The organism is Chelatococcus daeguensis (assembly GCF_001887265.1).
Lineage (GTDB): Bacteria > Pseudomonadota > Alphaproteobacteria > Rhizobiales > Beijerinckiaceae > Chelatococcus_A > Chelatococcus_A sambhunathii.
This window is the reverse complement of sequence record NZ_CP018096.1, coordinates 113,809-339,172: the sequence shown is the minus strand read 5'-3', so window position 1 is coordinate 339,172 and position 225,364 is coordinate 113,809. Positions and strand designations below refer to the sequence as shown.

The following is a 225,364-nucleotide window of genomic DNA, read 5'->3' as shown; positions in this document are numbered from 1 at the left end:
CGTCCTGCAGGTCGGCCCGGTCGTGTGTGTCGCACAGCACCATGACATGGCCGACGCGGCGCAGGGCCTCTTCGGTCGAGGCGGCGATGGTGGACATGGCCGGGTTGGCGAGGTTGGGGGCCAACAGCGCCACCACGTTGCTCTGGCGTTGCCGCATTGCCCGTCCGATTCGATCCGGCCGGTAGCCCAGTTCATCCACAGCCTGACGCACGCGGGCGACCGTTTCGGCAGAAGCGCGACCGACGATGCCGTTGACGATGCGCGAGACGGTTGAGATGGAAACACCCGCACGGTCCGCCACCTCGGCGAGGGATGCCCGCGACCCTGATTTCGTCGAAGTGCCCCTGATCCTGGCAGGCGCCAAACCCCATCCCTCCCCCTTGCTTGCATGGACAATCGTCCGCAGACCTGCCGTGAGGTCAACTCTGCGCTTTGGTTTCAGCGCGACTTGAGATTCAACTTGCATGGCAGGCAAACGTTTGCCAAGTTCCTTCTGTCGGAAGGCAAACGTTTGCCAATGCCCTTTGAGCAGCGCCTTTCGCGAGCAAACGAGTGAGACGCCGCCGAAGCGGCGCGGTTGGAAGCGCACGGGAGAGAGAATGTCGGCGCAGGACGAAATGGATGGTCCGGGCCAAATCGACCCCTACCACCACCTTCATGACGAAGCCTACGAGCGCCGTTTCGCGAAAGGTTACGTGGGCTGGCGCGACATGGTCTTCATGGGTGGCCGCGCGGCCGAATCGCTCGACGGCGAGTGGCGCTTTGCGATCGACCCCTACGACGAGGGCCTGCGGCAGAAGTGGTATGCCGACGCCCCCGCCCCGGTCGAGGCCTGGCCGGTGCCCCGCGACTACGACACCAACGCCGAGGTGACGGCGCCGGTGCCCTCGTGCTGGAACGTGCTGCGGCGCGAATGGACCTATCTCGAGGGCGCGGCCTGGTACACGCGCTTCTTCACGCACCGGACGGGCGCAGATGAGCGCATCGTTCTGCGGGTTGGTGCGGCGAATTACGAGGCCCGGGTCTTCCTCAACGGCATCTTCGTTGGCGCCCACCGCGGTGGCTCGACGCCCTTCTTCATCGAACTGACTGGCCATCTCGTCGACGGCGAGAACCGCCTGCAGATCCAGGTCGACAACCGTCGTCGTCCAGACCGGGTGCCGATGCAGCACACCGACTGGTTCAACTACGGCGGGCTCTACCGCGAGGTGTCGCTCGTCCGCCTGCCGCCGGTCTTCATCCGCGACTTCGGCGCCGCCCTGGTGCCCGGCAGCGGCGGACGGCGCCTGCGTTTCGACGTAACCCTGTCCGATCCCGTAGACGGCACCGCGACCATCGCGGTCGACGGCCTGATCGACGCGCTCGCCCTGCCCGTCAGCGGCGGCTTCGGCTCCATAGAGGTCGAGGCCAGCCCGGCGCTTTGGAGCCCGGACACCCCGCGCCTCTATGCCGTCACCGTTCGTTGCGGTCACGACGAGATTGGCGACCGCGTCGGCTTCCGCGAGATCAGCGTCGACGGCCGGCGCATCCTCCTCAATGGCGAGCCCATCTTCCTGCGCGGCATCTGCGTGCACGAGGACGACGTCGCCCTCGGCAAGACGACGAGTGAGGCCGACCTCGTCCGCCGCTTCGACCATGCCAGGGCGCTCAACTGCAATTTCCTGCGCCTCGCCCATTATCCGCACCATGAACGGGCGGCCGAGCTCGCCGACGAACTGGGTTTCCTTTTATGGGAGGAGATCCCCGTCTACTGGGCCATCGCCTTCGAGGCGGCAGATACCTTCGCCGATGCCGACAACCAGCTGCGCGAGATGGTGCGGCGCGATCGCAACCGAGCCAGCGTCATCATCTGGGGCATCGGCAACGAGAATGCCGACACCGATCCGCGCCATGCCTTCATGAGCCGGCTCGCGGCAACGGCGCGCGAGGCTGACGGCACGCGGCTCGTCTCGGCCGCCTGCCTCATCAATCGCGCGCATTTTCGCATCGAGGACAGGCTCGCCGCCCATCTCGACGTCATCGGCCTCAACGAGTATTTCGGCTGGTACGAGCCCTCGATGGAGGGACTCGAGCGCCTCCTCGCAAACTCCGACCCCGACCGTCCGGTCATCATCACCGAGACGGGGGCCGACGCCGTGGCGGGCCTGCGCGGCCCCGCCACCACCTTCTTCACCGAGGACTGCCAGGAGGCCGTCTATCGCGCCCAGCTTACGACGCTGGCGCGGGCCGGCTATGTGCAGGGCGTCTGCCCCTGGATCCTCTACGACTTCCGCACCGAACGCCGTCAGACCGTCTTCCAGCGCGGCTATAACCGCAAGGGCCTCGTGGCCGAGGACAAGACTACGCGCAAGCGGGCTTTCGACGTCCTCGCCGCGTGCTGGGCCGAACGGCGGCGGGCGGAGAACGGCGGCGCGGGCGGGCAGGCGCCGCTCGCGACGACGAATCAAGGCGCCAGTTAAACCGGGAGGACCCTCGTGATGTTCAAGACCACACGCCGCAGCGCCATCGCGCTCGCTGCCATCGCCGCTCTCGCGCTGCCCCTGCCGGCGGCGGCCAAGACCACGCTGCGCCTCGCCCATTCGCTCGCCAAGGACCACCCGGTCGACAAGGCGATGGAGAACTTCGCCGCACTTGTGAAGGAGCGCTCCAACGGCGAGATCGAGGTCCGTGTCTTCGCCGCCGGCCAGCTGGGCCAGCAGCGCGAGCTCATCGAGCAGCTGCAGAGCGGCGCACTCGACTTCGCTCACACCAATGCCGCGCCGTTGGCCGCCTTCGAACCGACCTTCGGCATCTTCGACCTGCCGTATCTGTTCCGCGACGACGCGCACTTCTTCAAGGTGACGGATGGCGAGATCGGCCGTGAGATCCTTGATTCGGCGGCGGCCAAGGGCCTCGTCGGCCTGTCCTACTACGATAACGGCACGCGCAGTTTCTACGCCAACAAGCCGGTGCCCACGCCCAAGGATCTCGCCGGCCTCAAGATCCGCGTGCAGCCCGGCCCGGTCGCGACGCGCATGGTGAACCTGCTCGGCGCCACGGCAACACCGCTCGCCTGGGGCGAGCTCTATACGGCGCTGCAGTCGAAGGTTGTTGATGGCGCGGAAAACAACGTGACCGCGCTGACACTGGCCAAGCACGGTGAGGTGTCAAAGGTCTACACGCGCGACGAGCATACCCGCGTGCCGGACGTCTTGCTCATCTCCGAGATGACGATGTCGCGGCTGCCCGCCGCCCAGCAGGACATCATCCGCCAGGCCGCGGTCGATTCCGGCAAAGCCCACAACGAAGCGTGGAAGGCCGAGCTCAGGAAGGCCGAGGGTGATGCCGTCGCCATGGGTGTGACCTTCGTCGATGCCGACAAGGCCGCCTACCGCGCCGCCGTGCAGCCCATGTACGACGACCTGAAGGCGACACCGGCGCTCGCCTCGCTCGCCGAGCGTATCCAGGCGCTCAAGTAAGCCACGCAGACTGCGCCCCGCCCCGAATAGGCCGGGGCGTTCCACGCTGGTCAAAGCTGTCGGAGAGGACACGAGCATGGGCACAGGCCTCGGCGTCATACGGCGCCTCCACCGCGCACTCGATGCGCTCGTGCTCGCCATCACCGTCCCGCTCATGGTGGTAATGCTGGGCTGCGTCGTCTGGCAGGTGCTCGGGCGCTACTTCTTCGGCGCCTCCACCTCATATACCGACGAGATCGCCCGCTTCACCTTCATCTGGGTGAGCCTGCTCGGCGCGGCCTATGTGCTCGGTCGGCGCGGCCACATCGCCATCACCGCCCTCACGCAGCTCCTCTCCTTCGGACCGCGGCGGGTGCTCGAGTGGATCATCGCCCTGCTCGTCGTCGGCTTCTCCGTCGCCGTCATGGTCTACGGGGGCTATGCGCTGACCGAGCGCGCGGCGCGCCTCGTGCAGGTTTCGCCGGCGCTCCAGGTCTCGATGGGCCTCGTCTATTCCGTCATTCCGATCTCCGGCGCCCTCACCGCGCTCTACGCCGCCCTCGTGCTCGCCCAGTGGGCGAGCGGCGGCGAGGTCGCGGAGGACCATGTGAGCCTCGACTGATCGGCCAGGGACGACCTCGCATGGAACTCTCCCCCGCCCTTGTCCTCAGTGTCGCCTTCGCCGTTCTGCTGGCAGCAGGCGTGCCTATCTCCTTCGCCACGGGCCTTGCCTCGATCGCGGCGCTCCTCACCATCATGCCGCCGGGGCCGGCGCTCGCCGTCACCGCCCAGCGCATCGCGACCGGGCTCGACAGCTTCGCCCTGCTCGCCATCCCCTTCTTCTTCATGGCCGGCGCCATCATGAACCGGGGCGGCATCGCCCGCCGGCTCATCGACTGTGCCAAGGTCTTCGTCGGCTGGATGCCCGGTGCGCTGGCGCAGATCACCATCCTCGCCAACATGCTCTTCGGCTCGGTATCGGGCTCGGCCGTCGCCGCGGCCTCGGCCATCGGCGGCACCATGCAGCCCCTGCAGAACAAGGAAGGCTACGACAAGAGCTTCAGCGCTGCCGTCAACATCTCCTCCTGCATCACCGGGCTCCTCATTCCGCCGTCCGGCGCCTTCATCATCTATTCGCTCGTGTCCGGCGGCACCTCGATCGCCGCGCTGTTTGTCGCCGGCTACCTGCCGGGCCTCGTTCTCGGTCTCGCCATCATGATTCCCACCTGGATCATGGCGAAGAAGCGCGGCTATGCCCGCGCACCCCGCCTCTCCACCGGTGAGAAGCTGCGCGCCATCGTGGCCGCCCTGCCAAGCCTCGGCCTCGTTGTCGTCGTCATCGGCGGCATCGTCGGCGGCGTGTTCACGGCGACCGAGGGCTCGGCCATCGCCGTCGTCTATGCCCTGACGCTCGCGCTTCTCTACCGCGAGCTGTCCCTGCAGGACCTCTATCGCATCCTCGTCGACACGCTGGAGGCAACCGCCATCGTCTCACTGATGGTCGGCACTTCGATGGCCATGGCCTATGTGATGTCGCTGGCCGAGATCCCGCAGATGATCGGCGAGTGGGTGCGCCAGGTGTCCGACAGCAAGGTGATGGCGCTGCTGCTCGTCAACATCGTGCTGCTCATCATGGGCACCTTCCTCGACCTGACGCCCGGCATCCTCATCTTCACCCCCATCTTCCTGCCCGTTCTGCAGAGCTTCGGCGTCGATCCGGTGCATTTCGGCATCATCCTCGTCTTCAACATGTGCCTCGGCATCGTCTCGCCGCCCACCGGCAGCGCCCTCTTCATCGGCTGCGCTATCGCCAAGGTATCGATCGAGCAGGTGTTCCGCCCCCTCATCCCTCTCTTCCTGTGGAGCACCGGCGCCCTGCTCCTCGTCACCTACATCCCCGCCATCTCGCTGTGGCTGCCGCGGTTCTTCGGGCTGATGCCCTGACCCGCGCCGCTGCAGACCCGACGACCTGGAGACTAGAACATGCTCGTGCTGACGGGAGCTCGTCTCGTGTCGGTCGACGCGGGCCGCGTCGAACTCGCCCTCGACAGCGGCTATCGCGCCATCATCGACCTGCTCGACACCCATCTCGCCCGGTTCCTCGTGCTGCGGCCGAACGGCCTGCGCATCGACCGCACCTGGTCGCTGTCGCCGGAACTTGCCGGCGAGGCTGAGGAGCCCGACGCGCTCACGGGGCGCAACCGCCTGTCTCGCAGCGGCTTCCCCGGCATCGCGGCGACAATCGCCGAAGATGAGGCCGCCATCACGGTCGAGACCGCCTTCTACCGCATCCTGGTGCAGCGGGCGCCACTGCGGCTCGACTGGTTCTTCCGCCAGGAGACCGACGGAGCATGGCGGCAGGTGCTCGCCGACCGGCCGACGAGCGCCTATGTCTTCGACCGCCACGGACCACGCCTTGCGCACTATCTGGTGCGGCGGCGTGAGGAGCGCTATTACGGCTTCGGCGAGAAAAGCGGGGATGCGGACAAGCACGGCCGGCGCCTGCGCATGGGCACCATCGACGCCATGGGCTATGATGCCGAGCGTAGCGACCCGCTCTACAAGCACATCCCGTTCTATGCCACCGTGCGGCCCGATCGCGGCGGGGACAGCGTCGGCCTCTTCTACGACAATCTTGCCCGCGGCGCCTTCGACCTCGGTCAGGAGATCGACGCCTATCACGGCGACTACCGCAGCTTCGAGGCGGAGGATGGCGACCTCGACCTTTACGTCGTTTTCGGCCCGAGCCTTGCCGAGGTCACGGCCCGCTTCACGGCGCTGACCGGCCGCACGGCCCTGCCGCCGCGCTGGTCGCTCGCCTATTCGGGCTCGACCATGCAGTACACAGACGACGCCGACCCGCCGGCGCGGTTCGAGGAGTTCCTTGCCCTGCTCGCCGAGCACGGCATCCCATGCCGCTCGTTCCAGCTGTCGTCCGGCTACACCATGATCGGCGACAAGCGCTACGTCTTCCACTGGAACCGCGACAAGTTTCCGGATCCGGCCGGATTCGCGCGCCGGCTGCGCACGGCGGGGCTGGAGATCGCCGCCAATATCAAGCCTGCCCTTCTTACCGACCACCCGCTCTTTGCCGAGGTCGAGGCCTTTCGCGGCTTCGTGCGCGACAGCGAGGATGCGGCAAAGCCGCATCTTACGCAGTTCTGGGGCGGCACGGGCGCCTATCTCGACTTCACCAATCCGCGGACGTCGGCATGGTGGAGCGCCAAGGTGAAGACCAGCCTTCTCGACAACGGCATCGGTTCGACCTGGAACGATAACAACGAGTTCGAGATCTGGGACGATAAGGCAGGCTGCGACCTCGCTGGCGCCGGCACCACCATCGCCACGCTGCGCCCGGTGCAGACCAACCTGATGATGCGCGCCTCGCATATGGCCCAGACGGCGCATGCCCCTGGCAAGCGGCCGTATCTCATCTCGCGCTCGGGCGGCCCGGGCATGCAGCGCTACGTGCAGACCTGGACGGGCGACAACCGCACCGCCTGGAAGACGCTGCGCTACAACCTGCGCATGGGCCACGGCCTGTCCATCTCAGGTCTCTTCAACTTCGGCCACGACATCGGCGGCTTCGCCGGACCGAAGCCGGAACCCGAGCTCTTCGTGCGCTGGATCGAGCACGGCATATTCTGGCCGCGCTTCACCATCCATTCCTGGAACGACGACGGCAGCGCCAACGAGCCGTGGATGTACCCGCAGGTGCTGCCACTCGTGCGCGCGGCGCTCGCCTTCCGCGAACGGCTGACGCCCCTTCTCTACACCCTCCTGTGGCGAGCGCATCGGGAACACGTGCCCCTGCTGCAGCCGACCTTCTTCGCCTTTCCGCACGACCCCCTGACCTACGAGGAGGACGACAGCTTCCTCCTCGGCGACGACCTCCTCGTCGCGCCCGTGGTCGATCCCGGCCTCACGGCGCGCACGGTCTATCTGCCGGCCGTGCCGGAGGGCTGGTTCGATTTCCATACGGGTGCGTGGCATCCCGGCGGCAGGCGCATCGAGGTGGCGGCGCCGCTCGGCCGCTGTCCCCTTCTCGTGCGCGGCGCCACCATCCTGCCGCTCGGCCCGGCGCCGGGCGAGCCCGCAACACTCGCGCTGCGGCTTTTCTCCCACCACGGCGGCCTTCGCCCGCGCGTCGTCTTCGACGACGACGGCGAGAGCATCCTCGATACGGCAAACCACGTTCTCCTCAATTGCGCTATGCTGCCCGATGGGCAGGTGGAGGTCCTGCGCCGCGGCCGCCATGCGCCGCGCTGGACGCATCTGCGCCTTGAGGACCATGCGGGGGCAACGCTCTCCGAACGGTCGATGACAGACGTGCGGATCGTATCCGAAACACCGTGATCCCGAGCCTCTTGACGAGGCGACGGCCCGGCTGTTGCGACAGGTGGGCGCCGGGAAGGTCCCGCGCCCGCCCGGCGTCGCGGATGGCGCAAACGCACCCATCTAGGTCCAATCGAGCCTCGTATCCAGCGCGGCTCCGAGACCCTTCGACGATCGGAGGATCGAACCGTTTGTCCGAGGCGGGCTGTTCGGGCTATACTTCTATTCCTACGGGTCGCGGCAGGTCTCGGTGCTGCCGGAAGTAGATGTCCGGCGGCGAGGGGCTGCGACGTCTCGAACTGCGGTTCGGGAGGGACGGATATGGCACGGCGAGCCACCGGGCGGTGTGGAGCCTCGGCCCTTGCGCGAGGTCTGCCGCGTGCGGTCCTGACATTGTTGGCAACCCTTGGCGCATTGATCGCCCTCTCGGAAGTCGCGGCCGCTCAGGACGCGGCCGCCGGCGAACGCGTCTTCGCCCAGTGCAAAGCCTGCCACCAGGTCGGGCCCAATGCGCGCAACGCCGTCGGGCCGGTGCTCAACGGTCTCTTCGGGCGCAAGACCGGCATGGTCGAGGGTTTCCAATATTCCGGCGCGAACAAGGGCGCCGATATCACCTGGACGGAAGAAACCTTCGCGGAATACATCCGCAATCCGCGCGAGAAGATTCCCGGCACCAAGATGGTCTTCGCCGGAGTGAAGGACGAGCAGAAGATCAAGGATCTCATTGCCTATCTGCACAAGTTCGACGAGGTGCCCGTCGCGCTGACGCAATAGGCCATGGGCGCGGCCGTGCGCCCGATGGAACCCGCGAGGTGAAGGGGCCATGTACGTCGCTCTCGCCTTGTTTGTCATCGCCATCGGCTCTGTGGTGTTCCATCTCCTGAGCCCATGGTGGTGGACGCCGATCGCCTCCAACTGGAGCTACATCGACCACACCATCACCATCACCTTCTGGATCACCGGGCTCGTCTTCGTCGCCGTCGTCCTCTTCATGGCCTGGTGCGTCTGGCGCTACCGCCACCGGCCGCAGCAGGCCGAGGTGCTCTACGAGCCGGAGAACAGGCGCCTCGAATGGTGGCTCACGGTCGTCACCGCCATCGGCGTCGCTGCCATGCTGGCGCCGGGGCTCTATGTCTGGCGCCAGTTCATTACCGTTCCGCCCGATGCCGACGAGGTGGAGATCGTCGCCCAGCAATGGCAGTGGAGCTACCGGCTGCCGGGGCCGGACGGCAGGCTGGGCGCCACGGCCATCCGGCATGTCTCCGATGACAACCCGCTCGGCCTCGACCCGGACGATCCGCGCGGGGCGGATGACGTCATGGTGCAGGGGGGAGAGCTTCACCTGCCCGTCGGCCGGCCCGTGAAGGCGGTGCTGCGCTCGCTCGACGTGCTGCACGACTTCTACGTGCCCGAGTTTCGCGCCAAGATGGACCTCATCCCGGGCATGGTCACCTATTTCTGGCTGACGCCGACGCGAACCGGCACCTTCGAGGTGCTGTGCGCCGAGATGTGCGGCGTCGGCCACGCTTTCATGCGCGGCTTCGTCGTGGTGGCCGAGGAAAGCGACTACCGCGCCTGGCTGGAACAGCAGCAGCCGGCGCGCCCGGCGGCGCAGCGGGCGGTGCCGGTGATAGCCGAGCGGTGAGATGCCGGCCGCGCGGCGGCCGGGCAAGGGCGGAGGGTTGAAGCGATGGCCGACGTTCCCCTCGACAGGGTGGCAGAAACCGCAGCGACCGAGGTGGAGGACCTCACCCTCCACCATCCGCACAGCTGGCTGACGCGATACGTCTTCAGCCAGGACGCCAAGACCATCTCCATCCAGTACACGGTGACGGCGCTGGCGATCGGCTTCATCGCGCTCTTCCTGTCGTGGCTGATGCGCCTGCAGCTCGGCTTTCCCGGCACCTTCGCCTTCATCGACGCCGCCGCCTATTACCAGCTCATCACCATGCACGGCATGATGATGATCGTGTACGTGCTCACCGCAGTGCTCCTCGGCGGCTTCGGCAATTACCTCATCCCGCTCATGGTCGGCGCGCGGGACATGGTCTTCCCCTACGCCAACATGCTGAGCTACTGGTTCTACCTGCTCGCCGTCGTCATCCTCCTCGCCAGCTTTTTCGCCCCTGGCGGCCCGACGGGGGCGGGCTGGACGCTCTATCCACCGCAGGCGATCCTTTCCGGCACGCCCGGCCAGGAGAGCGGCATCATCCTGATGCTGGTGTCGCTCATCGTGTTCATCGCTGGCTTCACCATGGGCGGCCTCAACTACGTGGTCACGGTGCTGCAGGGGCGCACCCGGGGCATGACGCTGATGCGCATGCCGCTGACGGTCTGGGGCATCTTCACGGCGAGCGTGATGGCGCTGCTCGCCTTCCCGGCCCTGTTCGTCGCCTCGGTGATGATGCTGTTCGACAAGATCTTCGGCACCAGCTTCTTCATGCCGTCGCTCATCGAGCTCGGCACGCGGCTCGACTACGGCGGCGGCAGCCCCATCCTCTTTCAGCACCTGTTCTGGTTCTTCGGCCACCCGGAGGTCTATATCGTCGCCCTGCCGGCCTTCGGCATCGTCTCCGATCTCATCGCCACGCACGCGCGGCGCAACATCTTCGGCTATCGCATGATGGTGTGGGCGATCCTCGCCATCGGCGCGCTCAGCTTCGTCGTCTGGGCGCACCACATGTACGTCAGCGGCATGAACCCGTGGTTCGGCTTCTTCTTCGCCACGACAACCCTTATCATCGCCGTGCCGACAGCGATCAAGGTCTACAACTGGATCTTGACCCTGTGGCGCGGCGACATTCATCTCACCGTGCCGATGCTCTTTGCCCTCGGCTTCATCGTCACCTTCGTCAACGGCGGCCTGTCTGGGCTCTTCCTCGGCAATGTGGTGGTCGATGTGCCCCTGTCGGACACCATGTTCGTCGTGGCGCATTTCCACATGGTGATGGGAATCGCGCCCGTGCTCGTCATCTTCGGCGCCATCTACCACTGGTATCCCAAGGTCACCGGGCGGATGATGAACGAAGCACTCGGCAAGCTGCACTTCTGGATCACCTTCCTCGGCACCTACGCCATCTTCTTCCCCATGCACTATCTCGGTCTCCTCGGCGTGCCGCGGCGCTACCACGAGATGGGGGAAGCCAGCTTCTTCCCGGCCTCGGCGCAGATGCTCAACGCCTACATCACCGTCCTCGCCCTCGTCGTCGGGGCGGCACAGCTCCTCTTCCTGTTCAACCTCATCTGGAGCATCCGGCACGGGCGCGAAGCCGGCGGCAATCCGTGGCGGGCGACAAGCCTCGAATGGCAGACGCCCGAAACGCCGCCGCCGCACGGCAACTGGGGCAGGGAACAGCCCACCGTCTACCGCTGGGCCTATGACTACAACGTGCCCGGCGTCGCCCAGGACTTCATTCCGCAGAACATGCCGCCGGAGGCCGTGCCATTGGGGCCCCGACCCGCGCCGGGAGGCATGTCGTGACCGCGGCTGTCGCCTTCCTCGTCCTCCTTGCCGCGCTCGCAGCCTGGTGGCTGTACGGCCAGCGGCTGATGAGCCGGCCGTGGCTGGCGGCCGGTATCGTCGAGGACACCGGCGGCCTCGCGCACATGCCGGCCGCCAAGGTGGGGCTCGGCGTCTTCCTCGCCGTCGTCGGCGCCCTGTTCTCGCTGTTTCTCAGCGCCTACACCATGCGCATGCAGCTGGCCGACTGGTCGGCCCTGCCGGTGCCGCGCATCCTGTGGGTGACCACCCTGCTCATCCTCCTCGCCAGCGCCGCCCTCGTCTGGGCCGTCCGGTCGGCCCGGCGCGGCGAGAAGGAGCGCGCGCTCGACGGGCTCCTCGCCGCCACGGGCTTCGGCTCAGCCTTCCTCGGCGGCCAGCTCATCGCCTGGGACGAACTCGCGGGCTCGGGCTACCGGCTGGCGGACAATGCCGCCAATTCCTTCTTCTACGTGCTCACCGGCCTGCATGGCGCGCACATCCTCGGCGGGCTCGTGGCGCTCGTCGCCGTGACGGTGAAGCTCTGGCGCAGCCCCGATGCCGCGGCGGCGCAGCTGCCCGTCGAGCTCTGTGCGCTCTACTGGCATTTCCTCGCCCTCGTCTGGCTCGTCCTCTTCGCCGTCATCACCGGCTGGGCGGGGGATTTCCTCGCCGTCTGCCGCCAGTTGCTGTCGTGAAAGGAAGGCGCGATGAACACCGCGTTCACCGAGCATCGCACCCGCGAACCCGAGAGCGGCCTGGCGACGATCGTCACCGACTTCTCCGCCGATCAGCGCGCCTTCCGCAACGTGTCGTGGGGGAAGGCCATGATGTGGATCTTCCTCCTCAGCGATACCTTCATCTTCGGCACCTTCCTCATCGGCTACATGACCGCGCGCATGTCGACCGCCGAGCCCTGGCCCAATGCCAGCGAGGTCTTCGCCCTCGAGATCGCCGGGCATCATCTGCCGCTCATCCTCATCGCCATCATGACTTTCGTGCTCATCTCGAGCAGCGGTACCATGGCCATGGCGGTGAACTACGGCTACCGCCGCCAGCGCCGGCCGACGGCGGCGCTTCTGGTGGTGACCGCCCTCCTCGGCGCCACCTTCGTCGGCATGCAGGCCTTCGAATGGACGAAGCTCATCAGCGAGGGGGTCAGGCCCTGGGGCAACCCGTGGGGGGCGGCGCAGTTCGGCTCCGCCTTCTTCATGATCACGGGTTTCCACGGCACGCACGTGACCATCGGCGTCATCTTTCTGCTGATCGTCGCCCGCAAGGTCATCCGCGGCGATTTCGACCACGGACGGCCGGGCTTCTTCACAGGCCGCAAGGGACGCTACGAAGCCGTCGAGATCATGGGCCTCTACTGGCACTTCGTCGATCTCGTCTGGGTCTTCATCTTCGCCTTCTTCTACCTCTGGTGAGGAGGACGCCATGAGTGAGATCGCCCGCAGCGACGCGGCTCACCGCATCGTCGCCAAGGCCCACCCCATCCGGCTCTATCTCGTCGTTTGGGGCTGGCTCTTCGTGCTGAGCGCCTTCTCCTATCTCGTAGACTACTTCCACCTCACGGGGACGCTGCGCTATTCGCTGATCCTGACCTTCATGATGCTGAAGGCGGGGCTCATCGTGGCCGTTTTCATGCACATGGCATGGGAGCGGCTCGCCCTCGTCTATGCCATCCTCGTGCCGATCGGCGCCATACTCGCCTTCCTCGCCGCCATGGCCGTCGAGGCGGACTACACGTTGCTGACGCGGCTGGCCTTCTTCAGTGCGGGCCAGTAGGCCACCGGTCGACGGGCTCGCCGCCCCTCGGCCGGCATCCATCGCCTCTTCCCTATCGCGCCGCGCCGTCCGCCACGGCGCTTAGGATGGCGTGCGCGGCACGGACGCGGTCGGGGTTAGGATAGAACCGGTTGGCGAGGAGCACGATGCCGAGGCGCCTGCCCGGCACGACGGCGACATAGGCGCCGAAGCCGTTGGTGGACCCGGTCTTGTTGAGTAACACGTCCGGCCGTGGCAGCGCGGGCGGAACGAGCCAGGTGGCGGCCTTCCCCTTGCCGCTCGCCTGCGGTGTGTTGCCGGCGACCAGCGTCTCGAGCGACACGGGATAGTCGTATCGCTCCCAGCCGAGGCCTTGGGTCATCTCGCCGACGCGGACATAGCCCGTCTGCGTCGCGGCGATGGCCCGGCGCAGCCGCGCGTCCTGCGGCGGCGCGATGTTGGCGTCGAGGAACTTCAGGAGATCGGCCGCGCTCGTCCGCACGCCGTAGGCCGCCGCACCGAGCACGTCGAGGGAAATGCGCCGCGGCTTGCCTTCCCTCGTGTAGCCGAAGGCATAGTCTGCCATGCGCTCCGGCGGCACGCGGACATGGGTGCTCGCCATACCGAGGCTGGGCAGAATCGTGGCTTCAAGGATGTCCTCGTAGGAGCGGCCCATGCCGGCAGCGGCGAGATGGCCGAAAAGGCCGATGCTCGGGTTCGAGTAGACCCGCTGCGCTCCCGCCGGATAGGCGGGCTTCCAGCTGCGGAAGTAGGAGACCATGCTCGCCTCGTCCCTGACCTCGGGCGGGAACTGCAACGGCAGGCCCCCGGCCGTGTAGGTGGCGAGCTGCAACAGGGTGATCCTGTCGAAGCTGGAGCCGCGCAGCGCCGGCATGTAGCTGCTCGCCGGCGCCGTGAGCGAGACTTCGCCCTCCACGGCGCCCCAGGCACCCACCAGCCCCGCGAAGAGCTTGCTGACCGAGCCGACCTCGAACAGCGTCGTCTCCGTTACCGGATGCCCGCTTTCCTTCGACGCCACGCCATAGTTGAAAAAGTAATGCTTCCCGTCCACCGTGAGGCCGACGGCCATGCCGGGAACGGCATGCTCTCTCATGACCGGCTCGATGGCAACGTCGACGATGGCCTTCAGCAAGCCTCTATCCAGTTCTGCCGCACAAGCGCCCGCTGTCGCAAGAAAAATGGACGAGCACATGATGTATATGGATACGATATATTTGCTTTTCATCGATTATGCTCCTATAAATCACATGCCTTTCTCGCAGATTAATCGCCTTTGCATGATTAATCGCGCGCGGGATAGTCGAAATACAATTCCATGACCGTCTCTCGCAAACGATAATATCTCGGGGGAGCCATTAGAAAATTTGGGGCCGCCATGGTCCGCCGCTATCTGCCACTCAATGCCTTGCGCGCCTTCGAGGCGTCGGCCCGCCACCTGAGCTTCACCAAGGCCGCCATCGAGCTGCGGGTCACGCAGGCAGCGGTGAGCCATCAGGTGAAACAGCTGGAGGCGCAGCTCGATGCGACGCTCTTTATCCGCCTGCCCCGCGGCCTGATGCTGACGAGCGAGGGCGAGACCCTGCTGCCGGTGCTGCAGGGCTCGTTCGACCGCATCGCCACGGCACTGGAGCGTTTCGAGGGCGGCGGCCGCGAGGTGCTGACCGTGGGCGCAGTCGGAACCTTCGCCGTCGGCTGGCTGCTGCCGCGGCTCGACGCCTTCCGCGCGCGCCATCCCTTCGTCGACCTGCGCCTCTCCACCAACAACAACCGCGTCGACATCGCCGCCGAGGGCCTCGACTACGCCATCCGCTTCGGCCAAGGCGCCTGGCACGGCATCGATGCCCTGCCGCTGCTGGAGGCTCCCCTGTCCGTTCTGTGCGCGCCGGAGGTCGCCCGGTGCCTGACAAAGCCGGAGGATGTGCTCGCGCACCGGCTGCTGCGCTCCTACCGCAGCGATGAATGGCCGCAATGGCTCGCCGCCGCGGGCGTCGGGGCCGGCCCGGCCCTGCCCGAGAGCGTCGTCTTCGATTCCTCCCTCGCCATGATGGAAGCCGCCCTGCAGGGTTTCGGCATCGCGCTCGCCCCGCCGCTCATGTTCGCGCGGCATCTCGAAACAGGTGCCCTGCGACAGCCCTTCCCCGTCACCGTGGCGACCGGCCGCTACTGGCTGACGCGGCTGCAGTCGCGCAGCGACACGACGGCCATGGCGACCTTCCGCAACTGGTTGCTGGATGAGATCGGCGTGGAAAAACCGGCCTCCGAATGAAAAGGGCCGGCTTGCGCCGGCCCCTCGTTCTTCACGGCAGGTTCCTGCGGCTCCGCTCAGATCTCCTCGTCGCCCCCGAAGAAGCCATCGAAGAAGCCGCCACCCTCGTCCGCCGCTGGCTCGGGCTCCGCCTCCGGCGTCGTAGCCTCGGCAGCCTGGGCCTCGTTGCCGCCGAACATGCCGGCGATGGCATTGCCCAGCAGGACGCCACCGGCGACGCCCATGGCGGTCTGCGCCGCGCCGGCGAGGAAGCCGCCGCCGCGGCCGGGCTGCATCCCGGCCGGCGGCACCGCTGTCGGCGCCGCGCTACCGGGCCCGGCGACGCTGCGCGGCATCGCCGGGACGGAACCGGCGCGGCTCGTCTGCCCGCCGCCGAAGAGGCCCGACAAGAGGCCGCCGGCCGGGCGCGACGCCTGGCGCTCCAGCTCCTCGATGCGCCGCTGCGCCTCCTGCAGGGCGTAGTCCTGCATCACGATGGTCTGGGCCATGAAATAGGGCGCCCCCGGCTGCTGCGCCATGCGCTCGCGGATGAAGCTCTCGGCCGCCTGATCCCGCGGGCCCGCCTGGCGCTCGACCTCGCCGAGGCGGGCGAACAAACCCTCGATGGCCTGCCGGTCCTGATTGTCCATTGTCACGAAGCTCCGTTGCTCGAACGAATTCAGCCTTCCCGCTCGCCGGTGAAATTCAACAGCAGCTGGAAGATGTTGACGAAATTGAGATAGAGCGAGAAAGCGCCGAAGACAGCGAGCTTCTGCTGCGATTCCGCATCGAAGTTCTCGGCATAGCGCTCCTTGATCGCCTGCGTGTCCCACGCGGTCAGGCCGACGAAGACGAGGATGCCGATGACCGAGATGGCGAACTGCAGCGCGCTCGATCCGAGGAACAGGTTGACGATGCTCGCGATGATCACGCCGATGAGGCCCATGATCAGGAACGAGCCGAACTGCGACAGGTCCCGCCGCGTCGTGTAGCCGTAGAGGCTCGTCGCGCCGAACATCGCGGCAGCGATGAAGAAGGTGCGGGCGATGCTCGTGCCGGTGAAGACGAGGAAGATCGAGGCGAGCGACAGGCCCATGACGCCGCAGAAGGCCCAGAACAGGCCCTGCGCGCCGGCCGCCGACATGGTCTGGATGCGGAAGGAGAAGAACAGAACGAAGGCGAGCGGCGCCAGCATCACCACCCACTTGAGCGGCGTCGAGAAGATCGGCACGTAGAGCGCCGGCGTCGTGCCAACGATGAAGGCGACGACGCCCGTCAGCACGAGGCCGAGGGCCATGTAGTTGTAGACGCGCAGCATGTGCTGGCGCAGGCCCTCGTCGAAGAGTGCCCGATCGACGCGGGCACCGCCCGCCTGCCAGCCGTAGCCATAGTTCGGCATGTTCATCGCTTGGTTCTCCTGGGGTGGATCAGTTGCTTGGGTTTGCACTCAGTAGAGGGCTCGGACCAGCCGGTCGGCGGCCCGGTCGAGTTCCTTGGAATCGGCGCGCGCCACGAGCGCATAGGCGACCTCGCCCATCTGCCAGTAGGCGGCGGCGAGATCGCCGTGGTGAGCGACCGTCGCCGGCACGACATCGAAGGCGCCCGGTCGCACGGCAAAGAGCGACACCGTCCCGAGCGCCTCGGTGCGGATCGCCATCTCGACGCTCGGCCCGAAGGTGGAGGGGAAGATCTGCACGTCAGCGACGGACCAGCCCTCGGGCAGGGGCGGCAGGCCGATCGCCGTCGCCGAGCGGATCTCGGCCGGGTCGTAGCGCGGTACGGCGGGCTGCGACGCCATGCCGGCGCGTACCTCGGCCGTGCGGTGTGCCTGCATGGCATCCACCACATAGGCTGGCGGGATCGCCGAGGCGACGACCTCGCCGACGCGCAGGGCACCGAACTCGGCGTGGGCGAGCCAGCCGGTCCCAACGAGGACGGCGACAGCCGCCACCTTGCGCAGCTGGCGCAGGAAACGGTCGCGCGACAGCCCCCGCTCCAGCCGCAGGGCCGCTTCGGCCGTCGCGCTGCGCCCGACATAGGGCGGCCCGGCGAGGGCCAACCGCAACTCGTCGCGGATCTTGAGGTCCGTGATCACGCGGACCGCCTCGTCCGGATGCCGGACGAGGTGCGCTTCCACCTCGATCCGGCGGGCCACGGGCAACTGGTCCTCGACATAGGCCTCGAGATCGGCCTCGGTGATCGGATCAATGGGACGATCCATCGGATCCTCCTACGATTTTGAGGTCTGGCGCCTTGCCCCGACGGGCGCCGGCTTCCCCCTCCTCGAGTGCCCGGAGCGCCGCGCGCGCCCGGGCAAGGCGCGACATCAGCGTGCCGGAGGGAATGCCGAGGGCTTTCGCGGCTTCGGCGAAGCTCATGCCCTCGATGGCGACGAGGTGAAGCGCCGCGCGCTGCTCGTCGGGCAGGTCCATGAAGGCGCGGCGCAGCTGGGCGAGGCGCAACTGCTGGTCCTGGACCGCCGGCTGGTGCTCGGGATGGAGATCGGCCACGAGCGCCTTGCGGCGCTCGTCCGCCCGCCGGGCCCGCTGCCCGTCCACGAAAAGGTTGTGGAGGATGGAGAACAGCCATGCGCGCAAGCCGCGGCCGGCCTCGAAGCTGCCGCGCCGCTCGTAGGCGCGCAGCAAGGTATCGTGCACGAGGTCCTCGGCAGCGACATCGTCGCGCGTCAGCGACCGCGCATAGCGGCGCAGCGCCGTGAGCTGTCCGAGGGTGTCGAAGCGGGACCGTTGCGACGTCATCAGCTCCATATACGGAGCCGCCGACCGAATTCGTCCCTTGGACGTCGAAATTTTGTTGCGGCCCCGCGCCCCCTACACCACGCCGGCGTCGACGATGAAGTTCTGGCCCGTGCACATGCGTGCCTCGCCCGACAGGAGGAAGACGATCATCGCCGCGACGTCCTCGGGCAGGATCTCGCCGGGCAGCGCCTGGCGCTCGGCCGCACGGGCGAGCCGCTCGGCGGTCGCGGCGGCGCGCTGACGCTCCGTCATCACCCAGCCGGGCGTGACGGCGTTGACGCGCACGCCGCCCGGCCCGAGTTCACGCGCCAGCGAGCGCGTGAAGCCGATGACGGCCGATTTCGCCGTCGTATAGGCGATGAGGTTGACCGCGCCCTGCATCCAGGAGGTGGAGGCGAGGTTGACGACCGCGCCGCGGCCGGCGCGCAGGCCCGGTGCCACCGCCTGGGTGACGAACATGAAGTGGCGCAGGTTCACGGCGAGGCGGTCGTCCCAATAGTCCGGCGTCACCTCGGTGAAGGCATGGCGCTCGTCATGGCCGGCGTTGTTGACGAGGAGCGCGACGGGGCCGGTCGCCTGCTCGCCGTCCCGGATCGCGGCAACCGTCGCCGCGACGTCGCGCAGGTCCGCCCGGCGGAAGACGACGCCCGGCGCCTCGGCCGCGAGCCGCTCGCCCTTGCCCGCATCGATGTCGAGCACGAGGCAGCGGGCGCCCTGGCGCGCGAGCGCCATGACCGTCGCCCGGCCGATGCCGTCCGCGCCGCCGGTGACGAGCGCAACACGGCCGGCGAGATCGGGGTAGAGCGCGCTCATCCCGCGAAAGCCGCCGTGGGCAGGCCCGGCACGGCGACCGGCAGCGCGAAGAGCCCGCCCGAGAAAGGCGCCTCGGCGAGAACGCGCGAGGGCAGGCGCACGCGCGCGGAGGTGATAAAGAGTGTCTTCAGGTCGGCGCCGCCGAAGGCGACGCTCGTCGGCCGCGGCACGGGCAGGCCGACGTCCCGGTCGATCCGCCCGTCGGGCGCATAGCGGCGCACGCGCCAGCCGTCCCACAAAGCGCACCAGACGAAGCCGTCGCTGTCGACGGCAAGCCCGTCCGGCCTCCCCTCCTCGGGCGGCACCTCGGCGAAGACGCGCCGGTTCTCGACCGTGCCCGTCTCGGGATCGCAATCGAAGGCATAGATCCGGCCGGGCACGGAATCGACGAAATAGAGCGTGCGCCCGTCCGGGCTCCAGTCGAGCCCGTTGGCGGCGGTATAGCCGGAGGAGACGCGCCGCCAGGAAAGGTCCTTCTCGATGACATAGAGCGAGCCCGAGGTGCGGCTCGCGTCGAGGCGCATGCTGCCTGCCCACAGCCGCCCCTGCCGGTCGCACTTGCCGTCGTTGAAGCGGTTGTCGGGAATGTCCGCCTCGGGGTCGACGAGCGGCGTCGTCGCGCCCGTCGCGAAGTCGAGCCCGACGAGGCCCGTCTGCGTGAGGGCCACGAGGCCCTCGCCACGGCGCGGCAGGAGCGCGCTGATGAGCTGCGGCAGGCGCAGTTCCTCGTTCTCGCCCGTCACCGGATCGAAACGGTTGGCCGAGGGGGCGAGGATGTCGACCCAGTAGAGCCGCTCGTGCCCGGCGATCCATACCGGCCCCTCGGCGAGATGGGCGCCCCACGGCAGGACGCACGCGACGGCGGGATCAGCGCCGTGACCGGGCCCGAGCTGGGAGGTGATGTTCATCGGCGCGGCGCCGACGTTGCCGGAGACCTGCCGCGCCGCCGCCATGAGATCGCGGCCGAGCACGTGCAGGCGGTCGTTGGGAAGGCGGGCGCTCGGGCCGAAGACGCCGATCGCGGCGATCGCCTTGCCCGTATGGTCGAAGATGGGCGCGGCGGCGGAGGAGACGCCCTCGACATGCTCGGACACCGAGATCGCATAGCCGCGGGCGCGGATCAGCGCGAGTTCCGCCGTCAGCGCCGCCTCATCGGCAATGGTATTCGCCGTGTGCCGGGTGAGCCGGATGCGGTCGAGGAGCGCCCGCTGCTCGTGCGGCGCGGCGAAGGCGAGGAGCGCCTTGCCGCCCGCCGTGCAATGGAGCGGCGCCCGGCGGCCGACCTCGATGCGAAAGCCGAAGGCGCCGCCGCGGCTGCGCTGGTCGATATAGAGCACCTCGTCCGCATCGATGGTGGCGATGGCCACCGTCTCGGCGATCTCGTCGGCCAGGCGGTCGAGGACCGGAGCGGCCGCCCCGCGCAGGTCGAAGGATTCCCACACCCGGTGCGCCAGCTCGAAGAGCCGGTGGCCGAGCCGATAGGTGCTGTCACTCTCCTCGTGCCGCACGAGGCGGAAGAGGACGAGGGTGTTGAGCATGCGCGCCAGCGTGCCCTTGGGCAGGCCGGTCGCCGCCTGCAGGTCCTTGAAGCGCGGCGGCGTCTCCGCTTCGCCGATGACCTCGAGCAGGTAGAGCCCCTTGGCGAGCGCGGCCGCGCCGGTGGGGACGTCCCGCTCCTCCGGCCTTACGACCGCTGCCGCGCGCTGCGCGCCGCGACCGCCTCGTCGATCATGCGCTCGATGGTCCATGTCGGCGTAAATCCCAGTCGTTCCCGGATCTTGTGGTTGGCCGTCCGATAGCGGACGCCCGGCCCCGGCAGGTTGACCTCGCGCAGGGGCAGGCCCGTGCGCTCGGCCATGAGCGGCAGGGCGCGCGCGAAGTCAACCGGCTCGCTCGCCCCGAGGTTGAAGACCTCCCCGGCCGCGGCCGGATGGCGCACGGCGAGCAGGATCCCCTCCACCATGTCGCGCGTGTCGGTGATGTGCATGGCGAAGGGCCGGCCGTTCTCGTTGCGCGACAGGACGAGCGCCTCGCGGCCGTCGTCCACCGCCACGAGCGCCGCGACCGCCGCCGCGTTGCCGAAGGCCTGCTGCTGGCGGATCTTTGGGTGAAGGAAGAAGCGCGGACCGGAGAAGAAGCTGTCGGGATCGAGCAGCTCGGCCGCATCCTGCGTGTGCGAGAAGCGCAGGATCACCGTCTCCATGGCGCCCGTGCGGCCGAGGAAGCGCACGATCTCCTCGCCGAGGAGCTTGGTGAGGCCGTAGGGCGTGCGGGGCGCAAGCGGATGGTCCTCGTCGATGGGCTGATAGGCCGGCACGTTCTCGGGATAGACCTCGCCGGACGAGGCGAAGACGAAACGCCGGCAGCCCGCGGCCGCGGCCGCCTCGGCCACCATGCGCGTGCCGGTGACGTTCGCCTCCCAGAGTCTGTCGGCATCCTCGCGCCGCCACGACATCAAGGCGCCGAGATGAAGAACGGCCTTAGCGCCCTCCGCCGCCTGCCGTGCGGCGGCCGGGTCCGAGAAGGCGCCGATGACCTCGCGGTAGCGGGGATGATCGATGCCGGCCGGGCGCAGGTCGAAGCCGACGACCGCCTCGCCTTCGTCGAGGAGGCGGCGCGCGACCCGCGATCCGATACGGCCGGCACTGCCGGTGACGACGATGCTCATCGGAGGATCCTCATGGGACGATGCTCATGGCGAAACCTCAGCGGATGGCCCGGTGCGTGTCGGCGTCGAAGACGTGCAGGCGCGCCGGGTCGAAGGACAAGGTGATGGGCTCGCCCGTGGCCACCGCGCCGGCATCGACCAGCCGGGCGATGAGGGCGTCGCCCCGGCGCTCGTCGTCGGCGCCCTTGGCGTCCGCCGGTGCGCCGCGGTTCTCGTGCGGCAGGTCGACATAGATGTATTTCTCGCTCCCCAGGCTCTCGACCAGCCGCGGCCTCACGGCGAAGGAGACGGGGCCGTGCGCCGGCCCGATGTGCTCGGGACGCAGGCCGAGGATGACCGGCCGGCCGGCGATGCCGGGCACCGCCGCGAGCGGCACCGGCAGGGAGACGTCCTGCCCGAAGAGGCTGACGCGCGCGCCGCGCTCGTCGGCGGTAACGTTGCCGAGCAGGAAGTTCATGCCGGGCGAGCCGATGAAGCCGGCGACGAAGAGATTCTCGGGCCGGGCGAACATGGTGTCGGGATCGGCGATCTGCTGGATCTCCCCGTCACGCATGATGACGATGCGGTCGGCCATCGTCATGGCCTCGATCTGGTCGTGGGTGACGTAGATGGTGGTGACGCCGAGGCGCTTGTGCAGGGCGCTGATCTCGGCGCGCATGTGCACCCTGAGCTTCGCGTCGAGGTTCGAGAGCGGCTCGTCCATGAGGAAGGCCTGCGGCTCGCGCACGATGGCGCGGCCGAGGGCGACGCGCTGGCGCTGGCCGCCGGAGAGCTCCTTCGGCCGCCGGTCGAGCAGGTGGTCGACGGCGAGGATCTTCGCCGCCTCCTTCACGCGCCGGTCGATCTCGCCCCGGTCCATGCCGCGCATCTTGAGGCCGAAGCCCATGTTGCGGGCGACGGTGAGGTGGGGATAGAGCGCGTAGTTCTGGAACACCATGGCGATGTCGCGGTCGCCGGGCGCGAGGTCCGTCACGTCCCGCTCGCCGATGAGGACGCGGCCGCCGCTCGCCTCCTCGAGGCCGGCGAGGATCTTCAGCATGGTCGACTTGCCGCAGCCCGACGGACCGACGAAGACGACGAACTCGCCGTCGGCAATGTCGAGATTGAAGTCCCTGAGCACCGTGACGGCGCCGTAGGACTTGCGGACGTTCTCGATGCGGATACCGGCCATAAATCGCTGCTCCGGATTACTTCTCCGCGCCGGCGGTCAGGCCGCCGACGAGATAGCGTTCGAGGAAGAGGTAGATGACGAGGATGGGCAGGGCGACGAAGACCGCCGCGGCCGAGATCTCGTTCCAGTCGGTGACGTATTCGCCCTTCATGGTCGTGATGCCGAGGTTGGCCGTCCAGCTCTGCTGGGCATTGGTCAGGAAGGTGCGGGCATAGGCATAGTCCGACCAGGACAGCACGAAGCCGTAGAGGGCGGTGGCCGCGAGCCCCGGCGTCGCCACGGGCAGGATGACGCGGAAGAGCGCGCCGAGCGGCGAGCAGCCGTCGACCATCGCCGCCTGCTCGAGCTCGCGCGGGATGGTGTCGAAATAGCCCTTCAGCATCCAGGTGGTGAAGGGCACGATCAGCGTCGCGTGGGCGAGCACCACCGACCAGAGGCTGCCGATGAGCCCGACAGAGCGGAAGATGCCGAAGAGCGGGATGACAAGCAGCGTCGCCGGCAGCATCTTCGCCGTGAGGATGAAGAGGCCGAGGGACTGGCCGCCCCGCACCCTGAAGCGCGACAGCGCGTAGCCGGCAAAGACCGATACTGTCATCGACAGGGCGACCGAGCCGAGCGCCGCGAGCGTCGAGTTGGTCAGCCACAGGAGCATCGGCCGCTCCTCGGCGATCCGCGAGAAGACCTGCCATTGCGGCACGTCCGGCCAGAAGCGCGGCGGCAGCGAGCGCAGGTCCGCCGGCGGCGAGATGGCCGTCACGAACAGCCAGTAGATCGGGAACAGCAGCACGGCGCAGGTGGCGGCGACGCCGAGATAGAGCGCGATGCGCGAGGACCGGAGCTTCATCGCCGCCTCCTCAGTACATGGCTTCGGCGCGGCGGCCGACCATGAGAAGGCTCGCCAGCACGCACAGGACGAGCGTGACGATGCCCACGGCCGAGGCGTAGCCCATCTTGAAGAAGCCGAAGGCCTGCTCGTAGGTCATGATCGACAGCGTCTGCGTCGCCTTGAGCGGCCCGCCGCCGGTCAGCACGTAGATGATGGAGAAGTCGCGGAACACCCACAGCATGACGAGCACGATGGTGACGCCGAGCACCGGCATCAGCGTCGGGATGGTGATGTTGGTGAAGCGCTGCCAGGCATTGGCCCCGTCCACCTTCGCCGCATTGTAGAAATCCTCCGGGATCGACTGCAGGCCGGCGAGCGCCATGATGGAGACGAAGGGATAGCCCTTCCAGATCATGGTGATCGCCACCACGGCGAAGGCGGCGTCGGGGTCCGAAAACCAGTTGATCGTCTGGCTCGTCAGCCCGAGCGTGATGAAGAGCCAGTTCATCAGCCCGAAGGAGGAATCGAAGATCCAGGCGAAGATGACGACGGCGATCACCTCCGGCACGGCCCACGGCAGGGCGACGAAGAGCCGGGCGATGCTGCGGCCGCGGAACCTGTTGTTGACCAGCAGCGCCGTCGCGAGCCCGAGCACGAAACAGGCGCCGGTGACGATGACGAGCAGCTTGAACGTCACCCAGCAGGCCATCCAGAACTCGGCCGAGGTGAAGAGGCGCTCGTAATTCGCCAGCGTGAAGGGCCGCCGCGGCTGGTCGAGCCGGGCGATGCCGACGTTCTGGAACGACAGGTCGAGCGAGATGAAGAGCGGATAGACGATGATGAGCGCGATCAGCAGCACGGCCGGCGCGAGCAGGAGATAGCCGAGCCAGTGCCGCCGGCTGGGACGCGCGAGATCGAGGCCGAAGCGGCGACGACGGCCCGGCGCGCGGGCGGCAAGCGGCTGCGCGGGGATGGACTGCGTGGACATGACGATAACCTTCTCACCGCGCCCCGGGGTGCGGGAGCCCGCCGGCGAGGCCGGCGGGCCGGTGCTCGACCTGAGGCCGTTACTGTTTCTGGATCGCCTCGGCCTTCGCCTGCATCGTCGCGGCGACGGCCTTCGGGTCGAGGTCCTGGATGATCATGCGCTGGGCCTCTTCCATGACCATCTTGGCGAATTCGTTGTACTGGATCTCGAGCCCGGTCGGGATGCGGTCGACGCCTGCCTTGGCGGCCGCCTGGGCCGCCTCGACGAGCAGGTCGAAATGCGGCGTCTCGCCCTTGGCGCCCGAGACGTCGGCCCGCGGGCTCGGTGGCGTCGAGGCGGCCATGGTGGCGTATTTCGTCTGGAAGTCGTCCGAGGTCGCGAGGGCGATGAAGTCCCACACGAGCGCCTTGCGGTCGTCGGAGATCTCGCTCGCCATGCCGAGCACGTTGGACGAGCCGCCGACCGGCGGATCGAAGGGCACCATGGCGAGCTTCAGCTTATCCTTGGCCGCCCCCTTCTGCATGATGGGATAGAGCCAGGGGCCGTCGAACTTCACGGCGATCTTGCCGTCGGCGAAGAGCTGGCGCACCTCGCCCGCCGAGAGGTCGCGCGGCGTGAGGTTATCCTTCACCACCGCCTTCCAGCGGGTGAGGCCCTCGACCATCTCCGGCGTGTCGATGGTCACCTTGCCGTTGGCGTCGGTCCAGCGCCCGCCGGCATCGAGGACATAGTTCAGCATCTCGGAGAGATACTGCCCGCCGCCGCCCTTGGTCTCGTGGCCGGTGCCGAACTGGTCGAGGATGCCGTCGCCGTTGAGATCCTTCGTGGTCTTGCGGGCCGCGGCGATGAACTCATCCCAGGTCCTGGGAACGGCGAGCCCCTCCTTCTGCAAGAGCTCCTCGTTGTAGCCCATGACGTAGCCGAAATAGAGCATCATGATGCAGACGGTGTCGCCCTGCCATTCGCAGGTCTTCTGGCCGGCCCAGCCGTCGAGGTTGAGCTTCGCCTTCTCGATCCAGGGATCGAGGTTCTCCAGCCAGCCGTTGTCGGCGAATTTCTGGAACTCGAAGGAGGCGAGATGGACGATGTCCGGCGGCGAGCCGCCGGCGAACAGCGTCGTCATCGTATCCGAATAGGCGCCGCGCTCGACCTTCGTCCACTCGATCTTGACGCCCGGGTGCTTCTCCTCGAAGGCCTTGATGAGCGCACCCCACCAGTCGCCGACGCCCCGCTCGTCCTTCTGCCAGGAGACGAATTTCAGGGTCGTGTCGGCCGCGGCGGGGACGATGGTGCCGGTCGCCAGAAGGGCGCCGGCCGCCGCGGCAAGGCCCAGGGCTTTCAGTCTCTTCGTCAGATGCATGGCTTCCTCCCGTGGTCGCCTTGGGTCTGTTTCTTATGATCGCAACAGGTCGAGTGCCTCGCTGGACGGCTCGACGCCGAGCCCCGGCCCCGTCGGCAGGGTGTAGAACCCGTCCGCGCAGTCCATGTCGCCGGTGAGCAGGCGGCGGTTGGGCTCGAAGATGGAATGCTGGAACTCGTGGCAGTCGACGGCGGCGAGCGCCGCGCTCGCGTGCAGGCTCGCCGCGAGGAACAGCCCGATGCCGATGGTCGAGTGGGGAATGACCTTGAGGTGATGCGCCTCAGCATAGCCGCCGATGCGCATGAACTCGGTCACGCCGGTGTGGCCCATCTCCGGCTGGACGATGCCGCAGGCCCGGCGCTCGACGCGCGGCACGAGATCAAAGACCGTGCGCCACTCCTCGCCGGCCGCGATCGTCGTCGACACCTGCGCGGCGACGCGGGCGAGACCGGCAACGTCCTCCGTATGCACCGGCGCCTCGGCGAACCACAGGTCGTGCGGCTCCATGGCCCGGATGAGGCGGATCGCCTCCTCCGCCGTATGGGCCCAGTGCATGTCGCAGGCGATGCGCGCCTCCTCGCCGAGGCGCTCGCGCAGCGTCGCCATTTCCCTCGCCAGGCCATCGTCGGCGACCGGCGCGGCGAACTTGAAGGAGGAAAATCCCCTCTCCTGCCAATGCGCGGCGAGATCCGCACGGGCGGCGCGCGTTCGCTCCGGCAGGCCGGAGACATAGGCCGGGGTGCGCTCGCGCCGCTGGCCGCCGAGCAGCTTGACGAGGGGCAGGCCAGCGAGCTTGCCGGCAAGATCCCACAGCGCGATGTCGATGGCGGCGAGCGCATCGAGATAGAAGCCGCCGGTATAGCCGCGCACGCGCATGAGGTCGTAGAGGTCGTCGTGGATGACGGCCGCGTCGAGCGGGTCGCGTCCGACGACGAAGGGACCGAGCAGGTCTTCCACCAGCGCCAGCACCGTGCCCGGCGCGACGATGCCGTAGGTCTCGCCCCAGCCGACGGCCCCGCCCGTCGTCTCGATGCGCAGGACGACGCTGCGATCGACGGTGGGATAGACTGTGCGGTTGCCCTTGCGCACGATGTAGCCGCGCGCATTCACTTCCTCCCCGGGCCGCAGCGCGCCGAGATAGGGCGTCTCCCGCGGCAGGGTGATGGTGTGGGCGGTGACGGATGCGACGCGCTCTGCCATCAGCGTGCTCCCACGGCTTCGGCTGCCGCCGGCGGCATGACGGTGAGGAGATCCGCGACCTCGTCGAACCAGCCGTCGATATCGGCCGTGCTCCACGGATCGAGCTCCGGCGTCGGCGCGCGCACCTCGGCGTTGTGGAGGACGCCGCGCCGCCTCAGCACGTGTTTCGTCAGGCGCATGCGGTAGAGCGCCTGCAGGGCGAGGAGCGGCAGGCTGCGCATGTAGAGCGCGCGGGCGCGGGCGCGGTCCCCCGCCTGCCAGGCACGGTCGAGCGCCACGTGCAGGTCGGCGAGTTCCAGCGCCGGCATGGCGCCGCAGGCGCCGCGGGCATATTCGTCGAGGATGTAGCGCGCTCCGCCGCCGCCGATGACGCCGGCGAGATGCGCCGGCGCTTCGGCGAGGATCGCGGTGATGGCCGGACCGGAGGGCAGCGTCTCCTCCTTGACCCAGCGCACCGCCGGCACATCCCGCACGACCGCGAGGATCGTTCGCGGGTCGAGATCCGAGCCGCGCGGGGCCGGCGCGTTCTGCAGGACGATCTCGGGGCCCGGCACTGCCTCGGCGACGCCGCGAAAGAAGGCGGTGACCGCCTCGCGGTCCGCGCCGATGCCCCGCGGCGCCTGGATCATCACGCTGCCGACGCCGGCAGCCAGCGCATCCCGGCAATGGGCGATCGTCTCTTCGAGCGAAGCTGCGCTCGCCCCCGCGACGACCGGGACGTGCCCTGCAACGGCATCGACGACAACGGCAAGGAGACGCCGCCGCTCCTCGCCGGAGAGGCTCTCCACCTCGCTGGCGAAGCCCGGGAAGACGACCCCGTCCACCCCGCTCCGCAGCGCGAAGGCGACGAGGCGGCGCATGGCGGCTTCGTCGATGGCGCCATCGGCCCGGAACGGCGTCGGCAGGACAGGCAGGATACCCCTCAGCACAGCGCTACTCCCATTCGATCCATATATTGGATCATTTGTTGCTTATTGTGGATCATATGTCCGGGTGCTAAGCAGTGTCAACCAAGAGAGACGGGAGGAGGTCCTGGAATGGGCGCTGAGGCAGCGAAACGTGAGCCGAAGGGTGAGCCCAACGTCGTCCTCGATTGGGGACCGGCGCAATTCCGCGCCCTGCTGATCGGCCCGGACGGAGAAGAGAGTGAGCGCATCGAGACGCCGCAAGGTATCCAGTCGATGGTGGACGGCGATTTCTCCGGGCTCCTTGCGCGCACCCTCACACCGTGGCGGCAACGACGTGGCCCCTTGTCCATCGTCGCCGCCGGCATGATCGGCAGCCGCAACGGCTGGTTGGAGATGCCTTACGTGCCGACGCCGGCGAGTCCGGCGGATCTCGCGGCCGCGGCACGGCGCCTCGAACTCGAAGGGGGCGACACCGTCACTTTCCTGCCCGGGCTCACCCATCGGGCGGCCCGGCCCTATCCGGATGTGATGCGGGGCGAGGAGACACAACTCGTCGGCTTCGGCCTCGGGCGTGACATGACCGTCGTCCTGCCGGGCACCCACGCCAAATGGGCGCGCATCGCCGGGGGGCGCATCGAACGCTTCCAGACCTTCGTGACCGGCGAGATCTTCGCGACCCTGTCGCGCCACTCCTTCCTCGCCAAGGTCGCGGCGCGGCCCGCCGTCCCCGACCGCCAGGCTTTCGCGCGCGGCCTCGCCGCAGCGCGCGACGCGCAGCCGGACGCCGGCGGTCTCCTGACCCGCCTCTTTTCCGTCCGCACGGGGTGGCTCGCCGGAAAGATCACGCCGGGCGAGATGGTCGACTACCTCTCCGGCCTCGTCATCGGCTGGGAATTCGTCGAGGCCGAGCGCGGCGGCTGGTGCAGGGCCGGTGACACGGTCGCCGTCGTCGGCGACGACGACCTCGTCGATCTCTACCGCCGCGCCGCCGAGGCGAGCGGGCTCGCGGTCGTCATGGGTCCCGAGGACGCCACCGTGCGCGGGGCGCTCGCCATCACCGCGCTTGTGTGATCTAGCCGCGGCCCGGCCGGCGCCCGCCCGACAGGGCGATGACGGCGATGATGATGAGGCCGGTGAGGATGAGGCGGACGCCGGCCCCGACGCCGAAGGTGTTGAGCATGGTCACGAGCAGGTAGAGAAACAGTGACGCGCCCCAGATGCCCGGCACGTTGGAGAAGCCGCCGGCGACCGAGGTGCCCCCGATGACGACGACCGCAATGGAGGCGAGCAGGAACTCCTCGCCCATGTTGAGCGAGGCCCCGCCCGAAAAGCCGGCGAGCAGCGCCCCGCAGAAGCTCGCGAAGACGGCGCTGAGGACATAGGTGGCGAAGCGCACGCGCGCGACGCGGATGCCGGCGAGCCCCGCCGCCCGCGCATTCTGCCCGATGGCGAGCACCGAGCGGCCGTAGACCGTGCGGCGCAGCACGAGTGCCATCGCCGCCGCGACCAGGATGGCGATGATGGCGAGGATCGGCACGCCGAGAACGCGCCCCGTCGCAAGCTCGGCGAAGATCGGCGGCGGCTTGATGCGCAGGCCGCGGCCATAGGCGATCGCCGTCGACTGCACGAGGAAGCTCGCCGACAGCGTCGCGATGATGGGCGGGATGGAGAGGATGCGGATCAGCGCGAAATTGAAGCAGCCGATGGCGAGCCCAACGGCGGCGACGGCGGCGAGCCCCGGCACGATCATCGCGTTGCTGCCGTCCATCACCTTCATGGCCACGGCCCCGGCGAGCGCGATATTGGCGGGGATCGACAGGTCGACATTGCCGGGTCCCGTCGTGATGACGAACATCTGGCCGATGCCGACGATGACGTAGAAGGTGGCGAAGGTGAGCGCCGCCGTCAGCACGTCGCCGCCGCCCTTGCCGCTGGTGAAGGCGGTCGTCGCGAGGAAGATGAGGCCCGCGCCGACGAAGGACCACAGCCAGGGCCGCTCAGCGGACCAGTCGGCGAGGCGGGAGAAGGCGCTTTGCCGCATCAGCGCCTCCGCTCGAGCCGGTTGACGAGGGCGCGCAGCGCCAGGACGACGATGAGGATGGCGCCCTGGGCGCCGATCTGCCAGTCGGGCGAGATGCGCAGGAAGGACAGGAGCGAGCCCGCGAGCGTCAGCGTCATGGCGCCGAGGACCGCACCGACGGGCGAGACGCGCCCGCCGACGAACTCGCCGCCGCCGAGGATGACGCCGGCGATGGACAGGAGCGTGTAGCGGATGGCGATGTTGGCGTCCGCCGAGGTGGTGAGGCCGACGAGCGACAGGCCGCTGAGGACGCCGAAGAAGCCGGCGAGCGCGAACATCGTCACCTTGGTGCGCAGCAGCGACCAGCCGGCCCGCGCCACCGCCACCGGATTGCCGCCCGCCCCGCGCAGGATCGCCCCCCAGGCCGAGCGCATGAGGCCGACATGGACGACGAGCGCCAGGGCGGCGCTGACGAGGATGGCGAACGGCACCAGGGGCGTCCTGACCTTCACGAGCGCCGCGAGCCAGGCCGGCGCGCTGCCGCCCGGCGAAGGCAGGAGCAGCACCGAGCAGCCCAGCCAGAAGAAGGACATGCCGAGCGTGACCACGATCGACGGCAGGTTGCGCAGGTGGATCAGCGCGCCGACGAGGGCATAGACGACGACCGCGCCGAGGAGCACCGCGACCCCGAGAAGCGGGGTCGCATTGAGCCAGGTGGCGCCGACGCAGGCGACGAAGCTGACGAAGGCGCCGATGGAGAGATCGAGGTCGTTGACCGTGATGACGCAGAGCTGCGCGATGGTCGCGAAGGCGATCGGCATCGCGAGGTTCAGCATCAGGTTGAAGCCGAAATAGCTGATGGCCCGCGGCTGCACGAACCAGATGGCGACGAGGAGGGCCGCGAACGACAGGGCCGGCAGCGCCGCCCTGACGAGGCGCGGCGAAGGCATCAGAGCGTTCATGCCGCCTCCTCGGCGAAGGACGACTGCAGCACCCGTTCTTCCGTGATCTCGTTGGCGGCCAGTTCGGCGACGATGGCGCCGGCGCGGAAGACGTAGACGCGGTCGCAGTGGCGCAATTCGTCGAACTCCGTCGTGTACCAGAGGAAGGTGCGCCCGCGCGCCGCCTCCGCCCGGATCATGCCGTAGACTTCCTGCTTGGTGCCGACATCGACACCGCGCATGGGATCGTCCATCAGCACGATGCCGGCATCAGAGGCGAGCGCCCGCGCGAACAGCGCCTTCTGCTGGTTGCCGCCGGAGAGCGAGAGGATGCCGTTGCCCATGTCGGGCGTGCGGATGGCGATACGCTGGCGCCATTCCTCGGCCATGCGCGCCTCCGCCGCAGGGTCGATGAGCCCGAACCGGCGCAGGCCCCCGAGGGACCGTATCGTGATGTTCTCCGCGATGCTCCACAGCGGGAACACGCCATCCGACTGGCGGTCGCCGGCGACGAAGGCGACCGCGCCGGCAACGCGCGCGTGCGGCTCGCGCCCCTGAGCCGCGGCATTGATGCGCACGAGAAGATCGGTCTGGCCGTGGCCGGCAAGCCCGGCGAGGCCGACGATCTCACCCCGGCGCGCGCGAAGGCTCCGCCCGTCCGCCTGCCGCGCGGGACGCGCCTCGACCACGACCTCGCCCGCCGGCTGCGCCGCCGCCGCCCGCTTTTCATCCTCCCGTGCCGCGACGGAGCCCATGGCGGCGACGAGGCTATCGCGCGTGAAGTCGCGGGCAGGGCGGGTCTCGACGACGCGTCCGTCCTTCATGACCACGACACGGTCGCTGGTCGCGAGAATTTCGCCGAGCAGGTGCGAGATGAGGATGACGCTGCCGCCCCGGGCGACGAAGCGGCGCACGAAGGCCATGAGCTGCTCGGCCACCACCTGGTCGAGCGAGGAGGTCGGTTCGTCGAGGATGACGAGGCGCAGCGGCTCGTCGGTGACGAGGAAGGCGCGGGCGATCTCCACCATCTGCCGACGGGCGATGGAAAGGTCCGCCACCACGTCCGCCGGATCGATGCCGTGGCGCGGGAAGATGTCGTCGAGCATGGCCGCCATGGCCGCGCCGGCGCGCTTGCGCCAGCCGAAGCCCCGGAAGGCGCGGTGCATGACGCGGGCGTTCTCGGCCACCGTCAGGTTGGGGCACAGCGACAGTTCCTGGAAAACGCAGACGACGCCGTGTGCCCGGGCCGCAGCCACGCCGGCGCTCGCGGTGATGTCGTCGCCCGCGACCACGAGCCGACCCTCGTCGGCGGCGAGCGTACCGGCGAGCACCTGCATCAATGTCGACTTGCCGGCCCCATTGTGGCCGACGAGGCCAAGGCATTCGCCAGCCCGCACGTCGAGGTCGACGCCGGCGAGCGCGCGCACGGCGCCGAAACTCTTGCGCACACCCTCGAGCTGCACGATGGCAGAAGCCGACGGAGCGTCCATGGACCTGTCCCGTTCGATGCCCGCGGAAGAGACGGGAAGCCGCCCGGCCTTGTCCGCCGGACGGCTCCGATCGAGGCCGTTTCGGTCTACTTGCCAGCGACGACGGCCTTGGCCTCGTCAAGCGTATATTCCTTGTTGGCGACACCACCCGGCTCGGTCGCCTCGAGAGAGGCTTCGAGGTTGTCCTGGTCGATGCGCAGGAAGGGCACCACGAGGTCCTTCGGCACGTCCTGGCCGTCGAGGATCTGCTGGGCCACCCAGAAGGCGAGCGTCGACACGCCCGGGGCGATCGAGACCGACATGGTCTCGTAGCCGTTCGCGTCCTTCTGCTGCTTCCACCAAGTCAACTCGTCATGGCGGTTGCCCATGATGATGATCGGCGTCGGGCGCCCGGCCGCCTTGAAGGCCTCGGCCGCGCCGTAGCCATCGCCGCCTTGCGTCACGACGGCAGCGATCTCAGGCAGGCTCGGCAGGATGCCCGCCACCGCCTTCTGTGCGACGGTTTGCGCCCAATCGCCATTGACGGAGCCAACGACCTTGAACTTCGGATGCTTGGCGACGCCCGCGACGATCCCCGAATGGATCTCCTCGTCCACAGAGACGCCGGCGAGGCCCCGGATCTCGAGCAGATTGCCGCCGTCGGGCAGGCGCTCGGCGAGATAGTCGAGTTGGTCCGACCCCATCTTCTTGAAATCGACCGCAATGCGCCAAGCGCAAGGCTCGGTGACGATGCCGTCGAAGGAGACGACGACGATACCCGCATCGCAAGCCTCCTTCACCGCGCCGTTGAGCGCCGTGGGCGAGGCCGCGTTGACGACAATGGCATCATAGCCCTGGAGGACGAGGTTCTGGATCTGCGCCGCCTGCTCCGTCGCCTGGTTCTCGGCGGTGGTGAAGGCGTCCGCGGCCGCCACCACCTTGTCGGCCACGGCCTGGGAGGTGACCTTCTGCCAGCTCTTCAGCATGGCCTGACGCCAGGAATTGCCGGCGTAGTTGTTGGACAGGGCGATCTTCTTGTCCGCCGTATCGGCGAGGGCCTGCGGCGCGGCGAGAAGCCCAAGCGTGGCCGAGGCAAGCAGCAACCTTGCGATTTTCATCGTTTCACTCCCCTTGACGTAACGCCCCGTTCATCGGGATCTTTGGCCGCGCGGCAACGCCGCGATCTAACCGATTTATGCCGGTGACGTAACCAGCGGTTGCAAGAACTGTCAACTCACTGCAGTCTCGATTACGAAGGGACCGAGGCCGTCACGGCCAGCTCAAGCTCACCATGCAGACGGGCGCTGCGCAAGACGGCTCGTCCGCGTGCTGTAGCTGGATAGCTGAGGCTGAACGAAGCCGAGCCTCCGGCGTTGAAGGATGGCGGCACCCGCCGGTCGCTGCGCTCCCCGACGGACAGGGACCAGACGATGAGTGAACGCGAGCATCCCCTTCGCCCGTCTCCTTGGGCGCGCGCGGCCATCGCCGTGCTGCCAGTCATCGCCGCCTCACTCCTGGGCCAGCTCGTGACCTTTCCGAGCCTGGTGCCCTGGTACGCGGGGCTCGCCAAGCCGCCATTCAATCCGCCGAACTGGATCTTCGGTCCCGTCTGGACCGCGCTCTACGCGCTCATGGCCCTTGCCGCCTGGCGCATTCTGGGCTTGCCGCCCAACACCCCGGGCAGAAGGGTCGCCCTCACGCTCTTCTTCGCCCAGCTCGCGCTCAACATCCTGTGGTCCTGGCTCTTCTTCGGGCTTCACAGCCCGCTGGCCGGGCTCTTGAACATCGTGCCGCAGCTGTTGATCATCCTGGCAACGATCGATCGCTTCCGCCGTCTCGACGCGATCGCGGCCTATTGCCTGTGGCCGCTCGCCGCCTGGGTAGCCTTCGCCACGGTGCTCAACCTCGAGATCTGGCGCCTGAATGGCTGAGAGCCGGCAAAACCCCGCGAGACACGATCCCTCCGAACCCGGCCGACCGGTCGTCGTCTGGTTCCGGGACGATCTGCGCCTTGCCGACAATCCGGCGCTGGCGGAAGCGGCGAGGACCCAGCAACCGCTCGTCTGCGTCTTCTGCCATGACGAGGCGAGCCCGGGCCTGAGACCGTTAGGCGGTGCCGCGCGCTGGTGGCTGCACGGCTCGCTCGCTGCGCTCGACCAAGCGCTGCGCAAGTTGGGAGGGCAGCTCGTCATGCTGCGCGGTCCTGCGCGCGAGATCATCGAGCAGCTGGCAAGCGCTTGCAACGCCGGCGCGGTCTACTGGAACCGCCGCTATGGCGCGGCGGAACGCTCCATCGACGAGTCGGTGAAAACCGCCTTGCGCGCGAAGGGCATCGAGGCCGCCAGCTTCAATGGCCATCTGCTGCACGAGCCCTGGACCGTACGCAGCCGGACGGGCCAGCCGTTCCGCGTCTTCTCCGCTTTCTGGCGCACGGCCTCGGCACTCGGCTCCCCACCCCGACCCCTGGCGGCCCCACACCGACTGTCCTTCCACGCCCTCGACGTCGCGCAACTGCCGGCCGTCGGCCTCACCGATCTTCAGCTCGAGCCGTCCAACCCGGACTGGGCCGGCGGCTTGCGCGAGGCCTGGATCCGCGGCGAGCCCGGTGCCCGGCCCGCACTCGACCGCTTCCTGGAGACGGCCCTGACCGGCTACGCGGAGCGGCGCGACCGGCCCGACCGGGCGGCAACGTCGCGCCTGTCGGCTTATCTGCGCTTCGGCAACATCTCGGTGCGGCAGGTCTGGCACGCGGCCTCGGCGGCAGCGGCAGCGCAGGCGCCCGCGGCCCAGCGAGGACTCGAGAAGTTCCTCGCCGAGCTTGGCTGGCGCGAGTTCTCCTATCATCTCCTGTTCCACAATCCCGAACTGGCCTGCCGCAACCTGCAACCCCGCTTTGACGGCATGCCATGGCGACACGATCCGCACGCCCTCGCCGCCTGGCAGCGCGGGCAGACGGGCTACCCGCTCGTCGACGCCGGCATGCGTGAACTCTGGGCCACCGGTTATATGCACAACCGCGTGCGCATGATCGCGGCCTCCTTCCTCGTCAAGCACCTCCTCATCGACTGGCGTGAGGGCGAGGCCTGGTTCTGGGACACGCTCATCGATGCCGATCCCGCGAACAATGCCGCAAGCTGGCAATGGGTGGCGGGATCGGGCGCGGACGCGGCCCCCTTCTTCCGCATCTTCAACCCGGTCCTGCAGGGCGAACGCTTCGATCCCGATGGCGCCTATGTGAAGCAATGGCTGCCGGAGCTGGCGTCCCTGCCGGCTTCCCGGATCCATCGCCCGTGGGAGGCTGGCGAAGAGGCGCTGGCCAAGCGCTATCCGCCACGCCTCGTCCTGCATGATGCCGCCCGCGAGCGGGCCCTCGCTGCCTTCCGCTCCGTGGGCTGATGCGGATTGGGCAGGCGGATGCGCCACGGATCGGGTGCGGCATCGCACATCGCACCTGTTGCGCCTCTTGACGAAGGCGAGCCGGCACGATTCCAGTGGTGTGGCTGGTGCGTCGCCGAATCCGGCACCGTCCTGTCGATGAGGCCCGTCGATGTGTCGCTTTCTCGCCTACCAGGGGGAGCCGATCTTCCTCGAAACGCTCGTGTGCGCATCGGAACATTCGCTGGTGCACCAGTCGCTGCACGCGGCCGAGTGCAAGACGGCAACCAACGGCGACGGCTTCGGCATCGGCTGGTACGGCGAGCGCGACATTCCCGGCCTGTTCCGCGACCTGCGCCCGGCCTGGTCCGACGAGAACCTGCGCTCCGTGTGCACACAGGTGCGCTCTGGCCAATTCTTCGCCCATGTGCGCGCGGCGACGGGTACCGTGACCAGCCGTGCCAACTGCCATCCCTTCGCTCACGGCCGCTGGATGTTCATGCACAACGGGCAGATCGGCGGCTATGCGCAGATCAAGCGCCGGCTCGAAGCCGCCCTGCCCGACGAGTTCTATCACGCACGGCAGGGCACGACCGATTCCGAGGTCCTCTTCCTGCTCGCCCTGGCCGAGATCGCGAAAGGCAGTCCGCCGCCCGAGGCGGTTGCCGCCACACTCGGCTTCACCAAGATGCTGATGCGCGACGCCAGTGTCGACGAGGCGCTGCGCTTCACCGCCGCGCTGACGGATGGCGAGACGCTCTACTGTTTCCGCGTCGCCTGCGACGATCGGCCGGCGAGCCTCTATTTCAGCGAGCAGCCCGGCGCAGTGACCGTTGCGTCCGAGCCGGTGGACCGGGGTGGCGATCACTGGCAGGCGGTGCCGCGCGGCGCCTTCATCACGGTGCGGCGCGGCACGGCAACGACGGTCGCCCCATTTCCCTGGGCGGCGGAAGCCGTGGCGGCCTGAGCACGGCGACCGGTCCGGTCAGACGGGTGTTCCGTCGTCTGCGGCCAACCTCGGCTTGCAATGCAGCCACCTCATCTGTGCACCGCGTTTCTCGGCCAGCATGGCGCACAGCAGCGCGCGTTGGCGCTCCGTCCGGGCGAGGCGCGCCGCGGCGGTCGTCGCGACTTGCGGAGAGCAGGCCGAAACGAGGGTCTGGGCGTGGCTGCGGGCGAAACGCGCCTGCAACATGGCCGTCACGCCGGGCACGAACATCTCGTGCAGTTCGACGAGGATTTCCGTCCGCCGGAGTGCCGGCACCTGCGCCGGATCGAGAAGATCCGCCTCCGCCCCCTCCACATCCATCAACAAGAAGGCATCCGCCGTTGCGGCCAATGCCGTCTCGAGCGTCTCGGGCGTGCACGCACCGCGGACGTCGACGGCGGCATCGAGCCCGTTGAGGCTGCGATAGCGCGTGAGAAGAGCAGCGCGGGTGGCGTCCATCTCGTAGGCGATCACCGGCACGCCCGGCAAGCGGTACGCAAGGCCGAGGGCATAGTAGCCGTAGGCGGCGCCCACATCGATGACGGCCGCCGGCGCGCGCGCGATGACATCTTCGATGACCGGCACCAGCGCAGCCTCATAGCTGCCGACGAGCTGGGCATAGTACGATCCGCCGATGCCGCTGTCCGGGAAGCGCAGGCCTGCGAAGGGGCCGCCCATGATGCGGCCGCCGGCATGCCGCTCCACCGCCGCCGCCATCGCCCCGTAGCGCAGACGGTGCGCACGGCGGCGCATGGCCCGCCAGGGCCCCATCAGAAAGGGCGCATGTTGCTTGAGGGTGGCACGGATCATGGTGTGACCCCGGCTGTGCTGGTTGCGAGACGCCGGTCGGCGCCGGCGAGAATGGCGGTGACCCGTTCGCGAACGGGCGACGACTGCCGCGCCACTGCCCGGTCGACGACGGAATGCACCGGTGGAACTCAGGCCCCGCCATCGGCGCTCCCAATGCCGCAACAGTACCGGTAGCCCTCCGTCGTCACCTTCGAGAGGACGGCGCCGATCACGCGATCGGCATCGGCCGCGAGCGTGCGGATCGCCGCCTGCGCGGCGGCAGGATCGATCCTGCCCCATTCGACCACCAGCAGGGCGCCGTCGACACGGCCGATGATGGCGCGGCTGTCGACCACGGGCAGCAGCGGCGCCGCATCGACGATGACACGGTCGAAGGCCAGCCGCAGCCGCTCGAGCACGGCGTCGAAATGGTGGGTTTCGACGAGCTCGGCGGCATCGGCCACCGCTCCGGTCCGTACGGTCGGCAGGAACGTGAGCCCCGTCGCCTTGTCCTCCATGAGGATGGCGTCCAGCGGCTGCTCCCCGCGCAGGACCTCGATGAGACCCTGCTCGGCGTGTGGCGCCAGGACGCGGGTAAGCGCCGGATTGCGCAGGTCGCCGTCCACCAGCACCACGCGTTCGCCCGCGACTTTCAGGGCAAGGGCCAGATTGGCGGCGATCGTCGACTTACCCTCCCCCGGCAGGGCCGAGACGACGACGAGCACCCGGACACCGCCGCCTTCGGCTGAGCGCAGGCCGACGCGGACCTTGCGTACGGCTTCCGCGAAAGCCGACAGCGGCTGCTCCACGAGAATGCGCATGAGCGCATCCGCTGGCCGGTTCGCTGACCACAGCCATGATCGGGAGGCGTCTCGCCCGGCTGCCTGCGGCGCCAACGGCATCGGCCGCGGCCGTTCCTGGACGACGGGCAGAACGCCGAGGCATGGCACGCCGAGACAGGCCTCGACCTGCCCGATGCTGCGGAAGCCGACGTCGAGATGCTCGAGCGCGAAGGCGAGCGACAGGCCGGCAAGGATGCTGCCGGCACAGGCCACCGCAAGCACCAGCCCCGTCCGCGGGTAGCTCGGCCGCGTCGGCACGATGGCCGGAGCGACGATCTCCGCATCGGCGATCTGCAGGCTCTCCTGCTCCAGCGTTTCCTTGGAACGTGTCAGGAATTGCTCGTAGACGGAGCGCAGGGCCATGGCCTCGCGCTCGAGCTCGCGCAGCCTCACCGTCGACTCGCCCCAGCGGGCGGCCTCCTTCTTCAGTTCGGCGAGGCTCGCCTCGAGCGATGCCTCGCGCCCGACGGCAACCTCGTATTCGTTGCGCACGCCGGCCAGAATGCGCGCGAGCTCGGCGTCGATCTGGCGCTGCAGGTCATCCACCTGCGCCCTGGCGGCCGTGACGCTCGGGTGCTGGCTGCCGTAGCGTGCGCCGAGCTCCGCAGTACGGCGCGCGGCTTCGGCGAACTGCGTGCGCAAGTTGGTGACGACGAGGGAGCCGAGCGCCTCCGCGATCCCTGGCTCTCCAACCCCGGCGCTGGCCGCTTCGCGGATCTGCGCGAATTTCGCCCGCGCCTCGGCGGTCCTGGCCCGCGCGAGGATCATCTGCTGGCTGATCTCGGCAATCTGCTGCTCGAGAAGGTTGTCACCGGACCCGACGGAGACGAGGTTGTGCTCCGCCTTGTAGTGCTCGACCGCCCGCTCGGCGCCATACACCTGCTCGCGCAACGCCTCGAGGCGCCCCCCGAGCCACTGGGAGGCACGCTCCGTCGCCCGATACTTGGCGGCGAGCTGGCCGGCCACATATTCGTCCGCCACTGCATTGGCGAGCCGTGCGGCCTTCTGTGCGCTCTGCGACACGACCGAGATCTCGAGGACGTAGGTTCGCCCACGCCTCTTCACCTGCATGCGCTCGCGCAGGGCATCCAGCACCGCCGCACGCCGGAAGTCCGCCTCGTCATGGACGGGAGAATGTCGACCGACGGACACCTGCTCCAGAAGACGGAGGAGGAATCCCCGCTCGGCGAATTCGGGATCGCCCTCGAGCTTCTCGCGCGCGATCACGCGCAGGGCCAGTGTCGACGATTCGATGACCTCGACCTGGCTCTCGACAGCGGCCGCGTCCGATCCGATCCCCGAAAGCACCGCCTCGGCGGAGATCACGCGCTGCTGGCGCGGATCGATCAGCACCACGGCGGTCGCGCTGTAGCGCGGCTCGATCAGCGCCAGGGTCATGACGGTGATGGCGAGAACAAGACAGACGGTCGCCGCCACCATGCCTCCGCGACGGCGCAGCACGAGCCACAAACCGCGCAGATCGAGGATATCGCCCGACGCCGGGCCGTGGGCCTCTCCCGCCGGGACCGCCGGCAGCCCCGCGCCCTCGCTGGAACGTCGCGTCAACATCGAGATCCAGGCGCGTTCTGGAACGATTGAGAAGCGAACGGTTCGCGCTGCCGGGCGTGCGACTGCCGCCGCGAGCGGACGAGGGGCGCCCGTGGAGGCAGGCACCGGTCGCGCCGCGGGGCCGGAACGGTGCCGCTGGGGGCGGCACCGTCAGGACCTCGACGGGCTGACGATTCTCGCAGCGCGCACATGGGCGCCTCCCAGGGTGATCGGAGCGGGAGCACAACCGGCGGAAAGGAAGTCCGGCGCCCTTGCATTATGCGCGGCCTTGCATGTGCACCTCGCCATCTCAAGCAGCGTAACGGCTGGAAGAAAGATCTCGACATGGCAATGCCCTCGCAGCCGTCGCCGGCCGGGTGGCCGACACCCAAGTGTCAGATATATATTTTAACTTGCATTATACTGATAATACAATTTTAAGGCGTTGCCGTCGATGAAGCAATGTGGTGGCCGGCACTTTGGTCTAGCGTCCCGTGCGGGTCATCAGCACCACGGCGGCATGGAGACTGGTGGTCGCGTAGCGGCGCAGGAGTCGCCGCGGCTCGAGCCCAAGGCGGTACAGCCATTCGAGGCCGCAGGCCTGCATCCAGACCGGTGCCCGGCTGTGGCGTCCCGCCAAGAAGTCGAAGAGTCCGCCGCTCGTCTTGAGCAGCCCCACCCGGTGCAGACGGTCGCGATTGCGGACGCAGAACAGCTGCTCGCGGGGAACGCCCATCGATACCCACACGATGTCCGGCGCCAGTGCATTGATATGCCGCGCCAACGCCTCTTCCTCGTGCTCGGCAAAAAAGCCGTGGTGGGTGCCGACGATGGTCAGCCGCGGATAAAGGGCCGCGACCTGGCGCGCCGCAGCGGCGCAGGTCTCGACCGTGCCGCCGAGAAGGAAAAAGCTCAGGCCCTCGTCCTGCGCATGGCGGGCAACGTCATGGAACAGGTCCGTCGTCGCGACTCGTTCCGGAAAGGGCGTGCGGCTCAGGAGCCGCGAGGCGAAGACGGCCGACATGCCGTCAACTGCAAGCCCGCCGCAGCGGCGGAACAGCGCGCGCACCGCTGCCTCGCGATGATAGCGCGAGATGGTCTGGCCATTGATCGACGAGAAGAACGGCGGTGGTGCCTCGCCGCGCGGACGGCAGCGGCATATCGCCCCGAACAGTTCGGCCCATTGCCGGCGGGTGAGGCGCTCCCCCGGCAGGCCGCCGACGGTCAGGCGCGGCAGGCGGCCGGCGGCAAAGGCCTCGTAAAGCGCTTCGGTATCGCTGAAAGTAACGACCGGTGGACGCGCGCTGAGGCTGCTGGACAGTCGCATCCCGACCTCTCGATAGCATGATGGAGGTTCAATAGGCGTCATGACGCCATATCTGCGCGAATGTCATCTGCAATATCTTCATATCGAGTCCGAAAGACCAGTTGTCGGCATAGAACAGATCGAGCTCTATTCTCCTGCGCATCTTCTCGATCGTATCCGTCTCGCCGCGGCAGCCGTTGACCTGGGCCCAGCCGGTGATGCCGGGCCTGACATTGTGGCGGCGGGCATAGGACCGGATCAGGGCGTCGTAGTAGTCGTCGTGGGCGAGAGCATGGGGACGAGGGCCGACGAGCGACATGTCTCCGCGCAGGACGTTGTAGAGCTGCGGAAGCTCGTCGAGGCTCGTGCGGCGCAGAAAGCGCCCGACCCGCGTCACGCGCGGATCGTGACGGCGGGCCTGACGGATGTTGCGACCATCGTCCATCACCGTCATCGTGCGGAACTTGTAGATGACGAAGCTAGACCGGTTGAAGCCGTGCCGGCGCTGCCGGAACAACGCGGGGCCCGGGCTGTCGAGACGCACGGCCACGGCGATGACGAGAAGCAGCGGCGCCAGGAGAACAAGCACCGTGGCCGCCACCACGACGTCGAAGCAGCGCTTGACGATAACCTCGCTGCTGTCGAGCGGCGGACGCGCCAGCTGCAGGAAGGCGGCACCGTCGAGAAGGCGCAATCGCGCTTCGGCGAGGCGACTGGTGATGCGGTCGGGGCACAGATGCACCGCCACGGGCAGTTCGGCCAAGCCGCGCAGGATGCGGGCGATGCGCTCGTCGTCTGTCCACGGCAGCGCGACGAAGACCTCCTCCACTGCCTGCCGGCGCGCGAAGTCGAGCACGCTCGCACGGCAGGCCGGACCCGCGTCGAACAGTGCCGCATCGACATGGCCAACCACCTCGAGGCCAAAGGCTTCCGCGTCGAACGCGGCGGCGAAGCCGGTCATGCGCCCCTGCTCGCCCACCAGCATGATGCGACTGCGGGCGAGATAGCCCGAAGCCTGCGCAAAGCGGGCGACGGCAGCGAATAGCCGGTTGGTCATCGCCAGAACACCAAGGCCAACCAGGGCGATGATGCAGGCCGCGGCCCGCGAGAGATCGCCGCCGAGCTTGGTGGCAAAGGCGATGACGATGGCGGCCACCATCACGCCGAGCCAGATGCGGCGACGCATCCGCGCCTGACCGGCAGCCGTCAGGCCGGGCATTTCATAGCCGCGGCGCTCGAAGATGAGGACAGCGGTCGTACCAGCAACGGCCGCGCAGAAGACGAGCGCCACATCGGCCGGATAGGGCGTCGCCAGCCACCAGGCATGATAGCCCCGGTAGACCGCCGTTGCGGCGACATGCAACGCCCAGAAGTCGACGAGTGCGAACAGCATGGCCAGGATCAGGCGATCGAGCGCCAGCGTGCGCCGCTTCGGCAAGGCTTTGCCGACGCGCATCGCGACGACGGGACGGCGGTGGTCCGTGCGGGGCTGGTGCAACATCGCTTCAATGGGCAATCGAGGGAGAAACCCGGCGCTCCCCGCAGAACGGCCAATTGCGGACAGCCTGTGGACAGCCGGCATATTCGAATTCTGCGTCCTGCAGATGCGCCGTTCAATGCATGCACTGTAAGGTTGTGACGCAATTGCTGACCGGCCGGTCAGCCGAGGCGGCAATCGCCGAGGAGTCGTTCGTAGGCGGCGGCCATCGCATCAGGGCTGTAGCGTCGTTCGAGGCGCCGGCCCGTCGCGGCCAGCCGCGCCGATGCAGCGGCGTCGCAGAGCAACGCCGTCGCGGCTGCACCGAAAGCGCGCTCGTCCCGCGCGTCGGCAAAGAGCCCGCAGGGCTCGCCGTCGACCTGCAGCACCTCTCGCAGCACCGGCAGGTCATGGGCAAGGACCGGGACGCCCGCCGCCGCCGCCTCGACGACGGCGAGTCCGAAGGTCTCGGCCAATGAGGGAAAGACGAAGAGATCGAGCCCGGCGAGAATATCGCCGATCGCCTCGGCGGGCTGCTCGCCAAGCAGGTGCAGACGCTCGTCGCAGCCGAGTTCGCGCGCAAGCGCGACGAGCGCCTCCCGCTCCGGCCCCTGCCCGACGAGGACGAGATGCCGCCTGGCGTCGCCCGGCAGCAATCGCACCGCCGCCGGGAGGTTCTTGAGCGCGTGCAGCCGCGACACGCAGCCGAGAACCGACGCTTCCGCGCCGAGGCCGAGCCGGGCCCGCAGGGCCTCGCGCGCCGCGTCCGGCGGCAGGCAGCCGGTGCGCGGTCGAAAGCCGTGGTCGATGCGCACGACGCGGCGGCGATAGGCGGCGGGGTGCCTGTCGTATTCGCGCGCGACCTCTCCGGAATTGACGACGATGCGTGAATAGAAGCCCAGCACGCCGAGCACCTCGTCGAGCGCGGCCAATACGGGCCGCATGGCGAGGGTGGCGGAGGTGCGGTTGGCGAGGACGCAACGGACGCCGGTCACCCGCGCGATGGGCGCGGCGATCACGTTGCCCCAGTGCTGGAAGGTAACCGCCGCATGCGGCCGCACCCTGCGCAGATGGCGCAGGAGCGCGATGAGAAGCCGCAAGAGCGCGACGGCATCGCGTGGACGGCTGGCGGCACAGTAATGCACGCGCGGCAGGCCGTCGTAGTAGCCCGTGCGCCGGTAGAGAAAGCAGTGATGAACCTCGAACCCCCGCTCCGCGAGCTTCTCGCCGAGCAGACGCGCCAGCTCCTGGGCGCCGGCACCTTCGGCCTGAGGCTGAACGAACAGCAGTCGGAAGGGGCCGTCAGCCATTTCGCTCACCTGTTTGCATGCCGCAGGAGCGCGATGACCGACGGGTCGATGCCCAGCCGGCGTCGGCACAGGCGGTTGAGGATGACGGCCTGGAGGGACGCCATAAAGGCCACCGCTGCCGCCGCGCCGACGGCGCCGAAGGTGCTGCCCAGGACGAGGACGAGCATCATCCGCAGAACGAGGACCGCGATGCCCGCCATCGGATAGGCGCGCTCGTGACCGCACAGCAGCAACAGGTGCGGCGCCGGTCCCGCGAGAAGCGAAACGGCCGCCCCCAGGGCGAGGAGGCGGAGAATCGGCGCGAAATCCCGGTAGCCGTCGCCGAAAATCGCGAGCAGCGCCGCGCCCCATACCGCAACCACGGCGAGGCCGGTGACCGCCCCGACTGCCGCAAGCGACTGGAGCCGGGCCAGCAGGCTCTGCAGCCGCTGCCTCCGGCCGGTCGGGAAGAGCGCGGCAATTTGGCCGGAGGCATAGTTGGCGAGCCCCCCGGCGAGGATCGGGAAGATCGCCGCGACGCGAGCGGCGGCGAAATAACCGGCCGCGGCCGACGGATCGAGCAGCAGCCCGATGAGCACCACATCGAGATACTGATGGCCGGCGTCGAGGATGGCTGCGAGCCACATGCCACCCATCTGCCGCCGCCAGCCGCGCCGGTCGGCAGCAACCGGGCCAGCACCGCCCCGCATGCTGGACGAGAGCCGGCGCCATTGCCAGGTGGCGCTTGCGACCATGCAAAAGGCTGCCACGGCGAGGAAGGCCTCCGGCACGAACGGCCACCCGCCGGAGAGGCACGCGATGGCGGTGCCGGCGGCCGCCAGCCGCCAGACGACCTCCCGATGCCCCTCGGCCACGCCTATGCCGAGGCCCACGCGGCTCGCATGAGAGGTCAGATGCAGCATCGCCTGCGCCACGAGAAAGGCGCCGGCAGCAGCGGCGAGGCCCGGCGACGGATCGAGACCGGCTGCATGGGTAACCGTGAGCGCCACCACGAAGAACGCAAGCGACGCCGCGATCATGTTGCCGAGCGCGAACCGCATGAGGCCATGCCGGCAGGCGACGGTCCCGGTCGCCCAGACCTTGAGAATGAGTGTTTCCTGGCCGCACAACGCGGCGACAGCCAGAAAGGACATGGCGTTGAACCAGATGCCGAGTCGGCCGAAGGCCTCGGCATCCAAGGTGCGGGCCGTCACGGCGAACATGCCGAAAGCTGCGGCCGCCCCTGCAAACTTGAGCGCCAGCACCGGGCCTGCCCCGGCGAGAATGGCACGCACCGGCCGTGCACCGTCCATCACGGGTGCCCCTCGTACGGCGGCTGCCCGGCACGAGAGGCTTGCTGCCGCACGGCACGGCCGATTGCGAGGCCGGTCACAAGCATCAAGGCCCCCATGGCGAGCGGCGCGAACAGCGCCTCCTCCTGAAAGGCCCCGTTGACCAGCAGCGCCGGCACGGCAACAGCGACGGCAGCGACGAACGGCCCGCCCCCCGCCCGATGGAGCCGCAGGGCCGTTCCGGCGATGACGACATAGCCCACCAGAAGCGCGAGACCGCCGATCCCCATCTGGTGCAGCAGTACGCCGAGCGCGCTCTCGACCGCCTGGCCGGCCGTGCCCAGGGCCTGCGCGCGCTGCCAGTCGCGCTCCGCCGGGTCGACGGCGAGGTTGCCGCCGCTGCCGAGGCCGTGGCCGAGCGGATTGGCTGTGAAGCTCTCGAACCCTGCGACGAGGCCGAGCACGTGGTAGTCGCGCTGCTCCAACCCGACGACGAAGGCCGCCGCAGCATAGATCATGAGCAGCAGCAGGAACGTCGGCACCGCGAGCCGCGGCAGGCGGCGCAGCAGCCAGAAGCCCGCCAGCGCCATGAGCACGAACACGACGGCGCCCTTCGAGCCGATGACAGCGAGAATGGGCACGGTTGCGACGAGATAAAGGGGGCGGCCCGCGGCAAGGAGAACGAAGGACAGGATCCCGAGCAGATAGGCGAAGCTGATCGGATGGAAGTTCGGACCGTTGAGGCGGTGCAACATCGGGCCGAAGTCGGCGAACCAAGGCACGTTGAACGGGTTGATCAGCAGCATGTCGCGCTCGTCACGCAGCACGCGGCCGCCCGCTTCGACGGCTTTCAGCCACAAGCCGCTGTCGATCATGCGCCGGAAGCGCAGGGCGATATAGCCATCGGCATTGACGAGCGCCGCCAGCGCGTCATAGGCGAGGAGCTCGGCATAGCCGAAGGCGAGCACCATCAGGGTGAGAGCCGGCAGGAAACGCTTGGGCGGCACCGCGAGGCGGGCACCGGCGACGAGGCCGATCTGGAACAGCATCACCGGAAGGGCGATGTTGCGCAGGTAGACGAGGGCGGCGCGCGGGTCGGCGATCGCACCAAGGACACAATAGCCACCAGCGGCGGCGATCATCGCGAAGGAGAGCGCCATCAGGCGTCTCGCCAACGGTGGGGCGCCCGCGCACCCCCTGAGATGGAAGGCGGCAAAGCCGGCCCACAGGAGCGCGGCGGTCAGGAAGCTGTAGCCCCGCACCGTGTCGAACTCCTCCCTGTCGGGAAGCAGCGGCAGCAGCATCGCGACGAAACTGTTCTGAAAAGTGAAGACGAAGAGGAGCAGCGGCGGCACCATCCCGGGTCCGCCCTGCAGGAGACAGAGCGCCAGGGCGAGAGACATGACCGGGCCGAGCGCCGGAAAAGCCAGATGTCCCGCCACCGGCAGCGCAGCCGCCAGCGACGCTACGGCCAGGAAGACGCACAGCATCGGGTCGGGTCGCGCCGCTGCATCCCAAGACTTGGCAACATCCCGCAGATGAATTCTTATCGATTGCAAATTTCTCTCATATATTTCTGATTTAAAATTCCCAAAACTATCTTCATAATATCCTCATCGTCTTCATTCAAAATATTATCTAGAGTTTTCATCTTGCAATCCGCGAAGAATGAACGGCGAACGGCGCCATCCCAGTGGGTCGGCACGGCCAGAGGCCGCGGGACTGTATCGTGGAGCGGACCGGCGGGCCCAGCCCTCACGCTTCTTCGCGGCGCGGCACCGGCCATGTTCGGCTCCAAAAGCCCGACGGCGCTTGCGGTTCTTGCTCTGCTCACCGGCCTGTGCCTGCTGGGCCTCGCCTGCAACGGCGCCGTAAGGCTGGGTATGGCAGCAGCCGTCCGCTTCCTCGTGCCGGCCGTCGCGCTCGGGGTGGATGGGCTCGTCGACTTCAGTCGGCAGACCCCCGCCGTCGCCATGACCTATGCCGTCCTTCCCGGCGCCGGCTGCGCCCCTCGCATCCGCTGCGTTCCGTTCCTGACACCGCTCAGAGGCCGTTGATGGTTTCGTTCCCGCGCTCCACGCCGCCTGTCCGCAATCCCGCCGCTCGCCCTGCCTCAGCGCCTGCGCTTGCGCTGGCAGCCCTTCTGTCCGGCTGCTTCGCCCCCGCTGCGAACGACGGCGGGCCGTCGGCGGCACTTTCTCCGACGGCAGCCGGCGCGACAGACGCAACGATCTCCCGGCCCGACCAGCCGGCCCCGTCGAGCTATCGCTACCGCCTCGGTATCGGCGACCGCATCCGGGTGACGGTATTCGGCGAGGAGGCGCTCTCCGGACAGTTCGAGATCGACGGCGGCGGCGCGGTCACGCTGCCCCTCATCGGCGCAGTGCCGGCCGAGAACCAGACCCTCGCCGACCTGCAGGACACGCTGACCAGGCGCTTCCGCGGCGGCCTCCTGCGCAATCCCCGCATCGTCGTCGAGATCTTCGCCTACCGGCCCATCTTCGTGCTCGGCGAGGTGCGCAACAGCGGCGAGTACAAGTTCCGCCCCGGGCTGTCGGCCTTCGAGGCCGTGGCGCTTGCCGGCGGCTTCACCCCGCGGGCCGATCAGCGGCGCATCTACATCCGCCGGCGCGGCGAAAGCGAGGAGCGGGCCCATGACATGGCCCGCCCCGTGCCTGTCTTTCCGGGCGACAACCTGCGCGTCGACGAGCGCTACTTCTAGAGCTCCATTCGGATCAGATTGCATCGCAATTTGCCGGGCCGCGGCCGGCTCGCCGCCATTGCCCACGATTTGCCACAAGGCGGGAGAAATGCTTGGGGCCCGTCTGCGGCGCGTCCGGGCCTCTTCGGCCGGTCGCGCCGGGAACGTTCGACTTCCGGCGCTGTTCGGGCCCCGGACCGTTGTCGAGGCCTTCAGCGTCCAGACTGCCGTGCCCGGAGGGACGGCCGCTGCGCAGGCGTCGAAGCTGCGCGGTTCATTGTCGATGCTTCGCTCGCATGAGGAGGTTTTGCCGATGAAGGCCCTGCCGATGAAGATCGCCCAGATCGCCCCGCTCGCCGAGAGCTGCCCACCGCGCTTTTATGGCGGCACGGAGCGCATCGTTTCCCATTTGACGGAAGAACTTGTCCGCCAGGGGCACGAGGTGACGCTCTTTGCCAGCGGCGACACCCGCACGAGCGCCGAACTCGTCCGATGCTCGGACATCGCCTTGCGGCTCAACCCGGCCGTGCGCGATCACGTGCCCTACCACGTTGCGATGCTGGATCGCGTGCGCGCGCTCGCCGACAGGTTCGACGTGCTGCATTTCCACATCGACATCCTGCATTTTCCTCTGATCCGCGATTTCGCCGACCGCACCGTGACGACCCTGCACGGCCGGCTGGACCTGCCGGACCTGAAGCCCTTCTATGCCGCCTTTGCCGACATCCCGCTCGTCTCGATCTCGGATGATCAACGCCGGCCGATGCCACCGGTCAACTGGGTCGGCACGGTCCATCATGGCCTGCCGCGGGACCTCCTGCCGTTCAACGACCGGCCGAAGGGCGGCTATCTGGCTTTCCTCGGGCGCATCTCGCCGGAGAAGCGGCCGGATCTTGCCATAGCGATTGCGGCGCGGACGGGTCTGCCGCTGAAGATCGCCGCGAAGATCGACAAGGTCGACGAGGCCTACTGGAGCGAGCAGATCGCCCCCATGGTCGCGGCGACGCCGAACGTCACCTACCTGGGCGAGATCGGCGACGCCGAGAAGGCTGAGTTCCTCGGCAATGCCGCCGCTCTCCTCTTCCCGATCGACTGGCCGGAGCCCTTCGGCCTCGTTATGATCGAGGCCATGGCGTGCGGCACCCCGGTCATCGCCATGCGCCGCGGCTCGGTGCCGGAGGTCATCGAGCACGGCGTGTCCGGCTTCATCGTCGATGACGTCGACCAAGCGGTCGCGGCCGTCGGCCGGCTCGGCCTCATCCACCGGTCGGCCGTGCGGGCAGCTTTCGAGCGGCGCTTCACGGTCGAGCGCATGGCCGAGGATTATGTCGAAATCTACCGCACGCTGCCGGGGGTCAAGGCGCGCTCGCCGCTCCTTTACGTGGCAGGTGGCGAGCCCGGCCTGCAGGTCGTCGCCTGACGGCCGCGCGGCCCCGGTCCATCGGCTGACGAGAACGGGATTTGCGACATGCAGACGATCGGCGCAGAAGCTGTTCCGCATGCACCGGCTCCTGCAGGGCCCGGGGCAGCGCAGATCGCGCAGTTCTTCATTCCGGCCTCCGCCTCCTTGCAGGAGCGGCGGCCGCGCACCCTGAAGCACGGCGACACCTTCGCGGTCTTCGACCACAACGGCGATGCGCTCTCCGGGCCGGGCAGCCCGGAGGGCATCTTCCACCGCGACACCCGCCATCTCTCGCATCTCTACCTCACCATCGACGGCGCACGGCCGATGCTGCTCAGCTCGACCCTGCGCGACGACAATGCCACCCTGACCTGCGACCTCACCAATCCGGACCTGTTCGACGAGAAGGGGCGGCTCGTCCTCGGCCACGACCTCATCCATCTGCGCCGGTCCCGCTTCCTGTGGAACGCCGGCTGCTTCGAGCGGCTCGTGTTGCGCAACTTCGATGCCGAGACGCGGCGCCTTTCGGTCGAAATCGCCTTCGCAGCCGATTTCGCCGACCTTTTCGAGGTGCGCGGTTCGCACCGCGAACGGCGCGGCACGCATCACCCGCCCGACATCGGCGACAACCGGGTGGTGCTGTCTTACACCGGGCTTGACGGGCACCGCCGTGCCACGACGCTCGCCTTCGATCCCGCTCCGGCACGGCTATCCGGCAGCTCCGCGATTTTCATCCTCGACCTGCCACCGCGCGAGAGCATCTCTTTGTTCCTCGAAATCAACTGCGGCTTCGAGGGCGCCAACCAGCCGCCGCGGCGAGCCTTCTTCAGCGCGTTGCGCGACGCGCGGCGCGCGCTGCGCCAGTCCGCTGCGCGCGCGGCCTCCATCGCGACGTCGAACGACATCTTCAACGAATCGGTACGTCGCAGCGTCTCCGATCTCTACATGCTGATCACCGACACCCCCGAAGGGCCGTATCCCTACGCGGGCATTCCGTGGTTCAGCACGGTCTTCGGCCGGGATGCACTCATCACCGCGCTCTGCACGTTGTGGCTCGATCCGACCATTGCCAGGGGCGTGCTCGGCTATCTCGCCGCCAACCAGGCAACGACCTTCGATCCGCTTGCCGATGCCGAGCCGGGCAAGATCCTGCACGAAGTACGCCACGGCGAGATGGCCGAGCTCGGCGAGGTGCCGTTCCGCCGCTATTACGGCAGCATCGACTCGACGCCGCTGTTCGTCATGCTCGCTGGTGCCTATCTGAAGCGCACCGGCGACCTCGCCACGGTCGAGCGCCTGTGGCCGCACATCGAGGCGGCCCTCGGCTGGATCGACAGCCATGGCGACAGGGACGGCGACGGCTTCGTCGAATACGGGCGGCGCACCGATGAGGGCCTCGTCAACCAGGGCTGGAAGGACAGCCACGACTCCGTCTTCCACGACGACGGAAGCATCGCGGAGGGTCCGATCGCCCTCGCGGAAGTGCAGGCCTATGTCTATGGTGCCTGGCGGGGGGTGGCGGCGATGCTGCGCCGCATGGGCCGCCCCAAGGAGGCCGAGGTTTACGGCGCCCGGGCCGATGCCCTGCGCCGCCGCTTCGACGAGGCCTTCTTCGATGCGGCGCTCGGCACCTACGTCATCGCTCTCGACGGCGCCAAGCGCCCGTGCCGCGTCCGCTCCTCGAATGCCGGGCACGTGCTCTTCACCGGACTCGCCGAGCCGGAGCGAGCGGAAGCGGTGATGCACACGCTGATGGGGAGCTCCTCCTATTGCGGCTGGGGGGTGCGGACCATCGCGGATACGGAAGCGCGCTACAATCCGATGAGCTACCACAACGGCTCGGTCTGGCCGCACGATAACGCCCTGATCGCCGCCGGCTTCGCCCGCTATGGCCATCGCGGTGCGGCGGCCCGCCTTTTCCAGGGGCTGTTCGAGGCCTCCACCTACATCGACATGCGGCGCCTGCCCGAGCTGTTCTGCGGCTTCGCGCGCCAGCGCACGCAGGGACCGACCTTCTATCCCGTGGCTTGTGCGCCGCAGGCCTGGGCCGCGGCCGCGCCGCTGTCGCTGCTCCAGTCCTGTCTAGGCCTCGGTTTCGATCCGGACGGGATGAAGATCACCTTCGACCATCCGGTGCTGCCGGATTTCCTCGACCACGTCACCCTGCGGCGGCTGTCGCTCGCCGGCAGCGTCGTCGACATCGCCCTGCGCCGGTCCCGCGCCCAGGTGGTCGTGGAGGTGCTCAACCGCTCGGGGCCGGTCCGCGTGCTGACGACGAACTGAGCGGCAAGCTGGCGGGCGACGGGTGCCCGCAACGTCCCGCAGGGTGACGGGAGGGCAAGACGGCGTCTCCCCTCCCCGGCCGCCCCCGTCAGGTACGACTGATCGAAACCCCGCCGTCGACGAGCACCGCCGCGCCGGTCACGAAACTCGCCGCATCCGAAGCAAGATGCAGCACGCAGCGGGCGATCTCCTCCGGTTGCGCCATCCGCTTCAGGGCGTGCAGGCCCTCGACGAAGGCGAGCAGCTCGGGCTTCGCGTCAGGCGCATTGGTGATGGCTGCCGGGGTGTCGGTGCCGCCCGGCAGGATGGCGTTGGCGCGCACGCCCTTGGGCCCGAATTCGGCCGCGATGACCTTCATGAGCCCGATCATGCCCGCCTTGCTGGCCGCATAGGCGGACATGCCCGGCATGCCGACCGTGTGGCCGACGAAGGTGGAGGTGAAGATGAGCGATCCCCCGCCCCGTGCCAGCATCGCGGGAACCTGCCGGCGCGCGCCGAGAAACGCCCCCGTCAGGTTGATGTCGAGGATCGTCCGCCACGCATCGGCCGAAAGCTGATCGAGCGAGACCAGGTCCCCGACGATGCCAGCGTTATTGAAGGCGATGTCGAGCCCGCCGAAGCGCCCGACCGCAGCCTCGACAGCCGCATCGTGCAATGCCTCCTGGCGCACATCGCCGTCGACGGCGCAAGCTTCGCCGCCGGCGGCAGCGATCTCCTCCACGAGGGCCTCGAGCATCTGCCTGCGGCGGGCCGTCACGACGACCTTCGCGCCCTCGCGCGCGAAGAGCAGGGCGGTGGCGCGCCCGATACCGGAGCTTGCACCCGTGACGATGGCAACCTTGTCCTTGAGCATGTTCATCTGCAAACCCTTCGAAATGACCGCCGGGCGGCCGGAAGGGCTGCAACCTCGCAGGCGCCGGGCCGGCAGGCACTCCGCTTCTTGCGCCTGAAATGGAACGTGCCGACGTCGCTCAGCGCTCGTAGGTACCCACCAGGGTCGCTTCCTCGAGCAGGTGCTTTCTCGCCTTTTTCCATACGTCCGCCACGCCGACGTCGCCGAGGATGCCGAGGCGCGGCTCGGAGATCGCCGCAAGGCGGAAATAGTAGTGATGCACCCCGTGGCCGGGCGGCGGCTGCGGGCCGTCATAGGCCGTGTTGCCGAAGTCGTTGCGGGCAAAGCGAAAGCTCTCGCCCGCCCCCGGGTCTGCCCCCTGCGACAGGCCGCTCTGGTCCGAAGGGATGTCGTAGATGCCGAGGTGACGGAACGTGCCGCGCGGCGCGTCGGGATCCTCCATCACCAGCACGAGGCTGCGCGTGCCTGCCGGTACGCCCGCCCAGCGCAAGGGCGGCAGCAGGTTCTCGCCGTCGCGGGCGAAAGTGCGGGGGATTTTCTCGCCGTCGGCGAAAGCGGGGCTCGTGAGCGTCAGGGCCATCGCCTCCTCCCGGGATTGTCGGCCATCCTGCGCTGGCGAACGGGAACCGCAGCGGATTGTTCCCGCGCTATTCTCATTGTCCCCTATTCGAGGCGACGGCGGAAGAGCCAGGCGGCAGACATCAGAGCCGCGGCGGCGATCAGCGCGAGCGGCAAGGTCTGGGCCACGACCTCCGCCACCGGCAGGTCCTTCAGAAACACGCCCCGGACGATGACGAGGAAGTAGCGCAGTGGATTGACGATCGTGACCGGCTGGAGCCACGCGGGCATGTTCTCGATGGGTGTCGCAAAGCCGGAGAGAAGCGTGGCCGGCACGAGGAGCAGGAAGGCTCCGAGGATGGCCTGCTGCTGGGTGGCCGCCAGCGCCGAGATAAAGAGGCCGAGGCCGGCGACGGACAGGAGATAGAACAGGGCGCTGCCATAGAGCAGGCCGATCGAGCCGCGCAGCGGAACGCCGAAGACGACAACGGCCGCCAGCACGTATAGCGTCAGGTGTACCGTGCCGACGAGCATCGGCGGGATGACCTTGCCGATGAGGATCTCGTGTGTGCGCAGCGGCGAGACCATCAGCTGGTCGAAAGTGCCGAGCTCGCGCTCGCGCGCGATCGACAGCGCGGTGACGATGAGGCCGATAAGCAACGCGATGCTGGCGACGAGGTTCGGCACCATGAACCACTGATAGATGAGATTGGGGTTGAACCAATTGCGCGCCACCACATCGACCGGCGGCGGCGCCCGTCCGCTGACGGCGATCTCCGCGCCAAGACCCTGGATGATGCGGGAGATGTAGCCGGCCACGATCTGCGACGCGTTGGATCGGCGCCCGTCGAGGATGACCTGCACCTTGGCCGGCACGCCGGCCGCGATGTCGCGCGAGAAGGTCGGCCCGATGGAGATGGCGGCGATCGCCTCCTGCCGGTCGATGGCCGCAGCAAGCGCCGCCTCGCTCTCCACCGGCACGACGCGGCGGAAGTCCGGCGCGCCTTCGAGCCGCTGCACCAGCTCCCGGCTCGCCGCGCCGGCATCCCTGTCGAGCACGACGAGGTCGATGTTGGTGACGTCGAGCGTCGCCGCATAGGAGAAGACGAGGAGCTGCACGAGCGGCGGGCCGACGAGGATGAGCCGCGCCTTCGGGTCGCGCAGCAGCGCAAGCAGTTCCTTGACGATAAGGGCCTTGAGGCGCGTCCACCACATGTCAGGCAATCCGCTTTGCGGTGTTGCGCGCGGCGAGCGCGAATAGGACGAGGCCCATCCCCGCCATGACGGCGATGGCGGGCAGGAACATCGACCAGATATCGCCGGCGAGGAACACGCTCTGCAGGCTCGGGATCAGGTAGCGCGCCGGCACGATCAAGGTCAGCCACCGGATCGGCGCCGGCATGGAATTGATCTCGAAGAGGAAGCCCGACAGGAGGAACGCCGGCAGAAAGCCGGACATGAGCGCCAGCTGCGAGGCGAGGAACTGGTTCTTGGTCACCGCCGAGATGAGGAGCCCCTGCCCAAGCGCCGGCATGAGGAAGGCGGCCGAGAGCCCATAGAGAGCGACGAGCGAGCCGCGGAAGGGCACGCCGAAGAGGAAGACGGCGAGGCCGACACAGAGCGTCATCGCGGCAAGCGCCAGCACGAAATAGGGCAGGATCTTGCCCATCAGCAGCTCCGCCGCGCTCACCGGCGTCGCCATCAGCGCCTCCATGGTACCGCGCTCCCATTCGCGCGCGATGACGAGCGATGTCAGCAGGGTGCCGACCAGCGTCATGACGATGGCGATGGCACCCGGTACCAGGAAGTAGCGGCTGGCGAGCTCCGGGTTGAACCAGAAGCGCTGCTCGACAGCGATGCCGACCGGGGCCGATGCGGTCTCGCTCGCCCGCACGGCTGCCCAGGTGGCGACGACACCGCGCGCGTAGTTCTGCACGAAGCTTGCGGTATTGGGCTCGGCTCCGTCGACGAGCACCTGGATGGCGGCAGGGCGGCGGCCGGCGAGATCGGTGGCGAAGGTCGACGGGATGACGACGATACCACGCACGCGGCCGAGCACCAGCGCCTCCTCGAATTCACGTCGGTCATGCCCGTCGATGACATCGAAATAGCGCGAGGCGCGGAAACTCGCCGCCAGATCCTGCGCCGACGGCGTCGTCTCCTCGACGACGAGGCCGATGCGGGTGCGTGTCGTGTCGAGCGATACGCCGTAGCCGAAGAGGAAGATGAGGATGAACGGCAGCACGAAGGCGATGAGGATGCTGCTCGGATCGCGCACGATCTGCAGCGCCTCCTTGCGCACGAGCGCCCCGAGCCGCCTGAGACGGCCGGTGCAGTCCGTGCTGTTGCCTTTGCTCGTCATGCCGCCTCGACCAGACGTGATCGCTCGATGAGGGCGATGAAGGCATCTTCCATTGTGGGATCGGGCCGCTCGGGGCATGCAACGCTCGCCCGCAGCGCGTCCGGCGAGCCGAGCGCGATGGCCCGCCCGCGATAGATGAGCGCGATGCGATCGCAGTATTCCGCCTCGTCCATGAAATGGGTGGTGACGAGGACCGTCACGCCCTTCTCGACGAGGCCGTTGATATGGGTCCAGAACTCCCGGCGCGTGACCGGATCGACGCCGGACGTCGGCTCGTCGAGGAACAGCGCGGCCGGATCGTGCATGACAGCACAGGCAAGCGCGAGGCGCTGCTTGAACCCCAGCGGCAGATCCTTCGCCGATATGCCGGACTGGGGGGACAGGGCGAAGACCTCCTTCATCAGCGCGATGCGCTCACGGCGACGCGGACCGGCGAGTCCGTAGGCCCCGGCGAAGAAGGCGAGGTTCTGATCGACGCTGAGATCGCCGTAGAGTGAGAATTTCTGCGCCATGTAACCGAGCTGGTTGCGCGCCTCGGCCGACTCGCGTCGAAGATCGAAGCCGGCGACCCGGCCTTCGCCGCTCGTCGGCTTCAGGAGGCCGCAAAGCATCTTGAAGGTGGTCGACTTGCCGGCCCCGTTCGGGCCGAGCAGGCCGAAGATCTGGCCGCGCGGGATGGAGAAGCTGATGTCGTCGGCCGCGGTGAAATCGCCGAAACGTTTGGTGAGCCCCCGCGCCTCGATGACGGCCTCGTCGCCGCCAGCGGCCCGCATCGGGCTCGCCTCCGCCAGTTGCGAGCGCCCGCCGGGCCCGCCGCCGAGCATGTCGATGAAGGCGTCCTCGAAGCGCGGCGGCGTCGGCCGCACCTCGGCGCCCACCCCGGCCCGGCTCCTGGCCTCAGTGATGGCCGCGTCCCTCTCCTGCGCTCCCTCCGCGACGACGAGGCGAATGGCCTCGCCCTGGATAACGCCGTCGACGATGCCGCGACCGCCGAGCACCTCGGCAAGCACCGCGCGCCTGCCCCGCCCGACGCCGGTCAGCCTGAAGACACGGCCATCCACCTGTCGGGTGAGATCCGCCGGCGGGCCGGAGAAAAGCAACTCGCCGGCGTTGAGCAGCAGCACGCGGTCGCAGGCCTCCGCCTCGTCGAGATAGGCCGTCGACCACAGGACGCCGATGCCATCGCCGGCAAGTTCCCTGACCATTGCCCACAGGTCGCGCCGGGATACCGGATCGACACCGACGCTCGGCTCGTCGAGCAGCAGCAGCCGCGGCTTGGTGAGGAGCGCGCAGGCGAGGCCCAGCTTCTGCTTCATGCCACCGGACAGGCGGCCTGCGAGGCGCCCGGTGAAGCGCCTGAGATCCGTGAAGGACAGGAGCCGCTCGAAGACCTCCGCGCGTTCGGACGAGGCGAGCCCCCGCAGGTCCGCATAGAGATCGAGGTTCTCGGCCACCGACAGGTCCTCGTAGAGCCCGAAGCGCTGGGGCATGTAGCCGATCGCGGCCTGCACCGGCGCCATGTCGCCGCGGGTGTCGAGGCCAAGCACCGAGAGGCGACCCTCATCCGGTAGGAGAAGGCCTGTCATGAGGCGGATCAGCGTCGTCTTGCCGGCGCCGTCAGGGCCGACGAGGCCGGTAATGCCGCCCTCGACGACGCACGAGACACCCCGCAGTGCAGGCGCCTGCGGGCCGAAGCGCATGGTCACGTTCTCGATGCGGACGACGGGCTCGGCCATCTCATCCGCCTCCCGCCTCCGCCGCCGGCCGGGGCACCCTGACCGTGACAGGCATGCCCTGCCTGAGGCTGCCGTCCGGCGCGTCGACGACGATGCGCAGGCGATAGACGAGATCGGTCCGCAACGCCGGGGTCTCCACCGATTTCGGCGTGAACTCGGCCACCGGCGAGACGAAGCCGACCGTGCCCCGGTGCGCACGTCCCGGCTCCGTGTCGTTCGTCACCTCCACCGGCAGGCCGGGCCGGATGCGGCCGAGGTCCGGCTCGCCGACATAGGCGCGCACGAAGACGGGCGCTTCGAGCGACAGCACGTAGACGACGTCGCCGCTTGCCACGATGGCGCCCGGCTCCTCGACGCGAGAGAGAATGACGCCCGCGGACGGCGCATGAAGCTCGGTATCGGCGAGAGCGGTTCGCGCCGCCGCCAGGCTCGCCCGCGCGGCATCGAGATTGGCCCGGGCGGCGGCGATATCCTCCGGCCGCGTGCCGTCCTCGAGGAGTCGCAGGGCGGCGCGGGCCGACTCGACCCGTGCCCGGGCCATGTCACGGGCCGCCGTCGCCTGATCGAGATTGGCCTGCGAGGCGGCGCCGCTCGGCCTGAGCTGGTTCTGCCGCTCGTAGGCGAGCTGAGCATTCTCGAAATCGGCCTGCCGTTCAAGATAAGCCGCCCGTGCCTGCTCGATTTCCGCCCGTCGCGGCCCCGCCATGAGTTTGTCCAGCACGGCCTCGAGACTCGCGACCTGCGCCTCGGCGGCGCGAACGGCATCCGCGGCCGGTCCGGCATCGAGGCGGGCGAGCGGCTGCCCGGCCTCGACCCGATCACCCTCGTCGACCAGCGCCTCGGCGATTCGGCCGCTGACGCGAAAGCCAAGGCGCGCCTGCCGGATGTCGACATTGCCGTAGAGGGTCAACACCTCGCCGCGGCTCTCCCGCCAGCCGACTCGGCCCGGCAGGTCGAACCACCAGCCGGCGGCAGTCGCGGCAAGGGCAAGAGCGAGGAGGATGGCCGCCTTGCGGCCTCTGCTGCCGCTCACGGGGCACCTCCCGGCCTGAGATCCGCCACGAGCGTGCGGGCGAGGCGCCGCACGCGGCCTGTCTCCTCCGGACCGATCGCCTCCCAGCCGAGCTGGTGCAACACCGCCGCATGTGCCACGCGAAACACCATCACGCCGCCGAGCAGAGCAAGGGTTCTGAGACGCACGCCGTCGGAGTCGGGATCCGCCGCGACGAGGATGCCGACCAGCCGGCGGGCCACGTCGAGCGTCGGCTCCATGACACCTCCGTAGATGCGCTGGAAGGCTTCCGTCGGCGCCATCTGCTCGCGGATCAGGAAACGCGCCCAACGCTCCGAGTGCGGGCTGACGAAGAGCGCCGCCATCGCCTCGAGCATCTCGGCAAGAAGGGCCTGCGCCTCCTCCCGCCCGATCGAAGCCCCTGCCCCTTCAGCCTCCGAGAGCCTTTGGCGCAGCCGCTCGCGCAGGGTGGCGACATGAGCCTGGATGAGCCCCGCCAGATGCTCGGCCGTCGCAAGATAGAGCCCTTCCTTGCTGCCGAAATAGTAGGGAATAGCCTGGAGGTTGACTTCGGCCGCATCGGCTAGCTTGCGCGTGCTGGCGCCGTCGAAGCCGAACAGGCCGAAGACATCGATGGCTGCGTTCAGCAGCCTTTCGCGGGCGGCATCGCCGCGCCGCGGCGGCGGATCGTGCGTCGTTGACATGGAGACAGCATATGGTCAACCGTCGAACAAGTCAATCGAATGAATGACGATTACTGGCTGCCTCGCACCCCTCAAGGCTGCGGCGGCGCCATGCATTAACCATAGATCTCTGAAATATATACCGCCCGTGTGCCGTCGTTGACTTTTTGTTAACCGCTCCGTTAAGTGGTTCAGTTGTTTCTTTCGGGGAAAATCTATGCGTATTCTGCTCGTTGCGGGGGCACTCGCGCTAACCCTGGCCGCTTGCCAGACGGCCCAGGAATCGGCGGTCGATGCCGAGTTCACCTGTCGTGAAGCCGGCCTGCGGCCGGGCACGCGCTCTTACGACCGCTGTGTCAATGCAGCCTATAACAGCAACCGCCGTCAGGCGGACCAGGCGGCCTCACAGGTCGCGGTCGGAACGGCCGCTGCCCTCGTCGGCGGCGCCGTTCTGGGGGCGGCGACCGCTCCGCGCGGCTATTACTATCGCTGCAACGCCTGGGGTTGCTGGTAACAGCCGGACGAAGCCGCAAGTAAAAGCCCGGCAGGAGGCCGCTCCAGCCGGGTTTTCTTTGCGAGGCGCCGATCCTCAGTCTTCCTGCGGGATCGGCAGGGGGAAGAGGGGCCGATAGGGCCTGGCTTCGTCCACGGCGCGTGCGAAGGACGGGCGCGCCAAGAGCCGGCTGCGATAGGCGTGGACGTGGGCGCAGGCCGCCGGGATGGGATGCGTCCAATGAGCATAGAACAGGAACGGCGCCGCCCCGCAGTCAGCTAGGGTGAATGCCTCTCCCGCCGCCCAGACCCGCCCGGCCATCACGCCGTCGAGCCAATGATAGGCCCGATCCAGCATCTCGCGCGCCTCGGCGACGCCGCGGCCGTCCTTCTCCGCTTCGCTCCGGAGGGCGTCGAGGACGATCTTCTGCTGGGGCGTCGAGATGTAGTTGTCGAAGAAGCGATCCATCAGCCGCACCTCGAGCGCCACCCGCGGGTCGTCCGGCACCAGCCGATACACGCCCGAATGATAAAGATCGAGATACTCGATAATGATGCTGGCTTCCATTACCGGCCGGCCGTCATCGATCAGCACGGGAAAGCGCCGCAATGGCCAGATGGCCGTCAGATCCGCCATCGCCTCGGGCCCATCCAGCATGCGCAGCGCGAAGGGCACATCCTTCTCGTAGAGCGCCACCAGCGCCTTCTGGCAATAGGAGGAAAAGGGATGAGCAAAGAGCGTCAGCGTCACGGCCGGCCTCCTCGTTCTCGTAAGGCAGATGGCCCAGCCGAAGCCGGATCATCCCGATCGGCCACCGTGCCCGCCAGAAACTGATTGCGCATTGCAATCGGTTCCCTTCTCCTCCATCTGATTGTAGTTTGCAAGCAGATAGTGAGGTCCCGCGTTGAGCAACGCCCGTCGGTCCGGCTGCCCCATCAACCTGACGCTGGAGCTGCTCGGCGATCGCTGGAGCCTTATCGTCATCCGCGATCTCATGTTTGGCAATCGACGGCACTTCCGCGAGTTGCTCGCCCTGTCGGAAGAAGGAATCGCCTCGAACATCCTCGCCGACCGCCTGAAGCGGCTTGTCGCGGCGGGGCTCCTGACGAAGAGCGCCGATCCGGCCCACCGGCAGAAGGCCGTCTATTCGCTGACCGAATCGGCGATCCAGCTCGTGCCATTGCTTGCGACGATGGGTGCCTGGGGCTGCCGCCACACGCCAGCGTCACCCGAATTGGCCATCCGGGCCAAGCTGCTCGAGGACGGCGGCCCGCCCTTGTGGGAGGCCTTCATGGACGAGTTGCGCAGCCTGCACCGTGGCTTGCCGGCCACGGGCCCATCCGTGCTGATGCGGTTGCAGGCCGCCTATGAGGCAGCCGTCGCTCCTGGCACAGTCGGCAGTCCTTGAAGCAGGGTGCCGACCACCCCGCCCTACAGCGGCCGCTTCAGCCTTCTGGCGAGGACACCGATGATGCCCTCGCGGAACAGCATCACGCAGATGACGAAGATGACGCCCTGAATGACCGTGACCCATGCACCGAGATGGGCAAGGTAGTTCTGCATCGTCACGATGACGGCCGCCCCGACCATGGGACCGAAGACCGTGCCCATGCCGCCGACGAGCGTCATCAGCACCACCTCGCCCGACATGGTCCAGTGCACGTCCGTCAGTGAGGCGAGCTGGAAGACGATGGCCTTCGTCGCCCCCGCGAGGCCCGCCAGCGTCGCCGACAGCGTGAAGACGACGAGCTTGTAGCGGTTGGTGGCGTAGCCGAGCGAGATGGCACGCGGCTCGTTGTCGCGAATGGCCTTCAGCACCTGGCCGAAGGGCGAGTGGATGATGCGGTAGATGAAGAGCACCCCAACGAGGAAGATCACCGCGACGACATAGTAGAGACTCGTGTCGCGCGACAGGTCGATGAGGCCGAACAGGTGCCCGCGCGGCACGGCCTGGATGCCGTCCTCACCGCCCGTAAAGGGAGCCTGCAGCGAGAAGAAGAAGACCATCTGAGCGAGCGCCAGCGTGATCATGGCGAAATAGATGCCCTGCCGGCGAATGGCGAGCGAGCCGAAGACGAAGCCCAGCGCGGCCGCGGCCGCCGTGCCGAGGAGGATGGCGACTTCGGGCGGCATGCCCCAGACCTTGGCCGTGTGGGCGCAGATGTAGCTCGCCGTGCCGAGATAGGCCGCATGACCGAACGACAGGAGGCCGCCGTAGCCGAGCAGCAGGTTGAAGGCGCAGGCGAAGAGCGCGAAGCACAGCACCTTCATGAGGAAGACCGGATAGAGCAGGAACGGCGCCACCGCGAGGAAGATCGCAATGCCGACGAAGATGGCCCGATGCAGATGAGCGGCGTCCACCGCCGCCCGCGCGCTCGGCGCCGCTGCCATTCTTTCGCTGACGCTCGCCATCACGCGGTCCTCCCGAACAGTCCGGCCGGCTTGACAAGCAGCACCACGACCATGACGACGAATATCACGGTGGCAGCAGCCTCCGGATAGAACACCTTGGTCAGCCCCTCGATGAGGCCGAGTCCGAAGCCGGTGACGATGGAGCCGAGGATCGAGCCCATGCCGCCGATGACCACGACGGCGAAGACGACGATGATGAGGTCGGCTCCCATGTTGGGATTGACCGAATAGATCGGCGCCGCAAGGACGCCCGCGAGCGCAGCGAGACCGACACCGAAGCCGTAGGTCAGCGTGATGAGCCGCGGCACGTTGATGCCGAAGGCCTGCACCAGCGTCGGGTTCTCGGTCGCGGCACGCAGATAGGCGCCGAGCCGCGTCTTCTCGATGACGAACCAGGTGGCGAGGCACACCGCGAGCGAGGCGACCACCACCCAGCCACGATAGTTGGGAAGGAACATGAAGCCGAGGTTGCGGCCTCCGGCGAGTTCCGGCGGTATGCTGTAGGGCAGACCCGAGACGCCGTATTGATTGCGGAACAGTCCCTGGATGATGAGAGCGAGGCCGAAGGTCAGCAGCAGGCCGTAGAGATGGTCGAGATCGCGCAGGCGCGCCAGGAACAGCCGATCGATGACGATGCCCATGGCGCCGACGATCACCGGCGCAAGGAGAAGCGCCCACCAGTAGCCGATGCCCGCGTAGTTGAGCAGCATCCACGCCACGAAGGCGCCCATCATGTACTGGGCCCCGTGGGTGAAGTTGATGATGTTGAGGAGCCCGAAGATGATCGCGAGCCCGAGGCTCAGGATCGCATAGAACGAGCCGTTGATGAGGCCGAGCAGCAGCTGGCCGAAAAGCGCCTGAGGCGGAATTCCCAGAAGTTCGAACATCTCTCGACCGGCCCGTACACGCGCGGCAGGGAGGCCGGGGCGGCACGGCCGCCCCGGCGCTTCAGGTCAGCCCTTGACCAGGGGGCATTCACCCTGATCGAGCGGCCGGAAGGCCTCGGCCGCGGGAATGGTGGCGACGAGCTTGTAATAGTCCCACGGTCCCTTCGATTCCTCGGGCTTCTTCACCTCGAAGAGATACATGTCGTGGATCTTGCGGCCGTCGGCCCGCACTTGGCCCTTGCCGAAGAGCGGATCGTCGGTCGGCATCTCCTTCATCTTCGCCATCACCTTGGCGCTGTCCTTGTCCTTCAGCGCCTCGACGGCCTTGAGATAGTGCAGCGTGCCTGCATACACACCAGCCTGGACCATGGTGGGCATCTTGCCTCCGCTCTTCTCGGCGAAGCGCTTGGCAAAGGCGCGCGTCTCGTCGTTGAGGTCCCAATAGAAGGACTCGGTCAGCACCAGACCCTGCGCCGTCTGCAGGCCGAGAGCATTGACGTCGGTGATGAAGACCAGCAGCCCGGCCAGGTTCTGCCCCGCCTGGGTGATGCCGAACTCTGCCGCCTGCTTGATCGAGTTGATCGTGTCGCCGCCAGCATTGGCAAGACCAATCACCTTGGCGCCGGACGACTGGGCCTGCAGCAGGAACGACGAGAAGTCGCTGCCCGGGAAGGGATGGCGCACGGTGCCGAGCACCTTGCCGCCCGACTTCTCGACGACGGCGATGGTGTCGCGCTCGAGCGCATGGCCGAAGGCATAGTCCGCCGTCAGGAAAAACCAGGTGTCGCCGCCGGCCTTGACCATGGCGCTACCGGTACCGTTGGCGAGCGCCCATGTGTCATAGGTCCAGTGCACCGTGTTGGGCGAGCATTGCTTGCCGGTAAGGTCGGACGCCGCCGCACCGGAGTTGATGAAGATCTTGTTCTTCTCGCGCGTGATCTGGTTGATGGCAAGCGCGACCGACGAGGTTGGCACGTCGAGGATCACGTCGACGCCATCCTGGTCGTACCACTGGCGCGCGATATTGGAGCCGATGTCGGGCTTGTTCTGGTGATCGGCCGAGACGATCTCGACGTTGATGCCTTTGTCCTTGGCCTTGAAATCCTCTACCGCCATGCGCGCGGCGATCACCGAGCCCTCTCCGGAAAGGTCGGCATAGGTGCCCGAGCGGTCGTTGAGCACGCCGAGCTTCACCGAAACCTGGGCCTCAGCCCCGCCGGCGAACAGGGCGACGAGCGCCGTGGCCAGCAACATGCGTCCGGTCTTCATGGACTTGTTCCTCCTCGTCTCTTCCCCACTGCGGCCAAGCCGCAGGCGCTAGACGCCCAGATAGGCGTGCAGCTTGTCGATATTGGCGTCGAGTTCCGCGTTGGGGATCATATCGACCACCCGCCCCTGCTCGACGACGTAGTGCCGGTCCGCCACACGGGAGGCGAACCGGAAGTTCTGCTCCACGAGGACGATGGTGAAGCCCTCGCTCTTGAGCCGCGCAATGGTGCGCCCGATGTCGTCAACGATGACGGGCGCAAGCCCCTCCGTCGGCTCGTCGAGCAAAAGGAGCCGCGCCCCCGTGCGCAGGATGCGGCCGATGGCGAGCATCTGCTGCTCCCCTCCCGAGAGCTTGGTGCCCTGGCTCGCGAGCCGCTCCCTCAGATTGGGGAACAATTCGAAGATCTGCTCCACGGAGAGGCCGCCGGGCCGCACCTGCGGCGGCAGGAGCAGGTTTTCCTCCACCGACAGCGAGGAGAAGATGCCGCGTTCCTCCGGGCAGTAGCCGATGCCGAGCCGCGCGATGGTGCGCGACGGCATGCGCACGGTCTCAACCCCGTCGAAGACGACGGAGCCGGTGCGTTTCCTCATGATGCCGATGATCGACTTCAGCGTGGTCGTCTTGCCGGCGCCGTTGCGTCCGAGCAGCGTCACCACCTCGCCCGGCGCCACGTCGAAATCGATGCCGTGCAGCACGTGGCCCTCACCATACCAGGCGTTGAGGCCGCGCACGGAAAGGAGCGGCGCCGTCGCCGCCTTCGTCGCGATGTCGCGTGCCGCCTCAGGCATGACCGGCTCCTATATAGGCCTCGATCACGGCGGGATTGCTGGAGACGGTGGAGTAGTTGCCCTCCGCCAGCACCTTGCCGCGGGCCAGCACCGTGATGTGGTCCGACAGCGAGGCGACGACCGACAGGTTGTGCTCCACCATCAGGATCGTGCGGTTGGCCGAGACGCGCCGGATCAGCGCGGCGATGCGCTCGACGTCCTCGTGCCCCATGCCCGCCATCGGCTCGTCGAGCAGGAGCATCTCGGGATCGAGCGCCAGCGTCGTCGCGATCTCCAGAGCGCGCTTGCGGCCGTAGGACAATTCGACCGCCGGCAGCGCCGCGAAATCGGTGAGCCCAACCGCGTCGAGCAAATTGAGCGCCTCGTCGTTCAGCGCGCGCAGAACGCGCTCCGAACGCCAGAAGTCGAACGAACCGCCGCGCTTGCGCTGCAGGGCGACGCGCACGTTCTCGAGCGCCGTCAGATGCGGAAAGACGGCGGAGATCTGGAAGGAGCGCACCAGGCCAAGCCGGGCGACGGTCGCCGGCCTGAGCGCGGTGATGTCGTTCCCCTTGAAGGTAATCGTCCCCTTCGTCGGAGTGAGGAATTTGGTCAGAAGATTGAAACAGGTCGTCTTGCCGGCCCCATTGGGACCGATGAGCGCATGGATCGTGCCCCGGCGGATGTCCAGACTGACCCCGTCGACCGCTACGAACCCCTTGAATTCAATCGTCAGATCCCTCGTCGATAGAATGATATCGGCGGTCACGATGCCGTTCTGTCCTCTGGGCTTTTTTATTTTGAGCCTTGTGCTTGGACTGTGCACCGCCTCGCGCTTCAAAATCAACCGGCTTTTGCGCCGAAAGGATGCGCATGATTGGGAATGGACCGCCGCAGACCCGCCGGGGCAGCCGGTTGGCGCCGAATCCGGCCGATTCCCTCCGTCACGCGAAGCGCTTCGCCCCGGCGACGCACAGGACGACGCCGGCGGTGACGGCCATCATCGCCGTATCGACACTCTCGCCGAGCAGCGCCGCGGCGATGGTGAGGCCGAAGAAGGGCTGCAGCAGCTGCAGCTGGCCGACGGCCGCGATGCCGCCCTGGGCAAGGCCGCGATACCAGAAGACGAAGCCGATGAGCATGCTGAACAACGACACATAGGCAAGACCCAGCCAGGCCTCCTGCGAGGTGCCGGCGAAGGAGGCGGGCATGGTGAGGAAGGCGAGCAGCACCATCACCGGCAGGGCAAGCACGAGCGCCCAGGAGATGACCTGCCAGCCACCGAGGCGGCGCGACAGCACCGCCCCCTCCGCATAGCCGAGGCCGCAGGCGACGATGGCGCCGAGCATCAGGAGGTCGCCGGTCAGCGAGGCGGAGAAGCCGCGGGAGGCGGCAAAGCCGGCGACGAGCGCGCTGCCGAGGCAGGAGAACAGCCAGAAGATGGGGCGCGGCCGCTCGCCGCCGCGCAGCGTGGCGAAGATCGCCGTCATGAGCGGCAGGAGCCCGACGAAGACGATGGAATGGGCGGCCGTGACGTGGCGGAGCGCCAGCGCCGTCAGGAGCGGAAAGCCGACGACCACGCCGAGGGCCACGACGACGAGCGGGCGCAGGTCCTCGCGCCGCGGCATCCTCTGCCGGAAGAGGACGAGGAGCGCGCCGCCGCACAGGCCGGCGATCACCGCCCGCGCCAGCGTGAGGAAGACGGGGTCGAATCCCGCCACCGCCACGCGCGTCGCCGGCAGCGACCCGCTGAAGATCAGCACGCCGAGGAAACCGTTGATCCAGCCGCTCACCGACCTGTCCATCGCATCCGCTCCCGATGCCGTGGTATCGCGCGGTGGTGCTGGCGGCGCCAGAGACAGCTCAGTACAATCTGCGATTACTGTTCTGGTTCATGGAGCAATACAGTTGCAATGAACGCCCCATTGCCCCGGGAGGCCGGCAGCCGCGTTGCGCAGGTCGCAGCCGCCATCCGCGCCCGCATCGCGGAGCGCTCGCTGGCGCCCGGCGCGCGACTGCCCTCCATCCGCAAGCTCGCCGCCGCGATGCAGGTGTCACCGTCGACGGTGGTCGAAGCCTACGAGCGTCTCGTCGCCGCCGGTGCCATCCGGGCGCGCCGCGGCTCCGGTTTCTACGTTTGCGGTCCGTCGGCACCGCTGACCCTGAGCGCACTCGCTCCCCGGCTGGAGCGCGCCATCGATCCGCTCTGGGTGTCGCGGCAGGCCCTCGAGACGGACCAGGGCGTGCTGAAGCCCGGCTGCGGCTGGCTCCCGTCCGACTGGATGCCGCAGGAGGCGCTGCGACGCGCGCTGCGCACGCTCGCCCGCTCGGGGGCGGATGCGGCCCTCGCCGACTATGGCACGCCACTCGGCCTGCCCGCGCTCCGCCAGCTCATCGCCCGGCGCATGGCGGAGCGCGGCATCGCCGCTTCACCCGACCAGATCATCCTGACCGAATCGGGCACCCACGCGCTCGATCTTCTCTGCCGCTTCCTCCTCAGCCCCGGCGATACGGTGCTGGTCGACGATCCCTGCTACTTCAACTTCCTCGCACTCCTGCGGGCCCACAGGGCGAAGGTCGTCGGCGTGCCCATGACACCGGCAGGGCCGGACGTGGAACGCTTCGCCGCCATCCTCGCGGCCGAGCGGCCCCGGCTCTACGTCACCAATGCCGGCCTGCACAACCCGACGGGCGCCGTCGCCTCGCCGGCCGTCGCGCATCGCCTGCTGCGCCTCGCCGAGGCGCACGACCTCACCATCGTCGAGGACGACATCTTCGCGGATTTCGAGGAGGAGCCGGCCCCGCGGCTCGCCGCGCTCGACGGGCTCGAACGCGTCATCGAGGTCGGCAGCTTCGCCAAGACGCTCTCGGCCTCGGCGCGATGCGGCTTCATCGCGATGCGGCCGGACTGGATAGAGCCGCTGAGCGATCTGAAGACGGCCACGAGCTTCGGCGGCGCGCATCTTGCCAGCCACATCGCCTTCGCCATTCTCGCCGACGGGGGCTACCGCCGACATATGGAGAGCGTGCGGACGCGCCTTACCCGCGCACGCCAGCGCACGCTGGCGCGGCTCGGCGCGCTCGGCATCGCGCCGTGGGTGGAGCCGCGCGCCGGCATGTTCCTGTGGTGCCGCCTGCCCGAGGGGCGCGATGCCGCCGCAGTCGCGCGTCATGCGCTCGGCCGGGGCGTGGTGCTGGCGCCCGGCGATGCCTTCAGCGCCTCGCGCAGCGCGGCGGCCTTCCTGCGCTTCAACGTTGCCCAGTCCACGGACCCGCGCATCTACACCGTTCTCGCCGAAGCGATGGCGACGTGAAGCGGGGGGTCGGCATCACGCTGCCCCACCCCGCTCTGCCGGTGCCCGCGATCAGACGCGGGCGAAGGTCGCCGTCGCCCGGCCCTTGAGAAAATGGCCCTGGCCCATGGTAGCGAAATCGAGGGCGAGGCCGGCGGCACCGTCGATCAGGTCCGTGATACTGCCGTGGCGCAGACCGTCGACGAGTTGAAGAGCGGGACCGACGAAGGGCACCAGGCCCGACAGGGATCTCAGCGCCGTCCCGAACTGGCCGGAGAAAAGCCCCTTCGCCGCGTCATAGACATTGCCGATGATCGGGATCGACCGCACCGCCTGCTCTAGGCTGCCCATGGCCAGGCCGTTGAGGACACCGAAGGGAATGCCGACGAGCGGCAGCTTGCCGAGGATGTTGCCGGCGAGGCCGAGAACGCCCTTGGCCAGGCCCTTGAACCATCCGAACAGACCGCCGGAGCTGGGCCTGAAGTCGCCGGCAACCGATATCCGGGCCTGCGCGCCGGACCGGGGCGTGAAATCCCCGTTGATGGAAAACTGCGCCGGTCGGCCCATGGCCTGCCCACCGCGCACGGAACCGGCACCCGGCTGGGCCGCAGCCCGAGTCGCGCTGGACCAGTTGCCCGTGAGGACAGCATCGCCTCCGGGGCTGCGCAGGCTGAGATTGACGGCTATACTCATAATGTATCTCCCAATGAAGCACCTCCCGCGCCACGATCACGGGACGAATATTGCCTTGCTCAGAAGAGCCCATATGAGTGGCGAGATCGACATCGAAGGATAGAAATTGTGTTTTCGCAGCAAGATCGCCGGAGATGCGTCACACATGGCCGATCTACGATCCACGCGCGCAAGGAATGACCGGTGCTCGATAACTGGACAACCGGCGTGGTTGATCTGTGAGCCGTCCGAATAGCCTGGAACGGGACCGTCCGCGCGGCAAAAAGGCCCGCTCAGGCCGGCCAGCTGCGCATCGCCAGGCGTCCGACCATCTGCAGCTCTGCACGCGAGACCCCGTCGCGGGCCTGAACCGTCAGGCCCTGCAGCACCGTTTCAAGGAAACGGGCGAGCGCCGCCGCATCAGTGTCGGCCGGCAGTTCGCCGGCCGCGATGCCCTTGCGGATCCGCGCCTCAAACTGATCGACGTGACTGGCCCGCATCTCGGCGAGGGCCGTGCGAACGGAGGTCGCAGCGGGAGAGCAGTGCGTCGCCGCCGTCGCGACCATGCAGCCGGCCGGCTGACCTTCGCGGGTCAATTCATGCGCTGCAGCCTCGAAAAGCCGCTCGAAGGCCGTGCGCACCGGGATATCCTCGGCGAGGATGCGCGCGGTATAGCTGCCGGGCCCCTCCAGGTAGCGGTCCAGCGCGGCCTCGTAGAGCTTCTCCTTGTTGCCGAAACAGGCGTAAAGGCTGGAGGGACTGAGACGCATCGCCTCGGCGAGGTCGTCCATCGAGGTCGCCTCGTAGCCCCGGTCCCAGAACAGGACCATGGCCGCATCCAGCGCCGCCTCCCGGTCGAAGCAGCGCGGACGCCCGCGCGGGCGCTTCTCCGCTGTCACGTCATTTTCTGGAACCATCGTTCTATAAATTCTTGACGGACCCTGTTCGGCTGCCTAACTGTGTGTGCATTGTGGAGCAATCGCTCCATTAATTAATATGCGGCACCGGCGCGGCAAGGCGCAAGTGGCCGCAGCATCGAAGAGGTCCCGCACCGCTGCAGCCGGCGCCCCTCGCGCCTTCCATCAAAGTCCCCTTTCATTCCGGAGCTGGATTCATGTCCACTGCCCCAACGGGAACCGCTTGCCTCGATTCAGTCCTTGCGCCAACCGTACGCCACTGGCTCGCCGCCGGCTCGGTTGGCACCGCCGCCTTCGCGCTCGTGACCGCCGAGTTCCTGCCCGTTGGCCTGTTGCCGGCCATGGCCGCCGATATCGGCATCAGCGAGGGCCAGGCCGGCCTCATGGTCACCATGGCGGGCGTGCTCGGCGCCCTTGCCGCTCCCTCAGTAACGGTGGGCGCCGGACGGCTCGACCGACGCAACGTCCTCATGGTCCTCGTCGGCCTCCTCGTTGCCTCCAACCTGATCGTCGCGCTGTCCACCTCCTACCCCCTCGTTCTCCTCGGCCGGCTGCTGCTCGGCATCGGCGTCGGCGGCTTCTGGTGCATCGGCGTCGCCATCGGCCCGCGGGTCATGCCCGAGCCCACAGGCACGCGCGGCACCGCCATCATCTTCGCCGGGATTTCGCTCGGCACGGTTGCGGGCGTGCCGGCAGGGACCTTCATCGGTGATGTCCTGGGCTGGCGCGCGGCCTTCGCGGCCGCGGCGGGGATCGGGGTCGCGGTGCTCGTCGCGCAGGCGCTGCTGCTGCCGGCGCTGCCGCCCCAGCGCGCCATCCGCTGGCGCGACCTGCCGGCGCTGCTCCACGTGCCGAAGGCGCGCATCGGGCTTCTGGCCGCTTTCTTCATGTTCGGCGGCCAGTTCTTCGCCTATACCTACATCGCGCCTTATCTCGTCCAGATCACAGGGCTCGGCTCGGGCATGGTCACGGGCCTGCTGCTCGCCTATGGCACAGCCGGCTTCTTCGGCAATGTCGCGGGCAGCTGGGTGGCCGGGAAGGATGCGCGCACCGCCGTCGCCGCCACGGCCCTCGTCCTCGGCGCCTCGGCGCTGGCACTTGCCGCCTTCGGCGCGATCCCCATGGCCGCCATCGCTATCATCGTCGTCTGGGGGCTGGCCTTCGGCGCATTGCCCATTGCGACCCAGACCTTCATGTTCCGCGCCGCCTCCGAGGCGCTGGAGACCGGCGCCGCCCTGCTCGTGTCGCTGATCCAGGTTGCGATCGCCCTCGGTGCCACCGTCGGGGGCCTGACCGTCGACGGTCTCGGCCTCGTCAGCACCATGGTGGCGGGCGGCATCGTCATGATGCTCGGGGCGCCTGTGATCGCGATGCTCGGGCGCGAGCGCAGGGTCGCGGCCGCCGTTCCGCACTGAGAGCCCGACGCTGCACCAGCCCGGCATCCTGGTGCCGGGCCGGTGTGGCCGGTCACTTCCACCCCAGGTGCCGCTCGACCTGGTAGAGGAGATGCAGCACGACAGTGCCGACGAGGGTCGCGAAGATGGCGATGATCCAGAAGCCGAGGCCGACCGACAGGCCGATGGCCGCTGCGAGCCATACGCCCGCGCCGGTCGTCAGCCCATGCACCTCGCCCTTGGCGAAGACGATCAGCCCGGCGGCGAGGAAGGCGACGCCGGCCGTCACGGCCTCCACCACGCGCAGGGGGTCGGATCTCACCTGGTCGATGTCATAGATCGGCGCGCGAACGACCTCGCCAGCGAGCAGTCCGAAGACTGCGGCGGCAAGGCCGACAAGAAGATGCGTGCGCAGCCCCGCCGGCCGGCCACGCATCTCGCGCTCGATGCCGATGACGGTGACGCACAGAAGCGCCCCGCAAATGCGCGCGAGGATAACGTGATATGGCACCGCTGTGCGCGGCAGAATATCGGCCAGGATGTCAGCGAGCGCCTGCTCCAAGTCGCCCTCCGTTCCCGTTCGCTTGTCCCCGGCCGTCAGGACTTTGAGGCGTGCTCGGGCTTGCCCCTGCGGGAGGTGGACGCCATCTCGCGCAGCTCGCGCTCCGACATGGACTCGACCATGCTCTTCGCAGCGCCCTTGAGCTCGCTCTTCTTCTTCTCGCCGCGCTTGGCGGCGAGCGCCGCGCCCGCGGCCTTCTGCTGGGCTTTCGATTTCGCCGGCATGACGATCTCCTTTCGTGGCCGCTCACTGAGCCCCGCCGCTCCAACCCGCAGGGCATACCGCCGGTTCCGGCCGGCGCAGGTGAGAAGCCGTGACAAAGGGCGGCCGAAGCCGCCCTTTGTCGGGCCGGTGCAGAGAAGCCGTCAGGCAGCCCGCTGGGCCCTGCTGTTCGCGTCCTTCTCGGCGAGCTTCGTGAGCATCTCGTCGGTCTGCGCTTCTTCCTTCAGCGTCTCGTCGAGGAGCTTCGCCGCATCCTTCATGCCGAGTTCCTGGGCCCAGCGCCGGAGCGTGCCGTAGCGCGTGATCTCGTAATGCTCGGCGGCCTGGGCCGCGGCGATCAGGCCGGCGTCGAGAGCGGGCGTGTCCTTGTATTCGGACAGCACCTCCTCGCCTTCCTCGATGATGCCGTCGATCGCCGGACAGGTCTTGCCGCGCGCCGCCTTGCCGCAGATCTCGAACACCTGCTGCAGGCGCGCGACATGGCCCTCGGTTTCTTCGCGATGCTGCTGGAACGCCGCCTTGAGCTCCTCGGCGCTGGCCCCGCGGGCGAGCTTCGGCAAGGCCTTCAGAAGCTGGCGCTCGGCATAGTAGATGTCCCTCAGGCCTTCGTAGAAAAGATCGTCCAGCGTCTTGTTCTTCATGGGTCTGCTCCTTCCATCGGCCGCCGAACGGCGGATGCGGGCCGAACCGCATCGCAGACGGTTTGTTCCGCGCCCGGTGAAAGGCCGCGGCGCGCGCCGGCACCTATGGCTCGGCCATTTCCGCGAGCAGGCCGGCAGCCCGCGCGGCATTCTCCACCGCGCGGCGAGCACCTTCCGGCGCACGGAAACCATCGACGGCGTCCCGGCAGGCGGCGCAGGCGCGCAGGTAGGCGTTGTCGCGCTCGCCCGGCCAGTCGCGCTCGAGGAACTCGAGGGCTTCCCAGGCACTGCAGGCCACGAAGATGCCGGTTTCACCAGCGCGCAGCTTGACGGGAACGCGAAACGGACGATGGCCCACGTCTCTTCTCCTTCTTCTTGAGGCCCAAGGGTCCGAACCGCATCGGTCGACGCGGCCCATCGAAACGCATACGCGTGAGGTTTGTTCCCGTCCGGCCAAGCCTGAAGGCCCGCGAACTGAAGCAAGATGAATGCCAGTTTGCTGGAATCGCCCGGCGACCGCTCCGGTCGATGCGCACCGGCCTGATCGGCTTGGCCCGGCTGGGCGGTCTTGTGCACCGGGACGGGACTACCGTCGTGGCCGTGCCGGCCGGCATGCTGGCCCATCGTGCACCTGCAGGCAGGCGACACGCGCGATCAGCAGGCTTTGAACCGCGCGCGCGGGCGGCTACTAAGGCTAGGCCTTCACCATGCGGGAGCGGCTTTTGGCTCGCCTCACCGGAATTCTCGCACGCGTCGCCATCGGCGCAGCCGTCCTCCTGGTCTCCGTCTGGGCGGCGCTCGCCCTGTGGTACCGCCTGTCTCTGCCCGAGGAGGCGCGGCTCCTCGCCGCCGGCGCTTTCGGCCTCCTCGGCCTTGCGACGATCGTCGCCCTCGTGCGACGGCGCGCCGCCGCCGCGAGCCTCTTCGCCCTTGCCGTCGCCGGCGTCTTCGTCTGGTGGGCGAGCATCGTGCCGCCCGCGGATGCGGACTGGTCGCCGGATGTCGCCCGCCAGGTCACGGGAACCGTCGACGGCTCGGTGCTGAGCCTGACGGGCGTGCGCAATTTCGACTGGCGCGGCGAAGACGACTTCACGCCCGCTTGGGAGACGCAGCGCTACGACCTCGACCAGTTGCGCACGCTCGACATGTTCATGTCCTACTGGGCCGGGCCGAGCATGGCGCACATGATCCTGAGCTTCGGCTTTGCCGACGGCCGGTACCTTGCCTGGTCGGTCGAGGTGCGCCGGCGCAGGGGCGGCGGCTTCTCGCCCATCGCCGATCTCTTCAAGAGCAACACCCTCGTGCTCGTCGCCGCCGAGGAGCGCGACGTCATCGGCGTGCGCACTAACATCCGCGGCGAGGACGTGCAGCGCTACCGCCTCGACATCCCGCAGGAGATGATCCGGGCGCTCCTGCTGCAATATGTTGCCGACGCCAATGCGCTCGCCACGCGACCGACCTTCTACAATTCCCTGACCAGCAACTGCACGACGACCGTGGTGCGCATGGCGCGCGCCCTGGGCGACGTGCTGCCGGCCGACTGGCGGCTCATCGTCAACGGTTACCTGCCCGAATATGCCTATGACATGGGTGCCCTCGACAGCAGCCGGCCGATGGCGGAACTGCGCGCGGAGGCGCGCATCAGCCCCAGGGCCCTCGCGGCGGGACTGACGTCCTCCTTCTCGCAGGACATCCGTCAGCCGTGAACGGCGCCGTCCGCCCCCCTCGCGGTCCGGGCGATCGATGCTATAGCTGCCGCACGAACGCTCGAGAGAGGCCGGAATGGCGCGCGAAATCACGATCTACGGCATCAAGAACTGCGACACGATGAAGAAGGCGCGCGCCTGGCTCGAGGCCCGGGACGTCGCCCACGCCTTCCACGACTACAGGAGTGCCGGCATCGATCGCGAGCGGCTCACGGACTGGGTCCGGCAGGCCGGCTGGGAGAAGCTCCTCAACCGCGCCGGCACCACATTCCGCAAGCTGCCCGGCGCCGACAAGGAAGGGCTGGACGAGGCGAAGGCCGTCGGCCTGATGCTGGCCAATCCGTCATTGATCAAGCGGCCGGTACTGGACATCGACGGCAGGATCGTAGTGGGCTTCAGCCCGGCCGGCTACGAATCCGCGCTCGCATAGGCCGGCCGGGCCGGGGCGCCCTCCGCCGGCGCCTCCACCGGTGGCCGCCAGCCACATCCACGGCCGGCAGCGCGCCGGACTACCCGGCAGGGCGACCGATGGTCGCCCTGTTTGTCCGCACCGCCCAGTGGCGTCACTTGGCAGCAGTCGAGGTGTTGAGCTTGTCGAACAGCACGGTCATGCGCTTGCCGCCGAGCCCCGGCAGCTTGACTGCCTTGGCGGCATCAAGGTTCGGCACCTCGTCACCGACCTGGATCAGCCCGACCATGCCCATGCCGACATGCGGCAGACACTTGTAGCCATAGAGGCCCGGCTTGTCGAAGGTGACGACGACCTCCTGCGAGAGCTTGCCCTTGAACGGCTCCACGCCCTCCGGGATCATGCCTGGGATGGTCTCGGCGTTGTGGCTCTTGTCCGTCGGCACGAACTTCACGGTATCGCCCGGCGCGATCTTCAGGAAGGCCGGCTCGAACACCATGGCCTGATTGTCCGAACCCTTGTTGAGCATCTTCACCTCATGTTCGGCCGCCACGGCCGGCAGCGCCAGCATCAGGGCGCCGAAGGTCAGAAGCATGCGGGTCTTGCAGCGGTTCATCATATCGTCCTCAATCGTTTAGCCCGCCCCGGCGGGCGCGGCGGGGAGCCGCAGTCTCGCGATCTCCATTCACGACCGTCAGTCTAAGCACTTGATGCGGTGCACACTTTGCGCCGTATCAAACCGGAAGGTTCCGTCAGACCTGCCAGCCCTCGCGCTCGGGCAGCGGGCGCCCGGCCGCAAGCGCATCGGCGAAGGCGTGGTTGATGTCGCGGTGGATCGCCTCGTCCTCGCGCATGGCGACGAGCATGTCGGACAGGCGCGCGTCGTGCGGCAGGTTCCAGTAGCCCACGGCAAAGGCGGGGGCCGGCACGTTCTCCTCCTGCCCGGCTTCGAGGCGCCCGATCCGCCGTGAATAGTCGCGCACCGCCGCCTCGGCGAGATAGCCGGTCAGGCGATGGCCGGTGCGCGGCGAAACGAGGTGCAGCAGGAAGAAGGCGTTGTAGAAGAGCATCTGGGCCACGGCAATGAACAGTCGCTCGCCCGGTCCGGGCTGCTGCAGTGCGACGAAGGCCATGAGGTGGGCACGCTGGCTCTCCGCCTCGTCCATGAAGGCCCGCACCCAGCCGCGATCGTCGATCATGCGCCGCAGGCATTTGAGGTGAAGAAGCGTCGCCGCCACCATGGCCGGCACGGCGGCGACCGTCTCCAGCACGACCGCGCCGTCGCCGTAGCGGCGGCCGAAGAAGAGCGAGGCTGCCCCTTCCATGAGGCGGACGATGCCGGCCGCGATGCGATCGGCCACGCTCGCCGGCGTATGGTGGCGGGCAAAATCGCCCTTGTCGATCATCAGCATGCTCAGCCTGTCTCGTTCTGCGACCCGGTCGCGGCGGCGCGGCGGAAGGCCGCGCGGCACCTGCGCCACTGGCAGGATAGATGTCAAGCGCGGCGAATCTTTGCGGCGGATCAAAGCGCTGCCGGCGCGGTGGTGGCTGGATGCGCCCGGCCGCCGCCGGCGTCGGGGCGGCGCGAGGCGCTTAGGGACATGCACGGTACTGCGGAACAAGACATCCTGTGCCGGACCGACCTGTTCCGCGGCCTGTCCCCGGATTCGCTGCGGGCACTGCGCCGCAGCGCCACCCGCCGCCGGCTCGCGACGCAGGACCCCGTCTTCCACCAGGGCGATCGGGCGGAGACCTTCTATGTCGTCGCGGAGGGCCGCCTCCGGGTGACACAGACGACCGCCGACGGCCAGCAGGTCATCATCCGTTATGTCGGCCCGGCCGAGCTCGCCGGCCTAGCCGTCCTTGCCGGCGACGATCTTCATCCAAGCACGGCGACCGCCGTGGCGGACAGCGAGGTCATCGGCATCTCCCGCGCCGTCATCCGCGAGATCATGGCACGTCACCCGGAGGTGGCGATGAATGCCGTGTCCGTCATCGCGGCACGCTATCGCGAGATGCAACAGCGCCTGCGCGAGATGTCGACGCAGAATGTCGAGCGCCGCATCGCCCACACCATCCTGCGCCTAGCCCGGGAGGCCGGCCGGCGCACCGCACGTGGCATCGAGATCGCCTTTCCGCTCTCGCGCCAGGATCTCGCCGAGATGACAGGGACGACGCTGCACACCGTGAGCCGCACCCTGAGCGCCTGGGAAGGCCGCGGCCTCGTCGACAGCGGTCGCCGGCGCGTCGTCGTGCGCCGGCCCCATGAACTCGCCATGCTGGCGGATGCAGCGGGCTGAACCCGCTCACCACCGCTCCGACGCGAGGACCAGCGCACGGCTCGCGTCCTCCTTGTCGACAAGGCGGCGCAGGCGCGCCGCCACGCGCCGCCAGGCGCTCTGCTCGTCGAGCACCAGACGGATGCCGAGATTGGCCGGCGGACGGCCGACGGAGCAGCCCCCCGCCTTGGCGTCGCCGATGAAGTCCGACACATAGCCGCGATGGGCGCCGGCCACCGTCCGCACGCCGCAGTTGACGGTGGGCTTGCCGGCGAGCGCACCCTCCTCGTCGAGCCGGTAGCGGGCAAAGCAGGTGCTCGTCCAGTCCCAGACATTGCCGCCGATGTCGAGCACGCCGTGCTCGTTCGCGCCGAAGCTGCCGAAGGGTTGGGGCTCAGCCTCGGCCACGATCTCGCGGCGCGATTCCTCGTCGTAGCGGGCGAGCCAGCGATTGGCGACGTCGCCGCCCGGATCGTCGCTCACGGCATCGTCCACGAGGCGCGAACCGGCAGCATAGGACCATTCCTCGTCGCTCGGCAGGCGCCAGTTGCGGCCGGTCTTTTCCGACAGCCAGGCGGCATAATCGCTGGCGTCGTGCCAGGTGACGCCGACGACCGGCAGGTCGTCGCGCCCGACCGCCCCGCCGGGAGCCGGACGGCAGGCGCCGTCTGCAACGCAGCGCCCGTACTCGGCGGCGCTCACCTGCCGCTTCATGATCATCACGGGCTGCTCGACAGGCATCTCGATACGCGGGCCGTTGACCGGCCGCTTGCCGCGCATGAACTCCCCGGGCACGCGATAGTCGAAGCGCCCCGGCGCGATGTGCACGACGTCGGGCATGGCCAGTTCCGTTTCCGCCGCATCGGCCCGGACAGCGAGGCCGACGAGGGCAAGAGCGGTGCCGAGAAGAAGGGTGCGAAGAACGCAGCGCATGGCGGAATGATCCGGAAAGGGCGGGCCATCCCCAATGGAGGATGGCCCGCAGGGGTCAGTGAACCGCGGGAGCTGCCGCCCCATCGACGGCGCCGAGCTTATCGCCCGCGCCGATCGGCTCCGGCGGACGTACCTGCTTCATGAGGTCGTCGTCCCAGGTGCCGTCGACCTTGAAGTGCGCGGTCGCACCGAGTTCGAAGGCCTCGATGAGATTGTGGTTCACGTAGGCATAGACGCCGGGCTGCAGGAACTTGTAGAGCGCAGCCCCGGCCGAGCCGCCCCGAATGAACCATGTCTCGAGGTCCTTCTCGGGCGGGTTGGCGAACTTGCCGGTCTCCCAGACATAGTCGCCGTGGCCGCCGATGAGGTGGGGACGGGTGTCGCGATTGGCCTGCGAGTGCACGATGAGCACCTTCTCGCCTACCTTGGCCCTGAGCGCCTTCTCGCCAGTCAGGGCACCGACGGCGCCGTTGAAGACCACGTGCGTGGGGGTGAGCTTGCGCATCACCTCGATGGTGTCAGCATAGGAGTCGCCGACGGTCTCGTAGGTCTTGAACTTGCCGTTCTCGTCCCGCGGCACGTAGAAGTCGTTCTCGCCGACGTAATAGACCCGGTCGTAGGTCAGCGAATTGCCCTTCTCGTCCTTGAGACCATCGCGCGGCAGCACCATCACCGTGCCGCTCATGCCGGACACCACATGCCAGGGCACCATACCCTCGGGTGCGCAGTGGTAGACGAAGACGCCGGGGCGGGTTGCCTTCCAGCGCAGCACCACCTGCTCGCCGGGATGGATGAGGGTCAGCCCGCCGCCACCGAGCGCGCCGGTCGCGGAATGGAAGTCGATGTTGTGCGGCATGGTGTTGGTTTCGGGGTTGATCAGCGTCAGCTCGACGTAGTCACCCTCGTGCACCACCATCATCGGACCCGGCACCGAGCCGTTGAAGGTCATCGCCTGCAGCTTGGTGCCCTCGTTGTCGATGACGAGTTCCTTCTCCTCGACCTTCATCGTGAACTGGACGACCTTGGGCCCGTCCTTGGCCACCTGCTCGTGCGGGTGGACGAAGGGCGGAGCGACCAGCTCCACCTTCTGGCGCGGCATGTTGGACAGGTCGTCCGCCATGGCCGGCACCGCGACGGCGATGGCCGACATCGCCACACATGCCAGGATATTGCGCCGGGTGAACATGGTTTTCTCCGTTGCGTGTTGCCTTGTTCGATGAGGCAAGCCTCGCATGCAGGCCCCGCCGGAATTTGCGTATTCGCAACTTCCCCGGGGCCCGCGATCCGGATGTTTGTGCTGGCACAAAGAGCCCGGCGGGGAGCTCAGACCGCCGCCGCTGGAGGCGGGTTCTCGCCCGTCCATTCCACCCCGCCGCCCGGCAGGCCGAGGAGCGAGACGGCCCGCCGCGCCGTTGCGTCGACGACGTCGGAAACCGTCTGCGGCTTCATGTAGAAGGCGGGCACCGGCGGGGCGACGACGGCGCCAGCCTCGCTCACCGCTGCCATGGCCCGGATATGGCCGATGTGCAGCGGGCTCTCGCGCACAAGGAGCACGAGCCGGCGCCGCTCCTTCAGGTGCACGTCGGCGGCGCGCACCAGGAGGTTGTCGAGGATGCACCCGGCGAGCGCGCCCAGGGTGCGGATGGAGCAGGGCGCCACCACCATCCCGGCGGTGCGGAACGAGCCGCTGGCGATCGACGCGCCGATGTCCTCGCACGGATGACGGATGGACAGGCGCTCGATGCGTCCGAGGGCGTGGGGTCCGACCTCGTGGGCGAGCGTGCGCTCGCCGGAGCGGGTAACGACGCTGTGCACCTCGATGCCGCCGAGCCCGGCCAGCAGTTCGACGGCGCGCAGGCCGAGCGCCGCGCCCGAAGCGCCCGAGATGCCGACGACGATGCGCGTGCGCCCGTTCATGCGCCTCCCTCCTCGATGCCGAGACGCCGCCAGAGCGCGTCGACACGCGCCGCGACCGTCGGGTCCTGCCGGATGACGCGGCCCCATTCGCGCGCCGTTTCCGGCCCGATCTTGCCGGTGGCGTCGATGCCGAGCTTGCCGCCGAGCCCGGGCTTCGGCGAGGCGAAGTCGAGATAATCGATGGGCGTGTCGGCGAGCTGCACCAGATCGCGCGAGGGGTCGGAGCGGGTCGAGACCGCCCACATCACCGCCGCCCAGTTGCGCACGTCGATGTCCTCATCGACGACGATGAGCATCTTCGTATAGGTGAACTGCGGCAGCATGGACCACAACCCCAGCATGAGCCGGCGCGCCTGGCCGGGATAGCGCTTGGCGATCGCCGCGACCGCGATGCGGTAGGAGCAGGCCTCAGGCGGCAGCCACAGGTCGACGATCTCGGGGAACTGGCGGCGCACCAGCGGCAGGAAAATCTCGTTGAGCGCCTCGCCGATGCGCGAGGGCTCGTCCGGCGGCCGGCCGGTATAGGTGGACAGATAGATCGGCGCGCGTCGCATGGTGACCGCGGTGACATTGAGCACCGGGAAGTCCTCGACCGAATTGTAATAGCCGGTGTGGTCGCCGTAGGGCCCCTCGGGCGCCGTCTCCTCGGCCGAGACGAAGCCCTCGATCACGATCTCGGCTTCAGCCGGCACCATCAACGGGATGCTGACGCAAGGCGTAAGCCGTGGCCGCTCGCCGGCGATAAGGCCTGCAAAGCCCACCTCCGACACCGTCTCGGGCAGCGGCAGGACGGCGGACAGGATAAAGGCGGGATCGGCTCCGATGACCACGGCGACGGGCATGTCGCGCCCGCGGGAGCGCCACTGGTGGTGGTGCTTGGCCCCGCCGCGGTGGGCCAGCCAGCGCATGATGGCCCGGTCGCGGCCGATGACCTGCATGCGGTAGACCCCGACATTGACCGTGTCCTCCCCGGCATCCTCCGGCGGACGCGTGATGACGAGCGGCCAGGTAATGAGCGGCGCCGGCTCCCCCGGCCAGTGGGTCTGCACCGGCAGGAGGCCGAGGTCGATCGCCTCGCCGGTCAGCACCCGCTCCTGGACGGGAGCGCTCGCGACACGCCGCGGGCGCATGGCCATCACGGCGCGGGCGAGCGGCAGCTTGCCCATAGCCTCGCCGAGGCCACGCGGCGGGCGCGGCTCGCGCAGCTCCGCCAGCATCTCGCCGAGGCCGGCAAGGCCATTTCCGGGCGAACCGTCGTTGCGCCGCCCGAAGCCGAGGGCAACGCGCTCGACGGTGCCGAAGAGATTGACGAGCACGGGGATGTCCGACACCGCGCCGTCGGCCCGCACCGGCCGCTCGAAGAAGAGGGCCGGCCCGACGGCCTCGAGCACGCGGCGATGGATCTCGGTCATGTCGTGGCAGATGGAGACGGGCTCGGCGATACGTCTGAGCTCGCCGCGCGCATCGAGATGGGCGAGGAAGGCGCGCAGGTCGCGGAAGGGGGGCTGTCGGCGCAGCGTCACGGGCTGTCCTTCGGGCAGGCGTTGCGGATCCGCGGACAGCACAGCCCCGGCGCCCCGCCGTCTTTGTCCTGGCGCAAGAAGGGGCGCGGCGCCCGGGTGTATAGGGCGGCTGGAGGAGACCGACATGCCATCGGAACAACCTGCCCGGCGTGCCGCCGGGCACGAGGAAGCCGCCGCCGACACGCCCGGCCGGGTGCCGCTCGTCGTGCAGCTCGCGCTGCGGCCCTTGCCGCTCCTGCCGCTGCAGCCCATCCTCGGGGCGACGCTCAGGGCGGTCCTTGCCAATCATCCCGGCATCTTCGAGCGGCTCGGCCCGCACGCGGGCAAGCGCTTCGGCCTCGCGCCGACGGACCTGCCGCTCGCCTTCCTGCTCGAGACCCTGCCGCGCCGCCCGCGCATCACGGCGGTGCGGGCGCTGCCGGCCCGCCTCGACGTCACCATCCGCGGCTCGATCGCGGCCCTCATCGGGCTGGTCGACGGTGGCTATGACGGGGATGCGCTCTTCTTTTCGCGCGACCTCGTCGTCGAAGGCGACATGGAAGCGGTCGTCGCCCTGCGCAACGCGGTCGACGATGCGCAGATCGATCTGGTGCGCGAGGGCTGCGGCAGCCTCGGCCCCCTCGCCGCGCCCGCCGAGCGGCTGCTGCGCAGTCTACTGCCGCGCCCCGTCACCGACCCCGGAGCCATGCCATGGAACTGATCTGCCCGGCGGGAACGCCGGCCGCCCTGCGCGCCGCCGTCGATGCCGGCGCGGACGCCGTCTATTGCGGCTTTCGCGACGAGACCAACGCCCGCAACTTCCCCGGCCTCAACTTCTCCCGCGCCGAGATGGCCGAGGGCGTCGCCTATGCCCATGCGCGGGGCGCCAAGGTGCTCGTCGCCATCAACACCTTTCCCCGTGCCGGCCAGCTCGGCCTCTGGCACGGTGCGGTCGACGACGCGGTGGCGGCGGGGGCCGACGCACTGATCCTCGCCGATGTCGGCCTCATCGCCTATGCCGCGGAGCGCCACCCGGCGCAGCGCCTGCACGTCTCGGTGCAGGCCGCAGCGGCGAACCCCGATGCCATCGCCTTCTATGTCGAGGCCTTCGGCGTGAAGCGGGTGGTACTGCCGCGCGTGTTGAGCGTGCCCGAAATCGCCGCCATTACCCGTGCGACAGCCTGCGAGACAGAAGTCTTCGTCTTCGGCGGTCTTTGCGTGATGGCCGAGGGGCGCTGCTCGCTCTCCTCGCATGCCACGGGCCAGTCGCCCAACATGCACGGCGTCTGCTCGCCGGCGAGCCACGTGAGTTACCGGGACGACGGCAATACGCTCGTCTCGCGCCTCGGCGACTTCACCATCAACAAGTTCGCCAAGGGCGAGCCGGCCGCCTACCCCACCCTGTGCAAGGGCCGCTTCCGCACCGGGATCGGCGCGGGCTACATCTTCGAGGAGCCGGTGAGCCTCGACGCGGCGGAAATGCTGCCGGGCCTGAAGAAGGCCGGCGTCACGGCGCTCAAGATCGAAGGTCGCCAGCGCGGCCGCGCCTATATCGCGAGCGTTGTCGCCTCCTTCCGTGCCGCACTTGCCGCCCTCGAGGCTGGCCGGCCGATCACCGGAGCCGGCCTCACGACCATGACCGAGGGCCAGACGACGACCGTCGGCGCCTATCGCAAGACTTGGCGCTAGACCAGGCGGCGCTGGATCGGCGCCGCGCTTTCGCAGCGAGGACTTCATGGAACTGACGCTCGGGCCCGTGCTCTTCAACTGGCAGGCGGACGACTGGCGCGACTTCTATTTCCGCATCGCGGACGAGGCTCCGGTCGAGACCGTCGTCGTCGGCGAGGTGGTCTGCTCGAAGCGCATGCCTTTCTTTGCGCGCCACCTGCCGACCGTGGCCGAGCGGCTGACCGCGGCGGGCAAAGAGGTGATCTTCGGCTCCCTGGCGCTCGTCGCCCTCGAGCGCGAGCGGCGGCAGATGGAGGAATTGGCGAAGAGCGAGGACCTGACGGTCGAGGCCAACGACGTCTCCGTGCTGCGCCATCTCGCCGGCCGGCCCCACGCCATCGGGCCCTTCGTGAACATCTACAACGAGGCGACCGCCGCCTTCTTCGCGTCACGCGGGGCACGGCGCATGTGCCTGCCGCCCGAACTGCCGGCGGCCTCCGTCGCCGCCATCGCGGCCGGGGTGCCGGAGGTAATGGTGGAGGTCTTCGCCTTCGGGCGCGTGCCACTCGCCATCTCGGCGCGCTGCTATCACGCCCGCCTCCACAAGCTGACCAAGGACAACTGCCGCTTCGTCTGCGAGAAGGATCCGGACGGCCTCGCCGTGGAGACGCTCGACAACGAGCCCTTCCTCACCGTCAACGGCGTGCAGACGCTGTCGCAAACGGTGACGAATCTCGTCGGCGACATCGACCTGCTGCGCTCGGCCGGCATCGGCGCGCTGCGCCTGTCGCCCCAGTGCTGCGACATGGTCGCCGTCGCCCGACTGTTCCGCGAGGTCATCGACGGCCGGCGCGAAGCGCGTGAGGCCGAGGCCGCGCTCGCCGAGGTCTATCCCGGCGCGGTCTTCGCCAATGGCTTCGTGCATGCTGAGCCGGGCGTGCGGCGCGTGGGGGCATAGGGCTGAGGGAGACGGACCAATGGCCGAGGCGAAGCGCCGCGACGAGACCGAGGTACTGCTGAGCCGACTCTCGGCCATCCTCACCCGGCTCGACATCGACTGCACATGCCGCGAGACGCTGAACGGCGCCATCGACCGCTTTGCCCGCCTCGAGGTGCGGCGCCTCGCCCGCCGACGGCTGGCCGAGGCGCGCGACTGCAAGGACCGCATCGGCGCCATCCTTCATCTCCTCTCGGAGCTCGACCAGATTACCGAGGGAGAGAGCGACCGCTCGGTCTTCGCCGAGATGGCGCTGCTCTTCGACGAGATTGCCGCCTCCGCCGCGGGAGGCGCCGCCGCATTGCGCCGCATCGAAGCGTAAGGCCTCAGCCGCCGAGGCGCGGACGCGTCAGCACGGGCCAGTAGACGAGCCCGAAGCCGAGGAAGGCGAGCGCCCATGAAAGCCCCGCCGTATGGATCAGCGGCGTATAGAAAGCCGGCAAATAAGCCGCGCCGATGCGGGCCAGAGTGGCGAGGACTACAAGGCAATATATGGCCTGCGTCGCAGCGGACGCGACAAGCGCCCGGCCGGTGTGGCCGAGGCTGGCGCGCGTCATGACCGCGAGCGTCATGGCGCCCACCGCCCCGCCCGTCCAGGCGTGGATGCCGGCCTCGGCGGGCACACCCGTCAGCGCCGCGATGCCGACGAGGAGGAAGCCGAGCGGCACGAACAGATAAGCGACGTGCAGGATGAGCACGAGCCGGTCGCGCGCCGTCCTTTCCCCCGCCCAGCGCGCCAGCCGCACGGCCTGCAGGAGACCGCCGAGGACCAGGAGCGTGCCCGGTACGGGCCCCTCCGGCACGGCCACCCACAGCGCGAGCGCCAGGACGCTCGCAATCATAGACACGACGTCGTAGCGGTTGAAGGCGACGGGCAGGCGGCCCGGATTTTCTCGCGCCAGCCAGTTGCGTGTGAAGCTCGGCACGATGCGCCCGCCGATGAGCATGATGAGCGCGATCGACACCGCCGTGCCCATGCGCGCACCATACTGCGCGATACCGAAGAGAGCCGCCTCCACATGGAAGACGACATTGCCGGCGAAGAGGAGGCCGACCGCGATGAGGACCTTCAGGTTGCGCCAGTTGCTGCCGGCGATGATCTCGCGCGCCGTAGCGAGCGCGACGAGGAGGAGGAAGCTGCAGTCGACGATCGCGGCCGGCCACGCGCCCCATAGCGCCGATCCGGTCACGGCGATGCGCCCGGCGATCCAGGCGGCCACGAGCACTGCGAGGGGCTTTCCCTGGATGGGCAAGCGCCCCGTCCAGTTCGGCACGGCCGTGAGCAGGAAGCCGGTGACGATGGCCGCGACATAGCCGAAGAGCATCTCGTGCACGTGCCAGTCGCGCGGGGAGAAGGCGGTCGCGAACTCCAGCTGGCCGTGGAACATCGGCACCCAGGCGAGGATGGCGAGGCCGGCGTAGATCGCCCCGAGGAGGAAGAAGGGCCGGAAGCCGTAGGAAAGGAGAGCCGGGCCGGTGTAGCGGCGCAGGCGCGGGATGGCGTTCATCGCTCGCTCGTTCGTCAGGAGGAAGGGCGCGGGGGGCAGATCGGCGGCCGTGACGCTGCCGGGTGCTGCCGCGAGTTGCAGCGATGATATCCGCCAAGCCGCCCGGCCCGATTTGATCCATGACAAAGACTCTGCCTGTCCAGGGCGCTTTAGCCTGACGATGACGGAGCCGCGCCTCCTCCGCGGCGGCCCCGGAATGGAGCATGCTATGACGAGCGTCGACCCATCAGTGATTGCGGACGTGCCGCTCTTTGCCGGTCTCTCACGGGCCGAGCATGAGGACATGCTGCGCGACGCGAAGGCAATCCGCGTCGCCAAGGGGCGCCCGGTCTTCGCCCAGGGCGAGGCGGCACATTCCTTTTTCGTCCTCGTCCACGGCCACCTGCGTGTCATGAAGCTGACACCGGACGGGCAGCAGGTCGTCGTACGCTTCGTGGTGCCGGGCGAGATCTTCGGCGTCGCATGCGCCATCGGCTGCAAGACCTATCCGGCAACCGCATCAGCCGTCATCGACAGCGTCGTGCTGGTCTGGCCCTCGGCCGTCTGGCCCGAACTGATCGCCCGCTGGCCGGCGCTGGCGAGCCGCGCCATGCACGCCATCGGCGGCCGCCTGCAGGAAGCACACACCCGTGTCGTCGAGATGTCGACCCGTCAGGTGGAGCAGCGCGTCGCCCATGCCCTGCTGCGCCTCGTGCAGCAAGCCGGCCGCAAGCTCGACAAGGGCGTGGAGATCGCCTTTCCCATCACCCGGCAGGACGTGGCCGAGATGACCGGCACGACCCTGCACACGGTGAGCCGCATCCTCAGCGCCTGGGAGGAGCGCGGCCTCGTCGAGGGCGGACGCCAGCGCATCGTGGTGCGCGAGCCGCACCAGCTCTTCATCCTCGCCGAAAGCAGCCCCGGCGCCTCCGCCTGAACGCTTAGGACGCGCAGCCGCAGCCGCAGCTCTCTCTGCACGGCTCGGCCGCGAGCGCACGCAGTGCGGCGAGGAAGACCGGCAGCTCGACGCCATGCTCGCGGCAGGCCTCCTCGACCGTGTGGAAGCAGCCGATCGGGCAGCCGACGCAATGCATGCGCTGTTCGAGAAAGGCCCGGATGGTCGCCGGCCAGCGGCGCATCACCTCGTCCACATAGTCGCTCGCCTCGATGGTCATGGCGTCGTTCCCGGATGCATGCCGCATCATTGCGTTACGAAGAGCATCACGGCGATGGCGACCGAGGCCGCCACAGCCGCGAGCGTCGCGCCGCCGCGCAGGGCGCCCATGCGATGGAGCGCGAGGGCGAAGATGACGATGAGGGGAGCGGCCACCGTCAGGCCGATCTGCGCCTCGCTCATGCGATGTTCACCCCGTTTGCTCAATGCGACGGCACCATCATGCCCCGGCGCGCACGGCCGGTTTTTGTCCCAGCGCAACGAGCCGGCGCGCAGCGAGCGTCTACCAACCATCCGGACGGAGGAACCGGAGCAATGACGCAGCTGGACGTCGAGGAGCATGCCGCGACAGCCTTGCCGGAAGCGGGCTGGGGGCCTCTTGCGGGCCTGCCTGGCCATCCCATGATGTGGGTTCTGATCGCGAGCGAACTCGCCGTCTTCGGCGCCCTCATCGTCGCCTTCGGCATCGCGGGCGCGCTCGAACCGGACCTGTTCGCCGCCGGCCGCGCTCGCCTCGATCCCCTCCTCGGCGGTATCAACACGCTCGTCCTCGTCACGAGCGGCTTCCTTGCCGCGATGGCCGTCGACGCAGCCGATGCGGGGCGCCGGCGTACCGCGCGCCTTCATGTCGCCGGCGCGATTATCCTCGGCGGTCTCTTCGTCATCGTGAAGCTAATCGAGTATCAGGCGAAATTGGCGGCCGGCATCGGCATCGAGACCGACCGCTTCTTCACGCTCTATTTCCTCGTCACCGGCTTCCATCTGCTGCACGTTTTGCTCGGCATGGTCATCCTCGCCGCGGTCGCGGTGACCGATGCGGACCTGCGCACCGGCACCGCCTTCTGGCACATGGTCGACCTCGTCTGGGTCGTCCTCTACCCTCTCGTCTATCTCGCCGGATGACAGTGATGCGCTCCTCGCCCGTCCGCATCTGGCTCGTCCTCGTCGTCCTGACGCTCGCAACGATCGCAGTAGGCCTGCCAGCCACCGCCGCGCCCTGGCTCGCGGGCCTCGTCGTACTCGGCCTCGCTCTCGCCAAGGGTCGGCTCATCGTGCTTGACTTCCTCGAACTGCGGCGCGCGCCACGGCTCTGGCGCGGCCTCGTCATGGCCTGGCTCTGGGGCGTGACGGGCCTTGCCGTCCTCGCCGGCCTCATCCCGCTTCTCCTTGCCGCCTGAAAAGCGGCTGAGGTGCTCGTCCTCCGGCGGACAAGCGCCGGCCGCGATCAGTTCCCTCGGGCCGAGAGTCGGATGACATTCCAGGACGCCGGCGCCAGTCGCACCCGCACGCGATCCCCCGTGATCTCGACGCCTTCGAGAGATGCGGGCTTGATCTCGTCCGGACGGTCCTTCGTGTTCGTCGCCTTGAGATCGCCGTGGTGCAGCTCGTGGGCCTCGCCCAGTGAGAGCGCGCCGAACCCGCGAACCTGTGTTTCGACTGTAAGCGTTTCCGTGAGATTCCGGTTGAGGGCGAAGAGAGTCACGGTGCCCTCGTCGAGGTTGTCGACGACAGCGAGCTTGAGATAGGGGACATCCGGCATCGGAAAGCTCAGCTCGGACGTGCCGCGCGGATCGTAGTAGACGGTGGTATAGACCGGCGATGACACGCGGGTCTGAAGCACGCGCCCGCGCCCGAACCTGCTCATGTCACGGAAGGGATAGAAGATCGACTGTCGCCACGCTGGCCCGCCCGTCTCGGTCATGATCGGGGCGATGGCATTGACGAGTTGCGCGAGGCAGGCGCTCTTCACGCGGTCGGCGTGGTTGAGCAGCGACAGGCAGGCGCCGCCGAAGGCGAGCGCATCCTGCATGTCATACACCTCCTCGAGGATCGGCGGGGCCACCGGCCAGCCGAGCTTGGTGCGCCCCTCGTTCTTGCGGCGGGTGCGGTACCAGACGTTCCACTCGTCGAAGCTCAGCATGATGCGCTTGGCGGAACGGCGTCGGGCGGCCACCGCATCGGCGATGGCGACCACCTCCTCGATGAAGCTGTCCATCAGGTCCGCACTCGCGAGGAAGGACGGCGTGTCGTCGGCGTAGTTGTTGAGATAGGTGTGGAGCGAAATGAATTCGACATGGTCGAAGCAATGCTCCAGCACCGTGTCCTCCCAGCTGCCGAAGGTTGGCATGTTGCGCGAGGAGGAGCCGCAGGCGGCAAGCTCGATCGTGGGGTCGATCCACTTCATCAGCTTGGCTGCCTCGGTGGCGATGCGGCCGTATTCCGTCGCCGTCTTCATCTCCATCTGCCAGGGGCCATCCATCTCGTTGCCGAGACACCAGAACTTCACACCGTGCGGCTTCTCCCAGCCATGGGCACGCCTGAGGTCCGATAGTTTCGTTCCACCGGGGAAGTTGCAGTATTCGAGGAGTCGACGGGCATCGTCCGGGCCGCGGGTGCCGAGATTGACGGCGAGCATCGGCTCGACGTCAGCAGCCCGGCACCAGTTCATGAACTCGTTGGTGCCGAAGGTATTGGGCTCGGTCGACATCCAGGCGAGGTCGAGCCGGCGCGGCCGCTTCTCGACGGGCCCGACCCCGTCCTCCCAATTGTAGCCCGAGACGAAATTGCCGCCCGGATAGCGGATGATCGTCGGCGCGAGCTCCCGCACGAGGGCGAGCACGTCGCCGCGGAAGCCACGCTCGTCCGCCGTGGGGTGGCCTGGTTCGTAGATGCCGCCGTAGACGCAGCGCCCGAGGTGCTCGACGAAAGCACCGAACAGGCGGGGATCGGTGTCCCCGATGACGAAGTCGCGATCGACGATGACGTGAGCTTCTTTCATGATGGCTCCAGGGATCGGCAGGAGTGAATGTTCAGCGCAAGGAAGGCTGGATGGCCTCGGCGTCGAGCCCCGTTCCGCGCCATGCGCCGTCGACGGACAGGACGGCCTCGCGCAGCCGGATCGAATACGGATGTCGGGGGGCGGCGAGGACCTGTCGCGCATCGCCGGCTTCCACCACCTCGCCGGTCTGCATGATGATGAGGCGGTCGCTGATGTAATAGGCGGTGGCGAGGTCGTGGGTGATGTAGATGATCGACACCCCGAGATCGTCCCTCAGCATGCGGAAGAGGTTGATCACGGTCATGCGCAGCGAGGCGTCGATCATCGAAACCGGCTCGTCCGCCACGATCAGCGAGGGGCTGGACACGAGCGCACGGGCGATGGCGATGCGCTGCAGCTGCCCGCCCGACATCTCGTGCGGAAAGCGGCCGCTGACCTCCGCGAGCGACAGGCCCACCTTGTGCAGCGCGTCGTCCACACGCGTCTCGCGCGCCTCCTTCGTGCGGCAGCCGGAGAAGACCTCGGCGGCGGTGTAGAGATAGCGGTCGACGGGCTTCAGCGGGTTGAAGGCGTCGAACGGGTTCTGGAAGATTGCCTGGACGCGGCTCATGAAGGCCACCCGGTCGCGCCGGCTGCGGATGTGGGCAAGGTCGCGCCCCTCGAAGCGGATGCTCCCGCCGGTGGGCCGGGCCGTGTTCAGGATCATGCTGGCGAGCGTCGACTTGCCGCTGCCGGATTCGCCGATGATGGTGAAGACTTCGGGCCGGTCGGCATCCAGCGAGAAGCTGACGTTGCGCACCGCGCGCTTCATGCGGCGCGAGAACAGCCCGCGGCCGGCGAAGGTCTTGCTGACATTGTCGACATCGAGAAGGTTCGGCTTCACGGGCGTACCTCCTCCATCGCGGGTGCCACGGCATCGGGCGATGCCGTGACGACGTGGCAGGCCACCCGGCGGCCCGGGGCGACGGCAACCATGGGCGGCGCCTCCCGGCGGCAGATGTCGATCGCCAGTGGGCAGCGCGGGTGGAACCGGCAACCGCTCGGCGGCGCGGCGAGATTGGGCGGCGAGCCTTCCAGTCCCTTCTTCGGCGTGTCGTCGCCGATCTGCGGCAGGCTCGAAATGAGGTGACGGGTATAAGGATGCAGCGGCTGGCGGAAGAGATCGCGCGTGCGCCCCTCCTCCACTAGCCGGCCAGCATACATGATGCCGAGCCGATCCGTCAGGTTGGCGTGCACGGCCATGTCGTGTGTGACGAACAGGACCGAGGAGCCGAGCTCGCGCTGGATGCCCCGAAGCATTGCAAGGACGCCCTTCTGCACGATGACGTCGAGCGCCGTGGTCGGCTCGTCGGCGATGATGAACTCCGGCCCGCAGACCGTGGCCAGTGCGATCGCAACCCGCTGGCGCATGCCTCCCGACAGCTCGTGCGGATAGGCGTCGAGCACCGATCTTTCGAGATGCAGGCGCTCGAGGTGACGCCCGATGCGCTCGGCAAAGGCTGCCCCCTTCTCGGGCACGTGCGGCAAGGCGAAATCGGTGAAGGAGTGCCGGATCCGCCGTACCGGGTTCAGCACGCTCATCGAGCCCTGCATGATGTAGGATAGGCGCTTCCAGCGGATCTCGCCCAGTTCGCGCGGGGTGAGGCGATAGATGTCGCGCGTTCCGTCGGAAAAATTGAAGCACACCGACCCCGTCTCGACCGCCAGCGGCGGGCGGATGGCGCCGGCGATGGTCTTGATCAGCGTGCTCTTGCCGGAGCTTGACTCGCCAGCGAGCCCATAGATCTCATTGCGGCCGATGGCGAAGGTGACATCATCGACGGCCCGCACCTCGCGGTCGATGCCGAAGAGCTTGAGTCGGTAATAGGCCTTGAGGCGGTCGACCGACAGGAGCGGGATTGCCGCGTCGTCCTCGGCAGCGGCGGATGCGGCCGCAGGGTGCAGCAGGGTCATGCCTGGCCTCCCAGGCGGCTGAGGCGGCTGCGCGGATCGATGTATTCGTTCATCGAGATGGCCAGCAGGAACAGCCCGATGAAGAGCAGCACCACGAGGGCGATGGGAAAAGCCACCCACCACCAGATGCCGGACACGAGCGCCGTGTGCTGGTTGGCCCAGTAGATCATACCGCCGATGGTCGGGGTGTTGATGTCGGTGAAGCCGAGCACCGACAGCGTCACCTCGATGCCGATCGACCAGTTGATGTTGTTGAGCGTGGTCGAGAAGACGATCGGCAGCACGAACGGCAGATGCTCCTGCCAGACGATCCGGCCGGTGCCCATGCCCGAGAACACCGCCTGGCGCGTGAATTCGCGCGTGCGCAGGCTCATGGCGATAGAGCGGATGAGGCGCGCGTCATATGCCCAGCCAAGCAGGGCGACGATCAGCGCGAGCAGGCCCCAGGTCATCTGGTCGCGCATGATGAAGTAGAAGAGGACAAGGATCGGGAAGAGCGGGATGACGACGAATGTGTCGTTGAGCGACATGAGCACCCGGTCGACCCAGCCGCCGCGATAGCCGGAGACGAGGCCGACGCATAGCGAGATGACGCGGCTGATGACGGCCACCACGATGCCGAACAGCAGCGTGTTGCGGATGGCGAAGGTCAACTGCCAGAAGACGTCTTGGCCGCGCGAGGTGGTGCCGAACGGATGTTGCCATGATGGCGGCAGGTCCGGCGGCACAACATAGACGTCGAGCGGCGGATAGGGCGAGAAGAAGGAACTCGCGGCGACCGCCACGACGATGAGGACGAGCAGCAGTCCGGTAGCGAATTCCTTGTTGTAGTAGAACAGGTCGCGCAGGACCTTCAGCGTGTTCATCAGGCTGCCTCCACGCGCGGATCGATCAGGGGATAGAGGAGGTCGATCAGGAGGACCATAGTTGACACGCCAAGGATCGAGATGGTCGTGATGCCGAGAACGAGGCTGTAGTCGCCGGCATGGACCGCGCTGATGAGGAGCGAGCCGATGCCGGGATAGCCGAAGACCTGCTCCGTGATGATCGCGCCGTTGAAGATGGCGCCGAGCTGGAGGGCAAGGCCGGTGACTTGGGGGCCGATGGCATTGCGCATCACGTAGTGCCGCAGGATCTTGCCGCGCCGGACGCCGGCAAGTTCCGCATAGGTGACGTAATCTTCCGTAACGATGTTGGAGACCAGCGAGCGCATGCCCATGAACCATCCGCCGATGCCGGCCGCCATGAGCGAGAGCACGGGCAGGATGGAATGAATGACGACGTCGAGCGCGAAGCCGACGACGTCGGTGCGGTCGGCCGCCATCGAGGCCCCGCCGCTGATCGGGAGGATCGGCCACAGATAGCCGAAGGCGAGCAGCATCACGAAGGCCACGACGTAGTAGGGAACAGGGTGCAGCCCCGCGGTGACGACGCCGAAGGCCCTCAGGACGCGGTTCTCGCGATAGTAGCCGGCAAGACCGCCAAGCAGGTTGCCGAGGAACCAGGTGAGCAAGGTCGATACGAGCAGCAGCCCGACCGTCCAGGGCAGCGCCCGCAGGATGAGTTCCGAGACCGGCGTGGGAAAGGCCGAGAGGGATGGCCCGAAATCACCCACCAGCACCCGCTGCCAGAACGACAGATACTGCTGCCACGGCGAGCCCTCGAGCCCGTAGAGCTCGCTGAGCGAGCGGCGCATCATCTCGATGGCTTCAGGGCTCGTGCTGCCGTAAGCGGTCGCCGCCGAGATTGTCTGCTCGACCGGGTTGATCGGCGTGCTGTGGGTCACGACGTAGGCGATGTTGATGCCCACGAAGACCACGACGGCGAACTGCAGCAGACGTTTCGACAGATAGGTCAGGTAAGGCTTCATGGACCATCCCTCGGCGCTGTCCGGGACGGGCGCTGGCCCGTCCCGCTTGCCGTCACTTGCCGGTCGGCTTCAGCCTGACCATCATGGCGCGTGAGTTGCCCCAGTTGGGGACGGGATTGGCGTATGGGTCCTCCGCCGTCGGGTAGCCGGTCCAGTAGGTCTCGTCCATGGCCGTGAAGACGTTGTAGGCCATGAGCGGGATGATCGGCATCTCGCGCACCATGAGCTTCACGTACTCACGGCCAAGCTTGACGGTGCGGGGATCGTCGAAATCAATCCGGCGCACCGCCTCGATGATCCTGTCAAGTTCGGGACTCGCCCAGCGCTGCCAGTTGCGCGGCGACTGGGTCTTGCCGGCCGGCGCGACGAACTGGGAATGCCAGCTGTCCAGGAAAAACGACAAATCGGGGTGGCCTCCGTAGGTTTCGACACTCCAAGAGATCAGGATCTCGAAGTCGCCCGTGTTGCGGCGGTCGAGCATGGTGCCCTGCGCAACCTCGGTCTTGGCATCGATGCCGAACTGGCGCCATTGCTGGACGATCATGGTGCCGGCCCGCGTCAGGATGGGGCGCGTCTCACCCTCGACCATCACCTTGACGGAGAAGGGCTTGCCGTCGGGCATGTACCAGCTGTTGCCCCGCTTGGTGAAACCCGCCTTCTGTAGGAGTTCCGCTGCCGCCTGCGGATCGGCCTTCCACCAGCCGTAGCCGAAGGCCCTGTCGATCTCGGCCGGATCCGTGGGGATCTGGTCCCCCATGCTCGGCCGAAGCATATCGGCGATCTGCGCGCCGATGGTCGGATCATAGGGGCGGATCTTGCGCTTGCCGGTATCGAGCTCGAACGACGCCAGCCAGTCCCGCAGGGGAACGTGATAATCCTCGGGATGGGTGCCCGTCGGCGGGATGGCGATCGGCGACAGCGTCGCCGCACCCCGGTAGGCCGCCATGGAAACCGCCTTGATGTCGATGAGCATCGCCAGCGCCCAGCGCACGTCACGGTTCTGGAAGGCGGGATTCTGCATATTGAAGATCACTGACGGCAGCGTCGGATCGGGATGCGCGAAGGGGAAATTCTTGAACCAGGTCTTCAGGCTGTCCGACTGCTTGGTGAGCGTGAACATGCCTTCAGGCGCGATGTCGTGCACCACGTCGAGGTTGTGGTTGAGCTGGGCGATGACGCGCTTGTCCGGCGGGCCGGGATCGACATAGGCGGCATAGGTGGGGCCGGGCTCGCCGTAGCGGCCAAGCGTCGTGCGCTGCCAGTCATCGCGCTTCTGCCAGATGTACCATTTGCCGTTCGGGTCGAAGCTGTGCAGCTTGTAGGCGCCCAGCGAAACCGGCGGGTTGAAGTCGAACTTCAGCGGGTCGCCCGCCTTTTCGAAGACATGCTTGGGCATGATCCAGATGGCATTGAAGCGTACCGTGAACAGCGCATGGAAGCGCGAGTTCGGCTTCTTCAGCTTGAAATGCACGGTGTGCGCGTCGGGCGCCGAGACGCTCTCGACATTGAGCGAAAGCAGCGCGCTCCAGCGCATGCCGGGATTCTTGATCTGCGACTCGACGGTGTAGACGACATCGTCGGCGGTGAAGGCGACGCCGTCGCTCCAGTAGATGTCGGACTTCAGCTTCACCGTCATTTCGGTGAAGTCACTGTTGTAGATCGGCTTCTCGGAGGCGAGCGAGTTCTCCCACGGCCCATCGAGACCCCGCTCGGGATCAATGTACCAGAGGGTGTCGAGGGCGAGCTGGTGCAGGCCCGTGAACTGGCCGCCGGCGTTCAGCGTCCAGATGTTGAACCAGCCCGGATTCTTGATGGTACCTTCGGGGTTCTCGAGGATGATGGTCTGGGATCGCGGCACGCCGGGTACGGTAACCTGGGCGAACGCCGTTTCGGCCTGCAAGGTCAAGCCACTCGCGCCGAGGAGCAGCCCGGACGCGAGCGAAAGCATGCGCAGCATGTGCATGGGTGTTTCCTCCACTGCCGTATTTGGCTTTTTCTTTGAGTTAACACCGCAGGAATTGCATTGGTCAACGAGAACTTGATATATATCCGAACTTACGATTAAAATAGCGCCCATCCATCGGGGCGAGAGAACGGCACGATGAGCGATTTCAAGAGGAAGTTCCTGACCCTGTTCGCGTCGGAAAGCGGCGAGACGATCCGCGCCCTCGCTTCCCCGGCCAGGGTGCGCGCTCTCAAGCTCCTGCGCGAGCACGGCGCGCTCAATGTGAACGAGATCAGCGAGGCACTCGACCTGCCACAGTCCACCGTTGCGACCCATATCCAGGTGCTCGAGCGGGCTGGCCTCCTGGAGACGGAGACGAGGAAGGCCTCCAAGGGGCAGCAAAAGGTCTGCTCCGTTCGTTACGACGAGATCATCATCCGCCTCGACGACCAGGATGCGCTCGCCGGCAAGGATTACGTCGAGGTCGCGATGCCGATCGGGCTCTACACCGGCTGCCAGGTGACCGCGCCCTGCGGACTGTGCTCGACGGACAGCGTCCTCGGCGTGCTCGACGTGCCCGACTTCTTCCTCGACCCGCAGCGGATGAACGCCTCGCTCGTGTGGTTCAGCCGCGGCTATCTCGAATACAAGTTCCCGAACAACGGCAAGGTCCTGGGAGCGGAGATCGACCGCCTCGAATTCATCATGGAGCTGTCGTCGGAAGTGCCGGGCACCAGCCTTGACTGGCCGTCCGAAATCAGCCTCTGGGTCAACGACGTCAAGGTCGGCAGCTGGATCTCGCCGGGCGATTTCGGCGACAAGAGGGGCGTCTATACCCCCCAATGGTGGAAGCTCGAAGGCTCGCAGTACGGCAAGCTCGTCACCTGGCAAATCAACCGCAACGGCACGTCGGTCAACGACGTGCAGATCTCCTCCGTCTCACTCGACCAGCTCGGGCTGGACATGCACCATGGCATCCGCATGCGCATCGGCATCGATGACAACGCGCGCCACCCCGGCGGGCTGAACATCTTCGGGCGCGGCTTCGGCAATCATGACCAGGACATCATCATGCGCCTGCGCCTGAAGCCGCCGGCAGAAGCCGGGGCATAACCCCTCATCACACCGAAGCCTCTGGACGAGAACCCGCACCGGGCGGTCGGATCCACCTTGCAGGCGCCACGCCGCAGAGTTCGCCGTCGACATCACGCCCGCCGGCCAAGGCTCCAGGTGCTTGTGCCAGCACAAAGAGCCTGCCGTCCCGCAAGCTAGTTTCCAAACGATCGTGCGCGGTCCCCGCTACAAGCGACGCCGCGCGCCTGATCTCCCGATCTAGCGAGAGAGGACGCGTGATGGCTGACAGCCTCACCAAATCGGCGGCGAGGAACGTCTTCTATGGCGGCTCGCTGTTCTTCTTTGTCATCTTCGTCGGCCTGACTGCCCACAGCCATTACTTCATGGTCAATACATCGACCGACAAGGCGGGGCTGACGGATGCCGTAGCGCGCGGCAAGCACGTGTGGGAGAAGCACTCCTGCATCAACTGCCACACCCTGCTCGGCGAGGGCGCCTATTTCGCCCCCGAGCTCGGGAACCTCTGGGACCGCTGGGGCGGCACGGAGGATCCCGAAACGGCGCGCGAGATGCTGAAGGCGTGGATGCAGTCGCAGCCCACGGGCATCGAGGGCCGGCGCCAGATGCCGCAGTTCAACCTGAGCGACCAGGAACTCAACGACCTTGCCGATTTCCTCGAATGGACGGGCCGGATCAAGACGCAGAACTGGCCGCCCAACAAGGCCGGCTGAGGAGTGCCGACAATGCGATACGAATCCCAGAAGGTGGCGCTCATCTATTTCTATGGCGCCCTCGTGCTCTTTCTCGCCCAGGTCAGCTTCGGCGTTGTCGCCGGCACCATCTACGTGCTGCCCAACACGCTCTCCGAGCTGCTGCCCTTCAACATCGTGCGCATGATTCACACCAACGCGCTCGTGGTGTGGCTGCTGATGGGCTTCATGGGCGCGACCTATTACCTCCTGCCGGAGGAGACGGAGACCGAACTCTACAGCACCGGCCTCGCCAAGCTGCAGTTCTGGCTCTTCTTCGTCGCCGCCGGTATCGCCGTCGTCGGCTATCTCTTCCGCATCCACGAGGGGCGCGAGTTCCTCGAGCAGCCCTTCGCCATCAAGGTCGGCATCGTCGTCGTCGCCCTCATCTTCCTCTTCAACGTCACCATGACGGCGCTGAAGGGCCGCAAGACGGTGGTGACGAACATCCTGCTCTTCGGCCTGTGGGGTATGGCGCTGTTCTTCCTGTTCGCCTTCTACAACCCGGCGAACCTCGCGCTCGACAAGATGTACTGGTGGTACGTCATCCACCTGTGGGTCGAGGGCGTGTGGGAGCTGATCATGGCCTCGGTGCTGGCCTTCCTCATGATCAAGCTCAACGGCATCGACCGCGAGGTGGTGGAGAAGTGGCTCTACGTCATCGTCGGCCTCGCCCTCTTCTCCGGCATCCTCGGCACCGGCCACCACTATTACTGGATCGGCGCGCCCGGCTACTGGCAGTGGATCGGCTCGCTGTTCTCGACGCTGGAGGTCGCGCCCTTCTTCACCATGGTCGCCTTCACCGTGACCATGACCTGGAAGGCCGGGCGCCGGCACCCCAACCGAGCCGCGCTGCTATGGTCCGTCGGCTGCTCGATCATGGCCTTCCTCGGCGCGGGCGTGTGGGGCTTCCTGCACACGCTTTCCTCGGTCAACTACTACACCCACGGCACCCAGGTGACGGCGGCGCACGGGCACCTCGCCTTCTACGGCGCCTATGTGATGCTCAACCTCGCCGTCATGGCCTATGCCTGGCCGCAGCTGACCGGCCGGACCCCCTACAACCAGTGGCTCTCCATGGCGAGCTGCTGGCTGATGAGCACGGCGATGATGGTAATGACCTTCGCCCTCACCTTCGCCGGCGTCATCCAGGTGCATCTGCAACGGGTGCTCGGCGAAGGCTACATGGACGTGCAGGACCAGCTGGCGCTGTTCTACTGGATCCGCCTCGGCTCCGGCGTGGTCGTCGTCGTCGCCGCGCTGATGTTCGTCTGGGCCGTGCTGGTGCCGGGCCGCGAGCGCACCGCACCTTCCGGCGGCACGCTGCAGCCCGCCGAATGACCGGACGGGGCGGCACGAGCCGCCCCTTCCCTTCGCTTCCCCGAACAAAGGGCCCTCCCATGCTCCGCGCACTGGACACCGCGCCCGTCCCGGCCGTTCCCTACTACGTGCCGGCGGGCAACGAATGCACGCTCTTCGCCCACGCCCACCGCAACCGCCTGCCGGTGCTGCTGAAGGGGCCGACCGGCTGCGGCAAGACACGTTTCGTCGCCCACATGGCGGCGGAGCTCGGCCTGCCGCTCTTCACCGTCTCCTGCCATGACGACCTCGCGGCGGCCGATCTCACCGGCCGCTATCTCCTCAAGGCAGGCGAGACGGTCTGGGTCGACGGCCCTCTGACCCGAGCCGTGCGCGAGGGCGGCATTTGCTACCTCGACGAGGTGGTGGAGGCGCGCAAGGACGTCACCGTGGTGCTGCATCCCCTCTCCGACGACCGGCGCATCCTGCCGCTGGAGCGCACGGGCGAGGAGCTCGCCGCGCCCGACGGCTTCATGCTCGTCGTCTCCTACAATCCCGGCTATCAGAACCTTCTGAAGGCGCTGAAGCCGAGCACACGCCAGCGCTTCGTCGCCATCAGCTTCGACTTCCTGCCACCGGAGCGCGAAACGGCCGTCGTCGCGGCCGAGAGCGGCCTTGCGGAAGGCAAGGTACGGCCGCTCGTCAGCCTCGCCGGCCGGCTGCGCGCCCTCAAGGGCCAGGATCTCGAGGAAGGTATCTCGACGCGTCTCCTCGTCTATTGCGCGACGCTGATTGCCGCCGGCATGCCGGCCGAGGAGGCCGTGACCGCCACGATGATCGAGCCGCTGACCGACGAGCCCGACGTGCGCACCGCGCTCGCCGAAATCGCCCGCGCGACACTGGGCTGACCGCCATGCTGGACTTCCTCGAGCTCGAAGAGACTGTCGGCCGTGCCTGGCATCGCCTCGTCGGCGACGCGGCGAGCTACCGACGTCACCCGGAGGCGAGCGTCGGCCTCGAGGAGGTGCGCGGCGCGCTCGCGGTCTTCTTCCGCGGCCTCGGCGGCGAGGCGGGCGTGCAGCTCGCCGCCAGCGCCGGCCGCACTTTCCATCACCGCCTGACGCTGCGCCAGCGCGTCGGCATGGCGGATGAACGGCTCGAGCAGCCGCGGCGCGATACGGGCTCGCTCGTCCTGCCCGCGCGCATCGACCTGCTGCCGGAAGCGCGCCTCAACCGCGCGCTCTATTTCTGGCTCGCGGCCTATGGCGTGCACACGTCGCTCGCGCCGGTCAACGAGGCCGATCCCCTGCGCCGCGATCTCGCCGTCCTCCTGCGGGCGCGCGATACGGTCGGCCGCGTGCTTTCCGCCCAGCCCGGCCTCGTGACGACTTATCGCGACCTCTGCGAGGCGCTTCTCGCCGTGCGGCCCAGCCGCCCCCTGCCGGCGGTGGAGCGGGAGGTCGAGCGTCTCGTCCACGCCCTGTTGACCGGCGAGACGCCGGAGGCGCTCGACGAGGTGGCGCACAGCCTGGCCCAAGGCAGCGTCCATGCGCCGGCAAACTATCAGCCTTTCCTGCCCGTTCCGCTCTGGGTCGATGCCGCCGCGCGGCCGGCCGAGGCGACACCGAGCGCCGACGAGCCGGCCCGCAACGGCCTGCTCGCGCCGGTGGTCGACCTACGCAAGCGCCTTGCCCGGCGGCGCGAGGCGGATGCCGCGCAGCGGCGCGATCCCTTCGTGCTCAACCGCTTCGAGAAGATGCTCGCCATCGCCGAGATGGTGAACGTCTCGCGCCCGTCGGACGGCGACGAGGACGAGGAGGCCGAGAAGGCCGCCGACGATGTGGAGGAGCTGACGGTCTCGCGGCGCCAGCCGGGCCGGCCGGCCGCGCGCTTCAAGTTCGACCTCGACCTGCCGCCCGAGGCGGTGGACACGGCGGCCCTGGCTGGCCTCAACACCTATCCGGAATGGGACTACACGCGCCGCGCCTATCTTCCCGGCCATTGCCGGGTGCTGGCCGGCACCGCGCGCGAGGAGGGCGAGCGGTGGACACCGGACGAAGCCGCCCGCCGGCGCATCCGGCGCGTACGCCGCCAGTTCGAGGCACTCAGGCCCCGGCGCGAGACGCTGCGCGCCCAGCTCGACGGCGAGGACGTCGACATTGATGCGCTCGTGCGCTCGATCAGCGAGATCCGCGCCGGCGGCGAGGGCTCGGACCGGCTACACCTCATGAACCGGCCGCTCGGCCACGATCTCGCGGTGACGCTGCTCGTCGACGTGTCGCTGTCAACCGATGCCTGGGTCGATGGCCACCGCGTGCTCGACGTCGAGAAGGAGGCGCTGCTGACGCTCGCCCACGGCCTCGCCGCCTGCGGCGACAATGCCGAGATCCTCACCTTCACCTCGCGGCGACGCTCCTGGGTGCGGGTCGAGACCGTCAAGGGTTTCGACGAGCCCATGGGCTCGATCGTCGAGCGCCGCATCGCGGCCCTGAGGCCTGGTTATTACACGCGCATCGGCGCCGCGTTGCGGCACGCCAGCGCGCAGCTCGCCAAGCGCCCGAATCGCAAGCGCCTCCTCATCGTTCTGACCGACGGCAAGCCGAACGACGTCGACCACTATGAAGGCCGCTTCGGCCTCGAAGACACGCGCCGTGCCGTGCGCGAGGCGCGGCGGGGCGGCGTCGCCGTCTTCGGCGTAACCGTGGACCGCGAGGCGCAGTCGTATTTCCCGGCCATCTTCGGCCGGGGCGGCTATGCCATTGTCGGCCGGATCGCCCGCCTCCCGGCAGCCCTGCCGGCCATCTACCGTCAGTTGATGCGTTAGGCCTTGGCCGCCACCAACGGACATGAGCAGGAGAAAGGAGGACACGGGCAAGGAATCGCGACCGGTCCGTCCGACCGCCTCACCGGCCATGACATGGATCAAAGGCGTGGTCCGGCTGTTACGGCACGCTGCCGAGGCTGGAAATCATTCCCGCTGGGGACCGCCTTGACAGGCACATGCAGCAATGTTGTCATCATTACATTGTAAAAAAGAAAAAATGCCTCGGCCTTTCGCAAGGCCGTGCAGTTGTGCCGGAGGAGACAATCGTCATGCCTGATCGGCAGGAGCCGGCCACGACGGAAACAGTGCCAACCCCCTCGCGGCGGGAAGAATTCTCCGCCTTCATCATCCTTGCCATCCTGATCTGGCCGGTTCTGGCCGTCGGCATTGTCGGCGGCTACGGCTTCCTCGTATGGATGTGGCAGATCGTCTTCGGCCCGCCGGGCCCTCCGCATTGAGGAGGCCAATCGTGAGCGAGGCAGCGAGGCTCGACAGACGCAGCTTCCTCAGGGGGCGGATCGCCCCCCGGCCCGAAGCCGTCCGGCCGCCCTGGTCGCGCGAGGCCACGATCACCGCCGCCTGCACGGCCTGCGGCGCCTGCGCCACGGCCTGCCCGCAACACATCATCACGCCGGACGCCGACGGCCGCCCCGCGATCGCCTTCTCCAGCGAATGCACCTTCTGCGGCGCTTGCGCCGAAGCCTGCCCAGAGCCGGTGTTCGACGTCGCCGCACCGGCCTTTCCCCACGCGGCGGCCATCGGAGCGCAATGTTTCGCGGCGCGCGGCATCATCTGCCAGAGCTGTGGCGACGCCTGCCCGGAAGCGGCGATCCGCTTCCGGCCGCGCCTCGGCGGCCCGGCCCTGCCGGAGATCGCGAGCGACCGCTGCACCGGCTGTGGCGCCTGCATCGCCGCCTGCCCGGCCGCGGCGATCACCACCCACGTTCCGGCGGAGGCGGCCCATGCCTGAGCCCGCCGTGCCCGATCCCGTTACGCGTGAGCCCGACACGACCCTTCATATCTCGAGCGCCGTGGTGCGCACCCTGCCGGACCGCTGCGCCGAGGTGGTGAAGTGCGTAGGCGCCCTTCCCGACACGGAGATCCATCACGTCGCGGACGGCAGGATCGTCGTGGTGATGGAAGGGCCGGACAGCGCCACCCTCGGCGGGCGCCTGGCGACGATCGCCACCTTCGACGGCGTCCTGTCCGCCAATCTCGTGTTCGAGCAGATCACAACCCTTGCAGACCTTGGAGAATCGCCATGACGCTCTCGCGGCGAGACATGTTGAAGGCGCAGGCCGCCAGCGTCGCGGCCATGGCAGCCGGCATCCACACCGCCGCCGCCCAGCCGGTCATGGGCGGCGTCGAGACGCTGGAGATCCAGTGGTCGAAAGCGCCCTGCCGCTTCTGCGGCACGGGCTGCGGCGTCATGGTGGGCGTCAAGGAAGGCAAGGTCATCGCCACCCACGGCGACGTCAAGGCCGAGGTCAACCGCGGCCTCAACTGCATCAAAGGCTACTTTCTTTCCAAGATCATGTACGGCGCCGACCGGCTGACCCAGCCGCTGCTGCGCAAGAAGGGCGGCGTCTACGCCAAGGACGGTGATTTCACGCCCGTGACCTGGGACGAGGCCTTCGACGTCATGGCCGCCAAGGCCAAGGAGGTCCTGAAGGCCAAGGGGCCGGAAGCGGTCGGCATGTTCGGCTCCGGCCAGTGGACGATCTGGGAGGGCTATGCGGCGACCAAGCTGATGCGCGCCGGCTTCCGATCCAACAATCTCGACCCCAACGCCCGCCACTGCATGGCCTCAGCGGCCTATGCCTTCATGCGCACCTTCGGCATGGACGAGCCGATGGGCTGCTACGACGACATCGAAGCCACGGACGCCTTCGTGCTGTGGGGCTCGAACATGGCGGAGATGCACCCGATCCTGTGGACGCGCATCGCCGACCGGCGTCTTGGCCATCCGCATGTGAAGGTGGCCGTCCTCTCCACCTTCACCAACCGCAGCGCCGACCTCGCCGACATTCCCATCGTCTTCAAGCCGGGCACGGACCTCGCCATCCTCAACTACATCGCCAACCACATCATCACGACCGGGCGGGTGAACGAGGATTTCGTCGGCAAGCACACCACCTTCGTCAAGGCCGCCACCGACATCGGCTACGGCCTGCGCGACGACGACCCGCGCGAGGTCGAGGCGCGCAAGGCGAAGGACGTCACGGCGATGGAGCCGACCGACTTCGAGACCTTCAAGCGCTTCGTCGCCGACTACACGCTCGAGAAGGTGTCGGAGCTCTCCGGTGTCGAGCCCGGCTTCCTCCGCGAGCTCGCCGAGCTCTATGCCGACCCCGCCCGCAAGGTCGTCTCGCTGTGGACCATGGGCTTCAACCAGCACGTGCGCGGCGTGTGGGCGAACCAACTCGTCTATAATCTGCACCTGCTGACGGGCAAAATCTCCGAGCCGGGCAACAGCCCCTTCTCGCTGACCGGCCAGCCTTCAGCCTGCGGCACGGCCCGTGAGGTCGGCACCTTCGCGCACCGCCTGCCGGCCGACATGACGGTGGTCAACCCCGAGCACCGCAAGAAGGCCGAGGAGATCTGGCGCATCCCACACGGCATCATCCCGGAGAAACCCGGCTACCACGCCGTGCAGCAGGACAGGATGCTGCACGATGGCAAGCTCAACTTCTACTGGATTCAGGTCAACAACAACCTGCAGGCGGCGCCGAACAGCTCGAACGAGACCTATCCCGGCTATCGCAATCCCGAGAACTTCATCGTCGTCTCCGACGCCTATCCGACGGTGACGGCGCTTGCCGCCGACCTCATCCTGCCCGCGGCCATGTGGGTCGAGAAGGAAGGCGCTTACGGCAACGCCGAGCGGCGCACGCATTTCTGGCACCAGCTCGTCAATGCGCCCGGCGAGGCGCGCTCCGACCTCTGGCAGATGATGGAATTCTCCAGGCGCTTCACGACCGACGAGGTATGGCCGGCGGAGATCCTCGAGCAGAACCCCAATTACAAGGGCCTGACGCTGTTCGACGTGCTGTTCCGCAACGGCAACGTCGACCGGTTCCCTCTCGCCGAGCTCGATCCGAACTACGAGAACGTGGAGGCCAGGCACTTCGGCTTCTACGTGCAGAAGGGCTTGTTCGAGGAATATGCGGAGTTCGGGCGTGGTCACGGGCACGACCTCGCGCCCTTCGACACCTACCATAAGGAGCGCGGCCTGCGCTGGCCGGTGGTCGACGGCAAGGAAACCCTGTGGCGCTACCGCGAGGGCTACGACCCCTATGTCGAGAAGGGCAAGGGTGTCGCCTTCTACGGCAATCCGGACGGGCGCGCGAAGATCGTCGCCGCGCCCTACGAGCCGCCCGCCGAAGTGCCGGACACGGAGTTCGACCTGTGGCTCGTCACCGGCCGCGTCCTGGAGCACTGGCATTCCGGCTCCATGACCATGCGGGTGCCCGAGCTCTACAAGGCCTTCCCTGGCGCGCGCTGCTTCATGCATCCCGACGACGCGCGCCAGCGCGGCCTCAACCAGGGGGCCGAGATCCGGCTGATCTCGCGCCGCGGCGAAATCCGTACGCGCGTCGAGACGCGCGGGCGCAACCGCATGCCGCCCGGCGTGGTCTTCGTGCCCTGGTTCGACGCGAGCCAGCTTATCAACAAGGCGACGCTCGACGCCACCGATCCCATCTCCAAACAGACGGACTTCAAGAAATGTGCGGTCAAGGTCGTTCCCGTCTGAACCCGCCGGCCAGCGCCTTCCGCGCCGGGCTCGCCGCAGCCTGCCTCGTGCTCTTCGCGGGCGCCCTCTCGGCCGCGGGCGAGGCACCGCAGATCGTGCCGCGCCTGACCGGCGAGGCCGCGCCGATGAGCGAGGTGAAGGCCCCGCCGCTGGCGCGTCCGATCGTCGATGACGTCAAGCGCATGCGCAACTATCCCGAGCAACCGCCGGTGATCCCCCATTCCATTGAGGGTTACCAGCTGACGCTGAACACCAACCGCTGCCTGTCCTGCCACAAGCGGGAGTTCACCGAGGGCTCCGGCGCGCCCATGATCAGCATCACGCATTTCATGGACCGGGACGGGCAGGTGCTGTCCGACGTCACGCCGCGGCGCTACTTCTGCACCCAGTGCCACGTGCCGCAGACCGATGCGTCGCCGCTCGTGCCCAATCTTTTCCAGGACGCCAGCAAGCTCGGCGGACAACGATAAGGGGCTGCCATGCAGGGGCTGAGAAACCTCTTCGGACGGCTGTGGCAGGTCTGCTTGCGCTTCTGGCACGTCATCACGCGGCCGAGCGCCTATCTCAGTCTGGGCTTCCTGACGCTTGGCGGCTTCATCTGCGGCGTCATCTTCTGGGGCGGCTTCAACACCGCGCTTGAGATCACCAACACCGAGAAATTCTGCATCTCCTGCCACGAGATGCACGACAATGTCTATCAGGAGCTCACCCAGACGGTGCACTTCTCGAACCGCTCGGGCGTGCGTGCGAGCTGCCCCGACTGCCACGTGCCGCACAACTGGACGGACAAGATCGCCCGCAAGATGCAGGCTTCGAAGGAAGTGTGGGGCAAGATCTTCGGCACCATCAACACGCGCCAGAAGTTTCTCGACGCCCGGCTCGAGCTCGCCAAGCACGAATGGGCGCGCCTCAAGGCGAACGACTCGCTCGAATGCCGCAACTGCCACTCGTCCATCGCCATGGACTTCACGAAGCAGACGCGGCGCGCGGCGGAGATCCACAGCCGCTATCTCGTCACCGGCGAGCGCACCTGCATCGACTGCCACAAGGGCATCGCCCATCTCCTGCCGGACATGACGGGCATCGAACCGGGCTGGACGGTCGACCCCGAGCTCGAAGCCTCCGGCCGCCAGTCCTGGCACGGCGGCAGCGAAGGCCTCGACGCCGTCCGCGCCTATCTCGCCGGTATCGAGGCGCAATAGTCGCTTAGCCGAAGAACAAACGCTCCCTCTCCCGCGTGATGGCCGGGCTCGTCCCGGCCATCCACGCCTCCGACGTTGGACGTCGTTCCAAGGCATGGATGCCCGCGACGAGCGCGGGCATGACGGTGGGGCTTGTTGCGTCTCGCCGCAGCACGGGCGCTCCATGGCACTTCGTCGACGCCAGGAACAGGAACGCGCGGGCGACATTTCCGCCGCTGATCCGGCCCTCGCCACCGTCATGGCCGGGCTTGTCCCGGCCATCCACGCGTCCGACGTTGGACGTCTTTCCAAGGCGTGGATGCCCGCGACAGGCGCGGGCCTGACGGCGCGGCTACGCGAGGACGAGACTCGCGCAGGCTGCCGGCATTCAAAGCCGGAAAGCCGCCAGCCGCTCCGGCAGGCGGGCGATCTCCTCCGCCTCCACATTGGCGAAGGCGACGCGCACATGGGCGTCAGCGCTCTCACCGAAATAGCCGCCTGGCAGCGCGAGCACGCCGCGCTCGGCGGCGAGCCGCTCGGCCACGCTCCGCCCCTTGCGGCCGGGGAAGGGATGGCGCAGATAGGCGAAATAGGCGCCGATCGAGGTGACGCCCCACTCCGGCAGATCGGCGAGCGCAGCACGGAAGGCGGCAAGCCGGCGGTTGATGTCCTCGGCATTGGCGGCGCGCCACCCGGCAAGCGCCGGGATCGCCCAGGCGAGCGCCGCTTGGCCGGTGCGCGGGGCGCAGATCTGCAGGCAGTCGAGCACCTTGGTGATCTCGGCGATGACGGGCGTGCCGGCGATGAGGGCGCCGAGCCGGTGCCCGGGAATGCCGTAGGCCTTCGAGAAGCTGTAGAGCTGGATGACGTTGTCGCGCCACGTCTCCCCCGCCAGCAGATCATGCGGCCGGCCCGCCTCCGGCGGCAGGAAGTCGCGGTAGGTCTCGTCGATGACGAGCCACAGGTTGCGCCGCCGGCACAGCTCGGCAAAGCGCGCGATGACGTCAGGCGGGTAGACGGCACCGGTCGGGTTGTTGGGCGTGACGAGGACGATGGCGCGCAGGCGCTCGTCGACGAGCGCTTCCGCAGCTTCCGGATCCGGGACGAAACCGGCCTCCGGGTCACAGGGCAGCGGCCGCGCCTCGATGCCCAGCATCGCCAGCGTCATCTGGTGGTTGAAGTACCACGGCGTCGGCAGGAGCACAGCCTCCCCGGCCCGCGCGAGTGCGAGCATGGCGACGAAGAAGGCCTGGTTGCAGCCGGCGGTGACGGCGATCTCCTCCGGCACCACCTTGCCGCCGTAGAGCCCGGACACATGCTGTGCATATGTTTCGCGCAGGGATCTGTCGCCCGTGATGGCGCCGTAGCGGGCGGCTTCCGCACTGGCGGCTGCCTCCGCCAGCTTCTTCAACATGTCGGCATGGGGCGGGCGCCCCGGCACGGCCTGCGACAGGTCGATGAACGGGCCGAAGGCGCCGTCATAGGCGGCGCGCCAGGCTTGCGCCTCGGGGATGGGCGGGCTCGCCGTGGCGGCGAGAAGGGGATTGACCGGCATCGGATGTGTCTCGGATGGGAAAGCGGCGCGCGTGACGCCGCGGGTTAGCCTGTCAGGAGGCGCGTTGCAACTCGCGCCGGCCGGTCCGCGCCCGTCGCGGCGTCCGCTCCGGCCGCGCCTCGTCCCGGACGCGCTCGGCAAAGAGCCAGTCGATGAAGGCGCGCACCATCGGCGTGTTGCGCAATTCGCTGCGGGTGACGATGAAGAAGGCGTCGGGCGCTGGCACGGCGAGGTCGAACGGCACGATCAGCCGCCCGTCCGCCAGGAGCCGGCTCACCGTCACCGTGTCGCCGAGCGCCACCCCCAAGCCGTTGATCGCCGCCTCGAGCGCGAGATGGGCGTTCGACATGAAATGCCGGCGGCCATAGGCCAGCGTCGGCGCCTTGGCCGCAGCGAGCCAGCTGTTCCATTCGCGCCCGTCGTCGCCGTGCAGGAGAACGTGGCTGGCGAGATCCGCCACCTCGCGCAGCGGCCGGCTGTTGGCGAGCGTTGGGCTGCAGACGGGAAAGAGCGAGATGTCCGTCCAGGGCTCGACGACGCGGTCCGGCCAATGGCCGTCGCCGTAGACGAGGGCGAGATCCACCCGGTCGGAATAGATCTCGCGCGGATCGTTCGAGGCGATGAGCTTGAGGCGCACGCCGGGGTACCGCTCGGTGAAGCTGCCGAGACGCGGCACCAGCCAGAATGACGCCACCGCCTGGACGCAGCTCACCACCAGCTCGCCCTCGGTCGTCGGTCGCGTGAGCAGGGCGATCGCCTCGGCGATGGAATCGAAGGCGCCCGCGACGACGGGCAGCAGCGCCGCCCCGTGCGGCGACAGCGCGAGCCGTCCGCCCCGCCGCTCGAACAGCTGCACCTTGAGCGCCGTCTCCAGCGCCCTGATCTGATGGCTCACCGCCCCGTGCGTCACGTGCAGCTCGGCCGCCGCGCGCGAGACGGACAGGTGACGCGCCGTCACCTCGAAGGCGCGCAGGGGATTGAGGGGCGGCAGGCGTTTGGACACGGCGCCATCGTCCGGACTGTAAAAATTCCTCACAGATTAGCCTCTAATAATCTCGCTTGCCAGCAGCCGGGCGAGACTGCAGCATTATCGGATCAAGAGGCTCGCATGTGCCGAGTGCATGTAAATTAATATATATTTATGAAAATGCCAAAAAACAAGCATTCATGAACGATACCATGGCTCATTTGCGGCATTGTAATTAGAAAATGCGCGATCCGTAACTTGCGGCGCGCAGAGTGAATGCAATACCAACACGGTGATCGGACGCCTTCCATGACGATTGATGAGAAAGATCTTCAGCGGTTGCGGGAGAAATACGGTGCCGGACATGGTGGCTCCGTCTTCGATCCGCGCTTCCGCAAGGTGGCCGAGCGGATCTTCAGCGCCAAGGGCACACGCGCCCTGCCCTATGGCGGCGTGCCGACCTTCCTGTCGGCGCCATACCGCCCGGTCGGCCCCGAGGAGACGACCTTCGGCGACCTTCAGGTGGCGCTCGTCGGCGTGCCCATGGACCTCGGCGTCACCAACCGCTCCGGCTCGCGCTTCGGCCCGCGGGCACTGCGCACCATCGAGCGCATCGGCCCCTACAACCATGTGCTCGACTGCATGCCCGTCGGCGAACTCACCGCCGCCGACGTCGGCGACGTGCCTTTCCGCAGCCGCTACGATCTCGAGGGCTGCCATGCCGACATCGAGTCCCATTTCCGCCGCTTCCTCGAACAGGGCGTGGCGACGCTCGCGGTGGGCGGCGACCATTCGATCACCCATCCCATTCTGCGCGCGGTCGGCCGCGAGGCACCGGTCGGCCTCATCCACATCGATGCCCATTGCGACACGGGCGGCGCCTTCGACGGCACCAAGTTCCACCACGGCGGCCCGTTCCGCAACGCCGTGCTCGACGGAGTGCTCGACCCGACGCGCACCATCCAGATCGGCATCCGCGGAGCGGCCGAATATCTGTGGGAATTCTCCACCGATTCCGGCATGACGGTGATCCACGCCGAGGAATTCGCCGCGATGGGTCCAGAGGCGGTCATCGCCCGGGCACGCGAGGTCGTCGGCGACGGCCCGACCTATCTCTCTTTCGACATCGACAGCCTCGATCCGGCCTTCGCGCCGGGCACCGGCACACCCGAGGTCGGCGGACTGTCGACGCGCGAGGCACAGCAACTCCTGCGCGGCCTCAAGGGGCTCAACATCGTCGCCGGCGATGTGGTGGAAGTGGCGCCGCAATACGATGCAACCGCCAATACGGCCCATGCCGGCGCACAGATGCTGTTCGAGATCCTCAGCCTGATGGTCTTCAGCCCGTCGGTCGGTGGAAGGAAGGATTGAAAACCGCGTGCCGCCGGCGCTAAACGGCGGCAAGATGCATCAAACGGCGACTCAACGCCGGGATATCGAGGGGATTGTCATGACGAGACCAAATAACGGCGTCAGTCGCCGCACGATCCTTGCCGGCGGGGCCGCGGGCCTTGCCGCGCTTGGCATGCCGACCATCCTGCGCGCCGCCGACAAGACGCTGAAGGTCGGCGTCTACGGGGGCTTCTTCAAGGATTCGTTCGACAAGCACATCTTCCCGGAGTTCACCAAGGCGACAGGCATCGCGGTCGAGAGCATCGCCGAGCCCACGGGCGAGGCCTGGCTGGTGCAGCTGTCGCAGGCCGCTCGGGCGGGCGTCGCTCCCGCCGATGTGTCGATGATGTCGCAGACCGCGCTGCTCAAGGGCGCAGCCGGCGAGCTGTGGGCGCCGCTTGATCTGGCCAAGATGAAGAACACGGCCAGTCTCGTCGAGCGCTTCGTCAACAAGTACCCGGACGGCCGCGTCGCCGGGATCGGCGCCGTCTCCTGGTACATCACGCTCGTCACCAATACGAAGGTCTTTCCCGAGGCGCCCACGTCCTGGGCGGCCCTGTGGGATCCGGCCAACAAGGACAAGCTCGGCCTGCTCGCCCTCGTCTCCAACTCCTTCCTCCTCGAGGTGACGGCCGCCACATTCTTCGGCGGCACCCAGGCGCTCGACGATGAGGCCGGCCAGCTCAAGGCCTTCGAGAAGCTGGCTGAGGTCAAGCCCAACGTGAAGCTGTGGTATCGCGACGAGGCGCAGTTCGAGCAGGCGCTGAAATCGGGCGAGATCCCGATGGGCCAGTACTATCACGACGTCACCGGCCTTGCCGCTGCCGACGGGCACCCGGTGCGCTCCACCTTCCCGAAGGAGGGCGGCATCCTGGATTCCGGCTCCTGGGCGGTCTCGCGCGCCTCCAAGGCCCTCGACGAGGCGCATGTCTTCATCGACTACATGTGCCAGCCGCAAATCCAGGCACTGATGTCGCGCAAAGTCGGTACCTCGCCCACGGTGCGCCGCGATCTTCTCGACCTGACAGATGCCGAATTCGCGGCCGTTTCCTCCGACATTCCGCCGATCGTGCCGCGCTACGACCTCTATCTGTCGCGGGCCGACTGGCTGAACCAGAAATGGACGGAGATGATCGTCGGCTGAGAGGGGGCAATCGGCGGTAGGCAGTCGCCAGGTCTTTGCGCTACCGACTGCCCATTGCCGACTGCCGCAAAGGGATTCCCATGACCGGCCTCGTGCTCGACAACATCACGAAGCGCTTCGGCTCCGTCGCGGCCGTCGACCGGGTGAACCTCTCCGTGCCCGACGGTAGCTTCGTCTGCCTGCTCGGCCCCTCGGGCTGCGGCAAGACCACGCTCCTGCGCATGATCGCGGGCCTCGAGGAGCCGAGCGAGGGGCGCATCCTCGTTGGCGGCGCGGACGTGACGCGGACGCCCGCCCACCAGCGCGATTTCGGCATGGTCTTCCAGTCGCTGGCGCTGTTTCCCCACCTCTCCGTCGGCGAGAACATCGCCTACCCCCTGCGCATCCGCAATGTGGCGAAAGCTGAGCAGGCGCGGCGCGTCGAGGAACTGCTTGCGCTCGTGCGCCTGCCCGGCTTCGGCGAACGGCCGGTATCGAAGCTCTCCGGCGGCCAGCGCCAGCGCGTCGCCATCGCCCGGGCACTGGCGCTTCAGCCGCGGCTCTTCCTGCTCGACGAGCCGCTGTCGGCGCTCGACGCCAAGCTGCGCGAAGCCATGCAGGTGGAGCTCAGACAGCTGCAGCAGCGCCTCGGCATCACCACCGTCGTCGTCACCCACGACCAGCGCGAGGCCATGACCATGGCCGACCTCGTCGTCGTGATGAACGAGGGACGCATCCGCCAGAGCGCGCCACCCGTCGACATCTACCGCCGCCCGGCGGACACCTTCGTCGCCGACTTCATCGGCATCACCAATCTCATCAAGGCGCGGCGCGGCGCAGGCGACACGGTGCTCGTGCCGGGCGGGACGCTTGTCGGCATCGCCCTGCCGACGGAGGAGGCGACGATCTCCGTGCGGCCGGAGGACGTGCGCCTCGTGCCGCCGCATGCGGCGGCGATCACCGGCCGGGTCGACTTCGTGCGCGACCTCGGCGCCAGCATCGAGATCTATGTCGAGGCCGACGGCCAGAGGATCGTCGCCGTGGCGAGCCCGCGCGAGCGGCCGGACCTCCGACCCGGTGCGCCGGTGGGCCTCGCGCTCCCCGCCGACGCCTGCGTGGTGCTCGGCGCATGACGGCGGCACGGCCCCAACGGCTGCAGGACTACGCGCCGCTCGTCTTTCCGGCGCTGATGCTCACCGTCTTCTTCGTGGTGCCCTTCGGCATCATGGTGGCGATCAGCTTCTTCCGCCGCGTGCAGGGCGCCTTCTACGAGCCGGACTTCGTCTTCGACAATTACGCGCGGTTCCTGTCCGCCTTCTTCGGCCAGGTGCTCGGCTTCTCGCTGGTGCTGGCGACCCTCGTTGCCCTGGTCGCCGTCACCATTGCCTTCCCCTTCACGTTCCTGCTCGCGCGGCTGCCGCGGCGCTGGCAGGTGGTGTGGCTCGTGGCGCTGCTCTCCATCGTCTCGCTGTCCGAGGTCATCGTGGGCTTCGCCTGGTCGACGCTGTTCTCGCGCACGGCCGGCGTCACCAATATCCTCGTCGCGCTCGGCCTCATGAGCGAACCCATGTCTCTGTCGCCCAGCTTCGGGGCGCTGCTCACCGGCCTCAGCTACCACGCCTTTCCCTATACGGTGCTCGTGCTCTATCCGGCGCTCGCCCGGCTTGACCCAACGCTGATGGAGGCGGCGCGCACCCTGGGCGCCTCCCCTCCCCGCGCCTTCGTCACGGTCGTCGTGCCGGCCCTGCGCAACACCATCCTCGCCACCATGATCATGGTGTTCGTCTTCGCGCTCGGCTCCTATCTCCTGCCGCAGCTCCTCGGGCGGCCGAGCAACTGGACGCTGTCCGTGCTCATCACCGACCAGGCGATCTACCAGTCCAACCTGCCCTTCGCGGCGGCGATGGCCGTGTTCCTCGTCCTTGTAAGCCTCGCGCTCGTCGGGCTCTCGCTGCTCGTCGGACGCAAGGAGGCCGCCCAATGAGCCGCCTCTTCACGCGCCTGTTCATGGTGCTCGTCGCCCTGGTACTGGCGGCGCCGATCGTCGTCGTCGCGGGCGTCTCCTTCAATGCGCAGAGGACGCTCACCTTTCCGCCGGTCGGCTTCTCGTTCGCCTGGTTCGGCGAGGTCTTCACCGATGCCGGCTGGCGCGGCGCGCTGCTCACCAGCCTCGCCATCGCGGCCGGCGCGGCGGCCCTCGCCGTCGCCATCGCCTTCCCGCTCGCCTGGTTCCTGTGGCGCTGGCATGCCCCCTGGGCGCGTGTGTTCCAGGCGCTGGGCACGGCGCCCTTCATCCTGCCGCCGGTGATCACCGCCCTCGGCTTCCTGAGCTTCTGGGCGACCGCCGGCTTCTACGGCGCACCCTGGACGGTAGTGATCAGCCACGCGATCTTCCTCGTCACGCTGCCGCTCGTCACCATCACCCTCGGCTTTTCTTCCGTCGACCGCAGCCTGACGGAAGCCGCCGCCACCATGGGCGCTGACGATCGCACCGTGCTGAGAACGGTCGTGCTGCCGCTCGTCACGCCCTATCTCGTCTCGGGCTATGCCTTCGCCTTCGTGCTCTCGCTCAACGAATACATCATCGCCTACATGGTCGCAGGCTTCACCGTGGAGACACTGCCGATCAAGATCTTCAACGCCCTGCGCTACGGCTACACGCCCACCATGGCAGCGGTAACGGTGTTCTTCGTCGCGGCAGCCGCGCTCATCTTCAGCCTCGTCGCCCGCTTCGGCGACCTGCCGCGCCTCCTCGGCGCCTGGTCGTCGAAGGAGAGTTGAGCCGATGCCCGCCTCTTCGTCACGCGTCTGAGTGGGGCTCTTCGTCGCCATCGTCGGCGGCGTGCTCATCCTCCTCCCCGCCCGGCATGGTCCAGCCATCGGCAAGGAGCTTCTCCTTGTCGAGCAGCCCGGCCTCCTCCAGCTGCTCGATGTCGGGCAGATCGCGCAGGCTGGTGAACCCGAAGCGGGCGAGGAAGGTCGGGGTCGTCACATAGGTGTAGGGCGCTCCCGGCTGGGGACTGCGCGGCCCGGCGGCGACCAGACCTGCGGCACGCAGACGCGCGACGAGGTCGCGCCCGACCTCCCGCCCGAAGAAGGTGGACAGCGCGCCGCGCGTGATCGGCTGAAAATAGGCGATGGCGGCGAGCGTCAGCATTTCCGACGACGACAGCACCTCCCCCCGCTCGCCTTGGCCGCGCACGGCACGCACCGCCGCGCCATAGGCCCGGCGCGTACGCATCTGCCAGCCGCCGGCGACAGCGACCACCTCATAGGGACGACCGGCAAGCTCGGCGCGGATATCGTCGATGACGAGATCGACATCGCAGCCACGGCCGACGATGCGGGCGAGCGCCTCACGCGGCACCGGCTCGGCCGCGGCGAAGAGCACCGCCTCGACGCGCCCCATCCATTCCCGCCAGCGCAGTTCGGCCGGCAGATCGGCAAGCTCCCGGTCGAGCGCATCCTCGCTTCTGGGGCGCGTCGCCACGGCTACAGCCCGTAGAGGCGGAAGCTCGGCCGCCCGGTGAGCTCCCGCACGGCCCCGAGGGCGACGAGCCGCTCGAACAGGCGCCTTCCTGCCCGGTCGCTCGTCCCTTGCCGGACGCTGGCCGCCGCCGTCGCATCCTCGCGCAGCAACAGCGCGACCGCCCCCGCCGCGGCCCTGGAGCGCAGCCGTGGCGCAGTTGCCACCAGCCTTTCGGCGCGCCTTGCAAGATCGCCATAGAGCTCGAGCGCCTCGAGCGCCCCGCGCTGATAGGCGAGGCAGCACACCCGCAGCCACGCTTCCGCACCATCGGGCCTTGACGCAAGGCGCAGGTCGGCGCGGCGAACCTGCGGCGCGATCAGCGGTACCGCGGAGAGCCAGCCGAGCTGCCGGGCAAGCACGACATCGGCCAGCCACAGGGCCACGCAGTCGAGCTCCGGCCTCGCCTGCATAACAATGGTAGCGGCGCGGGCGGCGGCCGCGACGGGGAAGCCGCGCCTGTTCGACGCCGCATCGGCCACAAGCGTGAGAACCCGTTCGAGCGCCTCGGGCTCGGCCGCATGGCCCACCTCGCGCAGCGCGCCCGGCCATGCCTGAAAGCGCAAGGCTCCCGGCAAAGCAAGACGCCGCCAGAACCCGAGGATGCGGCCGCCCGGACCGGGGTCGTCACCGGCCCGGCGCAGATACCAGCTGTCGCGCAAGGTCGCCTCGTCCTCGCGTCGGCCGAGGAACCCAACATGGGCGACGGCCGCGCGCAGCGCGCAGCGCTGCCGCCACAGGACGCCGAGTTCGTGCTCCGCTGTCGCTACCGTATTGAGCAGCGCCAGGGCAGCGCCGGCCCGGAAGGCCGCCTCGGCCTCGCCCTCTCCGTCGGTACGGCCGCGCAGCCAGACAGGCGGCGGCGCCATCGGCCGGGGAACGAATCGTGCATTCTCCATGGGCGAAGGCTAACCCGGCGCGGCGCTTTTTCCTATCCCTGACCCGTGTAAGCGCCGCCCTTGTCGAACGCCACTCATGTCCGATAATGTTACCTTATCGGACGTAAGCAGGCGAGACCGGACCATGCCAACCGACAACACCTCGCTTGTTGAAAATGCCGCTCATCCGAACCCCGGAAGCGTGCAGGCCCGCGCGCAGGCGAGAGCCCCGGGCGCATCGCCCGGCCCGGAGTGCGCGCCCCCCCTCTCCTCCTCTACCAGGCGCGGCGAGCCGACCGGCAAGCCTCACACCGCCAACACGCGCCTTGCCTATGCCAAGGACTGGAAGCACTTTTCCGCTTGGTGCCGCCGCAGCGGACGCGCGGCCCCGGCCCCGGATCCGCAAACCATCGCACTCTACATAGAGGCCTGTGCGATCGGCGACGCGAGCAGCCGCCCCCTTTCCCGTGCCACGATCGAGCGCCGCCTCTGCGCGATTGCCTGGAATGCGGCACAGCGTGGCCAGACCTTCGACCGCTCCTCCCCCGCGATCGCCAGGGCGCTTGCGAATCTCCGCAGACAGCCCGATCTGGCGCGTCGCCGCGAGGCCGCTGACGCAGCCGATATCCTCGCCATGCTGGGCACCTTGCCGCACGACCTGCGCGGCCTGCGCGACCGTGCCATCCTCCTTCTCGGTTTCGCAGCCGGCCTGCGTCGCTCGCAGATCGTCGGGCTCGACATCGGCCGCGCTGCCGCCAGCAGCCGCGGCGCCGTCGAGATCGACGGGGAAGGACTGCGGCTGAGACTGCGCGAAGCCGACGGTTGGCTGGAGGCGACTGTCGGTCGCGGATCCGGCGAGAGCACCTGCCCGGTGGCCGCAGTAGAGCGGTGGATCAGATTCGCCCGCCTTGGCGACGGCCCCCTGTTCCGCCGCATCGGCCGCGACGGCCGCACGGTCGCGGACGCGCGGCTCGCAGACAAGCACGTGGCCCGTCTCGTCCGGCGAGCCGCCCTCGCCGCCGGCCTTGACGCCGATCGCACACGCGAGGGCAGCGCGCCAATCTTCGGCGCCGACGCCCTGCGCGCCGGCCGGACCTTCGCGACCGTTGCCGGCGCGCGCCGCACACGCCTCCCCGGCAGCGAAGGCGCCGACCGCCGAGGCCACTTCCTTGTCAATTTCACGAAAGCGCTCGGCCTCTAAGCCCTGCGACCCGTGCACCTACAGGCCAGCCAGCGAAGCCGGGTCCAGTCTCCGATGTCCCTGCAGACGCTGTGGCCGCGCAGGACAGGTCCTTGACCACAACATGTCGTCGCAAAGGCAATAGCGGTCGCCTTCCCAGCCGCCAACTGGCGTCCTGTTGTCAGTTGACAACAGAACGCCATCTCCAGTCCGAGCCGCCACAAGCGGCAGATCATGACCGAACTACCGAACCCAACGGCGCCGGTAGGACTCATCAACCCTCCATCGGGCCGCCGATCGCCGCCCCTCGTCGCGCCGCTCCCAGGCTCGGGGTCGCATCGGCCTTCGGCAGCGCACCCACCCAGCCCGAGGCCCCGGAGCGCACCTCCCCCCGCCCGGCTGCCCAGCCAATGATAACGATCACCGCGTGCGGACGATCGGGCGCCGGCCTCGCGCCGCATTGCTGCCTGAACGCAGACGGCGCGACACCTTGCGTGCAAGGAACAACCGCGCGGGCGGAAGCAACACCGCTCCGCCGTTGTCAGGTGACAACATCCCGTCGCCGCAGCATGCCCGCAATCCGCACCTCGACCTTACGCTGGGACTTTTACTTTACGCTGCTCGTCAACACAGAAATCTCGCCGACAGCATCGCCATCGTCGTCGAGATGACGAAAGGGGCCATTAAGATTTCGTTAACCCTAATCTTCTTGCCGCCCGGGGCAGAATCGTGTCTCCTGCGCCAGACGGCATATGAGCGTTAGACGCCATAATTCCGTCTGAGAGCGATAGGATATGCAGACGATCGTCGAAAACCAGACCAGAATCGAGTCGGCCTCGGCCAGGATAGCGCGCCACGCAGGCGTCCTTTCGGCCCAGTTGCGCAGCCTCGGCGCGACCCTCTTCCCGCCCATGGCTCAAAAGACGTTGCGGTCTTTCACATCGGGGGAAGTTGCACGCATCATCGGCGTTTCCGACGGCTATCTGCGTCAGCTCTCGCTGGATGGCCTCGGGCCGATGCCGACCATCCTCACCGGCGGGCGGCGATCCTACAGCCTGGCGCAGATCAACGAATTGAGGCGCTATCTTGCCGCCTCCCGACCCCGCGACGCGCTCAACTTCCTCCCGACGCGCCGGCCCGGCGACAAGCTGCAGATCATCGCCGTGGCCAATTTCAAGGGTGGATCAGCCAAGACGACCACATCGCTCTACCTCTCGCAATATCTGGCCCTGCGCGGCTTTCGCGTGCTCGCCATCGATCTCGACCCGCAGGCATCGCTGTCAGCGATGTTCGGCTATCAGCCGGAGTTCGACATCGCCGAAAACCAGACGCTTTATGGCGCCATCCGCTATGACGAGCACCGGCGGCCGATGCGGGAGATCATCCACGCGACCTATTTCGACGGCGTTTCCATTGTGCCGGGCAATCTCGAGCTCATGGAGTTCGAGCACCACACCCCGCGCGCGATGCGCGACCCGAGCGCCCGCGGCCAGAACCTCTTCTTCCGCCGCGTCGCGACCGCGATCAGCGAGGTCGAGGATGATTACGACATCGTCGTCATCGATTGCCCGCCCCAGCTCGGCTATCTCACGCTCGGCGCGCTCAATGCGGCGACGTCGATGGTCGTGACCGTCCATCCGCAGATGGTCGACGTCGCCTCGATGAACCAGTTCCTGCTCATGACCTCCGACCTCATGTCGGTCGTGGAGGAATATGGCGGCCGGCTCGATCACGACTTCATCCGCTATGTCGTCACCCGACACGATCCCAACGATGTGCCGGAGACGCAGATCGTCGCGCTCCTGCGCAGCCTTTTCGGCGAGGACGTGCTGAAGGCAACCGCCTGGAAGTCCACCGCCATTGCCAATGCCGGGCTCACCAAGCAGTCGCTTTACGAGCTGGAGCGCGGCTCCGTCGGTCGGGCGGCCTATGACCGGGCGCTCGAATCCGTCGATGCCGTCAATGCCGAAATCGTCCAGCTCATCAACGCAGTGTGGGGCCGATGACGAAACGATCCGATACCCTGAAGGCTCTTTTCGGCGCGCCGCAGGCACAGGCGTTGTCAGCTGACAACCATGCTGCGCCGTTGCCGCGCGTGGCCGCCGGCTCAATCCGCTCGATAAAAGAATCTTTTTCCGGCATCGAGCGCGAGAATGAAGTGCTGCGCGAAACGATCGCCGCCGGCGCCAGCGTGGTCGAGATCGATCCCGCGCTCATCGAGCCGTCGCCCTACAGCGATCGTTTCATCGACGACGGCGGGCCCGAGTTCGAGCAGCTCAAGGCCTCCATGCGGGTCAACGGGCAGGAAGTGCCGGTGCTGCTGCGCCGGCATCCCGCGCAGGAAGGTCGTTACCAGACGGCCTTCGGTCATCGCCGCATCCGGGCTGCGCGTGAACTCGGCCTCAACGTGCGAGCGGTCGTCCGGGCGCTGTCGGATACCGACCTTGTCATCGCTCAGGGCATCGAGAACTCGGCCCGTCAGGACCTGTCGTTCATCGAACGCGCGGTCTTTGCGCTACGCCTCGAGAGAGCTGGGCACGAGCGCTCGGTGATCCAGGAGGCGCTCACGGTCGATCGGGCAGAGGTCTCCAAGCTGATTGCGGTCGCGAGCGAGATCCCCGAGGACATCGTGACCGCCATCGGCCGCGCGCCGAAGATCGGGCGGCCACGTTGGCAGGCCCTCGCCGCCCGGCTTTCCGAGCCCGGAGCGCTTGGCCGCACGCGCCGCCTCATCAAGAGCGCGACCTTCGGTCAGTCGGATTCCGACAGCCGCTTCCTGCAGGTCCTCGCCAGCGCAGCGCAAACGGACGAGGGGAGGGCCAGTCGGCCGGCAAAGCAAGCCGTCGTTACAGCCAATGGAGCCAAGATCGCGGACGCGGAGCACAAGGGCCGTGCGCTGAAGCTCACCTTCGCCCAGCCGCTCGACGAAGGTTTTGCCGCCTTCGTGCTCGATCAGATTCCGGCGCTGTTCGACCGTTACGCAGCGCAGGAAAAGGGACGGCGCTGAGGCCCGTCCTCCGTCACGAACCGTAGCAACACGAGGAGCAAGCACCGCAAAAGAAAAGGCCCCCGAAACGTCTCCGCTCCGGAAGCCCTTCCTCATGTGTGTAGCGACCGTGAGAATCGCACTTCCGCGAATCGCAGTCAAGCGTCGGCGTCGTTTCGGCGAGCAAAAATCTTTTGCCTGCGAGGAGCAGGAATGATGAGCGACGCCTATTTCACGACGCCCTTCGGGCGGCGGTCGGTGACGTTTGGCCAATTGGCCAGGCAGACTGCTGCCCGAGCGGTGGCCCCCGAAGGTCAGGTCCAGAAATGGCAGGTCTTCCGCAACATCACGGAAGGCAAGGCGCGGCTCGGCGTGAGCGACCGCTCACTCGCCGTCCTCAACGCCCTCCTGTCTTTCCATCCCGAAACGCTGCTGTCCGCCGGCAACGAGCTCGTGGTCTTTCCCTCGAACCGCGAACTATCCTTGCGCGCCCACGGCATGGCGCCCGCAACGCTGAGACGGCACCTCGCCGCACTCGTCGAAGCGGGGCTCGTCATCCGCCGGGACAGTCCCAACGGCAAGCGTTATGCCCGCAAGGGCCCGGGAGGCGTCATTGAGACCGCCTACGGATTCGACCTGACGCCCCTCGTCAGCCGTGCCGGCGAGTTCGAACGCGTTGCCGACGAGGTCAGAGCCCACCGCAAAGCCATCATGCTGCTGCGCGAACGCATCACGCTTCTGCGCCGCGACATCCGCAAGCTCATCCAGTTTGCCGAGCAGGAAGCACTGCCAGGACCCTGGACCGATCTCACCGCCCAACTCGCCAGCCTGTCCGGCCATCTGCCTTCGACCACACCCAAGACCATTCTCGAAACGACCGTCGACGCGCTTCAACACCTTTGCACGGACGTGCATAAGACGTTGGAAAAAAACATCATTTTCCAAAAACTGAGCGCCGATGAATCCCAATCTGAGCGCCACCTACAGAATCAACCCTCAGAGAATCGAGATTCTGAAGATGAGCGCATTGCCGCAACGACGTCGGAAACGCCTCCATCTCTTCATCGACATGAAGGTCGTCAGGACGACGTGCGCCTCGACGACGTTCTTTCTGCCTGCCCGGCAATCACCGACTACAGCCGCACCCCGATCACCAGCTGGAACGAACTGCTGAAGGCCGCAGATCTCGTCCGCACCTTCCTCGGCGTCGGCCGAGAAGCGTGGCATGACACCTGTGGGTTGCTCGGGCCAAGAACCGCAGCAGCCGTGATTGCTGCCATCCTGGAGCGCCACCAACAGATCCGCAGTCCTCGTGCCTACCTGCATACGCTGACCGCTCGCGCCAGGAGCGGAACCTTCTCGGTCGGTCCAATGCTGCTGGCCCTGAGGCGCGCCAAGCTCGCCACGGAACCATCGACAACCGATGCTTTTGCGACGCGAGAAGAAGCTGCCGGAAAGGCCATCGGCCCTCTTCGTCCGCACCCCTCTGACACGCTCCCATCTCCCCGCTTGCACCCGCCCATCCGTCTCGGACAACTCGGCTACCCCGATCCGGAAAACGTTAAGCGCTATCGGAGACACGGCCCTCTCGTCCGAATCGGACCTCGAACATGAGATGTCCGAAAGATCTTCAGCCTTGCGGGCACGCCTCAACAAGAATGCCCCTTCGTTCCACCCCGATCCGTCACCGCGACGCATCCAGGCGACGGGCATCCACCGGAGCGCGAGCCTTGGCGTCGTTGTCGAAATAAACATAGACAACGCATCCTCCACCCCGGTGCCTGGCGCGATCCGCGATGCCTTCCATTCCGCTACCCACTGACCCAGGCCCGGATCCACGTCGCCCATCGCTCGAGCGCGGCATCGTCCCGTCCGGCATCCGTCGGCTCTCCGTGCCCGCGGTCGACTATGACGACGGCACCTGGAACCCTCCTTCCGCGCCTCCATCGTCATCCTGGAGGAGGGGAGAGTAGAGGTCAGTAATGTCGACGGCACCGCCGCAGCCGCTCCGGACGTGGCCACCATGCCCGACTGAGCGCGCAGCCGCTTGACTCGGGCGGGCATTGGCGCCACGTTTCCAAAACGTTTTGGAACTGCCGATGCATGCACGCGCCCATAGGACCTGGACAAAGCGATTGCGCCTCAAGGAACTTGCGGCGCATCTCGACCTGTCGATCACGACGGTGTCGCGGGCGCTCGCTGGCTATTCGGACGTGAGCGAGGAGACGCGGCGGCGCGTGCGCGAGGCGGCGGACGCCTTCGGCTATGTACCGAATCAGATGGGCCGGATGCTCGTCTCCGGCCGCAGCAACTTCGTGGGCATGCTGCTGCCGATTCACCCGCACGAGCTTGTCGATCCCTATCTCGCCGACTTTCTCGCAGGACTCGCCGGCGGCCTCACGCAGCGCGGGCGGGACCTCTTCCTCGCGACCGTGCCCACGGGGCAGGACGACCTTGCCGTGCTGCAACGCGTCGTCGAGAGCCGGCGGGCCGATGCGGTCGTGCTCTATCGCCTGACTTGCGAGGATCCGCGCGTCGCCTTCCTCATCGAGCGCGGCGTGCCCTTCGTCGCGCACGGGCGCACGCTTGCCGGCACTGACGCCTATTCCTGGCTCGACACCGACGGCGAGGGCGCCTTCCACGACCTCGGCCGCAAGCTCGTCGCCCTCGGCCACCGCCACTTCGCCATGCTCGCGCCGACGAAGGACTTCACCTATGCCTTCCTGCGTCGGCGCGGCTTCGAGCGGGCGCTCGCCGAGGCGGGCCTGCCGCCGCCGGACGTGCTGACGGTGCCACTCGGAGACGCGGCTGCGATGGCACGGGCGGCGGCACAGCTCATCAACCGCGATCCGCGGCCCACCGCCGTCATCGGCCTCAAGGACCAGCTCGCGCTCGCCGTCCTCGACGAGGCGCGGCGCGAGGGCATCGCCGTGCCGCAGGCGCTCACGGTGGTCGGCTTCGACGACACGCCGGTGGCAGCCTACGCCGACCCACCGCTGACGACCTTCAGCCAGAACATCGCCGAGGGCGCAGCGATGATCGCCGCCATGGTGATCGAGCGTCTCGAGAAGGGCGAGGCCGGCATTGCCGGACATCTCGTCGAGCCACGCTTCGTGCCGCGCGCGAGCCACGGACCCGCGCCGGCCGGAGCGACATGAACGCGGCCGGTGCCGCAGCGGTGGGAGTGTAAAGACCGACAACAAGGCGCTCCGCCAAACCGAAGGGGAGGACGTGACATGATGCGCAGGAAACAGGGAACGATGATCGCGCTCGCCGCGCTGACGCTGGCGTTCAGCGTTGCCGGGCGGGCCGAGGCGCAGGGGCTCCTGTTCTGGTCCACCCAGGCCAAGCCCGTCGAAGAGACGCAGAAGATGCGCACTGAGGTGCTCGGCGGCTTCGGTAAGCCGGTCGACTATTACGGCAACGATGCCGGTCCCTTCTTCACCCGCATCCAGGCGGAGCTCAAAGCCGGCAAGGGCACCATCGCGCTGCTCGGCGGCCTGCACGGCGAGCTCGCGTCGCTGTCGTCCGACTTCGTCGACCTGAAGGACGTGCTCTCGGCCACGGGGGACGCCAAGATCAACCCGACGCTCGTCTCGCTCGGCACCTATGGCACGGCCGAGCAGAAATACCTGCCCTGGATGCAGGCGAGCTACGTCATGGCCGCCAACAAGGAGGCGCTGCAATATCTGCCTGCGGGCGCCGATGTGCAGAAGCTCACCTATGACGAACTCATCGCTTGGGGCAAGGCGATGCGCGAGGCGACGGGATCGCCGAAGATCGGCCTGCCTGCCGGCCCCAAGGGCCTGCTGCACCGCTTCTTTCAGGGCTATCTCTATCCCTCCTACACCGGTTCGGTCGTGACGAAGTTCCGCTCGCCCGAAGCCGAGGCAATGTGGAACGCCTTCAAGATGCTGTGGGAGGAGATCAACCCCGCCTCGACCAACTACGGTTTCATGCAGGAACCGCTGCTCACCGGTGAGGTCTGGGTGGCCTGGGAGCACACGGCGCGCCTGCAGGACGCGCTCAACCAGAAGCCGGATCAATTCGTCACCTTCCCGGCGCCGGCCGGTCCCGCCGGGCGCGGCTTCATGCCGGTCGTCGCCGGCATCGCCATCCCCAAGACCTCGCCGAATGTCGAGGAGGCCAAGGCGCTCGCCGCCTACATGCTGAAGCCCGAGACGCAGATCGCGACGCTGCGGGCGACGAGCTTCTTCCCGGTCGTCGAGGTCACGCTGCCGGACGACATGCCCGCCGCGGTGAAGATGTCGGGTGCGACGGTGGCCGCCCAGTCGGCAGCACCGGATGCCAAGCCGAGCCTGCTGCCCGTCGGCATCGGCGGTCTCGACGGCAAGTTCAACAAGGTGTTCATCGACACGTTCCAGCGCGTCGTGCTGCGCGGCCAGGACGTGCGCCAGGTGCTCGACGAGCAGGCAGCGACGCTCAAGGACATCATGACCGAAAGCAAGGCCCCGTGCTGGGCACCGGACAAGGCAAGCGAAGGGCCCTGCCCGGTGGAATGACCGGTACGGCGTGGACGGGCGCGGACGCCAGTGGCGTTCCGCGCCGGCCGTCCCTGCGGAGGCGTGCGATGCAAAGACTGCTGAGCAGCCAGAAGGTGCTGCCCTACCTGCTCATCCTGCCGGCGAGCCTGTTCCTCGCGGCCTTCTTCTTCGTGCCCTTCGTGCAGGTCGTCCTCGAGGCCTTCACGAGCGACGAGGGCTTCACCCTCGCGCATTTCAGGACGATGGCCGACGACTGGAAGTTCATGCCCGCGCTCAGCAACACGCTGGGCCTCGCCCTCGTCGTCGTGCCGATCCAGATCACGCTTGCGCTCGTCATGGCGAGCCTCGTCACGCGCCTCAGGCGCGGGCGCGACGTGGTCCTCTATGTCTTCACCATCCCGCTCGGCATCTCGGACCTCGCGGCCGGGCTCATCTGGTTCGCGCTGCTCGAGCAGAACGGCTTCCTCAACAGCATCCTCTACAGCCTCGGCGTCATCCCGGGCCCGCAGAACCTGCTCGACTACCGCAACACGGCGGGCCTGTTCGTCGCGGTCGTCGTCGCGGAGGTGTGGCGCGCCACGGCCATCGTGCTCGTCATCGTCGTCGCCGGCCTCGGCCTCATCCCGAAGGAATACGACGAGGCGGCCGAGGTCTTCGGCGCGGGGCCGCTGAAGCGCTTCTTCCTCATCACGCTGCCGCTGCTGAGGCCCAGCCTGCAGACGGCGCTGATCCTGCGCACCATCCTCGCCTTCGAGGTCTTCGCCGTCGTCGCCGTCCTCGCTGGCAACAACCTGCCGGTGCTGATGGGCGAGACCTATTCCTGGCAGTTCGACCTGCAGGACCACAAGGTGGCCTCGGCCTATGCCATCGTCATCCTCGCCATCTCGCTCGCCTTCACGGTCTTTTTCCTGTGGGCGCTGCGCGACCGCACGCGGGAGGCCGCGGCATGACCGATTTCGCGACCACCGAAGCCGAAGCCTCGGCGCGGGCCGAGCCGCGCAGCAGCGGCCGGCTCGTCATGGCGAGCGCTGTCATCGTGCTCGTCGCCTGGGTGTTGGTGCCGATCTACCTCCTCGTCGTCAACGCGCTCGGCTCCGTCGCGGCGGTGACGGCCTGGCCGAAGGCGCTGGTGCCGGAGTTCGACCTCGCGAGCCTCGCCTTCTTCGCCAATTACGCCGGCGTGCCGCGGGCGCTGCTCAACTCCTTCCTCGTCGCCGGGCTGACGATGGTGCTGTCCATCGGCCTCGGCGCGCCGGCCGGCTACGCGCTGGCGCGCTTCCGCTTCCCCGGGGCGAACCTCTTCCGCCTCGCGGTGCTGATGACGCGCGCCTTCCCGTTGCCGCTCCTCGCCCTGCCGCTGACGGTGCTCTTCATCCGCGTCGGCCTCGACGACACCATCATCGGCCTGGCGCTCGTCCACACGACGCTTGCCATGCCCTTTGCCGTGCTGATCATGGCCTCGCTCTTCATGAGCATTCCCGAGGAGCTCGAGGAGGCGGCCTGGACGCTCGGCTGCTCGCGGCTCTCCGCCTTCCGCAAGGTGGTGCTGCCGCTGGCGCTGCCGGGCATCGCGGCGGCGGGCATCTTCGCCTTCGTCATCTCGTGGAACGAGGTCTTCGCCGCGGCGGTGCTCACCATCGAGAACAAGACGCTGACGGCCTTCCTGCTGCAGAGCCTCGATGTCTCGCCCCTGCCGCTCAAGTTCGCCGGCGGGGCCGTCCTCATCGTGCCGGCGCTCCTCTTTCTCTTCGCCGTGCGCAAATATCTCTTCTCCCTCTGGGGCATCGCCAACCGCTAGGCGATGAGCAAAGGGTCACCGGATGGCCGATATCGACATCAGGCAGGTCGCCAAGCGCTTCGGCAGCCACCAGGCCCTGCACGCCGTGGACCTCACGGTGGCGGACGGGGAGTTCGTCGTCCTTCTCGGCGCCTCCGGTTCGGGCAAGACGACGCTCCTGCGCATCATCGCCGGGCTCGAGACGGCGAGCGAGGGCACGGTGAGCATCGGCGGCCGGCGGGTGGACGGCCTGCCGCCGCGCCGGCGCGGCATCGCCATGGTGTTCCAGAACTACGCCGTCTTTCCGCACATGACGGTGTTCGACAACATCGGCTTCGGCCTCGCCATGCAGAAGATTCCGGCGGCTGAGATCGAGCGGAAGGTGCGTCGCGTTGCCGGGATGCTGCACATCGAGGAGCTGCTGAAGCGCTATTCCGGCCAGCTCTCCGGCGGTCAGCGCCAGCGCGTCGCCGTGGCCCGCGCGCTCGCCGTGGAGCCCGCGGTGCTCCTGATGGACGAGCCGCTGTCCAACCTCGACGCGCTCCTCAGGCTCGAGATGCGCGCCGAGCTCAAGGGCGTGCTCCAGGAGAGCCGCACCACGACCATCTACGTGACGCATGACCAGGTTGAGGCGATGAGCCTCGCCGACCGCATCGCCGTCATGCACGAAGGCCGCATCGTCCAGGCGGCGCCGGCGCCCGAGGTCTATCACCACCCCGCAACACGCTTCGTCGGCAGCTTTATCGGCAACCCGCCCATGAACTTCCTGCCCGCCAGCCGGGAAGGGCAGGGCGCGCGCGTCGCCGGCCATCTCTTCCGCCATGCACCGGCGAGCGACGGGGCTCTTGCCTTCGGCATCCGGCCCGAGGATCTCGGGCCGGCGGGCGAGGGCTTTGCCGGCCGCGTCAAGGTTGTGGAGCCGCTCGGTCCGCACCAGCTCGTGACGATGGACCTCGCCGGCCATCTCTTCCGCGCCGTGCTCGACAACGATCTTGCCGTGCGTCCCGGTGAAACCCTGGTGCTCGCGCCGCGGCCCGGCCGGGCGCGCTGGTTCGACGCCGACAGCGGCGCAAGCCTGGCCGAGATCACACAGCCTGAACCCGTCACCGGAGCATGAGATGACGACCCATTCCCTTGAGGCCCTGCGGACGCGCGCCGCCGCGATCGTCGCCGACAATGATCGCGGCGCCTATACCGTACCGACAAAGGGGCTTTATCCCTTCCAGTGGAACTGGGATTCCTGCCTGACCGCCCTCGGCCAGCGCCATAGCGACGAGCGCCGCGCTTTCCTCGAGATCGAGACGCTCTTCGCCCACCAGTGGCCGGACGGCATGGTGCCGCACATCGTCTTCCACACGCCGGACGACAGCTATTTTCCCGGCCCCGACGTCTGGCGCACCGGCCGGCCGACGCCGACCTCCGGCATCACCCAGCCGCCGGTCGCCGGCCTCGTGCTGCGCCGCCTCGTCGAGACGGCCGCCGATCAGGCCTTCGCGGAGGAGAAGGCGCGGACCCTCCTGCCGAAGATCGCCGCTTGGCACCGCTGGTTCCACGCCATGCGCGATCCCGCCGGCTCGGGACTCGTCGCCATCCTGCATCCCTGGGAATCGGGCCGCGACAACAGCATCGACTGGGACGACGCCCTGGCACGCGTGCCGACCGAGGGCGTAGAGCCCTACGTTCGTCGCGACACCCAGCACGTCGATGCCGCCGAACGGCCGCACAAGGCCGAGTACGACCGCTACCTGTGGCTCGTGCAGCGCTTCCGCGACCTCGGCTGGGACAACCGCCTGCTGCACGACGCCTCCCCCTTCCAGGTCGTGGACCCGGCCATCAACGCCATCCTCGTCCGCTCCGACGAGGACGTTGCGCACCTCGCCGAACGCTTCGGAGACAAGGCGCTGGCGGAGGAGGCGCAGGCGCGGGCGGCGCGGGCGCGCGCGGCCTTCGATGGTCTCTGGAGCGCCGATCTCCGCCAGTACCTGCCGTTCGATCGCGTTGCCGGACAGCTGATCGCAAGCCCCTCGGTGGGCGGCCTCCTGCCCCTCCTCGCCGGGCTGGGGAATGCGGAGAAGCGCGCCGCGATGCGCGATCGCATCCGCACCTTGCGCACGCACGTGCGCTACGGCGTGCCGACGCATGATCCCACCGATCCACGCTTCGAGGCCAAGCGCTATTGGCGCGGGCCGTGCTGGCTGATCATCAACTATCTTCTCGCCGACGGGCTCGACCGCTGCGGCTTCGCCGCGGATGCGGCTGCCGTGCGGGCCGACAGCCTGGCGCTCGTCGAGAACGGCTTCGCCGAATATTACGACCCCCTGACCGGCGAGGGCCTCGGCGGCGGCAATTTCACCTGGACGGCGGCGATCCTCATCGAGACGCTGGCGACGAGCGCCGCTGCCTGAGGCGCGAGGGGGAACCATGCGCATCATCGGCTTCGGCGCCCATCCGGACGACGTCGAGATCTTCTTCTTCGGCCTCCTCGCCACCTACCGGGCGGCAGGCCATGACATCGGCTGGGTGATCGCGACGGATGGCGCCGCCGGAGGGGAGGGGGAGAAGGAGGCTCTGCGCCGCACCCGCCGGGCCGAGGCGCTGGCCGGCGCGGCCGTTCTCGGCGTCACGCCGGTCTTCCTCGACGCGCCGGACGGCGCCCTGGCCGAAGACCGGGCGGTTGCCGGCCGCATCGCCGCCCTGATCGAGGAGATGGCGCCCGACCTTGTCGTGACCCATGCGCCGAACGACTATCACCCGGACCATCGGGCGCTCAGCCGCCTCGTGAGCGACGCTGCGCGCTTCCGCATGCCGGTGCTCTTCGCCGACACCCTGCTCGGGGTCGAGGCTGCGCCGACGATCTATGTCGACATCTCGGCCCATTTCGCCGCCAAATGCGCGGCCATCGCGGCGCATGCCTCGCAGCGGCCGCAGCGCTTCGTCGAGGCGGTGACGGGCTGGAACCGCTTTCGGGCGCTGCAGTGCGGCTATGACGGCGGCGCCTATGCGGAGGCCTTCTCCTTCTCGCCGCGCTTTCCCTTCAGCGACATTCGCGGCCTGCTGCCGCCGGCGCCGCCGCTGCGCCCGCTCGGCCGGCCGTTATCCCGCTAGCGCCCGCGCGCCTCGCCGATGAGCGCCTCGATCAGCCGCCGGCGCCGCGAGTTGCGCGGCCAGATCAGCCCGATGCGCCGGGTGATGGCGAGGCCCGACACCGGCAGCTTGGCGATGGCGAGCCCCTCGGGCCAGGGCGGCGGCCAGTCGGGCAGCAGCGCGACGCCGAGGCCGCGGTCGACCAGCACCGCGATGGCATCGAGCGCGTCGAGCTCGAATCGCTCGCGCGGCCGGATGCCGAGCCGGCGCAGCGCGACATCGACCAGCCGCCCGCCCCAGTGGTTGCGGTCGTAGCGGATGAAGGGCTCGCTCGCGAGAAGCCGCAGCGGGTCCTCTCTCGCCCGCTCGCCCGGCGCGACGAGGACGATGGGCTCCTCCCCCAGCAGGACGAAGGCGTGGGTCTTGGGCGGCGCGAAGGGCGGCTCGACGATGAGCGCCGCATCGAGCTCGCCGCCGATCACCCGATCGTAGAGCTCGATCGAGTTGCCCGGCTGCACATAGATCTCGACCTGCGGATGGTTGGCGGCGAGGCGTGCCAGCACGCCCGGCAGAAGGCCGGTGACAGCGGTGGCGATGGCGCCGATGCGCAGTTCGCCCGCCGGCGTGTCGGCGAGGGCGAGCGCCTTGAGCTCGCGTTCGTCGTTGAGGAGGCGGCGCGCCCGCTCGATGACGGCGGCACCGGCTTCCGTCGGCTGCATGGTGCGCCCGGCACGGGCAAGGAGGGAGGTGCCGAGCTCGGCCTCGAGCGCCCTGACGCGCTGGGCCACGGCGGCGGGCGTGATGGCGAGGCGCCGTGCCGCCTCGGCCATGGAGCCGTGGTCCGCCACGGCGATGAAACTCTCGAGGAAGCGCGTATCCATCGAACAGGAAATCTATCGTTTGAAGAAACAACAATAGAGATTTTATTTCGAAGGGCCAGCGGCGATGAGTGGGCAGGAAGGGTGCTATCCCGAAGCCGCCCGAGCGATTGTCACGGAGACGACCATGCCCCTCACCAATGAAGCCCGCGGCGTGTTCCCCATCGCGCCGACGCCCTTTTCCCCATCGGGCGAGATCGACTGGGCGAGCGTCGACCGGCTGTTCGACTTCTATCGCGAGATCGGCGCCGACGGCCTGACGGTGCTCGGCATCATGGGCGAGGCGCCCAAGCTGGAGGTCGAGGAATCGGTTGCGCTCGTCAGGCGCTGCCTCGCGCGCGTCGGCAACCTGCCCGTCATCGTCGGCGTCTCGGCACCGGGCTTCGCCGCCATGCGCGCCATGGCGCGCTCGGCCATGGATCTTGGTGCAGCCGGCGTGATGATTGCGCCGCCGTCGTCGCTGCGTACCGACGACCAGATCGTCACCTATTACGCCCAGGCGGTGGAGGCGATCGGCACCGACGTTCCCTTCGTCATCCAGGATTATCCGCTGACGCTCTCGGTCGTCATGACGCCCGGCGTCATCCGCCGCATCGTCATGGACAATCCCTCCTGCGTGATGCTGAAGCACGAGGACTGGCCCGGCCTCGAGAAGATTTCGGCGCTGCGCCGCTTCCAGCAGGACGGGTCCATGCGGCCGATTGCGATCCTGTGCGGCAACGGCGGCCTCTTCCTCGATTTCGAGGTGGAGCGCGGCGCCGACGGCGCCAACACCGGCTATGCCTTCCCCGAGATGCTGATCGACGTCGTCCGGTTGCAGGCGCGCGGCGAGCGCGATGCGGCCCATGACATCTTCGACGCGCATCTGCCGCTGCTGCGTTACGAGCAGCAGCCGGGCGTCGGCCTCGCCGTCCGCAAATATGTCATGATGCGCCGCGGCATCCTCGCCTCCGATGCGCAGCGCAAGCCGGCGGGCCGCTTGTCCGAGATGGCCGTGGCCGAGATCGACTATCTCCTCAAGCGCCTCGCCACCCGCGACCCGCGCGCCGCCGGGCTCGTCTGACGCTCCTTCAGGAGGTCGTCTGCTTCGCCTGATACCAGGGCCTCGGATGGCCCGTTGACCCTTCTCCCCGCATGCAAGTCGGACTTGCACATCAGAAGGCGGACCCCGGCCCTGCTCAGTTTCCGCTGCGGGAGAGGCGCGGCCGCATTCTTGCTGTATAACCCCTCTTTTCCGGTCCATAGCCACTGCCTCATTGCCTGGCGCCGTTCCCGGCGCCGCCGCAGCGTCACGGGCCTTGCCCGGGCGGTGCTTGACAGGTCGCCGCTCTCGCCCAATAGTAACTACCTGATGAGTTACTTAAGAGCGTGATCACACGCCCGCGCGATTCTCGCGCTTCATCGGGAGGACGGCACCATGGCCCCAGCCGCGGGTTCTCGTGCGAGCGGACGCATGCTTGTGCAATGGCTCGATTCGGCCTGGGTGCGGCCGGTGGGTCTCATGGTCGTCGTCGTCGTTCTATGGGAACTGGCGGTCAGGCTCTTCGCCATCCCGCCCTATCTGGTGCCCAAGCCGTGGGACGTCATCCTCGTCCTCGTCCACGAGCGCGACATGCTGCTCGCCGAATCGATGCCGACGACGATTGCCACCATCGGCGGCTTTGCCCTGTCGGTCGCCGTCGGCATTCCGCTCGCCATGCTCATCGCCGGTTCGCGCACGGTGGAGGCCTATCTCTATCCGCTGCTCGTCTTCTCGCAGTCGATCCCGAAGGTGGCGGTGGCGCCGCTGCTCGTCGTCTGGTTCGGCTTCGGCATGGCGCCGAAGGTCATCTCCGCCTTCCTGCTCGGCGTCTTCCCCGTCGTCGTCGCCGGCGTGCAGGGCTTCAAGTCGGTCGAGCCGGACATGCGCGACCTCGCCCGCTCGGTGAAGGCCTCCTGGCTGCAGACCTTCATGATCGTCAGCCTGCCGCACGCGCTGCCATCGATCTTCTCCGGCCTCAAGGTGTCGGTGACGCTCGCCGTCGTCGGGGCCGTCGTCGGCGAGTTCGTCGGCGCCAATTCCGGCATCGGCTTCGTGCTGCAGCGCTCCATCGGCAATTTCGAGCTGCCGACGATGTTCGCGGCGCTCACCATCCTCGCCCTCATCGGCGTCGTCCTGTTCTGGACCATCGACCTCGTCGAGCGTCTCGCCGTGCCCTGGCACGCGAGCCAGCGCGCCGACGTCATCGCGACAGCCTGATCCTCATCCCGCGCCAAGACGGGAGCACCAAAGCAACGCTCTGACAGAGCTCATGGGGAGGACATCATGTTGAAGGCCCGGTTTGTGAAGATCTTGTCCCTGGCGGGTATGGCGGCGTTTCTCGCAGGCGCGCAGGCCGAGGCCGCCGACAAGGCGGTGCTGCTGCTCAACTGGTATGTCTACGGCGAGCACGCGCCCTTCTATCTCGGCAAGAAGAAAGGCTTCTTCGCGGAGGAGGGCATCGACCTCGACATCCAGGAGGGCAGGGGCTCGGCGCTGACCGTGCAGGCGGTGGCGGCCAAGACGGTGCCCTTCGGCTATGCCGACGTGCCGACCATGATCCGCGCCGCCGTGAAAGGCGCGCCGGTCATCGCCACGGGCATCGCCCTGCAGAAGAGCCCCATGTCCGTCATGGGCTTCTCCGAGAAGAACATCCGCACGCCCGACGACATCAAGGGCAAGACCGTCGCCATGACGCCCGGCGATTCCATGTCGCAGATCTGGCCCCTGTTCCTCAAGCGCACGGGCCTCAAGGAGGGCGATTTCCAGGTCGTCTCCGGCGACGCCCAGACGAAGCTCAACGCCGTCATCAATGGGCGCGCCGACGTGCTCCTCGGCTATGCCATGGACCAGAGCATGAAGATCAAGGACGCCACCGGCAAGGACGTCTTCCCGGTGATGTTTGCCGACTACGGGATCAACATGGTCTCGTCCGGCATCTTCGTGCACAAGGACATGCTCGGCGAGAACCCCGATCTCGTGCGCCGCTTCATGGCGGCTGCGACGAAGTCGATCGAATATGCCGAGAAGCACCCGGCCGAGGCGGCCGAGGCCGTGCTCGAGGCCCTGCCCAAGGCGGGCAAGAAGGAGACCCTGCAGGAAGGCTTCGAGCTGACGATCCCGCTCTATCACACGGACGAGACCAAGGGGCAGCGGCCGTGGCGCGTGAGCGACAAGATCATGGCCGACACGGTCGATCTCCTGGTACAGTACGGCGGCGTCGAGGCGGCGTCGGCCGGGGATCCGAAGGCGTTCTACACGAACGACTTCCTGCCCGCGGCGAGCCAGTGAGGGGTGCCGCGATGCCTGCCGCTGCGCGCCGCTTCACCGTGATCAGCCGGGACGAGCCGGCCAGGACGCGCCGTCTCATCGAGATCCGTGGCCTGAGCAAGACCTACCGCACGCGGGCCGGGGACGTGCCGTCCTTGTCCCCGGTCGACCTCGACGTCGACGAGGGCGAGTTCATCGCCGTCGTCGGCCCCTCGGGCTGCGGCAAGTCCACGCTCCTGAAGCTTCTCGCCGGCCTCATCGCGCCGACCGAGGGCGAGGTGCGCATCGACGGCGAGGCCGTGCGCGAGCCGCCGGACAATGTCGGCATCGTCTTCCAGAGCCCGGTCCTGCTCGCCTGGCGCACGCTGCTGCGCAACGTCATGATGCCCGTCGAGGTGCGCGGCCTCGACCGCGCCACGCATCTCGCCCGGGCGCACCAACTGCTCGAGACGGCGGGCCTCAAGGGCTTCGAGGACAAGTATCCCTGGCAGCTCTCGGGCGGCATGCAGCAGCGCGCCGCCATCTGCCGGGCGCTGGTGCACGACCCGGCGCTGCTCCTGATGGACGAGCCCTTCGGGGCGCTCGACGCCATGACGCGCGAGCACATGAACCTCGAGTTGCAGCGCATCCACGGCGAGACCAACAAGACCATCATCTTCATCACCCACTCGATCCCGGAGGCGGTATTCCTCGCCGACCGGGTGGTGGTGATGTCGTCGCGTCCCGGCACGGTCGAGGCGATCTACAAGGTCGACCTGCCGCGGCCGCGCTCGCTGGAGATGATGGGCGAACGGTGCTTCGCCGAGATTACCAAGGAAATCCGCGGGCACTTCTATGCCCGCGGCGCATTGGACTGACGCCATGGCCCCACGGCTTCGCCTCCTCGACATTGCCTGTTTCGAGCGGCTCATGCCGTTCACGCATGCCTTCCGCTTCGGCGCGGCGAGCGTGACGGCGGCGCCGCAGGCCTTCGTGCGCGTCACCGTCGAGGTCGAGGGCCACGGCATCGCGACGGGCGCCGCGGCCGAGATGATGATGCCGAAGTGGTTCGACAAGAACCCGGCGAAGAGCCCCGCCGACACCATCGACGACCTGCGCGCCGGGCTCACGCGGGCCGCGGCGGTCTATCGCGATGCCCGCGGCTTCGACACGGCCTTCGGGCATCATGCCCGCACGGTCGGCGAGACGGCGCAGGATGCGGCGCCGGCGCTGGTGCGCGGCTACGGCCCCGCCGTCATCGACAAGGCGATCCTCGACGCCCTGTTCAAGGCGCTTGGCGTCGATGCTGCGACAGGCCTAAGGCGCAACCTGCCGGGGCTCGATGCGCGGCTGACGCCGGACATCGAGGCCGGGCGGATCGACGACTTCCTCGCCGGTCTCGCGCCGCGGGCCGAGGTCGCCCTGCGCTGGACGGTCGGCCTCGGCGACGACCTTGCGGCGCTCCCCGCTGAAATCGCCCGCTCGTCGCTCCACTACCTCAAGCTCAAGCTCGGCGGCGACGTTGCGCGGGACCGGGCGCGCCTGGCCGAGATCGCTGGCATCATGGCGCGGGCGGGCACCATCACGGGCGTGACGCTCGACGCCAACGAGCAATACGACCTTCCCGGCCTCGCGGCGCTCGTCGAGGCGCTCACGTCCGATGCCGCCCTTGCTCCCCTGCGCGAGCGGCTGATGTATGTCGAGCAGCCGCTCGACCGTGCCACGACCCTCGCCCACGACCTCGGCGACGTCGCTGAGGGCATGGCCTTCATCATCGACGAGGCGGACGGCACCTACGATGCCTTTCCCGAGGCGGTGGCACGCGGCTACCGCGGCGTCTCGTCCAAGGCCTGCAAGGGCCTCTACAAGTCGCTCCTCAATGCCGTGCGGGCCCGGGCGCTGAACGAGGCCGCAGGGCGCCCCGGTCACTGCTTCCTGAGTGGTGAAGACCTCACCTGCCAGGCCGGCCTCGGCGTGCAGCAGGACACGGCGCTCGTCGCGCTCCTCGGCCTCGGCCACGTCGAGCGCAACGGTCATCACTATGTCGACGGCTTCGGGCCGGCGCCGGCGGAAGAGGCGGAGGCCTTCGCCGCCGCCCATCCCGACCTCTACGAGGAGCGCGGCGGCCGCCTGCGGCTTGCGACCGGCAGCGGCGCGCTCGCCACCCGTTCCCTCTTCCGCGTTCCCGGCCTTGCCGGCGGCGCCGAACCCATCTGGGGCAGCCTCGCGCGCCTCACTTCCCAATCCATCCTCGAAGGGCAGACATCATGAGCCAGCGTACTCTCGGCATCGTCATGCACGGCATCACCGGCCGCATGGGGCTCAACCAGCATCTCATCCGCTCGGTCGCCGCCATCCGCGCGCAGGGCGGCGTGCCGCTGTCGGACGGCTCGCGCGTGCAGCTCGACCCCATCCTGGTCGGCCGCAATGCCGAGAAGGTCGAGGCGCTCGCCAAGACCCACGGCATCTCCCGCTGGACGACGGACCTCGACGCCGCCATCGCCAATCCCGACGACACCATCTTCTTCGACGCGGCGACGACGCAGATGCGGCCGGAGCTGCTGGAGAAGGCGATCGCCACCGGCAAGCACATCTATTGCGAGAAGCCGATCGCCACCGACTTCGCCAAGGCGCTCCGGATCTGCGAGCTTGCCGACGCCAAGGGCGTCAGGCACGGGGTGGTGCAGGACAAGCTCTTCCTGCCCGGCTTGCAGAAGCTGAAGTTCCTGCGCGATTCCGGCTTCTTCGGCCGCATGCTGTCGGTGCGCGGCGAGTTCGGCTACTGGGTCTTCGAGGGCGACTGGGGCCAGGCACCGCAGCGCCCGTCCTGGAACTACCGTAGCGAGGACGGCGGCGGCATGATCCTGGACATGGTCTGCCACTGGCGCTACGTGCTCGACAATCTCTTCGGCGAAGTGAAGGCCGTCTCCTGCCTCGGCGCGACGCACATTCCGGCGCGTGTCGACGAGCGTGGCAAGTCCTACCCGGCGACCGCCGACGATTCCGCCTATGCCACCTTCGAGCTCGAGGGCGGCGTCATCGCCCACATCAACATGTCCTGGTGCGTACGGGTCTATCGTGACGACCTCGTCACCTTCCAGGTCGACGGCACGCATGGCTCGGCGGTGGCCGGACTCACCGACTGCGTCATGCAGGCCCGCCAGGGCACCCCGCGCCCGGTGTGGAACCCGGACCAGAAGCAGACGCACGACTTCTATGCCGACTGGCAGCCGGTGCCAGAGACCGCCGTCTACGACAACGGCTTCAAGACCCAGTGGGAGATGTTCATCCGCCACGTCGTCGAGGGCGCGCCCTACAAGTACACGCTGCACGAGGGCGCCAAGGGCGTGCAGCTCGTCGAATGCGCGCTCGAGAGCTGGCGCGAGCGCCGCTGGGTCGACGTACCGCCGCTGCCGCTGAAGGCGGCGCGGGCCCAGGCGGCCGAGTGAGGGCAGGGAAACAGGCCATGAACGTCGTCGACCAGAGCCTCACCATCCGTCTGCCGCGCGCCGACCGGTCGCTCGAGACCTTCCGGCCGCGTGCGCCACGCGACTTTCCCGAGCGCGCGGCCGGCCCCATGAACCGCGTCGCCTTCTCGGCGGCGCATGTCGTCGCTGATCCGCTGCGCGAGGCGGACCCGTGGCTCGACTGCGCCATCGACTGGGACCGCACCATCGCCTACCGGGAGCACCTGTGGGACCTCGGCCTCGGCGTCGCCGAGGCCATGGACACGGCCCAGCGCGGCATGGGCCTCGACTGGCCGACCTCGCTCGATCTCATCACGCGCTCGGTCGCGGCGGCGAAGGCGCGCGGCGGGGCGCTCGTCTTCTCCGGCGCCGGTACGGACCATCTCGACCTTGCCGCAGTGAAGAGCGTCGACGAGGTGATCGCGGCCTACGAGACGCAGTTCGAGGCCATCGAGAAGGTCGGCGGGCGCATCATCCTCATGTGCTCGCGGGCGCTCGCCCGCGTGGCGGCGGGGCCCGACGACTACGTGCGCGTCTACGACCGGCTGCTGACGGGGGCGCGCGAGCCCGTCATCATCCACTGGCTCGGCGACATGTTCGATCCCGCGCTCGCCGGCTACTGGGGCACGCGCGAGCTCGCGGTGGCCATGGACACGGCGGTCGCCATCATCAACGCCCATGCGGCCAAGGTGGACGGCGTCAAGATATCGCTGCTCGACAAGGACCGCGAGATCGCCATGCGCCGGCGCCTTGCGCCGGGCGTGCGCATGTATACCGGCGACGACTTCAACTATGCCGAATTGATCGCCGGCGACGACAAGGGCTATTCCGACGCATTGCTCGGCATCTTCGATGCCATCGCGCCGGCAGCCTCGGCCGCGCTCGTCAGCCTCGCCAGGGGGCACGAAGCGACCTTCCACGACATCCTGTCGCCGACGGTGCCGCTGTCGCGCCACATCTTCCGGGCGCCGACGCGCTTCTACAAGACGGGCGTCGTCTTCATGGCCTATCTCAACGGCTGGCAGGACCATTTCACCATGGTCGGCGGCCAGGAGAGTGCGCGCTCGACGTTGCATCTCGCCGAGCTCTTCCGGCTCGCCGATGCGGCCGGCCTGCTGCGCGATCCGGCCCTTGCGGTCAGGCGCATGCGCCACGTGCTCGCGACGCGCGGCGTGGAAGGATGAGGGCATGAACCATATCGCTTCCACCGTCGCGGATGCGGCGTTGCGCGACTTCTCGCGGGACCACCGCTTCCTGTCGATCAACACGGCGACCGTGCGCAAGCAAGGCGACCTTCTCGCCATCATCGACGCCTGCGCGCGGGCGGAGATCCGCGCCATCTCGCCGTGGCGCGACCAGGTGGCGGCTGTCGGGCTCGATCGGGCGGTCACTGCCGTCAAGGCAGCCGGACTCGAACTCTCCGGCTATTGCCGTGGCGGCATGTTCCCGAGCGATGCGGCGCATCTTGCGGAGATGCGCGACGACAACCGCCGCGCCGTCGACGAGGCGAAGGCCCTCGGCGCGCCCTGCCTTGTCCTCGTCGTCGGCGGCCTGCCGCAATATTCGCGGCCGGGGTCGGCCCCGTCGAAGGACCTCGGCGCGGCGCGCATCATGGTGGAGGACGGCATCGGCGAACTGCTGGACTATGCCCGCTCCATCGGCATGCCGCTCGCCATCGAGCCGCTGCACCCGATGTACGCCGCCGACCGCGCCTGCGTGAACACGCTCGGCCAGGCGCTCGACATCTGCGACCGGCTCGATCCGGCTCGCACCGGCTTTCTCGGTGTCGCCTGCGACGTCTATCACGTATGGTGGGACCCGGACCTCTTCGCCGGCATCGCGCGGGCGGGGCGCGAGCGCATGCTCGCCTATCATGTCTGCGACTGGCTGGTGCCGACGCGCGACCTCTTGCTCGACCGCGGCATGATGGGCGACGGCGTCATCGACCTCAAACCCATCCGCGCCGCAGTTGAAGCGGTGGGCTACGCGGGTTATGCGGAAGTCGAGATATTTTCCGAGGACTGGTGGGCAAGGCCGATGGACGAGGTGCTGGCGACCTGCATCGCCCGCCATCGGTCGGCAGTCTAGAAGGGGCGGGGCGTCTTTCGTCACGCCGGGGCAGTGGAGCGTAACGACGGCATGGCGAAGACGAAGGCCGCCGAGGCGACAGCGGCGCCCGAAGGCGCGGTAGCGAAGCGCGAGGTGCGCACGCGCGATCCCGAGCGGACGCGCGGCAACATCCTCGCCGCCGCGACGGTGGAGTTCTCCTCGCGGGGCTTCGCTGGTGCGAGCATCGACGCCATCGCCAAGCGCTCGGGCGCCAACCGGCGCATGATCTATCACTACTTTGGCTCGAAGCGCGGGCTGTGGCTCGCCGTGCTCGAGGCGGCCTACGAGCGCGTGCGCACGGCCGAACTGCGCCTGCATCTCGAGCAACTCGCGCCGGAGAAGGCGATGCGGGCGCTTGTCGCCTTCACCTTCGATTCCTTTGTCGGCGAGCGCACCTTCATCAACCTGCTCAACAGCGAGAACCTGCACCAGGCGCGCCATCTCAAGGGCTCGACGCGCATCAAGACGATGCACTCGCCGCTCATCGGCATGATCCAGGACATTCTCGACAAGGGCGTGGCGGCCGGCGTCTTCCGCAGCGGCATCGACCCGGCGCAGCTGTGGATCTCGATTGCCGGCGTGTCCTTCTTCTATTTCTCCAACATCTTCACCCTGTCGGTGATCCTCGACCGCGACCTGATGTCGAAGAAGCAGATCGCCGAGCGCCGGGCCCACGTCGTCGATCTTATCCTGGCAGGCATCCGGGCCTGACCGTCCCCCTGGGACAATTCCCGGCGCTGACATTGCAATGCCCGCCTCCCCGCCGATATGTCGTTGAGGCTTCGGCGAGGAGAACGGCCATGGATCACACGCTGACGGGCATTCACCACCTGACGGCGATCACGGCGCAGGCGAGCGAGAACCACCGCTTCTACACCGGCGTGCTCGGCATGCGCCTCGTCAAGAAGACGGTGAACCAGGACGATACCTCCGCCTACCACCTCTTCTACGGCGACGGCGCCGCCTCGCCCGGCTCGGACGTGACCTTCTTCGACTGGCCCGTGGGGCGCGAGCGGCGCGGCACCCATGCCATCGTCAACACCGGCCTCAGGGTCGCGGGCGAGGAGAGCCTCGCTTGGTGGCGCGAGCATCTTGCCGAGGCAGGCTGCACGGTCGGCGAGATCGGTGAGCGGGCGGGGCGCGCCGCACTTGTCTTCGAGGACCCGGAGGGCCAGCGCCTCCACCTCGTCGACGACGGCGGTTCTGGCGAGGGCCATCCGTGGCCGGACAGCCCAGTGCCGGCGCACCACCAGATCCGCGGCCTCGGGCCGATCACGCTTTCGGTGCCCGATCTCGCGCCGACGCAGTTCGTTCTCACCGAGGTGCTCGGCATGCGGCCGGAGCGCGTTCATCCCGTCGACGGCGGCACCACGCTGCATGTCTTCGCCATGGGCGAGGGCGGCCCGGCGGCCGAATTGCACGTCCTCGCCGAGTCCGGCCTCGGGCCGGCGATGCAGGGGGCGGGCGGCGTTCACCATGTCGCCTTCCGCACGCCTGACAGGGAGGGCCTCACGGCCTGGGCGGCGCGGCTCGGCTCCGTCCGACTGCCCAACAGCGGCGAGGTGGAACGCTACTACTTCCGCTCGCTCTACTTCCGCGAGCCGAACGGCATCCTCTTCGAGATCGCGACCGACGGCCCCGGCTTCGCGGTCGACGAGCCGCTCGACAGCCTCGGCGAGAAGCTCGCGCTGCCGCCCTTCCTCGAGCCGCAGCGGGCGGCGATCGAGGCCAATCTGAAGCCGCTCTAACGCATTTTGCGCCGAATTTGCGCCGAAGTGGATGCCGGTTTGGCGCGAAGAAAATGTTCTGTTTAAAAGGATGGAAGCCTTTCCGGTTCAATTGCATAGGAAAGGTTTAGGGAAAGCGGTACGGCTTTTGCTCCCGTTGCCGGAAGGTCGAACCGGCAATGAGGAGCAGATGCACAACCTGACGATCGATCCCGACCGCCTGTGGCGGTCGATCATGGAGACGGCGGCCATCGGCGGCACGCCGAAAGGCGGCATCAACCGGCTGGCGCTGACGGACCGCGACAGGCAGGTACGGGACTGGCTGAAGAGCGCCTGCGAGGACCTCGGCTGCACGGTCACGGTCGACGAGGTCGGCAACATGTTCGCCGTGCGGCCGGGCAGGCTGGATGTGCCGCCGATCGCCGTCGGCAGCCACCTCGACACGCAGCCGACCGGCGGCAAGTTCGACGGCATCCTCGGCGTCCTCGCCGGGCTCGAATTGCTGCGTACGCTGGACGAGGCCGGCTACGAGACGAACGCGCCCCTCATGCTCGTCAACTGGACCAACGAGGAGGGCTCGCGCTTCTCGCCCGCCATGCTCGGCTCGGGCGTCCATGCCGGCGTCTTCGATCGCGCCTATGCCGACAGCCGCACTGACAGGCAGGGCGTGACCTTCGGCGAGGCACTGGATGAGATCGGCTATCGCGGGCCGGCCAAGGTGGGGTCCACGGCCTTCAGCGCCATGTTCGAACTGCACATCGAGCAGGGGCCGATCCTTGAGGCGGAGGAGAAGGCGATCGGCGTGGTCACCGGCGTGCAGGGTATGCGCTGGTACGAGATCGCGCTGACGGGACGGGAGGCGCATACGGGCTCGACGCCGATGTCCCAGCGGCGCGACGCGCTCGTCGGCGCGGCCCGCATCATCGGCGCGGTCGAGGCCATCGCGCGGACGCATCCGCCCGGCGTCGGCACTGTGGGCCTCGTGGAGGTCGGCCCCAATTCGCGCAACGTCATTCCCGGCCATGTCTTCCTGACCGTCGACTTCCGCCATCCCGACGATGCGGCGCTCGATGTCATGGAGAAGGCGCTCTTCGCGACGGTGGAGGAGGCGGGCCGCGCGAGCGGTCTGGAGCACGCCCTGCGGCAGGTGTGGAATTCGCCTGCCGTCGCCTTCGACCCGGCCCTCGTCGATGCCGTGCGCCGGGTCGCGGACGGGCTCGGGCTCTCCTGGCGGGAGATCGTCTCCGGCGCCGGCCACGACGCGGCCTATGTGGCGCGCATCGCACCGACGACGATGATCTTCGTGCCCTGCGCCGGCGGGCACAGCCACAACGAGGCCGAGGCGACGTCCTATGAGGAATGCCGGGTGGGAGCGCAGGTGCTGCTCGCGGCCGTGCTCGACCACGACCGGCGCTGCTACAGCACCGCCTGAAGCATCGGCACCGCAGGACCGGCGCCGAGGTGGATCCCCGCGCGCCCGGCGGCGGCGCGGATGTGCGCCTCCATCGTGGCGCGGGCGCGCTCGCCGTTCCGCTCGACGAAGGCGGCGAGGATCGCGAAATGCTCGTCGGCCGTGTCGAACAGGCTGTCGCGCGCGACCATGGGCACGCGCTGGCTCTCGGTGGTCAGCGCGTGCGTGCGGCCGTGCACCTCCTGCAGGAGGCGGTTGCCGCAATGGGCGACGACGAGGTCGTGGAAGACGGTGTCCGCCTCCGCGGCGCCGACGACATCGCCCCGCCGGGCGGCATTGCCCATGGCCTGGGCAGAGGCGGCCAGTGTCTCGCGAGCCGGCTGGGGCATGCGGGGCGCCGCGAGCATGGCGGCGAGGCCCTCCACGGCAAGGCGCATCTCGAAGACCTCGGCGAGCGTGAAGCTTTCCCTGAAGCGCCACGACGGCGCCTTCGGCCCTTCCCCGCGCGGTGCGACGAAGACGCCGCGGCCGATCTCGATGCGCACGATGCCGAGCGTCTCGAGCACGGAGAGGGCCTCCCGCAGCGAGGGGCGGGATATGCCCAAATCCTGGGCAAGCGTGCGCTGGGCCGGCAACTGGTCGCCGGGGGCGAGACCGCGGGCCCGGATCATGGCCTCGATGGCCTCTGCCGTCTTCATCGGTACGGAGCGATGCTCGCGCCCGCGCGGCATGGCTGGTGTCACCTTCCTGCCTCCCGTCTCATCCTTCGCGGTGCTCCGTTGACCAATTTTCGCGCGCCGCTGCCTAGACTTGTTGCTTGAACCGGAAAGCGGCAGATCGCAGCCTTGACTGGTCAGACCGGTCAGTCCGGCTCGTCACCATGCTGGCCGGCACCGGGATTGGCAAGTCTGCAACATCACCTCCGGAACATCAGGCCCGGAACTTGGAGCGTAGGCCGACATGAACGGCATTGGCGAGACGGGGCAGGACGCCAATTCCTCGACGCCGGGCGTTTCTTGGCGCCCGCTGTCCGCGGCTGCCTTCGCGCCCTACGGCCGTGTCATCGAGGTCGGCGCGGCCGCCGTCGTGAACGAGGGCCATGCCCGGCGTCGCGACGCGCTCCTCGACCTTGAGAGCCGCGATCCGACGGCGCGGCTGTGCCTCGCCCATTTCGCTGTCTCGCCGCGGCCGCCGGGGGCCGGCATCGCCGGCCTCGAATGCCATCCCTTCTCGGCGCAGGCCTTCCTGCCGCTCGAGGATTGTGCGCCGCTCGTCGTCGTGGCCCTGGCGCGCGAGGACGGTACCGTCGCGGCGGGGACGCTCGCCGCTTTCGTCGGCCGGCACGGCCAGGCCATCGTCTACGGCCCCGGCGTCTGGCATGCGCCGCTCACCACGGCCGACCGGCCGGCCGGATTCCTGATGGCCGTGTGAGAGGGCGAGCGCGAGCGGCTGCGCCAAGTGCGGCTCGGCCGGCCTCTCCCGCTCCCTGGCCGCCCCGGGATCGTCGGCGCGGCCGCCATCGCATCCTTCATCCGATCCGCGACGAATGATCGGAGCGACAAGACGAGAGGACAGGAAGGAGTTTAGAGCATGGGTATCGGGCGACTGAGAACGGCCTTCGCCGCGGCGGTCCTGGCCGGAACGGCGCTGGCGGCCCCGGCGTTTGCCGCCGGCACGCTGCGCATCGGCATGACCGCCTCCGACATTCCGCTGACCACCGGCCAGACGGACAACGGCGGCGAGGGCATGCGCTTCATCGGCTATACGCTGTATGACGCGCTCATCAACTGGGACCTGACGAGCGCCGACAAGCCGTCAGGCCTCATCCCGGGCCTCGCCACCGAATGGAAGGTGGACGAGGCGGACAAGACCAGGTGGACCTTCAAGATCCGCGAGGGTGTCAAGTTCCACGACGGCAGCGCGTTCACCGCCGAGGCGGCGGTGTGGAACCTCGACAAGCTGCTCGATGACAAGAGCCCGCAATACGACCCACGCCAGGCGGCGCAGGGCAAGTCGCGCATTCCCGCCGTCGCCGCCTACAAGGCGCTCGACAAGTACACGCTCGAGATTGTCACCAAGGAGCCGGATGCGACGCTGCCCTATCAGCTCGCCTGGATCCTAATGTCCTCGCCCGCCAACTGGGAGGCGCTCGGCAAGAGCTGGGAAGCGGTCGCCAAGAAGCCGTCCGGCACGGGGCCCTGGATGCTGGCCGACGTCGTGCCGCGCGAGCGCGCCGATCTCGTGCCGTTCAAGGACCATTGGGACCAGAGCCGGGTGCCGAAGCTCGATAAGATGGTGCTCGTGCCCCTGCCGGAGCCGAACGCGCGCTCGGCCGCGCTCCTGTCCGGTCAGGTCGACTGGATCGAGGCCCCGGCACCCGACGTCATCCCGGCGCTGACGGGGGCCGGCCACCAGATCGTCTCCAACGCCCTGCCGCACAACTGGACGTGGCACCTGTCGCGCCTCGAGGGCTCGCCCTGGAACGACATCCGCATCCGCAAGGCGGCCAATCTCGCCATCGACCGCGAAGGCATGAAGGAGCTGCTCGGCGGCCTGATGCTCCCGGCCAAGGGGTTCTTCACGCCCGGCTCGCAATGGTTCGGCGAGCCGACCTTCGAGGTGAAGTACGATCCTGAGGCGGCGAAGGCCCTGCTTGCCGAAGCCGGCTACGGCCCTGACAAGCGCCTCAAGGTCAAGGCGCTGATCTCGCCCTCCGGCTCCGGCCAGATGCTGCCGCTGCCGATGAACGAGTTCATCCAGCAGAACCTCGCCGAGGTCGGCATCGATGTCGAGTTCGAGGTCGTCGAATGGAACACGATGATCAACATCTGGCGCGCCGGCGCCGGGCACGAGAGCGCCAAGGGCACGCAGTCGATCAACTTCAGCTATTTCATCCAGGATCCCTTCACCGGTCTCATCCGGCACCTCGCCTGCGATCTCAGGCCGCCGAACGGCACCAACTGGGGCCACTACTGCGACCCCGAGATGGACGCCCTCTTCAAGGAGATTCGCACCACCTTCGACGCTGCCGCACAGGACGAGGTGATGCGGCGCACGCATGAGAAATTCGTCGACGAGGCACTCTTCCTGATGGTCACGCACGACGTCGCGCCGCGCGCCATGAGCACGAAGGTCAAGGGCTTCGTCCAGGCGCAGAACTGGTACCAGAACTTCGGCTCCATCACGATGGACTGACCCCAGCGCTCCCGGCCGGCGCCATGCCGGCCGGGTCCGCCGCGCCCCTTGCTTCCGGGCATCGAACGGATGCGGCGCATCTCACGAAGGGTGGACGACGCATGCTCGCATATCTTCTCCGGCGCCTCGTCTATGTCGTCCCGGTGGCGCTCGGCGTCAGCCTGATCTGCTTCATGCTCGTGCACATCGCCCCGGGCGATCCGCTCGTGGCGGTGATGCCGCTCGACGCGACGGCCGAGCAGGAGGCCGAGATGCGCGCCGCCTACGGCTTCGACAAGCCGCTGCCGGTGCAGTTCGGCCTGTGGGTCGCCAAGGCGGCGACGGGCGACCTCGGCCGCTCCATCTCCACCGGCCGGCCGGTGGCGGGGGAGGTGATGACCGCTGTCGGCAACACCCTCGTGCTCGCCGCGGCGGCGAGCCTCATCGGCTTTCCGCTCGGGCTCCTCTGCGGCTTCGTCGCCGGCTATTTCCGCGACACCGGTGTCGACCGGGCCGTCACGGCCCTCGCCATCACCGGGGTCTCGGTGCCGAACTACTGGCTCGGCATGGTGCTCGTCATCGTCTTTTCCGTCACGCTCGGCTGGCTGCCCGCCATGGGGGCGGGGCCCAACGGCTCGCGCGACTGGGGCTGGGACGCAGAGCACCTGCGCTATCTCGTCCTGCCGGCTGTGACGCTCGCCGTCGTGCCCATGGGCATCGTTGCGCGCACCGTGCGCGCCCTCGTCGGTGACATCCTCTCGCAGGAATTCGTCCAGGCGCTCTATGCCAAGGGGCTGATGCACGGCGGCGTGCTGCGCCACGTGGTGCGCAACGCCGCCCCCACGGCGCTCGCCGTCATGGGCCTGCAGCTCGGCTATCTCCTCGGCGGCTCCATCCTCATCGAGACGGTGTTCAACTGGCCGGGCACGGGCTTCCTGCTCTCCAACGCCATCTTCCAGCGTGATCTGCCGCTGTTGCAGGGCACCATCCTCGTGCTGGCGCTCTTCTTCGTCGCCGTGAACCTCCTCGTCGATCTCGCCCAGACGGTGATCGACCCGCGCATCAAGAGGACATGACGATGGCCGTCATCACCGAGAGCATCGCCGCCCCGGTGGAGCGCACGCAGGGCTACTGGTCGGGCGTCGCCCGCCGCTTCCGGCGCGATCCGGTCGCCGTCGGCTGCGCCGTCCTGCTCCTCCTGCTGATCCTCGCGGCGATCTTTGCGCCCTATCTCGGCCTGGCCGACCCCTATGCCGGCAGCATGGCGCGGCGTCTGCGCAGGATCGGCACGCCCGGCTTCCCGCTCGGCACGGACGAGCTCGGCCGCGACATGCTGGCCCGCCTCGTCTACGGCGGCCGGCTCACGCTCTTCCTCGGCATAACGCCCGTCGTGGCGGCCTTCTGCATCGGCACGGTACTAGGCCTCGTCGCCGGCTATGTCGGCGGGCGCACCAACACCGTCATCATGCGCCTCGTCGACGTGTTCTTCGCCTTTCCCTCGGTGCTGCTCGCCATCGCCATCTCCGGCGCGCTCGGGGCCGGCATCGTCAATAGCCTCGTCTCGCTCACCATCGTCTTCGTGCCGCCGATCACCCGCGTCGCCGAGAGCGTCACGGCGAGCGTGCGCTCGCTCGACTACGTCGATGCGGCGCGGGCGTCCGGGGCGGGCGCCTTCACCATCGTGCGCGTGCATGTCCTCGGCAACGTGCTCGGGCCGATCTTCGTCTATGCGACGAGCCTCACCAGCGTCTCGATGATCCTCGCCGCCGGGCTCTCCTTCCTCGGCCTCGGTGTCAAGCCGCCGGAGCCGGAATGGGGCCTGATGCTCAACACCCTGCGCACGGCCATCTACATCAACCCGTGGGTGGCGGCGTTGCCGGGGCTCATGATCTTCGTCACGTCGCTCTGCCTCAATCTCGTCAGCGACGGCCTCAGGAGTGCGATGAATGTCCGCGACTGACCTTGCCCCCGTTGCGCCGCTGCCCGACCGCGGCGGCCCGCAGCAGCCGCTCGTCATCGCGCGCGACCTCAGGCGGCATTTCCCCATCCGCTCCGGCTTCTTCGGCCGGCGCACCGGCACGGTGCACGCCGTCGACGGCGTTTCCTTCGAGGTGGTGAAGGGCGAGACGCTCGGCATCGTCGGCGAATCCGGCTGCGGCAAGTCGACCACGGCGCGCCTCCTCGTCGGCCTCATCGCGCTCGACGCGGGCGACATCATCTTCGACGGCGACCGCCTCGGTGACGAACTTTCGCTGCGCGAGCTGCGCCGCGGCGTGCAGATGGTGTTTCAGGACAGCTACGCCTCGCTCAACCCCCGCCTCACCATCGAGGATTCCATCGCCTTCGGCCCCAGGGTGCACGGCATGAGCGAAGGGCAGGCGCGGCGGCGGGCGCGCGAGTTGCTGGCGAGTGTCGGCCTCGAGCCGGCGCGTTTTGCCGGCCGCTATCCGCACGAGCTCTCCGGCGGTCAGCGCCAACGCGTCAACATTGCGCGGGCGCTCGCCATGGCGCCGCGCCTCGTCATCCTCGACGAGGCGGTGTCGGCCCTCGACAAGTCGGTGGAGGCGCAGGTGCTGAACCTCCTCGCCGACCTCAAGGAGGAGCGCGACCTCACCTATGTCTTCATCTCGCACGACCTCAACGTGGTGCGCTACATCTCCGACCGGGTGATGGTGATGTATCTCGGCGAGGTGGTGGAGATCGGCCCGGCGGAGGCGGTCTACGCCCGTAAAGCGCATCCCTACACGGCCGCGCTCTTTGCCGCGATGCCGTCGATGGACCCGGATGCGCGCACCGAGGAGCCGCCCCTGGCGGGCGACCCGCCAAACCCCATCGATCCGCCCACGGGCTGCCGCTTCCACACCCGCTGCCGCTTCGCCGAAGCGGTCTGCACGGCGGTGAAGCCGGCGCTGGCGTCCGTTCCCGGCGAGGCCCGGGGAGGGGAGGCGAGAGCGGAGGCCCACGTCGCCGCCTGCCACATGCTGGTGGCCGGCTCCGGCCATTCGGCCGTCGGAGCCGCCGCATGACGAAGCCTCTCGTCGACATCCGCGATCTCAATGTCACCTTCTCCGGCGAGCGCACGGTGCACGCCGTCAACGGCCTCGACCTCTCGCTCGCCCCCGGCGAGGTGCTTGCCATCCTCGGCGAATCCGGCTCGGGCAAGAGCGTGATGCTCAAGACGCTGCTGCGCCTCCTGCCGCCGCGTCGCACGGCCATCTCCGGCATGATCTCGGTCGACGGCGTCGATGTGCTCTCGCTTTCGGGCCGCCGGCTCGCCGACTACCGCGGCCGCACGGTTTCCATGGTCTTCCAGGAGCCGATGCTGGCGCTCGATCCCGTCTATTCCATCGGCGACCAGATCGCCGAGGCGGTGATGCGCCACGAGGGCCTCGGCCGCCGGGCGGCGATGGAGCGGGCGCTCGACATGCTGACGCGCGTGCGCATTCCCTCGCCCGAGCGGCGGCTGAAGGTCTTCCCGCACGAGATGTCCGGTGGCATGCGCCAGCGCGCCATGATCGCATTGGCGCTCGCCTGCCGGCCGAAGCTGCTGCTAGCCGACGAGCCGACGACGGCGCTCGACGCCACGGTGCAGATCCAGATCCTGCTCCTCCTGCGCGAGCTGCAGCGCGAGTTCGGCATGGGCGTCATCTTCGTCACCCACGACATCGGCGTCGCGGTCGAGATCGCCGACCGGATTGCGGTCATGTATGCCGGCAATGTGGTGGAGACGGGCACGGTCGCCGAGGTCATCCGCGACGCCCGCCATCCCTATACGAAGGGCCTGCTTGCCGCGAATTTGCACGGCGCCGTCAAGGGTGCGCGGCTTGAGGCGATCCGCGGTGCGCCGCCGGCGCTCGAGAGGCCGCCCGAGGCCTGCTCCTTCGCGCCGCGGTGCGACTTCGCCGACGAGCGCTGCCGCGCGGCTCTGCCGCCGGTCATCGTGCCGGGGCCGGGTCGCCGCGTCGCCTGCCTTCTCGCGGACAGGCTGGAGGCGGCTGAGTAGACCTTCAGGCGGCCGCGGCCGACAGGGTCAGCGCCCGGCGGATGGCGGCCGGCACCGGCTCGATGATCGGGACGGCGGAGCGGGGCGTCAGCAGCTTGGCGACGCGGGCGAGCGGCCCGCCGCCGATGATCACGGCCTCGGCGCCGTCCTCTTCGACGGAGGCATCGACGGCCGCGGCGAGCGCCGCTTCCAGCCGGGCCGGAGCCGCGGTCAGCTCGGTCGGGTCGCCTTCCGTGAGGCGCGTGCCGCGGAACTGGGCCGTGTAGCCGAGCGCGGCCGCGCGTGCGTTGATGGCCTCGACGAGGCCGGGCGTCGTCGTGACCACGGCGAACGGACGTCCGCCAGCGGCCGCCTCGGCCATGCCGGCTTCCCCGATGCCGATGACCGGGCAGGGCAGGGCGTCGCGCGCCGCATCGAGGCCCGGGTCGCCGAAGGCCGAGACGATCACCGCATCGACGCGCTGCCGGCCGGCCGCGATCTCGGCCGCGAGGTCCTTGGCCATCTGCGCGATGGCCTCGCCGCTCTTCGACAGGGCCGTCTGGTCGACGATCATGCGCGCGCCGAAGGGCGCCGTGCGCCCTGTTATCATGGCCGAACCCGCCGCCGCCTCGCGCGCGATGGCGACCATGGTGTCGGTCGTTGCCTCGTTCGAATTCGGATTGAAGAGGACGATGTGCACGTTAACTCCACGACCTCGTCGACGCTGCCGGCGGTGCTCCGTCATGGGACGGGAGGCACCCGAAAGTGGTCCATGGGCGGGCAGGTGCAAGCCGCGTGCCGCAACGTTTTCGCGGCCCGCAGCCTGCAGGTCGGACCGCCCGCGAGCGGTGCGCCATCTATGACCGAAGATGCCGCGAGCGCATATTCCCTCCCCGCATGGCTTGCATGCGGCAGCAGGGATGGCGCTGCAACGGCAGCGTTGTCAGCCCGAGCGGTGTGACAGTCCGTGGCCGCAGTCGCGGCTGGTGGGAAGCGCGATCGCTCCCGCCGATATGCCCGGCGGGCTCCACGGGGACAATCATGACGGACCCATTCAGCTTTGAAGAGCACCTTCGCAGCCATCAGATCGATAACGTCCTTGGTCATGACAGCTCGATTGGGGACCGTCATTGCTTGCCCGCAAATTGCGAGAGTAACGGATCCGGTGTCTGTACCGACCATTGCGAGGCGGATAAGTAGCAAGATGCAGGTGCCATGCGCCACCAGTGAAGGCTCCGCGGCGTGGCCGCGACAGATGGGGAGTGATCCGGGATGTTCGATTTGAGCGGCAAGTCGGCGCTGGTGACGGCGGCTGGACAGGGCATCGGTTTCGCGTCGGCCGTGGCCCTGGCCAGGGCCGGCGCCAGGGTCTTCGCGACGGATATCAACGAGGCGGCCTTTGCTGCGCTCAAGCAGGCGGATGCCCGCATCGAGCCCTTCCGCCTCGATGTGCTGAGCGACGCCGACGTTTCCGCCGCACGCGAGCGCACCGGTGCCGTCGACATTCTCTTCAACTGCGCCGGAATCGTCCATGCCGGGGCGATACTCGACTGCCCGCCGGAGGATCTTGCCTTCGCGCTGCAGCTCAACGTCACGGCAGCCTACCGCACCATCCGCGCCTATCTGCCGGGCATGCTCGAGAAGGGCGGCGGCTCCATCATCAACATGGCTTCGGTTGCCTCGAGCGTGAAGGCGGTGCCCAACCGCTTCGCCTACAGCGCCTCGAAGGCGGCTGTGATCGGTCTCACCAAGTCGGTCGCCACCGACTATGTGGGGCGCGGCATCCGCTGTAACGCCATCTGCCCGGGCACGGTGCAATCCCCCTCGCTCGACGAGCGGCTGAGGGCTCAGGGCGATTACGAGGCCGCCAAGGCTGCCTTCATCGCCCGCCAGCCCATCGGCCGCATCGGCAAGCCGGAGGAGATCGCGGCCCTCGTCGTCTATCTTGCCAGCGACGAGGCCGCCTATACCACCGGCCAGGCCCACGTCATCGACGGCGGCTGGACGATGTGAAGCCGCAACCGGCCGGAGGGGGACGCCGACGGCGCGCCCGGCTGGACGAACGCTGACGGTTCGGGCATTTGCTCCCTTCGAACAATTGACGGATGCCCCGCGCCGCAGCCAAATCCGTGCTTGCGGCAGGGGCGCCGATGCGCCGGAGGGACGAGATGACATTCGACGTGGGCGCCCGCCTCAGACAGATCAGGCAAGCCGCCGGCCTGTCGCAGCGCGAGCTGGCGTCCCGCGCCGGCGTGACCCACGGGCTCATCTCGCTCATCGAGCAGAACAAGAACAGCCCGTCCGTCGCCTCGCTGCGCAAGATCCTCGAAGGCATTCCGATGACCATGGCCCAGTTCTTCGAGGAGGACCGGCCGGTCAGGAACAAGGTGTTTTTTGCCGCCGACGAGCTCGTCGACCTCACCTCGCGCCTGCACCAGGTCAACGGCACGCGCGCCCGAGGCAAGCTCACGCTGCGCCAGGTGGGCGACGCCCATGCCCACAACCTGCAGATCCTGCACGAGAGCTACGAGCCGGGCGCGGACACGGGGCTCACCATGCTCGCCCACGATTCGCACGAGGGCGGCGTGGTGCTGACGGGCGAGCTGGAGGTGACGGTGGGCGACGAGGTCTGCGTGCTCAAGGCCGGCGACGCCTATCTCTTCGACAGCCGCATCCCGCACCGCTTCCGCAATGTCGGCAAGGGGCGCTGCACGGTCGTCAGCGCCTGCTCGCCGCCCTATCTGTGAAATGAAAAGGGCGGCCCGCGAGCCGCCCCAACTTCTTAAGCGCTTCTTGCATTGTAGCCAAACATCGACTTGACCTCGAGGAAATCCTCGAGGCCGTAGCGGCCCCACTCGCGGCCGTTGCCGGATTGCTTGTAGCCACCGAAGGGGGCGGCGAGGTCGCCGGGCGAGCCGTTGATGTGCACCATGCCGGCACGGATGCGCCGCGCCACGGCGCGGGCGTGGTCGAGGTCGCCGGAGGTGACGTAGCTCGACAGGCCGTAGACCGTGTCGTTGGCGATGGCGATCGCCTCCTCCTCGTCCCGGTAGGGCAGGATGGAGAGCACCGGCCCGAAGATCTCCTCGCGCGCGATGGTCATGTCGTTGCGCACGTCGGCGAAGACGGTCGGGCGGATATAATAGCCGCGGTTGAGGTGCTCCGGCCGGCCGGGGCCGCCGGCGACGAGCCGGGCGCCCTCGGCGATGCCCTGCTCGATAAGGCGCTGGATCCTGTCGAACTGCACTTTGCTGACGACGGGGCCGATGGTCGTGCCCTCGGCGCGGGGATCGCCCACCACCGTCGCCGCGGCCACCTCGCGCGCGACGGCGATCGCCTCCTCCTGCCGGTCGGCGGGCACCAGCATGCGCGTCGGCGCGTTGCACGACTGGCCGCTGTTGGAGAAGCACTGGCGCGTGCCGTGGGTGACGGCGCGCACGATGTCCGCATCGGGCAGGATGATGTTGGGCGACTTGCCGCCGAGCTCCTGCGCCACGCGCTTGACCGTGTCGGCGGCCGCCCGCGCCACGGCGATGCCGGCCCGGGTCGAGCCGGTGAAGGAGACCATGTCGATGTCCGGATGGGTGGCGAGCGCCTGGCCCACCGTCGGCCCGTCGCCGTTGACCATGTTGTAGATGCCGGCCGGCACGCCGGCCTCGTGCATCACCTCGGTGAAGACGATGCCGGAGATCGGGGCGACCTCGCTCGGCTTGATCACCATGGTGCAGCCGGCGGCGAGCGCCGGCCCGACCTTGCAGGCAATCTGGTTGAGCGGCCAGTTCCACGGCGTGATGAAGCCGCACACGCCCACAGGCTCGCGGGTCACCACGGTCTCGTTGACGACCTCGTCGAATTCGTAGTCGCGCAGGACGCGCAGCACCTCCGAGAGATGGCCGAGGCCGGCGGCGGCCTGTGCCTGCCGGGCGAAGCTCATCGGTGCGCCCATCTCGTCACTGATGGCCTCGGCGATGTCATCGTAGCGCTTCTTGTAGACGGCGATCACCGATTCAAGCAGCTCGACGCGCTCCTTGCGGCTCGCATGGGCGAAGCGGCCGAAGGCGCGCTTGGCCGCGGCCACGGCCTTGTCCACATCGGCCGTCTCGCCGAGCGCGATGCGGGCATAGGCCTCTTCGGTCGCCGGATTGACGACCTCGAGCGTGCGCCCGCCGGAGGCCGGCACCCAGGCACCGTCGATGTAGAACTGGAGATGGTCCTTCATGGCTTCGCTTCTCTTGATTTATGCCCGCGACCGAGCGCCGCTGGACGCTCAAAATTCTATGCATGACAGTGGTAGGATGGTTGCTGGCTCGCCGCAAGCGGGGATCGTCAAGGCCGGCAGCAGAGTGCCTCTGCCGACCTAAGACGGGCCAAGGCGTCGCCAAACGGCAGCGCTGCAAGAGGAATGCAGCCGGGGGACAGCGCCGGAAGCCCGTTTCGGATGTTGGCAGGCTCGGCGATTGGTCCGGCTCCCCGCCTATTGAGAGGGCTTGCCTTCCGCGGCCCGCTCAATATTTTGAGCGAAACGACAACCGGCAGCCGCGGCAGGACGAGAGGCCATGACGACGCAGACATTGAGCAAGCGCCAGAAAGAGGCCGTGCCGCAGGGCATCGCCACCAAGCACATCTTTGCGGCTCGCGCCGAGAACGCCGAGCTCTGGGATGTGGATGGCAAGCGCTACATCGACTTTGCCGCCGGCATCGCGGTGCTCAACACCGGTCACCGCCATCCGCGCGTCATCGCCGCGGTGAAGGAGCAGGCCGAGAGCTTCACGCATACCTGCTTCCACGTCGCGCCCTACGAGAGCTACATCCGCCTCGCCGAGCGTCTCAACGCCCTCACGCCGGGCGACCACCCGAAGAAGACGATGTTCGTCACGACCGGCGCCGAGGCGGTGGAGAATGCCGTCAAGATCGCCCGCGCCCACACCGGGCGCCCGGCGGTGATCGCCTTCGGCGGCGCGTTCCACGGTCGCACGCTGCTCGGCATGGCGCTCACCGGCAAGGTCGCGCCCTACAAGAAGGGCTTCGGGCCCTTCCCGGCCGATGTCTATCACGTGCCCTATCCGAAGACCTATCACGGCGTCGGCACCGCCGAGGCGCTCAAGGGGCTCAACCAGCTCTTCCAGAGCGACGTCGATCCGGCCCGGGTCGCCGCCATCATTGTCGAGCCGGTGCAGGGGGAGGGCGGCTTCTATCCGGCGCCGGCCGATTTCCTCGCGGCGCTGCGCGCGCTCTGCGACGAGCACGGCATCCTGCTCATCGCCGACGAGATCCAGACCGGCATCGCCCGCACCGGGCGCATGTTCGCGGTCGACCATGCGGGCGTGGTGCCGGACCTCGTCACCATGGCCAAGGGGCTCGGCGGCGGCTTCCCGCTCGCGGCGGTCACCGGCCGGGCCGAGGTGATGGACGCGGCCCATCCCGGCGGGCTCGGCGGCACCTACGGCGGCAGCCCCATCGGCATCGCCGCCGCCTATGCGGTGCTCGACGTGATCGAGGACGAGAAGCTGTGCGAGCGCGCCGAGACGATCGGTGCCATGATGCGCGAGCGCCTCACCGAGATGGCCCGGCGCAACAGCTTCAACGCCATCGGCGACGTGCGCGGCCTCGGCGCCATGGTGGCCTTCGAGCTGGTCAAGGACCGCACGACGCGCGAGCCCGATGCGGCACTGGCCGGCCGGCTCGTAGCGAAGGCGCAGGAAAAGGGCCTCATCCTCCTCACCTGCGGGCCGGATGGCAATATCATCCGCCTTCTGGCGCCCCTGACCATTCCGCAGGAGCAGGTGAGCGAGGGACTCGATATCCTCGAAGAGGCGCTGGCCGAGGCCGTCAGCGCCTGAGCGTGGGACAACCCCTTTTCAAGAGGATGACATGAACGGCGCCGACCGGCTGTGCGAGACGCTGCTCGCCAATGACATCGACGTGTGTTTCGCCAATCCGGGCACGTCCGAGATGCATTTCGTGGCGGCGCTCGACCGCCGGCCGCAGATGCGCTGCGTCCTCGGCCTGTTCGAGGGCGTGGTGACCGGCGCGGCTGACGGCTATGCGCGCATGGCGGACAAGCCGGCGGCCACGCTCCTCCACCTCGGGCCTGGGCTCGCCAACGGCCTCGCCAACCTGCACAACGCCCGGCGCGCTCGCACGCCGATGATCAACGTCGTGGGCGACCACGCCACCTATTTCCTCAAGCACGACGCGCCGCTGGCGAGCGACATCGACAGCCTCGCCCGTCCCATGTCGCAGTGGTACGGCCGAATCGGCCGTGCCGAGGAGGTGGAGGCGAAGACGCTGGAAGCTTACGAGGCGGCCATGCGCCTGCCGGGCGTCGCGACGCTCGTGCTGCCGGCCGATGCCGCCTGGGGCGAGCTGCCGGCCGGGACTCCGCCGCGCCGGGCGTCGTTGCCGCCCTTCCGCTCCGTCACGCCGGAGGCCGTGCGTCAGGCCGCCGAGACGCTGCGCTCGGGTCGGCGCGTCGCGCTGCTCCTGACCGGCCGCGCATTGCGCGCCGATGCGCTCGCCACGGCCGACAGGATCGCCGCCGCGACGGGCGCGCGCCTCCTGATGCAGACCTCCAACAGCCGCGTGGAGCGCGGGGCGGGCCGCGTCGCCATCGACAACGTGCCCTATCCGGTCGACGCGGCGCTCGCCGCCCTTGCCGATGTCGACGCCATGATCGTCGTCGGCGCGAAGATCCCGGTCGCCTTCTTCGCCTATCCCGGCAAGCCGGGCCTTCTCGTGCGCGAGGATTGCGAGATCGTGGACCTCGCGCGCCCGGGCGACGACCTTGCCGAGGCGCTCGCCTGGCTCGCCGACGAGATCGGCGTCGCGGCCGAGGCAGCCGTGCGGGTGAGCCGGGGCTTCACCGACGAGATGGCGCTGCCGGGTGGCACGCTCACGGACGATGCGGTGGCGCTTGCCGTGGCGCGCATGCTGCCGGAAGGCGCCATCGTCTGCGACGAGAGCATCACGGCGGGCGCCCGCTTCTTCGGGCTCTCGCAGGATTCCGCCCCGCACGACTACCTGCGCATCACGGGTGGGTCGATCGGCATCGGCATTCCGCTCGCGGCTGGCGCCGCGGTGGCGTGCCCGGACCGCAAGGTGGTGGCGCTGCAGGCCGACGGCAGCGGCATGTTCACGGTGCAGGGGTTGTGGACCCAGGCGCGCGAGCGGCTCGATATCGTCACCGTCGTCTTCGCCAACCGCAGCTACGCCATCCTCGAGGGCGAGATGCGCAACGTCGGCGTCAACCACTTCGGCCGCAATGCCGAGCGCATGCTGACGCTCGACAATCCAGCGCTCGACTGGGTGTCGATGGCGCGCGGCATGGGCGTGGAGGCCGGGCGCGCCGAAACCGTCGAGGATTTTGTCCGCCTCTTCGACGGCGCGCTGCGCCAGCGTGGCCCCTTCCTCATTGAAGCAGTTGTATGAACCGGGGACATGTCGTTCCCGGGTGTCGAATATAATTGACGCAGATGCTGTATGATGCATCTTAATTGGGCGCTTGCTCCATCGCTGGGCAGGGGTAGGCGCAATGCTGACGGGAGCGCCGGCGAGAACGGCCACAAGGCCACCGCCGCCCGTCAGGAGGAGACGATCGCAAGCGGGGAAACCGGCCGCGAGGGCCGGGCGTGCAAGGTGGCGCATTCGCCTTGCCGTGCCTTCATTCCCTTCTTCGTCTCGCACCGGATTGGCACAGGCCTTGCGACGCCCTGGCAAGGCCATGGCCGTGAGGCAGGGCAAGCAGCAAGGGGGAGTGGATGAAGAAGTCTAGCCGGTTGATCGCGGGGCTCGTCGGCCTTGCCGGTCTCACGCTCGCCGCGGCGGCGGGTGCGCAGGAGAAGCCGACGCCGGGCGGCACGCTCAACATGATCGCCCAGCCCGAGCCGCCGATGCTCATGGTCGGGCTCAACACCCAGGGGCCGACGCTCTACGTCGGCGGCCAGATCTACCAGGGCCTCCTGAGCTACGGGAAGGACCTCAAGGTCCTGCCGTCGCTCGCCAAGGCCTGGGAGGTGTCGGAGGACGGGCTCACCTACACCTTCACCATCCAGGAGGGGGTGAAGTGGCACGACGGCAAGCCGTTCTCGGCCGAGGACGTCGTCTTCACCGCCGACAAGTTCCTGCGCGAGGCGCATCCGCGCTGGCGCTACATCGCCAACACCTACATCGAGAGCATCACGTCGCCCTCGCCGGATACGGTGGTGTTCAAGCTCAAGCGGCCGTTCTCGGCCTTCCTCTACGCCTTCGAGCTCAGTTCCTTCCCGGTGGTGCCGAAACACGTCTATGACGGCACCGACTATCGCACCAACCCGGCCAACCAGACGCCCATCGGCACCGGTCCCTTCAAGTTCAAGGAGTGGAAGCGCGGCTCCTACATCCACCTCGTGAAGAACGAGGACTACTGGAAGCCGGGCATGCCCCACCTCGACGAACTCTACTTCCGCATCGTGCCGGACGCGGCCTCGCGCGCCGTGGCCTTCGAGAAGGGCACCGTCGACGTGCTGCGCGGCGGCGACGTGGAAGGCTTCGAGGTGCGGCGCCTGTCGAAGCTCCAGGGCGTCACGACGACGACGGATGGCTGGGAGATGTATTCCCCGCTCGTCTTCATGCAGTGGAACATGCGCAAGGCCCCGTTCGACAACAAGCTCGTGCGCAAGGCCATCATGCATGCGATCGACCGGGACTTCATCGTCCGCAACGTCTGGTTCGGCCTCGGCAAGCCGGCGGTCAGCCCCTTCGCCTCGACGACGCGCTTCTTCTCCGACGACGTGTCGACCTATCCCTTCGACCTTGCCAAGGCGAAGGAACTCATCGCCCAGTCCGGCGTGAAGCCGCAGGAGCACACCATCCGCCTCATGCCGATCCCCTACGGCACGCAGTGGGACCGCATGGCCGAATATGTCAAGCAGCAGCTCGAGCAGCTCGGCTTCAAGGTGGACATCCGCGCGGTCGATGCCGGCGGCTGGTCGCAGGCCCTGTCAGAGTGGGACTTCGACATCACCTTCAACTTCACCTACCAGTACGGTGACCCGGCGCTCGGCGTCGCTCGCCATTACCTGTCGACCAACATCATTAAGGGCACGCCCTTCGCCAACAACGAGGGCTACCAGAACCCGGCCGTGGACGAGCTGTTCCTCAAGGCCGCGAGCGCGGTGGACGAGGCGGAGGCCAAGGCCGCCTATGCCGAGGTGCAGAAGATGATCACGGACGACGTGGCGCTCGGCTGGCTGTTCGAGCAGCGCAACGTCACCATCATGCGCGACAAGGTGAAGAACCTCGTGCGCACCGGCATCGGCGTCAACGAGTCGATGGACGACGTCTGGATCGCGAAGTGACGCGCCGGTCGATCTGACGCGGGTCGATCCCTCAAGCCCGGCGCCGCCCGCGCGACGCCGGGCGGGTGGGCGAGGGCATCCGTGCCCGCCCCCCTGCGCCCGCTGGCCGGGGGCCAAGCCAAACTCCGGAGTAAAGCGTGAAGACGCTCGAGTTCCTCATCCAGCGCCTCGCCAAGGCGGCCTTCGTCGTCCTCGGGGTGGTGATCCTCAACTTCCTGCTCATCCAGCTCGCGCCGGGCGACCCGGCGGCAGTGCTGGCGGGCGAGGCGGGTGCCGGCGACGAGCAGTTCATCGCCCAGCTCAGGGCCCAGTTCGGTCTCGACCAGCCGCTCTACGTGCAACTCCTCAGCTATCTCCAGAACGTCCTGTCCGGCGATCTCGGCTATTCCTACCGCAACCAGGTGCCGGTCGCCGATCTCATCATGGAGCGCCTGCCGGCGACCCTGCTCCTGACCGGCAGCGCCTTCCTCTTCTCGCTTGTCCTCGGCATTGTGCTCGGCGTGCTCGCCGCCTACAAGCGCGGCAGCCTCGGCGACAGCCTGATCATGACGGGCGCGCTCATCTTCTACGCGACGCCCCTCTTCTGGGTGGCGCTGATGGCCGTCCTCATCTTCTCCATCCATCTCGACTGGCTGCCGCCCTTCGACATGGAGAGCATCGGCGCCGGCTATACCGGCTGGGCGCGGGTCATGGACATTGCCCACCATCTGGTGCTGCCCACCGTGACGCTCGGCCTCTTCTTCACGGCCGTCTACACGCGCCTCACCCGCGCCTCCATGCTCGAGGTGATGAACCTCGACTTCGTCAAGACGGCCCGCGCCAAGGGTGTGCCCAAGGGGCGCATCATCCGCCGCCACGTGCTGCGCAACGCCATCCTGCCGGTCTTCACCTTTGCCAGCGTCCAGGCCGGCCAGCTCGTCGGCGGGGCGGTGCTGACCGAGACCGTCTTCGCCTGGCCAGGCATCGGCCGGCTGATGTTCGACGCGCTGATGCAGCGGGACTATCCGGTCCTGCTCGGCGTCTTCCTCGTCACGGCGGCCGTCGTCGTCCTCGTGAACCTCGTGGCGGATCTGCTCTATCGCTTCGTCGATCCGCGCATCGAAACTGCAGGGTAACGGCCATGAGCTTCCTTCGCCGCTATGCGCAGAACGTCGGCGCGCTGATCGGCCTCGCGATCCTCGTGGTCGTGGTCCTCGTCGCGCTCGCCGCGCCCGTCCTCTATCCCGTCAGCCCCTGGCAGGGCGTGGGCGAGCCGCTGCTCGGCCCCTTCGAGGATCCCGCATATCCGCTCGGCACGGATCTGCTCGGCCGCGACATCGCCGCCGGCATCGCCTATGGCGCGCGCGTCTCGCTCCTCATCGGCATCATCTCGACGGCGGTCGCGGTCGTCATCGGGGTGGCGCTCGGCGCGCTCGCCGGCTTCTACGGCGGGCGCGTGGACGACATGCTGATGCGCTTCACCGAGTTCTTCCAGACCATCCCGGCCTTCGCCATGGCGGTGGTGCTGGTGGCCATCTTCAGCCCCAACATCACCTCCATCACGCTTGCCATCGCCGTCGTCTCCTGGCCGCCGGTGGCGCGGCTGGTGCGCGGCGAGTTCCTGAGCCTGCGCTCGCGCGAGTTCGTGCAGGCGGCGGTGGTTGTCGGCCAGACGGGCCCGCGCATCATGGCGACGCAGATCCTGCCCAATGCCATCTCGCCCATCATCGTCACCGCCTCGCTGATGGTCGCGACCGCCATCCTAACGGAGAGCTCCCTGTCCTTCCTCGGCCTCGGCGACCGCAACATGATGAGCTGGGGCTTCATGATCGGCGCGGCGCGCACCATGCTGCGCGAGGCCTGGTGGCTCAGCGTCTTTCCCGGTGTCGCCATTCTCGTCACGGTGCTCGCCATCAACCTGATCGGCGAGGGGCTGAACGACGCCATGAACCCCCACCTGCGCGGTCGCAAGGGGTGAGGACGAGACGATGAAGCCGACCACACCTCTCCTCAAGGTCGACAACCTGTCGATCGAGCTGCCCGCCGGTTTCGACCGCAAATATGCCGTCGAGAACCTTTCGTACACGCTCGAAGCCGGCGAGATCCTCTGCGTCGTCGGTGAATCCGGTTCCGGCAAGTCGATGACGGCCAACGCCATCATGGGGCTGCTGCCGTCCTACCTGAAGCCGTCGTCGGGCCGCGTCCTCCTCCAGGGGCGCGATCTCCTGGTCATGAGCGAAGCCGAGCTTGCGCGCGAGCGCGGCCGCACCGTCTCCATGATCTTCCAGGAGCCGTTATCTGCGCTCAATCCGCTAATGACGGTGGGCGAGCAGATCGCCGAGGTCATGTTGGTGCACGGCGAGGGCGATGCCAGGAGCCGCGATGAGCGCGTGCTCGAACTGCTGGACTACGTCGGCCTGCCGGACCCGGCGAGCCTGCGCCATTCCTATCCCTTCCGCCTCTCGGGCGGGCAGCGCCAGCGCGTCATGATCGCCATGGCGCTCGCGCTCGAGCCGGCGATGCTCATCGCCGACGAGCCGACGACGGCGCTCGACGTGACGACCCAGGCGCAGATCCTCGAGCTCATCCGCCGCATCCAGCGCGCCAAGGGCATGGGCGTGCTCTTCATCACCCACGATTTCGGCGTCGTCGCCGACATCGCCGACAAGGTGGTGGTGATGGAGAAGGGGCTCATCGTGGAGCAGGGCACGGCGGACGACGTGCTCAACCGGCCCCAGCATCCCTATACGCGCCGCCTGATCGCGGCCGTGCCGCATCCCGACGAGAGCGCCACGCGCGCCGAGGCCGCCGGCGAGCCGCTCCTCGAGGTGCGCAACCTTCAGAAGACCTACCGCAGCGGCGGTGGTCTCTTCACACGCCCGCGCATCGTCAAGGCGGTGGACGATGTCAGCTTCACCCTGCGGCGTGGCGAGACGCTCGGCGTCGTCGGCGAATCCGGCTCCGGCAAATCGACGCTCGGGCGCTGCATCCTCAAGCTCACCGACGTGGACGGCGGCCAGATCCGCTACCGCGGCAAGGACCTCGTGCCGCTCTCGCAGGCGGCCTTCCGGCCCATGCGCCGGCACCTGCAGATGGTGTTCCAGGATCCCTTTGCCTCGCTCAATCCGCGCCACACCATCGGCCGCATCCTCACGGACGGGCCGGTCGCCAACGGTGTGCCGATGGACGAGGCGCAGAAGAAGGCGCGCGACCTGCTCGCCCTCGTCGGGCTCGACCCCTCGGCCTATGACCGCTACCCGCACGAGTTCTCGGGCGGCCAGCGCCAGCGCGTCGGCATCGCCCGTGCGCTCGCGCTCGATCCCGAGCTGCTGGTGGCGGATGAGAGCGTGTCGGCACTCGACGTCTCGGTGCAGGCGCAGGTGCTCGACCTGATGCAGGACCTGCAGAAGAAGCTCGACATCGCCGTCATCTTCATCACGCACGACCTCAGGGTCGCGGCCGAGGTCTGCGACAAGATCGCGGTGATGTATCGCGGCGCCATCGTCGAAGCCGGCCCCCCGGCCGAGGTCTTCAATGCGCCGCGCCACGCCTATACGCAGAAGCTCATCGCGGCCATCCCGGGTCGCCACTGGAACCCCCGCGCCGCCGTCGCCTGACGAGGGCGGGCGCCCCGCGCAGCCAAGGAGCCGAGCGCCATGCGCGCATTTTTCCACCCGGACCAGCACCTCCACGACCCAAAGCAGTTCATGCGCGTCGGCCGCATCGCCGATCCGACCGACCGGCCGAGCCGCACGGAAGCCCTCATGGCGGCGCTGACGCGCGTCGGCATCGCGCCGCAACTGCCGGAGGACTACGGCACCGCGCCGGCGCTCGCCATTCACGCGCCGCACTATCTCGACTTCCTCGCCATGGCCTACGAGCGCTGGGTGAAACTGCCGAACGCCGGGCCGGAGGTGCTGCCCAACGTCTCGCCCTACTGGAACGGCAGCCCCGACCGGGACGGTCGGCCGCCGTGCCGCTCCAGCCACGTCGTGGCCGAGGCCGGCTACTATCTCGGCGACCTCGCCGTGCCGCTCGGCCCGCAGACGTGGCGCTCGGCCCTCTCATCGACCCATACCGCGACGGCCGCGGCCGATGCCGTCCTTGGCGGCGAGCGCCACGCCTATGCGCTGTGCCGCCCCTCGGGCCACCACTGCCGCACGGACCGGGCCTCGGGCTTCTGCTATCTCAACAACTCGGCCATCGCCGCGCAGCGGCTGCGCTCGCGTTTCGCCAAGGTGGCGGTGCTCGATGTCGATGCCCATCACGGCGACGGCACGCAGGAGGTCTTCTATCGCCGGGCCGACGTGCTGACGGTCTCCGTCCATGCCGACCCGCAGATCTACTATCCCTTCTACATCGGCTATGCGGACGAGCGCGGCTCGGGCGAGGGCGAAGGCTTCAACCTCAACCTGCCGCTCGCCGCCGGCAGTGGTGATGAGGCGTTCCACGCCGCCGTGGCCCGCGGGCTCGAAGCGGTCTCCGCCTTCGGCGCCGAGGCGCTCGTCGTCGCCCTCGGCTACGACAGCCACCGGGAGGATCCGCTCAGCGTGCTCTCGGTCACGACGGACGGCTTTGCCGGCGTCGGCCGGCTGATCCGCGCCGCCGGCCTGCCGACCGTCGTCGTGCAGGAGGGCGGCTACCAGGTCTCCGTCATCGGCGACTGCCTCGAGCGCTTCCTGACCGGGCTTGCGGGATAGGTCTCGTGATCGTCCGCGTCCGCCATAGCGTCGGCGCGCGCGTCAGGCCCCGGGCCTTCGACGCGATCGAGCACGTGCGTCTCGGCGAGGCGGTGTACCAGCGCATCGCCGAAGCGCTGGTCAAAGGCGAACTGCGCCCCGGCGTCCGGTTGAAGATCCGCGACATTGCCGAGGAGATGGGCACGAGCGTCACCCCGGTGCGCGACGCCATCCTGCGTCTCGTGCAGGACGGGGCGCTCGTCCAGCGCAGCCCGCGCGACATCCGCGTGCCCGTGCTGGAGCGGGACGAATATCTGGAGATCCGCCGCATCCGCCTCGAGCTCGAGGGTCTTGCGGCGGAGGATGCGGCGCGCAAGGCGACGCTCGACGACATCGGGCGCCTCGCCGCCATCCTCACCGACAACGAGCGCGCCTTCGCCGAGGGGCGCCTCGACGAGGCGGTCGCGCTCAACCAGGTGTTCCACTTCGCGCTCGCCGAGATCGCCGGCCTCGGCCAGCTGCGCGCCATCCTGCACCGGCTGTGGCTGAAGATGGGGCCGGTCATCTCGGCCGCCTACGAGCGCGGCGGACGCACCATGATCGATCATCACCATGCCGTGCTCGACGCCGTGCGCCGGGCCGACCCCGCCGGGGCGCGCGCCGCCATCCAGCAGGACATCGCCTGCGGCGGGGACGTCATCCTCGGCACCGACGTGCTTGCTTCCCCTTCCGACGACTGATTTGCGAGCTCCGCCATGGCCAGCATCCCCTCGTCCCTCCCGCGTGATACGCGCATCGATGCCGAGCGCCTCTGGTCGACCATCGAGCGTTCGGCCGAGATCGGCCTCGGCCGCGAGGGCGGCCTGTCGCGCCTTGCGCTGAGCGATGCCGACAAGGAGATGCGCGACGTCTTCGTCGGCTGGTGCCGGGAGGCCGGCCTTGTCGTGACGGTCGACAAGGTCGGCAACATCTTCGCCCGCCGCGCGGGGCGCGAGAACGACCTGCCGCCGGTCGTGATGGGCAGCCACCTCGACACCCAGGCCAACGGCGGCCGCTTCGACGGCATCGTCGGCGTGCTCGGCGCGCTCGAGGTCGTGCGCCGGCTCAACGACATCGGCCACGTCACCCGCCGGCCCATCGAGATCGTCGACTGGACCAACGAGGAGGGCGGGCGCTTCTCGCCGCCGATGACGGCCTCGGGCTGCTTTGCCGGCGCCTACAGCCTCGATTTCGTGCATGGCCGGCCGGGCGACGACGGCCCGACGTTCGGCGAGGAGCTGAAGCGCATCGGCTATCTCGGCGAGGCGCCGGTCGGCGGGCGTCCGCTCGACGCCTATTTCGAGCTGCACATCGAGCAGGGGCCGATCCTTGACGCCGAAAGGATCGAGGTCGGCGTCGTCACCCACGCCTATGCCTCGCACGGCTTCCTCGTCGCCTTCCGCGGCGAGACGGCCCATACCGGGCCGTGGCCCATGGAGAAGCGGCGCAATGCCCTCGTCGCCGCCGCGCGCCTGCTCGTCGCCGTCGACGACATCGGCTGGGACCATGCCGCGACCGGCGGCAAGGCGACGGCCGCGCGCCTCACCGCCTGGCCCAACAAGGCCGGCATCCTGTCGGACTGGGCCGAATGCGTCTGCGACGTGCGCCACGACGATCCGGCGACTGCCGCGGTAATGGCCGAGCGCGTCACGCGCGCGGTCGGCGAGGCGGCGGCGCGGGCCGGCTGCGCGGCCGAGATCCTCGACCGCTGGCAATGGGGCGGCCGCATCTTCGATGCCGACATGGTCGCAGGAGTGCGCGAGACGGCGCGCAGCCTCGGCTACAGCCATCGCGACCTGCCGAGCCAGGCGGGGCACGACGCCTATTTCCTGGCACGGGTCTGCCCGACGGCGATGATATTCACGCCCTGTCGTGGCGGCATCACCCACAACAACAACGAATTCGCGAGCCGCGACGAGCTGGCCCCCGGCGTCAACGTGCTGCTGCATGCCGCCGTGGCCCGGGCCGACCGCTGAAGCGGCCGCCGCACGGAAAGAGGATGATGACGAGCCCTCGCACCCGGCCGCCGGCCGGCAATCTCCTGGCCACCGGCGTGCCGCCGCTCGACGCAGCCGAGGCGGAGCGGCTGGCGCGCGCGCATTTCGGCCTCGCCGTCACCGCCCGGCCGCTCACCGGCGAGCGCGACAGCAATTTCCTGGTCACCGATGCGGACGGCCGGCGCTTCGTGCTCAAGCTCGGCAACCCGGCGGAGGAGCGCGCGGTCATCGATTTCCAGACCCGCGCGCTGCAGCATGCGCGCTCGCGCGATCCGCGCCTGCCCCTGCCGCAGCCGGTGCCGGCGCGCGACGGCGCCCTCATGGTGGACATCCCCGGGCCGTCCGGGGCGCGCGTCCTGCGCATCCTCTCCTATCTCGACGGCCTGCCGCTGCCCGAGGCACCGTGCAGCCCGGCCCAGCGACGGGCGATCGGCGCGCTCCTGGTCCGGCTCGACGCCGCGCTCGGCGACTTTACGCATCCGGCGGCCGACCACGCCCTGCTGTGGGACCTGCAGCAGGCGGCGAAGGTGCGCGAGCTCTTCCCCCACCTGCCGCCGGGGCGAGACCATGGCCTGCCTCGGCGCTTCCTCGACGCCTTCGAGGAGCACGCCCTGCCGGCGCTGCCCGGCCTGCGCCGGCAGGTGATCCACAACGACGCCAATCCGCACAACCTCCTCGTGGCGCGCGACGCGCCTGAGGTGGTGTCGGGCCTCATCGACTTCGGCGACATGGTGCGGGCGCCGCTGGTGCAGGAGCTCGCCGTCGCCGCCGCCTACCAATTGCTCGACGAGGGTCATCCGCTCGCCGGTGCCGCCGATGTGGTGGCGGGCTTTGCGCAAGGCATGGCCCTTGAGGCAGAAGAGTTAGCGGTGCTGTTCGATCTCATCGCCACGCGGCTCGTACTCATCGTCGCCATCGGCGGCTGGCGTGCGGCGCGCTATCCGGATAACGCCGCCTATATCCTGCGCAACAACGCCGCCGCCTGGGCCGGCCTTGAGCGCCTTGCCGCGCTCACGCGCGACGAGGCCCGGGCCTTCCTGGCCGCCGCTGCGAGGGGAGACAGCCCATGACCATGATCAATGCCTACGATCCCGCCGGCGCCGGAGCGGTGCCGGAACGCGAGCGGCAGATGATCGCCCGCCGCCAGCGGCTGCTGGGACCCGCCTACCGCCTGTTCTACGAGAACCCCGTGCATGTGGTGCGCGGGGAGGGGGCGCGGCTCTACGACCCGAACGGCAACACCTATCTCGACGTCTACAACAACGTCGCCTGCGTCGGGCACAGCCATCCGCACGTGGTGGAGGCGATCGCCCGCCAGGCGGCGGTGCTCAACACGCATACGCGCTATCTCAACGACCTCGTGCTCGACTATGCCGAGCGCCTCCTCGCCTGCTTTCCGCCCGCGCTCGCGCATGTGATGTTCACCTGCACGGGCAGCGAAGCCAATGACCTTGCCCTGCGCATCGCCCGCGCCCACACCGGCGGCACCGGCTTCATCGTCACCCGCTTCGCCTATCACGGGGTCACCGGCACGCTCGCCGGCATGTCGCCGTCGCTCGGCGAAGGCGCGCCGCTCGGCGAGGCGGTGCGCACCGTGCCGGCACCCGACAGCTATCGCACGGAAGGCGACGTCGGTGCCCGCTTCGCGCAGGATGTCGAGGCGGCGATCGCCGACATGAAGCGGGCGGGCATCCGCCCGGCCGGCCTCATCGTCGACACCATCTTCTCGAGCGACGGCATCTTTCCCGATCCCGCCGGCTTCCTCGCGCCGGCGGTGGAGGCGATCCGCCGGGCCGGCGGCGTCTTCATCGCCGACGAGGTGCAGCCGGGCTTCGGCCGCACGGGCTCGCACATGTGGGGCTTTGCCCGCCACGGCATCACGCCGGACATGGTCAGCCTCGGCAAGCCCATGGGCAATGGCCACCCGATCGCCGGGCTCGTCGTGCGCCCGGAGGTGGTGGAGACCTTCGGCCGCACGGTGCGCTACTTCAACACCTTCGGCGGCAATCCCGTCTCCTGCGCAGCGGGCATGGCGGTGCTCGACGTCATCGAGAAGGAGGGCCTCCTCGACAATGCGCGGCGCGTCGGTGCCCATCTCAAGGGGGGGCTCGACAGCCTCGCCCAGCGCCACGAGGTGATCGGCGATGTGCGCGGCGCGGGGCTGTTCGTCGGCGTCGAGCTGGTGCGCGACCGGGCGAGCCGTGCGCCAGCGGGCGATATCGCCGCGCGTCTCGTCAATGGCCTGAGGGAGCGGCGCATCCTCATCAGCGCCGCCGGTCCCGCCGGCAATGTCCTCAAGATTCGCCCGCCGCTCGTGTTCTCCGAGGCCGATGCGGACCTCTTCCTCGCCGCTGTCGACGAGGTGCTCGGCGGCCTGGCCCAATGAGCACCGCGGACGCCGCCTCCGGCACACCCGCTCCCGTCGCGCTCGAAGGGCGGCATATCGGGGCCGTGCTGCTGCTCGCGCTGCTGTGGGGCCTCAACTGGCCGGCGGTGCGCATCGCGCTCGATGAGATCGCGCCGTGGACGCTGCGCACCATCGGCCTCTCGCTCGGCGGGGCGGTGCTGATGGGCGTCGCCCGGATGCGCGGCCTGCCGCTCCTGGTGCCGGCGCGGGCGGTGCCGGTGCTCGTCCTGACCGGCCTTCTCTCGATCGCCGCCTTCAACATCCTGCTCGCTTTCGCGCAGCTCGCGGCGCCGACCTCGCGCGCGGCGATCCTGACCTTCACCATGCCGCTGTGGGCCGCGCTCTTCGCCCGGCTGCTCCTCGGCGAGCGCCTCGACGGGCGCAAGCGCGCGGGCCTTGTGCTCGGTGTCCTCGGCCTTGCGGCGCTCGGCGTGCCGCTCGTCCTCGCCGGCGCCTGGTCCTACGGCCTCCTGCTGGCGCTCGGTGCCGGCATGGCCTGGGCGCTCGGCACCGTCATCGGCAAGCGCCATCCCGTTCCCGCCTCCGCCCTCGTCATCGCCGGCTGGCAGCTCCTCATCGGCGCCGCCGCGGCGGCGGCCGGCATGCTCGCCTTCGAGGGACTGCCGGCGCCCGTCCTGCCAGGGCCGAAGGTGCTCGCGGCGCTCGCCTATCACGTGCTCCTTGCGCAGGCGCTCGCCTATCTCGTCTGGTTTGCGGCGCTGGCGCGCGTGCCGGCCGGCACGATGAGCCTCGGCACTTTGCTCGTTCCCGTCGTCGGCGTCCTCGGCTCCATGCTCCTCATCGGCGAGCGGCCGGCCGTCACCGACTGGCTCGGCCTTGCCCTCCTCGTCGCCGCGGCGGCAGCGGTGCTGCCCCGTCCGCGCCTGTCCTGAAACGTGTCCCGTGAGGTGATCCGATGGCTTTCCAATGCACCGTCCCCGCCGTTCCCACCGTGCAGGTCGACGACGCCAACATTCGCATCACGCGCTGGGATTTCGCGCCGGGCGCAGTGACCGGCTGGCACAGCCACGGCTGGCCCTATTTCGTCGTGCTGCTGACGGACGGCATCCTGCGCATCCACGACGGCAAGCAGGTCCACGACAACCACCTCGTCGCAGGCCAGTCCTACATGCGCCAGGCGGGCGTCGAGCACGACGTGATGAACGGCTCCGACCATCCGCTGTCCTTCATCGAGATCGAGGTGAAGAACCCGGCGGCTTTCGCAGGCACGCCCGGCCAGGGCTGATCGCGCCTTACGTGGCCGCCGCGATCTCCGCGACGCTCGGCGGGGCGGCCTTGATCGTCTTGGTCACCACATAGGTGAAATAGCGCTCGATGCCGATTTCGGCCGTCAGCAGCCGGTCGATGAGGCGCTGGTAGCTGTCGATGTCGCGCGTCATGACGCGCATGATGTAGTCGACGCCGCCGCCCGTGGCGTCGCAGGCGACGATCTGCGGCTCGCGGGCGATCGCATCCTCGAAGCGCCGGAAGTCAGCCTGCGCGTGGCTGCGCAGCGTCACCTCGACGAGCACGGTCGTAAAGCGGCCGATGCGTTCGAGATCGAGCCGCGCCTCGTAGCCGCGGATGAGACCGATCTCCTCGAGCCGCTTCAGCCGCTCCCAGCAGGCGGTCGGCGACAGGTTGACCGCCTCGGCGAGCTTCAGCTTCGTGATGCGCCCGTCGCGCTGCAGCACGGAAAGGATGTTGAGGTCGATCCTGTCGAGTTTTGCCATCGCGTCCCGCAGCCGGATATTGTAATGATGCCGAAGCGGCATTGTAGCGGGTCAATCCATGGTGCGACACATCGAAATTGACGCCGGCGGCGAGGCGGGCCATGGAGAGGCGGCATCCGGATCGGCCGGGGGATGGCATCCGCTGCTGCCGCGCCGGCCCGGCGCGACCAAGCACAAACTGCTCACCGAGGCGATCATCGCCGATATCGAGGCGGGCCTCCTGCCGCCGCGGGCGCGCATGCCGACGCACCGAGAGCTCGCCCGCCGCATCGGCGTCTCCGTGCAGACGGTCAGCATCAGCTACAAGGAGGCGGAGCGGCTCGGCTACCTGAGCGGCGAGGTGGGGCGCGGCACCTTCGTGCGCAGCCGCATCACCGAGCAGGCCGACCGCTTCATGCTCGACCGCAGCCCGGGCGACAAGGCGGACCTGTCCATCATCCGCGCCGTCTATACGGAGGCGCACGAGCGCGCCTCGCGGGCCATGATGACCGCGCTCGCCGAGGCGGACAACAGCGCCTTCATGCGCCCGTGCCGACCGATCGCCGGGCTTGATGCGCACCGCGCCGCCGGCCAGCAATGGGTGGCGCGGCTTGGCGTCAGCACCGACCGCAACCGCATCCTCATCACCAACGGCGCGGCGCACGGCCTCTTCCTGGCCGTCGCCGCCGTGGTGCGGCGCGGCGACGTGGTGCTGACGGAGAGCCTGACCGACCACGGCATCATCGGCCTTGCCAACGTGCTCGGCTTCACCTTGCGCGGCCTGCCGACCGACGGGGAAGGCGTGCTGGTGGAGGCCTTCGAGGCCGCCTGCCGCAGCGGGGACGTCGCCGCGCTCGTCATGGTGCCCACCCTCGGCAATCCGACGAGCCACGTGGCCGGAGCCGAGCGGCGCCGGCAGATCGCCGAGGTGGCGCGCCGGCATGGCGTCTTCGTCATCGAGGACGAGGTCTACAAGCCGCTGGTCGCCGAGCCGTTGCCGGCTTATGCCGAACTCCTGCCGGACCTTGCCTTTTTCGTCACCAGCTTCACCAAGTCGGTGCTGACGGGGCTGCGCGTGGGCTATCTCGTGGTGCCGCCGCAATATGCCATCCGCGTTGCCAGCATCCTGCGCGTGACGAGCTGGAGCGCCACCAACCTTGCGGCGGAGATCGCGACGCGCTGGGTGGAGGATGGCACGGCGGACGAACTCGTGGTCCTGCAACGGGCCGAGGCCCGGGCGCGTCAGGCAATCGTCGCCGATGTACTCGGCGCCTATGTGGCCGGCAGCCATCCGCTCTCGCTCAGCGCCTGGCTCGCCGTGCCGCCGCACTGGAGCGAGGAGGGGCTCGTGCGCCAGCTGGCGCGCCGCGGCATCGCGGTGACGCCTTCCGATCCCTTTGTTGCCGGTGAGGAGCGGCCGGCGGGCGGCATCCGCATCTGCCTCGGCGGACGGCTGTCGCACGCGGCCCTGCGCGAGACGCTGGAGGCGGTACGCGATACCTTTGCCCAATTGCCGCCGATCTACGATGTCGATGCCATCGCCTGACGAAAAATTGTAATGATTTAATGTTTTGATTGACATGATACATGCGCGGTCCGAGCATGCTCCCGAACCAGTGACGGGAGCTGCCTTCCCCCATGTCATCTGTCGGGTCCAGGTCAATCGACGCGCCACCCATCGACGCTCTGCCGGTCGGCCTCGCCGCTATCCGGCACGCGCGGGGCGCGCTTGCAGGGAAGGTGGTGGCGACGCCGCTGGCGCATTCGCCGAGCCTGACGCGGCGGCTGGGCGCGCCCGTCTTCCTCAAGCTCGACAGCCGGCAGGAAACCGGCAGCTTCAAGTTGCGCGGCGCCACCAACGCGCTCCTTGCGCTTGGTGATGATGCGCGTCGGCGCGGCGTCGCCACGGCCTCGACCGGCAACCACGGCCGCGCGCTCGCCCATGCGGCGAAGGCGCTCGGTATCCGCGTTGTCGTCTGCCTCTCGGCCCTCGTGCCGGCCAACAAGGTTGAGGCCGTGCGGGCGCTCGGCGCCGAGGTGCGCATCGTCGGCCGCTCGCAGGACGACGCCCAGGTCGAGGTCGATCGCCTCGTGCGCGAGGAGGGGCTGACGGCCATCCCGCCCTTCGATCATCCGGACGTCATCGCGGGCCAGGGCACCCTCGGCCTCGAGGTGGTGGAGGAGCTGCCGGAGCTTGCCACACTGCTCGTGCCGCTCTCCGGCGGCGGGCTCGCGGCGGGCGTTGCGGCGGCGGTCAAGGGCGTGAAGCCGTCCGTGCGCGTGATCGGCATCTCCATGGCGCGCGGCGCGGCCATGCAGGCGAGCCTCGCGGCCGGCCGGCCCGTCGCCGTGGAGGAGGTGGAGACGCTGGCCGATTCCCTCGGCGGCGGCATCGGGCTTGCCAACCGCTACACCTTCGCCATGTGCCAGGCGCTGCTCGACGATGTCGTGCTCATCGACGAGGCGGAGATCGCCGCCGGCATCCGCCACGCCTTCCACGCGGAGGGCGAGGTGGTGGAGGGCGCGGGTGCGGTCGGGGTCGCCGCCATCCTCGCCGGCCGGATCGCGGCTGACGGCCCGGTCGTCGCGCTCGTCACGGGGCGCAACATCGATCCGGAGCGCCATCGCGCCATCGTCGCGCAAGGAGATGCCGCATGAGCCGCATGCTGATCCTCGGCGAGGCCGAGCTGCGCCGCATCGTCGCCCTCGACAGGAGCGCCGTCGACGCGGTGGGGGGGGCCTTCGCCGCGCTCGCGACGAAGGCGGTGGCGATGCCGCCGATCATGCGCATCGATATCCCCGAACACCGCGGGGAGGTGGACGTGAAGAGCGCCTACGTGCCCGGTCTCGGCAGCTTCGCCATCAAGGTGAGCCCCGGCTTCTTCGACAATCCGAAGATCGGCCTGCCGAGCCTCAACGGGCTCATGATGCTCTTCTCCGCCCATACCGGGCTCGTCGAGGCGCTGTTCCTCGACAACGGCTATCTGACCGACGTGCGCACGGCTGCAGCCGGCGCGGTGGCGGCCACACACCTCGCCCGGCCCGATGCGCGCGTCGCCGCCATCCTCGGCGCCGGCGTGCAGGCGCGCCTGCAGCTCGAGGCGCTGACGCTGGTAAGGCCGATCGCCGAGGCGCGCATCTGGGCGCGGGACGCGGAGAAGGCGCGCGAGACGGCGGCAGCCATGGCCGACAAGCTCGGCATCGCCGTGACGGCTATGGTGGATCCCGAGAGCGCCGTGACCGGCGCCGATGTGATCGTCACCACGACGCCGGCCGAGACGCCGATCCTCCAGGCGGCCTGGCTTTGCGCCGGCCAGCATGTCACGGCCATGGGTTCGGACGCCGAGCACAAGAACGAGATCGACCCGGTGGTCTTCGGCCGGGCCACCTATGTCGCCGACAGCCTGAAGCAGACGCGCCGGCTCGGCGAACTTCACCATGCCATCGCCGCCGGCGTCGTCGCCGACGAGGCGATCTTTGCCGAGCTCGGCGCCGTCGTCGCGGGCCTGGTTCCGGGCCGGCAGAGCGAGGACGAGATCACTTTGTGCGACCTGACGGGCACGGGCGTGCAGGACACGGCTATCGCCATCCTCGCCCACCGCCGCGCGGTGGAGGCGGATGCCGGCATGGCCTTCGACACAACGACAGGGACGGGAGCGGACGCGTGAGCGCAGCCACACTCAACTTCTCGCGGGAGGAATATGCCGCGCGCCTCGCCAAGACGCGGGCGGCGATGGAGAAGGCGGGCATCGATCTCCTGATCGTCACCGACCCGTCCAACATGCACTGGCTGACGGGCTACGACGGCTGGTCCTTCTACGTGCACCAGTGCGTGCTCGTTGCCGGCGACGGCGAGCCGGTCTGGTACGGCCGCACGCAGGATGCCAATGGCGCCAGGCGCACGGCCTGGATCGGCAATGACAACATCCTCGCCTATCCGGACCACTACGTGCAGTCCACCGAGCGGCATCCGATGGATCTGCTGTCTGAGATCATCACCGATCGCGGCTGGGGCAATGCCGTCGTCGGCGTCGAGATGGACAATTACTATTTCAGCGCCGCTGCCTATGCCTCGCTGCAGAGGCACCTGCCGAACGCGCGCTTCAAGGATGCGACGGCGCTCGTCAACTGGCAGCGCGCAGTGAAGAGCCCGACCGAGCTTGACTACATGCGCAAGGCTGGCCGCATCGTCGAGAAGATGCACGCGCGCATCCTCGAGGTCGTGAAGCCCGGCCTGCGCAAGAGCGACCTCGTCGCCGAGATCTACGACGCCGGCATTCGCGGCGCAGACGGCTACGGCGGCGACTATCCCGCCATCGTGCCGCTCCTGCCCTCGGGCGCCGATGCCTCCGCTCCGCACCTGACCTGGGACGACGCGCCGATGCGCGCGGGCGAGGGCACCTTCTTCGAGATTGCCGGCTGCTACAGGCGCTATCACTGCCCCCTGTCGCGCACTGTCTTCCTCGGCAAGCCGACTGAGGCCTTCCTCGATGCGGAGAAGGCGACGCTCGAGGGCATGGAGGCGGGGCTTGCCGCGGCGAAACCCGGCAACACCTGCGAGGACATCGCCAATGCCTTCTTCGCGGTGCTCCGACGCTACGGCATCGTCAAGGACAACCGCACCGGCTATCCCATCGGCCTCAGCTATCCGCCCGACTGGGGCGAGCGCACCATGAGCCTCAGGCCCGGCGACCGCACGGTGCTGGAGCCGGGCATGACCTTCCACTTCATGACAGGGCTGTGGCTCGATGACATGGGCCTCGAGATCACCGAGAGCATCGTCATCACCGACGACGGCGTCGCGTGCCTGTCGAACGTGCCGCGCCAGCTCTTCGTCAGGGACTGAAGACCCGTGCTCATGAACCCTGCTTCGCGCCCCTCACCGGTCGTGCCGACCGTCGACCTTGCCGCTCCCGGCGTGCGGCACGGACACCTGCGCCTGCCCTACAGCCGCGACGACAGCGCCTGGGGCTCCGTGATGATTCCGATCACCGTCGTCGTGGGCGGCGAAGGGCCGACGGCGCTCCTCACCGGCGGCAATCACGGCGACGAATACGAGGGGCCGGCGGCGCTCTTCGACCTCGCGCAGCGCCTCACGCCGGAGGCGGTGAGCGGGCGTGTCATCATCGTGCCGGCCATGAACTACCCGGCCTTTGCGGCCGGTACGCGCACCTCGCCCATCGACCGCGGCAATCTCAACCGCTCCTTCCCCGGCCGGCCCGACGGCACGGTGACGGAGAAGATCGCCGACTACTTCACCCGCCATCTGGTGCCGCTCGCCGATATCGTGCTCGATTTCCACTCCGGCGGACGCACGCTCGATTTCGTGCCCTATGCGGCCGCGCACGAACTGCCCGACAAGGTGCAGGAGGCGCGCTGCTTCGCGGCGGTGGCCGCTTTCGGCGCTCCCTATTCGATGCGCATGCGCGAGATCGACGCGGTCGGCATGTACGACACGACCGTCGAGGAGATGGGGAAGGTCTTCGTTACCACCGAGCTCGGCGGTGGCGGTACCGCGAGCGCGCGCACCATCGCCATCGCCCGGCGCGGCGTCGCCAACGTGCTGCGGCACGCCGGCATCCTCGCCGGACAGCCCGAGCCGGCCGCGAGCCGCTTCCTCGACATGCCGTCGGACGACTGCTTTGTCTTCGCCGAGGAGGCGGGCCTCGTCGCCTTCGCGAGGGACTTGGGCGAGGAGGTTTCGGAAGGGGAGGTGGTCGCGCTGATCCACCCCATCGCGCGCACGGGGCTCGCCCCCCTCGCGATGCGCGCGAAGCACGGCGGCATCCTCGCCGCGCGGCATTTCCCCGGCCTCGTCAAGCCGGGCGACTGCCTCTTCGTCACCGCAACGCTCGAGGAGGCGCCCTGACCCGTTCGCCGCCCTGAAGCCCTTGCGGCTTCAGGGCGGCCAAGCCATTTCCGCCGGCGGCAGCGCCGAAAGCCGAACCAATCGGCATGCGGATGATTGAAGACCAGAGGAGAAGATCGATGAAACTGTCTCTTGCCACCGGTGCCGCCGCTGTTGCTCTCGTTCTCGGCCTTGGCACCGCGCAGGCCGCGAGCCTCGATGACATCAAGTCTCAGGGTTACATCCGCGCCGCCACTGCCAACGAGGTGCCCTACGGCTACATGACCCCCGACGGCGCCGCCGCCGGCATCGGGCCAGAAGTCGCCATCGCCGTGCTGAAGCGCATGGGCATCACCGAGATCAACTGGACGGTGACGCCCTTCGGCACCCTCATCCCCGGCCTCAAGGCCAACCGCTATGACTTCGTCGCGGCCGAGCAGAACATCTCGCCCGAGCGCTGCAAGCAGGTGGCCTTCACGGAGCCGAACTCGAGCTACGGCGAGGGCCTGCTCGTCAAGAAGGGCAACCCCAAGGGCCTGACGACCTACGCCGACATCGCCAAGGACCCGTCGCTGAAGGTGGCCGTCGTCTCCGGCGCCAACAACATCGACTTCCTGCGTGCCGTCGGCGTCAAGGACGAGCAGGTGGTGTTCATCACGGCCAATGCCGATGCGCTCGCCACCGTGCAGAGCCGCACCGATGCCTATGCGGCGACCGAGCTCACCGTCGCCAACCTCGCCAAGGGCCAGGGGGCGGTCGAGCAGGTGAAGCCCTTTACCGACCCGGTCGTCGACAACAAGCCGGTGCGCAACTACGGCGGCTTCGCCTTCCGTCCCGAGGACAAGGATCTTCACGACGCCTTCAACAAGGAGCTCGTCGCGTTCCGCAAGACGGACGAGTACAAGAAGATCCTCGCCTCCTACGGCCTCAGCGAGGAGAGCATCAAGGCGGCGTCCGAGAAGAACGTCGCCGACTTGTGCGCCGGCAAGTGAGCCTCGGCTAGAGCGCAGCGTCGCGTCCGGGCGGGCCGGACGCGACATTCCCGTCCACGATGTCCGACCGGGAGGGCCGTGATGGACTGGCTCACCTATCTGCCATCCCTGGCGCAGGGCGCCCTCGTGACCGCATGGATCACGCTGGCCTCCATCGCCATCGGGGCGGCGCTCGCCTTTGCCGCCGGCATCGCCCGCGTCGAGGGCGGGCGCGCCGTCTCGACGCTCGCGCTGTGCTACACCGAGGTGTTTCGCGGCACCTCCCTGCTCGTGCAGCTCTTCTGGCTCTATTACGCCCTGCCGCTGGTCGGCCTATCCTTCGATCCGGTGACGACGGGCATCGTCGGCCTGTCGCTCCACGTCGGCGCCTATGGCTCGGAGATTGTGCGCGGGGCGCTCAGCGCCGTGCCGGTGGCACAGCGCGAGGCAGCGCGTGCGCTCAATTTCGGGCGCGTGCACACGCTTGTGCGCATCTGCCTGCCGCAGGCCATCGTCGAGATGATGCCGGCCTTCGGCAATCTCGCCATCGAGACGCTGAAGCTCTCCTCGCTCGTTTCGCTCATCTCCATCGCGGACCTGACCTTCCGCGCTCAGTCCATCCGCAACATCACCCTCGACAGCGCCACCGTCTACACGCTGACGCTCGTCGGCTACTTCCTGATGTCGCTGGTGCTCATGCTCGCCATGCGGCTCATCGAGCGGATGGTGCGGCGCGGGGCGGCCTTTCCGAGGGCGGCGCACGCATGATGTACGGTTACGCCTGGGACCTCACGACACCGCTCACCTATGCGGCGTCCATCCTGCCGATCCTGCTGATCGGCCTCACCGTAACGCTGCAGGCGGCGGCGGCCGGCTTCGCGCTCGCCCTCGTGCTCGGCCTCGCCTTCGCGCTCCTGCGCCGCAGCCGCATCAAGGCGGTGGCCCTGACGACGGCCTTCGTCGTCGAGTTCCTGCGCGACACGCCGCTTCTGGTGCAGCTCTTCTTCCTCTACTACGTGCTGCCCGACTACGGCATCACGCTGCCGGCCTTCCTCACCGGCGTCATCGCGCTCGGCCTGCAATATTCCGCCTATACGTCCGAGGTCTATCGCGGCGGCATCGAGGCCATCCCGCGCGGGCAATGGGAGGCGGCGACGGCGCTCAACATGACGCGCTGGCAGACCTATCGCGACATCGTCATCCCGCAGATGGTGCCGCGCATCGTCCCCACCATGGGAAACTACCTCGTCGCCATGCTCAAGGAGACGCCCGTGCTCTCCGTCGTTACCGTGCTCGAGATGCTCGGCCTCGCCAACATGATCGGCGAGCGCACCTTCGAATATCTCGTGCCCCTGTCGATGGTCGGCATCATCTTCCTTCTGCTTACCCTCATCTGCTCGGCCGGCATCCATCGACTTGAGAAGGTGCTGCCGAAAGCCGGGATACCGCTGCGATGAACAAGGTCCTTGCACAACAGCCGGATGCGGCGAGCGCCGCCGCCACTCCCGTCATCGAGTTCCGGGGTGTCACCAAGCGCTTCGGCGGGCTCACCGTGCTCGACGACTTCAACTTCGCCGTCGCGCCGGGCGAGAAGGTGACGCTCATCGGCCCCTCGGGCTCGGGCAAGTCGACGGTGCTGCGCATTCTCATGACGCTGGAGCCGTTCCAGGAAGGGCAGCTGACGCTCGCCGGCATTCCCTATCACGAACCGCACGGCAAGGGCCCCTTCCGCGCCAGCGACCGGCACCTGCACCAGATCCGCAGCCACGTCGGCATGGTGTTCCAGAGCTTCAATCTCTTCCCGCACATGAGCGTGCTGCGCAACGTCACCGAGGCGCCGGTCGCCGTGCTCGGCCTGTCGCGTGCCGAGGCCGAGTGCCGTGCCATCGACCTGCTGCGCATGGTCGGCCTCGCCGACAAGAAGGACCATTATCCCGCTCAGCTCTCCGGCGGGCAGCAGCAGCGCGTCGCGATCGCCCGCGCGCTCGCCATGCGCCCGCGCGTGCTGCTGTTCGACGAGCCGACCTCGGCGCTCGACCCGCAGCTCGTCGGCGAGGTGCTCGGCGTCATCCGCAACCTCGCCAGCGAGCACGACCTCACCATGCTGCTCGTCACGCACGAGATGCGCTTCGCGCGCGAGGTGTCGGACCGGGTCTGCTTCTTCGACAAGGGCCGCATCGTCGAGGAGGGCGAGCCCGAGCGCATCTTCACGGCCCCGGCCGAGCCGCGCACGCGCGAGTTCCTGCAGTCGGTGCTCGGCTGAGGTGGCGAAAATTTTTCGCCCTCGGGCCGAAATACCGAAACTTCGTCGGCGGCGGGAGGCGAGAAAGGACCAAGTCTCGGCGTCGCCGCGGCTAGCCTCGCGGTGAAGGACTTCGCCGGAGGAGAACCCATGAACGCCCATGCCGCGACGGCTCATGCCGAGCAGCACCCCCAGCACCACCCGGGCTATGGCCGCCTGAAGGACCCGCGACTCATGCGCACGCTCGGCTATGTCGACGGGCGCTGGACGGCGGCGCCCGACGGTGCCGTCTTCGATGTGAACGATCCCGCCGACGGCACGCTCGTCGCCCGTGTTGCGGCGCTCGGGGCCGATGCCGCCGATGCGGCCGTTGCGGCGGCGCATCGCGCCTTCCCCGCCTGGCGAGCGCTGCTGCCGCAGGAGCGGGCGGCGCGGCTCGGAACCTGGTACGACCTCATCATGGCGGCGCGCGAGGACCTCGCCGTCATCATGGTGATGGAGCAGGGCAAGCCTCTCGCCGAGGCCCGCGGCGAGATCGACTATGCCGCCTCCTTCGTCGCCTGGTATGCGGAAGAGGCCGTGCGGGTGAATGTCGAGGGCGTTACCAGCCATCTGGCCCACGCGGAGATGATGGTGCGGCGCGAGCCGGTCGGCGTCGCCGCGTTGCTGACGCCGTGGAACTTCCCCTCCGCCATGCTGACGCGCAAGGCGGCCGCAGCGCTCGCCGCCGGCTGCACTGTGGTCGCCCATCCCTCCTCCTACACGCCCTTGTCGGCGCTGGCGCTCGCCGAGCTCGGCGAGCGGGCCGGCCTGCCCGGGGGCGTCTTCAACATCGTGACGGGCGATGCGGCCACCATCGCCGGGCGCTTCTGCGAGGACGAGCGGGTGCGCGCGGTGAGCTTCACCGGCTCGACCGAGATCGGCCGGCAGGTGGCGATGAAGGCCGCCGCCGGCATGAAGCGGCTGGTGCTGGAACTCGGCGGGCACGCCCCGCTCATCATCTTCGACGACGCCGACCTCGACCGTGCCGTTGCCATCGCGATCGACGCCAAATTCGCCACCTCGGGGCAGGACTGCCTCGCCGCCAACCGCATCTATGTCCAGCGCGGCCTCTACGCGGCCTTCTGCGAGCGCTTCGCCGCCCGGGTGAGGACGCTCAAGGTCGGCCCCGGCCTCGCGTCCGGGACCGATATCGGCCCCCTGATGCATGCGCGCGCGGTCGCCAAGGCCAAGGCACATGTGGACGATGCCGTGCGGCGCGGGGCGCGCTGCCTCGCGGGCGGGGAGGCGGAGGACGGCACGCTGTTCTTCCAGCCGACAGTGCTCGTCGATGTGCCGGACGAAGCGGCCATCATGCGCGAGGAGACATTCGCGCCGGTCGCCCCCGTCACGTCCTTCGACGACGAAGCGGAGGTGATCGTCCGGGCGAATGCCAGCGACTATGGCCTTGCCGCCTATGTGGTGACGCGGGACGGGGCGCGGGCCCTGCGTCTCGGCCGGGCGCTCGACTACGGCATGGTGGCCGTCAACCGCGTCAAGCTTACCGGCCCGCCCGTGCCCTTCGGCGGTGTCAAGCTCTCCGGTCTCGGCCGCGAGGGCTCGCGCCACGGCCTCGAAGCCTTCACGGATCTCAAATACCTCTGCCTCGACCTTTCTTGATCCCGGAGACGACCATGCTCGACAAGACCATCCTGCCCGACAACGAACTCACCGCCTGGGACCGGGACCACTTCTTCCACCCGTCGACCCACATGGGCCAGCACGCTCGTGGCGAGAGCCCTAACCGCATCATCGCCGGCGGCGAGGGCGTCCATATCGTCGACCGGCAGGGCCGGCGCAGCCTCGACGCCTTCGCCGGGCTCTACTGCGTCAATGTCGGCTACGGCCGGGAGAAGATCGCCGAGGCCATCGCCGAGCAGGCGGCGAAGCTGCCCTATTATCACGCCTATGTCGGCCACGGCTCCGAGCCGTCGATCCGCCTCGCCAAGATGATCATCGACCGCGCGCCGCAGGGCATGGGCCGCGTCTTCTTCGGCCTCTCGGGCTCGGATGCCAACGAGACCAATGTCAAGCTCGTCTGGTACTACAACAACGTGCTCGGCCGGTCTCAGAAGAAGAAGATCATCTCGCGCTGGCGCGGCTATCACGGCTCCGGCCTGATGACCGGCAGCCTCACGGGCCTTGCAGCCTTCCACAACCAGTTCGACCTGCCGCTGCCGCCGGTGCTGCACACCGAGGCGCCGTACTACTTCCGCCGCCCCGACCGGAGCATGAGCGAGGACCAGTTCTCGACCTGGTGCGCCGAGAGGCTCGAGGCGCTGATCCTCGCCGAGGGGCCGGAAACGGTGGCGGCCTTCATCGGCGAGCCGGTACTCGGCACGGGCGGCATCGTGCCGCCGCCGGCCGGCTACTGGGAGAAGATCCAGGCCGTGCTCGCCAAGTACGACATCCTGCTCATCGCCGACGAGGTGGTGACCGGCTTCGGGCGCCTCGGCTCGATGTTCGGCTCCGACCACTACGGCATCCGGCCGGACCTCATCACCATCGCGAAGGGGCTGACCTCGGCCTATGCGCCGCTCTCGGGCGTCATCGTGTCGGAGAAGGTGTGGCGCGTGCTCGAGGAGGGCTCGGACAAATTCGGTCCCATCGGCCACGGCTGGACCTATTCGGCCCACCCGCTCTGCGCCGCGGCAGGCGTCGCCAATCTTGAGCTCGTCGACGAGCTCGGCCTCGTCGCCAATGCGGCGGAGGTCGGCGCCTATTTCGTGAAGAACCTCAAGGAGGCGCTCGTCGACCATCCCCATGTCGGCGAGGTGCGCGGGGAGGGGCTGCTCGCCGCCGTCGAGCTCGTGAAGGACAAGCACGACCGCGCCTTCTTCGCGGCGGACGAGAAGGTCGGGCCGCGCGTCGCGGCAGCGCTTCTCGATCGCGGCGTCATCGGCCGCGCCATGCCGCAGGGCGACATCCTCGGCTTTGCGCCGCCGCTGTGCCTGACGCGCGCGGAGGCGGATGTGGTCGTCGCCGCGGCGAAGGCGGCGGTGGAGGCCGTGCTGCCGCGGTGAAACGACGGGGCGGGCCGCCGGCCCGCCTCCGCTCACGCCGCGCTGTCGATATCGGCGCGGCGGCCCACCGCCTGGCCGGCGGTCGCAGTCTCGACGAGATCCGCCTGGGTGCGCTCGCTGACGAGCACCTCGCTCACGCTTTCGGGGCGGACGATGCCGGCAAGTTCCCCGTCCTCGGTGACGACCGGCAGCGGATGGGGACTTTCGAGCAGCGTCGGGATGGCGCTCTCGATGGCCGTATCGGCGGTGACGGCGGGATGGGCCTCGGCCACGGCGGCGACGGCTTCTCCGGTGCCCTGCGTTACCGCCGCGCGCTCCAGCCCTTCCTTCGTCACCACGCCGGCAAAACGCCCGTCGTCGACCACGTAGGCGACGTCGGATTTGGTGCGGCGCATGGCGGCGAGCGCCTCGCCGATGCTCTCCTCGCTGAGGCGCAGGGCCGGCGGCTGCATCAGGCTGTCGACGGTCAGCGCGCGGGCGCGGTTCACGTCGCGCACGAAGGCCTCGACGTAAGGGTCTGCCGGGGAAAGCAGGATGTCGGTAGGCGTGCCCACCTGCACGAGCCGCCCGTCCTTCAGGATGGCGATGCGGTCGGCGAGGCGCAGCGCCTCGTCGAGATCGTGGGTGATGAAGACGATGGTCTTGCCCGTGGCGCGCTGCAGGGCGACGAGCTCGTCCTGCAATTCGCTGCGGATGAGCGGGTCGAGCGCTGAGAAGGCCTCGTCCATGAGGATGATGTCGGTATCGGCGGCGAGCGCGCGGGCGAGGCCGACGCGCTGCTGCATGCCGCCCGACAGCTCCCCGGGATAGCGATCCTCGTAGCCCTTGAGGCCGACGCGCTCCAGCCAGTCGCGGGCGCTTGCCTCGCGCTCGGCCCTGGGGAGGCCGCGGATCTCGAGCCCGTAGGCCGCGTTTTCGAGCACCCGCCGATGCGGCAGCAGGCCGAAGCGCTGGAAGACCATGGCGATGCGCCGGCGGCGCAGGGCGATGAGATCCTTCTTCGACAGGGCCATGATGTCCGTGCCGTCGATGCGCACCGCCCCGGCGGTCGAATCGATCAGCCGGTTGATGTGGCGCACCAGCGTCGACTTGCCCGAGCCGGACAGGCCCATGACGACGAAGATCTCGCCCGCCTCGATGGAGAGCGTGATGTCGTCGAGGCCGAGGACGTGGTTCGTCTCGGCGAGCAGGGCCTTCTTGTCGGCCCCGGCGCGCACGCGCGCGAGGGCTCCTTCGGGATCGTTGCCGAAGATGGTGACGACATGGTCGAGTTCGATGAGCGGCATGGCGGCTCCTCTCAGGCCTCGGCACTGCGGTGGCGCTGCAGGCGCCGGCCGTAGGCCTGGGTGATGCGGTCGATCACGACGGCGAGGATGACGATGGTGATGCCGCCGACGAGGCCGGTGCCGGAATCGTTGCGCTGCAGGCCGAGCAGCACCGTCTCGCCGACGCCGCGCGCGCCGATCATCGAGGCGATGACGACCATGGACAGCGCCAGCATCGTGGTCTGGTTGATGCCCTGCATGATGGTGGGCAGGGACAGGGGAATCTGCACGCCGGTGAGGATCTGGGCGCGCGTCGCGCCGAAGGCGCGGCTCGCCTCCACCACCTCGCCGTCGACCTCGCGGATGCCGAGATCGGTGAGGCGGATGAGCGGCGGCAGGGCATAGATGACGGTGGCGAGGATCGCCGGCACCTTGCCAAGGCCGAAGAGCATCGCCGCCGGGATGAGATAGACGAAGCTCGGGATGGTCTGCATCAGGTCGAGCACGGGGATGAGCCCGCGGCGGAACATCCGCGAGGAGGCGGCGAGGACGCCGAGCGGCAGGCCGACGAGGATGCAGAAGCAGACCGACACGAGGATGATGGCGAGCGTCTGCATCGCCTGGTCCCACATCCCGAGCGCGCCTATGAACCACAGCCCGGCGGCGGCGCCGACGGCCATGAGCGGCTTGCGGCTCGCCGCCAGCGCCACCGCCGCGATGATCAGGATCATCGCCCAGGGCGGCAGGGCGCGCAGGCCGCGCTCGATGAAGAGCAGCGCCTGGAGGAGGACGTTGGAGAAGGCTTCGAAGGCGTCGCCGTAATCGACGACGAGGAAATCCACGAGGTCGTTCGTCGCGGCCGCGATCGGCCCGCGGATGTCGGGAAAGATGTTCATGCCAAAGGTGTCCGGTGGGGCGCCTCACCGCCGGGGGCGGCGAGGCGCTGGGGCAGTCAGAGCGCCTGCTTGACGCGCTCGGCGATGTCTGCCGGCACCCACTGCGTCCAAAGATCCTCGCGGGTCTTCAGGAAGTTCTCGGCGGCCTTCTCGGCCGAGCCGTCGTTGTCCTGCATGTAGGCGAGGGCTTCGGAGACGAGCGCGCTCGTCGTCTCGTACTTCTCGAGGAAGGCGACCAGGTTCGGCGCCTTCTTGGCGAATTCGGCATTGGCGCCGATGAGCACCTTGGTGAGGGGATAGGCGGTCGCCTTCTCCACGTCCTCGGCGTTCTTCGTCTCCATCAGCGTGTTCCAGACGGCGTCGTCATAGGCCGGCTCCTCGAGCTGGACGACCTGATCGCCGATCTTGCCGAGCACCCAGGTGGGGCCCCAGTAGTAGAAGACGATAGGCCGCTTGCGCTTGATGTTGCTCTCGATGGCCGCGATCAGAGCTGCGCCCGTGCCGGGGCGGAAATTGACGTAGGTTTCGTTGAGGTCGTAGGCGGCGAGCTTCTTCGTGTTGATGACCTCGCAGGCCCAGCCGGAGATGCAGTTGTAGAAGCGGCCCTTCTCCGGCTCCTCCTGATCCTTGAACAGCTCCTTGAACTTCGGCAGGTCCGACACCGACTTCAGGTCCTTGGCGGGGGCGTCCTCGCCCTCGACGAGGTAGCGCGGCACGAACCAGGCCTGGATGGCGTCGGGATAGTTGACGCCGATCTCCACCGCCTTGCCGTCCTTGACGCCGTCGCGCCACACCTCTGGCGCCGTGTTCGACCAGATCTCCATCACGACGTCGACGTCGCCGCGCACCGCACCCGTGTAGAGCGGGATGGTGGAGCCGGGGATCGAATCGGTCTTGCAGCCGTATCCCTTCTCCACGATGAAGCGGGCGACAGCATTGTGAAAGAAGTTCGAATCCCAATCGAGATCGCCGAAAACAACAGGCCTGTCGACCTCGCAGCTCTGGGCGGCAGCGGGCGCCGCGGCGCCGATGATGGCAGCCAAGGACATCGCGGCGGTAAGGCCGATCGTCTTCGTGATTTTCATTAGCTCTTCCTCTTGGTTCCGTGAATTTGATTCTTTATATTTCTTGTTCTTGCGCAAGAAAATCGATGTCAAATACAACAAGCATTGCGCAGACATGCGTCTGCGCAGTTGATGATTGCTGCATATGTATGATGCGGCGCACGTTAGGCGATATAGCCTCGCATTGCAACCCTTCAGGGCCGCAAGGGATGGCGGATATGATCGGAGAAAGCCTGGCGTGCGCCGAATGGCGCGATCAATACATATGATGATCTGCGCAATGCTCGTGGATCGGTACTCCCGCCTTGCCGGCGTCAGACGACGAAGTCGTAACGGGCGAATTTTCCGTCGGCGGTCTTCTCGACACGCATCAGGAGGCGCTCGTCGAACAGGCGGTCACGGGCGTTGCGCGCCTCGCCGGGAAAATAGAGCTGCGTCGTCAGCACGTCGCCGCCGCGGCGCTGGACCTTCACGTGATAGTGGCGCGTGCGGCCGGTGTAGAGAGCGGGCACGATGGTGGAGAACCACCAGCGTCCGCCCTCGTCGGTGAACTGGTGCCCGCGCAGCCTGTAGCCGGCATTGTCGTATCGCCCCTCGTCGTCGGCGTGCCAGAGCTCGACGAGGGCCCCTGCCTGCGGCCGGCATTGTTCGTCGAGCACGAAGCCGGCGAGCGTGATCGGCTCACCGCCGGGCACGTCCTCGGCGAAACTGCGCCGCTCCGGCGTGCCCGGCTTGTAGAAGGGCCCCTCGGTTGCGGGCGGCGTCGGCTCCAGCCCGTCGCAGGCCGGCGTGCGTGTGAGCGGTGCGGGGACCGGCTGCGCGCCGGAAGCCGAGGCGAGCAGGGAGGCTGCGGGTGCCGAAAGGAAGGCGTGGAGGACGGAGCGGCGGGATGGCAGCATCGCTTGTTCTCCCCTCGATCGGGAGCCACGGATCTGAGCCCGGGTTCGCAGCGGGCTCCCTTCAAGAAATGGGAACGGCGGCCCATTGTTCCAGCGGTGCGGGTCCAGTTGCCTGCGGCCTTGCTCTTGCCGGCCGCTTCGGCTTGCATGGACGGCGGGGGCCGGGCATTCGCCGGGATGGACGGGGGCACATCATGATGGTCGACAGGGTTCTGGGCAGGCTTGCCGCGGGCCTCGTCCTCTTCGTCGGGCTCGCCGGCGCGGAGCGAGCGCAAGCCCAGAGCGCGCCGGCGGCGCCCGTCACCGTCTGGAGCGTGCCGGACATCGATCATCTGCCGGATGACGAGAACGGCCGGCTCGTGCGCTACGGCCGCTCGCTGGTGGCGGCGACCTATGCCCATGTCGGGCCGGAGGTGGCGGATGCTTCCCGGCGCTATGCCGGCAACAATCTCGCCTGCCGCAACTGCCATCTCGACGAGGGGCGCAAGAAATTCGGCCTGCTTCTCGTGGGTGCCTTCGTTGACTACCCGCGCTACAGCACCCGGCGCGGCGAGGACGTGTCGATCGAGGACCGGGTCAACAGCTGCATGACGCGATCCATGAACGGCCGGCCCCTGCCGGCGGACGGTCGCGAGATGCAGGCGCTCGTTGCCTATATCCGTGTGCTCTCGAATGGCCTGCCGAAGGATGCCGCCGTGGCCGGGCAGGGCCTGCGGGCGATGGCGGAGCTCGATCGACCGGCCGATCCGACGCGCGGCGCCGGTATTTATCGCGACAACTGCGCCCGGTGCCACGGCATCGGCGGCGAAGGCGTGCGGCGCGGCGTCAGGGGCGATGCGCTCGGCTATGCGACGCCGCCGCTCTGGGGCGAGGACAGCTTCAACGACGGGGCTGGCATGAACCGGCTCATCACCATCGCCAATTTCGTGCACGACAACATGCCGAACGGCACGAGCTGGGTGATGCCGCGGCTCCCCCCCGAGGACGCCTGGGACGTCGCCGCCTTCGTCGTCTCGCAGCCGCGGCCGCGCAAGGGGGACCTTGCCGCGGATTTCCCGGACAAGCTCGACAAGCCGGTGGATGCGCCCTACGGCCCCTATGCCGACGGCTTTTCGGAAAGCCAGCACCGCTACGGGCCGTTTGGGCCCATCCGCGCCGAAGTGGCGCGGCTGAAAGCGGGGCAGAGCCGGTGAACATTTCCATCCCATAGAAATTTATGCTATTCATGTTTTCCATGGAAAGAAGCGTTTGAAAGAAGCGACCATGGCGCAGATCCTCGAGCGGCGAGCCGATGTGCCCGACCCGGGCACGGTGCTGACGAAGGCGCTGTTGCGGGCGGCCGACCGGCTCGACATCACCGCGCGGGCGCTCGCCGGCATCGTTGGCCTCAGCGAAGCCACCGTCTCGCGCATGAAGCGCGGTGACTACGTGCTCGAGACCGGCACCAAGGCCTTCGAGCTGTCGGTCCTGTTCGTGCGTCTCTTCCGCTCGCTCGATGCGATCGTCGGCGGGGACGAGACCGTCGCCCGCGCCTGGCTGCGCAATCCCAACACCCTTCTCGGTGCCCGGCCGCTCGACCGGATCGGCACCGTCGCCGGTCTCGTCGATGTCATCGCCTATCTGGACGCCCGCCGCGCTGTCGTGTGAGGCGCGTCCGCATGCGGGGCGTTGCTGGCGGCTCATCGAGGCGCAGCATCGCGTCGCGACGCTCAAGCTCGTCGACAACCTCGATGAGCAGAAGCTTCTCGAGGATCTCATCGAGGAGACGAAGCCGGCGCTGCCGCCCGAGTGCCGCCATCTCGACTATCTGCTGGCCACGCCGTTCCGCTACGGGGCGGAATATCCCAGGGGCTCGCGCTTCCGCCGCGCCGGCCGCACCGCCGGCGTCTACTACGCTGCCGAGACGCCGCGCACCGCCGTGGCCGAGATGGCCTTCTACCGCCTCCTCTTCTTCGCCGAATCGCCGATGACGCCCTGGCCGGCGAACACGACCGACTACACAGCCTTCTCCGCCGCCGTCGCCGTGGCGCGGGCGCTCGACCTCACGGCCCCGCCGCTCGTGCGCGACAGGGCGCTGTGGACCGACCTTCTCGCCTATGACGCCTGCCAGGGGCTCGCCGATGCGGCGCGGGAGGCGGGCATCGCCGTCATCCGCTATGAATCGGTGCGCGATCCCGAGCGCGGCGCCAATCTCGCGGTGCTGACCTGCGCCGCCTTCTCCGAGCCGCGCCCGCTCGAGCGGCAGACCTGGCGCATGCGCCTCGGGCCGAGCGGTGTGCAGGCCGTCTGCGACTTTCCCGCGAGCGGCCTCGAATTCGGCCGCGAGGCCTTCGCCGACGATCCGCGCCTTGCTGCCTTCAACTGGGAGCGGCCGACGGTTTCGCCCCGCCGCTGAGCTCCGCCCGCCGCGGCGGCAGCATCGCCGCAAGCGTGATGCCGGCGAGCGCGACGACGGCCACGAGGGCGGCGAGGCTCGGCCAGCCGAGGCTTCCGGCGAGGAGCCCCGCCGCGGCCGGGCCCACGAGCAGCCCGAGGTTGTTGCCCTGCATCAGCAGCCCCATGGTGGCGGCCGCGCGGTCGGGCCGCGGTGCGTAATGCGGCGCGGCATCGAAGAGGACGACGGGGATGAGGCCGGAGATAGCCGAGAACATGAGGCACGACACATAGGCGCCGGCACCCGGCATCGACGGGGTGAAGATGCCGAGGCCGCAGACGGCCATGGCCGCGAAGCCGATGACAAGCAGGCCCCGATGGCCCCAGCCCCGGGCGATGAGGCGGCCGCAGACAAGGTTGCCGCCGGCACTGGCGAGGATGGCGAGTGCGGTCAGCAGGCTCGCCGCCGCCGGCGCGACGGCCAGGCGCTCGCCGAGGATCGTCGGCAGGAAGCCGAAGGCGGCGAAAAAGGCCATACAGAAGGCCGCGAACAGCCCGGCGAGCAGCCATGGTCCGCGCCTGCCGAGGGTTTCGCGCGCATCCGCGCCCATGCCTTCCGGCGGAAGGGGCAGGGAAAGGCTCTTCGTACGCAGGGCGACGAGCAAGGCACAGCCCGCGAGCAGCGCGGCATTGCCGAGCCATAACCCGCGCCAGCCGAGGACGGGCAGCAGCGGTGCCGCGGCGAGGATGATCGTCATGCCCACCGGCATGAAGGTGCTCCACAGCGCGAAGACCCGGCCGGCGCGAGGCGCGGGCGTGATCGCCGCGAGAAGCGCCGGAGCCGCGACGACGACCGCGAGGAAGCCGAGGCCTTCGATGGCGCGGCTCGCGAGGAGGAGGGGCGCGCCGCCGGCGCCGGCCCCGATGGCGCTGCCGAGCGCCTGCAGGAGAAGGCCGCCGACGGCGAGCCGGCGCATGCCGGCGCGCCCTGCCGCGAGGCCGATCGCCATGCCCGCTACGGCGCCCACGATGGCGAAGGCCGAGAGGAGCCAGCCGGCGGCGGCAAGGGATAGGCCGAGATCCGCACGCACCGCCTCCAGCGCCAGCGGCGCCTTGCCGACCTGGAAGGCGGACAAGATGCCGGCGCCGACGATGAGGCCCGTCGTGCCGCGCCCGCCGGTCATGCGTCCGCCTTTGCGCGGATGTCCCGCCGGGCGCGGCCGAAAGCGAGAAGGCCCGCGATCTCGGCGACGTGGCGGCCCTGGAAGCGGGCGCCGGCGAGCTCGTTCTCGCTCGGCCGCCGGTCGCCGCCGTTGCCGTCGTCGGCGAGCGTGGAGGCGCCGTAGGGCGAGCCGCCGGTGATCTCGTCCATGCGCAATTGGCCCTTGAACGTGTAGGGCAGGCCGACGACGACCATGCCGAGGTGCATCATGACCACATGCGCCGTCAGGATGGTCGTCTCCTGCCCGCCGTGCTGGCTGCCGGTGGAGGTGAAGACGGCGCCGACCTTGCCGACCAGCGCGTCCCGCGCCCAGAGCCCGCCGGCCTGGTCGAGGAAGTTCTTCATCTGCGCCGCCATGTTGCCGAAGCGGGTGGGCGTGCCGATGACGATGGCGTCGTAGTCGGCGAGCTCGGCCACCGCGGCGACGGGCGCCTCCTGCGTCAGGTCGTAGCCGGCCCGGCGCGCCACCTCGTCGGGCACCAGCTCCGGTACGCGCTTGACCGCGACCTCGGCTCCGGCCGCGCCGGCCCCTTCGGCAACCGCGGCGGCGAGGGCGGCAATATGGCCGTAGGACGAGTAATAGAGGACGAGCACCCGCGGGCGCACCTCGTTGCCGTGCCTGCCGTCCGTTATGTCTTCGCGTGTTCGCATGTCGTGCATCCTCTCAGCGCGTGGCACAGAAGAGATGGACGCTTGCATCGATCGATATAAGTGAGAAAATTTTGCTCTGAACGATCGAAGATATAGATCATGCTGGATGCACTCACTCTCGATCAGCTCCGGGTTTTCGTCGCGGTTGCCGAGGCCGGCAGCTTCCGCGCGGCCGCCGCGCGCCTCGGCCGCGTGCAGTCGGCCGTCAGCCATGCGATGGCCAATCTCGAGGCGGAGCTCGGCCTCGCCCTGTTCGACCGCTCCGGCCGCCGTCCGGTGCTGACCCGGGAGGGCAGGGCGCTGCTCGAGGATGCGCGGGCGGCGCTGCTCAAGGTCGATTTCCTGCGCGCCCGGGCACGCGGCCTCTCGCAGGACCTCGAGATCGAGCTGCCGATCGTGGTCGACACGCTCTTTTCCCTGCCCGTCATCGCCGCCGCTCTGCGCGACCTCAGGGCGAGCCACCCGTCCGTGGCGGTACGCGTCTCCTTCCTGCCCCTCGGCGGCCCGCTCGTTGCCGTGCGCGAAGGCCGCTCGACGCTCGGCATCAACGTGGGCGGCGATTTTCCCGACCCGCGCATCGCGCGCCGCATCCTAACGCGGCTCGCCTTCGTCGCCGTCGCCGCCGCCTCCCATCCGCTCGGCCGGCGCGATCCGCAGGAGCCCCTCGGCACGGAGGACCTCGCCGACCATCTGCAGATCGTGCTCGAAGATTCCTCGCCCCTGTCGCAGGGGCGGGACTTCGGCGTCCTGTCGCCCAACACATGGCGCGTCGACAGCCAGGAGGTGAAGCACGCCCTCATCATCGGCGGCCTGGGCTGGGGCCGCCTGCCGTTGTGGCTCGTGGCGCACGATCTCGCCGAGGGCCGCCTGGTGCGGCTCAACGCGACGGCTTTCGGGCCGGGCGGGGAGGCCATCGTCACCGCCTATCTGGTGCACCGGACGGACGCGCCGCTCGGCCCGGCGGCGCGCGCCTTCGGTGCGGCGCTCGAGCGGCACGCCGTCGCCTGTCCTGCGCTCTTGAGCGGTGACAAGCCGGACGCGTCGTGAGAAGACGGTGTGAGCTCCCGACCCAGCCGCAAGGTGCGACCCCATGCGTATCGAACCCGTCTTCCTGTTCGATCTCGACGGAACGCTCGTCGACAGCGTCTACCAGCATGTCCTCGCCTGGAAGGAGGCGCTCGATGCCGAGGGCATCGACCTGTCCGTCTGGCGCATCCACCGCAAGATCGGCATGAGCGGCGGCCTCTTCACCAACCAGCTCCTGCGCGAGACGGGCTTGGACATCTCGGCCGAGCGCGTCGACCGCCTGCGCCAGGGTCACGCGGCGGCCTACAGACGCCTCGCCGGCCAGGTGCGGCCGCTGCCCGGCGCGCGCGAACTGCTCGCCTGGCTCACCGACAACGGCATTCCCTGGGCAATCGCCACCAGCGGCCGCATGGAGACGGCAGCGCTCAACATCGAGGCGCTCGGCGTCGACCCTGCCAAGGTGCCGGTCGTCACGCGCGACCAGGTGAAATATGCCAAGCCCGATCCCGACCTCTTCGTCGCCGCTGCCGGCCGGCTCGGCGCGCCCATCGAGACGGCGGTCGTCGTGGGTGATGCCATCTGGGACATGCTGGCGGCAACGCGCTGTCGCGCCCTCGGCGTCGGCCTCCTGAGCGGCGGCTACGGCCCGGACGAATTGCGCCAGGCCGGCGCCTTCCGCGTCTACGACGACCCGGCCGACCTGCTCAAGCACATCGACGAGGTGGGCGGCCGTCGCTAGCTCCCCCTCAGGAGGCGAATCCGGTTATCGTCCGCGCCATGGCGCCCAAGACGACGACACCCCATGTGCTTTCCAAGGCCGCGGCCAGGCATATCTGGATCGCCGCGCAGCGGCTCGACACGCCCGAGCCCTTCGGTGCAGGACCGGAGGCGACGCAGGCTGCGGTCGAACATCTCGGCTATGTCCAGATCGATACCATCAACGTCATCGAGCGCTGCCATCACCACATCCTGTGGACGCGCATCCCGGCCTATCGCCGCGAGGATCTCGCCCGGGCGCAGAGCGTCGACAAGAGTGTCTTCGAATATTGGACGCACGCCCTGTCCTACGTGCCGACGCGGGACCTGCGCTTCTACCTCGGGGCGATGAAGCGCTACCGCCGGCAGCCGCGGCCGTGGTTCGCCTCGGTCAAGAAGGCGGATCTCGGCAAGGTGCTGACGCTCGTCAGGAGCGAGGGGCCGCTGACCATCCGCGACATCGAGGACGACGTCCTCGTCGAGAAGGACCACCCCTGGGCCAGCCGCAAACCGTCGAAGCGGGCGCTGCAGCTTGCATTCTACACGGGTGTGCTGACGGTCAGCGCCCGCAACGGCATGGTCAAGACCTACGAGCTGATGGAGCGGCATTTCGGCTGGGACGCACCGCCGAAGCCGGCTTCCGAGAAAGAGCGGGCGGCCTATCTGCTCGACCGCGCGCTGAGGGCGCAGGGGCTCGTGAGCCTCGATTCCATCTGCTATCTCGACGCCGGCAGCAAGCCCGCCGTGCGGCAGGCGATCGAGGCGCGGGTGCGCCGCAAGGAGCTCGTGCCCGTCGTCCTCGCGGGGGAGGAGAAGCTGCTCCACTGGGCCCGGCCGGAGGTGCTCGCCACGGCGGGCGGCGCGCCGTCCGATACGGTGCACATCCTTTCGCCCTTCGACCCGCTGATGATCCAGCGCAAGCGCACGCAGCTTTTCTTCGGCTACGAGCACCGCTTCGAGGCCTATGTGCCGAAGGACAAGCGTCGTCTCGGCTATTTTGCGCTGCCTGTCCTCGTCGGCGACGAGATCGTCGCCGCCATCGACCTCAAGGCGGACCGGGAGAACGGCAAGCTGCTCATCCAGCAGTGGACTTGGTTCACCGATGGCAGGCGTGACGGCCTGAAGACGCGCATCGACGAGGAACTGCACCGCTTCGAGCGCTTCCAACTGGCGCGTTGACCGGACGGTCCGCTGGATCAGCGCATGTCCTGAAGGCGGTCGCGCAGAGCGCTTGTGGCTCGGCAGGCAGGGCCCTGCGCAGGCCGTGACAAGGCGGGCCCTTCGTGAGAAGAGGGGCATAACTGCCGCGCGATCTGCGATAATAGCCAGGGGCCATGGTCCGCATCCTCGCCGTCTGCCTCGCCGCCCTGTTCGTCCACCTTGCCCTTCCGGCGACGGCGGCCGGAGCGGGCACACGTACCGTGCGGGTCCTGACCTCCTTTCCCCCGCAGTTCCTCGAGCCTTACAGGCGGGCCTTCGAACAGCGCCATCCCGACAGCACGATCGAATTCGTGCAGCGCAAGACGACGGCGGCGGTGGCCGAACTCGTCGGCGGCCGGCAGAAGGCGGACGTCTTCTGGGCTTCGGCGCCCGATGCCTTCGAGATCCTGAAGGCGGCCGGCCGGCTGGCGCGCCTCAAGCCGCGCCCGACAGGCGCGCCGGAGCGTATCGCCGGCTATCCCGTGAACGATCCGGACGGCGCCTATCTCGGCTTCGCCCTGTCGGGCTACGGCTTCGTCTACAATCCCGACTACATGGCTGAGAAGGGGCTGCCGGTGCCGCGCGGCTGGTCCGATCTTGCGGCGCCAGCCTATGCCGGGCACGTCGGCATCAGCGCGCCCTCGCGCTCGGGCACCATGCACCTCATGGTCGAAGCCATCCTGCAGGTCTACGGCTGGGAGCGCGGCTGGGGCCTGTGGTCCGAGATCGGCGGCAATCTCGCCACCGTCACCGCCCGCAGCTTCGGCGTCTCGGCCGGTGTCGCGCGCGGACGCTTCGGCATCGGCCCCTCCATCGATTTCCTCGCCAACCAGGACGGCCTGCCGCGGGGTGCCATGGCCTTCGCACTGCCGGAGGAGACGCTGTTCGTCCCCGCAAGCATCGCGGTGCTCAGCGATGCGGACAACCGCGAGGGCGCCGAGCGGTTCGTGGATCTCGTGCTCTCACCCGATGGGCAGGCGATCCTGCTCGATCCGGCCATCGCCCGGCTGCCGATCTCACCTGCCGCCTATGCCGTCGGGGATGTCGCGACCGGCAGCCCCTTCAGGCGCGAGGGTTTGTTCGCGCACGGCCTGTTCGATCCGCGCCTGTCGGCCGCCCGCTATGAACTCGTCAATATCATCTTCGACGAGATGATCACCTTCCGTCGTGCCGAGCTCGCGCGTCTCTGGCGGTCGGTGCGGACGGTGGAGGCGGCGCTGGTCCGGCGCGGCGATGCGGAGGCGGCGCGCCTGGTCGGCGAGGCGCGCGAGGCCCTGACGCGCTCGCCCATCGGTGCGGACGAGGTCATGGACCTCGAGCGGTGGCGGAAGCTGGAGCGGGTGCGGCGCGGCGTTCCTGCTTCCGAGCCGCAGGCACGGCTCGAAGCGCGCATCAGGGCGGCCATCGACGACAACCTGCGCCGGGCCGGCCGAGCCGTGGGCGAGGCGGCCGCGCGGCTCGACGTGCAGGCAACGGGGCGCGGCGTCACCGGTGCAGAGGTCTCCCGATGAACCGCAGGGCGAGGCTTGGTATCGGCGGGCGCCTCCTCCTCGCCTTCCTTGGCGTCGGTGGGCTGGCCGTCGGGGCCTGCATCGTCGGCTGGCTGTCCTATGCCCGCCTCAGCGAGGAGTTGAACGCGGTCGCGACCGATCATCTGCCGGCGCTCGCCTTTTCCGCCCGTCTCGCGGAGGCGGGCGCCAACGTCATCGCCAGCACGCCCGACCTTGCCGTCGCCGAGCGGCGCGAGGCCTATGATGCGATACGCAAGACGCTCGTCGGGCGGCTCGCCGTGCTGCGTTCGGTGCTCGACACGCGCAGCAGCGAGGATTCGCTGTCGCCGGAGCTCATCGTCGTGACCGAGGGCATCGAGGCCAATCTTCAGGCCATCGACCGGGTGGCGGAGCTGCGCTTTCCGCTCGGCGAGCGCGTCCGGGAAATGAGCGAGGAACTGCGCTGGCTGCAGGCGGACCTCATCGAGGAGGTCGAGCCGCTGATCGACGACGCTCGTTTCAACATGGAATCGGCCATCGGTCGTGTCGGGCCGGGCGATGCCGCGGAATCGGGCCGCCGCACGCTGCGCGAGGAGAGTCGCAAGAGCGAGGCCCTGCTTACCATCAACGCCCACGCCAATCTCATCGTCGGGCTCCTCGGGCGGCTCGCGACCGTGCCGACCGTGGAGGATCTCGACGCGACGAGCCATTTCATCGGCGAGATAGCCGACCAGCTCGACATCGAGACGAAAGCGCTTGCGAGCTGGACCGACACTGTCACGGTGAGCCAGATCGTGGCGCGCCTCCTGGCCGTTTCCGATAACCGGGCTGGTCTTGCCGCCCTGAAGCGGGCAGAACTCGCAGCCATTGCCGAGGCCCAGGCGCTGCTGGCAGAGAACCGGCGTCTTGTCACCCAGCTCGGCGCGCTCGTCTCGCAGGAGGTCAGCCGCACGGAGCAAATCGCGCGGCGGGCGGCGGAGCGCTCGGCCGCCGCCATCGTCGTCGGGCGCAACCTCCTCCTTGCCATCGCCATCGCCTCGCTCGCCATCGCCATCGTCGTCGGCTGGTTCTACGTGCGCCGCAGCCTCGTCGCGCGCCTCGAGGGGCTGACGCTCGCCGCGACGACGATCGCGAGCGGGCCCACCATGCCGGTCCTGCCGCCGCCGACCGACGACGAACTCGGCGACCTTGCGAAGGCGCTCGCGGTGTTCCGGCAGACGCGGGACGATCTCGTCCAGGCCGCCAAGCTCGCCGCCCTCGGCCAGATGGCGGCCGGCATCAGCCACGAACTCAACCAACCGCTCGCCGCGATCCGCTCCCACGCACACAACAGCGCCGTCCTCATCGCGCGCGGACGCATGGATGAGGCGCGGGCGAGCCTTGAGCGGATCCAGGGCCTGACGGCCCGGATGGCCGAGCTCATCCGCCATCTCAAGCGGTTCGCCCGCCGGCCGGCGCCGACGCTCGAACCGGTGGACCTGAAGGCCGTGGTCGATGGCGCGCTCAGCCTCTTCGCGCAGCGTCTCGACGAGGAGCGTGTCGCTGTACGGCTTAATTTCCCCGACGGCCCAGTGACGGTCGAGGCGGAGGAGATTCGCCTGGAGCAGGTCGTCGTCAACCTCGTCTCGAACGCGCTCGACGCGCTCGACGGCGGCGGAGAGCGGCACATCGCCATCGGCGCCGAAGCGAAAGGCGGACGGATCCTCTTGTCCGTCAGCGACAGCGGCTCGGGTATCGATGCGGAGGCGCGAGCAGCCGTCTTCGACCCGTTCTTCACCACCAAGCCGGTGGGGCAGGGGCTCGGCCTTGGCCTGTCGATGTCCTACAACATCGTCAAGGACTTCGGCGGCGCTCTCTCGCTGGCGCAGACGGGGCCGGCGGGCACGACCTTCGTGGTAGAGCTTGCTGCAGCGGGGCAGGCGTGAGCATGGCAGACGGAATGGCGGCAAGCGTTGTTCTGGTCGATGACGATCGCGAGGTGCGCGACGCCTACCGGCTGACGCTGGAGCTCGACGGGCTTGCCGTGACGGCCGTCGGCTCGGCGCGCGAGGCGCTCGACCTCCTGACCGCGGACCAGCCGGCCGTGATCCTCAGCGACGTGCGCATGCCGGGTCTCGACGGCTTCGGCCTTCTGGAGGCTGTGCGCGCGATCGATACGGAGATCCCGGTCGTGCTCGTGACCGGCCATGCCGACGTGCCGATGGCGATCAAGGCGGTGCGGGCCGGCGCCTGGGACTTCGTCGAGAAGCCCGCCGATCCGGTGCGGCTCGCCGAGACGCTGCGGCGCGCTCTCGCCCACCGCGCCCTCATCCTCGAAAACCGGACCCTGCGGAGGGGGGCGGCCGACCGGGACCCCTTCGCTGGCCGTCTCGTCGGCCGCTCGGCCGCCATCGAGCGGCTGCGCCGCACTCTGCGCACCCTTGCCGATGCAGAGACGGACGTGCTCCTCTTCGGCGAGACGGGCACGGGCAAGGAGGTGGCGGCGCGGGCCCTGCACGATTTCGGCCGGCGCGCCAAGGGCCGCTTCGTCGCCGTCAATTGCGGCGCGATCCCCGAGACGATGATCGAGAGCGAGTTGTTCGGCCACGAGCCGGGTGCCTTCACCGGCGCCCGCGAGCGGCGCATCGGCAAGATCGAGCATGCGAGCGGCGGCACGCTCTTTCTCGACGAGATCGAATCGATGCCCCTGCCGGCGCAGGTGCGGCTGCTGCGCGTCCTGCAGGAGCGCACCATCGAGCGGCTCGGCTCGAACCGGGAAATCCCGGTCGACCTGCGCGTCGTCGCCGCGACCAAGGCCGATCTCGCCGAGCTCGCGGGCCGCGGCGCCTTTCGCGAGGATCTGGTCTATCGCCTCAATGTCGTCACGCTGCGCCTGCCGCCGCTGCGCGAGCGGCGCGAGGACGTGCCCCTGCTCTTCGCCCATTTCCTCGATCTCGCCGCCCAGCGGCAGGGCCGGGCGGCGCCTCCGCCCGACCCGGCGCTCAGCGAGCGGCTCAGGCAGCAGGACTGGCCCGGCAACGTGCGCGAGCTGCGCAACGCGGCCGAGCGCTATCTCCTCGGGCTCGACGAGGACGAGCCGCAGCAGCCCGTGCGCGGCGGCGCGGGGCTCCAGAGCCTCGAGGAGCAGATGGAGGCGGCCGAGAGGCGCATCATCGAGGAGACGCTGGCGCAGTTCTCCGGACGCATCGGGGTCACGGCGGAAGCGCTCGGCATCACGCGCAAGACTCTCTACCTGAAGATGAAGAAATACGACCTCGGCCGCGGCACCGCGATCGACGCCTGATGTTACCGTCCTGACCCATCGGCCGTCGGCGCTGTTACCCGCCTGACCCGCCGGGGTCGGCTGTCGGCTGTGCGCAAGCCCTTGCTGAGGGCGGTTTCCGGCATCTGGCCCGCTTGTTGCTGGAAGGGGTGTGCTGCCTTCGGGCGGCCCAGCAGAACAGCCCATTCGGGAGGAAAAAGATGCCACGTCATTACGCCGCCGCTGCGGCGCTGATCGGCGCTGCCCTGTTCACGGGTGTCGCCTTTGCCCAGACCGGCAAGGTCACGGTCGTGACCTCCTTCTCCAAGGACGTGACGGACCCGTTCAAGCAGGCCTTCGAGAAGGCCCATCCGGGCGTCACGCTCGACGTGCAGAACCGCAACACCAATGCCGGCGTGAAATATCTCGAGGAGACGAAGGCCAACAACCAGGTCGACCTGTTCTGGGCCTCGGCGCCGGACGCCTTCGAGGTGCTGAAGGGCAAGGGCCTGCTCGAAGCCTACAAGCCCAAGGCCGAGGGCATCCCCGACAAGATCGGCTCCTATCCGATCAACGATCCCGATGGCTTCTATTCGGGTTTTGCCGCCTCCGGCTATGGCATCATGTGGAACGAGCGCTACGCCAAGGCCAATGAGCTGCCGGAGCCGAAGGATTGGCAGGACCTCGCCAAGCCGGTCTATTTCGACCATGTCGCCATGGCGGCGCCGTCGCGCTCGGGCACGACGCACCTGACCATCGAGACCATCCTGCAGGGCGAGGGCTGGGAGAAGGGCTGGCGCACGCTCAAGGAGGTGTCCGGCAACTTCCGGCAGATCACCGAGCGCTCCTTCGGCGTGCCGGAGGCCGTCAATTCCGGCCAGGTCGGCTTCGGCATCGTCATCGACTTCTTCGCCTTCTCCTCGCAGGCTTCCGGCTTTCCGGTGAAGTTCGTCTATCCGACGGTGACGACGATCGTGCCGGCCAATGTCGCGGTCGTCGCCAATGCGCCGAACAAGGCCAGCGCCCAGGCCTTCGTCGACTATCTCATCTCGCCCGCCGGGCAGGAGGTGCTGCTCGAGCCGAGCATCCGCCGCCTGCCGGTCAACCCGGCCGTCTATGACAAGGCCCCGGCCGACTATCCCAACCCCTTCAAGGATCCCTCCCTCGGGGCGCGGGTGAAGTTCGACGTCGAGGTGTCGGAGAAGCGCTCCAACGTCGTCGACGTGCTCTACGACCAGACCGTCACTTTCCAGCTCGATGCCCTGAAGGCGGCGACCAAGGCCATCCATGACGCCGAGGCGGCCCTCGCGAAGAAGGACAACGCCGAGGCCCGGGCCCTCGTCAGCGAGGCGCGCGACCTCGTCGCCGCCATGCCCATTACCGCGGAACAGGCCGCTTCACCCGAGATCACCGGCGCCTTCACCGGCGGCAAGGAGAAGGGCGCCCGCCAGGCCGAGCTCGAGCAGCAATGGTCCGCCTTCGCCAAGGAGCGCTATGCGCGGGCGCAGGCGAAGGCCGAAGAGGCGCTCAAGCGCGCGCGCTGATCCCGCGCCACGACCGGGCGGCTCCCCGGCGGGGCCGCCCCCACGTTTCCATGTCCATTCGGGGGAGCGTCCATGGCTGACGCCACGACCGCCGGGCGTGCGCATGCGCCGTCCGGACCTTTCCGGCATTTCATGACGTCCGCGACGCCGGGGCAGCTCGCCCTCGCCCTCGCGATCACCGTCTTCCTCGCCCTCTTCCTCATCATCCCGGTGGGGACGGTGATCTACGTCGCCTTCACGGAGAAGGGCACGGGCACTTTCACGCTCGTCAATTTCGTCGACTTCGCGCGGACCGACCTCTTCATCCGCTCCTTCTGGAACTCGGTCTATGTCTCGGCGATGTCGGTGGTGCTCGCCTCGATCTTCGCCCTGCCGCTCGCCTATATCACCACGCGCTTCGACTTCCGCGGCGCGATGCTGATCCAGACGCTGGGCTTCCTGCCGCTGATCATGCCGCCCTTCGTCGGCGCGGTCGCCATGCTGCTGCTCTTCGGGCGCAACGGCACGGTCAACCTCCTGCTCAACGACTGGTTCGGCTTCCGCATCCCCTTCATGGAGGGGCTGAACGGGGTCATCTTCGTGCAGGCGGTGCACTATTTCCCGTTCATCCTCATCAATCTTTCGGCGGCGTTGCGCAACATCGACCGGGCGATGGAGGAGGCGGCGCAGAACCTCGGCTGCTCGGGCTTCCGCCTGTTCCGCCGCATCGTCTTCCCGCTCGCCATGCCCGGCTATATCGCCGGCGCCTCGCTCGTCTTCGTCAAGGTCTTCGACGACCTCGCAACGCCGCTCCTGCTCAACGTCAAGGACATGCTGGCGCCGCAGGCCTATCTGCGCGTCACGTCGATCGGCATCGCCGATCCGATGGGCTACGTCATCTCGGTGGTGCTCATCGTGATGTCGATCCTCGCCATGTGGGTGTCGGCGCGGGCGATGCGCGGCAAGGACTACGCCACCGTCCAGCGTGGCGGCGGCGGCCTCGCCAAGCGGCAGATGCGGCCGTGGGAGAGCGTCGCGGCCTATGCGGCCGTCTTGCTCATCCTCCTGCTCGTGCTCGCGCCCCACATCGGGCTCCTGCTGCTGTCCTTCGCCACGATCTGGTCCTTCAGCCCGCTGCCCGACGGCTTCACCCTCGCGCATTATGGCCGCGTGTTCGGCGAGAGCTTCGTCTACGTCAAGAACACGCTGATCTATGCCTCGCTCGCCGGACTCATCGACGTGGTGCTCGGCACGGCCATCGCCTATCTCGTGCTGCGCACGAAGCTCATCGGCCGGCAATGGCTCGACTGGGCGGCGACGGCGGCGCTCGCCATTCCCGGCGTCGTGCTCGGCATCGGCTATCTGCGCACCTTCTACGGCGTGCAGCTGCCGGACGGGACGCCGCTCGCGACGCTGTGGATCGTGATCGTGCTGGCGCTCGCCATCCGGCGCCTGCCCTATGCGCTGCGCGCCTGCTATGCCGCGCTCCAGCAGATCTCGGTTTCGCTCGAGGAGGCGGCCGAGAACCTTGGTGCCACGAAGGTGCGCACGGTGCGCCGCATCGTTCTGCCGCTGATGGCCGGCGGCATCCTTGCGGGCTTCGTGACGAGCTTCGCCACGGCGGCGGTCGAACTGTCGGCGACGCTGATGCTCGTGCAGTCGAACGCGGATGCGCCGCTCGCCTACGGGCTCTACGTCTTCATGCAATCGGCCGCCGGGCGCGGGCCGGGGGCGGCGCTCGGCGTCATCGCCGTGCTGCTCGTCGCCCTGTGCACCTTCGCCTCGCACCTCATCATCGAGAAGAGCCAGAAGGCCAAGGGGGCGGGGCACTGATGCGCCCCGCCGCCCCCAAGGGAAAACGCCAATGAACCAGCCCCTTTCCGTCTCCACCCTCGGCGCCCAGGCCGTCGACGTGGATATCCGCAGCGTCGATCTCTCCTACGGCACCAACCATGTCCTCAAGGGCATCGACCTCCACATCCGGCCCGGCGAGTTCTTCGCCTTCCTCGGTCCGTCGGGCTGCGGGAAGACGACGCTGCTGCGCCTGATCGCCGGCTTCAACCGCGCCGACGGCGGCGAGGTGCTGGTCGGCGGGCGGGAGGTGTCGCACCTGCCGCCGTGGAAGCGCGACGTCGGCATGGTCTTCCAGTCCTATGCCCTGTGGCCGCACATGAGCGTGAAGCGCAACGTCGCCTTTGGCCTCGAGGAAAGGAAGGTGCCCAGGGCCGAGATCGAGCGGCGCGTCGCGGCCGCGTTGGAACTCGTCGGCCTTTCGCATCTCGCCGACCGTCGCCCTTCGCAACTCTCCGGCGGCCAGCAGCAGCGCGTCGCCGTGGCCCGCACCATCGCCATTGAGCCCAAGGTGCTGCTGCTCGACGAGCCCCTCTCCAACCTCGACGCGAAAATGCGCGTGCAGGTGAGGCGCGAGCTGCGCGATCTGCAGCAGCGCCTCGGCCTGACGACGATCTTCGTCACTCACGACCAGGAGGAGGCGAACACGATCTGCGACCGTATCGCCGTCATGAACGACGGCGCCGTGCAGCAGGTCGGCTCGCCCATGGAGCTCTACGAGAAGCCGGCCAACCTGTTCGTCGCCAGCTTCCTCGGCACGGCCAACATCGTGCCCGGTCGCGTGATCGAGGAGGGCGGGGCGCGCCTCTTCGAGATCGACGCCGGCGTGCGCTTGCCGATCCCGGCTCATGTCACGGTGCCGGAGGGGGCCAAGCTCGTCTTCCGCCCTCAGCATGCCTCGCTCGGGGCCGACGGCGCCCGCGACGTGTCCCTGCCGGGCACGGTCCTGCACAGCGAATTCCTGGGCTCGACGGTGCGCTACGGAGTCAAGGTCGGCTCCGCCGAGGTCTCGATCGACGTACCTTTCCAGTCGGGCGAGGCCATCCACAAGCCGGGCGCCGCCGTCGAGGTGGGCCTGTCGCTGAATGCGGCTGTCTGGCTTGCATCCTGAAGGGATGTGCAGCGGTCCGCCGCGTGGCATATGCGTTGCGGCGATTTCTCGCGCGGCGGTGTCCTCCCGCCGCCGCGCGACGCCGCTCCACATTCGCGCTTCCCAATCCGAGAGCTTCCCATGACGCCCCCCAAGGCCATTCTCTTCGACCTCGACGGAACGCTCGTCGACAGTGCCCGCGACCTGACCGACGCGGTCAATGCCCTTCTCGCCGAGGAGGGGCTGCCGCAGGTGAGCCTTGCGGCGGTCAAGTCGATGATCGGCGACGGGGCGGCGAAGCTCGTGGAGCGCGCGCTCGCCGCGACGGGGGGCGACCTGTCCCGCCTGCCCGCCCATGTCGTGCGTTTCCTCGCCATCTACGAAACGGGCGCCGCCGGTCACACGGCGGCCTATCCCGGCGTGCCGGAGGTGCTCCATGAGCTCAAGCGGCGCGGGCTGAGGCTCGCCGTCGTCACCAACAAGCCCTATGCGGCGACCATGGATATCCTCGAGGCGCTCGGCCTCGCCGGCTTCTTCGGCGCGGTGATCGGCGGCGACAGCCTGCCCGAGCGCAAGCCGCACCCGGCGCCGCTCCAGGCCGCGCTGGCGCGCCTCGAGGTCTCGCCCGAGGCGGCGATCATGGTCGGCGACAATTATCACGACGTGGAGGCGGCGCGGGCCGCCGGCGTGCGCGCCTTCGCCGTGACCTACGGCTACAGCCACCGGCCGCATGCGGAGCTCGGCGCCGACCGCCTCCTCGACACCATGTCCGAGCTGCCGCTCCTCCTCGACGAGGCGGTCGCCGCCTGAGCCTCAGGACCCATCCCATGCGACTGATCCTCGTGCGCCACGGCGAGACGGTGTGGAACGCCGAGCGCCGCCTGCAGGGCCACGCCGACGCCCCCTTGTCGGAGCGCGGCATCGCCCAGGCGCGGCGGGCGGCCGCCTTCTTCGCTGCGGAGCCGGCGCCCGGCCTCGTCGTCTCCTCCGACCTCGGCCGCGCGCGCCGCACGGCCGAGATCCTCGGCTTTCCCGACGCCGTGACGGATCCCCGCCTGCGCGAGATGGACCTCGGCGATTGGACGGGCCGCTTCATTGCGGAGATCGAGGCCGAGGACAGGCACGCCTATCGCGATTGGCGGCTCGGCACCCATACGCCGCCCCGGGGCGAGACGTGGCAGGCGTTCCGTGGGCGCGTCGGCGCGGCCATCGCGGACATCCTCGCCCGCGCGCCCGGGGACGCGGTCGTCGTGACGCACGAGGGCGTCGTGCGCGCCACCTGCGACGTCCTCGTCGGGCTCGCGCCCCAGCGCCTCGCGCCCCTCGTGCCGGGCGCCGTCACCGTCTTCGCGGTGAACCGCGCCGTCTCGCCGGCTGCCGCGCGCCTCCTGACGTTCAACTATGTTTCAGCGCCCGACGACCTGAAGATCCGCGGCCTCGACCACGCGCCGGTCTAGCTACCGCACGAAGCCCATGGGCTCGCCGGTGTCGGGGTGGCGCATCACGCCCATGGCGATGCCGTAGATGGTCTCGAGCTGCCGCGGCGTCATGATCGCGTCCGGCGTGCCGCGGGCGAGCAGGCGGCCGCCGCGCAGGGCGACGATCTCGTCGCAGAAGCGCGCCGCCATGTTGACGTCGTGCAGCACCACGATGACGGCGAGGCCGCGCTCGTGCGCGAGACGGCGCACCAGCGCCAGCACCTCGACCTGATGGGCGACGTCAAGGGCGGAGATCGGCTCGTCGAGCAGCAGGCATTCGGTATCCTGCGCCACCAGCATGGCGAGCCAGGCACGCTGGCGCTCGCCGCCGGACAGGGTGTCGACCAGCCGGTCGGCGAAGATCTCGACATCGGTGAGCGCCATCGCTTGGGCGACCTTCTCCCGGTCGATGGCGGAGAAGCGCCCGAGCGCGCCGTGCCAGGGATAGCGGCCGAGCGCTACGAGTTCCTTCACCAGCATGCCCGTGGCGGGCGGCGTCTGCTGCGGCAGGTAGCCGACCTTGCGGGCAAACGCCCGGTCGCCCCATTCCGGCAGCGGCCGGCCGGCGAAACGCACGGTGCCGGCCGACGGCTGCTGCTGGCGCGCCAGCAGCTTGACCAGCGTCGACTTGCCGGAGCCGTTGTGACCGATGAGGCCGACGACGCGCTTCGCCGGGAGGGTCAATGAGAGCGGTCCAAGCAGGGTGCGCTCGGGCAGCGCGAAGGCGACATCGTCGAGCGCGAAGAGCGGGCCGGTCATGTCGGATGCGGCTTCGGTCGGGCGAGTCGGGAGGTCGAGCATCGGGAGCCTCGTCAGGTGCCGACGGTGAGCATGAGGAGGTCGGCGGCTGCCGCCGGCTGCATGGCCGCACGCTGACCGGCGTTCTGGTCCCGGCAGTGCGCCCGAGCGCCGGAATACGCCCACGGAGGGGCGGCGCGCAATGGGCAATGCACGAAGCACGAGCCTTTCCATCCGACCCGGACCGCAGCGCCGGGAAATGCTTGCCGGAGCTGGCGGGTCCCCCTCGTACGCGCCCCGCGTCCGCGAGGGCGGCAACGACGGCGTCCGTCGTGCGCTGCACATGCGTGCCGATGGCGTCGACCGCGCGGGTGGTGTCGCACTCGAGCGCCGAACCGAGCAGCGCGCGGTGCTCGCAGTGGATGTCCCGTGTCAGCAGCGTGCGCACGCGGAAAAGGGGACGATAGCGCTTGGGATGCTCGAACATCATCCCTCTCAGGCGCAGCAGCCAGGCCGAGGGTCAGTCGAAGACGGGCGGCGGACGTGGGGGGCCGAGAACGTCGCCGAGCCACGGCATGTCCGGGTCACCACCGAGATCGTGCACTCCGGCGATGAGGCGTTCGACGGCGGGTGCCGACAGCGCCATGCCGCACAGCCCGCGCGTCTTGTCGAAAAAGGCCGCCTCGCCGACCGGATTGGCCGGCGAGTCGAGCGGATTCGTCACGCGGGTCGCGAACGAGCGTCCGTCCCGCGTCGCAATCCGCATGAAGGACTCTTCGGTTGTGAGGACGGCGTCGTCGACGGTGAGCGCGAGCAGCGGCACCGGCTTCCTTGAAATCTTCAACTAGCATTACTATTTGCGGACAAATAAATACCGCTGATCTTGCAACTTGTTATCGATAATAATTCACGGTAGATTTGTTGTGTTGTAGAAAAGTGTTTCAACTTGGCGTTGTTCCAGCCCAAACGCTAACCACTCCCGACCCTGAGCGGCTCTCATCCCCCCTAATTCGACAACCTGCTCAGGGTCGTTCCCTTTTGCAGAGGAATCGCCCGAGGCGGACGCGCGGCTGCTTTGTTGATGAGCGAGTCGAACGGTTGGGAACATGCGGCGCGCTGGTGCCGTCGGCATCATCGCTGCGCCGTTCCTGCCGCTGCCATCTCCGGAACCCGCGGCGGGGCAGCATCGGCGGCAGCGGTTTGGTCACATGGCGCGCGGCCTCTCCCGTCCGGCCCGGGTCTCCAGCGCCGTCAGCGCCTTTTCGAGGAGCCGGCGCGTCTCGCCTGCCGAGCCTGCGTCGAGCGCCTTGATGTCGAGAAAGAGATCGAGGCCCTGGACCTGGCCATGGATGACGTCGGCTTCGGCCGCTCCGGAAAGTCCCCGCACGACATAAGGCACGACGGCGCGGCTCACGCCCTTGACCGCGATCGGCGCAAGCGCCTCGGCTTCGACGATGTCGCGCACCAGCGCATAGGTCTCGTAGCTGATGACAATCGAACCCGGCTGTGCGACGGCCTGCAGGCGCGCCGCAAGGTTCGCCTCCGCCCCGATGATCGTGTAGTCCATGCGGTTGTCACTGCCGAAATTGCCGACGTGACAAAAGCCGGTGTTGATGCCCATGCGCACCTCGAGCGGCTCGGCGAGGCCGCGCTTGCGCCATTCGGCGTTGAGCCGGCCGAGCGCCGCCTGCATGTCGAGCGCCATGCGCACGGCCGCGGCCGCGTCCTCCCGGACGCCGCGCGTATCGGGATCACCGAAGAAGAGCAGGATGGCGTCGCCGACGAACTTGTCGATGGTCGCCCCGTGGCGCAGCGCGATGACCGACATCTCGGTGAAATATTCGTTGAGGAGCGCGGTCAGGTCCTCCGGCTGCAGGCGCTCCGTCAGGGCCGTGAAGTCCTTGATGTCGGAGAAGAAAATGGTGAGCTTCTTGCGCTCGGCGGTTATGGCGACCTCCTTGGCGCCGCTGAAGATGCTGCGGTAGACCTGTGGCGAGAGATAGCGCGCGATCTTGGCCGAGACGGTGCCGAGGAAGGCGTTCGCCTGTGCGAGTTCGCCGTTCATGTGCCGGATGACAGCCGCCTGCCGGCTCTGCATGCGGATGAAGGCGAGGCCACACGCCGCCACCACGGCGAAATAGACGAGCAGGGACTGGAAAGAGAAGATGCTCGCCTCGATGGGCCGGCGCACGGTGACCTCCTGCACGCCGCGCACGTCGCCGACGCGCCAGTTCTGCTTCGGGCTGTCGGGATGGCTGTTGTGGCAGGCGACGCAGGCCGGGCCCATGACGATGGGCGTCGCGATGCGCACGGTGCGGTCGACGAGCGTGCCCGAGACGTCGACGACCGGCCTTGCCGCATCCTGCCGCAGTTGTTCCAGGGCCGTCTGCTCGAAGGCATCGATCGGATGGCCCGCCCGCTTGCGGAAGGGAAAATCCGAGAAGATGCGGATCTTGACCGCTCCATCGCGCGCGCTGATGCGCTTGCCGAGCTCGATGGACATGGCCGTCGGCATGGGGGCGTCCTCGCCATGGCTTTCGCCGTCGAGCCGCCCGAGCACGTCATTGGCGTAATAGGTGCGCATCTCGTCGATGAGCACGCCGATCTCGGTCGCCTCACCCTGCATCATCCGGGTGGACAGGCCCCTCAGGTCGAGCCACACCGCAAGGGGAAGTCCGACGACGAGAGGCAGGACGAGAACGGCGAGAGAGAATGTCGCCGTCCGGTGCCGGTGACGTTGTATGTGCGGAAGAGGAGCGCGCATGGCTGACCCACGAGCCGGTGGCCCGCCGCCGGGCGGGAGCCCGGCCGGTAGTGCCGATGGGGTCGAGAATGCACGAACCGCATTTCAGGCACATTGCGTCCGAAACGTTTTCGATTTCGTCATTTGCGATTCTGCCGCAATATTCGTTCGATTCTGGCTATTTCAGATTTCGTTTGGGCTTCGCTTTCAACGCGGAGTTTCTGCCTCGAGGTCAACACCTTCGAAGACATGGCGCCCGAGCGGGTCGATGCCGAAGCCTTTCACTTCCTTGCGCGTGGCCATGAAGACGATGGAATGGGCGAGGGGAACCCAGGGCGCCTCGCGCTTGAAGACCTGCTGCGCCTGCCGGTAGAGCGCCTCGCGCTCGTTGCGGTTGCTCGTGGCCTTGGCGCGCGTGACGAGCGCGTCGTATGCGGGCAGGCACCACTTGGCGACGTTGTTGCCGCCGGGCCGGGCCGCCGCGCAGCCGAGCAGCACGTTGAGGAAATTGTCGGGGTCGCCGTTGTCGCCGGTCCAGCCGTATAGCGCGAGGGGCGGCTCGCCGGCCTGCAGCTTGGCGCGATACTGGTCCCATTCGGTGGTAACGAGACGGGCACGGATGCCGATGCGCGCGAGATCGGCCTGCACCAGCTCGGCGACGCGGCGGCCGTCGGGATTGTAGGGCCGGCTGACCGGCATGTACCAAAGCTCGGTGTCGAGCCCGTCCGGATAGCCCGCCTCGGCGACGAGGCGCCGGGCCTGCCCGGGGTCATAGGGGTAATCTTCGATCGCCTCGTTGTAGGACCACAGCAGGGGTGGGATCGGATTCTTGGCCACCGTGCCTGTGCCCCGGTGCACAGCCTCGATGATGGCACGCTTGTCGATCGCCATGTTCACGGCGTGCCGCAGCTTGACCTTGTCGAAGGGCGGGCGCGCGGCATTCATCGCGAGATAGCCGATGTTGAGCCCTTCCTGCTGGAGGAGGCGCAGCGATGGATTGGCGGCGATGGTCTCCCGGTCGCTCGGGTTGGGGAAGGCCATGACGTGACATTCGCCCGCCTTGAGCTTGGCGAGCCGCACGGCCGGATTGGGCGTGATGGAGAAGACGAGGGTGTCGATCTTCTGCCGCCCGTTCCAGTGGTCGGCGAAGGCCCGGTAGCGGATGGCGATGTCCTTCTGGTAGCCGACGAGCGCGAACGGCCCGGTGCCGACGGGATCGGCATCGAGCCGCGCGGGCTCGCCCCGGCGCAGAAGGAGATCGCCGTATTCCGCCGACAGCATCACGTTGAAAGGCATGGCGAGATTGGCGAGGAACGGCGCTTCGGCGCGGGCGAGGCGGATGCGGACGGTGTGGTCGTCAACCTTCTCGATGGCGCGGATGAGGTCCGGCATGCCGAGGTCGCGGAAATAGTCGAAGGTGGCCCCCGGCGTGCCATGGAAGGGATGATCCTCCTTCCATTGCCGCATCAGGGAAAAAAGGACGTCGTCGGCGTTGAAGTCGCGGGTCGGGGTGAAGACGGCGTTGGCATGGAACTTGACCCCCCGCCGCAGACGGAAGGTGTAGACCGTGCCGTCCGGCGAGATCTCCCAGGATTCGGCGAGCGCCGGCACGATCCGCGTCGTGCCGGGCACGAATTCGACGAGGTTGTTGAACATTGGCCGTCCCGCGTTCATGCCCGTCGTCGTGGTCACGATCTGCGGGTTGAGGGCCTCGGGGCTGCCTTCCGAGCAGAAGACCAGCGTCTTGGCGGCGGCGGGCGAGGCGGCGAGGGCGAGCCCGCAGGCGGCCGCCACCAGATGTTTCACCATGTTCTCCCCCTTTGTCAGAGCGCCGCGAGGGCTTCGGGCCGGGGTTCGCCGGCAAGCTGCTTCGGCATCTCGATGCGGAAGGCGGTGCCGGCGCCCGGACGACTCTCCACGTCGATGCGTCCCTGCAGCTTGTTGGTGACGAGGTTGTAGACGATGTGGAGCCCGAGCCCGGTGCTGCCACGATGACGGGCGGTGGTGAAGAAGGGATCGAAGATGCGCCCCAGATGTTGCGGCGCGATGCCCTTGCCGTCGTCGCGCACGGTCAGTCGCAGCAGCTCGGGAGCGTCCTGCACGGTGACGGTGATGCGCCCGCTCTCGCCCTCCTCATAGGCATGCAGGGCGGCATTGATGATGAGATTGGTCAGCACCTGCGCGAGCGCCCCGGGATATGTGCCGACCTGCAGGTGGACGGGACAGTCCACGGTGACCATGTGCCGCGTCTTGCGCAGCAGCGGCCCGAGACTGCGAATCACGTCGTCGAGCCAGCCCTTCATCTCGAAGCGGCGCGGCTCGTCGCTCACCTGGTCGACCGCGACCTGCTTGAAGCTGTGCACGAGGTCGCTCGCCCGGCCGAGGTTGTCGAAGAGCAGGCGTGAGCCCTCCTTCATGCGATCGAGGAAATGGGCAAGGCGCGAGCGCGCCAGCTGGTTGCCGTCGAGCGCCCGCTCGAATTCCTGCGCCTCGTCACCCAGCAGCGTGGCGGTGGTCAGCGCGATGCCGAGCGGGGTGTTGATCTCGTGGGCCACGCCGGCGACGAGCTGGCCGAGAGAAGCGAGCTTCTCCGCCTGGATGAGGTCCGCCTGCGTCTGCTGCAGCTCGGCCAGCGTTTCGTCGGTCCGTTCCTTCGCGTGGCGCAGGTCGCGCTCGCGTCGGCTGATCTCGGTGACGAAGACATTGGCCGCCCGCGCCATGTCGCCGAGTTCGTCGCGCCGGTCGGATTCGGTGATGCGCCCGGCGAGCGGGTCGGCTGCGAGTGCCAGCATGCTGCTCTGCAGGCGGCGCAGTGGCATGGTGATCGACTTGGCGGCCGCGAAGGCGACCACCGAGCCGAACAGCAGGCCGATGGTGGCACCGATCACGAGCACGTGACCGATGAAGGCGCCAAGCCAGTCGGCATCGCCCGTGAAGAGGTCGTTGAGCGAGCGCGCCTTGGCCACCATGGCCGCCGCTGTCCGGTCCATGTCGGCGATCATCGCGTTCTGCTTGCGGATGCCCTCGATCGTGGTGCCGAGCCGCTCGCCCCACTCGGTGATGGCATCGATCATGTCGGTCTGGATGAGGGGTGAGATCGGCAGGGCGGCTGCGATGGCGGCGAGTTCGCCGCTGCGCGCCAGCTTGCGCTCGGCGACGTCGGCATCGCGGCGGGTGAGCGCCTCGTGCGTCTCCTGGCCGAGCTTTAGGGTGGAGACGGCGACGTTCTGGGTGGCCTGCTCGGTCTCGTTGGCCTCGACGGAATAGGTGAGGAGCTGGGCCACCTCTTCCTGCAGGGCACGCTGGGCCGTCACCTCGATCTTGAGCAGGCGGTCGCACCATGCGAGCAGGCGCTCGGCGACCGTGCCGGTCTCGGCGGGCCCCGCCGCAGCCGCGGCGCGCGTGAGGTCGTCCAGTTCGCGGGTGGCGCCGCTGCGCCCGGCACCCAGCGCCTCGGCGAGGCTGCCGGCGGCATGGCTGATCTGCGCCACAGCGAAGCCATGGTCATTGCCGTCGGGCTGTCGCAGCGCCGTCTGCAGGCCCCACAGGGTGGCGCGCAGCTGATAGGCCCGGTCGACGATGTCGCGCAGGCGCCGCAACTGCTGGTCCTTCTCGGTCAGCGTCGTGATGATGTCGGCATTCGAGGCGTGCTGCCGGGCACGAGCCTCGTCGGCCAGATTGACGAGCCTCGCGGCGCGCAGTGACATCTCGGCGATGAGACGGTCATTCACTGTCGTCACGGCGATATATTCGTCCATACGCGCGACATAGCGGGCGAGCGTGTCCTGCAGGCTCGCCACCTCGCGCCGCTGCGCCTGTGTGCGCGCGAGCGGGCCGAGCGCGGCGAGCTGAACCTGGGCGCGCGCCGCCCGCTCGCGGAAGCGCTCCGCATGCGGGTCGCGCTCGACCGGATTGGCGCTCACGTAATCATCACGGACGGTCATCGCGACGAGAAGGTCGCGATAGATGGCGCCGGCGAGGACGGCCCCGCTGCGGGCGCGTTCGGCTTCGTTCAGCAGCAGCCACGCGGCGACGGCAATGCCGGCGGCAATCGCGATGGGAATGCCGCCGACGAGCATGATCTTGTTCCTGATCCGCATGATCCCTCCGACCGACTGGAGGGCATCCTGCCCGCTCGCCGTTGCGGGGCTTTTGCGTTGCCGGTGCCGGGAGCCGCCATTTCTTTGCGGACGTGACATGATGTTTCGCGCCCGTGGCCGGGCGCGAAACGGGAGGCCTATCCGCCGTCGGGCTCGAAGGCGTAGCCGAGGCCGCGCACGGTGCGGATGAAGCGCGGGTTGGCCGGATCGGGTTCGATCTTGCGGCGGATGCGCGTGATGCGCACGTCGATGGCGCGGTCGAAGGCCTCGGCATCACGTGCATCGGCGACGTCGAGCAGAAATTCGCGCGAAAGCACGCGGCGCGGATGATCGGCGAAGGCCTTGAGCAGCAGGAATTCGGACTTGGTCAGCGGCTGCGACTGGCCCGCCTCGTCGCGCAGGCGGTGGGTGTCGACGTCGAGCCACTTGGTGCCGAAGCGGACGCTGCGGCCGGCTGCGGGCTGGGAGGCGCCGGCCCGTGTGCTGCGACGCAGGACCGAGCGGACGCGCGCAACGAGCTCGCGCAGCTCGCACGGCTTGGCGAGATAGTCGTCGGCGCCGAGCTCGAGCCCGACGATCCGGTCGATGGCGCTCGCGGTGGCGGTGAGCATGATGACCGGCACGTCGCCCGCCGCCTTGAGCTGGCGCACCACCGACAGTCCGTCCTCGCCAGGCATGTTGAGGTCGAGCACCACGAGGTCCGGCTGCTGCCTGGCCATGAAATGGCGCAGGCTGGCGGCACCGTCGCATAGGGTCACGGCAAAGCCGTGGAGGCGCAGGTAGTCGCCCACCATCTCACGGGTGGCCGGCTCGTCGTCCACCACCGCGATATGCGGCCCCGTGTTCGTCATGGCGGGTCATCACCGTCGTCGAGGGGCAGAAGGAGACTGAAGGTCGTGCCGCGGCCCGGACCGTGGCTCTGCGCCGTCACCGTGCCGCCGTGCAGCTCGGCGATGCGGCGGGTGATGAACAGGCCGAGGCCCGTCGCGCTCTCTCCGCCCGTCGGCTGGGCCGAGAGGCGCTGGAAGCGGCCGAAGAGGCGCATCTCGTCCTCGGCCAAGAGGCCCGGTCCCTCGTCGCGCACATGGCAGGCGGCGCCGCCCGGCTCGCGCGCGAGCGACAGCGTGATGTTCGTGCCCCCGGGGCTGTACTTGACGGCATTGGACACGAGGTTGTCGAGCGCCTCGCGCAGGCGGTCGGCGTCGCCCGTGATCATGAGACGCTCCGGCACTTCCATGGTGAGGCGCTGGCCCTTGCGCTCGGCGAGGATGCGGTTGCTCGCGGCGACCTCGGCAACGAGCACGGCAAGGTCGACCGGGCCGCGGCGCAACGCGATGTCGAGGGCATCGCCCATGGCGTCGGCGATGAGCGCATCGATCATCCGGCACATGTGGCGGGCGGAGTTGCGCACGTGTTCCACCTGCGCGCGCATGGTCTCGCGCGGCGGCGGCTCCTGGCGCACGAGATCGTCCAGCATTTCCATTCGACCGAGAATGATGCCGAGCGGGTTCTTCAGGTCGTGAGCGATGGTGCCGAGCATCTCGGATTTCAGACGGTTGGCCCGGGCGAGTTCCGCGCTGCGGGCGGCGAGGCGCTCATTGGCCTCACGCAGGCTGGCGGTACGCTCGGCCACACGCTGCTCGAGCAGGGCGTTTGCGTCGGCGAGCTCGCGGCGCGCTGCCCCGAGACGCTCCAGTTGGGCATAGCTGCGCAGCGCCGCGGTCAGCGTGGTGAAGAGCCGGTCGGCGGTGAGCTCTGTCTTCGCCTTGTAGTCGTTGATGTCGTGGTCGATGACGATGCGTCGCTCCGGCGCCTGGCCGGGCTGGCCGGTGCGCAGGACGATGCGGACGGTCTCGTTGGCGAGGTCGCGGCGGATGAAATCGACGAGGCTGAGGCCGGCGTCGTCACGCTCCATGACGACGTCGAGCAGGATCACCGCGATATCAGGCCGCTCGGCGACGAGCCGGCGACCTTCGGCGGCCGAACTCGCGCTGAGGATCTCGAGGCCGCGCCCGTCGAGCCGGTAGTCCCGCAAGGCGAAGAGCGTCGCCTCGTGCACGGCCCGGTCGTCGTCGATGACGGCGACCGTCCAGGGTCGCGTCCCGCTGGCCTCTTCGTTCTGAGGCATATCGTCGGTGAGGTAGAAAAGATCGCTCTTGTCCACCAGCACGCCTCGCTCCCGCCCTGCGGCAAGACTAGCACGATCATGCGCCTGCAACATCTGCGGCCCCTGCCGAAATGCAGGGCAGGCAGCTTGGCCGATGCCGCTCACACCCAGTTGCGGATGCGCGGCCCTGCCGGGCCGGCAAGATCGATCCTCTTTGTTTGCAGGCTGGTGCACCGTCGGGAGCGGCCGGCCGAAGGCAGGTCGTGTTGTGCGTTCCGCAAAATTTTGGCTGAAAGTTGCTATTTATGAACTTAGGACGCGCAAGTTGCGAGACGAAGAGGCGCGCCGGAACCTCAGACGACGGTGAGCCGCACGTCGACATGGAGCGGGAATCGCCGAGGCGCCGGCTTCAGAGGCGAAGGGTTTCGGCGCCGCTCGTGGCCAGCACGGTGGTGGCTCCTGCTTCCTGCCGGATGCGGCGGATCTCCGCCGCGCCAAGGCAGCTGAAGCCTGTCGACAGGGCATCGGCTGTCGTCGCGTCCGGGGCGATGACGGAGAGGCTGTCATAGCGGCGGGGGGAGCGACCGGTGCGCGGATCGATGAGATGGTCGAACCGCCCGGCGGCATCGAAGCGCAGACCGTATCCGCCGGAGGTCGCGACGGCGCAGTCGTCGAGCGCGACGGTTTCGATGAGTTGGCCGGCGGCGTGGGGATCGGCGATGCCCGCGCGCCAGGCCGTCCCGTCGGGCCGCTGTCCGAAGGCTCGCGCCTCGCCCATATCGACGAGGCTCGATGCGATGCCGCCAGCGCGCAGCAGCGTCACCACGCGGTCGGTGATCCAGCCCTGGGCGATGCCATTCAGCGTCAGCGCCATGCCGGGGCGGGCGAAGGCGATGCGGTTGCGGTCCACCATGACATGTTGCAGGCCGACCCGATGCAGGGTCTCGGCCAGGCGATCCGCGGGCGGCCCGTCCGGGGCGGCCGTCTCCTGCGCAAAGTGGCGGATATAAAGCTCCCACAGCGGCTGCACGGTCGGATCGAAGGCGCCTGCGGTCAGCGTGTGGAAGCGCCGGCACGCCTCGATGAGCGCGACGAGTTCCGGCGGCGGCGCCTCCAGCACGCCGCGCCGGTTGAGCGCGGCGAGGGCCGAATCGTCACGATAGAGGCTGAAGAGCGCTTCGAGACGGCGCACCTCCGCGACGGCGTGGGCGGCGAGCCGCTCGGCCGCGCACCGGTTCCTGTGGTGGATCCTGAGCGTCGCGACGGCGCCGAGCGCCGTTCCGCGCCAGACCACCACCTCGCCGTCCGCCGGCTGCGCCAGGGCAGTGCCGATCGGCAGAAGCGCAAGGCCGGCGGCGGCGGCGCTGATGCCGATGAAGCGGCGGCGCGTCGGGACATTCGTCATGGCAGTCTCAATGCAAGACGTGGTTGGTAAGGGCTCCGGTCGCATCGGCCCCGCCGGAGCCGAGCACGTAATCCTCGGGTACCTCGGCGAAGGTGACGACGCGCCCGCCGTTGTCGGCGGCGAATGCGTCCGCGGCCGCTCGCTCGCCGAAGGGCACGACCTCCGCCGCCCCCATGCCGCCGCGCCGCGTGCTGTCGATGACGAAGAAGGCCTTGCGCGCCTCGACCCAGTTGCGCTCGCCCGGCGCCTCCCAGCTCGGTGCCTTGCCCATGTCGGAGACATAGATGGCGAGGATGTCCTTCGGCTCTTCCGGCAGCATCGTGAAGGCGAGGGCGTCGCGGGCCGAGGAGAACCAGACCGGGTGCAGCCGGCTGTCGAGGATGATCTGGCCCTTGGGCCCGGGATGCTCGAGCACGTTCATGCCGCAATAGGCGCCGAGCGCCTCGCGCGTCAGGGCATGGGGCGGCGGCGGGGCGGCGGCCTCCTCCTGCCGGCACCCGGCGACGGTGGCCATGGCGAGGACGAGGCCGACGGCCAGAAGGCGTTTCATAGTTCTCTCCGCGAGAAGGCAAGCGTGGCGAGCGCGAGCGGCGCGAGCGCCCAGGCGCCGAGGGCGCCGAGGAGCAGCGACGGGCTCATGGCGGCGGAGCCGGCAAGGCCCGCCATGCCGGCGAACTGGCTGACATTGGCGAAGCCGGTGAGATTGAAGAGCCGGTAGGCATCCGTCGGGTTGGCGAGCAGGAGGGCGTTGAGCACCGGCGCGGTGACGGTGCGGCCCTGGTCCATGACCATCAGCCCGAGAAGGCCCATATCGTAGATGAGCACGAAGACGAGCCACACGCCGACGGCGATGCCCGCGGCCGTGCCACGATCGCGGGAAGCGGCACTGATGAACTGGCCGATGGCGACGAAGGCCGCGCCGAGGAGGACCGAGGAGCCGATCATGGCAGCGAAGGCGAGCCAGCTCGTCGCGTCGATTTCCGCCCCGCTGGCAAGCAGCGCTGCCGCCGCCGCGCCGTAGCCGACGAAGGTGGCAAAGCCGAGCACGGCGACCTGGCCCGCGAACTTGCCGAGGATCACCTGCGAGCGGCCGACCGGATAGCTGAGGAGGAGCAGCATGGTGCCGCGCTCCACCTCGCCGACGACGGCGTCGTGCGCGATGAGCAGCGCGATGAGCGGCAGGAGGAAGATCGTCAGGCTCGACAGGCTGACGATGACGACATCGAGCGGCTGGGCGCCGGTCGCGCCGGAGGGTGCCGCCCCGAGGAAGGTGAGGGACAGGGCGAGGCCGGCGAGCAGCAGGGTCGTGGCCAGCACCCAGCGGTTGCGCAGCCCGTCCCGGATTTCCTTGCCGGCGATGATCAGGATCGTTCTCATGGCCGCGCCTCCCCGGAGCGCAGGAAATGGGCATAGAGCTCGTCGAGGCTCGGCGGCGTCACCTCGATGTCCTCGATCCGCGTTTCGTCGGCGAGGGCGCGGCGCACGACCTCGATCTTGCGGGCGTCATCAACGGCGATCTCGACCGCGTGGCCGTTGACGCGCTGTAGCGGGCCGCAATCGGCGAAGCGCCCCGCGAGCCCGTCGAGCCCGCCAACTGCCGTGAGGCGCACGCGCACCGGCAGGCGGGCGAGCCGGCGCAATTCGGCGAGGGAGCCGTCCGCCACCATGGCGCCTCGGTTCATGATGACGACGCGCTCGGTCTCGCCTTCGAGCTCCGAGAGGGCGTGCGACGCGAGCAGGATCGTCGTGCCGCGGCCGCGCAGCTCCTGCAGGATCTCGTAGAAGCTCTGGCGCAGCGCCGGATCGAGGCCGGTCGTCGGCTCGTCGAGCAGCAGCACGCGCGGCGCGCCGATGAGGGCCTGCGCGAGGCCGAGGCGCTGGCGCATGCCCTTGGAATAGGTGCCGACGCGGCGGCTGCCGGCGGCGCCGAGGCCGACGCGTTCGAGCAGGGCGAGCGCCTCGCCGACCGGCTCGCCCTTGAGGCGGGCGTAGAAGGCGAGCGTCTCGCGCCCGGTCAGCGCCGTGTTGAAGGACACGCTCTCGGGCAGAAAGCCGAGGCGCCGGCGGGCGGCGAAGGCGCCCGAGGCCGGGTCCTCGCCGAGCACGCGCACGCTGCCGGCGGTCGGCTGGATGAGGCCGAGCATCAGTTTCATCAGCGTCGTCTTGCCGGCGCCGTTGTGGCCGACGAGGGCGACGATCTCGCCTTCGTCGAGCGAGAATGAGACGTCACGCACCGCCTCGACGGTGCGGAAGCGCTTGCCGACGCCCGAGAGCGCGACGGTTGCGGTCATGACCGGTCTCCTTGCGGCAGGTGCGGCGGCGGCGCGGGCGGCGCCATCAGCGGCCGGCTGTCGACGACCCCGCCGGGGTAGAGGGCGGGAAACTGCGATTGCGCCCAGCGGATCACCTGCACCGCCGGGCTGTTGAGCAGCACCTTGGCCTGCGGCGCCGTCCACAGCACCCGATCGACGATGCCGTTGGGCCGGTAGGCGATGTCGGCGATGCCGTCGCCGTCGAGGTCGAAGGCGGGGTTGTCGCTCCAGTAGTTGCCGCGCCCGTCCTTCGACCAGTCGAGGAAGCGGGTGCCGACATATTTCACCTGCGTGCGGTTTCTGATGAAGGCGTTGCCCGTCATGGCATTGCCCTCGGACCCGGCGGTGAAGTGGATGCCGGTCTCGCAGCCCTCGAAGCGGTTGCCCTCGAAGCGGTTGTTGTTGGCGTTGTAGATGAAGACACATTTCTCCGGGCCGGTGCGTGCGGCGCCGTCGGCCTCGCGCGCCTCCGCCCCGCCGACCGGCAGGCCGTGCTCGCCGGCATCGGCCGAAAGACCCGCGTCGCGCCAGCGCGTCGCCGGCAGCATGCGCCCGCGCACGACATTGCCCGCGATCACCGAGCCGTTGGCGTAGTTGAAGAGGAGGCCGTGGTCGCGGTCTCCGTCGGAAAGATTGTCGCGCACGGTAAGCCGGTTGGAGAACATGATGGCGAAGCCGATGGCGTTGCCGCGCGAGATGTTGCCGGAGACCTCGCTGTTGTTGGTGTACATGTAGTGGACGCCGAAGCGCAGGTTGTGGAAGCGGTTGCCGCGGAAGACGTTGTCGCGGCTCGACATCACCATGATGCCGTCGCGGCCGAAGCTGATGTCGTTGCCGATGATCCTCGCCCCCGGCGCATTCCACACCGAGACGCCGTTGCCCGCCTCGCTCGAGCGGCCGCTCGTCTGGCCGACGATGACGTTGTCGCGCACGAGGGCCCCGGCGGCGCCGTGCACGTAGACGCCAAAGAGATTGTTCTCGATGCGGTTGTGCTCGACGAGTGCGCCGCCGGCCGCGGTGCGGGTGAGGAGAATGCCGGAATCGAGCGTCTCCAGGCTGCGCCCCGAGCCGCGCACGGTGAGCCTGCGCACCGTTACGCCCGGCACGGTCACGGTGATGACGCTGCCCTCGCCGCTGCCCGCGACGGTCGCCGCATCCTGCCCGTCGAGCGTCACCGCCCGGCCGATGGTGACGGGCCCGCGATGGACGCCCGGCTGAAGGCGCAGGATGTCGCCGGGCTCAGCCCGGTCGAGCGCCGCCTGCAGCGCCTCGCCAGGGGAGACGACGATCTCCCCCGCCGCGGCGGCTGAGGACAGGCTGGCGGCAAGGGCCGCCGCCGGCAGGCTGCGCAGGATGGTCGCGAGCGCACACATCGCTCAAGGTCCTTCTGGAACGGGGCGTGATGGCCTTGCCCCCTCTCCCCGACGGAACGCGGGATTCCGGGTTCCGCCGTTGTCTGGGCAGGTCGGGCAAGCCCGGCCAGCCCGCGGGGAGAGGGGGATGAGGCCCCCGGCCTCGTCTTCGGCTCAGGCGTTGCGCGGCTCCACGAACATCCGGCCCTTCATCTCCATGTGCATGGCGTGGCAGAACCAGCTGCAGTAGTACCAGTACACACCGGGCCGGTCGGCCGTGAAGGTGACGGAGGCCGTGGCGTGCGGCCCGACTTCCATGTTGATGCCGTAGTTGACGATGCAGAAGCCGTGCGTCAGGTCCTCGATCTCGTCGAGGTTGGTGACGAAGACCGTGACCTCGTCGCCCTGCTGCACCTGGAAGGTCTCGAGGCTGAAGGTCGGCGCCACCGACGTCATGTAGACGCGCACCTTGTTGCCGTCGCGCACGATCTTGGTGTCTTCCATGAGGTTGACGCCATCGGCCGCGGCCTGCTTCACCGCATCGGCGAAGAGCGGGTCGTCCCGCTGCCACACGTGCACCGGATTGACCTTGGAGCGGTGCACGATGGTCGCGTCATGCGGCTCCGCGAAACTCGGGCCGTCGTGGACGATGACCATGCGATCGCCGGAGATGTCGATCAACTGGTCGTTCTCCGGCTTCAGCGGGCCGACGTTGAGGTAGCGGTCCTTCGAGAACTTGTTCAGCGATATCAGCCATTTGCCATCCGCCTCCTTGGTCTGGCCCATGGAGGTGTGGTTGTGGCCGGGCTGGTAGTGGACGTCTAGCTTCTGGATGATGGGGTTGACCTTCTCACCCTTGTAGGCGCGCTTGGCGGCGTCGATGTTCCACTTGCAGACCTGGCTGTCGATGAACAGCGTCGTATAGGCGTTGCCCTTGCCGTCATAGGCCGTGTGCAGCGGTCCGAGGCCGAGCTCCGGCTCGGCGACGACCGTGTCGCGCGGCTTGATCTTGTCGTCGAACAGGTCGTCGAACCGGCGCACGTCGAAGACCGTGACGGTTGGCGAGAGCTTGCCATTGGCGACGACGTGGATGCCGTCGGGTGCCGTGTTGATGCCGTGCGGACTGTTGGAGACCGGGATGTAGCGCGTGTAGGGCGAGCCCTTGCGGCCGTCGATGACCGGCACGCCGCCCATTTCCTTGAAGTCGCCCTTCTTCACCGCCTCTTCGATGCGCTTGAGGTTGAAGACGACGATCCAGTCCTGCTCGTTCGCCATCATCTCGGGCAGGGTCACGCCCTCTTCCGAGTTGTAGCAGGTGGCGAAGGCATACTTGCCCTGGTAGTCGGCATCGACGTTGTCGAGGTTGCCGTCGACCATCACCTGCCAGGCAACCTTCATCGTGTCGCCGTCGATGGCCGAGAAGATGGCATGGTACTGCTTGTGGTCGTCGAGCACGTTGCCGGTGTTGGGGATCGGCGCGCGGTCCTCGCCGTTGGCGAAGACATAGCCGGTGCGCGGGTACTTCTGCACGCGAAGGCCGTGCACCGTGTGCTGGTTGGGCAACTGGATGATCTTGTCGCACTTCATCACGTCGCAGCGGATGCGCGCGACGCGCGTGTTGGCCTTGTCGTTGACGAAGATGTAGCGCCCGTCGTAGCTGCCGTCCGTGAACGACATGTGGGGATGGTGCAGGTCGCCGTTGAGATAGGTCTTGAGGCCCTGCTTGGCGAGGAACTCCCGCGTCTCGGGCAGGAGGCCCTCGGTCAGCACCTTGAGGCTCTCGTTGGTCTGGCCCCAGCCGGTGGCGCTGCAGCGGTTGAACACCGGCACGCGCATCAGTTCGCGCATGGAGGGCAGGCCGACGATGCGCAGTTCGCCCGTCTGGCCGCTCGAGAAGAAGACGTAATATTCGTCAAGCTCGCCGGGATGCACCTCCGCCTTCTGGCCGGCGCGCGCGGCGGGCCGCGTCTGGGCCTCGGCGGGGTTCGCAAGCGGGCCTGCGAGCGTCGTCAGCGCAGCCGTGCCGCCGGCACCGGCGACACCCGCCACCGCCGCGACGGAGGCGGTCGATCCGAGTAGCTGTCGCCGGCTGACGCCGGCCTTCGTCTCTACCGACTTCGTGTCTTCCTGTGCCATCCGAGCCTCCTTTTCGCTCATGAGGGGGCACCCGCCGTCTCGGCGGGCCGGGCCGCATCAGCCACGGCCTTGCCGTTGCGCGTGATGATGGGCTTGTTGGGGGCTTCTCCCGCGGGGCGGGGAGCGTTCTGAGCCAGCCAGCGCTCGCGCTTGACGCGCACCTGGATCATGTGCGGGCAGCGCTGGTCGTCGTGGTAGAGTTCCTGGCAGTGCATGCAGTAGATGCACTCGTTGACGTTGATGTGCCCTTCGGGGTGGATCGCCTCGACCGGGCATTCCTTGGCGCAGCGGTGGCAGGGCGAGCCGCACTCCGGCCAGCGCTTCAGCCATTCGAACATGCGGATGCGGCCGGGAATGGCGAGCGCGGCGCCGAGCGGGCACAGGTAGCGGCAGAAGAAGCGCTCGATGAACAGGCCGATAGACAGGAGCGTCAGCGCATAGATGACGAAGGGCCATTCGCGCGCGAACTTGAGGATGATTGCGGTCTTGAACGGCTCGACCTCGGCCCATTGCTCGGCGAGCCCGACCGAGTGCAGCGACAGACCGAAGAGCACGAGGAAAATGATGTATTTCAGCGGCCACAGCCGCTCATGCAGGCCCCAGGGCAGCGTCAGCTGCGGCACCTTGAGGAAGCGCGCGAGGTTGTTGGTCAGTTCCTGCAGGGCGCCGAAGGGGCACAGCCAGCCGCAGAACGGTCCCCGCCCCCAGAAGAGCAGCGCCGCTGCCACCGACGACCACAGGATGAAGACAAGCGGCGCGGCGAGGAAATATTCCCAACTGAAGCCCGTGATCAGCGCATTGGTGAAGGTGATGACATTGACCACCGACAGCTGGGCATTCATCCACCAGCCGAGCCAGAAGAGCGTGAAGGCGAGATAGCCGCGCCGCACCCAGGTGAAGAGCCGCGGCCGCGACACGAGCCAGTCCTGGAAGAAGAAGATCAGCGTCAGGACCGCGATGGCGACGGCGGCGATCGAGATGTTGACGGTGTTGTCGCGCCAGATGCGCTCCCACAGCGGCATGGCGAGCACGTCGTCCATGCTGGCCGACGGGCGTGCTTCAGCCAGTGCCGGCGCCGGGGTGGGCGCGGCGGGCGTCTCGGCGACGAGATAGCGCTCGGGCAGCCGATAGGCGAGGTCATAGGTGAGGAAGGCCTTGTCGCGGGCCCCGACCGGGCGCTGCACGAGGAGTTGCAGGTCCCATTCCCGCGCCGGATCGAAGGGGAAGTGCTCGGGCACCACGAAGAGCGCGATCTCGGGCAGGTCCGGCGCTCCGTCGGCCGCAAGGTCGCCGAGCCGGGTGTGGTTGCGGTCGCGGAAGCGCGTCGTGCTGCCGTCCTGCACGAGCTCGATGCGGTCGAAAATACCGCCGCGGACGTAGCCGGAGCCCTTGAAGGAATAGGCGCCTTCGCCCGCGACGAGGAGGGCGTGCTGCCCGGGCGCGAGCCGCTTCGTCAGGCGCTCGTAGCCTTCATCGCCGAGGAGGCTGCGGCCGATCGTCGGCACCGAGACGGGCGCGGCATAGAGGTCGATGAAGAGGTCTTCGTTCTCCCCTTCCGCTTGGGCCGCCGCTTCCGCCTGGCCGGCCCTGGCGAAGGCCTCGTTCACCTCGCCGACGGACAGGTTAAGGCGCCGCACGGAGCCGTCGCCGACGAGGTCCTCCCAGCTACGGATCTCGCTCACGGACATGTCGATGGCGCGCGCCACCGGCGCTGCGACCGGCGCGGCATCGGTGCCTCCGCCGAGGCGGCCGCTGCGCACGAGGCTCACGGCCGAGCGCACGACGCTGTCGCCCATGACGAGGACCGTGACGGTGGCGCCGCTGACAATGTCGACCTGCGGCGGGCGCTCGGCGCCGTGCGCCACAGCGGCCATGTCCTTGCCGATGAGGCTGTTGACGGCGGCAACGATGCGTTCTTCCGGGATGCCGATGAGAACGATCGGCTCCTTGTGGTCGACGAGCCTGATCGACCGCACGACGCCGCTCGCCTCGATGCCCACGAGCATCTTGATGGGCTTGCCGGAATAGCCGACGGCATTGGCGAAGTCGGAATTGAGATAGACGAAGCCGAGCCGCTCCTCGCCGCGCATCACCGGCGCGATCGGCGGCTCCCCCTGGGGCGGGCCGAAGCGCTCCGCCTGTGGAAAAATGTCCTGCGGGGCGACCTTGCCGAGGTAGCGGTCAAGCTCGCCCGCTGCCGCCGGCTGCCCCGCCGCGGCGAGAAGGAGGCACGCCGCAACGAGAAGCGGCACGGCCAGGAAGGCGAAGGGGGTGCGGCGGTTCATCATGTCTCGTCAGGATCGTCGCCTGCCCCCGAGTTGGGCGCGGCGTGCATCCTGTTTGGGCGCATTCGGCCTCCGGCACTTTGAGGCGCATCAAATTGGCCGATCGGCATGCCGCGGGCCGTCGCCCGCGTCGTTAGGCGCGTCCGCGTGCGACATCGTCGTCCATGGCCGGAGCCGGGGGCGATGATCCTGGTGCTGCCGCAGCCCGACAGCGAACTTTATGAAGGTGGAAAACGCGATGAAGCGGTGGTGAGGGAGGGCGTCGCTGTTCCCGGCTCGCCCTTGTTCGGAAGCGTCCTCTTCCCGGCGCGCCGTATCAGGCGGCCCCGCCGCGCCGCAGGTTGGGCAGGAAGATGGTGAGGAGCCCGAGCAGCGGCAGGAAGGAGCACAGCCAGTAGACATAGGCGATGCCCTTGGCGTCGGCGACGACCCCGAGCAGCGCCGCCGCGATGCCGGCCGTGCCGAAGGCGAGACCGAAGAAGATACCCGCAACCATGCCGACGCGGCCGGGGACGAGTTCCTGCGCGAGGACGACGATGGCCGGGAAGGCGGAGGCCATCACGAGGCCGATGACGGCAGAAAGCACGATCGTCCACTCGAGGCTGGCGTAGGGCAGGGCGAGCGTGAACGGCACGGCGCCGAGGATGGACACCCAGATCACTGCCTTGGCACCGATGCGGTCGCCGATCGGGCCGCCGAGGATCGTGCCAGCCGCCGCCGATCCGAGGAAGACGAACAGCATCACCTGCGACAGCTGCACGGACACGCCGAACCGGTCGAGCACGTAAAAGGTGTAGAAGCTGGAGATGCTCGCCATGTACACGTTCTTCGAGAAGGTGAGGATGGCGAGCACCACGAGGGCGACGACGATCTTGTACCGGGCGATCGAGACCGTGCGCGTCGCCTTCGGGCGTTGCGTCACCCGCGCCTGGTAGCGCGCGTACCAGGCGCCGACCTGCCACAGGATGGCCATGCCGATGAAGGCGATGAGGGAGAACCAGGCGACGCTCGCCTGGCCGCGGGGCACGACGATGAAGGCGGCGAGCAGAGGCCCGAGCGCCGAGCCGAAATTGCCGCCGACCTGAAACAGCGACTGGGCGAGGCCGTAGCGTCCGCCGGAGGCGAGACGCGCGACGCGCGAGGCCTCGGGATGGAAGATCGCCGAGCCGATGCCGATGAGCGCCGCCCCGGCGACGAGGAGGAGGTAGTCGCTGGCGAAGGCGAGAACCATCAGGCCCACGAAGGTCGAGCCCATGCCGACGGGCAGCGAATAGGGCATGGGCCGCTTGTCCGCGTAGAGGCCGATCATCGGCTGCAGCAGCGACGCCGTACCCTGGAAGGTCATGGTCAGGAGCCCGATCTGCCAGAAGTCGAGCCCGTAGTCGCGCTTCAGCATCGGATAGATCGCCGCCAGCAGCGACTGCATGACATCGTTGATGAGATGGCACAGGCTCACCGCCGCGATCACGAGGAAGGCCGTGTTCTCGGCATGGGATCTGGCGGTGACGGGCGTGTCGGTCACGGGCTGGGCTCCGATGGCTTGCTGCTTCTTCCATAGGCCGCTTGCGGGCGTACTGCTTTCGTGTTTTGGTCCAAAAGTTTCGTGGCTGGGCCAAGTCTGAGGGTGGCGCATGAATGGGCGTAGCGTCATGCAGCCCCTGCATGTCGATCGGCAGCGCCGGGAGTGGATCGACAGCGCGCAGGCGGCGGTCATCGCCCTGCCGGCGGACTATCCGGACGGCCATCACGTCACGCGCCACCGCCACACGCGCGCGCAGCTGCTCTATGCCCTGTCCGGCGTCGCCATGGTCCACACGGACAGCGGCCGCTGGATGGTGCCGCCCGGCCATGCCATCTGGCTGCCGGCGGGGATCGATCACGCGGTCGACATGCTCGGCGACGTCGCGATGCGCTCCGTCTATGTCCGCCCCGCGGCCATTCCCGGCCTGCCGCAGGATTTGCGCGTGGTCGCCGTCACCAGCCTCATGCGCAGCCTCATCGTCGAGGCGATGGCGCTGGCGCGCGATGTGCCCGCGGCCGGCCGCGACGCGCTGCTGCTCGACCTCATCCTGCACGAGATTCCGCGCCTTCCCGAGCGGCCGCTGGCGCTGCCCTTTCCGGCCAATCCCCAGCTCGTCGCGCTGTGCCGCCGCTTCCTCGCCGAGCCGTCGGCGCATGTCACCATCGACGCCTGGGCGAAGGCCGCCGGCATGAGTCGGCGCAGCTTCACCCGCACCTTCCAGCGCGAGACCGGGCTCAGCCTCTCCCTGTGGCGCCAGCAGGCCTGCGTCTTCGCCGCGCTGCCGCGCCTTGCCGACGGCGAGCCGGTGACCCTTGTGGCGCTCGACCTCGGCTATGAAAGCATCGCGGCCTTCATCACGATGTTCCGACGCATGACGGGCGAGGCGCCGCGGGCCTGGCTGAAGCGCGGGCAACGTGCGGTCGCAGCCGGTGAACGGGTTGCGATCACGCAAGCGTGACCCCACCTGTCGGGCCTGCACCCTCGCAAGGACCGATCCATGCCCACCATCCATGGCCACGACGCGGCTGTCGCGGAGGCCGAGCCGGACGCCGCGTCCGGCAAGCCGGAAAAAACCGTCGAAACGGCACGCGCCGACGCTATCCTGCCGCGCATGCAGCCCATCCTCTCCATCACGAATCTCTCGAAGACCTATGCATCCGGCTTCGAGGCCCTGAAGGGCATCGATCTCGAGATCCGGCGCGGCGAGATCTTCGCGCTGCTCGGGCCGAACGGCGCCGGCAAGACGACGCTGATCAGCATCGTCTGCGGGCTCGTGACGCCGAGCACGGGCACCGTGCGCGTCGACGGGCACGACATCATCGCCGACTACCGGGCCGCGCGCTCCATCATCGGCCTCGTGCCGCAGGAACTGACGACCGATTCCTTCGAGACCGTCTGGGCTACCGTGAGCTTCAGTCGCGGGCTCTTCGGCAAGCCGGCGAACCCG

The 225,364-nt window shown here is 68.5% G+C and carries 211 protein-coding genes (2 of these 211 running past the window's edge); 120 read left to right on the top strand and 91 right to left on the bottom strand.

The genetic code is table 11. The features are described 5' to 3' along the window. A protein-coding gene (locus tag BOQ54_RS18510) for a LacI family DNA-binding transcriptional regulator (RefSeq protein WP_245316383.1) crosses the window boundary here: on the bottom strand, positions 1 to 589 show its beginning. It extends 659 nt beyond the left edge of the window; 589 of the gene's 1,248 nt are visible here — the first part of the coding sequence; it begins with the start codon at positions 587 to 589; the stop codon falls past the left edge of the window. A 10-nt stretch (positions 590 to 599) separates the two neighbouring features. Between BOQ54_RS18510 and BOQ54_RS18505 the strand changes: the two genes are divergently transcribed. The 11 genes from BOQ54_RS18505 to BOQ54_RS18455 all read left to right on the top strand — a co-directional run bounded on the left by BOQ54_RS18505 (position 600) and on the right by BOQ54_RS18455 (position 13,038). Further along, the gene (locus tag BOQ54_RS18505) at positions 600 to 2,459 is read left to right on the top strand and encodes a glycoside hydrolase family 2 protein (RefSeq protein ID WP_083586067.1); all 1,860 of its coding nucleotides are present in this window, start codon (positions 600 to 602) and stop codon (positions 2,457 to 2,459) included. A 15-nt stretch (positions 2,460 to 2,474) separates the two neighbouring features. After that, complete coding sequence (locus BOQ54_RS18500) at positions 2,475 to 3,458, top strand: TRAP transporter substrate-binding protein (protein WP_063188782.1); 984 nt, start codon at positions 2,475 to 2,477, stop codon at positions 3,456 to 3,458. Positions 3,459 to 3,534: 76 nt separating this feature from the next. Beyond that, a complete protein-coding gene (locus BOQ54_RS18495; RefSeq protein ID WP_055458610.1) occupies positions 3,535 to 4,059 on the top strand; it encodes a TRAP transporter small permease in 525 nt (174 codons plus the stop codon). A 20-nt stretch (positions 4,060 to 4,079) separates the two neighbouring features. Continuing rightward, complete coding sequence (locus BOQ54_RS18490) at positions 4,080 to 5,381, top strand: TRAP transporter large permease (protein ID WP_055458611.1); 1,302 nt, start codon at positions 4,080 to 4,082, stop codon at positions 5,379 to 5,381. A gap of 39 nt (positions 5,382 to 5,420) precedes the next feature. Beyond that, positions 5,421 to 7,793 (top strand): TIM-barrel domain-containing protein, encoded by a 2,373-nt coding sequence (locus tag BOQ54_RS18485; protein ID WP_071924695.1) that lies wholly within the window; start codon positions 5,421 to 5,423, stop codon positions 7,791 to 7,793. A 375-nt stretch (positions 7,794 to 8,168) separates the two neighbouring features. After that, positions 8,169 to 8,546 carry a c-type cytochrome gene (locus BOQ54_RS18480; protein ID WP_083586066.1) on the top strand — a complete coding sequence of 126 codons (378 nt, stop codon included), beginning with the start codon at positions 8,169 to 8,171 and terminating at the stop codon, positions 8,544 to 8,546. Positions 8,547 to 8,595: 49 nt separating this feature from the next. Then, positions 8,596 to 9,417, top strand: a complete 822-nt coding sequence (locus BOQ54_RS18475) for a cytochrome c oxidase subunit II (protein ID WP_055458613.1) — start codon at positions 8,596 to 8,598, stop codon at positions 9,415 to 9,417. Positions 9,418 to 9,462: 45 nt separating this feature from the next. Further along, positions 9,463 to 11,253, top strand: a complete 1,791-nt coding sequence (locus BOQ54_RS18470) for a cytochrome c oxidase subunit I (protein WP_071924694.1) — start codon at positions 9,463 to 9,465, stop codon at positions 11,251 to 11,253. Then, the gene (locus BOQ54_RS18465; RefSeq protein WP_055458615.1) at positions 11,250 to 11,948 is read left to right on the top strand and encodes a cytochrome c oxidase subunit 3; all 699 of its coding nucleotides are present in this window, start codon (positions 11,250 to 11,252) and stop codon (positions 11,946 to 11,948) included. Before BOQ54_RS18470 ends, BOQ54_RS18465 begins: the two co-directional genes overlap by 4 nt. A 12-nt stretch (positions 11,949 to 11,960) precedes the next feature. Continuing rightward, on the top strand, positions 11,961 to 12,677 hold the full coding sequence (locus tag BOQ54_RS18460) for a heme-copper oxidase subunit III family protein (RefSeq protein WP_055458616.1): 717 nt from the start codon (positions 11,961 to 11,963) through the stop codon (positions 12,675 to 12,677). A gap of 10 nt (positions 12,678 to 12,687) precedes the next feature. Continuing rightward, positions 12,688 to 13,038, top strand: a complete 351-nt coding sequence (locus BOQ54_RS18455; protein ID WP_071924693.1) for a cytochrome C oxidase subunit IV family protein — start codon at positions 12,688 to 12,690, stop codon at positions 13,036 to 13,038. Between the two features lie 52 nt (positions 13,039 to 13,090). Here the strand turns inward: BOQ54_RS18455 and ampC are convergent, their stop codons facing one another. Beyond that, on the bottom strand, positions 13,091 to 14,263 hold the full coding sequence (gene ampC, locus BOQ54_RS18450; RefSeq protein ID WP_071924692.1) for a class C beta-lactamase: 1,173 nt from the start codon (positions 14,261 to 14,263) through the stop codon (positions 13,091 to 13,093). Between the two features lie 150 nt (positions 14,264 to 14,413). Between ampC and BOQ54_RS18445 the strand changes: the two genes are divergently transcribed. Continuing rightward, positions 14,414 to 15,304: a LysR family transcriptional regulator gene (locus BOQ54_RS18445; RefSeq protein WP_071924691.1), complete on the top strand. Its 891-nt coding sequence runs from the start codon at positions 14,414 to 14,416 to the stop codon at positions 15,302 to 15,304. A gap of 56 nt (positions 15,305 to 15,360) precedes the next feature. On the opposite strand, the gene BOQ54_RS18440 is transcribed toward BOQ54_RS18445, so the two are convergent. The 13 genes from BOQ54_RS18440 to BOQ54_RS18380 all read right to left on the bottom strand — a co-directional run bounded on the left by BOQ54_RS18440 (position 15,361) and on the right by BOQ54_RS18380 (position 27,997). Next, the gene (locus tag BOQ54_RS18440) at positions 15,361 to 15,933 is read right to left on the bottom strand and encodes a DUF2076 domain-containing protein (protein WP_071924690.1); all 573 of its coding nucleotides are present in this window, start codon (positions 15,931 to 15,933) and stop codon (positions 15,361 to 15,363) included. 29 nt (positions 15,934 to 15,962) lie between these two features. Beyond that, positions 15,963 to 16,688 (bottom strand): Bax inhibitor-1/YccA family protein, encoded by a 726-nt coding sequence (locus BOQ54_RS18435; protein WP_019400518.1) that lies wholly within the window; start codon positions 16,686 to 16,688, stop codon positions 15,963 to 15,965. A 42-nt stretch (positions 16,689 to 16,730) separates the two neighbouring features. Next, positions 16,731 to 17,504 (bottom strand): anti-sigma factor family protein, encoded by a 774-nt coding sequence (locus BOQ54_RS18430; protein WP_055458621.1) that lies wholly within the window; start codon positions 17,502 to 17,504, stop codon positions 16,731 to 16,733. Next, positions 17,488 to 18,042, bottom strand: coding sequence for a sigma-70 family RNA polymerase sigma factor (locus BOQ54_RS18425; RefSeq protein ID WP_071924798.1), 555 nt, complete (start codon positions 18,040 to 18,042; stop codon positions 17,488 to 17,490). The genes BOQ54_RS18430 and BOQ54_RS18425 overlap by 17 nt, the downstream gene beginning before the upstream one ends. A gap of 72 nt (positions 18,043 to 18,114) precedes the next feature. Beyond that, on the bottom strand, positions 18,115 to 18,855 hold the full coding sequence (locus BOQ54_RS18420) for an SDR family NAD(P)-dependent oxidoreductase (RefSeq protein ID WP_071924689.1): 741 nt from the start codon (positions 18,853 to 18,855) through the stop codon (positions 18,115 to 18,117). After that, positions 18,852 to 20,603 (bottom strand): SMP-30/gluconolactonase/LRE family protein, encoded by a 1,752-nt coding sequence (locus BOQ54_RS18415; RefSeq protein WP_071924688.1) that lies wholly within the window; start codon positions 20,601 to 20,603, stop codon positions 18,852 to 18,854. The genes BOQ54_RS18420 and BOQ54_RS18415 overlap by 4 nt, the downstream gene beginning before the upstream one ends. Beyond that, on the bottom strand, positions 20,540 to 21,523 hold the full coding sequence (locus BOQ54_RS18410) for an NAD-dependent epimerase/dehydratase family protein (protein WP_063188797.1): 984 nt from the start codon (positions 21,521 to 21,523) through the stop codon (positions 20,540 to 20,542). Before BOQ54_RS18410 ends, BOQ54_RS18415 begins: the two co-directional genes overlap by 64 nt. Before the next feature lie 37 nt (positions 21,524 to 21,560). Then, positions 21,561 to 22,694 (bottom strand): ABC transporter ATP-binding protein, encoded by a 1,134-nt coding sequence (locus tag BOQ54_RS18405; protein ID WP_055458625.1) that lies wholly within the window; start codon positions 22,692 to 22,694, stop codon positions 21,561 to 21,563. A 16-nt stretch (positions 22,695 to 22,710) separates the two neighbouring features. Beyond that, a complete protein-coding gene (locus BOQ54_RS18400) occupies positions 22,711 to 23,538 on the bottom strand; it encodes a carbohydrate ABC transporter permease (RefSeq protein WP_019400525.1) in 828 nt (275 codons plus the stop codon). A 10-nt stretch (positions 23,539 to 23,548) separates the two neighbouring features. Then, the gene (locus BOQ54_RS18395; protein WP_019400526.1) at positions 23,549 to 24,508 is read right to left on the bottom strand and encodes a carbohydrate ABC transporter permease; all 960 of its coding nucleotides are present in this window, start codon (positions 24,506 to 24,508) and stop codon (positions 23,549 to 23,551) included. A gap of 79 nt (positions 24,509 to 24,587) precedes the next feature. Next, complete coding sequence (locus tag BOQ54_RS18390; RefSeq protein ID WP_186438086.1) at positions 24,588 to 25,850, bottom strand: ABC transporter substrate-binding protein; 1,263 nt, start codon at positions 25,848 to 25,850, stop codon at positions 24,588 to 24,590. A gap of 51 nt (positions 25,851 to 25,901) precedes the next feature. After that, a complete protein-coding gene (locus BOQ54_RS18385) occupies positions 25,902 to 27,068 on the bottom strand; it encodes a mandelate racemase/muconate lactonizing enzyme family protein (RefSeq protein ID WP_071924687.1) in 1,167 nt (388 codons plus the stop codon). Next, on the bottom strand, positions 27,068 to 27,997 hold the full coding sequence (locus BOQ54_RS18380; RefSeq protein ID WP_071924686.1) for a dihydrodipicolinate synthase family protein: 930 nt from the start codon (positions 27,995 to 27,997) through the stop codon (positions 27,068 to 27,070). The genes BOQ54_RS18385 and BOQ54_RS18380 overlap by 1 nt, the downstream gene beginning before the upstream one ends. Before the next feature lie 108 nt (positions 27,998 to 28,105). Here BOQ54_RS18380 and BOQ54_RS18375 point away from each other — a divergent pair, with 108 nt between their 5' ends. Then, positions 28,106 to 29,047 (top strand): 2-dehydro-3-deoxygalactonokinase, encoded by a 942-nt coding sequence (locus tag BOQ54_RS18375; RefSeq protein WP_071924685.1) that lies wholly within the window; start codon positions 28,106 to 28,108, stop codon positions 29,045 to 29,047. Between the two features lies 1 nt (position 29,048). Here the strand turns inward: BOQ54_RS18375 and BOQ54_RS18370 are convergent, their stop codons facing one another. The 4 genes from BOQ54_RS18370 to BOQ54_RS18355 form a co-directional block, all read right to left on the bottom strand. Continuing rightward, complete coding sequence (locus BOQ54_RS18370; RefSeq protein WP_055458631.1) at positions 29,049 to 30,017, bottom strand: ABC transporter permease; 969 nt, start codon at positions 30,015 to 30,017, stop codon at positions 29,049 to 29,051. Then, the gene (locus tag BOQ54_RS18365; RefSeq protein WP_071924684.1) at positions 30,017 to 30,958 is read right to left on the bottom strand and encodes an ABC transporter permease; all 942 of its coding nucleotides are present in this window, start codon (positions 30,956 to 30,958) and stop codon (positions 30,017 to 30,019) included. Before BOQ54_RS18365 ends, BOQ54_RS18370 begins: the two co-directional genes overlap by 1 nt. Next, positions 30,955 to 32,427: a sugar ABC transporter ATP-binding protein gene (locus tag BOQ54_RS18360; protein WP_055458633.1), complete on the bottom strand. Its 1,473-nt coding sequence runs from the start codon at positions 32,425 to 32,427 to the stop codon at positions 30,955 to 30,957. The genes BOQ54_RS18365 and BOQ54_RS18360 overlap by 4 nt, the downstream gene beginning before the upstream one ends. 86 nt (positions 32,428 to 32,513) lie before the next feature. Then, the gene (locus tag BOQ54_RS18355; protein WP_055458634.1) at positions 32,514 to 33,524 is read right to left on the bottom strand and encodes an ABC transporter substrate-binding protein; all 1,011 of its coding nucleotides are present in this window, start codon (positions 33,522 to 33,524) and stop codon (positions 32,514 to 32,516) included. A gap of 312 nt (positions 33,525 to 33,836) precedes the next feature. On the opposite strand from BOQ54_RS18355, the gene BOQ54_RS18350 reads away from it, so the two are divergent. From BOQ54_RS18350 to BOQ54_RS18340, 3 genes are all read left to right on the top strand, one after another. Then, positions 33,837 to 34,337 (top strand): TspO/MBR family protein, encoded by a 501-nt coding sequence (locus BOQ54_RS18350; protein WP_071924797.1) that lies wholly within the window; start codon positions 33,837 to 33,839, stop codon positions 34,335 to 34,337. Further along, the gene (locus BOQ54_RS18345; RefSeq protein WP_071924683.1) at positions 34,330 to 35,802 is read left to right on the top strand and encodes a cryptochrome/photolyase family protein; all 1,473 of its coding nucleotides are present in this window, start codon (positions 34,330 to 34,332) and stop codon (positions 35,800 to 35,802) included. The genes BOQ54_RS18350 and BOQ54_RS18345 overlap by 8 nt, the downstream gene beginning before the upstream one ends. A gap of 151 nt (positions 35,803 to 35,953) precedes the next feature. Continuing rightward, the gene (locus BOQ54_RS18340; RefSeq protein ID WP_055458636.1) at positions 35,954 to 36,748 is read left to right on the top strand and encodes a class II glutamine amidotransferase; all 795 of its coding nucleotides are present in this window, start codon (positions 35,954 to 35,956) and stop codon (positions 36,746 to 36,748) included. Between the two features lie 18 nt (positions 36,749 to 36,766). On the opposite strand, the gene BOQ54_RS18335 is transcribed toward BOQ54_RS18340, so the two are convergent. The 7 genes from BOQ54_RS18335 to BOQ54_RS18305 all read right to left on the bottom strand — a co-directional run bounded on the left by BOQ54_RS18335 (position 36,767) and on the right by BOQ54_RS18305 (position 46,802). Continuing rightward, positions 36,767 to 37,579: a hypothetical protein gene (locus BOQ54_RS18335; RefSeq protein ID WP_071924682.1), complete on the bottom strand. Its 813-nt coding sequence runs from the start codon at positions 37,577 to 37,579 to the stop codon at positions 36,767 to 36,769. Positions 37,580 to 37,707: 128 nt separating this feature from the next. After that, entirely contained in the window at positions 37,708 to 39,966 is a 2,259-nt protein-coding gene (locus BOQ54_RS18330) for a GumC family protein (RefSeq protein WP_169790091.1), read from the bottom strand. A 466-nt stretch (positions 39,967 to 40,432) separates the two neighbouring features. Next, on the bottom strand, positions 40,433 to 41,275 hold the full coding sequence (locus BOQ54_RS18325; protein WP_055458639.1) for a WecB/TagA/CpsF family glycosyltransferase: 843 nt from the start codon (positions 41,273 to 41,275) through the stop codon (positions 40,433 to 40,435). A 28-nt stretch (positions 41,276 to 41,303) separates the two neighbouring features. Continuing rightward, entirely contained in the window at positions 41,304 to 42,755 is a 1,452-nt protein-coding gene (locus BOQ54_RS18320) for an undecaprenyl-phosphate glucose phosphotransferase (RefSeq protein WP_186438067.1), read from the bottom strand. A 158-nt stretch (positions 42,756 to 42,913) separates the two neighbouring features. Then, positions 42,914 to 44,041 carry a glycosyltransferase family 4 protein gene (locus BOQ54_RS18315; protein WP_071924681.1) on the bottom strand — a complete coding sequence of 376 codons (1,128 nt, stop codon included), beginning with the start codon at positions 44,039 to 44,041 and terminating at the stop codon, positions 42,914 to 42,916. Positions 44,042 to 44,046: 5 nt separating this feature from the next. Next, positions 44,047 to 45,336 carry a lipopolysaccharide biosynthesis protein gene (locus BOQ54_RS18310; RefSeq protein ID WP_145979834.1) on the bottom strand — a complete coding sequence of 430 codons (1,290 nt, stop codon included), beginning with the start codon at positions 45,334 to 45,336 and terminating at the stop codon, positions 44,047 to 44,049. After that, on the bottom strand, positions 45,333 to 46,802 hold the full coding sequence (locus tag BOQ54_RS18305) for a hypothetical protein (RefSeq protein ID WP_071924679.1): 1,470 nt from the start codon (positions 46,800 to 46,802) through the stop codon (positions 45,333 to 45,335). Before BOQ54_RS18305 ends, BOQ54_RS18310 begins: the two co-directional genes overlap by 4 nt. Positions 46,803 to 47,096: 294 nt before the next feature. Here BOQ54_RS18305 and BOQ54_RS18300 point away from each other — a divergent pair, with 294 nt between their 5' ends. The 4 genes from BOQ54_RS18300 to BOQ54_RS18285 all read left to right on the top strand — a co-directional run bounded on the left by BOQ54_RS18300 (position 47,097) and on the right by BOQ54_RS18285 (position 51,698). Beyond that, positions 47,097 to 47,369: a hypothetical protein gene (locus BOQ54_RS18300; RefSeq protein ID WP_063188822.1), complete on the top strand. Its 273-nt coding sequence runs from the start codon at positions 47,097 to 47,099 to the stop codon at positions 47,367 to 47,369. Next, a complete protein-coding gene (locus BOQ54_RS18295; protein ID WP_063188824.1) occupies positions 47,369 to 48,034 on the top strand; it encodes a polysaccharide biosynthesis/export family protein in 666 nt (221 codons plus the stop codon). Before BOQ54_RS18300 ends, BOQ54_RS18295 begins: the two co-directional genes overlap by 1 nt. A gap of 307 nt (positions 48,035 to 48,341) precedes the next feature. Further along, positions 48,342 to 49,433 carry a glycosyltransferase family 4 protein gene (locus BOQ54_RS18290; RefSeq protein WP_071924794.1) on the top strand — a complete coding sequence of 364 codons (1,092 nt, stop codon included), beginning with the start codon at positions 48,342 to 48,344 and terminating at the stop codon, positions 49,431 to 49,433. Positions 49,434 to 49,481: 48 nt separating this feature from the next. After that, positions 49,482 to 51,698, top strand: coding sequence for an amylo-alpha-1,6-glucosidase (locus BOQ54_RS18285; RefSeq protein WP_071924678.1), 2,217 nt, complete (start codon positions 49,482 to 49,484; stop codon positions 51,696 to 51,698). 88 nt (positions 51,699 to 51,786) lie between these two features. Here BOQ54_RS18285 and BOQ54_RS18280 read toward each other — a convergent pair whose 3' ends face one another. From BOQ54_RS18280 to BOQ54_RS18250, 7 genes are all read right to left on the bottom strand, one after another. Further along, positions 51,787 to 52,557, bottom strand: coding sequence for an SDR family oxidoreductase (locus BOQ54_RS18280; RefSeq protein WP_063188828.1), 771 nt, complete (start codon positions 52,555 to 52,557; stop codon positions 51,787 to 51,789). Positions 52,558 to 52,669: 112 nt separating this feature from the next. Continuing rightward, positions 52,670 to 53,131, bottom strand: coding sequence for a YbhB/YbcL family Raf kinase inhibitor-like protein (locus BOQ54_RS18275; protein WP_055458647.1), 462 nt, complete (start codon positions 53,129 to 53,131; stop codon positions 52,670 to 52,672). An 83-nt stretch (positions 53,132 to 53,214) separates the two neighbouring features. Continuing rightward, on the bottom strand, positions 53,215 to 54,324 hold the full coding sequence (locus tag BOQ54_RS18270; protein WP_055458648.1) for an ABC transporter permease: 1,110 nt from the start codon (positions 54,322 to 54,324) through the stop codon (positions 53,215 to 53,217). Position 54,325: 1 nt separating this feature from the next. Beyond that, positions 54,326 to 55,471 (bottom strand): ABC transporter permease, encoded by a 1,146-nt coding sequence (locus BOQ54_RS18265; protein ID WP_071924677.1) that lies wholly within the window; start codon positions 55,469 to 55,471, stop codon positions 54,326 to 54,328. Further along, positions 55,468 to 57,207 (bottom strand): ATP-binding cassette domain-containing protein, encoded by a 1,740-nt coding sequence (locus BOQ54_RS18260; protein ID WP_055458650.1) that lies wholly within the window; start codon positions 57,205 to 57,207, stop codon positions 55,468 to 55,470. The genes BOQ54_RS18265 and BOQ54_RS18260 overlap by 4 nt, the downstream gene beginning before the upstream one ends. Before the next feature lies 1 nt (position 57,208). Continuing rightward, positions 57,209 to 58,240, bottom strand: coding sequence for a secretion protein HlyD (gene hlyD, locus BOQ54_RS18255; protein ID WP_083586063.1), 1,032 nt, complete (start codon positions 58,238 to 58,240; stop codon positions 57,209 to 57,211). Further along, positions 58,237 to 58,923, bottom strand: a complete 687-nt coding sequence (locus BOQ54_RS18250; RefSeq protein ID WP_071924676.1) for a CerR family C-terminal domain-containing protein — start codon at positions 58,921 to 58,923, stop codon at positions 58,237 to 58,239. The genes hlyD and BOQ54_RS18250 overlap by 4 nt, the downstream gene beginning before the upstream one ends. A 196-nt stretch (positions 58,924 to 59,119) precedes the next feature. On the opposite strand from BOQ54_RS18250, the gene BOQ54_RS18245 reads away from it, so the two are divergent. Next, positions 59,120 to 59,416, top strand: coding sequence for a hypothetical protein (locus BOQ54_RS18245; protein ID WP_071924675.1), 297 nt, complete (start codon positions 59,120 to 59,122; stop codon positions 59,414 to 59,416). Between the two features lie 75 nt (positions 59,417 to 59,491). Here BOQ54_RS18245 and BOQ54_RS18240 read toward each other — a convergent pair whose 3' ends face one another. Next, the gene (locus BOQ54_RS18240; protein ID WP_071924674.1) at positions 59,492 to 60,145 is read right to left on the bottom strand and encodes a glutathione S-transferase family protein; all 654 of its coding nucleotides are present in this window, start codon (positions 60,143 to 60,145) and stop codon (positions 59,492 to 59,494) included. Between the two features lie 154 nt (positions 60,146 to 60,299). Here BOQ54_RS18240 and BOQ54_RS18235 point away from each other — a divergent pair, with 154 nt between their 5' ends. Then, complete coding sequence (locus BOQ54_RS18235; protein WP_071924673.1) at positions 60,300 to 60,803, top strand: winged helix-turn-helix transcriptional regulator; 504 nt, start codon at positions 60,300 to 60,302, stop codon at positions 60,801 to 60,803. A gap of 23 nt (positions 60,804 to 60,826) precedes the next feature. Here the strand turns inward: BOQ54_RS18235 and BOQ54_RS18230 are convergent, their stop codons facing one another. The 6 genes from BOQ54_RS18230 to BOQ54_RS18205 form a co-directional block, all read right to left on the bottom strand. Beyond that, positions 60,827 to 61,807, bottom strand: a complete 981-nt coding sequence (locus BOQ54_RS18230) for a branched-chain amino acid ABC transporter permease (RefSeq protein WP_071924672.1) — start codon at positions 61,805 to 61,807, stop codon at positions 60,827 to 60,829. After that, positions 61,807 to 62,694 carry a branched-chain amino acid ABC transporter permease gene (locus tag BOQ54_RS18225; RefSeq protein WP_055458656.1) on the bottom strand — a complete coding sequence of 296 codons (888 nt, stop codon included), beginning with the start codon at positions 62,692 to 62,694 and terminating at the stop codon, positions 61,807 to 61,809. Before BOQ54_RS18225 ends, BOQ54_RS18230 begins: the two co-directional genes overlap by 1 nt. Positions 62,695 to 62,760: 66 nt before the next feature. Continuing rightward, positions 62,761 to 63,963: an ABC transporter substrate-binding protein gene (locus BOQ54_RS18220; RefSeq protein ID WP_055458657.1), complete on the bottom strand. Its 1,203-nt coding sequence runs from the start codon at positions 63,961 to 63,963 to the stop codon at positions 62,761 to 62,763. Between the two features lie 48 nt (positions 63,964 to 64,011). Further along, on the bottom strand, positions 64,012 to 64,752 hold the full coding sequence (locus tag BOQ54_RS18215) for an ABC transporter ATP-binding protein (RefSeq protein WP_055458658.1): 741 nt from the start codon (positions 64,750 to 64,752) through the stop codon (positions 64,012 to 64,014). After that, positions 64,745 to 65,500 carry an ABC transporter ATP-binding protein gene (locus BOQ54_RS18210; protein WP_071924671.1) on the bottom strand — a complete coding sequence of 252 codons (756 nt, stop codon included), beginning with the start codon at positions 65,498 to 65,500 and terminating at the stop codon, positions 64,745 to 64,747. The genes BOQ54_RS18215 and BOQ54_RS18210 overlap by 8 nt, the downstream gene beginning before the upstream one ends. 175 nt (positions 65,501 to 65,675) lie before the next feature. Continuing rightward, a complete protein-coding gene (locus tag BOQ54_RS18205) occupies positions 65,676 to 66,536 on the bottom strand; it encodes a DMT family transporter (RefSeq protein WP_071924670.1) in 861 nt (286 codons plus the stop codon). Positions 66,537 to 66,644: 108 nt separating this feature from the next. Here BOQ54_RS18205 and BOQ54_RS18200 point away from each other — a divergent pair, with 108 nt between their 5' ends. Then, positions 66,645 to 68,045: a PLP-dependent aminotransferase family protein gene (locus tag BOQ54_RS18200; RefSeq protein WP_071924669.1), complete on the top strand. Its 1,401-nt coding sequence runs from the start codon at positions 66,645 to 66,647 to the stop codon at positions 68,043 to 68,045. Between the two features lie 51 nt (positions 68,046 to 68,096). Here the strand turns inward: BOQ54_RS18200 and BOQ54_RS18195 are convergent, their stop codons facing one another. Both BOQ54_RS18195 and BOQ54_RS18190 read right to left on the bottom strand, forming a co-directional pair. Continuing rightward, on the bottom strand, positions 68,097 to 68,717 hold the full coding sequence (locus BOQ54_RS18195; RefSeq protein ID WP_145979833.1) for a hypothetical protein: 621 nt from the start codon (positions 68,715 to 68,717) through the stop codon (positions 68,097 to 68,099). A gap of 272 nt (positions 68,718 to 68,989) precedes the next feature. Continuing rightward, the gene (locus tag BOQ54_RS18190; RefSeq protein WP_083586086.1) at positions 68,990 to 69,595 is read right to left on the bottom strand and encodes a TetR/AcrR family transcriptional regulator; all 606 of its coding nucleotides are present in this window, start codon (positions 69,593 to 69,595) and stop codon (positions 68,990 to 68,992) included. A gap of 215 nt (positions 69,596 to 69,810) precedes the next feature. Between BOQ54_RS18190 and BOQ54_RS18185 the strand changes: the two genes are divergently transcribed. Then, entirely contained in the window at positions 69,811 to 71,028 is a 1,218-nt protein-coding gene (locus BOQ54_RS18185; RefSeq protein ID WP_071924666.1) for an MFS transporter, read from the top strand. A 52-nt stretch (positions 71,029 to 71,080) separates the two neighbouring features. On the opposite strand, the gene BOQ54_RS18180 is transcribed toward BOQ54_RS18185, so the two are convergent. From BOQ54_RS18180 to BOQ54_RS18165, 4 genes are all read right to left on the bottom strand, one after another. Continuing rightward, complete coding sequence (locus tag BOQ54_RS18180) at positions 71,081 to 71,569, bottom strand: MgtC/SapB family protein (RefSeq protein WP_055458665.1); 489 nt, start codon at positions 71,567 to 71,569, stop codon at positions 71,081 to 71,083. A 35-nt stretch (positions 71,570 to 71,604) separates the two neighbouring features. Continuing rightward, entirely contained in the window at positions 71,605 to 71,793 is a 189-nt protein-coding gene (locus tag BOQ54_RS18175) for a DUF3008 family protein (RefSeq protein ID WP_055458666.1), read from the bottom strand. Between the two features lie 141 nt (positions 71,794 to 71,934). Beyond that, a complete protein-coding gene (locus BOQ54_RS18170; RefSeq protein WP_071924665.1) occupies positions 71,935 to 72,432 on the bottom strand; it encodes a ferritin-like domain-containing protein in 498 nt (165 codons plus the stop codon). A 103-nt stretch (positions 72,433 to 72,535) separates the two neighbouring features. Next, positions 72,536 to 72,790 (bottom strand): DUF982 domain-containing protein, encoded by a 255-nt coding sequence (locus tag BOQ54_RS18165; RefSeq protein ID WP_055458668.1) that lies wholly within the window; start codon positions 72,788 to 72,790, stop codon positions 72,536 to 72,538. 364 nt (positions 72,791 to 73,154) lie between these two features. Here BOQ54_RS18165 and BOQ54_RS18160 point away from each other — a divergent pair, with 364 nt between their 5' ends. Both BOQ54_RS18160 and BOQ54_RS18155 read left to right on the top strand, forming a co-directional pair. After that, complete coding sequence (locus BOQ54_RS18160; RefSeq protein WP_071924664.1) at positions 73,155 to 74,138, top strand: Lnb N-terminal periplasmic domain-containing protein; 984 nt, start codon at positions 73,155 to 73,157, stop codon at positions 74,136 to 74,138. Between the two features lie 76 nt (positions 74,139 to 74,214). Beyond that, entirely contained in the window at positions 74,215 to 74,568 is a 354-nt protein-coding gene (locus tag BOQ54_RS18155; protein WP_055458670.1) for an ArsC family reductase, read from the top strand. Between the two features lie 133 nt (positions 74,569 to 74,701). Here BOQ54_RS18155 and BOQ54_RS18150 read toward each other — a convergent pair whose 3' ends face one another. Both BOQ54_RS18150 and BOQ54_RS18145 read right to left on the bottom strand, forming a co-directional pair. Further along, positions 74,702 to 75,163, bottom strand: a complete 462-nt coding sequence (locus BOQ54_RS18150; RefSeq protein WP_055458960.1) for a pseudoazurin — start codon at positions 75,161 to 75,163, stop codon at positions 74,702 to 74,704. Positions 75,164 to 75,299: 136 nt separating this feature from the next. Beyond that, positions 75,300 to 75,959, bottom strand: coding sequence for an alternative oxidase (locus BOQ54_RS18145; RefSeq protein WP_055458961.1), 660 nt, complete (start codon positions 75,957 to 75,959; stop codon positions 75,300 to 75,302). A gap of 189 nt (positions 75,960 to 76,148) precedes the next feature. Here BOQ54_RS18145 and BOQ54_RS18140 point away from each other — a divergent pair, with 189 nt between their 5' ends. Beyond that, positions 76,149 to 76,847 (top strand): Crp/Fnr family transcriptional regulator, encoded by a 699-nt coding sequence (locus BOQ54_RS18140; RefSeq protein WP_055458671.1) that lies wholly within the window; start codon positions 76,149 to 76,151, stop codon positions 76,845 to 76,847. A gap of 6 nt (positions 76,848 to 76,853) precedes the next feature. On the opposite strand, the gene BOQ54_RS18135 is transcribed toward BOQ54_RS18140, so the two are convergent. The 4 genes from BOQ54_RS18135 to BOQ54_RS18120 all read right to left on the bottom strand — a co-directional run bounded on the left by BOQ54_RS18135 (position 76,854) and on the right by BOQ54_RS18120 (position 81,199). Beyond that, a complete protein-coding gene (locus tag BOQ54_RS18135; RefSeq protein ID WP_055458672.1) occupies positions 76,854 to 77,759 on the bottom strand; it encodes a formylglycine-generating enzyme family protein in 906 nt (301 codons plus the stop codon). 55 nt (positions 77,760 to 77,814) lie between these two features. Further along, positions 77,815 to 78,945: a copper-containing nitrite reductase gene (gene nirK / locus BOQ54_RS18130; RefSeq protein ID WP_055458673.1), complete on the bottom strand. Its 1,131-nt coding sequence runs from the start codon at positions 78,943 to 78,945 to the stop codon at positions 77,815 to 77,817. A 137-nt stretch (positions 78,946 to 79,082) separates the two neighbouring features. Continuing rightward, positions 79,083 to 79,676, bottom strand: a complete 594-nt coding sequence (locus BOQ54_RS18125; protein ID WP_055458674.1) for a UbiX family flavin prenyltransferase — start codon at positions 79,674 to 79,676, stop codon at positions 79,083 to 79,085. After that, a complete protein-coding gene (locus BOQ54_RS18120) occupies positions 79,673 to 81,199 on the bottom strand; it encodes a UbiD family decarboxylase (RefSeq protein ID WP_071924663.1) in 1,527 nt (508 codons plus the stop codon). The genes BOQ54_RS18125 and BOQ54_RS18120 overlap by 4 nt, the downstream gene beginning before the upstream one ends. Positions 81,200 to 81,323: 124 nt before the next feature. Here BOQ54_RS18120 and ubiT point away from each other — a divergent pair, with 124 nt between their 5' ends. The 4 genes from ubiT to BOQ54_RS18100 are packed head-to-tail and all read left to right on the top strand — an operon-like array spanning position 81,324 to position 84,165. Further along, positions 81,324 to 81,899, top strand: coding sequence for a ubiquinone anaerobic biosynthesis accessory factor UbiT (gene ubiT / locus BOQ54_RS18115; RefSeq protein ID WP_245316404.1), 576 nt, complete (start codon positions 81,324 to 81,326; stop codon positions 81,897 to 81,899). Beyond that, entirely contained in the window at positions 81,890 to 82,867 is a 978-nt protein-coding gene (ubiU, locus tag BOQ54_RS18110) for a ubiquinone anaerobic biosynthesis protein UbiU (protein ID WP_071924662.1), read from the top strand. Before ubiT ends, ubiU begins: the two co-directional genes overlap by 10 nt. A 46-nt stretch (positions 82,868 to 82,913) precedes the next feature. Beyond that, entirely contained in the window at positions 82,914 to 83,804 is an 891-nt protein-coding gene (gene ubiV / locus BOQ54_RS18105) for a ubiquinone anaerobic biosynthesis protein UbiV (protein ID WP_071924661.1), read from the top strand. A gap of 19 nt (positions 83,805 to 83,823) precedes the next feature. After that, a complete protein-coding gene (locus BOQ54_RS18100; RefSeq protein WP_055458678.1) occupies positions 83,824 to 84,165 on the top strand; it encodes a hypothetical protein in 342 nt (113 codons plus the stop codon). A gap of 4 nt (positions 84,166 to 84,169) precedes the next feature. On the opposite strand, the gene BOQ54_RS18095 is transcribed toward BOQ54_RS18100, so the two are convergent. Then, positions 84,170 to 85,351, bottom strand: a complete 1,182-nt coding sequence (locus BOQ54_RS18095; RefSeq protein ID WP_071924660.1) for an NnrS family protein — start codon at positions 85,349 to 85,351, stop codon at positions 84,170 to 84,172. Between the two features lie 208 nt (positions 85,352 to 85,559). Between BOQ54_RS18095 and BOQ54_RS18090 the strand changes: the two genes are divergently transcribed. Then, a complete protein-coding gene (locus BOQ54_RS18090) occupies positions 85,560 to 86,267 on the top strand; it encodes a Crp/Fnr family transcriptional regulator (protein WP_055458680.1) in 708 nt (235 codons plus the stop codon). 4 nt (positions 86,268 to 86,271) lie between these two features. On the opposite strand, the gene BOQ54_RS18085 is transcribed toward BOQ54_RS18090, so the two are convergent. Both BOQ54_RS18085 and BOQ54_RS20110 read right to left on the bottom strand, forming a co-directional pair. Then, positions 86,272 to 86,505, bottom strand: a complete 234-nt coding sequence (locus BOQ54_RS18085; protein ID WP_063189054.1) for a DUF1858 domain-containing protein — start codon at positions 86,503 to 86,505, stop codon at positions 86,272 to 86,274. A 26-nt stretch (positions 86,506 to 86,531) separates the two neighbouring features. After that, positions 86,532 to 86,687: a hypothetical protein gene (locus BOQ54_RS20110; protein ID WP_096335257.1), complete on the bottom strand. Its 156-nt coding sequence runs from the start codon at positions 86,685 to 86,687 to the stop codon at positions 86,532 to 86,534. A 132-nt stretch (positions 86,688 to 86,819) separates the two neighbouring features. On the opposite strand from BOQ54_RS20110, the gene BOQ54_RS18080 reads away from it, so the two are divergent. Both BOQ54_RS18080 and BOQ54_RS18075 read left to right on the top strand, forming a co-directional pair. Then, on the top strand, positions 86,820 to 87,407 hold the full coding sequence (locus BOQ54_RS18080; protein WP_055458681.1) for a cytochrome c oxidase subunit 3: 588 nt from the start codon (positions 86,820 to 86,822) through the stop codon (positions 87,405 to 87,407). A 5-nt stretch (positions 87,408 to 87,412) separates the two neighbouring features. Beyond that, positions 87,413 to 87,682 (top strand): cytochrome C oxidase subunit IV family protein, encoded by a 270-nt coding sequence (locus BOQ54_RS18075; RefSeq protein WP_071924659.1) that lies wholly within the window; start codon positions 87,413 to 87,415, stop codon positions 87,680 to 87,682. Positions 87,683 to 87,729: 47 nt separating this feature from the next. Here BOQ54_RS18075 and BOQ54_RS18070 read toward each other — a convergent pair whose 3' ends face one another. From BOQ54_RS18070 to BOQ54_RS18045, 6 genes are read right to left on the bottom strand one after another with little or no spacing between them, the layout of a single operon-like run. After that, complete coding sequence (locus tag BOQ54_RS18070; protein WP_071924658.1) at positions 87,730 to 89,283, bottom strand: alpha-N-arabinofuranosidase; 1,554 nt, start codon at positions 89,281 to 89,283, stop codon at positions 87,730 to 87,732. A gap of 31 nt (positions 89,284 to 89,314) precedes the next feature. Then, a complete protein-coding gene (locus BOQ54_RS18065) occupies positions 89,315 to 90,166 on the bottom strand; it encodes an ABC transporter ATP-binding protein (RefSeq protein ID WP_055458684.1) in 852 nt (283 codons plus the stop codon). Further along, on the bottom strand, positions 90,163 to 91,236 hold the full coding sequence (locus tag BOQ54_RS18060) for an ABC transporter ATP-binding protein (protein WP_063188868.1): 1,074 nt from the start codon (positions 91,234 to 91,236) through the stop codon (positions 90,163 to 90,165). The genes BOQ54_RS18065 and BOQ54_RS18060 overlap by 4 nt, the downstream gene beginning before the upstream one ends. Further along, complete coding sequence (locus BOQ54_RS18055; RefSeq protein WP_055458686.1) at positions 91,233 to 92,102, bottom strand: ABC transporter permease; 870 nt, start codon at positions 92,100 to 92,102, stop codon at positions 91,233 to 91,235. The genes BOQ54_RS18060 and BOQ54_RS18055 overlap by 4 nt, the downstream gene beginning before the upstream one ends. Then, entirely contained in the window at positions 92,102 to 93,106 is a 1,005-nt protein-coding gene (locus tag BOQ54_RS18050) for an ABC transporter permease (protein WP_055458687.1), read from the bottom strand. The genes BOQ54_RS18055 and BOQ54_RS18050 overlap by 1 nt, the downstream gene beginning before the upstream one ends. Before the next feature lie 52 nt (positions 93,107 to 93,158). Continuing rightward, on the bottom strand, positions 93,159 to 95,063 hold the full coding sequence (locus BOQ54_RS18045) for an ABC transporter substrate-binding protein (RefSeq protein ID WP_071924791.1): 1,905 nt from the start codon (positions 95,061 to 95,063) through the stop codon (positions 93,159 to 93,161). 144 nt (positions 95,064 to 95,207) lie between these two features. Here BOQ54_RS18045 and BOQ54_RS18040 point away from each other — a divergent pair, with 144 nt between their 5' ends. The 11 genes from BOQ54_RS18040 (at position 95,208) to BOQ54_RS17990 (ending at position 105,953) form a co-directional block, all read left to right on the top strand. Beyond that, entirely contained in the window at positions 95,208 to 96,164 is a 957-nt protein-coding gene (locus BOQ54_RS18040) for an ArsR/SmtB family transcription factor (protein ID WP_055458688.1), read from the top strand. 239 nt (positions 96,165 to 96,403) lie between these two features. Beyond that, positions 96,404 to 96,856, top strand: a complete 453-nt coding sequence (locus tag BOQ54_RS18035) for a c-type cytochrome (protein ID WP_055458689.1) — start codon at positions 96,404 to 96,406, stop codon at positions 96,854 to 96,856. Positions 96,857 to 96,868: 12 nt separating this feature from the next. Further along, positions 96,869 to 98,215, top strand: coding sequence for a cbb3-type cytochrome c oxidase subunit I (locus tag BOQ54_RS18030; protein ID WP_055458690.1), 1,347 nt, complete (start codon positions 96,869 to 96,871; stop codon positions 98,213 to 98,215). 59 nt (positions 98,216 to 98,274) lie between these two features. Then, the gene (locus tag BOQ54_RS18025) at positions 98,275 to 99,081 is read left to right on the top strand and encodes a CbbQ/NirQ/NorQ/GpvN family protein (protein ID WP_063188872.1); all 807 of its coding nucleotides are present in this window, start codon (positions 98,275 to 98,277) and stop codon (positions 99,079 to 99,081) included. A 5-nt stretch (positions 99,082 to 99,086) separates the two neighbouring features. Beyond that, entirely contained in the window at positions 99,087 to 100,997 is a 1,911-nt protein-coding gene (locus BOQ54_RS18020) for a nitric oxide reductase activation protein NorD (protein ID WP_071924657.1), read from the top strand. Between the two features lie 269 nt (positions 100,998 to 101,266). Continuing rightward, positions 101,267 to 101,455, top strand: a complete 189-nt coding sequence (gene napE / locus BOQ54_RS18015; protein WP_055458693.1) for a periplasmic nitrate reductase, NapE protein — start codon at positions 101,267 to 101,269, stop codon at positions 101,453 to 101,455. Between the two features lie 11 nt (positions 101,456 to 101,466). Beyond that, the gene (gene napF / locus BOQ54_RS18010) at positions 101,467 to 101,967 is read left to right on the top strand and encodes a ferredoxin-type protein NapF (RefSeq protein WP_071924656.1); all 501 of its coding nucleotides are present in this window, start codon (positions 101,467 to 101,469) and stop codon (positions 101,965 to 101,967) included. Continuing rightward, complete coding sequence (locus BOQ54_RS18005) at positions 101,960 to 102,262, top strand: chaperone NapD (protein WP_055458695.1); 303 nt, start codon at positions 101,960 to 101,962, stop codon at positions 102,260 to 102,262. The genes napF and BOQ54_RS18005 overlap by 8 nt, the downstream gene beginning before the upstream one ends. Then, the gene (gene napA, locus BOQ54_RS18000; RefSeq protein WP_055458696.1) at positions 102,259 to 104,751 is read left to right on the top strand and encodes a periplasmic nitrate reductase subunit alpha; all 2,493 of its coding nucleotides are present in this window, start codon (positions 102,259 to 102,261) and stop codon (positions 104,749 to 104,751) included. Before BOQ54_RS18005 ends, napA begins: the two co-directional genes overlap by 4 nt. Then, positions 104,724 to 105,221: a nitrate reductase cytochrome c-type subunit gene (locus tag BOQ54_RS17995; protein ID WP_055458697.1), complete on the top strand. Its 498-nt coding sequence runs from the start codon at positions 104,724 to 104,726 to the stop codon at positions 105,219 to 105,221. The genes napA and BOQ54_RS17995 overlap by 28 nt, the downstream gene beginning before the upstream one ends. 9 nt (positions 105,222 to 105,230) lie before the next feature. Next, positions 105,231 to 105,953 carry a cytochrome c3 family protein gene (locus BOQ54_RS17990; RefSeq protein WP_063188881.1) on the top strand — a complete coding sequence of 241 codons (723 nt, stop codon included), beginning with the start codon at positions 105,231 to 105,233 and terminating at the stop codon, positions 105,951 to 105,953. Between the two features lie 367 nt (positions 105,954 to 106,320). Here BOQ54_RS17990 and BOQ54_RS17980 read toward each other — a convergent pair whose 3' ends face one another. Continuing rightward, positions 106,321 to 107,487: an aminotransferase gene (locus BOQ54_RS17980; protein WP_071924655.1), complete on the bottom strand. Its 1,167-nt coding sequence runs from the start codon at positions 107,485 to 107,487 to the stop codon at positions 106,321 to 106,323. A gap of 52 nt (positions 107,488 to 107,539) precedes the next feature. Next, positions 107,540 to 108,490, bottom strand: coding sequence for a transcriptional regulator GcvA (gcvA, locus tag BOQ54_RS17975; RefSeq protein WP_071924654.1), 951 nt, complete (start codon positions 108,488 to 108,490; stop codon positions 107,540 to 107,542). Positions 108,491 to 108,763: 273 nt separating this feature from the next. On the opposite strand from gcvA, the gene speB reads away from it, so the two are divergent. The 5 genes from speB (at position 108,764) to BOQ54_RS17950 (ending at position 113,750) form a co-directional block, all read left to right on the top strand. Then, positions 108,764 to 109,825, top strand: a complete 1,062-nt coding sequence (speB, locus tag BOQ54_RS17970) for an agmatinase (RefSeq protein WP_063188887.1) — start codon at positions 108,764 to 108,766, stop codon at positions 109,823 to 109,825. Between the two features lie 79 nt (positions 109,826 to 109,904). Continuing rightward, positions 109,905 to 110,990: an ABC transporter substrate-binding protein gene (locus tag BOQ54_RS17965; RefSeq protein ID WP_055458703.1), complete on the top strand. Its 1,086-nt coding sequence runs from the start codon at positions 109,905 to 109,907 to the stop codon at positions 110,988 to 110,990. A gap of 80 nt (positions 110,991 to 111,070) precedes the next feature. Further along, positions 111,071 to 112,102 carry an ABC transporter ATP-binding protein gene (locus BOQ54_RS17960; RefSeq protein WP_063188889.1) on the top strand — a complete coding sequence of 344 codons (1,032 nt, stop codon included), beginning with the start codon at positions 111,071 to 111,073 and terminating at the stop codon, positions 112,100 to 112,102. Then, positions 112,099 to 112,953, top strand: a complete 855-nt coding sequence (locus tag BOQ54_RS17955; protein ID WP_071924653.1) for an ABC transporter permease — start codon at positions 112,099 to 112,101, stop codon at positions 112,951 to 112,953. Before BOQ54_RS17960 ends, BOQ54_RS17955 begins: the two co-directional genes overlap by 4 nt. Continuing rightward, positions 112,950 to 113,750, top strand: a complete 801-nt coding sequence (locus BOQ54_RS17950; protein WP_071924652.1) for an ABC transporter permease — start codon at positions 112,950 to 112,952, stop codon at positions 113,748 to 113,750. Before BOQ54_RS17955 ends, BOQ54_RS17950 begins: the two co-directional genes overlap by 4 nt. Before the next feature lie 19 nt (positions 113,751 to 113,769). On the opposite strand, the gene scpB is transcribed toward BOQ54_RS17950, so the two are convergent. Continuing rightward, a complete protein-coding gene (scpB, locus tag BOQ54_RS17945; protein WP_063188890.1) occupies positions 113,770 to 114,459 on the bottom strand; it encodes an SMC-Scp complex subunit ScpB in 690 nt (229 codons plus the stop codon). A 2-nt stretch (positions 114,460 to 114,461) separates the two neighbouring features. Then, complete coding sequence (locus BOQ54_RS17940) at positions 114,462 to 115,394, bottom strand: DUF1403 family protein (RefSeq protein ID WP_071924651.1); 933 nt, start codon at positions 115,392 to 115,394, stop codon at positions 114,462 to 114,464. Between the two features lie 124 nt (positions 115,395 to 115,518). Here BOQ54_RS17940 and BOQ54_RS17935 point away from each other — a divergent pair, with 124 nt between their 5' ends. From BOQ54_RS17935 to BOQ54_RS17885, 11 genes are all read left to right on the top strand, one after another. Next, on the top strand, positions 115,519 to 116,574 hold the full coding sequence (locus BOQ54_RS17935) for a hypothetical protein (RefSeq protein ID WP_083586062.1): 1,056 nt from the start codon (positions 115,519 to 115,521) through the stop codon (positions 116,572 to 116,574). A 773-nt stretch (positions 116,575 to 117,347) separates the two neighbouring features. Then, positions 117,348 to 118,559 (top strand): plasmid partitioning protein RepA, encoded by a 1,212-nt coding sequence (gene repA / locus BOQ54_RS17930; RefSeq protein WP_055458710.1) that lies wholly within the window; start codon positions 117,348 to 117,350, stop codon positions 118,557 to 118,559. Next, a complete protein-coding gene (gene repB, locus BOQ54_RS17925) occupies positions 118,556 to 119,560 on the top strand; it encodes a plasmid partitioning protein RepB (protein WP_071924649.1) in 1,005 nt (334 codons plus the stop codon). The genes repA and repB overlap by 4 nt, the downstream gene beginning before the upstream one ends. 195 nt (positions 119,561 to 119,755) lie before the next feature. After that, positions 119,756 to 121,153 carry a plasmid replication protein RepC gene (gene repC, locus BOQ54_RS17920; protein WP_082464770.1) on the top strand — a complete coding sequence of 466 codons (1,398 nt, stop codon included), beginning with the start codon at positions 119,756 to 119,758 and terminating at the stop codon, positions 121,151 to 121,153. A 521-nt stretch (positions 121,154 to 121,674) separates the two neighbouring features. After that, complete coding sequence (locus tag BOQ54_RS17915) at positions 121,675 to 122,697, top strand: LacI family DNA-binding transcriptional regulator (RefSeq protein ID WP_186438083.1); 1,023 nt, start codon at positions 121,675 to 121,677, stop codon at positions 122,695 to 122,697. 78 nt (positions 122,698 to 122,775) lie between these two features. Continuing rightward, positions 122,776 to 124,062, top strand: a complete 1,287-nt coding sequence (locus BOQ54_RS17910) for an ABC transporter substrate-binding protein (protein WP_071924646.1) — start codon at positions 122,776 to 122,778, stop codon at positions 124,060 to 124,062. Between the two features lie 68 nt (positions 124,063 to 124,130). After that, entirely contained in the window at positions 124,131 to 124,994 is an 864-nt protein-coding gene (locus tag BOQ54_RS17905) for a carbohydrate ABC transporter permease (RefSeq protein WP_083586061.1), read from the top strand. Next, positions 124,991 to 125,842: a carbohydrate ABC transporter permease gene (locus BOQ54_RS17900; protein ID WP_145979832.1), complete on the top strand. Its 852-nt coding sequence runs from the start codon at positions 124,991 to 124,993 to the stop codon at positions 125,840 to 125,842. Before BOQ54_RS17905 ends, BOQ54_RS17900 begins: the two co-directional genes overlap by 4 nt. A gap of 22 nt (positions 125,843 to 125,864) precedes the next feature. Beyond that, positions 125,865 to 126,938 (top strand): ABC transporter ATP-binding protein, encoded by a 1,074-nt coding sequence (locus BOQ54_RS17895; protein ID WP_071924645.1) that lies wholly within the window; start codon positions 125,865 to 125,867, stop codon positions 126,936 to 126,938. Between the two features lies 1 nt (position 126,939). Beyond that, positions 126,940 to 128,226, top strand: coding sequence for an MGH1-like glycoside hydrolase domain-containing protein (locus tag BOQ54_RS17890; RefSeq protein ID WP_055458714.1), 1,287 nt, complete (start codon positions 126,940 to 126,942; stop codon positions 128,224 to 128,226). 16 nt (positions 128,227 to 128,242) lie between these two features. Next, positions 128,243 to 128,926, top strand: a complete 684-nt coding sequence (locus BOQ54_RS17885) for a PIG-L deacetylase family protein (protein WP_071924644.1) — start codon at positions 128,243 to 128,245, stop codon at positions 128,924 to 128,926. Here BOQ54_RS17885 and BOQ54_RS17880 read toward each other — a convergent pair. Next, positions 128,923 to 129,786 carry a LysR family transcriptional regulator gene (locus tag BOQ54_RS17880; RefSeq protein ID WP_071924643.1) on the bottom strand — a complete coding sequence of 288 codons (864 nt, stop codon included), beginning with the start codon at positions 129,784 to 129,786 and terminating at the stop codon, positions 128,923 to 128,925. The two genes, BOQ54_RS17885 and BOQ54_RS17880, sit on opposite strands and share 4 nt — an antisense overlap. 124 nt (positions 129,787 to 129,910) lie before the next feature. On the opposite strand from BOQ54_RS17880, the gene BOQ54_RS17875 reads away from it, so the two are divergent. The 11 genes from BOQ54_RS17875 to BOQ54_RS17825 all read left to right on the top strand — a co-directional run bounded on the left by BOQ54_RS17875 (position 129,911) and on the right by BOQ54_RS17825 (position 141,786). Next, complete coding sequence (locus BOQ54_RS17875) at positions 129,911 to 130,846, top strand: dihydrodipicolinate synthase family protein (protein WP_055458968.1); 936 nt, start codon at positions 129,911 to 129,913, stop codon at positions 130,844 to 130,846. Between the two features lie 390 nt (positions 130,847 to 131,236). After that, a complete protein-coding gene (locus BOQ54_RS17870; protein ID WP_071924642.1) occupies positions 131,237 to 132,022 on the top strand; it encodes an ABC transporter permease in 786 nt (261 codons plus the stop codon). A 108-nt stretch (positions 132,023 to 132,130) separates the two neighbouring features. Further along, entirely contained in the window at positions 132,131 to 133,093 is a 963-nt protein-coding gene (locus tag BOQ54_RS17865) for an ABC transporter substrate-binding protein (RefSeq protein WP_186438085.1), read from the top strand. A gap of 11 nt (positions 133,094 to 133,104) precedes the next feature. After that, on the top strand, positions 133,105 to 133,929 hold the full coding sequence (locus tag BOQ54_RS17860; protein WP_055458719.1) for an ABC transporter ATP-binding protein: 825 nt from the start codon (positions 133,105 to 133,107) through the stop codon (positions 133,927 to 133,929). Positions 133,930 to 133,933: 4 nt separating this feature from the next. Then, positions 133,934 to 135,322, top strand: coding sequence for an enolase (locus tag BOQ54_RS17855; RefSeq protein WP_071924789.1), 1,389 nt, complete (start codon positions 133,934 to 133,936; stop codon positions 135,320 to 135,322). Next, positions 135,319 to 136,500 carry a Gfo/Idh/MocA family protein gene (locus BOQ54_RS17850; RefSeq protein WP_071924640.1) on the top strand — a complete coding sequence of 394 codons (1,182 nt, stop codon included), beginning with the start codon at positions 135,319 to 135,321 and terminating at the stop codon, positions 136,498 to 136,500. Before BOQ54_RS17855 ends, BOQ54_RS17850 begins: the two co-directional genes overlap by 4 nt. A 17-nt stretch (positions 136,501 to 136,517) precedes the next feature. After that, positions 136,518 to 137,702 (top strand): dihydrodipicolinate synthase family protein, encoded by a 1,185-nt coding sequence (locus tag BOQ54_RS17845; RefSeq protein WP_055458721.1) that lies wholly within the window; start codon positions 136,518 to 136,520, stop codon positions 137,700 to 137,702. A 40-nt stretch (positions 137,703 to 137,742) separates the two neighbouring features. After that, the gene (locus BOQ54_RS17840) at positions 137,743 to 138,606 is read left to right on the top strand and encodes a sugar phosphate isomerase/epimerase family protein (RefSeq protein ID WP_071924788.1); all 864 of its coding nucleotides are present in this window, start codon (positions 137,743 to 137,745) and stop codon (positions 138,604 to 138,606) included. A 51-nt stretch (positions 138,607 to 138,657) separates the two neighbouring features. Continuing rightward, positions 138,658 to 139,338, top strand: a complete 681-nt coding sequence (locus BOQ54_RS17835; RefSeq protein ID WP_082464753.1) for a TetR/AcrR family transcriptional regulator — start codon at positions 138,658 to 138,660, stop codon at positions 139,336 to 139,338. 89 nt (positions 139,339 to 139,427) lie between these two features. Further along, the gene (locus BOQ54_RS17830; protein ID WP_071924639.1) at positions 139,428 to 140,375 is read left to right on the top strand and encodes a ring-cleaving dioxygenase; all 948 of its coding nucleotides are present in this window, start codon (positions 139,428 to 139,430) and stop codon (positions 140,373 to 140,375) included. A gap of 169 nt (positions 140,376 to 140,544) precedes the next feature. Then, positions 140,545 to 141,786 carry a Zn-dependent hydrolase gene (locus BOQ54_RS17825; protein WP_083586059.1) on the top strand — a complete coding sequence of 414 codons (1,242 nt, stop codon included), beginning with the start codon at positions 140,545 to 140,547 and terminating at the stop codon, positions 141,784 to 141,786. Here the strand turns inward: BOQ54_RS17825 and BOQ54_RS17820 are convergent. Continuing rightward, positions 141,771 to 142,508, bottom strand: coding sequence for a FadR/GntR family transcriptional regulator (locus BOQ54_RS17820; protein WP_145979831.1), 738 nt, complete (start codon positions 142,506 to 142,508; stop codon positions 141,771 to 141,773). The two genes, BOQ54_RS17825 and BOQ54_RS17820, sit on opposite strands and share 16 nt — an antisense overlap. Positions 142,509 to 142,725: 217 nt before the next feature. Here BOQ54_RS17820 and BOQ54_RS17815 point away from each other — a divergent pair, with 217 nt between their 5' ends. The 6 genes from BOQ54_RS17815 (at position 142,726) to BOQ54_RS17790 (ending at position 148,942) form a co-directional block, all read left to right on the top strand. Beyond that, positions 142,726 to 143,196, top strand: a complete 471-nt coding sequence (locus BOQ54_RS17815) for an ureidoglycolate lyase (RefSeq protein WP_071924636.1) — start codon at positions 142,726 to 142,728, stop codon at positions 143,194 to 143,196. Positions 143,197 to 143,355: 159 nt separating this feature from the next. Beyond that, entirely contained in the window at positions 143,356 to 144,960 is a 1,605-nt protein-coding gene (locus BOQ54_RS17810) for an ABC transporter substrate-binding protein (protein WP_055458726.1), read from the top strand. A 101-nt stretch (positions 144,961 to 145,061) separates the two neighbouring features. Continuing rightward, on the top strand, positions 145,062 to 146,015 hold the full coding sequence (locus BOQ54_RS17805) for an ABC transporter permease (protein ID WP_071924635.1): 954 nt from the start codon (positions 145,062 to 145,064) through the stop codon (positions 146,013 to 146,015). Then, entirely contained in the window at positions 146,012 to 146,899 is an 888-nt protein-coding gene (locus BOQ54_RS17800; protein ID WP_055458728.1) for an ABC transporter permease, read from the top strand. The genes BOQ54_RS17805 and BOQ54_RS17800 overlap by 4 nt, the downstream gene beginning before the upstream one ends. After that, positions 146,886 to 147,965 carry an ABC transporter ATP-binding protein gene (locus tag BOQ54_RS17795; RefSeq protein ID WP_071924634.1) on the top strand — a complete coding sequence of 360 codons (1,080 nt, stop codon included), beginning with the start codon at positions 146,886 to 146,888 and terminating at the stop codon, positions 147,963 to 147,965. The genes BOQ54_RS17800 and BOQ54_RS17795 overlap by 14 nt, the downstream gene beginning before the upstream one ends. After that, positions 147,962 to 148,942 carry an ABC transporter ATP-binding protein gene (locus BOQ54_RS17790; RefSeq protein WP_071924633.1) on the top strand — a complete coding sequence of 327 codons (981 nt, stop codon included), beginning with the start codon at positions 147,962 to 147,964 and terminating at the stop codon, positions 148,940 to 148,942. Before BOQ54_RS17795 ends, BOQ54_RS17790 begins: the two co-directional genes overlap by 4 nt. A 4-nt stretch (positions 148,943 to 148,946) precedes the next feature. On the opposite strand, the gene BOQ54_RS17785 is transcribed toward BOQ54_RS17790, so the two are convergent. Next, entirely contained in the window at positions 148,947 to 149,621 is a 675-nt protein-coding gene (locus BOQ54_RS17785) for an aspartate/glutamate racemase family protein (RefSeq protein WP_019403499.1), read from the bottom strand. A gap of 572 nt (positions 149,622 to 150,193) precedes the next feature. Between BOQ54_RS17785 and BOQ54_RS17780 the strand changes: the two genes are divergently transcribed. Next, on the top strand, positions 150,194 to 150,934 hold the full coding sequence (locus BOQ54_RS17780; protein WP_055458731.1) for an SDR family oxidoreductase: 741 nt from the start codon (positions 150,194 to 150,196) through the stop codon (positions 150,932 to 150,934). 155 nt (positions 150,935 to 151,089) lie between these two features. Then, complete coding sequence (locus BOQ54_RS17775) at positions 151,090 to 151,668, top strand: cupin domain-containing protein (protein ID WP_050996660.1); 579 nt, start codon at positions 151,090 to 151,092, stop codon at positions 151,666 to 151,668. A gap of 35 nt (positions 151,669 to 151,703) precedes the next feature. Here BOQ54_RS17775 and BOQ54_RS17770 read toward each other — a convergent pair whose 3' ends face one another. Further along, positions 151,704 to 153,140 carry an aldehyde dehydrogenase family protein gene (locus BOQ54_RS17770; RefSeq protein ID WP_071924632.1) on the bottom strand — a complete coding sequence of 479 codons (1,437 nt, stop codon included), beginning with the start codon at positions 153,138 to 153,140 and terminating at the stop codon, positions 151,704 to 151,706. Positions 153,141 to 153,477: 337 nt separating this feature from the next. Between BOQ54_RS17770 and gabT the strand changes: the two genes are divergently transcribed. The 13 genes from gabT to BOQ54_RS17705 all read left to right on the top strand — a co-directional run bounded on the left by gabT (position 153,478) and on the right by BOQ54_RS17705 (position 168,603). Continuing rightward, entirely contained in the window at positions 153,478 to 154,761 is a 1,284-nt protein-coding gene (gabT, locus tag BOQ54_RS17765; protein WP_071924631.1) for a 4-aminobutyrate--2-oxoglutarate transaminase, read from the top strand. A gap of 31 nt (positions 154,762 to 154,792) precedes the next feature. Beyond that, positions 154,793 to 156,349 (top strand): acetolactate synthase large subunit, encoded by a 1,557-nt coding sequence (locus tag BOQ54_RS17760; protein WP_071924630.1) that lies wholly within the window; start codon positions 154,793 to 154,795, stop codon positions 156,347 to 156,349. Between the two features lie 329 nt (positions 156,350 to 156,678). Then, positions 156,679 to 158,256, top strand: a complete 1,578-nt coding sequence (locus tag BOQ54_RS17755) for an ABC transporter substrate-binding protein (RefSeq protein ID WP_071924629.1) — start codon at positions 156,679 to 156,681, stop codon at positions 158,254 to 158,256. Positions 158,257 to 158,393: 137 nt separating this feature from the next. Further along, positions 158,394 to 159,371 carry an ABC transporter permease gene (locus BOQ54_RS17750; RefSeq protein ID WP_071924628.1) on the top strand — a complete coding sequence of 326 codons (978 nt, stop codon included), beginning with the start codon at positions 158,394 to 158,396 and terminating at the stop codon, positions 159,369 to 159,371. Between the two features lie 5 nt (positions 159,372 to 159,376). Next, on the top strand, positions 159,377 to 160,213 hold the full coding sequence (locus BOQ54_RS17745; RefSeq protein ID WP_055458737.1) for an ABC transporter permease: 837 nt from the start codon (positions 159,377 to 159,379) through the stop codon (positions 160,211 to 160,213). Between the two features lie 10 nt (positions 160,214 to 160,223). Next, the gene (locus tag BOQ54_RS17740) at positions 160,224 to 161,852 is read left to right on the top strand and encodes an ABC transporter ATP-binding protein (RefSeq protein ID WP_071924627.1); all 1,629 of its coding nucleotides are present in this window, start codon (positions 160,224 to 160,226) and stop codon (positions 161,850 to 161,852) included. Positions 161,853 to 161,891: 39 nt separating this feature from the next. After that, positions 161,892 to 162,935 carry a histone deacetylase family protein gene (locus BOQ54_RS17735; protein WP_071924626.1) on the top strand — a complete coding sequence of 348 codons (1,044 nt, stop codon included), beginning with the start codon at positions 161,892 to 161,894 and terminating at the stop codon, positions 162,933 to 162,935. 5 nt (positions 162,936 to 162,940) lie between these two features. After that, on the top strand, positions 162,941 to 163,654 hold the full coding sequence (locus tag BOQ54_RS17730) for a GntR family transcriptional regulator (protein WP_071924625.1): 714 nt from the start codon (positions 162,941 to 162,943) through the stop codon (positions 163,652 to 163,654). A gap of 15 nt (positions 163,655 to 163,669) precedes the next feature. Continuing rightward, positions 163,670 to 164,929, top strand: coding sequence for a Zn-dependent hydrolase (locus BOQ54_RS17725; RefSeq protein WP_063188947.1), 1,260 nt, complete (start codon positions 163,670 to 163,672; stop codon positions 164,927 to 164,929). Between the two features lie 26 nt (positions 164,930 to 164,955). Then, positions 164,956 to 166,020 (top strand): phosphotransferase, encoded by a 1,065-nt coding sequence (locus tag BOQ54_RS17720; protein WP_071924787.1) that lies wholly within the window; start codon positions 164,956 to 164,958, stop codon positions 166,018 to 166,020. Further along, positions 166,017 to 167,336, top strand: a complete 1,320-nt coding sequence (locus tag BOQ54_RS17715; RefSeq protein WP_055458743.1) for an aspartate aminotransferase family protein — start codon at positions 166,017 to 166,019, stop codon at positions 167,334 to 167,336. The genes BOQ54_RS17720 and BOQ54_RS17715 overlap by 4 nt, the downstream gene beginning before the upstream one ends. Next, positions 167,333 to 168,250 carry a DMT family transporter gene (locus tag BOQ54_RS17710; protein WP_055458744.1) on the top strand — a complete coding sequence of 306 codons (918 nt, stop codon included), beginning with the start codon at positions 167,333 to 167,335 and terminating at the stop codon, positions 168,248 to 168,250. Before BOQ54_RS17715 ends, BOQ54_RS17710 begins: the two co-directional genes overlap by 4 nt. A gap of 23 nt (positions 168,251 to 168,273) precedes the next feature. Beyond that, the gene (locus BOQ54_RS17705; RefSeq protein WP_055458745.1) at positions 168,274 to 168,603 is read left to right on the top strand and encodes a cupin domain-containing protein; all 330 of its coding nucleotides are present in this window, start codon (positions 168,274 to 168,276) and stop codon (positions 168,601 to 168,603) included. 7 nt (positions 168,604 to 168,610) lie between these two features. Here BOQ54_RS17705 and BOQ54_RS17700 read toward each other — a convergent pair whose 3' ends face one another. Further along, positions 168,611 to 169,090 (bottom strand): Lrp/AsnC family transcriptional regulator, encoded by a 480-nt coding sequence (locus tag BOQ54_RS17700; protein ID WP_055458972.1) that lies wholly within the window; start codon positions 169,088 to 169,090, stop codon positions 168,611 to 168,613. Between the two features lie 58 nt (positions 169,091 to 169,148). On the opposite strand from BOQ54_RS17700, the gene BOQ54_RS17695 reads away from it, so the two are divergent. From BOQ54_RS17695 to BOQ54_RS17645, 11 genes are all read left to right on the top strand, one after another. Next, entirely contained in the window at positions 169,149 to 170,615 is a 1,467-nt protein-coding gene (locus tag BOQ54_RS17695; RefSeq protein ID WP_145979829.1) for a PLP-dependent aminotransferase family protein, read from the top strand. A 92-nt stretch (positions 170,616 to 170,707) separates the two neighbouring features. Further along, positions 170,708 to 171,727 carry a hydroxyectoine utilization dehydratase EutB gene (gene eutB, locus BOQ54_RS17690; protein ID WP_071924624.1) on the top strand — a complete coding sequence of 340 codons (1,020 nt, stop codon included), beginning with the start codon at positions 170,708 to 170,710 and terminating at the stop codon, positions 171,725 to 171,727. Next, complete coding sequence (gene eutC, locus BOQ54_RS17685; protein WP_071924623.1) at positions 171,724 to 172,737, top strand: ectoine utilization protein EutC; 1,014 nt, start codon at positions 171,724 to 171,726, stop codon at positions 172,735 to 172,737. Before eutB ends, eutC begins: the two co-directional genes overlap by 4 nt. Next, the gene (doeA, locus tag BOQ54_RS17680; RefSeq protein ID WP_055458748.1) at positions 172,734 to 173,915 is read left to right on the top strand and encodes an ectoine hydrolase DoeA; all 1,182 of its coding nucleotides are present in this window, start codon (positions 172,734 to 172,736) and stop codon (positions 173,913 to 173,915) included. The genes eutC and doeA overlap by 4 nt, the downstream gene beginning before the upstream one ends. A gap of 12 nt (positions 173,916 to 173,927) precedes the next feature. Beyond that, a complete protein-coding gene (gene doeB / locus BOQ54_RS17675; protein WP_071924622.1) occupies positions 173,928 to 174,938 on the top strand; it encodes a N(2)-acetyl-L-2,4-diaminobutanoate deacetylase DoeB in 1,011 nt (336 codons plus the stop codon). A gap of 119 nt (positions 174,939 to 175,057) precedes the next feature. Then, positions 175,058 to 175,909, top strand: coding sequence for an ectoine/hydroxyectoine ABC transporter substrate-binding protein EhuB (ehuB, locus tag BOQ54_RS17670; RefSeq protein WP_055458750.1), 852 nt, complete (start codon positions 175,058 to 175,060; stop codon positions 175,907 to 175,909). A gap of 81 nt (positions 175,910 to 175,990) precedes the next feature. Next, a complete protein-coding gene (gene ehuC, locus BOQ54_RS17665) occupies positions 175,991 to 176,656 on the top strand; it encodes an ectoine/hydroxyectoine ABC transporter permease subunit EhuC (RefSeq protein ID WP_055458751.1) in 666 nt (221 codons plus the stop codon). Further along, positions 176,653 to 177,345 (top strand): ectoine/hydroxyectoine ABC transporter permease subunit EhuD, encoded by a 693-nt coding sequence (ehuD, locus tag BOQ54_RS17660; protein WP_071924621.1) that lies wholly within the window; start codon positions 176,653 to 176,655, stop codon positions 177,343 to 177,345. Before ehuC ends, ehuD begins: the two co-directional genes overlap by 4 nt. Continuing rightward, positions 177,342 to 178,151 (top strand): ectoine/hydroxyectoine ABC transporter ATP-binding protein EhuA, encoded by an 810-nt coding sequence (gene ehuA, locus BOQ54_RS17655; RefSeq protein ID WP_071924620.1) that lies wholly within the window; start codon positions 177,342 to 177,344, stop codon positions 178,149 to 178,151. The genes ehuD and ehuA overlap by 4 nt, the downstream gene beginning before the upstream one ends. Before the next feature lie 129 nt (positions 178,152 to 178,280). Beyond that, on the top strand, positions 178,281 to 179,789 hold the full coding sequence (locus BOQ54_RS17650; RefSeq protein ID WP_071924619.1) for an NAD-dependent succinate-semialdehyde dehydrogenase: 1,509 nt from the start codon (positions 178,281 to 178,283) through the stop codon (positions 179,787 to 179,789). 14 nt (positions 179,790 to 179,803) lie between these two features. Further along, positions 179,804 to 181,192 carry an aspartate aminotransferase family protein gene (locus tag BOQ54_RS17645; protein ID WP_055458755.1) on the top strand — a complete coding sequence of 463 codons (1,389 nt, stop codon included), beginning with the start codon at positions 179,804 to 179,806 and terminating at the stop codon, positions 181,190 to 181,192. A 32-nt stretch (positions 181,193 to 181,224) separates the two neighbouring features. Here BOQ54_RS17645 and BOQ54_RS17640 read toward each other — a convergent pair whose 3' ends face one another. The 4 genes from BOQ54_RS17640 to BOQ54_RS17625 form a co-directional block, all read right to left on the bottom strand. Then, positions 181,225 to 182,478 carry a quaternary amine ABC transporter ATP-binding protein gene (locus BOQ54_RS17640; protein ID WP_071924618.1) on the bottom strand — a complete coding sequence of 418 codons (1,254 nt, stop codon included), beginning with the start codon at positions 182,476 to 182,478 and terminating at the stop codon, positions 181,225 to 181,227. 11 nt (positions 182,479 to 182,489) lie between these two features. Next, on the bottom strand, positions 182,490 to 183,347 hold the full coding sequence (locus tag BOQ54_RS17635) for an ABC transporter permease (protein ID WP_055458974.1): 858 nt from the start codon (positions 183,345 to 183,347) through the stop codon (positions 182,490 to 182,492). 62 nt (positions 183,348 to 183,409) lie between these two features. After that, entirely contained in the window at positions 183,410 to 184,438 is a 1,029-nt protein-coding gene (locus BOQ54_RS17630; RefSeq protein ID WP_071924617.1) for an ABC transporter substrate-binding protein, read from the bottom strand. Positions 184,439 to 184,731: 293 nt separating this feature from the next. Continuing rightward, entirely contained in the window at positions 184,732 to 185,316 is a 585-nt protein-coding gene (locus BOQ54_RS17625; RefSeq protein WP_071924616.1) for an intradiol ring-cleavage dioxygenase, read from the bottom strand. Positions 185,317 to 185,510: 194 nt separating this feature from the next. On the opposite strand from BOQ54_RS17625, the gene BOQ54_RS17620 reads away from it, so the two are divergent. From BOQ54_RS17620 to BOQ54_RS17610, 3 genes are all read left to right on the top strand, one after another. Further along, a complete protein-coding gene (locus tag BOQ54_RS17620) occupies positions 185,511 to 186,509 on the top strand; it encodes a c-type cytochrome (protein ID WP_055458759.1) in 999 nt (332 codons plus the stop codon). 70 nt (positions 186,510 to 186,579) lie between these two features. Next, positions 186,580 to 186,963 (top strand): antitoxin Xre/MbcA/ParS toxin-binding domain-containing protein, encoded by a 384-nt coding sequence (locus tag BOQ54_RS17615; protein WP_063188976.1) that lies wholly within the window; start codon positions 186,580 to 186,582, stop codon positions 186,961 to 186,963. Continuing rightward, entirely contained in the window at positions 186,923 to 187,711 is a 789-nt protein-coding gene (locus BOQ54_RS17610) for an RES family NAD+ phosphorylase (RefSeq protein WP_063188978.1), read from the top strand. Before BOQ54_RS17615 ends, BOQ54_RS17610 begins: the two co-directional genes overlap by 41 nt. Here the strand turns inward: BOQ54_RS17610 and BOQ54_RS17605 are convergent. Together BOQ54_RS17605 and wrbA are read right to left on the bottom strand one after the other, a co-directional pair. Continuing rightward, a complete protein-coding gene (locus BOQ54_RS17605; protein ID WP_055458762.1) occupies positions 187,674 to 188,873 on the bottom strand; it encodes an MFS transporter in 1,200 nt (399 codons plus the stop codon). The genes BOQ54_RS17610 and BOQ54_RS17605 overlap by 38 nt on opposite strands. Beyond that, positions 188,870 to 189,562, bottom strand: coding sequence for an NAD(P)H:quinone oxidoreductase (gene wrbA, locus BOQ54_RS17600; RefSeq protein WP_063189064.1), 693 nt, complete (start codon positions 189,560 to 189,562; stop codon positions 188,870 to 188,872). The genes BOQ54_RS17605 and wrbA overlap by 4 nt, the downstream gene beginning before the upstream one ends. Positions 189,563 to 189,661: 99 nt before the next feature. Between wrbA and BOQ54_RS17595 the strand changes: the two genes are divergently transcribed. The 11 genes from BOQ54_RS17595 (at position 189,662) to BOQ54_RS17545 (ending at position 203,196) form a co-directional block, all read left to right on the top strand. Then, positions 189,662 to 190,609, top strand: a complete 948-nt coding sequence (locus BOQ54_RS17595) for a LysR family transcriptional regulator (RefSeq protein ID WP_063188982.1) — start codon at positions 189,662 to 189,664, stop codon at positions 190,607 to 190,609. 43 nt (positions 190,610 to 190,652) lie between these two features. Next, positions 190,653 to 191,327: an HAD family hydrolase gene (locus BOQ54_RS17590; protein WP_063188985.1), complete on the top strand. Its 675-nt coding sequence runs from the start codon at positions 190,653 to 190,655 to the stop codon at positions 191,325 to 191,327. 38 nt (positions 191,328 to 191,365) lie between these two features. After that, positions 191,366 to 192,523: a winged helix-turn-helix domain-containing protein gene (locus tag BOQ54_RS17585; protein WP_055458766.1), complete on the top strand. Its 1,158-nt coding sequence runs from the start codon at positions 191,366 to 191,368 to the stop codon at positions 192,521 to 192,523. Between the two features lie 155 nt (positions 192,524 to 192,678). Then, positions 192,679 to 194,055 carry an ABC transporter substrate-binding protein gene (locus BOQ54_RS17580; protein WP_071924615.1) on the top strand — a complete coding sequence of 459 codons (1,377 nt, stop codon included), beginning with the start codon at positions 192,679 to 192,681 and terminating at the stop codon, positions 194,053 to 194,055. Further along, positions 194,052 to 195,959 carry an ATP-binding protein gene (locus BOQ54_RS17575; RefSeq protein WP_063188989.1) on the top strand — a complete coding sequence of 636 codons (1,908 nt, stop codon included), beginning with the start codon at positions 194,052 to 194,054 and terminating at the stop codon, positions 195,957 to 195,959. Before BOQ54_RS17580 ends, BOQ54_RS17575 begins: the two co-directional genes overlap by 4 nt. A gap of 14 nt (positions 195,960 to 195,973) precedes the next feature. After that, positions 195,974 to 197,317: a sigma-54-dependent transcriptional regulator gene (locus BOQ54_RS17570; RefSeq protein ID WP_186438082.1), complete on the top strand. Its 1,344-nt coding sequence runs from the start codon at positions 195,974 to 195,976 to the stop codon at positions 197,315 to 197,317. Positions 197,318 to 197,496: 179 nt separating this feature from the next. Beyond that, complete coding sequence (locus BOQ54_RS17565; protein ID WP_071924613.1) at positions 197,497 to 198,819, top strand: ABC transporter substrate-binding protein; 1,323 nt, start codon at positions 197,497 to 197,499, stop codon at positions 198,817 to 198,819. A 132-nt stretch (positions 198,820 to 198,951) separates the two neighbouring features. Continuing rightward, positions 198,952 to 200,631, top strand: coding sequence for an ABC transporter permease (locus tag BOQ54_RS17560; RefSeq protein WP_055458975.1), 1,680 nt, complete (start codon positions 198,952 to 198,954; stop codon positions 200,629 to 200,631). Between the two features lie 31 nt (positions 200,632 to 200,662). Beyond that, positions 200,663 to 201,760, top strand: a complete 1,098-nt coding sequence (locus BOQ54_RS17555) for an ABC transporter ATP-binding protein (protein ID WP_055458771.1) — start codon at positions 200,663 to 200,665, stop codon at positions 201,758 to 201,760. A 120-nt stretch (positions 201,761 to 201,880) separates the two neighbouring features. Further along, a complete protein-coding gene (gene gph, locus BOQ54_RS17550; RefSeq protein ID WP_071924612.1) occupies positions 201,881 to 202,549 on the top strand; it encodes a phosphoglycolate phosphatase in 669 nt (222 codons plus the stop codon). Positions 202,550 to 202,566: 17 nt separating this feature from the next. Next, on the top strand, positions 202,567 to 203,196 hold the full coding sequence (locus BOQ54_RS17545) for a histidine phosphatase family protein (protein WP_071924611.1): 630 nt from the start codon (positions 202,567 to 202,569) through the stop codon (positions 203,194 to 203,196). On the opposite strand, the gene BOQ54_RS17540 is transcribed toward BOQ54_RS17545, so the two are convergent. From BOQ54_RS17540 to BOQ54_RS17465, 15 genes are all read right to left on the bottom strand, one after another. Next, complete coding sequence (locus BOQ54_RS17540; protein ID WP_055458774.1) at positions 203,197 to 204,018, bottom strand: ATP-binding cassette domain-containing protein; 822 nt, start codon at positions 204,016 to 204,018, stop codon at positions 203,197 to 203,199. A 457-nt stretch (positions 204,019 to 204,475) separates the two neighbouring features. Then, positions 204,476 to 204,778: a hypothetical protein gene (locus BOQ54_RS17530; RefSeq protein ID WP_186438081.1), complete on the bottom strand. Its 303-nt coding sequence runs from the start codon at positions 204,776 to 204,778 to the stop codon at positions 204,476 to 204,478. 381 nt (positions 204,779 to 205,159) lie between these two features. After that, positions 205,160 to 206,719: an adenylate/guanylate cyclase domain-containing protein gene (locus BOQ54_RS17525; protein WP_071924610.1), complete on the bottom strand. Its 1,560-nt coding sequence runs from the start codon at positions 206,717 to 206,719 to the stop codon at positions 205,160 to 205,162. A gap of 186 nt (positions 206,720 to 206,905) precedes the next feature. After that, on the bottom strand, positions 206,906 to 208,507 hold the full coding sequence (locus tag BOQ54_RS17520) for an ABC transporter substrate-binding protein (RefSeq protein ID WP_063188362.1): 1,602 nt from the start codon (positions 208,505 to 208,507) through the stop codon (positions 206,906 to 206,908). Positions 208,508 to 208,521: 14 nt separating this feature from the next. Next, positions 208,522 to 210,798, bottom strand: coding sequence for a sensor histidine kinase (locus tag BOQ54_RS17515; RefSeq protein WP_055458777.1), 2,277 nt, complete (start codon positions 210,796 to 210,798; stop codon positions 208,522 to 208,524). A gap of 137 nt (positions 210,799 to 210,935) precedes the next feature. Further along, positions 210,936 to 211,649 carry a response regulator gene (locus BOQ54_RS17510; RefSeq protein WP_055458778.1) on the bottom strand — a complete coding sequence of 238 codons (714 nt, stop codon included), beginning with the start codon at positions 211,647 to 211,649 and terminating at the stop codon, positions 210,936 to 210,938. Further along, a complete protein-coding gene (locus tag BOQ54_RS17505) occupies positions 211,646 to 212,965 on the bottom strand; it encodes an ATP-binding protein (RefSeq protein WP_432431532.1) in 1,320 nt (439 codons plus the stop codon). The genes BOQ54_RS17510 and BOQ54_RS17505 overlap by 4 nt, the downstream gene beginning before the upstream one ends. A 349-nt stretch (positions 212,966 to 213,314) precedes the next feature. After that, positions 213,315 to 214,310, bottom strand: coding sequence for an FAD:protein FMN transferase (locus tag BOQ54_RS17500; RefSeq protein ID WP_055458780.1), 996 nt, complete (start codon positions 214,308 to 214,310; stop codon positions 213,315 to 213,317). A gap of 7 nt (positions 214,311 to 214,317) precedes the next feature. After that, the gene (locus BOQ54_RS17495) at positions 214,318 to 214,860 is read right to left on the bottom strand and encodes a nitrous oxide reductase accessory protein NosL (protein ID WP_055458781.1); all 543 of its coding nucleotides are present in this window, start codon (positions 214,858 to 214,860) and stop codon (positions 214,318 to 214,320) included. Beyond that, positions 214,857 to 215,687, bottom strand: a complete 831-nt coding sequence (locus tag BOQ54_RS17490) for an ABC transporter permease (protein WP_055458782.1) — start codon at positions 215,685 to 215,687, stop codon at positions 214,857 to 214,859. The genes BOQ54_RS17495 and BOQ54_RS17490 overlap by 4 nt, the downstream gene beginning before the upstream one ends. After that, positions 215,684 to 216,601, bottom strand: coding sequence for an ABC transporter ATP-binding protein (locus tag BOQ54_RS17485; RefSeq protein ID WP_055458783.1), 918 nt, complete (start codon positions 216,599 to 216,601; stop codon positions 215,684 to 215,686). Before BOQ54_RS17485 ends, BOQ54_RS17490 begins: the two co-directional genes overlap by 4 nt. Next, complete coding sequence (locus BOQ54_RS17480) at positions 216,598 to 217,995, bottom strand: nitrous oxide reductase family maturation protein NosD (RefSeq protein WP_186438080.1); 1,398 nt, start codon at positions 217,993 to 217,995, stop codon at positions 216,598 to 216,600. The genes BOQ54_RS17485 and BOQ54_RS17480 overlap by 4 nt, the downstream gene beginning before the upstream one ends. Before the next feature lie 153 nt (positions 217,996 to 218,148). Then, the gene (nosZ, locus tag BOQ54_RS17475) at positions 218,149 to 220,110 is read right to left on the bottom strand and encodes a TAT-dependent nitrous-oxide reductase (RefSeq protein ID WP_071924609.1); all 1,962 of its coding nucleotides are present in this window, start codon (positions 220,108 to 220,110) and stop codon (positions 218,149 to 218,151) included. Positions 220,111 to 220,127: 17 nt separating this feature from the next. Continuing rightward, positions 220,128 to 222,398, bottom strand: a complete 2,271-nt coding sequence (locus BOQ54_RS17470) for a NosR/NirI family protein (protein WP_071924608.1) — start codon at positions 222,396 to 222,398, stop codon at positions 220,128 to 220,130. A gap of 313 nt (positions 222,399 to 222,711) precedes the next feature. After that, positions 222,712 to 223,917, bottom strand: a complete 1,206-nt coding sequence (locus tag BOQ54_RS17465; RefSeq protein ID WP_055458786.1) for an MFS transporter — start codon at positions 223,915 to 223,917, stop codon at positions 222,712 to 222,714. A 109-nt stretch (positions 223,918 to 224,026) separates the two neighbouring features. Between BOQ54_RS17465 and BOQ54_RS17460 the strand changes: the two genes are divergently transcribed. Beyond that, a complete protein-coding gene (locus BOQ54_RS17460; protein ID WP_055458787.1) occupies positions 224,027 to 224,875 on the top strand; it encodes an AraC family transcriptional regulator in 849 nt (282 codons plus the stop codon). Between the two features lie 153 nt (positions 224,876 to 225,028). Next, positions 225,029 to 225,364: the start of an ABC transporter ATP-binding protein gene (locus BOQ54_RS17455; protein ID WP_063188999.1), read on the top strand. It continues 591 nt past the right edge of the window; the window shows 336 of its 927 coding nt (coding positions 1-336); its start codon is at positions 225,029 to 225,031; its stop codon lies beyond the right edge, outside the window.

Excerpts from the sequence above, each read along its gene's own strand:
- BOQ54_RS18505 (WP_083586067.1), top strand. The coding sequence starts at position 600 with ATGTCGGCGCAGGACGAAATGGATGGTCCGGGCCAAATCGACCCCTAC.
- BOQ54_RS18495 (WP_055458610.1), top strand. The coding sequence starts at position 3,535 with ATGGGCACAGGCCTCGGCGTCATACGGCGCCTCCACCGCGCACTCGAT.
- BOQ54_RS18490 (WP_055458611.1), top strand. The coding sequence starts at position 4,080 with ATGGAACTCTCCCCCGCCCTTGTCCTCAGTGTCGCCTTCGCCGTTCTG.
- BOQ54_RS18485 (WP_071924695.1), top strand. The coding sequence starts at position 5,421 with ATGCTCGTGCTGACGGGAGCTCGTCTCGTGTCGGTCGACGCGGGCCGC.
- BOQ54_RS18475 (WP_055458613.1), top strand. The coding sequence starts at position 8,596 with ATGTACGTCGCTCTCGCCTTGTTTGTCATCGCCATCGGCTCTGTGGTG.
- BOQ54_RS18470 (WP_071924694.1), top strand. The coding sequence starts at position 9,463 with ATGGCCGACGTTCCCCTCGACAGGGTGGCAGAAACCGCAGCGACCGAG.
- BOQ54_RS18460 (WP_055458616.1), top strand. The coding sequence starts at position 11,961 with ATGAACACCGCGTTCACCGAGCATCGCACCCGCGAACCCGAGAGCGGC.
- BOQ54_RS18455 (WP_071924693.1), top strand. The coding sequence starts at position 12,688 with ATGAGTGAGATCGCCCGCAGCGACGCGGCTCACCGCATCGTCGCCAAG.
- ampC (WP_071924692.1), bottom strand. The coding sequence starts at position 14,263 with ATGAAAAGCAAATATATCGTATCCATATACATCATGTGCTCGTCCATT.
- BOQ54_RS18445 (WP_071924691.1), top strand. The coding sequence starts at position 14,414 with ATGGTCCGCCGCTATCTGCCACTCAATGCCTTGCGCGCCTTCGAGGCG.
- BOQ54_RS18440 (WP_071924690.1), bottom strand. The coding sequence starts at position 15,933 with ATGGACAATCAGGACCGGCAGGCCATCGAGGGTTTGTTCGCCCGCCTC.
- BOQ54_RS18435 (WP_019400518.1), bottom strand. The coding sequence starts at position 16,688 with ATGAACATGCCGAACTATGGCTACGGCTGGCAGGCGGGCGGTGCCCGC.
- BOQ54_RS18430 (WP_055458621.1), bottom strand. The coding sequence starts at position 17,504 with ATGGATCGTCCCATTGATCCGATCACCGAGGCCGATCTCGAGGCCTAT.
- BOQ54_RS18425 (WP_071924798.1), bottom strand. The coding sequence starts at position 18,042 with ATGACGTCGCAACGGTCCCGCTTCGACACCCTCGGACAGCTCACGGCG.
- BOQ54_RS18420 (WP_071924689.1), bottom strand. The coding sequence starts at position 18,855 with ATGAGCGCGCTCTACCCCGATCTCGCCGGCCGTGTTGCGCTCGTCACC.
- BOQ54_RS18415 (WP_071924688.1), bottom strand. The coding sequence starts at position 20,603 with ATGGACCATCGAGCGCATGATCGACGAGGCGGTCGCGGCGCGCAGCGC.
- BOQ54_RS18410 (WP_063188797.1), bottom strand. The coding sequence starts at position 21,523 with ATGAGCATCGTCGTCACCGGCAGTGCCGGCCGTATCGGATCGCGGGTC.
- BOQ54_RS18405 (WP_055458625.1), bottom strand. The coding sequence starts at position 22,694 with ATGGCCGGTATCCGCATCGAGAACGTCCGCAAGTCCTACGGCGCCGTC.
- BOQ54_RS18400 (WP_019400525.1), bottom strand. The coding sequence starts at position 23,538 with ATGAAGCTCCGGTCCTCGCGCATCGCGCTCTATCTCGGCGTCGCCGCC.
- BOQ54_RS18395 (WP_019400526.1), bottom strand. The coding sequence starts at position 24,508 with ATGTCCACGCAGTCCATCCCCGCGCAGCCGCTTGCCGCCCGCGCGCCG.
- BOQ54_RS18385 (WP_071924687.1), bottom strand. The coding sequence starts at position 27,068 with ATGGCAGAGCGCGTCGCATCCGTCACCGCCCACACCATCACCCTGCCG.
- BOQ54_RS18375 (WP_071924685.1), top strand. The coding sequence starts at position 28,106 with ATGGGCGCTGAGGCAGCGAAACGTGAGCCGAAGGGTGAGCCCAACGTC.
- BOQ54_RS18370 (WP_055458631.1), bottom strand. The coding sequence starts at position 30,017 with ATGCGGCAAAGCGCCTTCTCCCGCCTCGCCGACTGGTCCGCTGAGCGG.
- BOQ54_RS18365 (WP_071924684.1), bottom strand. The coding sequence starts at position 30,958 with ATGAACGCTCTGATGCCTTCGCCGCGCCTCGTCAGGGCGGCGCTGCCG.
- BOQ54_RS18360 (WP_055458633.1), bottom strand. The coding sequence starts at position 32,427 with ATGGACGCTCCGTCGGCTTCTGCCATCGTGCAGCTCGAGGGTGTGCGC.
- BOQ54_RS18355 (WP_055458634.1), bottom strand. The coding sequence starts at position 33,524 with ATGAAAATCGCAAGGTTGCTGCTTGCCTCGGCCACGCTTGGGCTTCTC.
- BOQ54_RS18350 (WP_071924797.1), top strand. The coding sequence starts at position 33,837 with ATGAGTGAACGCGAGCATCCCCTTCGCCCGTCTCCTTGGGCGCGCGCG.
- BOQ54_RS18345 (WP_071924683.1), top strand. The coding sequence starts at position 34,330 with ATGGCTGAGAGCCGGCAAAACCCCGCGAGACACGATCCCTCCGAACCC.
- BOQ54_RS18340 (WP_055458636.1), top strand. The coding sequence starts at position 35,954 with ATGTGTCGCTTTCTCGCCTACCAGGGGGAGCCGATCTTCCTCGAAACG.
- BOQ54_RS18335 (WP_071924682.1), bottom strand. The coding sequence starts at position 37,579 with ATGATCCGTGCCACCCTCAAGCAACATGCGCCCTTTCTGATGGGGCCC.
- BOQ54_RS18325 (WP_055458639.1), bottom strand. The coding sequence starts at position 41,275 with ATGCGACTGTCCAGCAGCCTCAGCGCGCGTCCACCGGTCGTTACTTTC.
- BOQ54_RS18320 (WP_186438067.1), bottom strand. The coding sequence starts at position 42,755 with ATGTTGCACCAGCCCCGCACGGACCACCGCCGTCCCGTCGTCGCGATG.
- BOQ54_RS18315 (WP_071924681.1), bottom strand. The coding sequence starts at position 44,041 with ATGGCTGACGGCCCCTTCCGACTGCTGTTCGTTCAGCCTCAGGCCGAA.
- BOQ54_RS18305 (WP_071924679.1), bottom strand. The coding sequence starts at position 46,802 with ATGCTGTGCGTCTTCCTGGCCGTAGCGTCGCTGGCGGCTGCGCTGCCG.
- BOQ54_RS18300 (WP_063188822.1), top strand. The coding sequence starts at position 47,097 with ATGTTCGGCTCCAAAAGCCCGACGGCGCTTGCGGTTCTTGCTCTGCTC.
- BOQ54_RS18295 (WP_063188824.1), top strand. The coding sequence starts at position 47,369 with ATGGTTTCGTTCCCGCGCTCCACGCCGCCTGTCCGCAATCCCGCCGCT.
- BOQ54_RS18290 (WP_071924794.1), top strand. The coding sequence starts at position 48,342 with ATGAAGATCGCCCAGATCGCCCCGCTCGCCGAGAGCTGCCCACCGCGC.
- BOQ54_RS18285 (WP_071924678.1), top strand. The coding sequence starts at position 49,482 with ATGCAGACGATCGGCGCAGAAGCTGTTCCGCATGCACCGGCTCCTGCA.
- BOQ54_RS18280 (WP_063188828.1), bottom strand. The coding sequence starts at position 52,557 with ATGAACATGCTCAAGGACAAGGTTGCCATCGTCACGGGTGCAAGCTCC.
- BOQ54_RS18275 (WP_055458647.1), bottom strand. The coding sequence starts at position 53,131 with ATGGCCCTGACGCTCACGAGCCCCGCTTTCGCCGACGGCGAGAAAATC.
- BOQ54_RS18270 (WP_055458648.1), bottom strand. The coding sequence starts at position 54,324 with ATGTGGTGGACGCGCCTCAAGGCCCTTATCGTCAAGGAACTGCTTGCG.
- BOQ54_RS18265 (WP_071924677.1), bottom strand. The coding sequence starts at position 55,471 with ATGACGAGCAAAGGCAACAGCACGGACTGCACCGGCCGTCTCAGGCGG.
- BOQ54_RS18260 (WP_055458650.1), bottom strand. The coding sequence starts at position 57,207 with ATGGCCGAGCCCGTCGTCCGCATCGAGAACGTGACCATGCGCTTCGGC.
- BOQ54_RS18250 (WP_071924676.1), bottom strand. The coding sequence starts at position 58,923 with ATGTCAACGACGCACGATCCGCCGCCGCGGCGCGGCGATGCCGCCCGC.
- BOQ54_RS18245 (WP_071924675.1), top strand. The coding sequence starts at position 59,120 with ATGCGTATTCTGCTCGTTGCGGGGGCACTCGCGCTAACCCTGGCCGCT.
- BOQ54_RS18230 (WP_071924672.1), bottom strand. The coding sequence starts at position 61,807 with ATGGCGAGCGTCAGCGAAAGAATGGCAGCGGCGCCGAGCGCGCGGGCG.
- BOQ54_RS18225 (WP_055458656.1), bottom strand. The coding sequence starts at position 62,694 with ATGTTCGAACTTCTGGGAATTCCGCCTCAGGCGCTTTTCGGCCAGCTG.
- BOQ54_RS18220 (WP_055458657.1), bottom strand. The coding sequence starts at position 63,963 with ATGAAGACCGGACGCATGTTGCTGGCCACGGCGCTCGTCGCCCTGTTC.
- BOQ54_RS18215 (WP_055458658.1), bottom strand. The coding sequence starts at position 64,752 with ATGCCTGAGGCGGCACGCGACATCGCGACGAAGGCGGCGACGGCGCCG.
- BOQ54_RS18205 (WP_071924670.1), bottom strand. The coding sequence starts at position 66,536 with ATGGACAGGTCGGTGAGCGGCTGGATCAACGGTTTCCTCGGCGTGCTG.
- BOQ54_RS18200 (WP_071924669.1), top strand. The coding sequence starts at position 66,645 with ATGAACGCCCCATTGCCCCGGGAGGCCGGCAGCCGCGTTGCGCAGGTC.
- BOQ54_RS18195 (WP_145979833.1), bottom strand. The coding sequence starts at position 68,717 with ATGAGTATAGCCGTCAATCTCAGCCTGCGCAGCCCCGGAGGCGATGCT.
- BOQ54_RS18185 (WP_071924666.1), top strand. The coding sequence starts at position 69,811 with ATGTCCACTGCCCCAACGGGAACCGCTTGCCTCGATTCAGTCCTTGCG.
- BOQ54_RS18175 (WP_055458666.1), bottom strand. The coding sequence starts at position 71,793 with ATGCCGGCGAAATCGAAAGCCCAGCAGAAGGCCGCGGGCGCGGCGCTC.
- BOQ54_RS18170 (WP_071924665.1), bottom strand. The coding sequence starts at position 72,432 with ATGAAGAACAAGACGCTGGACGATCTTTTCTACGAAGGCCTGAGGGAC.
- BOQ54_RS18155 (WP_055458670.1), top strand. The coding sequence starts at position 74,215 with ATGGCGCGCGAAATCACGATCTACGGCATCAAGAACTGCGACACGATG.
- BOQ54_RS18150 (WP_055458960.1), bottom strand. The coding sequence starts at position 75,163 with ATGAACCGCTGCAAGACCCGCATGCTTCTGACCTTCGGCGCCCTGATG.
- BOQ54_RS18145 (WP_055458961.1), bottom strand. The coding sequence starts at position 75,959 with ATGCTGATGATCGACAAGGGCGATTTTGCCCGCCACCATACGCCGGCG.
- BOQ54_RS18140 (WP_055458671.1), top strand. The coding sequence starts at position 76,149 with ATGCACGGTACTGCGGAACAAGACATCCTGTGCCGGACCGACCTGTTC.
- BOQ54_RS18135 (WP_055458672.1), bottom strand. The coding sequence starts at position 77,759 with ATGCGCTGCGTTCTTCGCACCCTTCTTCTCGGCACCGCTCTTGCCCTC.
- nirK (WP_055458673.1), bottom strand. The coding sequence starts at position 78,945 with ATGTTCACCCGGCGCAATATCCTGGCATGTGTGGCGATGTCGGCCATC.
- BOQ54_RS18125 (WP_055458674.1), bottom strand. The coding sequence starts at position 79,676 with ATGAACGGGCGCACGCGCATCGTCGTCGGCATCTCGGGCGCTTCGGGC.
- ubiT (WP_245316404.1), top strand. The coding sequence starts at position 81,324 with ATGCCATCGGAACAACCTGCCCGGCGTGCCGCCGGGCACGAGGAAGCC.
- ubiU (WP_071924662.1), top strand. The coding sequence starts at position 81,890 with ATGGAACTGATCTGCCCGGCGGGAACGCCGGCCGCCCTGCGCGCCGCC.
- ubiV (WP_071924661.1), top strand. The coding sequence starts at position 82,914 with ATGGAACTGACGCTCGGGCCCGTGCTCTTCAACTGGCAGGCGGACGAC.
- BOQ54_RS18100 (WP_055458678.1), top strand. The coding sequence starts at position 83,824 with ATGGCCGAGGCGAAGCGCCGCGACGAGACCGAGGTACTGCTGAGCCGA.
- BOQ54_RS18095 (WP_071924660.1), bottom strand. The coding sequence starts at position 85,351 with ATGAACGCCATCCCGCGCCTGCGCCGCTACACCGGCCCGGCTCTCCTT.
- BOQ54_RS18090 (WP_055458680.1), top strand. The coding sequence starts at position 85,560 with ATGACGAGCGTCGACCCATCAGTGATTGCGGACGTGCCGCTCTTTGCC.
- BOQ54_RS18085 (WP_063189054.1), bottom strand. The coding sequence starts at position 86,505 with ATGACCATCGAGGCGAGCGACTATGTGGACGAGGTGATGCGCCGCTGG.
- BOQ54_RS20110 (WP_096335257.1), bottom strand. The coding sequence starts at position 86,687 with ATGAGCGAGGCGCAGATCGGCCTGACGGTGGCCGCTCCCCTCATCGTC.
- BOQ54_RS18080 (WP_055458681.1), top strand. The coding sequence starts at position 86,820 with ATGACGCAGCTGGACGTCGAGGAGCATGCCGCGACAGCCTTGCCGGAA.
- BOQ54_RS18075 (WP_071924659.1), top strand. The coding sequence starts at position 87,413 with ATGCGCTCCTCGCCCGTCCGCATCTGGCTCGTCCTCGTCGTCCTGACG.
- BOQ54_RS18070 (WP_071924658.1), bottom strand. The coding sequence starts at position 89,283 with ATGAAAGAAGCTCACGTCATCGTCGATCGCGACTTCGTCATCGGGGAC.
- BOQ54_RS18060 (WP_063188868.1), bottom strand. The coding sequence starts at position 91,236 with ATGACCCTGCTGCACCCTGCGGCCGCATCCGCCGCTGCCGAGGACGAC.
- BOQ54_RS18055 (WP_055458686.1), bottom strand. The coding sequence starts at position 92,102 with ATGAACACGCTGAAGGTCCTGCGCGACCTGTTCTACTACAACAAGGAA.
- BOQ54_RS18050 (WP_055458687.1), bottom strand. The coding sequence starts at position 93,106 with ATGAAGCCTTACCTGACCTATCTGTCGAAACGTCTGCTGCAGTTCGCC.
- BOQ54_RS18045 (WP_071924791.1), bottom strand. The coding sequence starts at position 95,063 with ATGCTGCGCATGCTTTCGCTCGCGTCCGGGCTGCTCCTCGGCGCGAGT.
- BOQ54_RS18040 (WP_055458688.1), top strand. The coding sequence starts at position 95,208 with ATGAGCGATTTCAAGAGGAAGTTCCTGACCCTGTTCGCGTCGGAAAGC.
- BOQ54_RS18035 (WP_055458689.1), top strand. The coding sequence starts at position 96,404 with ATGGCTGACAGCCTCACCAAATCGGCGGCGAGGAACGTCTTCTATGGC.
- BOQ54_RS18030 (WP_055458690.1), top strand. The coding sequence starts at position 96,869 with ATGCGATACGAATCCCAGAAGGTGGCGCTCATCTATTTCTATGGCGCC.
- BOQ54_RS18025 (WP_063188872.1), top strand. The coding sequence starts at position 98,275 with ATGCTCCGCGCACTGGACACCGCGCCCGTCCCGGCCGTTCCCTACTAC.
- BOQ54_RS18020 (WP_071924657.1), top strand. The coding sequence starts at position 99,087 with ATGCTGGACTTCCTCGAGCTCGAAGAGACTGTCGGCCGTGCCTGGCAT.
- napE (WP_055458693.1), top strand. The coding sequence starts at position 101,267 with ATGCCTGATCGGCAGGAGCCGGCCACGACGGAAACAGTGCCAACCCCC.
- BOQ54_RS18005 (WP_055458695.1), top strand. The coding sequence starts at position 101,960 with ATGCCTGAGCCCGCCGTGCCCGATCCCGTTACGCGTGAGCCCGACACG.
- napA (WP_055458696.1), top strand. The coding sequence starts at position 102,259 with ATGACGCTCTCGCGGCGAGACATGTTGAAGGCGCAGGCCGCCAGCGTC.
- BOQ54_RS17995 (WP_055458697.1), top strand. The coding sequence starts at position 104,724 with ATGTGCGGTCAAGGTCGTTCCCGTCTGAACCCGCCGGCCAGCGCCTTC.
- BOQ54_RS17990 (WP_063188881.1), top strand. The coding sequence starts at position 105,231 with ATGCAGGGGCTGAGAAACCTCTTCGGACGGCTGTGGCAGGTCTGCTTG.
- BOQ54_RS17980 (WP_071924655.1), bottom strand. The coding sequence starts at position 107,487 with ATGCCGGTCAATCCCCTTCTCGCCGCCACGGCGAGCCCGCCCATCCCC.
- speB (WP_063188887.1), top strand. The coding sequence starts at position 108,764 with ATGACGATTGATGAGAAAGATCTTCAGCGGTTGCGGGAGAAATACGGT.
- BOQ54_RS17965 (WP_055458703.1), top strand. The coding sequence starts at position 109,905 with ATGACGAGACCAAATAACGGCGTCAGTCGCCGCACGATCCTTGCCGGC.
- BOQ54_RS17960 (WP_063188889.1), top strand. The coding sequence starts at position 111,071 with ATGACCGGCCTCGTGCTCGACAACATCACGAAGCGCTTCGGCTCCGTC.
- BOQ54_RS17955 (WP_071924653.1), top strand. The coding sequence starts at position 112,099 with ATGACGGCGGCACGGCCCCAACGGCTGCAGGACTACGCGCCGCTCGTC.
- BOQ54_RS17950 (WP_071924652.1), top strand. The coding sequence starts at position 112,950 with ATGAGCCGCCTCTTCACGCGCCTGTTCATGGTGCTCGTCGCCCTGGTA.
- BOQ54_RS17940 (WP_071924651.1), bottom strand. The coding sequence starts at position 115,394 with ATGGAGAATGCACGATTCGTTCCCCGGCCGATGGCGCCGCCGCCTGTC.
- BOQ54_RS17935 (WP_083586062.1), top strand. The coding sequence starts at position 115,519 with ATGCCAACCGACAACACCTCGCTTGTTGAAAATGCCGCTCATCCGAAC.
- repA (WP_055458710.1), top strand. The coding sequence starts at position 117,348 with ATGCAGACGATCGTCGAAAACCAGACCAGAATCGAGTCGGCCTCGGCC.
- repB (WP_071924649.1), top strand. The coding sequence starts at position 118,556 with ATGACGAAACGATCCGATACCCTGAAGGCTCTTTTCGGCGCGCCGCAG.
- repC (WP_082464770.1), top strand. The coding sequence starts at position 119,756 with ATGAGCGACGCCTATTTCACGACGCCCTTCGGGCGGCGGTCGGTGACG.
- BOQ54_RS17910 (WP_071924646.1), top strand. The coding sequence starts at position 122,776 with ATGATGCGCAGGAAACAGGGAACGATGATCGCGCTCGCCGCGCTGACG.
- BOQ54_RS17905 (WP_083586061.1), top strand. The coding sequence starts at position 124,131 with ATGCAAAGACTGCTGAGCAGCCAGAAGGTGCTGCCCTACCTGCTCATC.
- BOQ54_RS17900 (WP_145979832.1), top strand. The coding sequence starts at position 124,991 with ATGACCGATTTCGCGACCACCGAAGCCGAAGCCTCGGCGCGGGCCGAG.
- BOQ54_RS17895 (WP_071924645.1), top strand. The coding sequence starts at position 125,865 with ATGGCCGATATCGACATCAGGCAGGTCGCCAAGCGCTTCGGCAGCCAC.
- BOQ54_RS17890 (WP_055458714.1), top strand. The coding sequence starts at position 126,940 with ATGACGACCCATTCCCTTGAGGCCCTGCGGACGCGCGCCGCCGCGATC.
- BOQ54_RS17885 (WP_071924644.1), top strand. The coding sequence starts at position 128,243 with ATGCGCATCATCGGCTTCGGCGCCCATCCGGACGACGTCGAGATCTTC.
- BOQ54_RS17880 (WP_071924643.1), bottom strand. The coding sequence starts at position 129,786 with ATGGATACGCGCTTCCTCGAGAGTTTCATCGCCGTGGCGGACCACGGC.
- BOQ54_RS17875 (WP_055458968.1), top strand. The coding sequence starts at position 129,911 with ATGCCCCTCACCAATGAAGCCCGCGGCGTGTTCCCCATCGCGCCGACG.
- BOQ54_RS17870 (WP_071924642.1), top strand. The coding sequence starts at position 131,237 with ATGCTTGTGCAATGGCTCGATTCGGCCTGGGTGCGGCCGGTGGGTCTC.
- BOQ54_RS17865 (WP_186438085.1), top strand. The coding sequence starts at position 132,131 with ATGGCGGCGTTTCTCGCAGGCGCGCAGGCCGAGGCCGCCGACAAGGCG.
- BOQ54_RS17860 (WP_055458719.1), top strand. The coding sequence starts at position 133,105 with ATGCCTGCCGCTGCGCGCCGCTTCACCGTGATCAGCCGGGACGAGCCG.
- BOQ54_RS17855 (WP_071924789.1), top strand. The coding sequence starts at position 133,934 with ATGGCCCCACGGCTTCGCCTCCTCGACATTGCCTGTTTCGAGCGGCTC.
- BOQ54_RS17850 (WP_071924640.1), top strand. The coding sequence starts at position 135,319 with ATGAGCCAGCGTACTCTCGGCATCGTCATGCACGGCATCACCGGCCGC.
- BOQ54_RS17845 (WP_055458721.1), top strand. The coding sequence starts at position 136,518 with ATGAACGTCGTCGACCAGAGCCTCACCATCCGTCTGCCGCGCGCCGAC.
- BOQ54_RS17835 (WP_082464753.1), top strand. The coding sequence starts at position 138,658 with ATGGCGAAGACGAAGGCCGCCGAGGCGACAGCGGCGCCCGAAGGCGCG.
- BOQ54_RS17830 (WP_071924639.1), top strand. The coding sequence starts at position 139,428 with ATGGATCACACGCTGACGGGCATTCACCACCTGACGGCGATCACGGCG.
- BOQ54_RS17825 (WP_083586059.1), top strand. The coding sequence starts at position 140,545 with ATGCACAACCTGACGATCGATCCCGACCGCCTGTGGCGGTCGATCATG.
- BOQ54_RS17815 (WP_071924636.1), top strand. The coding sequence starts at position 142,726 with ATGAACGGCATTGGCGAGACGGGGCAGGACGCCAATTCCTCGACGCCG.
- BOQ54_RS17810 (WP_055458726.1), top strand. The coding sequence starts at position 143,356 with ATGGGTATCGGGCGACTGAGAACGGCCTTCGCCGCGGCGGTCCTGGCC.
- BOQ54_RS17805 (WP_071924635.1), top strand. The coding sequence starts at position 145,062 with ATGCTCGCATATCTTCTCCGGCGCCTCGTCTATGTCGTCCCGGTGGCG.
- BOQ54_RS17800 (WP_055458728.1), top strand. The coding sequence starts at position 146,012 with ATGACGATGGCCGTCATCACCGAGAGCATCGCCGCCCCGGTGGAGCGC.
- BOQ54_RS17795 (WP_071924634.1), top strand. The coding sequence starts at position 146,886 with ATGTCCGCGACTGACCTTGCCCCCGTTGCGCCGCTGCCCGACCGCGGC.
- BOQ54_RS17790 (WP_071924633.1), top strand. The coding sequence starts at position 147,962 with ATGACGAAGCCTCTCGTCGACATCCGCGATCTCAATGTCACCTTCTCC.
- BOQ54_RS17780 (WP_055458731.1), top strand. The coding sequence starts at position 150,194 with ATGTTCGATTTGAGCGGCAAGTCGGCGCTGGTGACGGCGGCTGGACAG.
- BOQ54_RS17775 (WP_050996660.1), top strand. The coding sequence starts at position 151,090 with ATGACATTCGACGTGGGCGCCCGCCTCAGACAGATCAGGCAAGCCGCC.
- BOQ54_RS17770 (WP_071924632.1), bottom strand. The coding sequence starts at position 153,140 with ATGAAGGACCATCTCCAGTTCTACATCGACGGTGCCTGGGTGCCGGCC.
- gabT (WP_071924631.1), top strand. The coding sequence starts at position 153,478 with ATGACGACGCAGACATTGAGCAAGCGCCAGAAAGAGGCCGTGCCGCAG.
- BOQ54_RS17760 (WP_071924630.1), top strand. The coding sequence starts at position 154,793 with ATGAACGGCGCCGACCGGCTGTGCGAGACGCTGCTCGCCAATGACATC.
- BOQ54_RS17755 (WP_071924629.1), top strand. The coding sequence starts at position 156,679 with ATGAAGAAGTCTAGCCGGTTGATCGCGGGGCTCGTCGGCCTTGCCGGT.
- BOQ54_RS17745 (WP_055458737.1), top strand. The coding sequence starts at position 159,377 with ATGAGCTTCCTTCGCCGCTATGCGCAGAACGTCGGCGCGCTGATCGGC.
- BOQ54_RS17740 (WP_071924627.1), top strand. The coding sequence starts at position 160,224 with ATGAAGCCGACCACACCTCTCCTCAAGGTCGACAACCTGTCGATCGAG.
- BOQ54_RS17735 (WP_071924626.1), top strand. The coding sequence starts at position 161,892 with ATGCGCGCATTTTTCCACCCGGACCAGCACCTCCACGACCCAAAGCAG.
- BOQ54_RS17725 (WP_063188947.1), top strand. The coding sequence starts at position 163,670 with ATGGCCAGCATCCCCTCGTCCCTCCCGCGTGATACGCGCATCGATGCC.
- BOQ54_RS17720 (WP_071924787.1), top strand. The coding sequence starts at position 164,956 with ATGACGAGCCCTCGCACCCGGCCGCCGGCCGGCAATCTCCTGGCCACC.
- BOQ54_RS17715 (WP_055458743.1), top strand. The coding sequence starts at position 166,017 with ATGACCATGATCAATGCCTACGATCCCGCCGGCGCCGGAGCGGTGCCG.
- BOQ54_RS17710 (WP_055458744.1), top strand. The coding sequence starts at position 167,333 with ATGAGCACCGCGGACGCCGCCTCCGGCACACCCGCTCCCGTCGCGCTC.
- BOQ54_RS17705 (WP_055458745.1), top strand. The coding sequence starts at position 168,274 with ATGGCTTTCCAATGCACCGTCCCCGCCGTTCCCACCGTGCAGGTCGAC.
- BOQ54_RS17700 (WP_055458972.1), bottom strand. The coding sequence starts at position 169,090 with ATGGCAAAACTCGACAGGATCGACCTCAACATCCTTTCCGTGCTGCAG.
- BOQ54_RS17695 (WP_145979829.1), top strand. The coding sequence starts at position 169,149 with ATGGTGCGACACATCGAAATTGACGCCGGCGGCGAGGCGGGCCATGGA.
- eutB (WP_071924624.1), top strand. The coding sequence starts at position 170,708 with ATGTCATCTGTCGGGTCCAGGTCAATCGACGCGCCACCCATCGACGCT.
- eutC (WP_071924623.1), top strand. The coding sequence starts at position 171,724 with ATGAGCCGCATGCTGATCCTCGGCGAGGCCGAGCTGCGCCGCATCGTC.
- doeB (WP_071924622.1), top strand. The coding sequence starts at position 173,928 with ATGAACCCTGCTTCGCGCCCCTCACCGGTCGTGCCGACCGTCGACCTT.
- ehuB (WP_055458750.1), top strand. The coding sequence starts at position 175,058 with ATGAAACTGTCTCTTGCCACCGGTGCCGCCGCTGTTGCTCTCGTTCTC.
- ehuC (WP_055458751.1), top strand. The coding sequence starts at position 175,991 with ATGGACTGGCTCACCTATCTGCCATCCCTGGCGCAGGGCGCCCTCGTG.
- ehuD (WP_071924621.1), top strand. The coding sequence starts at position 176,653 with ATGATGTACGGTTACGCCTGGGACCTCACGACACCGCTCACCTATGCG.
- ehuA (WP_071924620.1), top strand. The coding sequence starts at position 177,342 with ATGAACAAGGTCCTTGCACAACAGCCGGATGCGGCGAGCGCCGCCGCC.
- BOQ54_RS17650 (WP_071924619.1), top strand. The coding sequence starts at position 178,281 with ATGAACGCCCATGCCGCGACGGCTCATGCCGAGCAGCACCCCCAGCAC.
- BOQ54_RS17645 (WP_055458755.1), top strand. The coding sequence starts at position 179,804 with ATGCTCGACAAGACCATCCTGCCCGACAACGAACTCACCGCCTGGGAC.
- BOQ54_RS17640 (WP_071924618.1), bottom strand. The coding sequence starts at position 182,478 with ATGCCGCTCATCGAACTCGACCATGTCGTCACCATCTTCGGCAACGAT.
- BOQ54_RS17630 (WP_071924617.1), bottom strand. The coding sequence starts at position 184,438 with ATGAAAATCACGAAGACGATCGGCCTTACCGCCGCGATGTCCTTGGCT.
- BOQ54_RS17625 (WP_071924616.1), bottom strand. The coding sequence starts at position 185,316 with ATGCTGCCATCCCGCCGCTCCGTCCTCCACGCCTTCCTTTCGGCACCC.
- BOQ54_RS17620 (WP_055458759.1), top strand. The coding sequence starts at position 185,511 with ATGATGGTCGACAGGGTTCTGGGCAGGCTTGCCGCGGGCCTCGTCCTC.
- BOQ54_RS17615 (WP_063188976.1), top strand. The coding sequence starts at position 186,580 with ATGGCGCAGATCCTCGAGCGGCGAGCCGATGTGCCCGACCCGGGCACG.
- BOQ54_RS17610 (WP_063188978.1), top strand. The coding sequence starts at position 186,923 with ATGTCATCGCCTATCTGGACGCCCGCCGCGCTGTCGTGTGAGGCGCGT.
- BOQ54_RS17605 (WP_055458762.1), bottom strand. The coding sequence starts at position 188,873 with ATGACCGGCGGGCGCGGCACGACGGGCCTCATCGTCGGCGCCGGCATC.
- wrbA (WP_063189064.1), bottom strand. The coding sequence starts at position 189,562 with ATGCGAACACGCGAAGACATAACGGACGGCAGGCACGGCAACGAGGTG.
- BOQ54_RS17595 (WP_063188982.1), top strand. The coding sequence starts at position 189,662 with ATGCTGGATGCACTCACTCTCGATCAGCTCCGGGTTTTCGTCGCGGTT.
- BOQ54_RS17590 (WP_063188985.1), top strand. The coding sequence starts at position 190,653 with ATGCGTATCGAACCCGTCTTCCTGTTCGATCTCGACGGAACGCTCGTC.
- BOQ54_RS17585 (WP_055458766.1), top strand. The coding sequence starts at position 191,366 with ATGGCGCCCAAGACGACGACACCCCATGTGCTTTCCAAGGCCGCGGCC.
- BOQ54_RS17580 (WP_071924615.1), top strand. The coding sequence starts at position 192,679 with ATGGTCCGCATCCTCGCCGTCTGCCTCGCCGCCCTGTTCGTCCACCTT.
- BOQ54_RS17575 (WP_063188989.1), top strand. The coding sequence starts at position 194,052 with ATGAACCGCAGGGCGAGGCTTGGTATCGGCGGGCGCCTCCTCCTCGCC.
- BOQ54_RS17570 (WP_186438082.1), top strand. The coding sequence starts at position 195,974 with ATGGCGGCAAGCGTTGTTCTGGTCGATGACGATCGCGAGGTGCGCGAC.
- BOQ54_RS17565 (WP_071924613.1), top strand. The coding sequence starts at position 197,497 with ATGCCACGTCATTACGCCGCCGCTGCGGCGCTGATCGGCGCTGCCCTG.
- BOQ54_RS17560 (WP_055458975.1), top strand. The coding sequence starts at position 198,952 with ATGACGTCCGCGACGCCGGGGCAGCTCGCCCTCGCCCTCGCGATCACC.
- BOQ54_RS17555 (WP_055458771.1), top strand. The coding sequence starts at position 200,663 with ATGAACCAGCCCCTTTCCGTCTCCACCCTCGGCGCCCAGGCCGTCGAC.
- gph (WP_071924612.1), top strand. The coding sequence starts at position 201,881 with ATGACGCCCCCCAAGGCCATTCTCTTCGACCTCGACGGAACGCTCGTC.
- BOQ54_RS17545 (WP_071924611.1), top strand. The coding sequence starts at position 202,567 with ATGCGACTGATCCTCGTGCGCCACGGCGAGACGGTGTGGAACGCCGAG.
- BOQ54_RS17540 (WP_055458774.1), bottom strand. The coding sequence starts at position 204,018 with ATGCTCGACCTCCCGACTCGCCCGACCGAAGCCGCATCCGACATGACC.
- BOQ54_RS17525 (WP_071924610.1), bottom strand. The coding sequence starts at position 206,719 with ATGCGCGCTCCTCTTCCGCACATACAACGTCACCGGCACCGGACGGCG.
- BOQ54_RS17520 (WP_063188362.1), bottom strand. The coding sequence starts at position 208,507 with ATGGTGAAACATCTGGTGGCGGCCGCCTGCGGGCTCGCCCTCGCCGCC.
- BOQ54_RS17515 (WP_055458777.1), bottom strand. The coding sequence starts at position 210,798 with ATGCGGATCAGGAACAAGATCATGCTCGTCGGCGGCATTCCCATCGCG.
- BOQ54_RS17510 (WP_055458778.1), bottom strand. The coding sequence starts at position 211,649 with ATGACGAACACGGGGCCGCATATCGCGGTGGTGGACGACGAGCCGGCC.
- BOQ54_RS17500 (WP_055458780.1), bottom strand. The coding sequence starts at position 214,310 with ATGACGAATGTCCCGACGCGCCGCCGCTTCATCGGCATCAGCGCCGCC.
- BOQ54_RS17495 (WP_055458781.1), bottom strand. The coding sequence starts at position 214,860 with ATGAAACGCCTTCTGGCCGTCGGCCTCGTCCTCGCCATGGCCACCGTC.
- BOQ54_RS17490 (WP_055458782.1), bottom strand. The coding sequence starts at position 215,687 with ATGAGAACGATCCTGATCATCGCCGGCAAGGAAATCCGGGACGGGCTG.
- BOQ54_RS17485 (WP_055458783.1), bottom strand. The coding sequence starts at position 216,601 with ATGACCGCAACCGTCGCGCTCTCGGGCGTCGGCAAGCGCTTCCGCACC.
- BOQ54_RS17480 (WP_186438080.1), bottom strand. The coding sequence starts at position 217,995 with ATGTGTGCGCTCGCGACCATCCTGCGCAGCCTGCCGGCGGCGGCCCTT.
- nosZ (WP_071924609.1), bottom strand. The coding sequence starts at position 220,110 with ATGGCACAGGAAGACACGAAGTCGGTAGAGACGAAGGCCGGCGTCAGC.
- BOQ54_RS17470 (WP_071924608.1), bottom strand. The coding sequence starts at position 222,398 with ATGATGAACCGCCGCACCCCCTTCGCCTTCCTGGCCGTGCCGCTTCTC.
- BOQ54_RS17460 (WP_055458787.1), top strand. The coding sequence starts at position 224,027 with ATGAATGGGCGTAGCGTCATGCAGCCCCTGCATGTCGATCGGCAGCGC.